General features: G+C 53.9%; 238 protein-coding genes, 3 riboswitches and 1 other annotated feature (1 of these 242 running past the window's edge). Of the genes, 33 read left to right on the top strand and 205 right to left on the bottom strand.

Annotation, left to right across the window (positions count from 1 at the left end; translation table 11 throughout):
- A protein-coding gene (leuC, locus tag MKY96_RS08390; RefSeq protein ID WP_036727197.1) for a 3-isopropylmalate dehydratase large subunit crosses the window boundary here: on the bottom strand, positions 1–1,074 show its 5' portion. 351 nt of this gene lie to the left of the window's left edge; 1,074 of the gene's 1,425 nt are visible here — the first part of the coding sequence; the start codon lies at positions 1,072–1,074; its stop codon lies off the left edge, out of view.
- Between the two features lie 168 nt (positions 1,075–1,242).
- On the opposite strand from leuC, the gene MKY96_RS08385 reads away from it, so the two are divergent.
- Entirely contained in the window at positions 1,243–2,154 is a 912-nt protein-coding gene (locus tag MKY96_RS08385; RefSeq protein WP_340939746.1) for a LysR family transcriptional regulator, read from the top strand.
- A 97-nt stretch (positions 2,155–2,251) separates the two neighbouring features.
- On the opposite strand, the gene MKY96_RS08380 is transcribed toward MKY96_RS08385, so the two are convergent.
- A complete protein-coding gene (locus tag MKY96_RS08380; protein WP_340939745.1) occupies positions 2,252–2,449 on the bottom strand; it encodes a hypothetical protein in 198 nt (65 codons plus the stop codon).
- 443 nt (positions 2,450–2,892) lie between these two features.
- On the opposite strand from MKY96_RS08380, the gene proB reads away from it, so the two are divergent.
- From proB to proC, 3 genes are read left to right on the top strand one after another with little or no spacing between them, the layout of a single operon-like run.
- Positions 2,893–3,996 carry a glutamate 5-kinase gene (gene proB / locus MKY96_RS08375; RefSeq protein WP_036727210.1) on the top strand — a complete coding sequence of 368 codons (1,104 nt, stop codon included), beginning with the start codon at positions 2,893–2,895 and terminating at the stop codon, positions 3,994–3,996.
- A gap of 58 nt (positions 3,997–4,054) precedes the next feature.
- Positions 4,055–5,302 carry a glutamate-5-semialdehyde dehydrogenase gene (locus MKY96_RS08370; RefSeq protein ID WP_340939743.1) on the top strand — a complete coding sequence of 416 codons (1,248 nt, stop codon included), beginning with the start codon at positions 4,055–4,057 and terminating at the stop codon, positions 5,300–5,302.
- 30 nt (positions 5,303–5,332) lie between these two features.
- The gene (gene proC / locus MKY96_RS08365; protein WP_340939742.1) at positions 5,333–6,199 is read left to right on the top strand and encodes a pyrroline-5-carboxylate reductase; all 867 of its coding nucleotides are present in this window, start codon (positions 5,333–5,335) and stop codon (positions 6,197–6,199) included.
- A gap of 459 nt (positions 6,200–6,658) precedes the next feature.
- Here proC and MKY96_RS08360 read toward each other — a convergent pair whose 3' ends face one another.
- The 23 genes from MKY96_RS08360 to MKY96_RS08250 form a co-directional block, all read right to left on the bottom strand.
- Complete coding sequence (locus MKY96_RS08360; protein ID WP_340939741.1) at positions 6,659–7,426, bottom strand: DnaD domain protein; 768 nt, start codon at positions 7,424–7,426, stop codon at positions 6,659–6,661.
- A 24-nt stretch (positions 7,427–7,450) separates the two neighbouring features.
- On the bottom strand, positions 7,451–8,746 hold the full coding sequence (gene asnS, locus MKY96_RS08355; protein ID WP_076156680.1) for an asparagine--tRNA ligase: 1,296 nt from the start codon (positions 8,744–8,746) through the stop codon (positions 7,451–7,453).
- A gap of 21 nt (positions 8,747–8,767) precedes the next feature.
- Positions 8,768–9,976, bottom strand: coding sequence for an acetate/propionate family kinase (locus MKY96_RS08350; RefSeq protein WP_340939739.1), 1,209 nt, complete (start codon positions 9,974–9,976; stop codon positions 8,768–8,770).
- Positions 9,973–10,845, bottom strand: coding sequence for a 3-hydroxyacyl-CoA dehydrogenase family protein (locus MKY96_RS08345; RefSeq protein ID WP_340939738.1), 873 nt, complete (start codon positions 10,843–10,845; stop codon positions 9,973–9,975). The genes MKY96_RS08350 and MKY96_RS08345 overlap by 4 nt, the downstream gene beginning before the upstream one ends.
- Positions 10,846–10,977: 132 nt before the next feature.
- Positions 10,978–12,480, bottom strand: a complete 1,503-nt coding sequence (locus MKY96_RS08340) for an AAA family ATPase (RefSeq protein ID WP_340939736.1) — start codon at positions 12,478–12,480, stop codon at positions 10,978–10,980.
- Positions 12,473–13,015 carry a hypothetical protein gene (locus MKY96_RS08335; RefSeq protein ID WP_340939735.1) on the bottom strand — a complete coding sequence of 181 codons (543 nt, stop codon included), beginning with the start codon at positions 13,013–13,015 and terminating at the stop codon, positions 12,473–12,475. Before MKY96_RS08335 ends, MKY96_RS08340 begins: the two co-directional genes overlap by 8 nt.
- 225 nt (positions 13,016–13,240) lie before the next feature.
- Entirely contained in the window at positions 13,241–14,002 is a 762-nt protein-coding gene (locus MKY96_RS08330) for an aminoglycoside adenylyltransferase domain-containing protein (protein ID WP_340939733.1), read from the bottom strand.
- A 280-nt stretch (positions 14,003–14,282) separates the two neighbouring features.
- Entirely contained in the window at positions 14,283–14,804 is a 522-nt protein-coding gene (locus MKY96_RS08325; protein ID WP_340939731.1) for a cell wall elongation regulator TseB-like domain-containing protein, read from the bottom strand.
- Between the two features lie 29 nt (positions 14,805–14,833).
- Positions 14,834–16,135 carry an amidohydrolase gene (locus tag MKY96_RS08320; RefSeq protein ID WP_340939730.1) on the bottom strand — a complete coding sequence of 434 codons (1,302 nt, stop codon included), beginning with the start codon at positions 16,133–16,135 and terminating at the stop codon, positions 14,834–14,836.
- Positions 16,125–16,775: a redox-sensing transcriptional repressor Rex gene (locus MKY96_RS08315; protein WP_036698060.1), complete on the bottom strand. Its 651-nt coding sequence runs from the start codon at positions 16,773–16,775 to the stop codon at positions 16,125–16,127. The genes MKY96_RS08320 and MKY96_RS08315 overlap by 11 nt, the downstream gene beginning before the upstream one ends.
- 156 nt (positions 16,776–16,931) lie before the next feature.
- Positions 16,932–19,793 carry an ATP-dependent DNA helicase DinG gene (gene dinG, locus MKY96_RS08310; RefSeq protein ID WP_340939728.1) on the bottom strand — a complete coding sequence of 954 codons (2,862 nt, stop codon included), beginning with the start codon at positions 19,791–19,793 and terminating at the stop codon, positions 16,932–16,934.
- A gap of 115 nt (positions 19,794–19,908) precedes the next feature.
- Positions 19,909–20,523, bottom strand: a complete 615-nt coding sequence (locus MKY96_RS08305) for a tetratricopeptide repeat protein (protein WP_340939725.1) — start codon at positions 20,521–20,523, stop codon at positions 19,909–19,911.
- 138 nt (positions 20,524–20,661) lie between these two features.
- Entirely contained in the window at positions 20,662–21,045 is a 384-nt protein-coding gene (gene panD / locus MKY96_RS08300; RefSeq protein ID WP_036727238.1) for an aspartate 1-decarboxylase, read from the bottom strand.
- Positions 21,038–21,928, bottom strand: coding sequence for a pantoate--beta-alanine ligase (gene panC, locus MKY96_RS08295; protein ID WP_340939724.1), 891 nt, complete (start codon positions 21,926–21,928; stop codon positions 21,038–21,040). Before panC ends, panD begins: the two co-directional genes overlap by 8 nt.
- A gap of 1 nt (position 21,929) precedes the next feature.
- Positions 21,930–22,796, bottom strand: a complete 867-nt coding sequence (gene panB / locus MKY96_RS08290; protein WP_340939723.1) for a 3-methyl-2-oxobutanoate hydroxymethyltransferase — start codon at positions 22,794–22,796, stop codon at positions 21,930–21,932.
- A 377-nt stretch (positions 22,797–23,173) separates the two neighbouring features.
- Complete coding sequence (locus MKY96_RS08285; RefSeq protein WP_340939722.1) at positions 23,174–23,974, bottom strand: biotin--[acetyl-CoA-carboxylase] ligase; 801 nt, start codon at positions 23,972–23,974, stop codon at positions 23,174–23,176.
- Positions 23,967–25,250 (bottom strand): CCA tRNA nucleotidyltransferase, encoded by a 1,284-nt coding sequence (locus MKY96_RS08280; RefSeq protein WP_340939720.1) that lies wholly within the window; start codon positions 25,248–25,250, stop codon positions 23,967–23,969. Before MKY96_RS08280 ends, MKY96_RS08285 begins: the two co-directional genes overlap by 8 nt.
- A gap of 10 nt (positions 25,251–25,260) precedes the next feature.
- Positions 25,261–26,418 carry an N-acetyl-alpha-D-glucosaminyl L-malate synthase BshA gene (bshA, locus tag MKY96_RS08275; protein ID WP_340939716.1) on the bottom strand — a complete coding sequence of 386 codons (1,158 nt, stop codon included), beginning with the start codon at positions 26,416–26,418 and terminating at the stop codon, positions 25,261–25,263.
- Between the two features lie 91 nt (positions 26,419–26,509).
- Complete coding sequence (gene bshB1, locus MKY96_RS08270) at positions 26,510–27,214, bottom strand: bacillithiol biosynthesis deacetylase BshB1 (RefSeq protein WP_340939713.1); 705 nt, start codon at positions 27,212–27,214, stop codon at positions 26,510–26,512.
- On the bottom strand, positions 27,211–27,636 hold the full coding sequence (gene mgsA / locus MKY96_RS08265) for a methylglyoxal synthase (RefSeq protein WP_036727258.1): 426 nt from the start codon (positions 27,634–27,636) through the stop codon (positions 27,211–27,213). Before mgsA ends, bshB1 begins: the two co-directional genes overlap by 4 nt.
- A gap of 17 nt (positions 27,637–27,653) precedes the next feature.
- Positions 27,654–28,457 (bottom strand): 4-hydroxy-tetrahydrodipicolinate reductase, encoded by an 804-nt coding sequence (gene dapB / locus MKY96_RS08260; protein WP_340939710.1) that lies wholly within the window; start codon positions 28,455–28,457, stop codon positions 27,654–27,656.
- Between the two features lie 32 nt (positions 28,458–28,489).
- On the bottom strand, positions 28,490–29,011 hold the full coding sequence (locus MKY96_RS08255; RefSeq protein WP_340939708.1) for a tetratricopeptide repeat protein: 522 nt from the start codon (positions 29,009–29,011) through the stop codon (positions 28,490–28,492).
- Between the two features lie 59 nt (positions 29,012–29,070).
- Positions 29,071–29,400: a nucleotide pyrophosphohydrolase gene (locus MKY96_RS08250; protein ID WP_036698080.1), complete on the bottom strand. Its 330-nt coding sequence runs from the start codon at positions 29,398–29,400 to the stop codon at positions 29,071–29,073.
- Between the two features lie 167 nt (positions 29,401–29,567).
- Between MKY96_RS08250 and MKY96_RS08245 the strand changes: the two genes are divergently transcribed.
- Positions 29,568–30,440: a YitT family protein gene (locus MKY96_RS08245; protein ID WP_200869567.1), complete on the top strand. Its 873-nt coding sequence runs from the start codon at positions 29,568–29,570 to the stop codon at positions 30,438–30,440.
- A gap of 91 nt (positions 30,441–30,531) precedes the next feature.
- On the opposite strand, the gene MKY96_RS08240 is transcribed toward MKY96_RS08245, so the two are convergent.
- The 53 genes from MKY96_RS08240 to MKY96_RS07980 all read right to left on the bottom strand — a co-directional run bounded on the left by MKY96_RS08240 (position 30,532) and on the right by MKY96_RS07980 (position 74,979).
- Positions 30,532–31,431, bottom strand: coding sequence for a sporulation protein YpjB (locus tag MKY96_RS08240; RefSeq protein ID WP_340939706.1), 900 nt, complete (start codon positions 31,429–31,431; stop codon positions 30,532–30,534).
- A gap of 55 nt (positions 31,432–31,486) precedes the next feature.
- Positions 31,487–32,134: a DUF1405 domain-containing protein gene (locus tag MKY96_RS08235; RefSeq protein WP_340939704.1), complete on the bottom strand. Its 648-nt coding sequence runs from the start codon at positions 32,132–32,134 to the stop codon at positions 31,487–31,489.
- Between the two features lie 120 nt (positions 32,135–32,254).
- Positions 32,255–33,130 carry a menaquinol-cytochrome c reductase cytochrome b/c subunit gene (locus tag MKY96_RS08230; protein WP_036727265.1) on the bottom strand — a complete coding sequence of 292 codons (876 nt, stop codon included), beginning with the start codon at positions 33,128–33,130 and terminating at the stop codon, positions 32,255–32,257.
- A 23-nt stretch (positions 33,131–33,153) separates the two neighbouring features.
- Complete coding sequence (qcrB, locus tag MKY96_RS08225) at positions 33,154–33,825, bottom strand: menaquinol-cytochrome c reductase cytochrome b subunit (protein ID WP_036727267.1); 672 nt, start codon at positions 33,823–33,825, stop codon at positions 33,154–33,156.
- A 5-nt stretch (positions 33,826–33,830) separates the two neighbouring features.
- On the bottom strand, positions 33,831–34,385 hold the full coding sequence (locus MKY96_RS08220; protein ID WP_036727269.1) for a ubiquinol-cytochrome c reductase iron-sulfur subunit: 555 nt from the start codon (positions 34,383–34,385) through the stop codon (positions 33,831–33,833).
- 221 nt (positions 34,386–34,606) lie between these two features.
- Positions 34,607–35,032 (bottom strand): DUF2487 family protein, encoded by a 426-nt coding sequence (locus MKY96_RS08215; RefSeq protein ID WP_340939700.1) that lies wholly within the window; start codon positions 35,030–35,032, stop codon positions 34,607–34,609.
- A gap of 208 nt (positions 35,033–35,240) precedes the next feature.
- Positions 35,241–35,420, bottom strand: a complete 180-nt coding sequence (locus MKY96_RS08210; protein WP_036698090.1) for an IDEAL domain-containing protein — start codon at positions 35,418–35,420, stop codon at positions 35,241–35,243.
- 18 nt (positions 35,421–35,438) lie between these two features.
- Positions 35,439–35,945 carry a gamma carbonic anhydrase family protein gene (locus MKY96_RS08205; protein ID WP_340939699.1) on the bottom strand — a complete coding sequence of 169 codons (507 nt, stop codon included), beginning with the start codon at positions 35,943–35,945 and terminating at the stop codon, positions 35,439–35,441.
- A gap of 11 nt (positions 35,946–35,956) precedes the next feature.
- Complete coding sequence (locus MKY96_RS08200) at positions 35,957–37,045, bottom strand: hypothetical protein (RefSeq protein WP_340939698.1); 1,089 nt, start codon at positions 37,043–37,045, stop codon at positions 35,957–35,959.
- A gap of 90 nt (positions 37,046–37,135) precedes the next feature.
- Complete coding sequence (locus MKY96_RS08195) at positions 37,136–37,723, bottom strand: histidine phosphatase family protein (protein WP_339310367.1); 588 nt, start codon at positions 37,721–37,723, stop codon at positions 37,136–37,138.
- 149 nt (positions 37,724–37,872) lie between these two features.
- On the bottom strand, positions 37,873–38,316 hold the full coding sequence (locus MKY96_RS08190; protein ID WP_340939697.1) for an anti-sigma factor: 444 nt from the start codon (positions 38,314–38,316) through the stop codon (positions 37,873–37,875).
- A 152-nt stretch (positions 38,317–38,468) separates the two neighbouring features.
- Positions 38,469–39,056, bottom strand: a complete 588-nt coding sequence (locus MKY96_RS08185) for an RNA polymerase sigma factor (RefSeq protein ID WP_209993900.1) — start codon at positions 39,054–39,056, stop codon at positions 38,469–38,471.
- A 639-nt stretch (positions 39,057–39,695) separates the two neighbouring features.
- The gene (locus MKY96_RS08180; protein WP_340939694.1) at positions 39,696–40,790 is read right to left on the bottom strand and encodes a prephenate dehydrogenase; all 1,095 of its coding nucleotides are present in this window, start codon (positions 40,788–40,790) and stop codon (positions 39,696–39,698) included.
- A 58-nt stretch (positions 40,791–40,848) separates the two neighbouring features.
- A complete protein-coding gene (gene hisC / locus MKY96_RS08175) occupies positions 40,849–41,946 on the bottom strand; it encodes a histidinol-phosphate transaminase (RefSeq protein ID WP_340939692.1) in 1,098 nt (365 codons plus the stop codon).
- A gap of 23 nt (positions 41,947–41,969) precedes the next feature.
- Positions 41,970–42,794, bottom strand: a complete 825-nt coding sequence (trpA, locus tag MKY96_RS08170) for a tryptophan synthase subunit alpha (RefSeq protein ID WP_340939691.1) — start codon at positions 42,792–42,794, stop codon at positions 41,970–41,972.
- Positions 42,791–43,990: a tryptophan synthase subunit beta gene (gene trpB / locus MKY96_RS08165; RefSeq protein WP_340939689.1), complete on the bottom strand. Its 1,200-nt coding sequence runs from the start codon at positions 43,988–43,990 to the stop codon at positions 42,791–42,793. The genes trpA and trpB overlap by 4 nt, the downstream gene beginning before the upstream one ends.
- Positions 43,987–44,667, bottom strand: a complete 681-nt coding sequence (locus tag MKY96_RS08160) for a phosphoribosylanthranilate isomerase (RefSeq protein WP_340939688.1) — start codon at positions 44,665–44,667, stop codon at positions 43,987–43,989. Before MKY96_RS08160 ends, trpB begins: the two co-directional genes overlap by 4 nt.
- A complete protein-coding gene (gene trpC / locus MKY96_RS08155) occupies positions 44,660–45,490 on the bottom strand; it encodes an indole-3-glycerol phosphate synthase TrpC (protein WP_340939687.1) in 831 nt (276 codons plus the stop codon). The genes MKY96_RS08160 and trpC overlap by 8 nt, the downstream gene beginning before the upstream one ends.
- The gene (gene trpD, locus MKY96_RS08150; protein ID WP_340939686.1) at positions 45,480–46,520 is read right to left on the bottom strand and encodes an anthranilate phosphoribosyltransferase; all 1,041 of its coding nucleotides are present in this window, start codon (positions 46,518–46,520) and stop codon (positions 45,480–45,482) included. The genes trpC and trpD overlap by 11 nt, the downstream gene beginning before the upstream one ends.
- 78 nt (positions 46,521–46,598) lie before the next feature.
- Positions 46,599–48,152 carry an anthranilate synthase component I gene (gene trpE, locus MKY96_RS08145; RefSeq protein ID WP_340939685.1) on the bottom strand — a complete coding sequence of 518 codons (1,554 nt, stop codon included), beginning with the start codon at positions 48,150–48,152 and terminating at the stop codon, positions 46,599–46,601.
- A gap of 354 nt (positions 48,153–48,506) precedes the next feature.
- Complete coding sequence (gene aroH, locus MKY96_RS08140; RefSeq protein WP_076079179.1) at positions 48,507–48,878, bottom strand: chorismate mutase; 372 nt, start codon at positions 48,876–48,878, stop codon at positions 48,507–48,509.
- Positions 48,872–49,975, bottom strand: coding sequence for a 3-dehydroquinate synthase (gene aroB, locus MKY96_RS08135; RefSeq protein ID WP_340939684.1), 1,104 nt, complete (start codon positions 49,973–49,975; stop codon positions 48,872–48,874). Before aroB ends, aroH begins: the two co-directional genes overlap by 7 nt.
- A 1-nt stretch (position 49,976) precedes the next feature.
- On the bottom strand, positions 49,977–51,146 hold the full coding sequence (aroC, locus tag MKY96_RS08130; RefSeq protein ID WP_076079177.1) for a chorismate synthase: 1,170 nt from the start codon (positions 51,144–51,146) through the stop codon (positions 49,977–49,979).
- 182 nt (positions 51,147–51,328) lie between these two features.
- Positions 51,329–51,505 carry a hypothetical protein gene (locus MKY96_RS08125; protein WP_179090429.1) on the bottom strand — a complete coding sequence of 59 codons (177 nt, stop codon included), beginning with the start codon at positions 51,503–51,505 and terminating at the stop codon, positions 51,329–51,331.
- A 108-nt stretch (positions 51,506–51,613) separates the two neighbouring features.
- Positions 51,614–52,417 carry a CheR family methyltransferase gene (locus tag MKY96_RS08120; protein ID WP_340939683.1) on the bottom strand — a complete coding sequence of 268 codons (804 nt, stop codon included), beginning with the start codon at positions 52,415–52,417 and terminating at the stop codon, positions 51,614–51,616.
- Between the two features lie 27 nt (positions 52,418–52,444).
- Positions 52,445–52,888, bottom strand: a complete 444-nt coding sequence (gene ndk / locus MKY96_RS08115) for a nucleoside-diphosphate kinase (RefSeq protein WP_036727303.1) — start codon at positions 52,886–52,888, stop codon at positions 52,445–52,447.
- 111 nt (positions 52,889–52,999) lie between these two features.
- Positions 53,000–53,968 carry a polyprenyl synthetase family protein gene (locus MKY96_RS08110; protein WP_340939682.1) on the bottom strand — a complete coding sequence of 323 codons (969 nt, stop codon included), beginning with the start codon at positions 53,966–53,968 and terminating at the stop codon, positions 53,000–53,002.
- Positions 53,965–54,825 carry a menaquinone biosynthetic enzyme MqnA/MqnD family protein gene (locus MKY96_RS08105; RefSeq protein ID WP_340939680.1) on the bottom strand — a complete coding sequence of 287 codons (861 nt, stop codon included), beginning with the start codon at positions 54,823–54,825 and terminating at the stop codon, positions 53,965–53,967. The genes MKY96_RS08110 and MKY96_RS08105 overlap by 4 nt, the downstream gene beginning before the upstream one ends.
- Positions 54,826–54,828: 3 nt before the next feature.
- Positions 54,829–55,431 (bottom strand): UbiX family flavin prenyltransferase, encoded by a 603-nt coding sequence (locus MKY96_RS08100; protein WP_340939679.1) that lies wholly within the window; start codon positions 55,429–55,431, stop codon positions 54,829–54,831.
- Positions 55,428–56,303 carry a UbiA-like polyprenyltransferase gene (locus MKY96_RS08095; RefSeq protein WP_340939678.1) on the bottom strand — a complete coding sequence of 292 codons (876 nt, stop codon included), beginning with the start codon at positions 56,301–56,303 and terminating at the stop codon, positions 55,428–55,430. Before MKY96_RS08095 ends, MKY96_RS08100 begins: the two co-directional genes overlap by 4 nt.
- On the bottom strand, positions 56,296–57,048 hold the full coding sequence (locus tag MKY96_RS08090) for a demethylmenaquinone methyltransferase (RefSeq protein ID WP_340939676.1): 753 nt from the start codon (positions 57,046–57,048) through the stop codon (positions 56,296–56,298). Before MKY96_RS08090 ends, MKY96_RS08095 begins: the two co-directional genes overlap by 8 nt.
- A 3-nt stretch (positions 57,049–57,051) precedes the next feature.
- Positions 57,052–57,921 carry a heptaprenyl diphosphate synthase component 1 gene (locus MKY96_RS08085; protein ID WP_340939674.1) on the bottom strand — a complete coding sequence of 290 codons (870 nt, stop codon included), beginning with the start codon at positions 57,919–57,921 and terminating at the stop codon, positions 57,052–57,054.
- 114 nt (positions 57,922–58,035) lie between these two features.
- Positions 58,036–58,575, bottom strand: coding sequence for a hypothetical protein (locus tag MKY96_RS08080; RefSeq protein ID WP_340939671.1), 540 nt, complete (start codon positions 58,573–58,575; stop codon positions 58,036–58,038).
- A 107-nt stretch (positions 58,576–58,682) separates the two neighbouring features.
- Positions 58,683–58,931 (bottom strand): trp RNA-binding attenuation protein MtrB, encoded by a 249-nt coding sequence (mtrB, locus tag MKY96_RS08075; protein ID WP_051478165.1) that lies wholly within the window; start codon positions 58,929–58,931, stop codon positions 58,683–58,685.
- Positions 58,932–59,035: 104 nt separating this feature from the next.
- Positions 59,036–59,308, bottom strand: a complete 273-nt coding sequence (locus MKY96_RS08070; RefSeq protein ID WP_019909963.1) for an HU family DNA-binding protein — start codon at positions 59,306–59,308, stop codon at positions 59,036–59,038.
- Between the two features lie 354 nt (positions 59,309–59,662).
- On the bottom strand, positions 59,663–61,141 hold the full coding sequence (gene spoIVA, locus MKY96_RS08065; protein WP_036727319.1) for a stage IV sporulation protein A: 1,479 nt from the start codon (positions 61,139–61,141) through the stop codon (positions 59,663–59,665).
- 434 nt (positions 61,142–61,575) lie between these two features.
- Positions 61,576–62,325: a DUF3939 domain-containing protein gene (locus tag MKY96_RS08060; protein WP_340944493.1), complete on the bottom strand. Its 750-nt coding sequence runs from the start codon at positions 62,323–62,325 to the stop codon at positions 61,576–61,578.
- A gap of 62 nt (positions 62,326–62,387) precedes the next feature.
- Entirely contained in the window at positions 62,388–62,756 is a 369-nt protein-coding gene (locus MKY96_RS08055; protein ID WP_340939669.1) for a 2Fe-2S iron-sulfur cluster-binding protein, read from the bottom strand.
- Between the two features lie 27 nt (positions 62,757–62,783).
- Positions 62,784–63,404 (bottom strand): hypothetical protein, encoded by a 621-nt coding sequence (locus MKY96_RS08050; protein ID WP_340939667.1) that lies wholly within the window; start codon positions 63,402–63,404, stop codon positions 62,784–62,786.
- A gap of 80 nt (positions 63,405–63,484) precedes the next feature.
- Entirely contained in the window at positions 63,485–63,664 is a 180-nt protein-coding gene (locus tag MKY96_RS08045; RefSeq protein ID WP_036698144.1) for a DUF2768 family protein, read from the bottom strand.
- 202 nt (positions 63,665–63,866) lie between these two features.
- Complete coding sequence (locus tag MKY96_RS08040; protein ID WP_340939664.1) at positions 63,867–64,142, bottom strand: stage VI sporulation protein F; 276 nt, start codon at positions 64,140–64,142, stop codon at positions 63,867–63,869.
- A 67-nt stretch (positions 64,143–64,209) separates the two neighbouring features.
- The gene (locus MKY96_RS08035) at positions 64,210–65,250 is read right to left on the bottom strand and encodes an NAD(P)H-dependent glycerol-3-phosphate dehydrogenase (protein ID WP_340939662.1); all 1,041 of its coding nucleotides are present in this window, start codon (positions 65,248–65,250) and stop codon (positions 64,210–64,212) included.
- The gene (gene plsY, locus MKY96_RS08030) at positions 65,243–65,860 is read right to left on the bottom strand and encodes a glycerol-3-phosphate 1-O-acyltransferase PlsY (protein ID WP_340939660.1); all 618 of its coding nucleotides are present in this window, start codon (positions 65,858–65,860) and stop codon (positions 65,243–65,245) included. Before plsY ends, MKY96_RS08035 begins: the two co-directional genes overlap by 8 nt.
- A gap of 12 nt (positions 65,861–65,872) precedes the next feature.
- Positions 65,873–67,198 carry a ribosome biogenesis GTPase Der gene (gene der, locus MKY96_RS08025; protein ID WP_340939658.1) on the bottom strand — a complete coding sequence of 442 codons (1,326 nt, stop codon included), beginning with the start codon at positions 67,196–67,198 and terminating at the stop codon, positions 65,873–65,875.
- Positions 67,199–67,373: 175 nt separating this feature from the next.
- Positions 67,374–68,702 carry a 30S ribosomal protein S1 gene (gene rpsA / locus MKY96_RS08020; RefSeq protein WP_340939654.1) on the bottom strand — a complete coding sequence of 443 codons (1,329 nt, stop codon included), beginning with the start codon at positions 68,700–68,702 and terminating at the stop codon, positions 67,374–67,376.
- Positions 68,703–68,876: 174 nt separating this feature from the next.
- Positions 68,877–69,464 (bottom strand): lysophospholipid acyltransferase family protein, encoded by a 588-nt coding sequence (locus MKY96_RS08015; RefSeq protein ID WP_036727329.1) that lies wholly within the window; start codon positions 69,462–69,464, stop codon positions 68,877–68,879.
- Positions 69,461–70,171 (bottom strand): (d)CMP kinase, encoded by a 711-nt coding sequence (gene cmk, locus MKY96_RS08010; protein WP_340939651.1) that lies wholly within the window; start codon positions 70,169–70,171, stop codon positions 69,461–69,463. Before cmk ends, MKY96_RS08015 begins: the two co-directional genes overlap by 4 nt.
- 211 nt (positions 70,172–70,382) lie before the next feature.
- On the bottom strand, positions 70,383–71,036 hold the full coding sequence (locus MKY96_RS08005; protein WP_340939649.1) for a flagellar brake protein: 654 nt from the start codon (positions 71,034–71,036) through the stop codon (positions 70,383–70,385).
- Between the two features lie 285 nt (positions 71,037–71,321).
- Positions 71,322–72,680, bottom strand: coding sequence for a germination protein YpeB (gene ypeB, locus MKY96_RS08000; RefSeq protein WP_340939647.1), 1,359 nt, complete (start codon positions 72,678–72,680; stop codon positions 71,322–71,324).
- An 87-nt stretch (positions 72,681–72,767) separates the two neighbouring features.
- Positions 72,768–72,914 (bottom strand): hypothetical protein, encoded by a 147-nt coding sequence (locus MKY96_RS07995; RefSeq protein ID WP_179090427.1) that lies wholly within the window; start codon positions 72,912–72,914, stop codon positions 72,768–72,770.
- Positions 72,915–72,992: 78 nt separating this feature from the next.
- A complete protein-coding gene (gene prsW, locus MKY96_RS07990) occupies positions 72,993–73,688 on the bottom strand; it encodes a glutamic-type intramembrane protease PrsW (RefSeq protein ID WP_340939644.1) in 696 nt (231 codons plus the stop codon).
- 76 nt (positions 73,689–73,764) lie between these two features.
- On the bottom strand, positions 73,765–74,379 hold the full coding sequence (locus tag MKY96_RS07985; protein WP_036698160.1) for a genetic competence negative regulator: 615 nt from the start codon (positions 74,377–74,379) through the stop codon (positions 73,765–73,767).
- A gap of 231 nt (positions 74,380–74,610) precedes the next feature.
- The gene (locus MKY96_RS07980; RefSeq protein WP_340939641.1) at positions 74,611–74,979 is read right to left on the bottom strand and encodes a hypothetical protein; all 369 of its coding nucleotides are present in this window, start codon (positions 74,977–74,979) and stop codon (positions 74,611–74,613) included.
- A gap of 94 nt (positions 74,980–75,073) precedes the next feature.
- On the opposite strand from MKY96_RS07980, the gene MKY96_RS07975 reads away from it, so the two are divergent.
- Positions 75,074–75,946: a polysaccharide deacetylase family protein gene (locus MKY96_RS07975; protein ID WP_445671427.1), complete on the top strand. Its 873-nt coding sequence runs from the start codon at positions 75,074–75,076 to the stop codon at positions 75,944–75,946.
- Positions 75,947–76,014: 68 nt separating this feature from the next.
- Here the strand turns inward: MKY96_RS07975 and MKY96_RS07970 are convergent, their stop codons facing one another.
- From MKY96_RS07970 to MKY96_RS07960, 3 genes are read right to left on the bottom strand one after another with little or no spacing between them, the layout of a single operon-like run.
- Positions 76,015–76,893 (bottom strand): metallophosphoesterase, encoded by an 879-nt coding sequence (locus MKY96_RS07970; RefSeq protein WP_340939637.1) that lies wholly within the window; start codon positions 76,891–76,893, stop codon positions 76,015–76,017.
- Complete coding sequence (locus MKY96_RS07965; RefSeq protein WP_340939634.1) at positions 76,884–77,261, bottom strand: hypothetical protein; 378 nt, start codon at positions 77,259–77,261, stop codon at positions 76,884–76,886. The genes MKY96_RS07970 and MKY96_RS07965 overlap by 10 nt, the downstream gene beginning before the upstream one ends.
- Positions 77,258–77,851, bottom strand: coding sequence for a CPBP family intramembrane glutamic endopeptidase (locus MKY96_RS07960; protein ID WP_036698166.1), 594 nt, complete (start codon positions 77,849–77,851; stop codon positions 77,258–77,260). Before MKY96_RS07960 ends, MKY96_RS07965 begins: the two co-directional genes overlap by 4 nt.
- Before the next feature lie 85 nt (positions 77,852–77,936).
- Between MKY96_RS07960 and MKY96_RS07955 the strand changes: the two genes are divergently transcribed.
- From MKY96_RS07955 to MKY96_RS07920, 8 genes are all read left to right on the top strand, one after another.
- The gene (locus MKY96_RS07955) at positions 77,937–78,842 is read left to right on the top strand and encodes a hypothetical protein (RefSeq protein ID WP_036727342.1); all 906 of its coding nucleotides are present in this window, start codon (positions 77,937–77,939) and stop codon (positions 78,840–78,842) included.
- Positions 78,843–78,955: 113 nt separating this feature from the next.
- Positions 78,956–79,183: a binding site (T-box leader), on the top strand.
- Positions 79,184–79,393: 210 nt separating this feature from the next.
- On the top strand, positions 79,394–80,986 hold the full coding sequence (gene serA, locus MKY96_RS07950; RefSeq protein ID WP_036727344.1) for a phosphoglycerate dehydrogenase: 1,593 nt from the start codon (positions 79,394–79,396) through the stop codon (positions 80,984–80,986).
- A 229-nt stretch (positions 80,987–81,215) separates the two neighbouring features.
- Positions 81,216–82,169: a helix-turn-helix transcriptional regulator gene (locus MKY96_RS07945; RefSeq protein WP_340939631.1), complete on the top strand. Its 954-nt coding sequence runs from the start codon at positions 81,216–81,218 to the stop codon at positions 82,167–82,169.
- Between the two features lie 73 nt (positions 82,170–82,242).
- Complete coding sequence (locus MKY96_RS07940; RefSeq protein WP_340939628.1) at positions 82,243–83,493, top strand: methyl-accepting chemotaxis protein; 1,251 nt, start codon at positions 82,243–82,245, stop codon at positions 83,491–83,493.
- A gap of 512 nt (positions 83,494–84,005) precedes the next feature.
- Positions 84,006–84,102: riboswitch (cyclic di-GMP riboswitch) on the top strand.
- Between the two features lie 146 nt (positions 84,103–84,248).
- On the top strand, positions 84,249–85,862 hold the full coding sequence (locus MKY96_RS07935; RefSeq protein ID WP_445671426.1) for a thiamine pyrophosphate-binding protein: 1,614 nt from the start codon (positions 84,249–84,251) through the stop codon (positions 85,860–85,862).
- A 52-nt stretch (positions 85,863–85,914) separates the two neighbouring features.
- Positions 85,915–86,295: a carboxymuconolactone decarboxylase family protein gene (locus tag MKY96_RS07930; protein WP_340939625.1), complete on the top strand. Its 381-nt coding sequence runs from the start codon at positions 85,915–85,917 to the stop codon at positions 86,293–86,295.
- Positions 86,296–86,446: 151 nt separating this feature from the next.
- Positions 86,447–86,797, top strand: a complete 351-nt coding sequence (locus MKY96_RS07925) for a hypothetical protein (RefSeq protein WP_036727352.1) — start codon at positions 86,447–86,449, stop codon at positions 86,795–86,797.
- A gap of 139 nt (positions 86,798–86,936) precedes the next feature.
- Entirely contained in the window at positions 86,937–87,929 is a 993-nt protein-coding gene (locus tag MKY96_RS07920; protein WP_340939623.1) for a 3-oxoacyl-[acyl-carrier-protein] synthase III C-terminal domain-containing protein, read from the top strand.
- 98 nt (positions 87,930–88,027) lie between these two features.
- Here MKY96_RS07920 and glpK read toward each other — a convergent pair whose 3' ends face one another.
- The 22 genes from glpK to MKY96_RS07810 form a co-directional block, all read right to left on the bottom strand.
- Positions 88,028–89,533 (bottom strand): glycerol kinase GlpK, encoded by a 1,506-nt coding sequence (glpK, locus tag MKY96_RS07915; RefSeq protein ID WP_340939620.1) that lies wholly within the window; start codon positions 89,531–89,533, stop codon positions 88,028–88,030.
- A 121-nt stretch (positions 89,534–89,654) separates the two neighbouring features.
- Positions 89,655–91,094: a HAMP domain-containing sensor histidine kinase gene (locus MKY96_RS07910; RefSeq protein ID WP_340939618.1), complete on the bottom strand. Its 1,440-nt coding sequence runs from the start codon at positions 91,092–91,094 to the stop codon at positions 89,655–89,657.
- Entirely contained in the window at positions 91,095–91,811 is a 717-nt protein-coding gene (locus tag MKY96_RS07905) for a response regulator transcription factor (RefSeq protein ID WP_036727360.1), read from the bottom strand.
- A gap of 78 nt (positions 91,812–91,889) precedes the next feature.
- Positions 91,890–93,152, bottom strand: a complete 1,263-nt coding sequence (ccsA, locus tag MKY96_RS07900) for a cytochrome c biogenesis protein CcsA (RefSeq protein WP_340939616.1) — start codon at positions 93,150–93,152, stop codon at positions 91,890–91,892.
- Positions 93,149–94,837, bottom strand: coding sequence for a cytochrome c biogenesis protein ResB (gene resB / locus MKY96_RS07895; RefSeq protein WP_340939614.1), 1,689 nt, complete (start codon positions 94,835–94,837; stop codon positions 93,149–93,151). The genes ccsA and resB overlap by 4 nt, the downstream gene beginning before the upstream one ends.
- Positions 94,834–95,358: a thiol-disulfide oxidoreductase ResA gene (gene resA / locus MKY96_RS07890; RefSeq protein WP_340939613.1), complete on the bottom strand. Its 525-nt coding sequence runs from the start codon at positions 95,356–95,358 to the stop codon at positions 94,834–94,836. The genes resB and resA overlap by 4 nt, the downstream gene beginning before the upstream one ends.
- Before the next feature lie 112 nt (positions 95,359–95,470).
- On the bottom strand, positions 95,471–96,229 hold the full coding sequence (locus MKY96_RS07885; RefSeq protein WP_036727368.1) for a pseudouridine synthase: 759 nt from the start codon (positions 96,227–96,229) through the stop codon (positions 95,471–95,473).
- A gap of 20 nt (positions 96,230–96,249) precedes the next feature.
- Positions 96,250–96,594, bottom strand: a complete 345-nt coding sequence (locus MKY96_RS07880) for an N-acetylmuramoyl-L-alanine amidase (RefSeq protein ID WP_076079153.1) — start codon at positions 96,592–96,594, stop codon at positions 96,250–96,252.
- A 485-nt stretch (positions 96,595–97,079) separates the two neighbouring features.
- Positions 97,080–97,232, bottom strand: a complete 153-nt coding sequence (locus MKY96_RS07875; protein ID WP_340939611.1) for a hypothetical protein — start codon at positions 97,230–97,232, stop codon at positions 97,080–97,082.
- Between the two features lie 232 nt (positions 97,233–97,464).
- Complete coding sequence (locus MKY96_RS07870; RefSeq protein WP_340939608.1) at positions 97,465–97,998, bottom strand: spore maturation protein; 534 nt, start codon at positions 97,996–97,998, stop codon at positions 97,465–97,467.
- A gap of 6 nt (positions 97,999–98,004) precedes the next feature.
- On the bottom strand, positions 98,005–98,676 hold the full coding sequence (locus MKY96_RS07865; protein ID WP_076079151.1) for a nucleoside recognition domain-containing protein: 672 nt from the start codon (positions 98,674–98,676) through the stop codon (positions 98,005–98,007).
- Between the two features lie 54 nt (positions 98,677–98,730).
- On the bottom strand, positions 98,731–100,053 hold the full coding sequence (locus MKY96_RS07860; protein ID WP_340939606.1) for a D-alanyl-D-alanine carboxypeptidase family protein: 1,323 nt from the start codon (positions 100,051–100,053) through the stop codon (positions 98,731–98,733).
- Positions 100,054–100,226: 173 nt separating this feature from the next.
- On the bottom strand, positions 100,227–100,721 hold the full coding sequence (ytfJ, locus tag MKY96_RS07855) for a GerW family sporulation protein (protein WP_076079149.1): 495 nt from the start codon (positions 100,719–100,721) through the stop codon (positions 100,227–100,229).
- An 80-nt stretch (positions 100,722–100,801) separates the two neighbouring features.
- Positions 100,802–101,500, bottom strand: a complete 699-nt coding sequence (locus tag MKY96_RS07850) for a DUF2953 domain-containing protein (RefSeq protein ID WP_340939604.1) — start codon at positions 101,498–101,500, stop codon at positions 100,802–100,804.
- Positions 101,501–101,674: 174 nt separating this feature from the next.
- Positions 101,675–102,271, bottom strand: a complete 597-nt coding sequence (gene scpB, locus MKY96_RS07845) for an SMC-Scp complex subunit ScpB (protein WP_076079250.1) — start codon at positions 102,269–102,271, stop codon at positions 101,675–101,677.
- Complete coding sequence (locus MKY96_RS07840) at positions 102,240–103,031, bottom strand: segregation and condensation protein A (RefSeq protein WP_076079148.1); 792 nt, start codon at positions 103,029–103,031, stop codon at positions 102,240–102,242. The genes scpB and MKY96_RS07840 overlap by 32 nt, the downstream gene beginning before the upstream one ends.
- 133 nt (positions 103,032–103,164) lie before the next feature.
- A complete protein-coding gene (ribH, locus tag MKY96_RS07835; protein ID WP_036727378.1) occupies positions 103,165–103,632 on the bottom strand; it encodes a 6,7-dimethyl-8-ribityllumazine synthase in 468 nt (155 codons plus the stop codon).
- 42 nt (positions 103,633–103,674) lie between these two features.
- A complete protein-coding gene (locus MKY96_RS07830; protein ID WP_340939600.1) occupies positions 103,675–104,928 on the bottom strand; it encodes a bifunctional 3,4-dihydroxy-2-butanone-4-phosphate synthase/GTP cyclohydrolase II in 1,254 nt (417 codons plus the stop codon).
- 62 nt (positions 104,929–104,990) lie between these two features.
- Positions 104,991–105,659, bottom strand: a complete 669-nt coding sequence (gene ribE / locus MKY96_RS07825) for a riboflavin synthase (RefSeq protein WP_340939598.1) — start codon at positions 105,657–105,659, stop codon at positions 104,991–104,993.
- A gap of 26 nt (positions 105,660–105,685) precedes the next feature.
- A complete protein-coding gene (ribD, locus tag MKY96_RS07820; RefSeq protein ID WP_340939597.1) occupies positions 105,686–106,792 on the bottom strand; it encodes a bifunctional diaminohydroxyphosphoribosylaminopyrimidine deaminase/5-amino-6-(5-phosphoribosylamino)uracil reductase RibD in 1,107 nt (368 codons plus the stop codon).
- Positions 106,793–107,015: 223 nt separating this feature from the next.
- Positions 107,016–107,190: riboswitch (FMN riboswitch) on the bottom strand.
- Positions 107,191–107,296: 106 nt separating this feature from the next.
- Positions 107,297–107,698: a large-conductance mechanosensitive channel protein MscL gene (gene mscL, locus MKY96_RS07815; protein ID WP_340939595.1), complete on the bottom strand. Its 402-nt coding sequence runs from the start codon at positions 107,696–107,698 to the stop codon at positions 107,297–107,299.
- 194 nt (positions 107,699–107,892) lie between these two features.
- Positions 107,893–111,384 carry a collagen binding domain-containing protein gene (locus MKY96_RS07810; RefSeq protein ID WP_340939594.1) on the bottom strand — a complete coding sequence of 1,164 codons (3,492 nt, stop codon included), beginning with the start codon at positions 111,382–111,384 and terminating at the stop codon, positions 107,893–107,895.
- 281 nt (positions 111,385–111,665) lie between these two features.
- On the opposite strand from MKY96_RS07810, the gene MKY96_RS07805 reads away from it, so the two are divergent.
- On the top strand, positions 111,666–112,427 hold the full coding sequence (locus MKY96_RS07805; RefSeq protein WP_340939592.1) for a YwaF family protein: 762 nt from the start codon (positions 111,666–111,668) through the stop codon (positions 112,425–112,427).
- Between the two features lie 141 nt (positions 112,428–112,568).
- On the opposite strand, the gene MKY96_RS07800 is transcribed toward MKY96_RS07805, so the two are convergent.
- The 5 genes from MKY96_RS07800 to MKY96_RS07780 all read right to left on the bottom strand — a co-directional run bounded on the left by MKY96_RS07800 (position 112,569) and on the right by MKY96_RS07780 (position 118,401).
- Entirely contained in the window at positions 112,569–113,000 is a 432-nt protein-coding gene (locus MKY96_RS07800; protein WP_036727386.1) for a peptidylprolyl isomerase, read from the bottom strand.
- Between the two features lie 127 nt (positions 113,001–113,127).
- Complete coding sequence (gene lysA, locus MKY96_RS07795; protein WP_209870088.1) at positions 113,128–114,462, bottom strand: diaminopimelate decarboxylase; 1,335 nt, start codon at positions 114,460–114,462, stop codon at positions 113,128–113,130.
- Between the two features lie 192 nt (positions 114,463–114,654).
- Positions 114,655–116,418 carry a spore germination protein gene (locus MKY96_RS07790; RefSeq protein ID WP_445671477.1) on the bottom strand — a complete coding sequence of 588 codons (1,764 nt, stop codon included), beginning with the start codon at positions 116,416–116,418 and terminating at the stop codon, positions 114,655–114,657.
- Positions 116,419–117,313: 895 nt separating this feature from the next.
- The gene (locus tag MKY96_RS07785; protein ID WP_339249408.1) at positions 117,314–117,739 is read right to left on the bottom strand and encodes a stage V sporulation protein AB; all 426 of its coding nucleotides are present in this window, start codon (positions 117,737–117,739) and stop codon (positions 117,314–117,316) included.
- Positions 117,736–118,401: a stage V sporulation protein AA gene (locus tag MKY96_RS07780; RefSeq protein WP_340939590.1), complete on the bottom strand. Its 666-nt coding sequence runs from the start codon at positions 118,399–118,401 to the stop codon at positions 117,736–117,738. The genes MKY96_RS07785 and MKY96_RS07780 overlap by 4 nt, the downstream gene beginning before the upstream one ends.
- 187 nt (positions 118,402–118,588) lie before the next feature.
- Between MKY96_RS07780 and MKY96_RS07775 the strand changes: the two genes are divergently transcribed.
- Positions 118,589–119,746, top strand: a complete 1,158-nt coding sequence (locus tag MKY96_RS07775) for a hypothetical protein (protein WP_340939589.1) — start codon at positions 118,589–118,591, stop codon at positions 119,744–119,746.
- Positions 119,747–119,893: 147 nt separating this feature from the next.
- Here MKY96_RS07775 and MKY96_RS07770 read toward each other — a convergent pair whose 3' ends face one another.
- Positions 119,894–120,856 (bottom strand): DMT family transporter, encoded by a 963-nt coding sequence (locus MKY96_RS07770; protein WP_036727422.1) that lies wholly within the window; start codon positions 120,854–120,856, stop codon positions 119,894–119,896.
- Positions 120,857–120,983: 127 nt separating this feature from the next.
- Positions 120,984–121,131, bottom strand: a riboswitch (FMN riboswitch).
- 232 nt (positions 121,132–121,363) lie between these two features.
- Between MKY96_RS07770 and MKY96_RS07765 the strand changes: the two genes are divergently transcribed.
- Positions 121,364–122,542, top strand: coding sequence for a PstS family phosphate ABC transporter substrate-binding protein (locus MKY96_RS07765; protein WP_340939588.1), 1,179 nt, complete (start codon positions 121,364–121,366; stop codon positions 122,540–122,542).
- Here MKY96_RS07765 and MKY96_RS07760 read toward each other — a convergent pair.
- The 6 genes from MKY96_RS07760 to MKY96_RS07735 all read right to left on the bottom strand — a co-directional run bounded on the left by MKY96_RS07760 (position 122,428) and on the right by MKY96_RS07735 (position 127,761).
- A complete protein-coding gene (locus MKY96_RS07760) occupies positions 122,428–122,853 on the bottom strand; it encodes a hypothetical protein (protein WP_340939585.1) in 426 nt (141 codons plus the stop codon). The genes MKY96_RS07765 and MKY96_RS07760 overlap by 115 nt on opposite strands.
- A 90-nt stretch (positions 122,854–122,943) precedes the next feature.
- Positions 122,944–124,425 (bottom strand): carboxylesterase/lipase family protein, encoded by a 1,482-nt coding sequence (locus tag MKY96_RS07755; protein ID WP_340939584.1) that lies wholly within the window; start codon positions 124,423–124,425, stop codon positions 122,944–122,946.
- Positions 124,426–124,445: 20 nt separating this feature from the next.
- The gene (locus tag MKY96_RS07750; RefSeq protein WP_036727430.1) at positions 124,446–125,603 is read right to left on the bottom strand and encodes an AI-2E family transporter; all 1,158 of its coding nucleotides are present in this window, start codon (positions 125,601–125,603) and stop codon (positions 124,446–124,448) included.
- Positions 125,604–125,704: 101 nt separating this feature from the next.
- Entirely contained in the window at positions 125,705–126,436 is a 732-nt protein-coding gene (locus MKY96_RS07745) for an SDR family NAD(P)-dependent oxidoreductase (protein ID WP_340939582.1), read from the bottom strand.
- Between the two features lie 42 nt (positions 126,437–126,478).
- Positions 126,479–127,291, bottom strand: a complete 813-nt coding sequence (locus tag MKY96_RS07740; protein WP_340939581.1) for a GNAT family N-acetyltransferase — start codon at positions 127,289–127,291, stop codon at positions 126,479–126,481.
- A 110-nt stretch (positions 127,292–127,401) separates the two neighbouring features.
- Complete coding sequence (locus tag MKY96_RS07735; RefSeq protein WP_340939579.1) at positions 127,402–127,761, bottom strand: (2Fe-2S) ferredoxin domain-containing protein; 360 nt, start codon at positions 127,759–127,761, stop codon at positions 127,402–127,404.
- A gap of 148 nt (positions 127,762–127,909) precedes the next feature.
- Here MKY96_RS07735 and MKY96_RS07730 point away from each other — a divergent pair, with 148 nt between their 5' ends.
- The 3 genes from MKY96_RS07730 to MKY96_RS07720 all read left to right on the top strand — a co-directional run bounded on the left by MKY96_RS07730 (position 127,910) and on the right by MKY96_RS07720 (position 131,004).
- Entirely contained in the window at positions 127,910–129,499 is a 1,590-nt protein-coding gene (locus MKY96_RS07730; RefSeq protein ID WP_340939578.1) for an AraC family transcriptional regulator, read from the top strand.
- Between the two features lie 315 nt (positions 129,500–129,814).
- The gene (locus MKY96_RS07725) at positions 129,815–130,627 is read left to right on the top strand and encodes an ABC transporter substrate-binding protein (RefSeq protein WP_340939576.1); all 813 of its coding nucleotides are present in this window, start codon (positions 129,815–129,817) and stop codon (positions 130,625–130,627) included.
- A 143-nt stretch (positions 130,628–130,770) separates the two neighbouring features.
- The gene (locus tag MKY96_RS07720; protein ID WP_340939575.1) at positions 130,771–131,004 is read left to right on the top strand and encodes a hypothetical protein; all 234 of its coding nucleotides are present in this window, start codon (positions 130,771–130,773) and stop codon (positions 131,002–131,004) included.
- A gap of 5 nt (positions 131,005–131,009) precedes the next feature.
- Here MKY96_RS07720 and MKY96_RS07715 read toward each other — a convergent pair whose 3' ends face one another.
- The 13 genes from MKY96_RS07715 to MKY96_RS07655 form a co-directional block, all read right to left on the bottom strand.
- On the bottom strand, positions 131,010–132,107 hold the full coding sequence (locus MKY96_RS07715) for a GerAB/ArcD/ProY family transporter (RefSeq protein ID WP_340939573.1): 1,098 nt from the start codon (positions 132,105–132,107) through the stop codon (positions 131,010–131,012).
- A gap of 34 nt (positions 132,108–132,141) precedes the next feature.
- Positions 132,142–133,347, bottom strand: a complete 1,206-nt coding sequence (locus tag MKY96_RS07710; protein ID WP_340939571.1) for a Ger(x)C family spore germination protein — start codon at positions 133,345–133,347, stop codon at positions 132,142–132,144.
- Positions 133,337–134,869, bottom strand: a complete 1,533-nt coding sequence (locus tag MKY96_RS07705; protein WP_340939569.1) for a spore germination protein — start codon at positions 134,867–134,869, stop codon at positions 133,337–133,339. The genes MKY96_RS07710 and MKY96_RS07705 overlap by 11 nt, the downstream gene beginning before the upstream one ends.
- A 184-nt stretch (positions 134,870–135,053) precedes the next feature.
- On the bottom strand, positions 135,054–136,094 hold the full coding sequence (locus tag MKY96_RS07700; RefSeq protein WP_340939567.1) for an NAD(P)/FAD-dependent oxidoreductase: 1,041 nt from the start codon (positions 136,092–136,094) through the stop codon (positions 135,054–135,056).
- 27 nt (positions 136,095–136,121) lie between these two features.
- The gene (locus MKY96_RS07695) at positions 136,122–137,156 is read right to left on the bottom strand and encodes a FecCD family ABC transporter permease (RefSeq protein WP_340939566.1); all 1,035 of its coding nucleotides are present in this window, start codon (positions 137,154–137,156) and stop codon (positions 136,122–136,124) included.
- A 2-nt stretch (positions 137,157–137,158) separates the two neighbouring features.
- Positions 137,159–138,217 (bottom strand): FecCD family ABC transporter permease, encoded by a 1,059-nt coding sequence (locus MKY96_RS07690; RefSeq protein WP_340939565.1) that lies wholly within the window; start codon positions 138,215–138,217, stop codon positions 137,159–137,161.
- Positions 138,218–138,465: 248 nt separating this feature from the next.
- Positions 138,466–139,380, bottom strand: coding sequence for a phosphotransferase (locus MKY96_RS07685; RefSeq protein WP_340939564.1), 915 nt, complete (start codon positions 139,378–139,380; stop codon positions 138,466–138,468).
- Positions 139,381–139,578: 198 nt separating this feature from the next.
- Complete coding sequence (locus tag MKY96_RS07680; RefSeq protein WP_340939563.1) at positions 139,579–139,890, bottom strand: hypothetical protein; 312 nt, start codon at positions 139,888–139,890, stop codon at positions 139,579–139,581.
- A gap of 95 nt (positions 139,891–139,985) precedes the next feature.
- Positions 139,986–140,207: a hypothetical protein gene (locus tag MKY96_RS07675; RefSeq protein WP_340939561.1), complete on the bottom strand. Its 222-nt coding sequence runs from the start codon at positions 140,205–140,207 to the stop codon at positions 139,986–139,988.
- 73 nt (positions 140,208–140,280) lie between these two features.
- A complete protein-coding gene (locus MKY96_RS07670; protein WP_340939560.1) occupies positions 140,281–141,975 on the bottom strand; it encodes an oleate hydratase in 1,695 nt (564 codons plus the stop codon).
- A gap of 130 nt (positions 141,976–142,105) precedes the next feature.
- Entirely contained in the window at positions 142,106–142,714 is a 609-nt protein-coding gene (locus MKY96_RS07665) for a TetR/AcrR family transcriptional regulator C-terminal domain-containing protein (RefSeq protein WP_076084289.1), read from the bottom strand.
- An 87-nt stretch (positions 142,715–142,801) separates the two neighbouring features.
- On the bottom strand, positions 142,802–143,530 hold the full coding sequence (locus MKY96_RS07660) for a metallophosphoesterase family protein (protein ID WP_340939559.1): 729 nt from the start codon (positions 143,528–143,530) through the stop codon (positions 142,802–142,804).
- 131 nt (positions 143,531–143,661) lie between these two features.
- Positions 143,662–145,257, bottom strand: a complete 1,596-nt coding sequence (locus tag MKY96_RS07655; protein WP_340939557.1) for a sigma-70 family RNA polymerase sigma factor — start codon at positions 145,255–145,257, stop codon at positions 143,662–143,664.
- A 285-nt stretch (positions 145,258–145,542) separates the two neighbouring features.
- Here MKY96_RS07655 and MKY96_RS07650 point away from each other — a divergent pair, with 285 nt between their 5' ends.
- Positions 145,543–147,720, top strand: coding sequence for a YDG domain-containing protein (locus MKY96_RS07650; protein ID WP_340939555.1), 2,178 nt, complete (start codon positions 145,543–145,545; stop codon positions 147,718–147,720).
- Between the two features lie 105 nt (positions 147,721–147,825).
- Here the strand turns inward: MKY96_RS07650 and MKY96_RS07645 are convergent, their stop codons facing one another.
- From MKY96_RS07645 to MKY96_RS07550, 21 genes are all read right to left on the bottom strand, one after another.
- Positions 147,826–148,365 carry an RNA 2'-phosphotransferase gene (locus MKY96_RS07645; protein WP_340939554.1) on the bottom strand — a complete coding sequence of 180 codons (540 nt, stop codon included), beginning with the start codon at positions 148,363–148,365 and terminating at the stop codon, positions 147,826–147,828.
- Between the two features lie 524 nt (positions 148,366–148,889).
- Positions 148,890–149,645, bottom strand: a complete 756-nt coding sequence (gene sigF / locus MKY96_RS07640) for an RNA polymerase sporulation sigma factor SigF (RefSeq protein ID WP_076084301.1) — start codon at positions 149,643–149,645, stop codon at positions 148,890–148,892.
- Between the two features lie 11 nt (positions 149,646–149,656).
- A complete protein-coding gene (spoIIAB, locus tag MKY96_RS07635; protein ID WP_036727460.1) occupies positions 149,657–150,112 on the bottom strand; it encodes an anti-sigma F factor in 456 nt (151 codons plus the stop codon).
- A complete protein-coding gene (gene spoIIAA / locus MKY96_RS07630; RefSeq protein WP_036727462.1) occupies positions 150,109–150,462 on the bottom strand; it encodes an anti-sigma F factor antagonist in 354 nt (117 codons plus the stop codon). Before spoIIAA ends, spoIIAB begins: the two co-directional genes overlap by 4 nt.
- Before the next feature lie 172 nt (positions 150,463–150,634).
- Positions 150,635–151,873: a D-alanyl-D-alanine carboxypeptidase family protein gene (locus tag MKY96_RS07625; protein WP_445667781.1), complete on the bottom strand. Its 1,239-nt coding sequence runs from the start codon at positions 151,871–151,873 to the stop codon at positions 150,635–150,637.
- Between the two features lie 131 nt (positions 151,874–152,004).
- Positions 152,005–152,430 carry a hypothetical protein gene (locus tag MKY96_RS07620; RefSeq protein WP_339310445.1) on the bottom strand — a complete coding sequence of 142 codons (426 nt, stop codon included), beginning with the start codon at positions 152,428–152,430 and terminating at the stop codon, positions 152,005–152,007.
- Between the two features lie 90 nt (positions 152,431–152,520).
- Positions 152,521–153,531 carry an acyltransferase family protein gene (locus MKY96_RS07615; protein ID WP_340939551.1) on the bottom strand — a complete coding sequence of 337 codons (1,011 nt, stop codon included), beginning with the start codon at positions 153,529–153,531 and terminating at the stop codon, positions 152,521–152,523.
- A 566-nt stretch (positions 153,532–154,097) separates the two neighbouring features.
- Positions 154,098–155,051 (bottom strand): IS3 family transposase, encoded by a 954-nt coding sequence (locus tag MKY96_RS07610; RefSeq protein WP_445671476.1) that lies wholly within the window; start codon positions 155,049–155,051, stop codon positions 154,098–154,100.
- A complete protein-coding gene (locus tag MKY96_RS33890) occupies positions 154,973–155,275 on the bottom strand; it encodes a transposase (RefSeq protein WP_445671425.1) in 303 nt (100 codons plus the stop codon). Before MKY96_RS33890 ends, MKY96_RS07610 begins: the two co-directional genes overlap by 79 nt.
- A 31-nt stretch (positions 155,276–155,306) precedes the next feature.
- Positions 155,307–155,759 carry a hypothetical protein gene (locus tag MKY96_RS07605; RefSeq protein ID WP_340939550.1) on the bottom strand — a complete coding sequence of 151 codons (453 nt, stop codon included), beginning with the start codon at positions 155,757–155,759 and terminating at the stop codon, positions 155,307–155,309.
- A gap of 200 nt (positions 155,760–155,959) precedes the next feature.
- Positions 155,960–156,922, bottom strand: coding sequence for an ABC transporter ATP-binding protein (locus tag MKY96_RS07600; protein WP_340939548.1), 963 nt, complete (start codon positions 156,920–156,922; stop codon positions 155,960–155,962).
- The gene (locus MKY96_RS07595; RefSeq protein ID WP_340939547.1) at positions 156,919–157,896 is read right to left on the bottom strand and encodes an ABC transporter ATP-binding protein; all 978 of its coding nucleotides are present in this window, start codon (positions 157,894–157,896) and stop codon (positions 156,919–156,921) included. Before MKY96_RS07595 ends, MKY96_RS07600 begins: the two co-directional genes overlap by 4 nt.
- Positions 157,897–158,137: 241 nt before the next feature.
- A complete protein-coding gene (locus tag MKY96_RS07590) occupies positions 158,138–159,421 on the bottom strand; it encodes a M20 family metallopeptidase (protein ID WP_340939546.1) in 1,284 nt (427 codons plus the stop codon).
- A gap of 125 nt (positions 159,422–159,546) precedes the next feature.
- A complete protein-coding gene (locus tag MKY96_RS07585) occupies positions 159,547–161,148 on the bottom strand; it encodes an ABC transporter substrate-binding protein (protein ID WP_340939545.1) in 1,602 nt (533 codons plus the stop codon).
- A gap of 144 nt (positions 161,149–161,292) precedes the next feature.
- Positions 161,293–162,189, bottom strand: a complete 897-nt coding sequence (locus tag MKY96_RS07580) for an ABC transporter permease (protein WP_036727473.1) — start codon at positions 162,187–162,189, stop codon at positions 161,293–161,295.
- Between the two features lie 30 nt (positions 162,190–162,219).
- Positions 162,220–163,230, bottom strand: coding sequence for an ABC transporter permease (locus tag MKY96_RS07575; RefSeq protein WP_340939543.1), 1,011 nt, complete (start codon positions 163,228–163,230; stop codon positions 162,220–162,222).
- Between the two features lie 241 nt (positions 163,231–163,471).
- A complete protein-coding gene (locus tag MKY96_RS07570; protein ID WP_340939542.1) occupies positions 163,472–164,998 on the bottom strand; it encodes a PucR family transcriptional regulator in 1,527 nt (508 codons plus the stop codon).
- Positions 164,999–165,891: 893 nt separating this feature from the next.
- Positions 165,892–166,548 (bottom strand): aspartate/glutamate racemase family protein, encoded by a 657-nt coding sequence (locus MKY96_RS07565; RefSeq protein WP_340939540.1) that lies wholly within the window; start codon positions 166,546–166,548, stop codon positions 165,892–165,894.
- 181 nt (positions 166,549–166,729) lie between these two features.
- Positions 166,730–167,674 carry an aminopeptidase gene (locus MKY96_RS07560; RefSeq protein ID WP_340939538.1) on the bottom strand — a complete coding sequence of 315 codons (945 nt, stop codon included), beginning with the start codon at positions 167,672–167,674 and terminating at the stop codon, positions 166,730–166,732.
- Positions 167,675–167,692: 18 nt separating this feature from the next.
- Complete coding sequence (locus tag MKY96_RS07555; protein ID WP_340939537.1) at positions 167,693–168,361, bottom strand: AroM family protein; 669 nt, start codon at positions 168,359–168,361, stop codon at positions 167,693–167,695.
- Positions 168,362–168,464: 103 nt separating this feature from the next.
- Complete coding sequence (locus tag MKY96_RS07550) at positions 168,465–169,415, bottom strand: DUF1177 domain-containing protein (RefSeq protein WP_340939536.1); 951 nt, start codon at positions 169,413–169,415, stop codon at positions 168,465–168,467.
- A gap of 245 nt (positions 169,416–169,660) precedes the next feature.
- Between MKY96_RS07550 and MKY96_RS07545 the strand changes: the two genes are divergently transcribed.
- Complete coding sequence (locus tag MKY96_RS07545; protein ID WP_340939534.1) at positions 169,661–170,710, top strand: serine hydrolase domain-containing protein; 1,050 nt, start codon at positions 169,661–169,663, stop codon at positions 170,708–170,710.
- Positions 170,711–170,829: 119 nt separating this feature from the next.
- Here MKY96_RS07545 and MKY96_RS07540 read toward each other — a convergent pair whose 3' ends face one another.
- The 12 genes from MKY96_RS07540 to MKY96_RS07485 form a co-directional block, all read right to left on the bottom strand.
- The gene (locus MKY96_RS07540) at positions 170,830–172,398 is read right to left on the bottom strand and encodes a hypothetical protein (protein ID WP_445671424.1); all 1,569 of its coding nucleotides are present in this window, start codon (positions 172,396–172,398) and stop codon (positions 170,830–170,832) included.
- A gap of 151 nt (positions 172,399–172,549) precedes the next feature.
- Positions 172,550–172,855, bottom strand: coding sequence for a hypothetical protein (locus MKY96_RS07535; protein ID WP_340939532.1), 306 nt, complete (start codon positions 172,853–172,855; stop codon positions 172,550–172,552).
- 159 nt (positions 172,856–173,014) lie between these two features.
- Complete coding sequence (locus MKY96_RS07530) at positions 173,015–174,346, bottom strand: pyrimidine-nucleoside phosphorylase (protein ID WP_340939531.1); 1,332 nt, start codon at positions 174,344–174,346, stop codon at positions 173,015–173,017.
- The gene (locus MKY96_RS07525; protein ID WP_340939530.1) at positions 174,346–175,209 is read right to left on the bottom strand and encodes a purine-nucleoside phosphorylase; all 864 of its coding nucleotides are present in this window, start codon (positions 175,207–175,209) and stop codon (positions 174,346–174,348) included. Before MKY96_RS07525 ends, MKY96_RS07530 begins: the two co-directional genes overlap by 1 nt.
- A gap of 57 nt (positions 175,210–175,266) precedes the next feature.
- Positions 175,267–176,091, bottom strand: coding sequence for a purine-nucleoside phosphorylase (locus MKY96_RS07520; RefSeq protein ID WP_340939529.1), 825 nt, complete (start codon positions 176,089–176,091; stop codon positions 175,267–175,269).
- A 19-nt stretch (positions 176,092–176,110) separates the two neighbouring features.
- A complete protein-coding gene (gene deoB, locus MKY96_RS07515; RefSeq protein ID WP_340939528.1) occupies positions 176,111–177,289 on the bottom strand; it encodes a phosphopentomutase in 1,179 nt (392 codons plus the stop codon).
- 199 nt (positions 177,290–177,488) lie between these two features.
- Complete coding sequence (xerD, locus tag MKY96_RS07510; RefSeq protein WP_340939527.1) at positions 177,489–178,382, bottom strand: site-specific tyrosine recombinase XerD; 894 nt, start codon at positions 178,380–178,382, stop codon at positions 177,489–177,491.
- A gap of 140 nt (positions 178,383–178,522) precedes the next feature.
- Positions 178,523–178,756, bottom strand: coding sequence for a DUF4227 family protein (locus MKY96_RS07505; RefSeq protein WP_076086452.1), 234 nt, complete (start codon positions 178,754–178,756; stop codon positions 178,523–178,525).
- Between the two features lie 674 nt (positions 178,757–179,430).
- Positions 179,431–179,898: a ferric iron uptake transcriptional regulator gene (gene fur, locus MKY96_RS07500; RefSeq protein ID WP_036732017.1), complete on the bottom strand. Its 468-nt coding sequence runs from the start codon at positions 179,896–179,898 to the stop codon at positions 179,431–179,433.
- Between the two features lie 150 nt (positions 179,899–180,048).
- Entirely contained in the window at positions 180,049–180,684 is a 636-nt protein-coding gene (spoIIM, locus tag MKY96_RS07495) for a stage II sporulation protein M (RefSeq protein WP_076086458.1), read from the bottom strand.
- A 67-nt stretch (positions 180,685–180,751) separates the two neighbouring features.
- Entirely contained in the window at positions 180,752–181,945 is a 1,194-nt protein-coding gene (locus tag MKY96_RS07490; protein WP_340939526.1) for an endonuclease Q family protein, read from the bottom strand.
- Positions 181,936–182,508, bottom strand: a complete 573-nt coding sequence (locus MKY96_RS07485) for an NUDIX hydrolase (protein ID WP_340939525.1) — start codon at positions 182,506–182,508, stop codon at positions 181,936–181,938. The genes MKY96_RS07490 and MKY96_RS07485 overlap by 10 nt, the downstream gene beginning before the upstream one ends.
- Before the next feature lie 77 nt (positions 182,509–182,585).
- Between MKY96_RS07485 and MKY96_RS07480 the strand changes: the two genes are divergently transcribed.
- Complete coding sequence (locus tag MKY96_RS07480; protein ID WP_340827352.1) at positions 182,586–182,759, top strand: hypothetical protein; 174 nt, start codon at positions 182,586–182,588, stop codon at positions 182,757–182,759.
- Positions 182,760–182,930: 171 nt separating this feature from the next.
- On the opposite strand, the gene MKY96_RS07475 is transcribed toward MKY96_RS07480, so the two are convergent.
- Positions 182,931–184,058, bottom strand: a complete 1,128-nt coding sequence (locus MKY96_RS07475; protein ID WP_340939524.1) for a M20/M25/M40 family metallo-hydrolase — start codon at positions 184,056–184,058, stop codon at positions 182,931–182,933.
- A 99-nt stretch (positions 184,059–184,157) separates the two neighbouring features.
- Here MKY96_RS07475 and prli42 point away from each other — a divergent pair, with 99 nt between their 5' ends.
- Entirely contained in the window at positions 184,158–184,259 is a 102-nt protein-coding gene (prli42, locus tag MKY96_RS07470; RefSeq protein ID WP_155991680.1) for a stressosome-associated protein Prli42, read from the top strand.
- Here prli42 and lipB read toward each other — a convergent pair.
- The 5 genes from lipB to lpdA all read right to left on the bottom strand — a co-directional run bounded on the left by lipB (position 184,256) and on the right by lpdA (position 190,591).
- A complete protein-coding gene (lipB, locus tag MKY96_RS07465) occupies positions 184,256–185,014 on the bottom strand; it encodes a lipoyl(octanoyl) transferase LipB (RefSeq protein WP_445671423.1) in 759 nt (252 codons plus the stop codon). The two genes, prli42 and lipB, sit on opposite strands and share 4 nt — an antisense overlap.
- Before the next feature lie 33 nt (positions 185,015–185,047).
- On the bottom strand, positions 185,048–186,487 hold the full coding sequence (locus MKY96_RS07460; RefSeq protein ID WP_340939522.1) for a dihydrolipoamide acetyltransferase family protein: 1,440 nt from the start codon (positions 186,485–186,487) through the stop codon (positions 185,048–185,050).
- Positions 186,488–186,850: 363 nt separating this feature from the next.
- Positions 186,851–187,837 carry an alpha-ketoacid dehydrogenase subunit beta gene (locus tag MKY96_RS07455; protein ID WP_036698320.1) on the bottom strand — a complete coding sequence of 329 codons (987 nt, stop codon included), beginning with the start codon at positions 187,835–187,837 and terminating at the stop codon, positions 186,851–186,853.
- 3 nt (positions 187,838–187,840) lie between these two features.
- Positions 187,841–188,872 carry a thiamine pyrophosphate-dependent dehydrogenase E1 component subunit alpha gene (locus MKY96_RS07450; RefSeq protein WP_036731999.1) on the bottom strand — a complete coding sequence of 344 codons (1,032 nt, stop codon included), beginning with the start codon at positions 188,870–188,872 and terminating at the stop codon, positions 187,841–187,843.
- A 297-nt stretch (positions 188,873–189,169) separates the two neighbouring features.
- On the bottom strand, positions 189,170–190,591 hold the full coding sequence (gene lpdA / locus MKY96_RS07445; RefSeq protein ID WP_339249490.1) for a dihydrolipoyl dehydrogenase: 1,422 nt from the start codon (positions 190,589–190,591) through the stop codon (positions 189,170–189,172).
- 167 nt (positions 190,592–190,758) lie between these two features.
- Between lpdA and MKY96_RS07440 the strand changes: the two genes are divergently transcribed.
- On the top strand, positions 190,759–191,064 hold the full coding sequence (locus tag MKY96_RS07440) for a DUF2627 domain-containing protein (protein ID WP_036698330.1): 306 nt from the start codon (positions 190,759–190,761) through the stop codon (positions 191,062–191,064).
- 892 nt (positions 191,065–191,956) lie between these two features.
- Here the strand turns inward: MKY96_RS07440 and MKY96_RS07435 are convergent.
- Genes MKY96_RS07435 through MKY96_RS07425 form a run of 3 tightly spaced genes read right to left on the bottom strand, consistent with a single transcriptional unit; the run spans position 191,957 to position 195,755 of the window.
- Complete coding sequence (locus MKY96_RS07435; RefSeq protein ID WP_340939517.1) at positions 191,957–193,804, bottom strand: ABC transporter ATP-binding protein; 1,848 nt, start codon at positions 193,802–193,804, stop codon at positions 191,957–191,959.
- Positions 193,785–195,527: an ABC transporter ATP-binding protein gene (locus MKY96_RS07430; protein ID WP_340939516.1), complete on the bottom strand. Its 1,743-nt coding sequence runs from the start codon at positions 195,525–195,527 to the stop codon at positions 193,785–193,787. Before MKY96_RS07430 ends, MKY96_RS07435 begins: the two co-directional genes overlap by 20 nt.
- Positions 195,528–195,545: 18 nt before the next feature.
- A complete protein-coding gene (locus tag MKY96_RS07425; protein ID WP_340939515.1) occupies positions 195,546–195,755 on the bottom strand; it encodes a hypothetical protein in 210 nt (69 codons plus the stop codon).
- A gap of 182 nt (positions 195,756–195,937) precedes the next feature.
- Here MKY96_RS07425 and MKY96_RS07420 point away from each other — a divergent pair, with 182 nt between their 5' ends.
- Positions 195,938–196,507, top strand: coding sequence for a thymidine kinase (locus tag MKY96_RS07420; RefSeq protein ID WP_036731981.1), 570 nt, complete (start codon positions 195,938–195,940; stop codon positions 196,505–196,507).
- An 82-nt stretch (positions 196,508–196,589) separates the two neighbouring features.
- Here the strand turns inward: MKY96_RS07420 and MKY96_RS07415 are convergent, their stop codons facing one another.
- From MKY96_RS07415 to MKY96_RS07405, 3 genes are read right to left on the bottom strand one after another with little or no spacing between them, the layout of a single operon-like run.
- Positions 196,590–197,168, bottom strand: a complete 579-nt coding sequence (locus MKY96_RS07415; protein WP_340939514.1) for a hypothetical protein — start codon at positions 197,166–197,168, stop codon at positions 196,590–196,592.
- A 16-nt stretch (positions 197,169–197,184) separates the two neighbouring features.
- Entirely contained in the window at positions 197,185–197,445 is a 261-nt protein-coding gene (locus tag MKY96_RS07410) for a hypothetical protein (RefSeq protein ID WP_340939513.1), read from the bottom strand.
- A gap of 15 nt (positions 197,446–197,460) precedes the next feature.
- Entirely contained in the window at positions 197,461–197,979 is a 519-nt protein-coding gene (locus tag MKY96_RS07405; RefSeq protein ID WP_340939512.1) for a DinB family protein, read from the bottom strand.
- A 137-nt stretch (positions 197,980–198,116) separates the two neighbouring features.
- Between MKY96_RS07405 and MKY96_RS07400 the strand changes: the two genes are divergently transcribed.
- From MKY96_RS07400 to MKY96_RS07380, 5 genes are all read left to right on the top strand, one after another.
- Entirely contained in the window at positions 198,117–198,782 is a 666-nt protein-coding gene (locus MKY96_RS07400) for a hypothetical protein (protein ID WP_340939510.1), read from the top strand.
- On the top strand, positions 198,766–199,290 hold the full coding sequence (locus MKY96_RS07395; protein WP_340939509.1) for an accessory gene regulator ArgB-like protein: 525 nt from the start codon (positions 198,766–198,768) through the stop codon (positions 199,288–199,290). Before MKY96_RS07400 ends, MKY96_RS07395 begins: the two co-directional genes overlap by 17 nt.
- The gene (locus tag MKY96_RS07390) at positions 199,287–199,406 is read left to right on the top strand and encodes a cyclic lactone autoinducer peptide (protein WP_340939508.1); all 120 of its coding nucleotides are present in this window, start codon (positions 199,287–199,289) and stop codon (positions 199,404–199,406) included. Before MKY96_RS07395 ends, MKY96_RS07390 begins: the two co-directional genes overlap by 4 nt.
- A gap of 21 nt (positions 199,407–199,427) precedes the next feature.
- A complete protein-coding gene (locus MKY96_RS07385; RefSeq protein WP_340939506.1) occupies positions 199,428–199,763 on the top strand; it encodes a LytTR family DNA-binding domain-containing protein in 336 nt (111 codons plus the stop codon).
- Between the two features lie 239 nt (positions 199,764–200,002).
- Positions 200,003–200,176 (top strand): sporulation histidine kinase inhibitor Sda, encoded by a 174-nt coding sequence (locus MKY96_RS07380; protein WP_083685839.1) that lies wholly within the window; start codon positions 200,003–200,005, stop codon positions 200,174–200,176.
- Between the two features lie 101 nt (positions 200,177–200,277).
- Here MKY96_RS07380 and MKY96_RS07375 read toward each other — a convergent pair whose 3' ends face one another.
- Complete coding sequence (locus MKY96_RS07375; RefSeq protein ID WP_036698353.1) at positions 200,278–200,586, bottom strand: hypothetical protein; 309 nt, start codon at positions 200,584–200,586, stop codon at positions 200,278–200,280.
- Between the two features lie 119 nt (positions 200,587–200,705).
- Positions 200,706–201,365 (bottom strand): helix-turn-helix domain-containing protein, encoded by a 660-nt coding sequence (locus MKY96_RS07370; RefSeq protein WP_036731967.1) that lies wholly within the window; start codon positions 201,363–201,365, stop codon positions 200,706–200,708.
- Between the two features lie 237 nt (positions 201,366–201,602).
- Between MKY96_RS07370 and MKY96_RS07365 the strand changes: the two genes are divergently transcribed.
- Entirely contained in the window at positions 201,603–201,974 is a 372-nt protein-coding gene (locus tag MKY96_RS07365; protein ID WP_340939505.1) for a hypothetical protein, read from the top strand.
- Positions 201,975–202,788: 814 nt separating this feature from the next.
- On the opposite strand, the gene spo0A is transcribed toward MKY96_RS07365, so the two are convergent.
- The 26 genes from spo0A to MKY96_RS07235 all read right to left on the bottom strand — a co-directional run bounded on the left by spo0A (position 202,789) and on the right by MKY96_RS07235 (position 225,160).
- Positions 202,789–203,607 carry a sporulation transcription factor Spo0A gene (spo0A, locus tag MKY96_RS07360; RefSeq protein ID WP_340827354.1) on the bottom strand — a complete coding sequence of 273 codons (819 nt, stop codon included), beginning with the start codon at positions 203,605–203,607 and terminating at the stop codon, positions 202,789–202,791.
- Positions 203,608–203,804: 197 nt separating this feature from the next.
- Complete coding sequence (gene spoIVB, locus MKY96_RS07355; RefSeq protein WP_340939503.1) at positions 203,805–204,914, bottom strand: SpoIVB peptidase; 1,110 nt, start codon at positions 204,912–204,914, stop codon at positions 203,805–203,807.
- A 138-nt stretch (positions 204,915–205,052) separates the two neighbouring features.
- Entirely contained in the window at positions 205,053–206,780 is a 1,728-nt protein-coding gene (gene recN / locus MKY96_RS07350; RefSeq protein WP_340939501.1) for a DNA repair protein RecN, read from the bottom strand.
- Positions 206,781–206,829: 49 nt separating this feature from the next.
- A complete protein-coding gene (gene ahrC, locus MKY96_RS07345) occupies positions 206,830–207,279 on the bottom strand; it encodes a transcriptional regulator AhrC/ArgR (RefSeq protein ID WP_036698370.1) in 450 nt (149 codons plus the stop codon).
- A 26-nt stretch (positions 207,280–207,305) separates the two neighbouring features.
- A complete protein-coding gene (locus MKY96_RS07340) occupies positions 207,306–207,782 on the bottom strand; it encodes a hypothetical protein (RefSeq protein WP_445671475.1) in 477 nt (158 codons plus the stop codon).
- Positions 207,783–207,900: 118 nt separating this feature from the next.
- A complete protein-coding gene (locus MKY96_RS07335; protein WP_340939497.1) occupies positions 207,901–208,791 on the bottom strand; it encodes a TlyA family RNA methyltransferase in 891 nt (296 codons plus the stop codon).
- Between the two features lie 41 nt (positions 208,792–208,832).
- On the bottom strand, positions 208,833–210,746 hold the full coding sequence (gene dxs / locus MKY96_RS07330) for a 1-deoxy-D-xylulose-5-phosphate synthase (protein WP_340939494.1): 1,914 nt from the start codon (positions 210,744–210,746) through the stop codon (positions 208,833–208,835).
- Between the two features lie 95 nt (positions 210,747–210,841).
- A complete protein-coding gene (locus tag MKY96_RS07325) occupies positions 210,842–211,789 on the bottom strand; it encodes a polyprenyl synthetase family protein (protein WP_340944488.1) in 948 nt (315 codons plus the stop codon).
- The gene (gene xseB, locus MKY96_RS07320) at positions 211,776–212,033 is read right to left on the bottom strand and encodes an exodeoxyribonuclease VII small subunit (protein WP_036698378.1); all 258 of its coding nucleotides are present in this window, start codon (positions 212,031–212,033) and stop codon (positions 211,776–211,778) included. The genes MKY96_RS07325 and xseB overlap by 14 nt, the downstream gene beginning before the upstream one ends.
- Positions 212,017–213,390 carry an exodeoxyribonuclease VII large subunit gene (gene xseA / locus MKY96_RS07315; RefSeq protein ID WP_340939493.1) on the bottom strand — a complete coding sequence of 458 codons (1,374 nt, stop codon included), beginning with the start codon at positions 213,388–213,390 and terminating at the stop codon, positions 212,017–212,019. The genes xseB and xseA overlap by 17 nt, the downstream gene beginning before the upstream one ends.
- A gap of 9 nt (positions 213,391–213,399) precedes the next feature.
- Positions 213,400–214,257, bottom strand: coding sequence for a bifunctional methylenetetrahydrofolate dehydrogenase/methenyltetrahydrofolate cyclohydrolase FolD (gene folD, locus MKY96_RS07310; RefSeq protein WP_340939492.1), 858 nt, complete (start codon positions 214,255–214,257; stop codon positions 213,400–213,402).
- Positions 214,258–214,371: 114 nt separating this feature from the next.
- A complete protein-coding gene (gene nusB / locus MKY96_RS07305) occupies positions 214,372–214,821 on the bottom strand; it encodes a transcription antitermination factor NusB (protein ID WP_036698385.1) in 450 nt (149 codons plus the stop codon).
- A gap of 412 nt (positions 214,822–215,233) precedes the next feature.
- Positions 215,234–215,467: a DUF2273 domain-containing protein gene (locus MKY96_RS07300; RefSeq protein WP_036698387.1), complete on the bottom strand. Its 234-nt coding sequence runs from the start codon at positions 215,465–215,467 to the stop codon at positions 215,234–215,236.
- A gap of 15 nt (positions 215,468–215,482) precedes the next feature.
- Positions 215,483–216,022, bottom strand: coding sequence for an alkaline shock response membrane anchor protein AmaP (amaP, locus tag MKY96_RS07295; protein ID WP_340939491.1), 540 nt, complete (start codon positions 216,020–216,022; stop codon positions 215,483–215,485).
- A gap of 72 nt (positions 216,023–216,094) precedes the next feature.
- Positions 216,095–216,511: an Asp23/Gls24 family envelope stress response protein gene (locus MKY96_RS07290; protein ID WP_036698392.1), complete on the bottom strand. Its 417-nt coding sequence runs from the start codon at positions 216,509–216,511 to the stop codon at positions 216,095–216,097.
- A 118-nt stretch (positions 216,512–216,629) separates the two neighbouring features.
- Positions 216,630–217,973, bottom strand: coding sequence for an acetyl-CoA carboxylase biotin carboxylase subunit (gene accC / locus MKY96_RS07285; protein ID WP_340939490.1), 1,344 nt, complete (start codon positions 217,971–217,973; stop codon positions 216,630–216,632).
- A gap of 56 nt (positions 217,974–218,029) precedes the next feature.
- A complete protein-coding gene (gene accB / locus MKY96_RS07280; RefSeq protein ID WP_340939489.1) occupies positions 218,030–218,539 on the bottom strand; it encodes an acetyl-CoA carboxylase biotin carboxyl carrier protein in 510 nt (169 codons plus the stop codon).
- Positions 218,540–218,816: 277 nt separating this feature from the next.
- Positions 218,817–219,737: a SpoIIIAH-like family protein gene (locus tag MKY96_RS07275; protein WP_340939487.1), complete on the bottom strand. Its 921-nt coding sequence runs from the start codon at positions 219,735–219,737 to the stop codon at positions 218,817–218,819.
- Between the two features lie 107 nt (positions 219,738–219,844).
- Positions 219,845–220,483: a stage III sporulation protein AG gene (gene spoIIIAG, locus MKY96_RS07270; RefSeq protein ID WP_340939486.1), complete on the bottom strand. Its 639-nt coding sequence runs from the start codon at positions 220,481–220,483 to the stop codon at positions 219,845–219,847.
- 17 nt (positions 220,484–220,500) lie between these two features.
- Positions 220,501–221,304 carry a stage III sporulation protein AF gene (gene spoIIIAF, locus MKY96_RS07265; protein WP_340939485.1) on the bottom strand — a complete coding sequence of 268 codons (804 nt, stop codon included), beginning with the start codon at positions 221,302–221,304 and terminating at the stop codon, positions 220,501–220,503.
- Between the two features lie 24 nt (positions 221,305–221,328).
- Positions 221,329–222,633 (bottom strand): stage III sporulation protein AE, encoded by a 1,305-nt coding sequence (gene spoIIIAE, locus MKY96_RS07260; protein WP_340939483.1) that lies wholly within the window; start codon positions 222,631–222,633, stop codon positions 221,329–221,331.
- 46 nt (positions 222,634–222,679) lie between these two features.
- Entirely contained in the window at positions 222,680–223,069 is a 390-nt protein-coding gene (gene spoIIIAD / locus MKY96_RS07255; protein WP_036698407.1) for a stage III sporulation protein AD, read from the bottom strand.
- A 9-nt stretch (positions 223,070–223,078) separates the two neighbouring features.
- Positions 223,079–223,282 (bottom strand): stage III sporulation protein AC, encoded by a 204-nt coding sequence (spoIIIAC, locus tag MKY96_RS07250; protein ID WP_020426549.1) that lies wholly within the window; start codon positions 223,280–223,282, stop codon positions 223,079–223,081.
- Between the two features lie 13 nt (positions 223,283–223,295).
- The gene (spoIIIAB, locus tag MKY96_RS07245; RefSeq protein WP_339249529.1) at positions 223,296–223,814 is read right to left on the bottom strand and encodes a stage III sporulation protein SpoIIIAB; all 519 of its coding nucleotides are present in this window, start codon (positions 223,812–223,814) and stop codon (positions 223,296–223,298) included.
- The gene (spoIIIAA, locus tag MKY96_RS07240) at positions 223,807–224,814 is read right to left on the bottom strand and encodes a stage III sporulation protein AA (protein ID WP_340939482.1); all 1,008 of its coding nucleotides are present in this window, start codon (positions 224,812–224,814) and stop codon (positions 223,807–223,809) included. Before spoIIIAA ends, spoIIIAB begins: the two co-directional genes overlap by 8 nt.
- Before the next feature lie 82 nt (positions 224,815–224,896).
- Entirely contained in the window at positions 224,897–225,160 is a 264-nt protein-coding gene (locus MKY96_RS07235) for a YqhV family protein (protein WP_425355101.1), read from the bottom strand.
- 246 nt (positions 225,161–225,406) lie between these two features.
- Here MKY96_RS07235 and MKY96_RS07230 point away from each other — a divergent pair, with 246 nt between their 5' ends.
- Complete coding sequence (locus MKY96_RS07230; RefSeq protein WP_340939481.1) at positions 225,407–226,273, top strand: YitT family protein; 867 nt, start codon at positions 225,407–225,409, stop codon at positions 226,271–226,273.
- Between the two features lie 131 nt (positions 226,274–226,404).
- Here the strand turns inward: MKY96_RS07230 and MKY96_RS07225 are convergent, their stop codons facing one another.
- From MKY96_RS07225 to MKY96_RS07210, 4 genes are all read right to left on the bottom strand, one after another.
- Entirely contained in the window at positions 226,405–227,658 is a 1,254-nt protein-coding gene (locus tag MKY96_RS07225; RefSeq protein ID WP_340939480.1) for an aspartate kinase, read from the bottom strand.
- A gap of 772 nt (positions 227,659–228,430) precedes the next feature.
- A complete protein-coding gene (efp, locus tag MKY96_RS07220) occupies positions 228,431–228,988 on the bottom strand; it encodes an elongation factor P (protein WP_036731916.1) in 558 nt (185 codons plus the stop codon).
- A 45-nt stretch (positions 228,989–229,033) separates the two neighbouring features.
- Positions 229,034–230,104, bottom strand: a complete 1,071-nt coding sequence (locus tag MKY96_RS07215; RefSeq protein ID WP_340939479.1) for a M24 family metallopeptidase — start codon at positions 230,102–230,104, stop codon at positions 229,034–229,036.
- A gap of 76 nt (positions 230,105–230,180) precedes the next feature.
- A complete protein-coding gene (locus MKY96_RS07210) occupies positions 230,181–230,672 on the bottom strand; it encodes a YqhR family membrane protein (protein WP_340939478.1) in 492 nt (163 codons plus the stop codon).
- Positions 230,673–230,686: the final 14 nt, after the last annotated feature.

Genomic DNA, 230,686 nt, shown 5'->3' with positions numbered 1-230,686 from the left:
TGCAGCCCGCAGATCCTCAATCCGGCCGTTGGTGCAGGAGCCGATGAAGACATAATCAATTCCGATCTCGGAGATCGGTGTACCGGGAGCCAGATCCATATATTCAAGCGCCTTCTCGGCTGCTTTGCGTTCATTCTCGGTAGTGAAATCAGCAGGGTTCGGTACGGTGGAGTTGATATCCGTTCCCATACCAGGGCTAGTTCCCCAGGTAACCTGCGGGATAAGTGTTTCTACATCGAATTCGACCACAGTATCATACTGGGCGCCTTCATCACTAACAAGGCCCTTCCAGGTCTCAACGGCGGCATCGTACGCTTCACCCTGCGGCACATATTGACGTCCGCGCAGATAGTTGAAGGTTGTCTCGTCCGGTGCGATCAGGCCCGCTCTTGCTCCGCCTTCAATCGACATGTTGCAGACGGTCATGCGCTCTTCCATCGACAGTTCACGGATAGCTTCGCCGGTATATTCGATAACATAGCCAGTTGCAAAGTCCGTTCCGTATTTGGCAATTACGCCGAGAATCATGTCTTTGGCAGTCACACCCGGATTACGTTTGCCGGTGAAGCGCACTTCCATGGTCTTGGCCTTGGATTGCTGCAGACACTGGGTTGCAAGCACATGCTCCACTTCGCTGGTGCCGATCCCGAAGGCCAGTGCACCGAAGGCTCCGTGTGTGGAGGTATGGCTGTCCCCGCAGACAATCGTCTTGCCGGGATGGGTCAGTCCAATCTCAGGTCCCATGACGTGAACGACACCTTGGTCAATATCATTCAGGTCAAACAATCTTACGCCGAAATCACGGCAGTTCTGCGAGAGCGTATCAATCTGCTGCTTGGAGATCGGATCGGTAATATTGTAACGGTCCTTGGTAGGCACGTTATGATCCATTGTCGCAAAGGTAAGTCCCGGACGGCGGACTTTACGGCCGCTCAGACGCAGCCCTTCAAACGCCTGCGGAGAAGTAACCTCATGAACGAGATGCAAATCGATATAAATAATGCTCGGCTTGCCTTCTTCCTGATGAATAACGTGATTATCCCAAATCTTCTCAAACATTGTCTTGTTGCCCATGAATTTCACCTCATAATAGTAGAATCGTTCCTATTGACGAGAGCGTGGAGTCTCTCTTGAATGTTCTAAATATAACATCGCCACATTTATAATTCCAAGATATGATTTCTATAGGGTTTATAGGTTATACTTATAAACAGATGATCTACTCATTAAAGGAGCTTATGTATGGAACTCAGACAATTGCAATACACGCTGCAGATTGCTGCAGAACGGAATTTCTCCCGTGCGGCGGAGAAGCTGCATATCGCCCAGCCCTCGCTCAGCCAGCAGCTGTCGAAGCTGGAGAAGGAGCTTGGCGTGCTGCTCTTCCAGCGGAATACCAGCTCGGTGGAGCTGACCTATGCCGGTGAGAAGTTCGTTGAACAGGCCCAGGGGATTATCGATGCCGTTGAACTGCTGAGACAGGAGATGTCCGATATCTCCCAGCTTCGCACTGGACGCGTAATGGTTGGCAGCATGCCGATCACCGGAGCACATCTGCTTCCGCATGTGCTGCCTGTATTCAAGAGCAAATACGCCGAGGTTGAAATCACCCTGCTGGAGGACTCATCCATGAATCTGGAGAAGCTGACAGCCAGCGGCCAGACGGATCTCAGCCTGCTCTCCCTGCCACTCGAAATTCCAACCCTGGCCTACGAGGTGCTGGGTGAGGAGCGGATCGATCTTGCCGTTCCGCCGGGGCATCTGCTGGCCGCCCGCGAACCGCAGGGCATCCGCACCAGCCTGGCCGAGCTTAAGGATGAAGCATTTATCGTGCTTAAGGAAGGCCAGGGCTTCCGTAAAATGACCGTGGAATTATGCCGCGAAGCCGGATTCGAGCCGCGGATCGTCTTCGAGAGCAACAATATGGAGACGGTCCAGTCGCTGGTTGCTGCCGGGATGGGCGTTACTCTGGTGCCTCACTTTATCGCACGCGCTGCCAGGAGTGAATTCGTACCGGTCTACCTTCCGCTGGCTGAGCCGGTGCCAGGCCGGACGCTGGTCATTGCCTACCGGCGCGGACGTTACTTGTCCCGTGCCGCCGAAGCTTTTATCGAGACCTTCAAGGCAACCGTGGCCGGACTGACCGATAACTAGCCCTCATACAATCAGCCTTATTCATGACAAATGCCCGTCCTGCTCAGCAGACCGGCAGGACGGGGATTTCTTCTATACTTAAGTTAAGGTATCCATATTATTTACGCAAGTTATGCTGTGAGATCAGACGGTTCTGATCATCTGGCAAGCGGGCTGTACTCTCATCCACAGGCCCCTTCGTACGGGTGTCCCCGGCCTTATCTTCTACAAATTCGCGGATCGCCTGGTTTTGAAATTCGGCGGCTTCTTTAGCATTTTGATTCTGCTCCTGCCTTGCATCGCTGTTCTTACTCAAATCAATCCACCTCCTGTGTAATAGATTATAAGTATTTTACCCCCTGCCCCGCAGGATAAACATAAATCGCACCGGCAACACTGCATGAAAAAATTTATCCGTGGCTCTTTGCAAACCCTGCTGCCCCATGGTATCCTAAGTGACAAATAGTGAAACGTGCTGACGGGACCAGTAAGAATGGACGTATATTCGTGTGCAGAGAGTAAATTCCTGAAGGCTGGGAGAATTTACCGCGAAGGTCCTTTCCGAATCCTACCCCTGAGCGGCCTGCCATGCAGGACGGATACTCCCGTTATGAGAATGAAGTCGGATGAACCCTCATCAATGAAGGTGGTACCGCGGAAGTTAATCAAGCTTTCGTCCTTTGCTAAGTCTAAGGATGGGGGCTTTTTGTCATTTTCGGGCGTTACAGGCATTTCAATTCGAGAGGAAAGTGAAAGACAATGACGTCAAGAATTGTGGTCAAAATCGGCAGCAGCTCACTCACAGGTCCCGAAGGCGGCCTTAATCGTGAGGCGGTCGCCTTCTTCGCCGCCGAGATTGCAGCGCTCCGCAAGGACGGCTGTGAAGTGCTGCTGGTCACCTCCGGGGCGGTCGCAGCCGGCTTCCGGGGCATCGGCTATGCTTCCCGCCCAAGGCTGCTGCATGAGAAGCAGGCGGCGGCGGCGGTAGGACAGGTTATGCTGATGCAGGCTTATCAGGAGGCCTTCGCAGGCCACGGTATACCCACTGCTCAGATTCTCCTGACCCGTACGGACTTCTGCAGCCGCCGGGCCATGAACAACGCCATGATGACGGTTGAAGAATTGCTCCGCCAAGGCGCCGTGCCCGTGTTCAACGAGAACGATACGGTATCGGTGGATGAGCTGAAGTTCGGTGACAACGATACCTTATCGGCGCTGGTTGCCAATCTGCTGAAGGCCTCGCACCTGCTGGTGCTGACCGATATGGACGGCGTCTACAGCGGCGATCCCCGCAAGCACCCGGATGCTGTGCGGTATGAGCACATCGAAGAGATTACGCCTGAGATCTACGCTATTGCAGGCGGTGCGGGCTCAAGCGTGGGCACCGGCGGCATGCGCTCCAAGATCGACGCGGCCAAGATCGCCACGCGGGGCGGCGTGCCGGTCTTCGTGGGCCAGGTTAAGGAGCCCGGGGATTTATCGCAGGCCGCAGCCGGGACGGGCAAGGGCACTTATTTTGCCACCACACTCTCCTCTCTGCCGGTCAAAAAACAATGGCTGGGCTTCATGTCTACCCCGCTCGGATCACTGTATGTCGATGACGGTGCTGTTGAAGCGCTGCTCCACGGGGGCCATAGCCTGCTGCCAGTCGGGGTTAGACGTATTGAGGGAAGCTTCCATTCAGGGGATGTCGTCGAAGTGCTCGGCCCGGATGCGAAGCTGCTTGGGCGGGGCATCGTCAATTATGATGACAGCCAGCTCCGCAGCATTCAGGGTCTTCCGAGCCGCGAGATTGTGCCCAAGCTCGGTGAAGTGCACCGGCTGGAGGTTATCCACCGGGACGAATGGATCACACTGCGTTAATCTTGCACAACCTATTGTATATCCATATGCCAACATCATTTTTTGAGGAGGAATTGCCATGAGTGAAGTGGTTAACAAGACAACGCTGGCCAAAGCAACGACAGGGGTACTCGCAAGCCTGACTACCGCCCAGAAGAATGAAGCCCTGCTGGTGATGGCTGCCGCCCTGCGTGCCCAAGCTGATTACATTATTGCCGCCAACGCCGAAGACCTGGAACGCGGCCGGTTGAACGGCACACCGGAGTCGATGCTCGACCGGCTGGCCTTGGATGCGGGACGGATTGACAGTATAGCCGAAGGCTTGCAGCAGATTGCTGTTCTGCCTGATCCGGTTGGAGACAATCTGGAGACGATCGAACGGCCAAACGGCCTGCACATTGAGAAGGTACGGGTTCCGCTTGGGGTCATCGGCATTATCTATGAAGCACGCCCCAACGTCACCGTTGACGCTGCCGGACTATGCCTTAAGACCGGCAATGCCGTGGTGCTGCGCGGCGGCTCCTCCGCCCTATCCTCCAACCGTGCCATCGCCGAGGTGCTGCACCGCGCACTTGCAGGTACCTCCCTTCCGCCGGATGCCTTGCAGCTGATCGAAGATCCTAACCGTTCCTCCGTGGATGAAATGCTGAAGCTGAACGGACTGCTGGATGTTATCATCCCGCGCGGAGGGAGCTCTCTGATTCAGAATGTGGTTCTGAATGCCACCGTACCGGTTATTGAAACAGGAGCAGGCATATGCCATACTTATCTGGATGCAAGTGCCAATCCGGAAATGGCCCGGCGTATTAGCGTGAATGCGAAGGCCCAGCGGCCTTCGGTCTGCAATTCAATGGAGACACTGCTGGTTCACCGTACTTACGCCGAAGAACATCTCGCCGCACTTGCCGAAGCCTTCCGCGAGGCCCGTGTGGAGCTGCGCGGCTGCCAGGATACCGTTGCTCTTATCCCTTGGGCTGTGCCTGCCACACCAGAGGACTTCGCTACAGAATACAACGATTATATTCTAAATATTCGTATCGTGGACACGCTGGAAGAGGCTCTCGGACATATCGCGGAATTCGGCACCAAGCATTCCGAATGTATTGTAACTGAAGACGCGGCGAATGCTGCACGCTTCCTGCAGGAGATTGACGCTGCAGCGGTATATCACAATGCATCTACCCGGTTCACGGACGGCTTTGAGTTCGGCTTCGGCGCCGAGATCGGCATCAGCACCCAGAAGCTCCATGCCCGCGGGCCAATGGGACTGCCTGCACTCACTTCAAGCAAATATATGATTCACGGCTCCGGCCAAATCAGGGGTTAACTCACTCAACTTATAGGGGGACTGCCAGCCATGTGCCAGCAACCAGCAATTCCGCTCATCAATCATAATATCGTTTTTTACGGCGCAGGCTCGATGGCTGAGGCCATTGTACGGGGATTGATTGCCCGGAATGTAGTGGAATCGGACCGGATTATTATGCTGAACCGCAGCAGCAGTGAGCGCCTGGCTGAGCTCCGCAGCCGTTATGGCGTGCTTGGCTATAATGCTCCCGAGTCCAAGCTCGAGGCTCTGCGCACTGCGCCGGTCATCGTTCTAGCCATGAAGCCCAAAGACGCTGCCGAAGCGCTCCGTTCACTGGGACCGCTATTGTCGCCGGATCAGCTCGTCATCTCCGTCATTGCCGGGCTGACCATCCGTACGATGCAAGGCTTACTGGGTAATCCGCAGCCTGTGGTCCGCACCATGCCGAACACCTCCAGCTCCATCGGCCTTGGTGCTACCGGGATTGCCTTCTCCAAGGAGGTTGGCGAAGACAGCCGCCGTACAGCGCTTAATATCTTCGAAGCGGTCGGCCTGACGGCGGTTATTGACGAAGAACGGATGGAGACCTTAACCGGCATCTCCGGCAGCGGACCGGCTTACATCTATTACATGATGGAAGCGATGATCGCTGCCGGTATCCGCGGAGGGCTGCCGCTTGAGCAGAGCCGTGAGCTGACGGTCCAAACCGTGCTTGGCGCAGCCCGGATGGTGCAGCAGACCGGTGAAGAGCCTGCCGCCCTGCGCAAAAAGGTCACCTCGCCGAATGGATCTACCCAGGCGGCCATTGAAGTACTGGAGCGCGGCGATTTCTTCGAGACCGTCATTTCCGCCGTCAATCGGTGTGCGGAACGTTCCCGGGAGATGGGCTCGGCTCTGGAGCAGGAGCTGCACTAATTATTCGGCCTAGTTATTGATTTTCTTACCACTACTTCTTACTACAACATAACAGCCCGCAGTTCCTTCCATGTGAAGGGACTGCGGGCTGTGTGCTGGTTGTGAGGCATAATTCCGCCATCGCTTCGACTGGCTTCGACCGAAATCTAGTGCATTTATACCCCTCATTTTGCTCGTTATGCCACTTTTGCTCAAATCAAGTGCATTTATACCCCTCATTTTGCTCGTTATGCCACTTTTGCTCAAATCAAGTGCATTTATACCCCTCATTTTGCTCGTTATGCCACTTTTGCTGATTTCAGAGGCACTTCTGCCCCTCAGCCCCATTCCCGGCCCACGTTCAGCCCACTCACAACCAGGAAATGAAAAAAAATGCCCCTTAAGCCACATACATGACTTAAGGGACACCTTAACCGGCCGGGCCTTGCCCTGGACCGGCATATATCTATTTCGCTCCGCTCATCTGCCGCCGCCCCGGAATTTCTGGGAATAGGCTTTGACATCCTGGGCATTCTTCACCCGGTTGCGGGCCCATTCCAGCAGGATGCGGTCTATATAGCGGAAATGAACTTTTCCGGCGAAGACAGATTCCTTCAACGCCAGAAGAATCAGCTCCTCGGGATAGCGGTCTTCATCCACCCAGCCGGAAATGGATTCACATTCCATGGGGGACAGCGGACGCCCGAATTCCTTCTCGAAGATGCTGAATAGGCTGCGCCCGTCTTCTGACTCCTTGTCACCCGGCACAGCCGGGCGGCCATAGCCGCCATCCGGTGCGGTAGCCCCGGAGTAATGAGCCACTGCCCGGGCCCCTGGCTCCCGCCCGCTCTGGCTGGGCTTCTCCTGAGCATTCTCCCGGGAGAGTTCCGCCAGATAAGCACCCAGCTTCGCGTATAAGCCGGAGAAGTTATAGCGCTCATAATGGATGTCCCTCAGCTCGTCGTTATCTCCGTCGATGCTGATGAACCCCTCCTTCATGAGCTTCTGCAGCTCTCCGGCAATCACCGGAATACTGCGCCCGGTTACTGCCTGCAGCTCCTCCAGGGAAGGGAAATCAATCCCCTCTACCTGTCTGAAGGAGAGCAGGTGAATCAGCAGCATGGATTCACTGCCGGTCAGATTCAGCTTCCGGTAATATTTCAGGAGTGCATAAGGAATGACGGCCATTCCGTTCTCCAGGCCGAAGGCTACGCCCTCGCCCCAGGTATTCCAACCTTTTCCGTCCATACTTAAGCCCCCTTTCCCTATTCTTTAAGGGTAAAGACGGTACAGTGTACGAGGGAAGGCAATGGTCTCACGGACATGGTCCAGACCGCAGATCCAGGCTACTGTACGCTCCAGCCCCAGACCGAAGCCGGAGTGTGGAACCGTGCCGTAGGTGCGCAGATCCATGTACCATTTGTAGGTGTCCATCGACAGGTTATGTTCCTTGAAGCGGGCTTCCAGCAGCGCCGGATCATCAATACGCTGTGATCCGCCGATGATCTCCCCGTAGCCTTCAGGAGCGATCATATCCGCACACAGCACCACTTCCGGACGATCAGGATGCGGCTTCATATAGAAAGCCTTGAAGGAAGCCGGATAGTGGGTAATGAAGACCGGTCTGTCGCTCATCTCGGCAATCGCCGTCTCATGAGGAGCCCCGAAATCATCACCCCAGGCAATTTCATAGCCCTTTTCATTCAGGAACTTAATCGCATCGTCATAGCTGATACGCGGGAATGGTGCTTTGATGTTCTCAAGCTTCGAGACATCGCGGCCCACCGCTTCCAGCTCAGCGCGGCAATTCGTAAGCACGGACTGCACGACAAAGCTGATGAAATCCTCCTGCACACACAGGCTCTCTTCATGATCGGTGAAAGCCATTTCCGGCTCAATCATCCAGAACTCAATCAAGTGGCGGCGGGTCTTGGATTTCTCTGCACGGAAGGTAGGCCCGAACGAATAGACGCGACCCAGCGCCATGGCTGCGGCTTCCATATACAGCTGTCCGCTTTGGGTAAGATACGCATCCTCTTCGAAGTACTTGGTGTGGAACAGGTTGGTCGTGCCTTCTGCTGACGTTGGTGTCAGAATCGGCGGGTCCACCTTCGTGAAGCCGCGCTCATTGAAGAACTGCTGAACTGCGCGGATAATCTCCGCACGAATCACCATTACCGCCCGCTGCTTGGAGGAACGCAGCCAGAGATGACGGTGATCCATCAGGAAATCGACGCCATGCTCCTTAGGTGTGATTGGATAATTCTCGGTAAGATGCAGAACTTCAATGCCCGTAACCGTCAGCTCGTAACCTGACTGGCTGCGGGGCTCCTCACGGATGATTCCGGTCACATACAGCGAGCTTTCCTGGGTGAGGCTCTTGGCATCATCCCAGACCTGCTCAGGGACTTCTGATTTCACCACAACCCCCTGGATATAACCGGTACCGTCGCGAAGCTGCAGGAACTGAATTTTACCGCTGGAGCGCTTGTTGTTCACCCAGCATCCGATGACAACAGTCTCTCCGACATGCTCATTCACGTTCTTGATTACACTCTTGTTAGCCATGCCTGTAATCTCTCCTCTAATTTAGCCGTTAATTCCCTGCACAATACGATAGGTATCGCGTGCAATCACCAGCTCTTCGTTCGTCGGAACCACAAGTACCTGTACCTTGGAGCTTGCAGTAGAGATACGGCGCGGATCGCCCGAACGAACCTTGTTGGCTTCGGCGTCCAGCTCAATACCCAGGTAGGACAGGTTGCGCAGGACCTTCTCGCGAAGCAAGGACGCATTCTCCCCTACACCAGCAGTGAAGACGATAACGTCTGCACCGTTAAGTGCTGCGGTGTAAGCCCCGATGTATTTGCGAAGACGGTATTCGTACATTTCGAAGGCCAGCGAAGCATTCGGCTCGCCCTTCTCGTATCCTTCGATAATTTCCCGCATGTCGCTGCTGATCCCGGAGATCGCCAGCATACCGCTGTGCTTATTAAGCATAGAGTTGACTTCACCATGAGTCAATTCTTCCTTGTTCATTACGTAAGGAACAATAGCAGGGTCGATGTCACCGCTGCGTGTACCCATCATCAGACCTTCAAGCGGAGTCATCCCCATAGAAGTATCTACAGAGATACCGCCGTCTATAGCCGTGAGGCTGGCACCGTTACCGATGTGGCAGGTAATGATCTTCAGCTCTTCCAGCGGACGTCCGACAAACTCAGCCGCAGCCTTGCTTACATAATCATGGGAAGTCCCATGGAAGCCGTAACGGCGGATCTTGTATTTGCTGTACAGTACTCTTGGAATAGCGTACAAATATGCTTTCTCAGGCATGGTGGAGTGGAAGGCTGTGTCGAAAATAACGGTCTGCGGCACACCCGGCATATTGCTCTCGGCAGCCAGAATACCAAGCAGCGCGGCAGGGTTATGCAGCGGAGCCAGGTCGAACAGACGGCGGATTTCGGACTTGGCTTCCGTAGTAACAAGTGCGGATTCCTTAAAGCTCTCTCCTCCGTGTACTACGCGGTGGCCTACAGCATTAATCTCGTTAATGGATGCAATGACGCCGTGTTCCTTGTCAGTCAGATTCGCCAGAACCTTGCGGATCGCTGTAGTGTGCTCCAGAATTTCGCTAACCTCGGTAACTTCCTGTTTGCCGGTTGGTTTGTGGGTCAGAATGGAGGAATCCATACCGATTCGCTCAACCAGACCTTTGGCAAGTACGGATTCATCCGTCATGTCATAGAGCTGATATTTCAGAGAAGAACTGCCTGCGTTAATTACTAATACTTTCATACCCGGTCACCATCCTTGTCATACTTGAAGAAGCCTTCGCCCGACTTCGCACCCAGTTGTCCAGCACGCACCATCTTCTTAAGAATGGTCGAAGGACGGTACTTGAGCTCGCCGTATTCACGGAACATGTTCTCCAGTGCGGCAAGAACGGAATCCAGACCGAAGCGGTCTGCCATTTCAAGCGGCCCGTTCTGGAACTGGTAGCCGATGCGCATAGCGTCATCAATATCTTCAGGAGAGGCAACCCCTTCCTGGAGCACATGCATAGCCTCGTTAATGAACAGGCAAATGAGGCGTGAAGATACAAATCCGGGGGATTCGTAGATCATAACGCCTTTTTTCTCAACAATCTCATCGACAAAGGCTTTGGTATCTTCAAATGTGCTGTCCGAGGTTTTCAGACCGCGCACGATTTCAACCAGATCCACCTTACCTACAGGGTGTATGAAGTGCATGCCGATAACGCGTTCCGGATACATTGTAGAGCTTGCAAGCTCAGTCAAGCTAAGCGTTGACGTATTGCTGGCAAGAATAATGTGGCTCGGACACACCTGATCGAGCTGATTGAATACCTTTTGCTTGGCTTCCAGATCTTCAACGATGGTCTCAATGACCATATCGCAGGAGCTCAGTTCAGCGAAGTGTGTAACCTTCTGGATACGGCCCAGGATCAGCTTCTTCTCCGCCTGGGTAATCGCCCATTTCTCCAGCTGCTTGTCGAGACTGGTCTCGATCATTTCGTAGGAGTAGTTCAGCCGTTCTGCAGTTTTCTCCACCAGCATGACATCCAGGCCCTTGGCTGCCAGCATTTCGGCAATCCCTTGTCCCATTGTGCCTCCGCCGATGACACCGATCTTCTTAAAATTCATGTAAAAGTCTCCATCCTTTCAGGTATCTATACTTCTGTATTGTACCTTGTCTGTCGAAAAAAATAAGTAGCCCGACATATAATGATATCTTAGCATGTCTGAAAAGTAAAAAAAAATAACCGGCATAAAGAATTATGCCGGTAAAAGGACACTGTCACGAAATTGACAACGAAATTGCTCTCCGGAGAGAACTTCTTCCTTCATTAAAATGTCAAGAGAGTAATCAAATATATTTCTCTGCTGCTCCAGCAGGTCATTCGTGCGGATCATAAGCTCATCCAGTATCTTACTGTTTTCCTTCATTAATTCTTCAGTGGTAACCATTTGCAGATTCGCAATGCCCAGCGAGGTGAGCCCTGACTTCATCATCGTCTCAACGATATTCAGCGCCTGATCGAAGTCTCCACGGGAACCGGTACTGCGTCCGCCGTAATACATCTCTTCGGCAGCCGCTCCGCCAAGGGCAATCATAATCTGGTTCTCCAGGTAATCCTTCGTATAGAGATACTGCTCGGTCTGCGGATTATGCCGGACATACCCTAGAGCCTGACCGCGCGGGGTAAGTGTTACCTGGCTAACGCTTCCGGGGCGCAGCAGCTCAGCCATAATAGCATGTCCAAGCTCATGAATCGCTACCCGCTTCTTCTCTTCATGGTTGGTCTCACGGTCGGTCTTCTCACCCATCATCACCTTGTCGATCGCCATCGACAGATGACGCTGCTCTACCAGGGTCAGATTCTCGCGCATCATGTAGATCGCGGCTTCGTTCATCACGCTCTCCAGCTGCGCACCCGAGAAGCCGTAAGCTTCTTCGGCGATTTTATCCAGATCCACGGTGTCATGCAGCGGCTTGTTCTTGGCATGCAGGTCGAGAATCGACTTGCGGCCCTTCTTATCAGGCATATCCACCTGAATATGGCGGTCAAAACGCCCCGGGCGCAGCAGCGCAGAATCCAGCATCTCCTTGCGGTTCGTTGCGGCTACCAGCAGGATGCGCGGGGTATCATTGTTATAAATCCCGTCCATCTCCGTCAGCAGCTGATTGAGGGTCTGATCATACTCACGCTGTTGTCCGCCTTCGCGCTTCCCGCCGATGACGTCGATTTCATCAATGAAAATAATGGCACTTTGCTTATTCTCCTTGAGTGCGCGTGTGCGGGCATCCTTGAACAAATCGCGTACGCGTCCCGCACCCACACCGACATACATCTCAACGAATTCACTGCCCGAGGCAGCTACAAACACGGAGCCCGTATAATGCGCCGCAGCCTTAGCCATCAGCGTCTTTCCTGTTCCCGGAGGACCTGTAAGCAGAATTCCCTTGAGCGGGCGAATCCCGAACTTGCTGATTTCTTCGTGCCGGATTAGGAAGTCCAGCGCTTCACGCAGCTCCTGCTTGGCATTGTCCTGTCCGCCGATCTCTTCAAAGGTCAGCTTGGAGGGGCCGTTCTTCTTGCGCTTCTTATCTGCACCTGCATTAACCGTCAGACCGCCACGGGCATGGGCAATGAACAGGAGCGCGGCAACCATACCCAGCGCTATGATTACAGGGAAGATATTAATCCCCACAAAAGCCATAAAAATCAGCATGACCGGAACGAATCCGGCTACAACCTCTTTCCAGTACTTAGGCATTGTTCCACACTCCCATCTTGGCTGCTGCACGCGGCAGAATAATGAATTTGCTCTCTGTGCCGTTGCTCAGGCTTACATATACATTATTATCGTCAATCTCTGTGGCGGCTGTAACCCCGCTGTACTTGCTGTCCTGCTCCTTAAGTCCGTCCAGCTTCGCTGGTATCAATGTATACTTCCGGCTCTCCATCGCTTCTGCTACAGAGAACATCGCTTTATCCCAGTACTCATCCAGCAGCTCGCTCGGCTTCTGCTCCACATCCAGCTTCAGGGTCCGTCCGTCAATAGCAGTGCTGCCTTCTCTTGATACATACTGCACCAGTTCACGTAATTTCGTGCCCGGCTGCAAATCCAGTTTCAAAGTGACCTCATTGCGTTTAATAGTAATATGGGAATCCTTCACTCCCTCGTAGGATGATACCAGCTTCTGCAGCGGCTCCTGCACCGCGAATGTACGGTAAGAATACCAGCCGCCAAACAATAATGCAGCAGACAGCAGAGACGTTAGCAGTACAGGCATGAGACGCAGTTTCAAGAAACGTCCTCCTCTCAAAAATGACCGAGCATAACTCTATAATAAAGACCATCCAGCGTGTCTAGCGCCCTTCCGAGACTGACATGCTCTTAAGCATGTCCTGATACAAGTAGTAGTATATCACAGGTGTATATACGATTTTACATAAAGTTGTGAATATATTTAAAATTTTTGATACTAATTTCTGGATGTTTCATGCACTTATCATTTTTGCCCGGCCCATCTTCAGTTCGGAGTCCGCTTGATTTCAGCCATCATATATTCCGCAAAATCGGTTAATTCGCCCGGTTCATAGCCTTCGGCGTCCCCCGCACCGCTATATTCCTTCAGACACTGTCTAAGCAAACCGTGATAGACTTCAGGCAACTGCTGCAGCCCCCACTCCCCGCCTTCCTTCTTGGAAGAAACATGACCTTCCTGCATATAATAGAGTACCCTGCATAGATTCAGTGTGTAATACACCGGTGATTTCTTAATATTCTGCGGTGCATCATCGATATCCCTGATAATGGAATCCAGATAGTACCTGTTGTCTAGCGGCGCAAAGGCCTCGCGGATCGGCTCCCCGTACAAGATAAACCCGCGATGGTAGACTACTGTAAAATGCGCCGCCAGATCAGCATCCTCAAAGCCGCCGCACAGATAATTCTCATCAGCTCTGTACCGCTCTACATGTGCTTCCGAAAAGTGAAATTCAAAAGGCGTAGGATACACAAAATTGCGCAGGTATGTCTTAAGGACGATAGATAGTTCAATTCCGCGCTTATTCGGCAGACTGTCATGATAAGCTACAATACGCCTGGCAAGTCTATGACTGACCTCTGCGGGCAGCTTGTCATGTACGACGATCAGCAGATCGATATCGCTGGTATCGGGGTGAAAACAGCCCATCGCCAGTGAGCCATGCACGTAAATTCCCGACAGATTCTCCCCCAGCTCCTCCTTGAACAGATCCACCGCCTGATACAAATATGCCAATATTTCCAATTTCATCAACCTCCTTGTTACATTCAACATGCAAGTTATTGATAGCAGATTAGGGATTACTTTTAATATATCAATTGATATATCTCAGAAGTGAAGGGGTACCGATTTCCTTCATCCCTCACCGTCAAAATAATAAAATAACCCCACAAAGTGGGGCTTTAGCGTAGGTGATGACTCAGGTACTTTGCGGGGACCTCAAAACATATAAATTTATCTGTTAAAAAAACGGAAGAACAGATAAACTGTTCCCCCGCATGTATTCTTCCGCTGAGCGCTTAGCTTAACGGTTCGGCAGACTGTACCCCTCACCGATGGCGCTGCCATCCTTGAAGCGGTAGAAGCTGTAATAGAATCGCCCGTCTTTTTTGTAAAATAGCTGCCAGGCATATTCCCCGTTGTATACACCGGGCAGCAGCCGTTCAATCGTAATGTCCGGCAGCTGAGCGGCTATGATTCCGCGCATTTTCTCTTCTGAGGTGCCATTGCTCAGTTCCTCAGCATACAGGTCGTTGTCGCCTCCGGCAGGCTTGCCCTCCAAGGTGAAACGGACCCACACCATCAGATCGGTCCCTGCTTCATTCTTGCCGGTCAGCACCCAGTAGATCTCATTCTCATTCCAGACAGATTTCTGGGCCTTGGTAACCTCTGTTAGTCCGGCACGCGCCCGGGCCAGCTCCTTGGCCTCACTCCGCTCGTTCCACTGGTCCTTCATAATGTAGGCATAGAACTGGCTTAGTCCGAACAGAAGGAGCAGCACCACGGTAATCCCCAGCCAGATCCATCTTCTCCTCTTCTTCTTCACCACGCTGCTTCCTTTCCCGTTCCCCTGAATTACCGTTTAAGCAGGCTCTCGAACGTCTCCTGTGCTTTGCGGCGGATGGCTTCTTCATCAAGTGTCAGGCATTGTCCATGCTTCACAACCTGTCGGCCGTTCACCCATACATGCTCCACATCCTTGGCACTTGCCGAATATACGGCATGGGAGAGCAGATCGGTATGCGGCAGCAGATGCGGCTGGTCAATATCAAGTGCGATGAAGTCGGCCTTCATTCCTGCGGCAAGCCGGCCTACCCCGCTTAGGAAAATAGACTGCGCCCCATACTCCGTAGCCATCAGAAGCGCCTCAGGAGCCGGTACCGCTGTGGGATCACCGCTTACGCCCTTGTGAATCAGAGCCGCCAGCCTCATCTCTTCGAACATATCCAGATTGTTGTTGCTTGCCGCGCCGTCTGTACCCAGGGAGACCTTAATCCCGGCTCTCAGCAGTTCAGGAACACGCGCAACCCCGCTGGCCAGCTTCAGGTTACTGCCGGGGTTATGCGACACGCCAACGTTATGGCGGGCCAGAATCCCGATCTCTTCATCGTTCAGATGAACCCCGTGGGCAATGAGCGAAGGACGGGTGAACATCCCGAGCTTCTCCAGATGTGCGACCGGACGCAGGCCATAGTCGGCCACGTTCTGCTCCACTTCATGGCGCGTCTCGGACATATGGGTGTGCATTGGCAAGTCCAGATCATGGGCAGCCTGCACAAACTTCATGAAAAACTCTGGAGGACAGGTGTACGGGGCGTGCGGTGAGAGCATGGTCGTAATTCTGCCGTCAGCCTTGCCGTGCCAGTTACGGGCAAAAGCAATCGCCTCAGCGAGCTTGGATTGCTGTACCTCTTCCGGGCACAGCCCAATTACGCCGCGCATCAACACCGCACGAATACCGGACTGCTCGGTCACTTCCGCTACCCGGTCCATATGATCATACATATCGAGGAAGGTGGTTGTGCCGCCCTTCAGCATCTCCAGCACGGACAACGAGGTTCCCCAATATACATCATCACCAGTGAATTTCTCTTCCATCGGCCACATCTTCTCCTGCAGCCAAGACTGAAGCACCATATCGTCGCCATATCCGCGCAGCAGTGACATTGCAGTATGACCATGGGTATTGACCAGACCAGGCATGAACAGCAGACGGCTGCCGTCTACGACCTGTGCGCCATCCTCCACTGCCGGCTCAGCTTCACCTATGTAAGTAATCAATTCATTCTCCAGGGTCATGTACCCGCTCAGAACCGGCTTGTCACTGCCCGGAACCAGGAAGTGCCCATTCTTGATTATCGTGATCTTACTGCTCATCTTCAGCCTCATCCTTTCCATCATGCAAATAATAAGCCAAGCTCTGCAGATCTGTGGTGAAATCTGCGGCATGAATCCGGATATTGGCAGGCGTCTTGAGAATAACCGGTGCGAAGTTCAGAATCGCCTCGATACCGGAATCGACAAGAATATCAGCTACGTTCTGGGCTTCGCTGTCGGGCACGGTAATAATCCCGATCCGGATGCCCTGCGAGCGGATTGTACTGCTTAGCTCCTCCATCGGCTGCACAACCAGCGAGTTGATTTGCTGGCCCACCTTCGGCGGGTAGGCATCGAAGATGGCAGTAATCTTCATTGTATCCTTTAAGTAAGCGTTGTAGTTTGACAAGGCATGACCGAGATTACCGGCTCCAACCAGTGCAACATTAATTTGCTGGTCAAGCTTCAGGATATGGCGGATCTTCTCAATCAGATAAGATACATCATAGCCGATGCCTTTTCTGCCAAAATCACCGAAATAAGCCAAATCCTTGCGGATCTGGGCGGGATTCAGATCAAGCTTCTGGCCCAGCTCCTGAGAAGAGACTGTGGAGATTTCACGTTTTTGGAGATCGTTCAGGAAACGCAGGTACACTGGGAGCCTGCGCACGACGGCCTCCGATATTTTATCCGATTTCATGTATTCTCCTCCTTCAAGTTGATGTAACATCACAAATTCGCTTCATGTAATGCCGATTATAGCAACCGTGCCCCGCCGCCTGCCGGAGTGGCAGGGCAGGCGGGAACGGATCTTCAGGTTAATCATGACTTATTAATAATAGCAATAGCAGATGAATTAGGAAACCCCGCCGTCATCCAGCCATTCGGCAATTCTCGGGACCATCTGCTCGGTGAGCATATGCTCCATCTTGGGACCGGGGAGCGAGTACAGGAAGTACTTTCCGTAATGCGATTCGATGACTCTGGTATCGTACACAATTACGATGCCCCGGTCCTGCGCCGTGCGGACCAGCCGCCCGAAGCCCTGCTTGAAGCGGATGACGGCCTGCGGCACGGACAGCTTCATGAACGGATTCTTCTTCTGTGCCTGAAGCAGCTCCGACTTCGCTTCTGCCAGCGGGTGATTCGGCGGCTGGAACGGCAGTCTGACAATCGCCAGGCAGGTCAATGCTTCTCCCGGGATATCCACCCCTTCCCAGAAGCTGCTGGTACCCAGCAAGACCGAAGCCGGGCTATCCTGGAAGCGGCGGATCAGCTTGCTCCGGCTGCCGCCTTCCACGCCTTGTCCCAGCACCGCGATATCCTGTGAGGCAAGTGCCTCCTTCAGCGGTTCATACACCTGGCGCAGCATCTTGTAGGAGGTGAACAGCACCAGCATCCGCCCCCGTGTTGTTACAGCTGTCTCGGCAAGGGAGTGCACGAGGGTGTCCACAAAGCGGGCATCCCCTATACTTCCCTTGACGCTCGGGAAGTCCCGGGGAATGACCAGGAGCGCCTGCTCACGATACTTGAATGGCGATGGAAGCAGTGCAGTCATCAGACGCCGCTGCTCGGCAGCCTCGCCAAGACCCAGGTTATCGATCATGAACTGGAAGGATTTATCCACAGATAAGGTGGCCGAGGTCAGGATAATGCTCTTCTTCTTATCGAAGAACAGCTCCCTGAGCTGGGTGCTGACATCTACGGGAACAGCATACATTTGCAGCGACTTCCCCTTATAATTACCGCTTCCCTCCAGCCAATACACAATATTCTCATCGTTCAGGCTCATGAAGAAGCGGATCTGCTCTCTAATGGATGCCAGATCCTTGAATAACCCGCCGATATCGGTCACAAGGCTGTCTGAGGAGGATTGGCTGTCCGTGTCACGCATCTCACTGAGCATTTTGTCGCCCTTGCGGATGATATCGCTCAGACTGAGGTTCAGTGTATTCTCAAGGGCAGCCAGCTCCTCCCAATCCTTCGGCTTCTTGCCCGGCTGCAGGCGTGCCACCAGTTGGCCTGCTTCACCGGCCCCGGCATCGCTGCGCTCGGGCAGCAGGCTGAAGAGCCGGTCACTAAGCGCATCCCAGGACTCCTTCACCGTCAGCAGATCTGGATAGATCCGGTCGATCACGCCGCTCCATTCGGAAGCCTGCTCACTGCCCGAAGACTGCAGACTCTGGCGGAGGGCAGGCAGCTGCCCGCTCCGGCTATCCTTATAGAGACGGGTGAGGGTATGGGCGAATGTGAAATATTTCATCTGCATGCCAAGATGCTTGCCGGCAATATCCTCCAGATGATGGGCTTCATCAATAACAAGATGGTCGTACGCCGGAAGAAGCTGATGCCCGGCTTTGACATCTGCGAACAGCTTGGAGTGATTGGTGACCACCACATCGGAGATCCCGGCTTCATGCTTGGCCCGGTGGTAATAGCATTTGCGGAACCAGGGACAGGCGCGTCCCAGGCAGGAGTCGGTATCACTGGCTACAGTCTCCCAGAAATCGCCGCCCCGTCCGCTTAAGTTAAGCTCCTCATCATCGCCGGTCGTCGTCTGGGTCAGCCAGACGAGCATTTGCGCAGCGGTGAGCGCTTCTTCCCTTGGACTCGTAAAGTCCTTTTTGTTCATTCTATGTTCGAACTTGCGCAGACACAAATAGTGCCCTCTTCCCTTAAAGATGGAGGCCTTGAACGGGAACGGCACAACGCTGGTTAAGAGCGGGATATCCCGCTCCCGCAGCTGATCCTGAAGGTTAATGGTATGAGTGCTGACCATCACCTTCTGATTACTTTTCACACTATGGTAGATGGCCGGAAGCAGATAACCCAGCGATTTGCCGGTGCCTGTTCCCGCTTCAATCAGCAGATGCTTGTCCTGCTCAAGCGCTGTAATGACCTCATGGATCATCAGCTCCTGGGCTTCCCGGCTCTCATACTGGGGAAGAACAGCCTTCAGCCGCTTGGTTACCTCATCCATATATTCTTCAAAGGTAATATTCTCCAGCGGATTGACGCTTCCTTCCTCCCGTGGCGTAGCCAGCTCTGCCCAGTCCCCCACAGCCAGCGCAAGCTGGCGGTAGAAGCTCAGCTCACCTTCCGGCTGAAAGGTCTCCATCTCCCGCTCCCGCAGCAGACCGTCGAAATACCAGGCCAGATCACTGTCTTCGTCCGCGAACAGCTCATTCAGCCGCTGAATCGTCAAGAGCGGCAGACTCTGCAGCTCTTCCAGACATTTGAGCAGCACAATAGCCGTGGCAAGCGCATCACTGTCCGCCTGATGGGGACGGTCATGCGTAATGCCGAAGTGGCTGCTTACCGCGCCAAGCTGATAGGTGCTCAGCGAGGGAAAGCATATTTTGAGAAAATCGATCGTATCCAGAATCCGCCCCTGAAACGGCAGGTAGCCGCAGCGGTCCAGCGCATTCTGCAAAAAATGAAAATCAAACGCGACATTGTGTCCAACGAGGACGACATCATCCAGCAGCGGCACCAGCTCCATCATCATCTCATCGAGCTCCGGCGCATCCTGTACATCGCTGTCTGTAATTCCGGTCAGGCCCGTAATAAAAGGAGGAATTGGCGCTCCGGGCTTGACATAGGAACCATACACCCGGGAGATCGTCCCGTCTTCTTCTATAATGGCAAGGCCAACCTGAATGATCTCTCCCACAGATTGGGTTCCCGTAGTTTCAAAATCAAGCACGGCAAATTTCATTATAAGTTCTATTCCCTTTCACTTGAGACTCTTTATCAGCATAACAGAAGTTACGAAAAAAGGCGATGCACACCCCGGGAAACGGGGCACATCGCCTAAAGAAACCGAGGATAAATTATAAAAGCGAAACCAGCTGATGGCCAAACTCCAGCTTCCCGCCCCGCCTGCGGCATACCTCCAGATTCACATTCGGCTCCGGCAGATCCGGGTCATGCAGCAGCGACAGGCTGAACAGCTCACTGGCCTCATTGAAGCGTTCCTGGGAAGCCCGGATACAGCCCAGCGCATTATAGATCATCGCCTTCAGCTTTTCCTCACGGATCAGGCCCAGCATGTGATTCAGATGTCCCCAGGCGGTATCGCCTTCTCCCTCCTGCAGATAAGCCATGGCCAGATACAGGCGGGCAGCGAGGCTGTCCGGATACTGTGCCGTAACCTCCCTGAACTGTTCAATGCATTTGCGGTACATCAGCAGCTTGTAATAGCCCTGGCCTCTGACAAAAGCATCCATCCCAAGCTCGGGCGCTTCCTCTTCCGGCAGCTCGTCTGGCGGAGCCTGAAAATCCGCCTGTTCCCGGAACTCGCTCAGCTTCTCGGCGAAGACCAGCCATTCGTCCATTACATTATCACTGATTCGGTGGAGCATATTATACTTGGATAAAAGATCGCTTCGGCGGGCATCCTCCGCAGTAGGATAGTCGGCTTTGATCTCCTGGAGCATCTTGTTCATCTCAGCAAATAAATGTTGAAACACCGGACATCCCACCCTTACTGATAATGAAGTCAGCTTAAGCTTGCCTTACTTCATTATCAGCAAGTACAGGGGTCTTCATCCCTGCCATTGATTACATGGCTCAAAGCTCAGAATTCAGGCAATCGTCGCGTGAATCTCATGATCCGCCAGCTTCACCGGCTTGTTGCCCGCATCAACAAACACTACAGTCGGCTTGTGCGCCGCCAGCTCCTCGGAGGACATGACAGCGTAGGATATAATAATCACTGTATCGCCAGGCTGTACCAGACGCGCCGCCGCCCCGTTCAGACAAATGACGCCGCTGCCGCGCGGACCCGGAATGACATAAGTCTCCAGACGGGAACCGTTATTATTATCCACGATCTGCACCTTCTCGTTCTCCAGCAGGTCTGCAGCTTCCATCAGATCTTCATCAATGGTAATGCTGCCCACATAATTGAGATTGGCTTCAGTGACCGTTGCCCGGTGGATTTTGGATTTCATCATATGTCTAAACAAGAGCGTGTGCCTCCTTAGGAATAAATACATTATTATCAATCAGACGGGTTCTGCCGAACTTCACGGCCAGAGCCATTATAACCTCTCCGCCCGCATCCGTCAGCCTGCTGCCGCCTTCCAGCTCTTCCAGATCAGGGAAGGTTAGAATCTCCGCATAATCAATGACCGCAAGCGGCGATTCAGCAATGACCGAGACCAGCAGGGCCCGTGCTTCATCTACGGTACGAATGCTGCCTTCTTCCATAGCCTGGCGCACCTCGCGCAGGGAACGGGACAACACCAGCGCCTGTCTGCGCTCCTCACTGCTCAGATAGACATTGCGGGAGCTGAGCGCCAGCCCGTCTTCCTCGCGCACAATAGGACAGGCGATAATGTCCACATTCATGTTAAGGTCAGACACCATCCGGCGGAGAACCGCTACCTGCTGGGCATCCTTCAGTCCGAAGAAGGCGTAATCCGGCTGCACGATATGAAACAGCTTGCTGACCACAGTAGTTACTCCGTCAAAATGTCCCGGACGCGAAGCGCCGCAGAGCTGCGACGTAAGCGAGGAGACCGATACGCCTGTACGGATCGGCTGCGGATACATCTCTTCTACACTGGGGATGAACACCATGTCCGCACCTTCACGTTCAGCCAGCGCCAGATCACGCTGCTCATCCCGCGGATAAGAAGCAAAGTCCTCATTCGGGCCAAATTGCAGCGGATTGACAAAAATACTCATCACCACCGTGCCGCTCTTCTCCCCTGCCTTACGCAGCAGACTGGCATGTCCTTCGTGCAGATAACCCATGGTGGGTACAAAACCAACGGGGCCATGTCCCCCTTGACGCATATATTCAAGCGCTTCGCGCATTTCAGCAATCGTTCGGATGACTCTCATGTTATTTCGCTCCTTTGCCGGCATTGCCGTATAAAGATTCCAGGACCGTCTCGTCTGCGCTGAACACATGCTCTTCCGCAGGGAATGAGCGGTCTTTCACTTCCTGAACATAGCTGGTGATACCTTCACGGATCAAAGTGCCGACATCGGCGTAGGTTTTAACGAATTTTTTCTCCCGGTAAGGTGAGGCATACCGCAGTACGTCATGGAACACCAGAACCTGTCCGTCACAGTAGCGCCCGGCACCGATGCCGATGGTCGGTATGCTGACCGCCTTGGAGATGGCTTCTGCCACTTCCTCAGTAACCAGCTCCAGTACCATGCCGAATGCCCCGGCTGCTTCCAGTGCCTTCGCTTCGTCCATCAGCCGCTGCGCATCCTTGGCATCCTTCCCCTGAATCCGGTAGCCGCCGATCATATTGACCGACTGCGGGGTCAGCCCGATATGGCCGAGCACCGGAACGCCAGCAGCTACAACGGCGGACACTGCGGAGCAGATTTCGAGGCCGCCTTCCATTTTGACCGCATGGGCTTGGCCTTCCTGCATCAGTCTGCGCACACCGCGCAAGGTCTCATCCACGCTTCCGTGGTAGGTCATGAACGGCATATCAGCCACTATAAAAGTATTAGGCGCCCCGCGCTTCACCGACCGGGTATGGTAGACCATATCCTCTATGGTAACCGGCAGCGTGGTGTCATAACCAAGCACGACATTTCCCAGGGAATCACCGACCAGAATCAGGTCGATTCCGGCTTCTTCCGCCAGCAGGGCTGACGGGTAGTCATAAGCGGTCAGCATGCTCAGGGGCACACCGTCCGTTTTCATTTTTTTCATCTTGATAATATTCAGTGCGTGTTTGTCTGCCATTGCTCTCATTCCCCTTTTCCATAAAATACGCGGTATCCGCGCAAACAAAAAAACCTTTTAGCATGGTCCGCTAAAAAGGTCCGAAGGGCAAAAAAGAGTCACTCGCGATCGTCCCTTCTGTCTCGGTCCTTACGGCTCAGAGCAGAATCCAACGTAACCGTTACATCCAGTTATGAAGGTACATCCGGTAAACAATTTCCTGTTAAAAGATTGAATTGCGTGAGTACAGCTCGCCATGCGATGCCGCCTCATGAGCACAGTATACCAAAAAAACACAAAAATAAAAACCTTAAAATGTGACATGGCCGCCCTCATGGTCGTGAGGAGCGGCCTTATAGACGTGTCTGCAAAGAAGCTGAAGGTGTATGCGGATCAAATTAAATCATTTCAATTTCGCCGGACAGTACACTCACTACCTCACCGGATTCGTTACGTAACAGCAGCCCGCCGTTATCGCTCAGTCCGACAGCAGTGGCTTCGGTGCGGCCTTGGGGAGTATTCACGTATACCTGACGCTCCAGTGTCACCGACATTGACTCCCACAGTTCCTTCACGGGCTGGAAGCCTTGCTCCAGATATAGATGATACAAATATTCGAGTTCCTCCAGCACGGCTTCCGCAAGCCTTGTGCGGTCTACAGGAATGCCCCCGCCTTCGATCAGCAGCGATGTACCGATCCCGCGCAGCTCCTCCGGGTAGTCATCCTCCGTCAAATTCGCAGCGATGCCGATACCGGCGATGCAATAATGCAGCCCGCCTTCGCGAAGCGAGGATTCCAGCAGGATTCCGCAGATTTTGCGGCCGCCGGCCAGCAGGTCATTCGGCCACTTGATGCCGGCCGGCACCCCGGTAACCTCACGGATTGCTGTGCAGACAGCCACTCCGGCGAGCAGCGTCAGCTGCGGAGTCAAGGCCAGCGGAAGATCCGGACGCAGCACCAGGCTCATCCAGATTCCTTTGCCGTGGGGGGAGTGCCATTTGCGGCCCATCCGCCCGCGTCCGCCGGTCTGCGCTTCGGCCATGACCGTTGTTCCTTCCGGGGCGCCGCCCTCGGCGAGTATTTTGGCTTCCTCCTGTGTGGAACCGACAGTATCCAGCCGCTGAATTCCTTTGGCCCAGCCAGGAACGAACGCCTCCCGTTTCAACACGCCGGAATGCTGCGCATGACCGCTATTCATCTCTATCCATCCTTTGCGCTGCTTGCAGCAGTAATTGGTTGTCATTGGCAAGGTCACCTGCCGCGACAGCCAGCAGAAGCTGGTTCAGCAATACGCCCAGCCACGGGCCGGGACGCTTCTCCAGCGCCGCTGTCACCTCATGGCCGCTCACCGCCAGCTCAGCGAGCGTACGGATCGGCATCTCTGCGGTCCAGGACCGCAGGAGGCTGGTGGTGACAGGGGACGCGGTGTCAGCCCCCGCCGCCTCAAGCACCGTCAGCCACCCTTCGGCGGCTGACTGGCCCTGGCCCAGCACGGCGGCGATCCACCGCCGCCGCAGCCGCTCCCCGGCGCCGGAAGCCTCCGGCCGCGCCGAGAGCAACGCCGCGTCCCAGGCTTCGCGGACGCGGAGCACGGCGACGACGCCGGTGCGCGTCGCCCCCGGGAACGTCCATGCCCGCAGGAGCTCATCGGCGCACTGCGCCGACGATCCCAGGGCATGCATCAGGAGCGCCCAGCGGAGACGGGCGCTCTCCAGGTTCCCGAGACCGGCGAGGCGGGCGGCGGCAGCCGCCAGGTCCCTGCCGGTCCAAGGGAACGGCGCTTTGCCGCGCGGCAGCAGGCCGCTGCGCAGCAGGAGCCCCAGCCCGCGCTGCGGGTGCGGGCCTTCCAGGATACGCTCCACCTCGGCGCGCACCCGCTCCACAGCAATATGCGCCAGCTTGTCACGCTGGCGCAGCAGACCGCGCCAGGTATTCTTCGCAATCGCGAAATCCAGCACGGAAGCAAAACGTACGCAGCGCAGCATCCGCAGCGCATCCTCCTCGAAGCGTTCCTCCGCTTCGCCTACACAGCGGATCACGCGAAGCTTGAGATCCCGCTCTCCCCCGAAAGGGTCAATCCGCCCGCCGTCAAGGCCGCAGCAGATGGCATTGATTGTGAAGTCACGGCGGCGGAGATCCTCCCGCACATCTCTGACGAAGACGACATGCTCCGGACGCCGGTGATCGGCATAGCCGCTCTCCGTCCGGTAGGTCGTAACTTCCAAGCTGTAGCCCTCCTGCAGCACAGTGATCGTGCCATGTGCCAGTCCGGTAGGGACACAGCGCGGAAACAGGGACATCACCTCCTCCGGCAGTGCGGAGGTAGTGATGTCTATATCATGCACCGGACGGCCCAGCAGCTCATCGCGCAGGCAGCCGCCGACGAAATAAGCTTCATGACCGCCTGCCAGCAGGCCGGCAACAACAGTCCCGGCGGCTCCCGCCATGCCGGGTGGTGCCATTCTCCATTCCATAACGGACTCCTTACCCCCGGATCGGGTCTAATCCGGATACCTTGCGCCCAAGCACACGGTAATAGATATCTTCATATTGATTGGTGATCATATCTCTGCTGAAATCATTACAGGACCGCTCCAGACAAGCGCGACGGAAGCTCTCAGCCATTGCTGCATCTGAGAGCAGCCGGATGGCATACTCTGCCATCGATTCTGTATCGCCGACTGGCGCAAGGAATCCGGTCTTGCCATGCTGAATCAGCTCCGGAATCCCCCCGGCCTGTGAGCCGATAGTTGGAACGCCGCAGGCCATCGCTTCCAGGGCGACCAGCCCGAAGCTCTCCTTCTCAGAAGGCAGCAGCAGCAGGTCTGCCAGCGAGATCACCTGGGCAATCTCGTCCTGCTTACCCAGGAAGCGGACATGATCGTCGAGGCCCATCTCGCTGATCTTGGCTTGAATCTTAGGCAGGTCAGGGCCTTCGCCGACCAGCAGCAGCTTGGAAGGCACCTGCCGGTTCACCTTGGCGAACACATCCACCACATCACTCACCCGCTTGACCGGGCGGAAATTGCTGATATGCATAAGAATCTTCTCATCCGGGGCCGCGAAGTCGCCGCGCAGATCCGTTACATCCCGGGGATAATAGACACGCTTATCCACGAAATTATAAGTCAGATCGATTTCACGCGTAATATCAAGCGCCCTGCGGGTCTCCTTGATCAGATCACGGGAGACTGCGGTCACCGCATCACTCTCGTTAATGCCCAGCCGGATCAGATCCTTCAGGGATTCATCCTGGCCCAGTACTGTAATATCCGTACCATGCAGCGTGGTAACCACTTTGATATCATTACCAAGGATCTGCTTGGCCAGAAAAGCACATACCGCATGCGGAACCGCATAATGTACATGGAACAGGTCCAGATTTTGCATTTTGGCTACCTGCGCCATCTTGGTCGCCAGCGCCAGATCATATGGCGGATAGCGGAATACATAATAATCGTTAACCTCTACCTCATGGTAAAAGATATTTTTCTGAAACGTTCCCAGCCGAAACGGGATGCTGTGGGTAATAAAGTGAACCTCATGGCCTTTTTCAGCCAATAGTTTGCCCAGTTCAGTTGCCACCACGCCCGAGCCGCCAAGAGAAGGATAACAAGTGATGCCTATCTTTAGCCGCTCCATAGCTCCGCCCCTTCATTTAACTTAGCTCTATTACTTCAAGTAACGATATGAATTAATTATAGTTGTTTTCCGGGCTTTGTCGAGTGGCGCCTTATCCGCGTGCAGCACTGAACAGATCTACGGTATACGGTACCTTACCGGCGAACCCTTCGGCATAAGGAATGAGCCTCCGCTGGCCGAGCAGCATGTCTCTGGAACGGACGCGCTCGATATACCCTTCCGTCAATGGCGTTGCAACGGCATCATCACCCGGAGCGAGTCCAAATTGGGAACGGTAGCAGGACAATGCCTGCTCCTTCAGCGGATACTGCGCAGTCACATCTACGATTAGATCCGTCCGTCCGAGATCATTAATGAAGTAGAAATATAATTGCGGCTCGGGGATAGCGGGCTTGTCCGGCATATATTTGCGCAGCTTGGCATTAAATACCGCTTCCTCCACCAGCTTACTGCAGGCAATATGATCAGGATGGCGGTCTTCCCAGTAAGGGGCAAATACCATAGACGGGGCATAGCGGCGGATTTCCGCTGTCACAGCCGCCAAATGGTCCTCTGTCATATACAGGCCGCGGTCAGGCAGCCCCAGATTACTCCGCAGCGCAGCGCCCAGCAGTGCGGCAGCCTGCTGTGCTTCCTGTTCCCGCAGCTCCACCGTGCCGTTCGAGGACATCTCTGCCCGGGTCAGATCGCACATTCCTACCTTGAAGCCGGCAGCAGTATGCTTGGCAATCGTCCCTGCCATGCCGATCTCGGCATCATCTGCATGCGCGCCGAATACCAGAATGTCAAGCTTCATGACTCGTCCACACCCGGCTTGTATTTATGTACCAGCTCACGCCAGCCGAAATCTCCCCGGTCAATAGCCTTCACCAGAATTTCTGCTGTAGCAATATTCGTGGCCACCGGAATCCCGTACACATCGCACAGACGGAGCAGCGCTGTAATATCCGGTTCATGCGGCTGGGCCATCAGCGGGTCACGGAGGAAAATAATTAAATCCAGCTCATCCGTAGCCACCATCGAGCCGATCTGCTGGTCGCCGCCAAGCGGCCCCGACATGTAACGGTGAATGGAGAGCTTGGTCACTTCCATGATACGCTGGCCCGTGGTTCCGGTGGAGAATAATTTATGACCTTCAAAAACATGCTCATAAGCAGTTACGAAATTAACCATTTCATCTTTTTTGCGGTCATGTGCGATAAAAGCAATTTTCAACATTCTGTTTCTCTCCCCGTCTATTCTATAAAATGCTCAAAACCGTAAATCAAGCCGGTATAGCCCATCACCTTTTGAATCCCGAGCTTGACTCCAGGCATATACCCCGCGCGCTCATAGGAGTCATGACGGATCTTCAGGGACTGTCCGAACCCGCCGAATACAACCTCCTCCTGGGCAAAAACACCCGGAAGACGCACACTGTGAATACGGAAGCCGTTATAATACCCGCCGCGTGAGCCTTCAATAATCTCTTCTTCCTCCGGATGTCCCTGGCGGAGCTCCTGCCGCGCCTCAGAGATCATCTCTGCCGTCTTAATCGCTGTTCCTGAAGGAGCATCCAGCTTCTGGTCTCCGTGATATTCGATAATTTCGAGATGAGGGAAATACTTTGCGGCCTGGGCAGCGAATTTCATCAGCAGAATCGCACCGATGGAGAAGTTAGGCGCAATCAGTCCGCCGATTCCCTGCTCCTCGCATTGCTTGTCCAGCCCGGCGATCTGCTCCGGCGTGAAGCCGGTGGTACCGATAACCGGACGGACGCCGTACTTGACCGCCAGCGCAGTATTGCTATATGCAGAGTGTGGAATCGTAAAATCCACCATTACATCGGCCTCTGTGTCTGCAAGCGCAGTCTCCAGATCCGAAGTCACAACTACACCGCAATCCTCAAGGCCAGCCAGCCGGCCGGCATCACTGCCATGTGCAGAGCGGTCAACCGCTGCCGCCAGCTCAAGTTCATCATCCTGCAATACCAGCTTCACAACCTCTTTGCCCATTCTGCCTCCAGCTCCGGAGACAATAACTCTGATCTTGTCACTCAAATGAATTCTCCCCGCTTTCCCTGGCTCTGTTATTATTGTATATAGTGTTGCAGCGATTTCTGCAGATCCTTCATCAGCAGACGCAGTCCGCTGTCATCCGGGTGCAGCGACATGACTTCTTTCAAAACTGCAATCGCCTGCAGATGTTCATTCATCCGGCTGTGCGCAATCGCCAGCCATACATAAGCATCCCCGTAGAGAGGGTCAAGCGATACGGCTTCCTTCAGCAGCGTAATCGGATGGTACGGATTCACACTGTCCGCTGCTTCATCCTCCAGCAGCCGCTTCGCTTCCTGTACAAGCTTAAGAGCCTGCAGATGCTGAAGATGCAGCTGGTACTCCGGTTTGGTTCCATCCAGTCTGCGTGCGGCTACAGCATGTTCAAGCGCTTTATCCAGCATGCCGCTGCGGGCATAGGTAATAGCGCAGCGGTATCTGACTTCCGCATCATCGGGACTTGCGGCAATGGCCGCCTCGAACAAGGTGATGGCCTCAGCAAAGTCACTGCGGAGTATCGAGCGGTAGGCAGCTTTAACATAATCATTATGGTCCATATCCTCACCATCCTTACGGCTAAATCCCGTTCGTTTGGTACAGCATATGTAGCATAGGCCTAATCGGTGTTTTTGGGCGTCCAGCGCCCGGCATCACGCGTATTGAATTTGTGCATAACCTTATTATGGGCCTCAGTTAAGTCGATACCGAGTGAATTGGCGAAACAAACGGTAATGAAGAGAATGTCGCCCAGCTCCAGCTCAATCGAATTATCGGCTTCATCCGCTTTTTTCGGCTTTTCGCCGAATTGATGGTTGACTTCGCGCGCCAGCTCCCCGACTTCCTCGGACATCCGGGCCAGCATCGACAGCGGACTGAAGTAGCCTTCTTTAAACTGTGAGATATAGGCATCCACCTCACGCTGAATGTCACCAAGACTTTTATCCATAAATTGTCGTTTCACCCCCGTGTGTTCTTGCCTTCTGTTTGCCCCTATGTTATCGTAAAGACGTTTTGAAGACAAATCTTTTTTGCAATGCCGCCTGGAGCTAACATGCTCTCCGGGGGGATCATTACATATAAATTGCCCATTTAGAGGCGTAGGCGAGGGATGTTATGAGTTCAACCATTAAAATCAGCACAGTCAGCAAAACAGTGGCCCCCATCATGCTGGGCACGGCCATCTACGCATTCGGACTCCTGTATTTCATCATTCCCAACCAGCTGATGGAGGGCGGAGTTACCGGGATTACCATCCTGCTCAATTACGCCTTTAACATCCCGATCTTCTTAACGACACTGCTGCTGAACCTTCCGCTCTTTCTGCTCGGCTGGAAGGTGCTCGGGGCGAATCAGATCGTCTATACCGGACTCGGCATCGGCTCGCTGTCTTTTTTCCTCTGGTTATTCGAGCGGATGATTAAGGCAGGCTGGATTGTGACGTTCAGTACCGAGCATGATTTTATTCTTGCTTCATTATATGCAGGGGTTACCCTGGGTCTGGGTCTGGGGATTGTCTTCCGCTTCGGGGGCACCACCGGGGGTGTAGATATTGTGGCACGGATACTCGGACGCAAGTTCGGCTGGAGTATGGGACAGATTATTCTGGCCGTGGATATCATCATTATCGGGGCTTCCCTGCTCTACATTCCCCGTGAAAAAATACTGTATACGCTCGTGGCGGTCTTCATCGCCTCACGTGTAATTGATTTCATCCAGGAAGGGGCGTACGCCGCCAAAGCCTTCACCATCATCAGCGACGAGGCTCCGCAGATTGCAGAGCTGATCACCGTAGAAATGGATCGCGGCGTTACCTTAATCCCGGCGATCGGCGCTTATTCCAAGCAGGCGAAGCATATGGTCTATTGCGTGGTCTCCAGACAGGAGATCCGCCGGCTAAGCCTGCTGGTGAAGTCAGTGGACCCTAAGGCCTTCGTCATTATCAGTGAGGTTCATGACGTTCACGGCGAAGGCTTCCGGGAGACCTGAACTATACACACATAAGGGCGGACCCCACAAGCCGGCAATGGCTGCTTATGGGGTCCGCCCTCTTTGTATCCTCTGTTGCCGCCGCTCAACCCTACACGGTTTTTAAATTCCCCTTCTGGCCGCGGTACTTACGGTAAGCTGTATACACGAGCACCGTAAGGATGAACGCGCCTGCCAGCAGAGCCCAGCCCCCGTATTGCTGCGGAGCCAGCGGCAGAGACAGGACCGGCTCGCTGCGGTCCTTGCCGAACATCACTCTTGCTGCATCCTGCCCGTAGGATACAATCTCCAGCAGGCGGGCCCGTTCCACGGGCTGCTCCGAGCCTGCAACCCCACCTGCGTAAGACATCCAGGAATCAAAGCTGCTCACCGCCTCAGCAGGCCGGGAGATGATCACCGCAGGCCGGATATTCGCATACCGGCTCTGAAGTCTTGCCAGCGCCGCTGTCCAGCTCTTCAGATCATTCGCGGCGGCGCTTTGCTCCATATCGTTCAGATCCTCACGGACCAGCTTATAGTACTGCAGCCACATGGGCTGGCGGGGGTGATTCAGGCTGTTAGCGGCAAGCCGCAGCTTCGCCGCAGCCGCTTCCCATCTCTCCGGGGACGGCTGGGCCGCAGCCAGTGCAGACTTCATGTCCAGGATCACGGAGGATAGTGCATTGACCCCCTCTACTGAGGTCATCCCTTCAAAGGACGAAGAGATGAAGATCTGCGAGACCTGCTCTGCCTCCTGGCGGGCCTTCAGCACATCGCCTTCAAGCACATAGCCGTACAGAGCTTCCGCAGCCTGCTCCAGCCGCTGCGCTCCGCTTCTGGCCGTGAGAGCAGCGGGATCACTGGGCACACTTCCGGCTGCTTCTATGTAAGCTGTACTTCCCTGGTCTGCAGCGGCATCCCCTGCTTCAGCCTGAACACGGCCTCCGCTGATACCGGCCAGCAGCCAGCACAGCATGATTCCTGACAGTATGAATACTTTTCTGCGCGGCATAAGACATCCCTCCCACCTTAATGTATGGCGGAAGGACAAGAGTTAGAACAGAGGCTCAGTGCTTCATGGCAGTTCTGTCCGGAAGTGCGGGACGTCTTGTCCGGCCGCAGAACAGCCAGGCAGCAGCCGTACTGAACAGTGTAAGCCCCATGGTGAAGTACTGAACAGCGGTAAGATCATCATCAAGCACAGAAGGCAGCCAGGGATACACGCCTTGTGAATAATCCACTACATCATTAGCGAACGTCCACGCAAGCGCCACAGGCAGCATTCTCCGGAAGGTGAAGAACCGGGCATAGATCAGAGCTTCCACGGCCATTCCGGTATGGGAGATCATCAGCATCCAGTCCTTCCAGGTGAGGGAATCTCCCTGATAACCGCCGGCCACAATGATGCTGACCGCCCATATTCCGTACTTCACAGAGGTTAGGACTGCCAGCGCTTCAATCAGCTCACGCACCAGCGTCCCTGTAAGCCCTCTTGGCGGATACAGCAGCAGCAGTAATGCAGCCGTGAAGAACAGACTGGCCGTAGGGCTGTCAGGAACGAACGGCAGGAGCCAGAGCGGTTCATTCTGCGCCGTGAATGTGAGCTGGTTGCCGTACCACATATACCCGTAGACCGTTCCGAGCAGATTCACGATAAACAGCAGCCATATTATTCTCCGGTCCCTAAATAACTTCTCAAACCAATGACCCGGCATATGTACAACTTCCCCCCGACTGTAGCAGCTTCATTTCAATACAACACTGATTTCATTACAACTCTTATGACATAACAAAGACCTGAGCGCATACACGATCAGGTCCTGCGTTACTTTATTTTACTGTCCGCTTTTTTGTTTGGCAAGCCAGCCGGCCAGCTCATCGATATCCTGCTCGGTCAGCCCTGCTCCCATAGCTGTCTCCACCATTGGCGGCATCTGACCCTTACCTTCTTTTATAATAGTAAGAATCGCCGCCTTATCATGCTTATCGCCTACACCCCGAAGCGAAGGAAAACTGCCGGAGCCCTTCATATCTACCGCATGGCAGGTTATACAGGTTGCTTGCTTATAGAGTGCCATCGCCGGATCATCCTTGTCCACAATGGCAATATCCTTCGGCTTGACGGCGCTGGTGGTTGGCAAGCCAGCCGCCCTGTTCTCGGCCGCTTTCTCCTCGCGCTGAACATCCTCTGGAATCTGGCCGGTTTCAGCCATCTCATGCTTGTATTCTGTCCAGGCTGTGTTGGTCAAATAGACGATTGCCGCGAGGGACAGGAACATCAGCGAGGACGCAATCGGCCTGCGGTAGAACCGCCGTTCGGGGCCGGTATCCAGGAAAGGCGCCAGCAGCAGCGCCCCGAAGGCCACGCCTGTCACGCCCAGCGTTCCCAGCACGATATAGTCACCTGATGCATAAGGAAGCTTCAAATACTGATAGAGAAAGAGAAAATACCAGTCGGGAATCGGAATTACCGTTGCTGCCGGATTGGCAGGGAACCCGAGCGGAGCCGGCTCCGAGATGGTCAGAACCAGAATTCCCACCAGCACCACTACGCCAACCATCCATTCCTTGAGCAGAAAGTTAGGGATAAAGGCTTCCGATTTGCCCGGATACGCCGTATAATCCGGCGGGGTAATGAATCCGTTTCCTCTGCGGACCCGGGAATCCCCGACGAATATCACCTTCTCTTTGGAGTCGTCTCCGTGTGCCATGACCGTGCCTCCTATACGTTATTTTACAGCGGACCGGATATGCCTTGTCTGCGGATCATAATGAAGTGCCCGACAAGCAGTATAAGCAGAACCGCCGGGAGGAAGAATACATGTAAGGCGAAGAACCGGGTCAGCGTCTCGGCGCCGGCAATGCTGCCGCCTTGCATCAGCTCCTTGAGCACCGGTCCCATGAACGGAACCGAATTGGCGATCTCCAATGTAACCTTGGTGGCGAAGTACGCCTTATTGTCCCATGGAAGCAGGTAACCAGTAAGTCCCAGTCCCAGCATGACAAAGAAAATCAGCATCCCAACTACCCAGTTCATCTCGCGCGGGGCCTTATACGAACCGGTGAAGAACACACGCATCGTATGAAGGAACATCATGACAATGACGAGACTCGCGCCCCAGTGGTGCATGCCGCGGACGATTTTACCGAAGGCGACCTTGGTCTGCAGATATTCCACGCTGGCGTAGGCATTAATGATATCCGGGACATAATACATGGTCAGAAACATTCCTGAGAGGATCTGTATTACAGTGATAAAGAAGGTTAGTCCGCCGAAGCAGTAGACAAAGGCTGAAAAGTGGTGTGCGGGATTGACATGCTCGGGGACCTCGTGGTCGGCAACATCTCTCCAGATCGGTGTAATATCCAGACGTTCGTCAATCCAGTTATATACGTTTTTGAACACGCCGTTCACGCCTCCTTCGCCGAAACAGTATTAGGGACGATTTCACCGAGATATACCCAGCCTCCGTCAATCTTGGTGGTGTACTGGTCCAGCGGCTTGGCAGCCACGGCCAGTTGCCGGCCCTGCTTCGTATAGCGGGCGCCATGGCAAGGGCAATGATATTCATCGGGATGCGCCTTGTTGTTATTCCAGCCTACGGTGCAGCCCAGATGCTTGCAGATCGGTGAAAGCGCATAAATATCTCCGTTCGCGTCTTTACGGATCCACGCCGTAAGCATCGCTGTACTGGCATACCATCCGTCCTGCTGCGGAAGCTCGAAGGTGAACTCCTGGGGCTCTTCTGTAATTTTGGACGCTTCCGCTACCTTGATGAATTCTCCCTCGCCTTTTTTCTGCAGAATCGGATCTACAGCAAACCGGACCATCGGCAGGATAACTCCGGCACCCATAAAGGCGGTAGCCCCGCCTAGTGTGTAGGTCAAAAACTGTCTGCGTGACATCTCGTTTCGGCTGGGCGGTTCTTGCGGAAGTGACTCTTCTTCTTCATTAAGGCTGCTCATACTGTATGTAACCCCCTTTTCAAAATGTGAGAAGGCACCTGCAGAGTTGTTGCATAGGTTTTTTAGGTAAAAATTCCGTTTTCAATGAAAAATATCACAGTTCATATAAGTTCATCCTAATCATAGCTTAGGGTCTAAAACCCGTCAAGAATATTGTCTAAATTGTGACAGGCGTTTAAGGCCGTTTTTTGATAAATTGTTGATTTTCCGTCACATTTAACTCATTTTTCATTCTGCCACAGAGCCTGGATTTCACTCCGCACATATGCGCTTACCGGGGCTCTCGTATCGGCAGCTATCTCAGGCAGGCAAAGGAGTAAATCGCTTTCAAATACCTCCTCCCTGCGCAGCCCCTCATTGGCAGACATCACGATGGCATACTGGAAGCCGCTGGATTTGACTTTCCGGCAAAGTTCATTCAACAAAGCTGTCATTCCAGGCCCTGCATACTGTACCGCCGGATAAGTCACGACCCGCCCCTTGTACGGTTGTTCGGCCAATTCCAGGAAATCACGCTGCCGTTCAAGTAACTTTACTGTCTCAGGCGGAGTCTCCGTGCCTTGAAGTCCGCTATAAGGAATAATGCAGGTATCATAGTATTGTCCATCGGTCTCCCAGGCTCTACTGTCAAAATCACTGAATTTCATAGATTCGCCCCCTCTAGCCGCATTCCGCAGCATGCATTTAACTTTAAAAGCATCATAAACAAGTGTATATGGCTTGGCAATCCTTATATAGCAAAATAACCCCACAAAGTGGGGCTTTAGCTTAGATGATGACTCAGGTACTTTGCGGGGACCCCAAAACATATAAATTCTTATCTTCCAAAAAAAGAAATGCGCCAGGCGCATTTCTCTATGCCAAACTTTTCAGTTCTTCAGTCAGATTCCGGAAAGCCGCCTCATCACCAGCAGCCAGCGCCGTGTCGATCTTCCGGTACAACATGTCGGTACGACGCTTTCTTAACGCTTCATCCCACACCATTTCCGCAGCTAGCCCCAGCATCACTTCATAAGTAGCCTTCATTTTGTCCATTCGATACACCTCCGCTGTTTAAGAAATTCCGTATTCCAATGCTTTTTTCACATAGCTTTCACTTGTGCGTGCCATCCTCAGCAGATCCTGCTCAGTCAATTCACGGACCACTTTGGCCGGTGTGCCCAAGGAGAGCGTGTACGGAGGAATGATTGTGTTCTCGGTTACAATGGAGCCGGCTCCTACTAAAGCATATTCACCAATCTCTGCTCCGTTCAGTACAATTGCACCCATTCCGATTAATGTGCCCTTGCCTATCCGGCAGCCGTGGATGATTGCTGAATGCCCGACCGAGATGTCATCCTCCAGCACCAGCGGCAATCCGTCCGCCACATGGCCGACCACACCGTCCTGGATATTGCAGCGCTCCCCGATGATCACCGGCGCCAGGTCACCGCGAAGTACAGCGTTGAACCAGACACTGGATTGTTTGCTTATTCTTACATCGCCAACGAGCTTAGCGCCTTCCGCCACATAGACCGTTTCGTCAAGCTGCGGTATGTAACTCCCATAGGCAATCCGCATCTCTCTCCTCCTTACCTGAGCAGATGCTTCGGCACAGCCGCTTCACATCCCCAGGGTGTCATCATGACCACTGTTCCTGCGGCTTCCTCACCAAGCTTAAGCATGCCCAGATGCAGCATCATCCGCAAGATTCGCTGTTCGAGAATGGAAGCGGCATCATCGTAATAAAAGGGCTTGATCAGCCAGCCGATTCCTTCTGACAGCGAGGCTGTGGTCACCCATCTGCCGGCACTTAGACTAATCCAGTAGACCAGCGAAGGCAAATTGGGAATAGCCCCTTTATACAGTCTTAACCAAAAGGAGAATAACTGCATCAGCTTTTCCGATTTCCCCTCCGCCAGAAAATGCTCGCCTGCCGCTGTAAGCTGCAGCCTGTAGCCCTCCTCGGAGATCCAGCGGCGGTGGCGGGCATAATCGTACAGCAGGGCAAATCTCGGCGGATAATGCTCACAAGCCCTGCCGTAGCCGAACCTCCAGCCGCCCTTGCCGAGTAAAGGCTCTGCAATCTGCAGCGCATTCATCACTCCCTGCTGATTGCGCTTATAGAGTGCGCCTTCCTGGTTCAGCTCAGGTTCATTCTCCTTCACATACCGCAGGAACAGCAGCAGATCTCCGGCCAGCAAATCCCCCTCCCCCCTGTACACCGCCGGCTCCGGGCCCGGAACAATCCGCTCCTGCAAATACTGGCCCATCTGCTCACGGAAGCGCTTCTTCAGATCCAGCGGCACCTGGAACAGATACCGGCTCTGCTGGGAAGCTCCGCTGAACAGCCAGCCGCTGTTCTTAAGCCGGCTGACCAGCTCGCGGTAGTCACCGCTTTTGCCGGGCGGGGCATCGAAGGAAGCCTGCCTGGCCGCAGCCAGGAGATCCTCCAGGCTGAAGTGGCTGCGTTCATCGAAGAGCAGGCTGTTCAGCAAACGCAGCTCTCCCGGGGAACTCCCCTTAATATGGGACTCCATGAACTCCCGGCTGCCCAAGGTGATCAATATACTCTGAATCAAATCATGTTTGGAATTCCGTTTGCATTCACACTGATAGCGTCCCGCAATGGCGGTCAGCTGACCAATGTCTGCATAAGTGAGCATATCCGCCAGATTCATCTCTCATCGCCTCACTGTTTTACTACCATTATGGGAAATACAGCCCTTTTTATTCCTTCTGCCGCAAAAAAAATAACCCGAAGGGTCGGGTTAATGCTGTTTTTGTAAAATATGACGGGTACAGTTGTACAATAAAGGATTCCATTCCTGCTCGTTCTTCTCCAGAATCGTGAGTGAGAGATTGCCGAGCCGTTCCGAATATTTGTCTTTGTAGAGTGCGGTGTAGAGCTGTGCAAGGAATCCTCCATGGGAGATGACCAGGACATTCTTACCCGGGAACCGGGCCGTAATATCCTCCAGGAACGCAAGCCCCCGGACCTGAAGCGCCTCATCGCTCTCCTGTCCCAGAGACAGCAGCTTCCAATCCTTGCCCCACTTGGCTTCACGGGCTTCGGCTGTCATGCCCTCCACCTGGCCGTAGGCTCGCTCACGGATACGGTCATCCGGCTCAAGTAAAGGAATGCCCAGCTTGGCCGCTACGATCTTGCCGGTCTCTGCTGCACGGGACAGACTGCTCGTAATACAATAGTCCCAGTGATAAGGCTCCTGCAGCAGCCGGTCACCCAGCATCTCAGCCTGCCGCCTGCCTTCATCATTCAGCGGAATATCACTTTGTCCCTGAATTTTACCTACTGCATTCCAATCCGTCAGCCCATGGCGTATTAAGCCGATCAGCATCGCCTATCACCGTTCCCTTCCCTATTTATGTTTGCTTAATAATGTAACACGAATGAAAACAAATGTCTTCTTTTTTAGAACAAGTGGAAACACATACATTCTTGTATTCAAATCAAAAACCCTCTTCTCCATGCTCGGGAAGGGGGTTCTCATTGTCTGCGGTACCGGTTCAGACGGACCAGCAGGAATATGGATAATCCGACGCCCAGCGTCGACAATACCATCCAGTACTGCGGATGTGCAGGGCCCATACTGGCCACCAGCGGCTCAATAATCCCGCCCTCAGACTCCACCGGATATGAAGAAGACCAGTCCAGGGTTAAGCCTGCCACACCTGTCTCAACGATCCCGCTCTGTGCCGCCGTCGTATTCGAGGGGGTCTTGAACACAGTGAAATATAGGAAGCTTGAGATAAACACCGCTAAGAAACAGGCAATCCAGAGGCTTAAGCGATGCCGGAATACTGTAGAACTCCCCGCAGACTTCCCGTCACCGGGCATAAGCCAGGGGCTCTCCAGATAAATCCGCTCCATAACCTTACTGTTAATCGCTTCTGCCCGCTCATCGCTGACATCGAATCTTGTATCCTGCATAAGCTCACTGGTCTCCTGCCACAGCGCCCATTCGGCACTGCAGTAGGAGCAGGTTGCGATATGTCTCTCAAGTCTAATCCGCCTGGGATCTGTGGGGGGAGCGTCCCACAAATGTGGAATGGAATCCTGCGCTTCCCTGCAATTCATAGGCCTTACACCCTCTCAGCCTGCTCTTCAACGTCAGGCTCATAGAAATAGGATTCGAGCTGGAGCTTCACACTGCTCCTTGCCCGGAACAGCAGTGACTTCACTGAACTGACGCTCTGATCCAGAATCACGGCAATTTCCTGGTAATCCATCTGATCATATTCACGCAGAATCAGCGCGGAGCGCTGCTTCTCCGGGAGATTGTTAATCGCTTCGCGGACGAGCTCCATCCGTTCCTTGCGCAGTGCTGCCTGTTCCGGGGCAACATCAAGCGGTGCCACAGGTGTATAGCCGCTCTCTTCAAGCGACACATTCCCGGCACGGTTCTTGCGAAGCTCACTGAGCACTGTATTGCGGGCAATGGTGTACAGCCATGTGGAGAAAGAAGCATCCACTTCCCGGAAGGAATGAAGACTCCGGAAAGCTTTGTAGAAGGTCTCTGAACAGAGGTCTTCGGCAATCAGCTCCATATGGGAGTTCTTCAGCATGTGGTACACAAAAGCCAATATCTTGCGTTGATATCGTCGCATGAGTTCCGAATATAATTCTGTATCGCCTTGCTTGATTAGCTGGATCAACTGGGAATCCGTCATGGTGAGTCGGCCCTCCTCGCCCTTGCACGTGTAATCCCGTCCGGTCCGTATCTACTTATACCGGGCAGGTAACAAAAAGTTGCGGCATACCTTCATTTTTTGCAGCACAAAAATCCAATCTTCCTATGTATATTCAACTTACCGTTATTTAAGGCTTCCAACCTTCAATTCCTTTTGTAGACAGAAGAATGGCAGCATTCTCCTTACAGGACAACACAGCCCGTCTCCACTTGTTCAGCAAGCGGTTACCTATACTTGGAAGGAATCTATAAACATACTTAACCCAGTATAGCATAGTTTCTAACGGGAGGAAATTAATAGACTTTGAGAGATGCGCAGACAGTCCGATGAAAGCGGTCTTTTTTTCTTTAAATAAAGTGTTGACAATATGTAAACGGATACATATAATAAAAGTACAGTATGGTTTCTCTCCACTCCTATCCAAACACTACACGGTTCCAAGAAATTGTGAACTGTAACCGCTTATTATGTAAGCGGTCTTTTTTTTGTCCATTTTTACGAACATTTGGGTATTTACTCGCCGCTTGTATACTGCCGGAGCCGGGGCATCATCTGATAGCAGTTGGATTTGCTCTATTAAATAAATAAGAACCGAGGCATCCGGCCCCGGCTCTACTTTTACATATATACGGTATAATCATTCTCCTGCAGCAGAATTCTGGCCCGCTCCATATCGTTCTCCTGGCGGAAGGACAAGCGCATGATCCCTGGAACATCCTCGCGGCTCTCAATAATCTGCACGTTGCTAAGGTTGATGCCCTGGTCGCCCAGCTCCGTAGCAATCCGGCCGATAATGCCGGGGTGATCGGGAACATCAATATGCAGATCGAACAGCGGAATGATCATTCCCTTCCGCCGCTCAGGAAGCTGGCTGCGGAACTGATTCGCCTCCTGGAAGGCCGACTCGATTCCTGCGCCATCCCCGCTCTCCAGCAGATGGATGAATGAGGACACCTCGTCGTTCCAGTCCTTCAGCAGCCGCAGCATCACAGAGCGGTTATTCAGCAGAATATCGCGCCAGATGATCGGATCGCTCGAGGCAATGCGGGTAATATCACGGAAGCCCCCGGCAGCCAGCGTGCTATACAAGGAGTCCGAATGATCGTAGGCATGAATCTGATTCACCAGGGCTACCGCAATAATATGCGGCAGATGGCTGATCGCTCCAACAATCTCATCGTGACGCTCCGGATCAAGCCGGACAATCTGCGCTCTCGTATGCAGCAAGAGCGACTCCAGTGCCTGATATGCCGCTTCAGGTACACCCGGCGGGGGCGTAAGCACGTAGTACGCATTCTCGAACAGTAAGGAGGAGGCAGCTTCTACTCCCGAGCGCTCCGATCCGGCCATAGGATGGCCTCCGATGAAATGTACACCGGGAATATCCAGTGTAAGGGCACACTCCGCGATGCTGGCCTTGGTGCTGCCGACATCCGTAATGATGCAGCCCGGCTTCAGCGGCAGCTTGCTTAACCGCTGAAGATAGTCCTCAAGCATGCCTACCGGCACACACAGAAAAATATAATCCGCATCCAGTGCAGCTTCCTCAAGTGATAATGTAGCCTGATCAACCACACCTCTGCTCACATATTTGGCAGCAGATTCAGGGCGGTGGGCATGGCCTACAACGGTCAGACCCTCCTTGCCTTTGAAGCATAGGGCCAGTGAGCCGCCGATCAGGCCGACACCGAAAATTGCTATTTTTGTCGTCATGTTCTTAGTACTACCTGCCTTCTGTGGTATCGTCAATCCAGCTTCTGAGCCCTCACGGTTATGCGCGAACTTCCTGCTCCTTCAGCGCCTGCTCCAGGGCAGCTACGAAGGCTGTGTTCTGCTCGGCGGAGCCGATGGTCACCCGCAGGTAGGTCGGATACCGGTGGAAGCCTGTTCTGACGATGATTCCTTGACGCAGCAGCGTATCGAAGACTTCAGCAGCCGGCTTGCGTACATCCACCATAATGAAATTCCCGTGAGCCGGGAACGACGTAAGCCCGAGACGCGCGAATTCCGCCTCAAGCTGCACAATCCCTGCACTGTTAAGCGCACGGCACTGCTGCACATATTCCTGATCGGAGAGTGCCGCCACCGCCGCCACCTGAGCCAGGCGGGTCGTATTGAACGGCTCGCGCACCTGATTAATCAGGGAGATTACCTGGCTGCTGGCCACCCCATAGCCGATACGGAGCGCCGCAAGACCATAGATCTTGGAGAAGGTACGAAGGACTACCAGATTAGGATATTTGTCGATCAGCTTAATGCCGTCGGTGTAGCTGAGATCCGTTACATATTCGTAATAGGCTTCATCCAGGACTACCATCACGCCGGCAGGTACTGCATCCAGGAACGAAATCAGCGCGTCCTCGGGCACAATGGTACCGGTTGGATTGTTGGGATTACAGATCCAGACGATCTTGGTCCGGCCGGTAATCTTCGCCAGCATCGCATCCAGATCATGCGTTCCGTCCTTAAGCGGGACTTCTATAGTCACAGCCCCTTCGATATCCGCATTGCTCTTATATACGGAGAAGGTCTGATCGGCCATAATCGTCTCGTCACCGGGCAGGAAGAAGGCACGGGCAATCAGCGCAATAATCTCGTCAGATCCGCATCCGAAAATAATACGCTCACCCGCCACGCCCAGATGCTTAGCCAGCGTCGCCGTCAGCTCAGCGGCAGAGCCGTCCGGGTATAAAAAGAGATTATCCAGCTCCGCTACAATAGCGGCCTTCGCACTTGGTGCAGCCCCGTAAGGGTTCTCGTTGGATGCCAGCTTAATGACTTCGCTTAAGCCCAGCTCCTTCTTGACTTCTTCAATCGGCTTCCCCGGCTTGTAGACAGGAAGGTCAACGATATTCGGTTTTGGATTCATGGGTGATCCTCGCTCTCCAAATATTAATTAGGTCTTAATTGTGCCACAAATTCACGAATTTGCAACAGTCCGGCGCTTCTCGTCTGCGGCTGGGACAGCAGGGGAATAACCTCCTCCACCTTGCGGACAATGGCGCTACCGACTACTACACCATCACAGATCTTGGCAAAACGGGATACCTGTTCTCCAGTGGAGATCCCGAATCCTACAGCGACAGGCAGGTCCGTAGACCGGCGCACGGACGCAATGAACTCATCTACTCCGCTGTGGAAGCTTGAGCGTTCCCCGGTTACACCGAGCGAGGATACGCAATAGACGAAGCCGCTGGCGCCGGATACGATCCGGGCAATCCGTTCGCTGGAGGTCGGGGCCACGAGCGGAATGAGATTCACTCCGGCGGCACGGCTGCGTGCACGCAGGTCCTCCGATTCCTCCACCGGCACGTCAGGGATGATCAGCCCGCTGATCTCATGGGCATTCAACTGCGCAAAAAACGTATCCAGCCCCATCTGCAGCACCGGATTATAATACGTGAACAGGATGAACGGCAGCCCGCTGCCTGCCTGCCGTGCTTTCAGCGCCGTCTCCATGCAGGTGCGGAGATGAACCTTGCTGCGCAGCGCTCTTGCGGACGCCCGCTGGATGACCGGACCATCGGCCAGCGGATCGGAGTAAGGAACGCCAAGCTCCAGGATATCCGCTCCGGCTGCCTCCAGCTCGGCAATAATATCAAGCGTAGTCTCGAGATCAGGATCGCCTACGGTAAGGAACGGAATAAGGGCGGTACGTCCTTCCGCCTTCAGCCGGTTAAACGTCAGGTCCATCCGGTTTGTCGTTTCAGTTGTCATTGCTGCTCCGCCCCTTCCGTATAAGCCATAATGGATTCCACATCTTTGTCGCCGCGGCCCGACAGGCAGATCACCACAATATCATCCTTGGTCAGCGTCTTGCCGAGCTTCACCACATGGGCAATGGCATGAGCTGATTCCAGAGCGGGAATAATCCCTTCCGTCACGCAGAGCAGCTTCAGCGCATCCAGCGCTTCCGCATCGGTGACCGGCACATACTGGGCACGGTGAATGTCCTTGAGATAGGAATGCTCTGGCCCCACGCCCGGATAATCGAGTCCGGCCGAGATGGAATGGGCCTCGATGACCTGTCCATGCTCATCCTGCAGCAGATAGCTCAGCGAGCCCTGGAACACGCCATGGCTTCCCTTGCTCATGGTTGCGGCATGGAACGGAGTGTCTACGCCTTTACCGGCAGCTTCAACACCAATCATCGCCACCTGCTCATCCTCCATGAACGGGTAGAACATGCCGATAGCATTGCTGCCTCCGCCTACTGCGGCAACCAGCAAATCCGGCAGACGCCCTTCCGCCTCCAGAATCTGGCGGCGGGTCTCATCCCCGATAATCCGCTGGAAGTTGCGGACCATCATCGGATACGGATGGGGACCAACCGCAGAGCCAAGCACATAGAACGTATCTTCCACATTGCTTACCCAGTAGCGGAGCGCCTCATTCCCGGCATCCTTCAGCGTTCTGGAGCCGGAGGTCACCGGAATAACCTCTGCCCCGAGCAGCTTCATGCGGAAGACATTCAGCGCCTGACGGCGGGTATCCTCTTCACCCATGAACACCTTGCATTCCATTCCGAGCAAGGCGGCTACCGTAGCTGTCGCTACTCCGTGCTGGCCTGCGCCGGTTTCGGCAATCACCTTGGTTTTACCCATCATTTTAGCCAGGATGCCTTGTCCGATAGCGTTGTTGATCTTGTGGGCGCCGGTATGATTGAGGTCCTCCCGCTTCAGATAGATCTTGGCTTCGCCAAGCTCCTTACTTAGCCGCTCTGCATAATACAGCGGGGTCTCGCGGCCCGAATACTGCTTAAGCAGATAATCGATTTCCTTCTGAAAGGCCGGGTCTGCCGAGAATTTATTGTAAGCCTCTTCCAGCTCAATCAGTGCAGTCATCAAGGTCTCAGGAACGAAGCGGCCTCCAAAAGAACCAAAACGTCCATTTTTGTCCGGTACTTGTATCATGATTGCTTCACCCTTTCTACGAAAGCTGTCATTTTGGCAATGTCCTTACTGCCGTTACTCTCTACTCCGCTGGAGACATCCACGCCATAAGGGGCATAGCCGTCCAGCAGCTCGTTCACATTGTCCGGATGCAAGCCTCCGGCTATAAATAAAGGCAGCGCATGCTTCGCCGCCGCTTGCTGGTATAAGGGAATCTGCTCCCAATCAAATGTATGGCCGGTACCGCCGCGCTCCTGCGGGTCATAGGTATCCAGCAGCAGCGCATCAATGGTGCCCGCATAGCTGTCCAGCAGAGCTTGAACCTCATCCCCTGCATCAGGATTACGTCCGGCAACCGAAAGGGCCTTCCAGACCTTAACCTGGGGAAAAGCCTCCTTGACCTCCGCGCAGAACTGCGGGCTCTCTTGTCCATGAAGCTGCACAACATCCAGCGGTACAGTTCTCAGCAGCTCTGCCAGCTCGGACAGGCCGGGGTTAACGAATACGCCCACCGGGCGGGGCGCAGGCTCAGACTTCCAGTTGCCCAGCTCTGCAATTAGCTCCGCAGCCACATCAATAGTAACCCTGCGGCGGCTGGGCGCAAACACCAGGCCCACGTAATCGAGCGGCAAACTATTCATAGATTTTAGCACTTCAACGCCCTGAAGTCCACAGATTTTTACGAGAGTTTCAGTCACGTTGCACACGGTCCTTCCCGGCAGGAAGCGGACCGAGCAGCTGATGGACCGCCTGCTCTACATCCGGCTGGCGCATCAGGTATTCTCCGACCAGCACACCGGTTGCCCGGGTCTTGCGGAGATACGCAATATCCTCCGGACCGGTAATCCCGCTCTCGCTGATTACGGGAAGACCGGCGGGCAGCAAGGCTGCCAGCTCCTCCGTAGCGGAGAGTGAGGTTTCGAACGTCTTGAGATTCCGGTTATTGATGCCCAGCAGAACCCCGGGATGTTCAGCCTTACCCGTAGACAATACCGTCTCCAGTTCAGTGCGGTCATGGACCTCAATCAGGATATCGAGTCCAAGCGCGGCAGCGGAGTCGGTGAACCCGGCGAGCTGCTGCGGGGTCAGAATGGCCGCAATCAGCAGAATCGCATCCGCACCAAGCAGGCGGGCCTCATAGATCTGCTTCTCATCGATGATGAAGTCCTTGCGCAGCAGTGGAAGCTGCACCGCCTCTCTTACCTGCTGCAGATACACACCGCTGCCCTGAAAATAATCCTTGTCCGTCAGCACGGACAGGCAATCGGCGCCTCCCGCTTCATAGCCCCGGGCAATCGTCACCGGATCAAAATCGGCCCGGATCAGCCCCTTGGACGGCGAGGCCTTCTTCACCTCGGCGATCAGCCCCATCTCCCGGTTCCGGCGTTCAGTCAGAGCGCTGCGGAAGCCTCTGGTAACAGGCAATGCGGCAATGGAGCGCTCCGCCGCGGCGAGCGAGAATTGCTGGCTTAACGCTTCTACCTCTTTCACTTTCGTGGCAACAATCCGGTCAAGATACATAATCAAGCTCCTTTGTCATCGCTTTTAACTGTTCCAGCTTGCGAAGGGCCGCCCCTGAATCCACAACCTCTCTGGCACGGTCCACGCCTTCCTTCAGTGTATCCGCAAGACCGGCGACATAGATGCAGGCCCCGGCATTAGCCAGTACGATATCACGGTACGGATTGATATTACCCTCCAGCACTGTAGTGATAATCGCCGCATTCTCTGCGGCATCGCCGCCCATGACATCCTCCAGCGGATGCTGGCTGAGGCCAAGCTCCTGCGGTGTAATTTCGTAGGTGGTGACTACGCCCTGCTTCAGCTCGGAGACCTGCGTCGGTGCCGAGATGCTGATCTCATCCAGGCCGTCCAGACTGCTGACAATCATCGCCCGCTTGGAGCCGAGCTCACCCAGAACCTTAGCGACAATCTCTGTCTTATTAAGGTCATAGATACCCATAAGCTGCCGGTCCGCGCCTGCCGGATTGGTCAGCGGGCCGAGCATATTGAATACGGTCCGTACCCCCAGCTCACGGCGGGGAGCAGCTGCGTGCTTCATGGACGGATGATAGATTTGAGCGAATAGGAAGCAGATGCCGATACTGTCCAGACATTGCCGCGCCTGCTCTGCATTCAGATGAATATTGACGCCGAGCGCCTCCAGCACATCTGCACTGCCCGCTCTGCCGGACGCCGAACGGTTGCCGTGCTTCGCTACTCTCACAGAAGCAGCAGAAGAGATGATCGCCGAAGCTGTGGAGATATTGAATTTATGAATACCGGAGCCGCCCGTGCCGCAGGTATCCAGCAGCTGGCTCCGCTCGGTAAGCACCTGTGTGCCGAAACCGCGCATCGCCTCTGCGAAGCCGGTGATTTCTTCAACGGTCTCGCCTTTGATCCGCAGCGCGGTCAACAGCGATCCGATCTGCGCGGGTGAAGCTGCACCTTCCATAATCGTGCCCATAATCTCGCGGGCCTGCGTACGGGTAAGATCCTTTCCCTCGATTAAACCGGCAATTCCTGATTGTAGTAACTGGCTTGCGTCCATAGTTCATGTCCTCCTAAAATTTTTAAGTTTTATGGAGCATTCTCTGCTCTTCTGATCTCGTCTCTGCTAATTCCCGGTTCACGGGGTATATTCATACATATAATCCTGGTTGATGACCTGCTTCTCCTTCATTTCAGCGGGGAACATCGCTTCCGCCATACGGATTGCCTTCAGCATTCCCTTGGCCTTGTTCACTGTCTCCTCATATTCCTTCTCCGGCACAGAATCCCAGACGATTCCTGCTCCGGCCTGCACATAAGCGCGGCCTTTGCGGAAGATAATCGTCCGGATCGTGATGCAGGAATCCATATTCCCGGAGAAGCCGAGATAGCCGATCGCTCCGGCATAAGCGCCGCGGGCTTCCCGCTCCAGCTCGGCAATAATCTCCATCGCCCGAAGCTTCGGCGCTCCTGATACCGTACCGGCCGGAAGGCAGGAGAGGAAGGCATCGAAGAAATCCTTATCCTCTGCCAGCGTTCCGGTCACATTCGAGACCAGATGCATGACATGCGAGTATTTCTCGATCTCCATAAATGTATTGCATTTCACGCTGCCGAATTTCGAGACCCGCCCCAGATCATTGCGGCCCAGGTCGACCAGCATGAGATGCTCCGCACGTTCCTTCTCGTCCTCCAGCAGCTCTGCGGCGAGCTGATGATCCTCTGCCGCGCTCGCTCCGCGCGGCCGGGTTCCGGCAATCGGCCGGGTCTCCACCCGTCCGCCGTCCACCTTGACCAGCGCTTCCGGCGAGGTACCGACGATGATCTCCTCATCCATTTTCAGATAATACATATAAGGGGATGGGTTCAGGATGCGCAGCATCCGGTACACATGCAGCGGAGAGACCTCGGTCTCGATATGCATCCGCTGTGACAGCACCACCTGGAAGATATCACCGGCACGGATGTATTCTTTGGCCTGCTCTACGTTACTTATATACTGCTCCTTGGTGAGATTCGAGTGAATCTCTCCCAGCTCGATATCCTGCGGAATGCTGCGGCGGTTGACGTTCTCCTTCGGGCCTTCCTTTTGCAGCTCCTCGGCCAGACTCACTAAGCGGTTGCTCAGTTCCTCGTAGTTCGCCCGGATATCCGAATCCGTATCGCCATCCTTAATATGAAGATTCCCCACCAGCAGGATCTGCTGCTTCACATGATCGAAGACGATAATGCGGTCACAGAACATAAAGCGGATGTCATCCATATTCAGGTCATCTACCGCATGTGCGGACAGCTTCTCATAATACTGCAGCAGATCATAGCCGAAGAATCCGATGGCTCCGCCCGTAAACGGCGGCATACCGTCCAGCTTGGGACTGCGGTAGGAACGGAGCAGCGCTTTCAGCTCCTCGACAGGTTTGCCGGACAACTGTTTTTTCTCGCCGCCAACCTCCACCTGGATCTTCCCCTTTTTGCCGGAGATCATCAGGAACGGATCACTGCCGATAAAAGAATAACGCGCCCATTGAATGCCGCCCTCTACACTCTCCAGCAAAAATGCGCGATCCTGCTCGGCAAACCGCTGGAACAGCCGGATCGGCGTTTCCATATCAGCCAGCAATCTTGTTACGACCGGGATCAGATTGTATTCACGCGACAGCGACACCACTTCTTCAATGCTCGGATTCGTCACTTGGGTAACCTCCTAGGGGATAACGGATATTGTCCGAAATACAGAAAAACCTCTACCGGAGTAGAGGTTTGTTGATAGTCAGTATGTGAATTAGCGTCTCGGACCGTCATGAACCCAATCGAATGCTAGAGATTCCTCCATGGATACAGGGATAGCGCAGATGCAACTCATCATAAGCTACGGCTATACAGGTATGCCAAAAAAGAACACTGACAATCAAGGGTCTGCTCTGCAATAGGTCCTACACTCAGCTCAACTATACTCTACTCAACTCATTCTAAACTCTGCTTTACTCGGCTAACTTCACTATACATGATGACGGTAGTCATTGACAACCCCGCGGGCTATAATTTATTACTTGCTCTGTGAGAGATCCGGGCGAAGCCGCTGGGCTTCATTCAGATACACATGACGGATATCGCGCTGGGATTTGTCGGTGTTCACCTGCACCATCAGGCGGATGCAATTCGGCAGGCTGCCCTTCACAGGGATCTCCACGGAACACATCAGCGGAACCATCTCCCAGCCTTCAATCTCACGGATCGCCCTTGCCGGGAAGGTTGCATCCAGATCAGCAGTCATCGTAATCCACACACTGCAGATATCCTCTGCGATCACATCATTGCGCTCCACAATTTCCCTCAGCAGGATCACCGTTTCACGTAAAATTTCCGTCTCTTCATTCTGGGTTACGGTCGTTGCACCGCGTATGCCCCGGTTCACCATGGGCTCCCCTCCTTCTTAAGCTGGGCTATGACTTCTGAGACATCGCTTGCCTGCACATCACTGATGATACTTACTTCACCAATGGCCTCCGGCACGATAAAAGTCATTCGGCCTTCCTTGAATTTCTTGTCATGCATCATCGCTTCCATCAGCGCTTCCCCGCTGTACTGCGAAGGAAGCCGGGTGGGCAGCGACAAGGCGTTGAGCATGGACACTGTGTCCTCGTAGATCTGTCTGTCCCGGCCCAGCTTCGCTGCGAGCAGAGCAGATCCGGCCATCCCGATTGCAATCGCCTCTCCGTGCAGGAAGGTCCCATAGCCTCCGACAGCTTCAATGGCATGTCCGATGGTATGCCCCAGATTCAGAATCGCACGCTGTCCGTGCTCGCGTTCATCACCACCGATTACCTCCGCCTTGATGGCACAGCCGCGTTCCAGCGCATATCCCAGCGCCTCGGGGTCCAGTGCCAGCAGCTTGTCCGCATGCTCCTGGCACCAGTAAGCGAACTCACGGTCCAGAATCAGCCCGTGCTTGACCACCTCAGCCAGGCCTGAAGCGACCTGCCGGGGCGGAAGCGTAGCTAAGGTGTCCAGATCATATAACACCATAGACGGCTGATAAAAGGCGCCCAGCATATTCTTGGCCAGCGGATGGTTAACGGCCACCTTGCCGCCTACACTGCTGTCATGGGCGAGAATGGTCGTTGGAATCTGCATGAACCCGATTCCCCGCATATAAGATGCAGCAACGAAGCCGGCCAGATCGCCGACGACACCCCCGCCAAGCGCCAGCACGGCGGAGCTGCGGTCCAGACCGCCTTGAATGGCTGTGGAAATGACTTCTTCATAGACGGCCAGTGACTTCGAAGCTTCGCCCGCCTGAATGACATGGCTGACCACCGTATATCCGCTGCTGCGGAGGGAAGTCTCCACCTGCTCCAGATATCGCGGCGCTACTTCGGTATCACTGACCACCAGCAGCGGGCTGCGCTGCGCGAATCCGGCTTCGGTGCAGCGTTCGCCGATACTCTGCAGCAGACCGCTGCCGATATAAATCGGATAAGAACGTTCCCCTAAGTCAACAGTAATGCTGCGCATCTTAGTAGCTCTCCAGCTGAGCCAGGTAATTATTGTAGTTCGCGCGGATCTCTTCCAGAGAATCACCGCCGAATTTATCCAGGAACGCCTTGGCAATCTCCCAGGCTACTACACTCTCCAGTACGACACAAGCTGCCGGAACGGCACAGGCGTCTGAGCGCTCCACCTGGGCTGTGAACGGCTCCTTCGTGTCGATATCCACACTCTGCAGCGGTTTGTACAACGTCGGAATAGGCTTCATTACCCCTCTGACGACCACCGGCATTCCATTGGTCATTCCGCCTTCGAACCCGCCCAGCCGGTTGCTCGCCCGGAAGTACCCTTTCGAGGCTTCATACATAATCTCGTCATGGACCTGTGAGCCGCGCAGCTTCCCGGCTTCGAAGCCGATCCCGATCTCCACGCCCTTGAAGGCATTGATCGACATCACAGCTCCTGCGATGGCACCATCCAGCTTGCGGTCGGACTGTACATAACTGCCAAGACCAATAGGCAGACCTTCGACAATGCATTCCACAATCCCGCCGATGGAGTCGCCTTCTTCCTTGATCTTGTCTATGTAAGCCTCCATCTTCTGCTCCGTCTCCTTGTCCACTACCCGCACAGAGGATTCTTCAGTCCGGGCAATCAGCTCATCTATAGGCAGATCGTTGGCAGGTGCTTCAATCTCTCCGATCCGGATGACTTGTCCGGCAATCTTCACTCCGAAGGCTGCAAGCAGCTGACGGGCAACCGCGCCTACAGCCACTCTTGCTGCCGTCTCACGGGCGCTGGAGCGCTCCAGCACGTTACGCAGATCGGTATGGTTATACTTAAGTCCGCCGTTCAGGTCCGCATGACCGGGACGCGGACGGTTCACCCGGCGCTTCTCTTCGTCACTGCCCGGAATCGGCTCAATGTTCATAATGTTCTTCCAGTGTGTCCAGTCCTTGTTCTCCACAATGAGCGCTACAGGAGCTCCGGTAGTATAGCCGTGGCGTACACCGCCGGCAATCTGGGCAGTATCCTTCTCAATCTGCATCCGGCGTCCGCGGCCGTAGCCCTTCTGTCTCCGGTGCAGCTGGAAATTAAGCTCTTCAAAGTCAAGTGTCAAATTACTGGGCAATCCCTCAATAATGGCTGTAAGCTGGGGGCCGTGCGTCTCCCCCGCTGTTAAATAGCGTAAACTCATGCTGCGTTCCCCCTTCACACTTTTGGACTGTAAACCGCTAAAATGTTAAATGTCTTTGCTTATTATAGTATAGGCTCTCCGCTTTGACAAGAAAGCAATAGCCCGGCCCGCTGCGTCCAGCAGAACAAAACAAGCGCCGCTCCTGCTCTTTCGAGTAGAAGCGGCGCTGCTGTGCTCCCCGTTCAGGAGCCTGTCTCCAGACTGTCGCTGCCTGGTGCCGGAAGGCGGCCGCCGGTTCTGCCCTCTTCCGCAGTAAGCAGGCTCTGGAGCTGCAGCTCCTCAATGCCGAGAATCTGCCCGCATTCGCGGACAGTGAGGAACCCCCGCCGGTAGGCGGTGATGACCTTGCTTTTGTCCATCTGGGTTAACGACCTTTCACTTGGCGTTAGGTTTCTTCCTACTTCCCAGTATCACTGAAAAGCGCCTAAAGTATACCCTGCACCAAGGGAGACTCCAGCAGACTACGGCTATTTCTTCCGGTAAAAGAAGGTTTCGGTCGACTCGAAGCCATACTGCGCAGGTGTGAATATCTGCTCCGTGCTGCCCACGAACAGATAGCCCCCGGGACGCAGACTGGCCGAGAATTTGTGATACAGCTTATTCTTGGCTTCTTCGGTGAAGTAGATCATGACATTGCGGCAGATAATCAGATCGAAGCCTTCGTCGAATTTATCCAGCAGCAGATTCTGCTTGCGGAAATCGATATTCTTCTTCAGTCCTTCACTGACCTTGAAGACCGGGCCATCCGGTGTAAAATACCGGTCTGCCACATCTTTGGGCACATCCTTCAAGGAGCGCTCCAGATAGATCCCCTGCTTCGCTTTGGCCAACGCCCCGTCATCAATATCTGTAGCCAGAATGCCGGTCTGGGCCAGAATATTCTTGTCCGAGAGAATCATCGCCAGCGTATAAGGCTCTTCACCTGTGGAACAGGCGGCACTCCATAGCTTCAGTCTGCGGCCGGAGCGCTGAAGATCCGGCAGAATCACATCCCTCAGCACTTCCCAGCGGTTCGGATTCCGCCAGAATTCGGAGACATTGATCGTCATGCGGTCCAGGAACTCATAGAACAGAGCCTTGTCCTTCATCATTGCCGCATAGAACTCATTAAAGGTATTGTAGCCGTTCTTCATACGGAGCGTCGTCAGCCGCCGCTTCATCTGTGCTTCCTTATACTGCGCAAGGTCAATGCCTGTGCTTTGTTTGATATTATGAATAAATCCGGTGTAATCAGGGTCCGGGGTTAATGAGGATTCTTCACGTTCAGCCATAATAATCTCCTGTCTCCTGCCCGGATCTTACATCCAGGCCGCGATGTCTTTATGATACTGTGCCAGCTCATCCGGAGCGAAGAAATTGGCGATCTCACGTGCTGCGCTGTCCGGCGAATCCGATCCGTGGATCAGATTAAGCGGAGTATGGCTGGCATAATCCCCGCGGATGGTGCCCGGCAGGGCCTCACCGACTTTGGTTTTGCCGATCAGGAGACGGGATAATGCGATGACATCATCGCCTTCCCACACCATGGCGAACACAGGGCCGGAGGTAATGAAGCTTACCAGCTCCGGGAAAAAATCCTTGCCGTCATGCTCCGCATAATGCTTCTTGGCCTGCTCCTCAGTAACGGTAATCAGCTTGGCAGCGACCAGCTTGAATCCCTTGTCTTCCAGGCGGGCAACGATGCGTCCGATTAGTCCGCGCTGTACACCATCCGGTTTGATCATCAGATACGTTTGTTCCATAGAGTCACTCTCCAATTCCCCTTATTCTAAATGAATAGGCTGTTTATGGTCTGATATTATCAGAAACCCCGGCATCTGTGAACGTAAATTTGCAGTGGAGTTCTTATATTTTCAATAAGCCCGGCCAGTCACGAAAAAGGCGATATCGCGCAAATTGCGCTTGGTCCGGTTGCTTGGCAGCTGCTCCAGCGCATCCAGCGCCTTGGCGATATAACGGGAGGCCAGCTCCTCCGCACGGGAAATCCCGTCGCCAGAGAGAATCAGATCGATCGCCCGGCCGACCCCGCTGTTCCCTTCACGAATCGCTGCAAGCTCTTCCAGCAGGCGGCCGCGGAGCCGCTCATCCTGCAGACTGTAGATGACAGGCAGAGTGATATTCCCCTGACGCATGTCGCTTCCGGGCGGCTTGCCAATTTGCTTCTCTGTTCCGGAGAGATCGAGCAGATCATCACGGATTTGAAACGCCATCCCAACGTTATATCCGTAATTATAGAGGAGCCTGGCCGTTCCCGGCTCCGCATCTGCAGCCAGAGCGCCAAGCTGACAGCTGACGGCAATCAGCAGCGCTGTCTTCCGGCGGATTCTCCGCAGGTAGTGGCGCACGCTCTGTCCGCTGTTGAAGAAGTCGCGGATCTGCTCCATCTCTCCGATGGACATCTCTACCATGGCTTTGGAGAGAATCTGATGAATCAGGGGATTCTTCAGTCCTGATGTCATCACGAGTGCCTTGGCATAAATATAGTCGCCGGTGTACATGGCGATCTTGTCGCCCCATTTCGCCTTGACGGTAGGCTCTCCCCGCCGGAGCTCCGCATCGTCAATGACATCATCGTGGACCAGTGAGGCGCTGTGAATCAGCTCCAGCGGAATCGCGACGCGCTTCAGCTTATCGAGATCATAGGTCCCGAATTTGCCGCCCATCAGAACGAATACCGGCCGGAGCCGCTTGCCCCCGGCTCTCAGCAGATGCAGCGAGGTCTCGCTCAGCAGGTCATCATCCCCCTGGACACTGCGGTACAGCTCTTTCTCAATCTGATCCATATCTTTGTTCAGCAAGCCGAATATTTGCAGTCGCTTCATTCTTTCACCCGTGTCAGCAGATTGTGGCTCCAAAGCTCCATCTTCACTTCCTGCGGCAGCAGGCCCATTTCATAGGCATAGCGGAAATAGAGGTTCAGACCTTCCTGCTGCCTTTCCCCAAAGTCATAACATAAATTACGGAAGTAATCTCTCCAATAGGAGGCCGTGCCCCCGATCGTGCAGCAGGCTTCGTGAATTACCGGTCCCAGCTCATTCAGGCCGCGTCTCTTGCTCCGCTCGAAGGCTTCAGCAATCTCGGCAATGGCCTCAGGATTCCGGGCCGCAGCCCTGCGGTTGACCGCCCATACAGCAAAGGTCATACTGTGGCCCGTCCATTCCTTCCACAGCTCGCCCAGATCCGTTACTTCATAGCCTTGATCCTGCCAGGAGGCGCGGATGGCATGGTCACCGATCAGGAGCCCGGCATCCGCCTGCTGCATCATGGTGTTCAGATCGGGATCGCTGCTAATGTACTCCGGGCTAGTGCCTAAGGCCTTGTGCATCAGGATCTTCAGCAGATTGACCGAGGTAGCCGAAGTATTCGTCACGGCTATCGTTCCGCTGCCAAGCTGCTGTAACGGCTTTTTGGAGAAAAGAAATATCGACCTCACCGGACCGTCCGCGCTGACGGACAGACCGGGCAGCAGCAGCAGCCGGTCGCTGGCCGCTGCGTAAGCAAAGGAGGATAAAGCCCCCACTTGAATATCTCCTGCTGCCATGCCCCGGTTAAGCACAGCTGGCACCTCACTCACCATTTCAGCAGGAAAGCTTAAAGAAGAGGGATCGAAATAATGATAGACCGGCCATGAATTGGTATAGCTGATTTTGCCGATGACGGTGTGTTTCAGGTCTGTCACCCTTCATTCCCCCCATCTGCGAAATAAAGTATGCTCAATCCCGAAGCTGTCGAGCACCTTGCCCACCATGAAATTGACCAGATCATCCATAGTGGCAGGACCGTAATAGAACGCCGGCATTGCCGGAATCAGCTTGACGCCCATCCGCGACAGCTTCAGCATATTCTCCAGGTGAATCGCATGCAGCGGTGTCTCCCGGGGCACCAGAACGAGCGGACGGCCTTCCTTCAGCATGACATCCGCTGCCCGCGTCATCAGATTGTCCGAGCTGCCATGTGCTAGAGCAGACAGTGTTCCCATCGAGCAGGGCATAATAATCATCCCCTCTGTCCGGAAGGAGCCGCTGGCAATCGAAGCGCCGATATCCTGTACCGGGTGATACAGAAGAGAACCGGGATAGCTGCCGAACTGCTCGTTCAGCAGTCCTTCCCGGTCAGTTACGGCATAACCCAGCTCCTCCTTGAAGACACGCCAGCCTGCATTACTGACAACCAGATGTACTGTATAACCGAGGGACAGCAGGGTCTCTGTCAGCCGGATGCCGTAGATCGCCCCGCTTGCACCGGTAATGCCAACCACGAAGTTCTTAGGCGTAAGTTCGGTCATTTGTTGAACTGCACCACCAGGTCAATCAGAGTAAAGGAAAAGACCACAATGCTAAGTACACCGTTCATGGTGAAGAAGGCGGTCTGCAGCTTGCTTAGATCACCCGGAGACACAATGTAGTGCTCATAGAACAGAATAATATAAGCAATCACCATGCCGGCCACATACCACCAGCTCAGTTCCGTGATGAACAGCAGAGAGATGAAGCCCAGGGCTGTCAGCAGATGAAAGACCTTGGCAATCCCCAGCGCACGGGCCACCCCGAAACGCACAGGAATTGAATACAGCCCCTCCTTGCGGTCGAAGTCCACATCCTGGCAGGAGTAGATGATATCAAAGCCGGCTGTCCAGAATACGATAGTGAAATAAAAGATCATAGCAGTCAAGTCCACCGTTCCTGTAACCGCAACCCACCCGCCGAGCGGCGCAAGGGCAATTGTAAGTCCGAGAATCAGGTGACAGGCCCAGGTGAAGCGTTTGGTGAAGGAATAGAAGACCAGCAGAAAAACAGCAATCGGCAGCAGCTTCGCTGACAGCGGATTGAGCTTGAAGGCTGCCCAGAACAGCAAAAAGAACGAGAACGCGATGAACAGCGTTACCTCTCCAACCTTCAGCAGTCCTGCCGGAATGGCTCTTCCCGCTGTCCGGGGATTCTTCGCATCACTGATCCGGTCGATCAGCCGGTTAAGCCCCATAGCGGCGCTGCGTGCGCCGAACATAGCAACAACCACCCATCCGATCTGGCTCCAGGAGGGCAGTTCACCGAACATAACTACTGAACCAAGCAACGCTCCCATAAAGGCAAAGGGTAAAGCAAAAACAGTGTGCTCAAATTTAATCATTTGTAGAAAAATACCGATTTTCTTAAACATTACAGTTCTCCTTGACTCCAAGATGTAACGCCGCGATGCCACCGTTCAAGGGGAACGATTCCACTTTTGTAAGTCCGGTATCCCGGAAGATCTCCTCTAATTGCTTCCTGTCCGGGAAGAGTGCCAGTGATTCAGGAAGCCATTTATATTGCTCATACCGCTTGGCGAACAGCCTGCCGAGCAGCGGAAGCACACGCTGGAAATAAAAATAATAAATACCTTTGAACGGCTGCTTCATCGGCTTCGACAGCTCCAGGCAGACCACCATACCGCCGGGCTTCACCACGCGCTTCATCTCGCCCAGCACCTGAACGGGATCAGGCACATTACGAAGTCCAAAGCCAATCGTGGCGTAATCAAAGGAATTATCACCGAACGGCAGCTCCATCGCGTTCCCCTGAATCAGGGAGATGCGGTCCTGCAGTCCGCGCGCCTCCACCTTGCGCTGTCCCACCTCCAGCATGCCTGCGCTGAAGTCCAGTCCCATGACATTTCCGGTCTCGCTCGCATCAGCGAGGGCAATGCTCCAATCACAGGTACCGCAGCACAGGTCTACTGCCGAGTCCCCGCGCTTCATGTTCATCTTGCGCATGGTGAACTTCCGCCAGGCCTTATGACGCCGGAAGCTCAGAATATCATTCATCAGATCATACTTGCCGGCAATGCTCTCAAATACCGAATGGACAAATTGCTCCTTCGGCTTGTCGCCCTGCCCGCCTGTTACGGTAACTTTATCTACTGTCATTCTCTAACCCTCCACGGCAGCTTGTCCGGAAATTTTCATGTGCAGAAGCAGGCGGTCCAGTGCAGCTCTAAGCTGAGCCGCCAGATCCTCGTCCCTGATCCCCTGCAATAACGACTGAATGGACGCAAGCGAGGTATGCAGCTTGTCCGTCAGCAGCGTATCGCATTTGCATCTCAGCTTCAGCTTCTGCCAATCCTTGGGGTCCAGAGTCTGCCCCTTAAGCTGCTGACGCTCCTCTTCGGTCGCCGACTCCATCACCTTCCAGTAAGCATAGCCCTCCAGCGCACTTGCCGGAGCTGCCCCCCGGCGCAATTCCAGGGCTGCTGTCTCACACTGGCTGAATTCGGCGAGCAGCTTCTGCCAGATGTCTCTAAGGGACTCTTCGATCATCGGTGTAAAAGAAAGAAACAGCCGCATATTGAGCTGTACCGTGTGCTTCAAGTATTGTTCGGCCGGGACAAGCGTTCCGCTCATCTTGCCGTAAAGATTGGCCTTCATCACATTGAAATCAGCGATAGCCGCGCTCAATGTGCCAACCATTTCAATCTGACCGTGTCTCGCGAGCAGATGGTAGAACCAGCTGCTGAAATAATCACCGGCCAGAACCTTCAGCTGGCGGGTGCGCATAATATCGCCGCCGGGCTCTTCATGATTCCGGTCAATGCTCTCATGGGTATCCAGTCCAAGCTGGACGAGTCCGGTCACCAGGGTGAACAGCTCTGCCTGCTGGAAGTCTGCCCCCCGGCCTCTGCCGAGAAAAATATATAACAAATGACCCCGCCCGTCTGAGAACGGCGGCAGTTCCGTATGCCGCTGAATCATATCGTAGTCGGTGTAGGGTTTAGCCAGTTGCGGTATGCGGTACGGTTTCATTTTAGCCTCCGAAGCCATTGACGTTTGTCAAACTCTTTGTTCACAATCTTGTCTATTATATCACATGTTTTTTTGTCACGCACGGGTGAAGCCTTCTAGTTTCAATTACCCGGTTCAGGGATAAATGAACTGCTTTTTCCACAGCTCGCTTTCGCTAATGCGGAAGCCGTTCTTCAGCGAATCGGGAAGAGGCGAATTGCCTGCGTTCTCCAGCGCCTCCTGCAGCAGGGGGCTCCACTCGCTGCGGCGGATATCACCGGCAAGGAGCAGGCGGCGGGTATCCAGCCACCTATCCTCTGCCACCACACGCAGCAGCAGCTGGTCTACGTTCGAAGTCTCCTGAATCGCGAACCCGATAGCCAGAGCCATGTTGCGGTACAGCTCCTGCGGTTCGTGGGCATCACCGTTCACCTTGAGATCCAGAGACAATACCCCGTTCTCCCAGCCTGCCTTGTCAATCATCAGACTGAAGGGAATCTCACTGAGCGCATCTACCAGATTGTCATTCTCCAGTACCAGGCCATCCGGGCCTATCGTCTGTACTGCGCTATACTTACTCTGGGCAGTTATAACGTTGCCGGCCAGTTGCGGCAGCAGCAGGGTAACAGCTGCACTAAGCAGCAACGCCGTTCCGATCAGCCAGCTCCGGTTCATAACATGCCTCCCTACTCATAGTTTCCGCTGCTATGCAGGATTATACGGCACCGCAGAGCGGCCCATATCTAGTTATATTTTGAAAAAAAGCAGGCTATGCCTGCTTTTCAGCTTTCACTCTCTAATTGTCCGTGTTTGCTCCAGATTTCAGCCTTGCCGCGGATTTTCATTGCTGAGGTGTGATCGGTGAATTGGGCAATGAGCACCTCGCCTTTATCCAGCTTCTCCGTATGGTGAAACCGTGTGTCCAGCCCTCTGGTCAGCCCGATGACCTGAACACCGTTCTCCTTGGCCTTGACTACGATATAGTCGCTGCCGGACGGTGCAGGATTCACTTCATTCTTCTTCTCAGTCATTGTAATCCTCCTCAAAGTTTATGAGCCTCTCTCAAAAACAAATGCCGCCCTGGAAGGCGGCATCGTTGGTATTCAAGGACTATGGGGCAGATATGTAGAAATCTTTATTTGATTCCGTCTTTCAGCGCTTTACCGGGTTTGAAAGCCGGTACTTTGCTTGAAGGAATTTCGATTTCTTCACCAGTCTGCGGGTTGCGGCCTTTACGTGCGGAACGTTCGCGCACTTCAAAGTTTCCGAAGCCAACCAGCTGAACCTTATCGCCGCTTTGCAGTGCACCTGTGATCGCTTCAAAAACTGCATCTACCGCTTTCGTAGCGTCTTTTTTGGGAAGTTCAGTTGCTTCTGTAACTACGTTGATCAAATCTGATTTATTCATGTCTTCTCACCTCCCTGGTTAAAAGTTCCGGTATCATACACTCTTTCCGTTTCAACGTAAAATATACGTGATAATCCCGTTTAATACTAGAAACTGGCACCTCTCTTCTAGAAGCGCAACAAACTTATAGTAATACAGCCCACCCATAATTTCAAGGCGTTCCTCAAAAAAGGAGCAGAAAGTAGCAGGTTTCCCTTCATTCCGCTGCAATTGCGCAGTCTATTACTACCAGTTATGCCGTAAAAACGGAAGCTTTCCAGGGAGAATTCCCCTTTTCCACTCTAGCAGCGAAAGGGCCCGGAAATAGCAAAAGAGCGGGAAAAGCTCCCGCTCCAAAGGACAAGCCTATTTCATTTAGAGGATGATGGCGATCAGGCCGCCTGAACCTTCATTGATAATCCGGCCCAGCGTTTCCTGCAGCTTGTAGCGGGCATTGTCCGGCATCATCGCGATCTTGCCCTGAATGCCCTCACGGACTATGGAATGCAGGGACCGGCCGAAGATATCGGATTCCCAGATTTTGATCGGGTCATTCTCAAAGTCCTGCATCAGGTAGCGCACCAGCTCTTCACTCTGCTTCTCTGTACCGATAATCGGCGAGAACTCCGACTCGACATCCACCCGGATCATATGGATCGACGGCGCCGTAGCCTTCAGCCGGACTCCGAAGCGGGAGCCTTGGCGGATCAGCTCAGGCTCATCCAGCGCCATCTCGGCCAGAGAAGGTGCGGCGATACCATACCCCGTGGTCTTAACCATTTCCAGCGCTTCCGAGAAGCGGTCATATTCGCGCTTGGCGTGGGAGAAGTCCTGCATCAGCTGGAGCAGGTGATCCTTGCCGCGAATCTCGACCCCGACTACCTCCATCAGCACCTGATCATACAGCTCTTCGGGAGCGTAAAGGTCAATCTCGGCTACCCCCTGGCCCATGTTCATGCCGCTGAGGCCTGCCCGGTCGATGAAATCATATTCGGTAAACTGGGAGACCAGGCGGTCCACATCGCGCAGACGGCGGATATCCTTCACGGTATCACGGACAGAATTCTCATAGCTGCTGCGCAGCCAGTGATTCTCGCCCAGCACCATCACCCAGCTCGGCAGATTAACATTAACTTCATGTACAGGGAATTCATACAGTACTTCGCGCAGAACACCAGTCACATCGTCCTCGGTCATATTCGCAGCGCTGAGCGTCATCACCGGAATATCATATTTGAGGGCAAGCTCACTGCGGAGCTGCTGGACTTCCTCACTGCGCGGCCGGGTGGAGTTGATGACCAGCACGAACGGCTTGCCGACCTCCTTCAGCTCTGCGATCACGCGCTCTTCGGAATCGACATACGAGCTCCGTGGAATCTCGGCAATCGTACCGTCGGTGGTCACTACCACACCCAGAGTCGAGTGCTCCTGAATGACCTTGCGTGTCCCGATTTCAGCCGCTTCCTGGAATGGAATCGGTTCCTCGAACCATGGCGTCGAGATCATCCGCGGACCATTCTCATCCTCATACCCTTTTGCGCCTTCCACTGCATAGCCTACACAATCGACCAGCCGGACGTTAACCTCCAGGCCTTCGGCCACCTTAATCTGCACCGCATTGTTGGGTACGAATTTAGGCTCCGTAGTCATAATAGTTTTGCCTGCCGCACTTTGCGGCAGCTCATCGACCGCTCTTACCCGGTCTGCTTCACTCGTGATGTTCGGCAGAACAATCGTTTCCATGAAGCGCTTGATGAATGTCGATTTCCCCGTGCGAACCGCGCCGACGACGCCAAGATAAATGTCTCCGCCGGTACGCTCGGCAATGTCCTTGAAAATATCCACTTTTTCCAAAAGAGATCCCCTCCTCATATTACTCCGAAGAAAAAATGCCTGAAGAGCATCGACTTCGCGTTCCGCCGGCAAACTGACCCTTGCAGGACAACCACCGGACTAAGCTTTGCCCGCCCGAAGCCTAGCTTACTTGCCTGAGGCGAAGCAAGGTTGCCCCGCGCTAAACTCCGAATGCTCGGACATGCATTTGGACTAGTATCATCATATGTATCCGTAACGGATTTATGACCAGCGTCCGCGCATTTTTGCATCTGAAATTTCGTATACCCGCTCTAGCTCGCCACTGCGTCAAGACACCCGGAAGTCTTCTCATCAAGTCTATGAGGGCGGCTTGCGGCCTAGAACTACTATCCGTTCTGAGATTTACCGTATCAAAAAAAGCAACAATCCCCCGCTCCCGGAGAACTGCTGCCTTAATTGATAATAGTATATTGCTATTCCTGCGGAGCCTGCGGGACGGGACGGCCATCCACCCACAGATAAGGGAGAGACTTGACGGGGACATAATAGGAGGCCTGCGCAAGCTCCAGACGCAGGTCACGGTCTGCCGCCGGACTGCTGCCGTTCTTATCAATGGCTGAGGAGATATCCTCGCCGTAATCAACATAGACTGCCCCGCTGCGATCCATCAGCAGCCCGAGCGGCTGGCCCGAATATACGCTGCTTAGCTTGATTGTCCCTGTCCCTGCCCGTTTGGCATCGATAGACACCAGGCCCGGATACAGCTCCTCCCCTGCCGGAAGCTTCCCGCCGTGCGCAGACTTATAGAGGTTCACCTTGCGCTGGATATCGTTAACCTTCTGCACGGTCACCAGGTCCATTAATTTGACCTGTGGGTCCGTCTCCTCATCCAGCACCAGAAAATGGGCGCTCCCGCCCATCTCGAACGCTGCCGCCGGGATCTCGTCCAGGTACCCTTCCTGCTGCAGCTTATTCAGGTCAATCACGAATTTCTCGTATCTGGGCGTGTCCTGATCGCTGGTCAAGATCGGCAGCAGCCCCTTCTGCTCCTGATAATCATCGACCGCCGCCTGCACCCGCTTCACACTCTCGCGGTAACTGCTGCCGGACTGCTGCTGCTCCCGGGGATACATGCAGCCGGTTAGAGACAAGATCAGCAGGACAAGCAGCGGCAGCAGCATCGCAGACCTATTCCGGCTCTGCCGGAGCTTCACCAGATGCATAGAGTCCACTCGCAGGGCTCCTCTCTGTTCGTTCAGGGTTGCATTTGCACCGGGAGTAACCATCACCATAAGTCCTCCGCTTCGCCACGGCGCGCCGCTTCCAGTCTGCGGCGTACAGCCGCCTTCAGCGGGTCCTCGGGAATATGCACATGGACGTCGCCCCATACAGCGGCCTGACAGGCCAGGCGGACGCCTTCATCCAGCAGGCTGCCAAGCTTGCGCTTCTCCGCCTCCGCAGGAGGTCTGAGTGCCTCGGCATCCGTACGCTCTACGGACACTTTGCACATCATGCATCCCGCCTTGCCTCCGCAGCGGGTAGGCAGGACGATTCCGGCTTTGCGCACAGCCTCCAGCAGCGTAACACCATGCTTGACAGAAGCTGTGCGTTGTTCCGGAAGGAAAGTGACCGTTATTTGCGATTTCGCATTCATCTTACAGCCTCCTTCCTTCGAATCAGGTTATATACGTATAGATTCGGATATCCCCAGCAGCTCGTCCAGCCTAGACTGCAGGCCGTCGGCTTCCAGATGATTCTCCGCAATGAGCTGCTCCAGAAGCGGCAGATGACCGGCTACATCCCGCTTCATCAGCTCCGCAATAGCCCGGCAGCGTTCTTCCCTGCCGCGCAGCAGATTGAAGATCAGCTCATGGACAAGCGGCATCAGGGCCAGGCGGCCGCTCCCTTCGAATGTACATTTCGGGGCATAGGACTGCAGCTTGCTGATATCCACTGCATATTGCCCGGAGCCGCTCCCGATCCTGAATCCGCCCACCAGCTCAACCTTCACCTCCCCGATGAAGTAGAGCCCCCGCAGAGAGTAACAGCCTCCGCTATAATCCTCCTCCGGTGCACAGACAGTGTATCTCAGCAGTGCCCGATGAAGCTGCGCGGTATCCTCCAAATCACAATAGAGGTCAATATCGCGCGGAGCAGCACTCAGCTGAACCCCGTGCAGCAGCAGACCGCAGCTTCCCCCCAGCAGCCACACCGGCGGCTTACCCGGCCCGATAACATCCAGCTCCCGCGTTATGCTGCCCAGTGCCGTCTCCAGCACATAAGGAATTCCTGAACCGGCCATCAATCTACACACGCCCCATTCCTGTAAAATCAACTAACGATTCTGTCAGAAATACGTCTGCCTGAGTATAATGTAAATGCTTACATAATTGAAGCAGCCCCGCCCAGAACTCCGATCAGCAGGATGACAAAAGCAATGACCGATAAAACAGCTCTAAGCAGTCCCTTCGTCTTGCTGCGTGCAAAAGTAATCAAAAAAACGGATAAGCCCATAATCAGTACCGCAATCAGAGACAGCCACATTTTTGTCATCGGGTCCATAGGTCATGCGCCTCCATTTCACTTTTCCCGGATTGCGACTATTATAGCGTGAATCGCGGCATTTTTTAAGTATAAATTTTAAGCATCAGCCGATTCCCCTGCCAAAAAAAGGGCATAACCCGCGGAATCAGCTTACCTTCCGGAGTTATGCCCAGTCTGAAAAGGAGCCATCCCGGCAGGAATGGCTTACTTCACGGATATGCTATTTTTTCAGCATCATTTTCATTAAAGACTCCATCGTACCGGAACCGGCGCCGCCTTTTTTAACAGTATTGACGATCTCCTGCACGGTAGCCTCGCTGACTGGCACTTTAGCCATAGCTGATACCTGTTTAATTAACTGGCGGAGCTGGGCTTCATTCTGTGTGGTGCCCGGCTTAACCGTACCGGCCAGCTTTTTGATGGCACCTTCCGAAATGTTTTTGCCCGTCTTCTTGTTGATGGCGTTCAAAGCATCCTTGGAAAAATCTCTGCTCACTGTTCATCCCTCCTCCGTCAATCCCCATTAACAACATATGAGATATTCCGGCAAAAGGTGAACGTGATCAGGAATGCCACTGCTCCCAGGTCTCCTGGGAGATGGCCTCCATCTCCGTCTTACGGTCACGGCCCATCAGGGCTTCTACCGCATTACGCGGTGTTCTGCCCTTGAACAGCACATGATAGATCTGGTCGGTAATCGGCATCTGTACGCCCAGCTTCAGCGAGATCGCATAAGCCACCTCTGTCGTCCGGATGCCCTCGACAACCATACCCATGGAATCCAGCACCTCATTCAGCGGCTGGCCCTGGCCCAGCATGGAGCCGGCGCGCCAGTTGCGACTGTGCTGGCTTGTTGCCGTTACGACCAGGTCACCCAGTCCGGCAAGGCCGGAGAAGGTTAAGGGATTCGCACCCATCTCAACGCCAACTCGGGAGATCTCGGCCAGGCCGCGGGTAAGCAGTGCCGCCTTCGCATTATCCCCGAACCCCAGCCCGTCGGACAGCCCCGCACCCAGCGCGATAATATTCTTCAGTGCACCAGCCAGCTCTACCCCTAGCTGATCCCTGTTGGTATACACACGGAAGTCGTTGTTAATGAACAGCTCCTGCGCCGCCTTGGCACGGCTCTCATCCGGCGAAGCCACGACGACCGTGGTCGGACAGAGCCGTACCACTTCTTCAGCATGGCTCGGCCCGGAGAGCACCACAATATCGCCTTCGCTGCAGCCCAGCTCCTCCGAGATCACTGTGGACATCCGCTTCATGGTCTCGGTCTCGAAGCCCTTCGTGGCGTGAATGCAGAGCATATCTTCCTTCCAGAACGGCTTAAGGCTATGCGCCACCTGGCGCATTCCGGAAGAAGGCGCCACAATGACTACCGCCTTCGAACCGGAGACGGCAGTCTCCATGTCCGTGGTGGCAATAATATTTCCAGGGAGTTTAATCCCCGGCAGGAAATGATGATTCGTATGTGCTTCGTTAATCTCGGCAGCCTGCTCAGGCTTTCGCGTCCACAGATAAACCTCCGAGTGGTTAGCCGCCAGCACAGTAGCCAGCGCAGTTCCCCAACTGCCCGCGACCAGCACGGTTACTTTATCAGACAACGCGATTCCCCTCCTTGGCTTTGGAGCCGATTTTGTTCTCACGGCCCTGCGAGATCTTCACGATGTTGCTGCGGTGACGCCAGAAGGCGAACACCACGATGACCAGGCTTCCCCATAGCTCCGGCGTCGTATGCTCCGTGAACAGCAGACACACCGGAGTCAGAGCCACAAAGATCAGCGAGCCCAGCGAGACATACCGTGTAAGTACAATAGCGAGAATGGCAATCGCACCGGCAATCAGTGCAGGCCAGAATACCAGTGTAGCCATCACTCCAATCGTCGTTGCAATCCCTTTCCCCCCGCGAAAGTGAAAATAGACCGGCCAGTTATGCCCGATGATGGCAGCGAGTCCGCAGACCACTGCGACCCAGCTTCCCCATCCCCCGGCCCATGTGCCAAGCCAGACTGCGGCAATTCCCTTCAGTACGTCCAGAAACAGCACCAGTATGGCCGGTCCCTTCCCCATCACACGCAGTGTATTGGTCGCTCCCGCATTGCCGCTTCCATATTGGCGGATATCAATCCCCTTAAGCAGCCGGGCGAGCAGTACACTGAAGCTGATGGAGCCAAGCAGATAGCTTATAACGATAACCAGAAGTTCAAACGCCACTACTCTTCTCCCCTAACCTTCGTTCTCGGATTTGCGCCGTGTAAAGAGGCGGATCGGTGTCCCCTCGAAATTGAACGCTGCACGCAGCTTGTTCTCCAGGTAACGTTCGTAGGAGAAGTGCATCAGCGAAGGATCATTGACGAATACCACGATGGTCGGCGGTTTCGTTGCCACCTGGGTGACATAGTTAATACGCAGACGGCGGCCTTTGTCCGTAGGCGGAGGATTAATCGCCACGGCATCCGATACCACATCATTCACCAGATGGGTGGTAATCCGCAGGGCGTGCTGTTGGGCGACATGCTGCACGACAGGCAGCAGCTTCTGCAGACGCTGTTTCGTAAGCGCAGACAGGAATACCACCGGAGCATAGCTCATGAACAGGAAGTGATCGCGGATGTTGCGTTCGAAGTTTTGCATCGTCTTGTCGTCCTTCTCAATGGCATCCCATTTGTTAACGACAAAGACTGAGGCCTTCCCCGCATCATGGGCATACCCGGCGATATGCTTGTCCTGGTCGATGATGCCCTCCTCACCGTTGATTACAACGAGTACAACATCAGCGCGCTCAATCGCCTTCATGGCTCTCATTACACTGTATTTTTCCGTGTTCTCATAGACCTTGCCGCGTTTGCGCATGCCCGCTGTATCGATCAGCACATAACGCTGGCCATCCCGTTCGAACGGCGTATCAATCGCATCGCGCGTAGTCCCCGCAACATCACTGACAATAACACGTTCTTCGCCCAGAATTGCATTGACCAGTGAGGATTTACCCACATTCGGACGTCCGATCAAGGCTACACGGATGACATCTTCATCATATTCCTCATCCACTTTATCCGGCAGACGTTCAACAACCGCGTCCAGCAGATCGCCGATTCCGGTTCCGTGACTTCCTGAAATGCCGATCGGATCACCGATTCCAAGGGTGTAAAATTCATAAATATCTTCGCTGCGCTTCATGTTATCCACTTTATTGATAGCCAGAACGATCGGCTTGCCGGAACGGAACAGAATCTGTGCCACTTCCTCATCCGAACTTGTGAGTCCGCTCTTCGCCTCACACATGAAGACGATCACATCCGCTTCCTCAATCGCCAGCTCCGCCTGAACGCGGATGGATTTCAGAATAGCGTCTTCTCCGTCAATCTCAATCCCGCCAGTATCAATGACACTGAAGGATTTGCCGTTCCAGTCGGAGACTCCATATATCCGGTCACGTGTAATCCCCGGTTTATCTTCTACGATGGCCAGTCTATCGCCAATCAGCCGGTTAAAGATCGTCGACTTTCCGACGTTAGGCCTGCCGACAATGGCCACTACGGGTCTTGCCATATTCATTCCTCCTGTCTTCCTTACGTTACTCATCATAGCAAAAAACATTCCAATTGGCTAACCGTCTTACCCAGGTATTGCCGCTATCCTGTATGCCCTGGAAAAGACAATCGGCGAACCCTCTGATCGAGGGCTCGCCGATTACTTTACCCGTTATGATGAGATAACAAAGGGATTAGTTGTTACCCTTGAATTTGTCCAGCTTGTCGCCGAAACGTTCAGCCAGTGTGAAGCTGAGGCCTTCGTTGCTGAGCGATACGTTAGGATTGTTCAGCACTTCCTTAGGCGCTCTGTCTCTGCTGTTGCTGCGTTCTGGTCTGGCCGAAGGAGCCGGAGCTTCTTCAGTTTCCTTGATGCTCAGGCTGACGCGCTTCTCGGATGGGTTGAAGTCAAGTACTTTCACTTGTACTTCCTGTCCTTCCTTGAGCACTTCATGCGGAGTACCAATGTGCTTGTGGGAGATCTGGGAGATATGCACAAGGCCTTCAACGCCTGGCAGCAGTTCAACGAATGCGCCGAAGTTCACAAGGCGTTTAACTTCGCCTGTAACTACATCGCCAATGTTGATCTTGCCTGCTGCGGAATCCCAAGGACCCGGAGCAGCTGCTTTGATGCTGAGGCTGATTTTGCCCTTTTCAGGATCAACCTTAAGTACTTTAACGCGAACCTTGTCACCTTCGGATACTACATCGGATGGCTTCTCCACATGGTTCCAAGCGATCTCGGATACGTGAACCAGTCCGTCTACGCCGCCAACATCAACGAATGCGCCGAATTGAGTCAGGCGTTGAACAGTACCTTCGATGATTTGGCCTTCAGACAGCTCAGCCATAATCTTCTGCTTGTTAGCTTCGAATTCTTCCTCCAGAACTTCTTTGGCGGAGAGAATTACCTTGCTGTTCTCACGGTCAAGCTCTTTCACTTTGACACGCAGTGTGCGGCCCTTGTAGTCGCTGAAATCTTCAACGAAGTGACGCTCAACCATGGAAGCCGGGATGAAGCCGCGTGCGCCAACGTCAGCCACAAGGCCGCCTTTGACAACATCAGCTACAGTAACTTCGAAGGATTCCTGGGAAGCGAAATACTTCTCCAGATCTTCCCATGATTTCTCGCTGTCGATGGCACGCTTGGACAGCACCAGGCTCTCCTTGTTGTCGTTGATGCTGACAACCTTGCATTCCACTTCCTGGCCGACTTCTACCGCTGCTGCGGCATTGTCCAGCTGAACGGAAGACAATTCGCGAATAGGAATAACGCCGTCGTATTTATATCCAATGCTTACATAAGCTTGGTTATCTTCAATTTTGACGATTGTTCCTTTCACGGTATCGCCTTTTTTCAGAGAAATGATTTCCAGACCTTCCTGGCTTGTCACTTCTTCTTCATTGCTGGCAACAACTTCTGCAGACTCGGTTACAGCGGATTCTACAGTTTCTGCCCCTTCTACGGTCTCGTTATTCTCAACGTTATCCGCAGCTTCTTGATTCTTGATTTCTTCAGACATGTGATTACCCTCCTCGATTCAAAACCCCATTTATTTAAACCCGCGTAGAGCAGAGTTCAAAACAATCATTGCTTCGTTAAACCATTTCACTGTGTTGATTAGTATGTTCCAAAAAATAGCGGTTATGCTGTAATTTATAAGCTATTCACCGAAACAGGAGATTGCCTTCCGGACTTACCGCGAACTGGGCTTGCCGGTACTGATCATTTCATGGATGCGTCCCATAATTACATCGGTTACAGCGTCCAGAGAATCACTTCCCGCACCTTCAAATGCGCTGAGGTCTATGGGTGCCCCATACACAACAGTCATCCGGCGGAACGGCTTGTAGGACCCGATAATGGCTGCCGGTACAACGGCTGCGCCGCTGCGGAGCGCGAAGCTTGCCGCACCCTTCTTGGCTGAACCTGAATCGGAGTTCCGCGTTCCTTCCGGGAAGATGCCCATCACATGTCCGCTGCGAAGCGTATTGAGAGACGTCTTAATGGATTCTTTGCTTACGCCGCCACGCTTGACAGGAAATGCGCCCAATTGCTTAATGAGCCAGCCCAGCACCGGAACATTGAATAATTCCGCCTTGGCCATATATCGTACCTGTCGCTTCAGCTTAATGCCGATCGTCATGGGATCAAGCAGGCTGATGTGATTCGCGCAGAGCAGGACTCCACCCTCCTTCGGCACATTCTCTCTTCCCACAATCTTGAGCGGGAACAGTATGGCATAAATCATACGAAGCAAGGCCACGCAAAATGCATAAATCATAGATGATTTCTCTCCCCGTTAACATAGGTTCTGCAGTGGGAGACGATGGCTTCCACGGCCTGAAAGATATCCATATGCGTCGTATCCAGAAGAATAGCATCCTCGGCACGGCACAGCGGTGAAATCTCCCGGCCTTCATCAAGCCGGTCCCGCGCTGCAATATCATGTTCAAGCTGCTGGAGAGTCACTGTTTCCGTATCCTTCAGTTCCTTGTAACGACGGAGAGCACGCTCCTCCACACTTGCCGTCATGAAAATCTTCACTTCGGCATCCGGCAGTACGGTTGTACCGATATCCCGGCCATCCATCACGACTCCCTTGCGGAGCGCCATCTGACGCTGCAAGTGACTCAGTCTGGATCTAACACCCTCAATCTTCGAATACTGCGACACCTGGCCGCTGACCTGAAGACTGCGGATATGCGGGGTCATGTCTTCCCCATTAATCAGCACTTTCTGCACATCTTTCTCAGGCAGAAGCTCAATCGCCATATTCTGGACCTTCCGGTCCACCAGCTCATGCTCCTCTGCAGCTATGCCTTCACGAAGCATATACCAGGTGATTGCCCGGTACATGGCACCCGTGTCTACATAAATGTAAGACAGCTCCCGTGCTACCAATCGGGCTACAGTGCTCTTGCCTGCCCCGGCAGGTCCGTCGATGGCGACGTTAATTCGGTCGTTAGTATGTGTATCCTGCCTGTCCAACGGGGCATTCCTCCTCAAACACTCTTCCGCAGAAATACGCATATCGACATATCTCTCTTGGAACTTGCTGATATTCTCAAGAAAAAAGCAGGCATTGCCTGCGACTTATAAAATTATACCACAGTTTGAACCCCAGTGCAAAATGACATTGAGGTTTTTTAGGGAGAAAAAAGCTGATTCAGGGCCCTCTTGAAGATTCGCGCGCAGGGAATCAGCGGTTGCGGAAATCGAACTGGCGTTCAAAGCAGTACCGGATAATTTTTTGCCGCTCCGTATCGGAAATGGCCGAGAATTTAACCATGACCAGATTCCGCCCGGTCTCCAGCGGTTTGATCCGTACAATCTCGCCTTCGAAATTAACATGCTCCGTGCTTCCGTTGCGGTAGGAGACGAGCAGCCAGCAGGCCAGCTTGTCGGCCACCTCCAAAGCAATCTTCGCATCGCTTAAGAATGACGTCCCGCCGCCGCCAATATCCTCGGTGCGCACCAGAAAGCGGCTGCCCAGGGCATCCTTAACGGCCAGCTCCAGCTCGGCATTGACACGGAAGAAGCTGCGCCGCTGAATTTTGAAGATGGACTCCGCCGCTGGCTTGCGCAGCCGGACCATCCGGATGACATCTTCCTTGAAGCCGAGCACATGAGTATTGAAGTAATTCTTGATGCCGCCCTCTGTGAGAAAATACACCGACAGCTCATCACCGACGAACAGCTTCTTAAGCCGGCCGTTGCTCTCCTGCATAGGGATCTCTATCAGGATACTCTCATCCTCCATGTCAGCAATCCTTGCCCGGTACTGGATCTCAGACTCTGCCGCATCGCTGGACGCCACCTGGAGGTATAGATATTCATTGATTTTGGGATACAAACCTGTCACCGCCGCTTGAGTTAGTAATAAATGCTAAACCGATTATAGCACGCCCTCTTGAGACCGGTCAGAAATATTATTAGGCGTTGAACACCAGCAGCCGCAACCGGCGCGCAGCAACAAAATAACCCCACAAAGTGGGGCTTTAGCGTAGGTGTTGATTCAGGTACTTTGCGGGGACCCCAAAACATATAGATTCTTATCTTCAAAAAAGACGCCCTCCGTTTCCAGAAATGCGTCTTCTCTATTATAACCGGGCTTATCCGTCTCAAGTGGAACGTCCGGCTATTTATCCTGTGCTCCCGAGGAGGTGCGGATCTGTTCCACCGCTTCCTCATTACCGTCATCGGCATTCAGATAAATCCTGAACTGTGAGCCGTTGATTTTGCCCCCGAACTCATAGGTCAGCAGCTCCACCGCATCTTCATTCTCGATCCAGGCCAGCCGGTTATAGAGCTCCTTGAACTCCGGGTTAAGCATCGCTCTGGCTTCAGCTAAGGAGAGCTTCGGCTTCGGCAGCACACGCTTCTCCTTATGCTCATTCACATAGTCACTTGCCTGAAATCCTATGGCCTCCCCCGTATCCAGCCCGACACGAACCGTCATTTTCTCGGGATAGATGAGCACGCCGTCCTGGCTGCTGACAAAGGTCAGATTGCCCAGATTATCGTACCGGTCAGCACTGACTGCGGTCATGCCGGGATATCCCTTCTTCTCCAGGAACTTGCCCGCCTTCTCCACAGCCTGCTTCATGGATACTTTGGCCGGCCCTACCTCGCGGTTGTCGTTGTAAGAGATCAGCAGGCCGCCTTCCGCCGTGAAGTCCATCGAGACCGGCTCTTTATGCTCTGCTGAAGTCACAGTGGCTGTATAAGAAGCCCACTCCGTTCCCTTCCCATTCTCCTGAATCTTCACCTGTGCCTGCCCGCCCAGCTCGGCGAACTTCATCGCCTTGCCCTTGATCTGGTCAGCGGTAACCGGCTTGCCGCCCAGCTTTTTCACCGACCGCTTATCATAGATACTTGCAACCGAAGGGCCGTAGTCCAGCTCCGGGTAAGCCGCCACGCGTTTATCCACGGTTTTGAATCCGTCGATGATCGTGTTGTCTTCGGCCTTCTGCTCTGTAGCCAGTGCAGTCTCTACATCCATCCAGCGCAGCTTTTTGCCGATGACCTTGTCCTGAACCTTCTGCAGGTCCTTGGAGATTTCAGCCGAATTCTGGTAGAGTGTCTTCAGATTCGCCATCTCCCCCTCTGTCAGCGGCTTCTTGGTGAAGTCACGTACCGCAGCTTTGTAAGAGAAATTAGCGATCTTGGAGAGGAACTCCTCCGTCTCACTGAACGGCAATAGCGTCAGCGGCAGCTGGTTAATCTCGTTCTGCGCCTCGCTGGTAATCCGCCATACATTGACCAGTCCCTTGCGGTGCATTCCATTAGAGGTGGTGTTCACCGCAAGCGTATTGCCCAGCTCACCGTGAAGCCGCTCCACATGGAAGGAGAGATCATGGAACGCGCGCTGATACTGATTCTCCGCTTTGATCAGAATCGAATTCTTCTCCTGATTCTCCTGATACCCCCAGACGAGCGCTCCAAGCAGCAAGAGTGCGGTAAGCGGGAACATTATGGCACTTAATCTTTTGTACATAGGTCCGCATAGCTCCTTTCAGTAGCTTATTGCCGTTAGTTTGACAATAACTGAGAAGTCTTATGCACTTTTTCAAGAATCCGGTCTTCAGGCCCGTTCCTCAATCTCAAAGCCGCTTACACAGCTGCACAGACATTGCTTGAAGCCGGTCTGGACAACACCCTGCTCCTTGTTCCCTCTTAATATGTAGGTTTCGCCGCACTGCTTGCAGACAATCCGAACTTTTACTCGCAAAAAAAGACACCTCTCTCTCCTTTCTGGAATTCCCCGCCTTAAGGAACTGCCCTGTAGGATTAAGTGTGTCCATCTCAATTATAGGTTAACCTCTTCCTCACGCTTCAAAAAGCGAAACGGGGAACGGCTGTTGGCCCGCGCTACCTTCCCCATGCCTCCGTACCATAAAACTGCCATCAATGGCACGATAAACCAGATCCAGTAGTTAGCTGTCGTCGCGAGCAGAAAATCATAGATTCCATGCCACAGCCAGGGCAGAAGCAAGGAAATCAGCAGAATCTTACGGGTCTTGACCCCGCCGGAGAACTTGGCTCTGCCCATATGGTAGCCCATAATTACCCCGAACATGGCATGTCCGGAGACTGGAAGCAGCGCCCTTAGAATCATGGTGCCGATTGAAGCATTGCTGTACCATGCATACATTACATTCTCTATTGTTGCGAAGCCGAGCGAAATCGCTACGGCATATAGTATTCCATCATAGGGCTCGTCAAATTCGGTATGATTGTAAATCATATGGTACAGCACAAACCACTTCAGGGCCTCTTCCACCCCGGCTGAGATCAGAAAGGAATCCACATAAGGACCGCCGTCCAGCCCCAGCACAAGCCCCCTCTGGATAATCATCACCGGCAGCACGATCATCAGGCCAAGCAGGAACACCTTAAGCACCATATGGAGCGGTTCCTGATCATACTTGTCTTTCAGGTAGAAAAAAGTCAGCAGCGCAAGTCCCGGTGCAACTGCTGACGAAATGACCGATAACAAAAGCACCGAATAGCCTCCCTTGCGCTAATACCTAATCTCTGCTGAAGCCGTTATGGCCGGACTGGTACCTTCCCGCTATCTCTTATTCCTGGCGTTTGAAATGATTGCACAGCGTCTGAATCGCATTCTCCGCCATAACCGTCTTGCCGTATTCGGCCAGAACAGCCTGAGTTACCGGAGAGGAATCTCCGAATTCAGCGAGCACGCCTACCAGCCCTGACAGTGCAGCCTCTTCAAATTCCTTCGGATCGAAGTAGAGGTACCATTTATCATTATAAGAATACAGTTGTCCTTGAGAAGTAATATTGCCGATGAGCACATGAGCTGCTTCCACCAGAACCTCGAAATCGCGGAAAGCATATACAATGGAGTCGCTTTGTTCAAGAGTAACTTCCATTTCGTAAATCTCTTCAGGCAATTCATCTTCCCCGGCCCCACCGTACTGATGGTGATCATATTTCCCCCGGGTCACAATAACGACCATGCCTTGCGCGGGCAATGCGAACACTTCCACGGCAAGCGGACCCGTAGCGTCAAAACCTAGCTCGCTGTACGCCTGATCCATCATTTCCGTAAAGAGGTCGTGCACCTTGGGAACCTCCTGCCACATGTCTTCCTTCTGGATGCCCCGCTCGCTCAGGTCGTCAAAAGTGAGGAAAATCCGTATCTTATCTTGACTTAATCGCTCTATTCTCATGACAGGATCCTCCTTTTGCAAGCTCATTTAATATTAATGTATGATGAGTCCCGAGTAATGAGCCAAAAATGGTTACTATGTATGTATGTTATCATTTTGAAGCTACAAATGCACGTAAATAAATATAGATTCAGCCCAATTTGCTGCCCATTATATGTAAAGCCATATTAAAAAAGAATCACTTCAGCGATGCCGGCATCGCCAAAATGATTCTGCAGCGGTTAAATCCGGTTACAAACCGGGTATGGCGGTATGAGTATCTTTGAGAATCTGCTCGACTTCATGCTTCACATCAGGGTTGCTGCGGATGAAATCCTTCAGCATGTTCAGATTTGATTCTTTGGACTTAAGGGAATCCTCTTTATGATCGCCACCGCCGGATACATGTGAGCCGGAGTGGTCATGGCTGCTGCCCGCTGCCGTGCTGCCGAAGCCGGTCATGGCCATCCCCATAATTTTGTCCTTGGCCTTGTCACCCGCATTGTAGGAAGAACCGTTCGAGTGCATCAGGGCCGACATCATGGCGCTGCGTTTTTTGGACATAATCATACTGGCGGCTGCACCAATCAGCACCCCGCACAGAAATGACGAAGTATTCATATCTCCAACCTCCTTGTATGGTAAAATCATGCTTAGTGTTCGCGGAAAGGTAGCCGCTCATACAGCCAAACAACAAGAAAGCGAGATGAAAAAAGTGGGTAAAGCAACAATAACGCTGCTCCTGGCGGCTTGTCTGCTGTCAGCTTGCACTAGCGGCGGGAATACAGGCATCCAGGCTGCGGAGAAGACGCCTCAGCCTGCGGCAGCAACAGAGGCGGCGGAGACAGCCGCATCTGCTACACCTGAGGCAACAGCATCAGCTGCACCTGAGGCCACCGCCTCACCGGAGGCTACGCCTGCGGCAGCCAGCGATGCGCAGGTACCGCTGCTGTATCATATGAACAAGAATTATGACATTGTCCCGAATGATCCGGCGACGAATAAGAAGGTTGTCCTGCTGACCTTCGACGACGGGCCGAAGGAAGCGGAATTAATCAATCCGCTGATGGATACGCTGGACAAGCACAAGGCCAAGGCGATCTTCTTCGTCAATGGTTACCGGGTGAAGGAGCATCCCGAGCTGCTGGAGCTGATCCACAAACGGGGCGGCGTGCTCGGCAACCATAGCTGGGATCACATCGTGCTGAAGGATAAGCCGGAAGCCGAAGTGAAGAAGCAGATTGAAGATGTGCAGAATATCGTCAAGGAAATTACCGGTGAGACCCCTCACTTCTTCCGCCCGCCGCATGGTGCCGGCGGTGACGTAGGCAAAAAAATTGCCGCTGCAAACGGCATGCTCTATATGACCTGGTCCAATGGCTCCCTCGACTGGGAGATGAAGGCCAAGGATACGGGCAAAACGGAGAAGCTGATCAAGAATGTAACCGATCAGCTGCACTCCGGCAGCAATATTCTGATGCATGAGCTGCCTTGGACGGTAGAGGCACTTGACGCTCTGCTGACTACGCTTGAAGGCAAGGGCTACAGCTTTGTAGATCCGCGCAGCATTGAGCTGAAGATGCGCTAAGCTCCGAATCCGTCCATACAAGCAGAAACGGCTGCCCCGCAAGGAGGGCAGCCGTTTTTTTGTCATGCTTATGTGTCCATCACATTGAATCTCTGCGATCCGGAGTGCTGCCGTCCGCAGCGCAGGGTCAGCACATGCATCTCGGCCGGACTGCGCCAGCGCAGCGGCAGATGCGCCGTACCGAACCCCCGGCTGATCAGCAGCTTCAGCGGCGGGAGACCCGCATTATAGCTCCGGGGGATCTCATACATCCCCGCATTATACCTGCGGTAGAACTCATCGGTATGCCGGTTCCCGATCAAGGGCAGTACAACCTGGCCTCCATGGGTATGCCCGGCCAGAATCAGGTCAGCCGGAACCTCCTGCTGCCGGGACAGCCAGAGCGGATCATGCACGAGGATAATCCGGAAGGCTTCCGCATCCGCTTCAGCCACAGCAGGCAGCGGCCCATAGGCCTTCTTGCCGCCTTGCCGCGGGAAATCCACCCCGGTCAGAATAAACTGAGCACCGTCCCGCTCAATGACACAGTTCTCATCCACCAGCAGCCTGGCTCCGCTTCCCCGGATGATGTTATCCACCAGACTGATATTCGCCCTGTAATCATGATTCCCATGTACGGCATATACAGAGGCAACCGAAGCGGCCAGAGTCATATTTTTCAACAGGCGTTCTATGGAAGCACCCTTCTCCGTCATATCACCGCCCAGGAAGACAGCGTCCACCTTCCCCCGCAGCGGGGTCAGCATCTCCTCCGGCAGACGGCGGCGGTGAATATCCGTAATGAACAGTATCCGGTAGCCGTCGAAGACGGCAGGAAGCCGCTCCAGTACAATATCCTGATGATTCAACCGTTTCTTGAAGGCAGCAGCAACCATAAGGAGGCCCATGACCCCTGCTCCCCCAAGGCTCACACCTAATAGAATCAGGAGCACCCTAGTCAACTCCATAGGCTGCCCAGATCCGGCGCCCCGTTAATTCCCCACCACAGGAGGAAGCCCAGCAGCATCAGAAATACAACAATCAGCGAATTGATGAACATTTTGCTGAACCGGATTCTCTCTGACGGATAGCTCTCCGCACGCGACGGAGTCTGCTCCCCTTCCTGCTGTGCCGCCTCACGCTCCGGCCTCCCGGGGGCCCTGCGCCCGGATAAGCGCTCCTTCCTGGACAGGGTCCCTGCCACCGGCACCGGACTTCCCGCACGCTCTTCTGCTGCCCCGGAGGCCGGCTGACGCTTGCCCGCTCTGGCCGGAGGCTGTTGTTCTCTCTTCTGCTGTTTCTGGCGGGACCTTACCCGGCTTAATTGTTCTGTCATGATACCCTCCTGTAACGAATAACCATACCGGAGAACAAATCTATAAGGAAATGGCACAAGATAGGTGCCCACAGACTGCCCGAATGGATGTAGATAAGTCCAAGACCATAGCTGCTGAGGAAGACCCAGCCCGTTGGAATCCAGTGCCGCAGATAACGGACATGAATAACGGCAAACAGTATACTCGTCCAGTACGGCCCAAGCGAATGCTGGATCGCTCCGCGGAAGAGCAGCTCCTCGCACACCGCAACCACCGCCGAAATGACCACAATATGCCACAGCGGCCGTTTGCCGAACAGCAGCTCATTAATCCCCCCGTCATCCATGCTGTCTTCAGGAACAATATGGGTCAGCAGGAAGTCAACAGCAAGCATAATAACTGCAAGGCCAAGGCCCCAGTACACGAAATGTACACTATCCGGAAAATTTAATATGTGAATAGGATTTCTTTTCTGCAATAATATCCATATCAAACCGATAAATAAGGTAAGGCCCTGAGTAATGTACAGATTAATGAGTAACAGCTTGTCTGTTAACTGCTGTGGATCGGCCTTTTTAATTTTGATGTCACCCAATTTGAATTTTTTCATTATAACCTGCCTGTTCTATAAATGTTTTTACATAAGTAAATGTTTTTACATAAGTTAATTCACCTATACGAAGGAGCACCTAATCATGAACAGCCGTACCTCCCGCACTCAAATGATGTACACACTAGGTTTTTTGTTTTTTCTAATATCCGCATTCGCTTCATTTTTCACGGGAGTCAAGGTTGGAGCTGACAAGACAGAGGCCAAGTATTCACAGCTGAAGGACCACCCAAGCGCCCAGGAATTCTCCGGCTCCTACCAGCAGCAGGATCTTGTCACCTTTTATCATAACGTATTTTTGCCTTACCGGGAATTCAAGCGCAATTGGAACGAACAGGTGGGCGTTCTTGCCCGCAGCACGGATGCACGCCAGAATGCGGCAACACTGAAGAATCTGAGTATTCTCGCGGACAAGCAGTATGATAAGGTTACCCAGGATTCGCTCTTCACCAATTCGCCGATGCTCTATGAATCTCAGCTCAATATTCTTAAGAGTCTCACACTCTTCTCCCAAGCCTCCAGTAAGGTGACTGCGGGAGCTTCCGGCGCGGAAGCCGCCAAAGTGCTGAGAAGCGACAACTTCACAACCAGTGCCGTGAGATTCGGGCTGCTCGCCCAGAAGAACTTCTATGATTCCATGCTGAAATGGGGGTCGAAGACCCACCCGTCCATTCCGCAGCAGTCCGGTGAGCTGAAGACACTCTCTTTCATTCAGTGGAAAAAAATGCCGCTCTTGCTCAAGAATGCTTCCATCGCCAATATCATGCTCAACCGCGGCATCTACGCCGGATATGATCCGCAGGATATCACTGCCAAGATTGATGACATGATCTACTCCGGAACCGCCAGCTCGCTGAAGCTGAATGATATTCAGTCCTCCGTCACCCTGCTCATCTCCACCGGTGCGGTGCAGGAGCAGGACTTCATCAAGTGGCGGGAACAATATTACGGCAAAGAGATCATGCCGCAGCTCCCTTTCTTCTACGAGTAGGACCAGTTATTGCATCATAACGAATATTACGGTCCACTTCAAGGCGGACCCGTGCAGAAGAATCCTATTGACACACTTGGCATCACCATGTTACATTATGACAAATTAATCAAGCAAAACCGATGATGGAACAAAGATTACTTGCAGTCTTCAGAGAGCCGGTGGGTGGTGAGAACCGGTGGCGGACATTAATCTTTAGCGCTCCTGAGATATTGTATTGAACACAAGAGTAGATACAATCGGATCACTCCGTTACCAGTGTGGCCTTTGCAGGCCAATGAGGCTGCTTCTTAACCGTCGCAGTGAATTAGGGTGGTACCACGACAACTCTCGTCCCTTACTACGGCAGTAGTATGGGGGTTGGGAGTTTTTTTATTGTCCTATTCCTATGAATCCGGTACCTTTGTATGCTGTTTCTTTTATGCGACAGCGCGTTACCCTGATGTCAAACTGCTTATTACGCTCTTGTAAGTTCTGGTACTGCGGATTGCCTTACCCGGTGATCCTTGGCATATACAATAGCTTTCCCATTTGAAGGAGGACAAGAGACCATGTTTAAAGTATTAGTATCGGACCCGATCAGCGATTTGGGCATTCAGCAATTGATGGACGCAAGCGATGTGACTGTAGACAAGAAAACAGGACTAAGTGAAGATGAGCTAGTTGCAATCATTGGCGAATATGACGGCTTACTCGTTCGCAGCCAGACTACCGTGACTGACAAAATTATCGCCGCCGGTACTAATCTCAAGGTTATCGGCCGGGCCGGAGTCGGCGTGGACAACATCAAGCTGGAGTCAGCCACGCAGCGCGGTGTAGTCGTTATCAATGCTCCGGACGGCAATACCATTACAACCTGTGAACATGCTTTTGCCATGATGATGGCCTTGGCCCGTCATATTCCTCAAGCCTATGCGAAGACGATTTCCGGCGTATGGGACAGAAAAACCTTCCTCGGCGTAGAGCTGCGCGGCAAGACACTGGGCGTACTCGGCATGGGCCGGATCGGCAGCGAGGTGGCCAAGCGCGCCAAAGCCTTCGGCATGAGCATCCTGGCCTATGACCCGTTCCTGACAGCTGACCGTGCAGAGAAAATGGAAGTGAAGCTGGCTTCGGTAGACGACATTGTGCGCGGTGCAGACTTCATCACCGTTCACACACCGCTCACCCCGGAGACCCGCCACATGATCTCCCGTCCGCAATTCGAAGTGATGAAAAAAGGCATGCGCATCATCAACTGTGCCCGCGGCGGTGTCATCGATGAAATGGCGCTGGTAGAAGCGATTGACAGCGGTATTGTAGCCGGTGCTGCGTTCGACGTCTTCGAGAAGGAGCCGCCTGAAGCAGACCACCCGTTCCTTACACATCCGAAGATTATCGTGACTCCGCATCTGGGTGCTTCGACGATTGAAGCCCAGGAGAACGTAGCCATCGATGTATCCGAGCAGGTCCTCCATATCCTGCGCAACGAACCGTTCATCAACGCGGTGAACATTCCGCCGGTTGCACCTAGCGTGATGAACAAGCTGCAGCCGTACTTCACCCTCGGCGAGAAGCTGGGCAGCTTCGCTACGCAGATTACGGACGGAGCGATCCGCGAGATCCATGTTGAATATGCCGGTGATCTCTCGGATGTGGATACCCAGCCGCTTACCCGCTATGTCGTCAAAGGTGTGCTCACCCGCCACTTTGCCGGAGATGTGAACATCGTCAACTCGATGCATCTGGCGAAGACCCGTGATGTGAACGTAGTGGTGACCAAGGCTTCCAAAACCAAAGGCTTCACCAACCTCATCACGGTAACACTCAAGGCTGAGCATGATGAAGAGCGTCTGGTCGCCGGTACCCTGCTGCAGGGCTATGGCGAACGGATCGTTAAGGTCAACAAGTTCCCGGTCGATATTGCTCCGGAAGGCCATCAGGTTGTGATCTCGCATAATGACAAACCGGGTATCATCGGACTCGTCGGCACCCTGCTTGGCGAGAACGGCGTCAACATCGCATCCATGCAGGTTGGCCGGACTATCATCGGCGGAGCGGCCATCATGCTCCTGACCGTTGATAAGGGTGTACCGAAGGAGGTCCTGGTGAAGCTGGCCGGACTGCCGGAGATCAACACCGCTGAGGAGATCATTCTGCTCTAATTCTTATTTCTTCACAATAAAACACTCTTCGGGAGTGCAGGCCCCAGGCTGCGCACTTCCAAAGAGTGTTTTTTGCGTTATATAAGCGGAAACGGCTTGGCCGTCCTTTTAAAGAACGGTACTGCGGATTAGATGATCATTTGCGCTAATCCGTACTCTTGTCTAATATATACCTTATACATGACAACCATTGACATATATAAACAATACATTCAAGGGAGGTTGCAGAATGAGAGCGGATCGTCTGATCACTATCGTTCAAATCTTACAGAGCCGCGGCAAAATCAGCTCCAAAGAGCTGGCGCAAACGCTGGAGGTATCCGAACGTACAATCTTCCGGGATATGGAGGCACTTAGCTTCTCCGGCATCCCCGTGCTGGCCGAGCGCGGCCGGGAAGGCGGCTGGAGGCTGGCTGAAGGCTACCGGAATTCCCTGACCGGAATGAACACCAAGGAGATTGCCGCACTGCTGGTGCCCGCTGATCCGGCAATTCTGCACGCTCTGGGCATTCAGGAGGAGTTCTCCTCGGCCGCCCGCAAGCTGCAGGCCGTCGCTACTCGGCAGCCAGTCACCCCCTTCAGCTTCCTCAGCCAGCGGATTCACATCGACGGAGCCGGGTGGCATCCCTCCGGGGAGACCTATCCCTGCCTGACCGCTTTGCAGGAAGCCTTATGGGAGAACCGCAAGGTGAGCATCACCTATCTGCGCGGGGAGGACGCCGCCGAGCGGCTGGTTGCACCGCTGGGGCTGGTGGTCAAGCGCGGAGTCTGGTACTTGGTCGCAGGGCATGACTGCGAGCTGCGGACCTACCGGGTCTCCAGAATCACTGAGGCCAAAGTCACAGATGAGCTATTTGAGCTGCCGGAGGATTTCGTCCTGTCTGAGTACTGGGAGACCTCCACCGCCGCATTCAAGTCTGCCTTGCCCAGGTACCCCTCCAGCCTGCTTGTAAGAGAGCAAACGATGAAGGAGCTGCAGAAGGAGCGATACGTCGCCCTGTTGCACCAGGAGCCTTCTGAGGCCCCGGGCTGGATCAGGGCCGAGGTTGAGTTCAACACGCCGGAGTCAGCGTGCCGGATCATCCTGTCCCTGGGTCAGGGCATCAAGGTGACGGCACCGCCTGAGCTTGCGGATACGGTTGCTGCGGCTCTGCGCGAAGCGGCAGCATTATACGATTTTTAATAATAGACCAAATGCACTAGTATCCCCTATAATATTACAATACACATTATTATTTATAGGGGGACTTTACATTATGGACTGGATGAACAAGCTGCCGTTGAAACAAAAAATCGTCACCGGATGTTACCTGGTTGCCGCTTTATTCGCTGTCCCTGTCTTAATCACGCTAATCCTTATGGACAGGCTGCTCATCGGCATTATTCTTGTCGCCGTCCTGGCAGCGCTGACTTACCCGCTTGCACGCTTCATTGAGAGAACGCTTACATCTTCATTTGAGGATATCTCCAATGTGACGCACACGATTGCCAAAGGCGACTTCACCAGCCGTGCCGACGAGAATGGCTCCATGGGCGACATTAGCCGCTCCTTCAACACCATGATTGACAAGCTCAAAAAAATCCTGACCGATGCCTCACAGATTACCCGTCAGGTTATGGACGCCAGCCGCGGGATTGAAGACAAGAATCAGAACCTGAAGTTTGTCATGGCGCAGGTGGCCTCCTCCTCCAATGAATTGGCCCTCGGTGCTAACGAAATCTCGGTGGATATCGCTGATATGACCGAATCGATCAAGGATATCGAAATCAAAGTCTCCAATTATACGAATTCCACCAAGGAAATGAATAGAAGGTCTGTACATACACTGGAATTGGTAGAACAGGGACGGCAATCGGTGGATACCCAAGCCGAAGGTATGCGCAAGAACATCCAGGCTACCCGGAAGGTGGCGGATACCATCGAAGCCCTATCGCATAACGCACGAGGCATTACGATGATTACCAAGACAATTACCGAAATTGCTGAACAGACCAATCTGCTGTCGCTCAATGCTTCTATTGAAGCCGCCCGTGCAGGCGAGCATGGCCGCGGGTTCGCAGTTGTTGCCCAGGAGGTCCGCAAGCTGGCCGAGGAATCCACCGCTTCAACCAAAGAAGTGTTCGGTCTGGTACGCAGCATCGAAGCAGATATCAAGCAGGCCATTGATAACATCGCCATTAACGAAGAGGTAGTCCAGGTGCAGAATGAGATGATTACCGAGACGGCCAACATCTTTGCTCAAATTGTGCATAGTGTCCAATACATAACCGAGCAGATTGCCTCCTTCTCCGCAGAGAGTGACCTTATGCTGGAGAGCGCACTTAAGATCTCCGGAGCGATCGAGAATATTTCAGCTATTACCCAAGAGACCGCCGCAGGGACCGAAGAGGTATCCGCAGCGATGAACGAACAGATTCACGCACTGCAATCCGTGGCTGAGGAGACAGAGAAGATGACCTCTGCAGTCTTCAACCTGCAAAAAACGATTCATATTTTCAAATTTTAACCCCGGCACAAAGAGACACACCTGCGGAATTTTCTGCGGGAGGTGTCTCTTTTTTTGGGCAAAACAAAGATTGTTATGTAATATTCACAAATTGTTGAAATTGTGCATAAGGGTAAAAACCGTGCTTTGCACTTCTTTACTATATTCGTTCTATTGTCATAGCTTGTCTATAAGCTAACCTCTTACATCACCGTTACTTAAGTCCTATCACCGAAATTTGCAATGCTGTATATCTAGTGAATTCTTAATATTTTGCAGTAAATCAGCAATGTAATGAGGCTTTGGGCTTACTTCCCTTATTAATCAACCATTAATCAACCTAAATGGCCATTTGCATTTTAAGACTTTAGTCTTCCAGAGACAACCATTTTCAAAAGTTTGAAAATCCAAATATTTAGCCATTTTTACTCCTGAATATTCGTCAAATTCCGAGTTTCTTCTCACAGGGGTTATTGACAAAAGAGGAGCAAGGAATATATTGTAAAGGAAAATTCTCCACAAATTCATTTATAACCGCATACCGGCAAAATTCACCGAAAGGGAATGACGCAAAGCCATGGATCTACAGTCTCATTTCTGAAGTGGGATCATGACAGCCAGGTTGCTGAAAAACTGTGAACGCCTTAGGTTTCGCGTTTGATTATGGTGATTCGTGCAACAGACCTGTGCTCCAATGCTGAGTACAGGTTTTCTATTGCTGACGTATACAAATAACAACTTGCGGGGTGGATGTTCTGAAGACAGTTGCAGATTATATGGCGGAAGCATTACACAATCTGGGAGTCACTCATTCTTTTGGAATTATAGGCAAGTCTATTTGCCCCATCGCTTTGAAAATGGTTGACTACGGTATAGAGTTCATCCCCGGCCGGCACGAATCCAGCTCCGGCTTCGCCGCCGGCGGTTATGCTCTGAAGACCGGCAGTCTCGGGGTAGCCTTCGGCACCTCCGGTCCGGGCGGAACGAATCTGCTCACCGCAGCAGCGCATGCCAAGGCCAATAATCTTCCCGTCCTCTTCATCACCGGACATCAGTCCATCAAGGAGCTGGGCATTCCCCAATGTCAGGATTCCACTTCCTATCTGGCTGATTTGGCGGATATGTTCCGGCCGGCCACCCTCTTCAGCAAGCTCGTTGAACGCGGCGATCACTTCAGCACGATTTTCAACCATGCCCTATCCATCGCCCTCGGTGACCGGAAAGGTCCGGTCCATCTCTGCATTCCGTTTGATGTGCAGACAGAGCGGCTCGCGGAATGCCGGATTGTTCTGCCGGAACGCGAGGGACTAGTCAGTTATCAGAACTATGACCGGGTCATCTCGGCGATTAATCAATCCGCCAGACCGCTGATCATTGCCGGTAAAGGCGTCAACCGTTCAGGTGCCCATCAGGAACTGGTCCAGCTGGCCGAAACCTTCAACATTCCTATAGTCACCTCTCCAGGCGGCAAAGGCGCCATAGCTTATGATCACCCGCTCTACCACGGTCCTGTCGGCGTCGGCGGCTCTTCGCACGGCGATGAATTGCTGAACAACAGTGATCTATTCATTGTTCTGGGCTCCCGGCTGAGCGACATGACCATCTGCAACCTGAAGCCGGAGAATCATCCGCAGCAGCTGATCCAGTTCGATGTAGATCCAACCTTTGTCGGCAAAATACTGTCCTCATCCACTATCGCTGTCGGCGGGGACTTAAGGGACAACCTGGCACTGTATCTTCAGAAGCTGGACCCCTCTATGGTCACCAGGCATGAAATCACAATCTCCAATGCTTACAATGACGAGCTTCCCGTGCTGGCGGGGCTCTCTCTGGCTTCGGTAATGAGCACGATGAGCGACTTGATTCCTTACAACAGCAGCGTGTTTGTAGATGACGGCAGCCATGGCTTCAATGCTGTGAAATGGTTCAATGTCCGCAGGCCCGGCAGCTTCATATTCGATGCCTACTTTGCCTGTATGGGCAATTCAATTGGCATGTCGATCGGCGCCAAGGCTGCCTCTCCCGGGGAGACTGTCTTCTGTATTACCGGGGACGGCTGTTTTATGATGCTCGGAGCTGAAATAAACACGGCCGTTTGCAAGGACATTCCGGTAATTTTCATCGTGGTGAACAATATGCAGCTGGATATGGCGCTCAAGGGCATGGAGAAAACGACCGGCCGGATTGACGGTACGATCTTCGAGGTTCCGATGGATGCCGTGAAATTCGCCGAATCGCTGGGTGCAGCCGGCTTCCGCTGCGAGACGCAGGAGGAGTTCGCTGCCGCAATCCGCGAAGCTGTGGCCCTTAACAAGGCAGCTGTCATTGAGCTGCTGACTGACCGTGATGAAATGCCTCCTACGGCCCACCGAACGCTGGATCTTACGTAAGGAAGCCATATCCGCACACCTTTTTTTTAACCTACTGTCAGGAGGACATAACGTGAACAAGAGCATGAACAGCGGACTCGATCATTTCACTGATCTCTCAGGAGATTATGGGGCCAAGGCCCTGGCTCCGATCAAAGAGCATTTTCCGGAATTAGCCGAATATATCATGGGCAATGCTTATGGCGATATTTTTCAGCGGACCACGATTGGCTCTGACTGGAAGGAGATTGCAGTGATCTCGTCTCTGATTACGATGGGGCAATATGAACAGCTGGGGGTTCATTATGTAATGGCGCTCCGCGTTGGCATGACCGTCGAGCAGATCAAGGGCGTGCTGCTGCATCTGACCCCTTGCGTCGGTGCCCCCCGGGTGATTTCGGCCTTTAATGTGCTGCTGGATACCCTGGAGGAGATCAAAGAAAAATCTTCATAAATCTACAAATTTCGACTTTTGATTGCACGTTTCAGTATGATCTGGTTATAATGAAGGCAAAATATCCCAAATCGAATTGCGGTTTTGTCGAATAGAGTCGCAGGAATAACGTTTTGGAGGTATTGGAAATTACACTTAGGGAGAGATCAACATGGGACAATTTATTTTGAAGACAGATACTGCGAAGAAAGTAATCAATATTGAGCTGGAGGGAACCTTCTCTAACGAGGACGGGCTCAAATCTATACAGGCTTACCAGCAGACTATTAACCCGATCAGCCCTGCTGAATATGCACTAGAGATCGACTGCCGCAAGCTGAATGTAACCGCTCCTGATGTTGTACCGCTGCTTGAAGGCTGCTTCATCATGTTCAAGGCTGACGGCTTCCAGAAAGTGAGTCTTACCCTGGAAAATAACCCGATCCTCAAAATGCAGCTGGCACGCCTGGGCCGCAAAGCAGGACTTGAGAATCTGGAGATCACTTCAACCGTACAAGCTTAATAAATACAATTTAAACCTAAATCAGCCGCTTGAAACGCACATGTTCATTCATTAAACCGGCTGCTAATGCTGGAAGAGAGTTTTGTAAGAAGCAGATTTGTGAGAAGTATAGCTAACAAAACTTTAGGAGGTCTGTACTATGGCGGGGATTCGCATTAAGGACATTGATATCTACCATCCAGACAAAAGAATCGGCAATGACTTTTTCATACAGCATTTTGACGATAAAGGTATTGATATCCGTGGACTGCTGGCTACTCTGGGCCGTCAAAACCGCTACAGCATCGACAGCCCGGATGAGAACTCCCTGACAATGGCTTTTGAAGCCGCAAGTAATGTTCTGGAGAAGACCGGTCTTACCGGCCCTGACATTGACCTGATCGCTTATGCAAGCCAGACTCCTGAATATATATTTCCTACGAACTCATTGATGATTCACCGCCTGATTAACGGGGCCTCGCATACCATCTGTATTGACAGCAATGCCAACTGTGCCGGAATGACCGCCTCGGTTGAACAGGTCAGCCGCCAGATGATGGCGAACCCGAGAATCCGCCGCGCTCTCGTCATCGGCTCCGATTATGTGGCGCCACATGCGGACAAGAATGATCCGGTATATTACGCGAACTTCGGTGATGCCGCTGCCGCTGTCATTCTGGAGCGCGATGAGCATTCGGTCGGCTTCATTGACTCTATCTACCAGACAGACACCTGTGTGTACGGCAACTCTCTGTTCCCGGCAGAAGGCCTGGCTAAGCTCGGACGCACCGGTGTGGCCGCAGGAGAGTTCAATGTGAAGTTCATTCCATTTGATGATTCCATCTGTGTGGATGCTGCTTCCGAATCGATCAACACTCTGCTGAGCAACAACGGGATTGCCCCTGAATCGGTCAAGGCTGCCTGCTTCTCACAGCTGTCTCTTCCGAACATCCAGGCCGTCTCCGGCAAAACCGGCATTAACCCTGAGGCCGCAGTCTACATAGGCGATGAGTTCGGCTATACCTCGACCAGCAGCCCGTTCATTGCCCTTCACAAAGCCGTCACTACAAGGCAGCTTGAACGCGGAGACAAGGTCCTGTTCTGGACCGTAGGTGCCGGATGGCAGAACGTTGCATTTGTAATGGAGTACTAGTCTTACTGACCGTTCACTTCTGTTTCAGAGTAAGCATACGGCCCGCAGCAGAGTTTCTGCCTGCGGGCCGTTTCTGTTCTTAATGCCTCTACTCTGCTCTAAAGTCTGCCTTCGTGCTTGCCCTCATGCTTCTCCCAGCCCATCGTGCGCGATACAGCATCCTGCCAGGCGCCGTATCTGCGTTCCCGTTCCTCCGGCTCCATCTGCGGCGAGAAGACCTTCTCGGCCGTATTGAAGCTCTCCAGCTGCTCACGGGTCCATACCCCGGAGGTAAGTCCGGCGAGCAGCGCAGCGCCAAGTGCTGTAGTCTCCGCATAGGTTGTACGTGTCACTTCGCTGCCCAGAATATCGGCCTGGAACTGCATCAGCAGATTGTTGCGCACCGCACCGCCGTCTACCCTCAGACCGGTGAGCGGCATGCCGGCGTCCTTCTGCATCGCGTCGATGACATCGCGGGACTGGAAGGCCAGTGATTCCAGTGTAGCCCGTACCAGATGTGCGGAGGTGGTCCCCCGCGTCAAGCCGAATATGGCGCCCCGCGCATACATATCCCAGTAAGGCGCACCCAGTCCTGTAAAGGCCGGCACCACTACAACTCCTTCACTCTCGTCCACTTCACTGGCCTTCTCTTCCGAGTCGGCAGGCGCGACGATCAGCCCCAGCCCCTCCTGCAGCCACTGCACAGCCGCTCCAGCCACAAACACACTGCCCTCCAGCGCATAATAGAGCTCATCGCCCATGCCCCAGGCTACCGTGGTCAATAGGCCATGACTGGATGCCACAGCTTCAGTCCCTGTATTCATAAGGATGAAGCAGCCTGTTCCATAGGTATTCTTGGCACTGCCGGCTTCCAGGCAGGTATGGCCAAAGAGTGCCGCCTGCTGGTCCCCCAGCACCGACCGGATAGGAATCTCCAGACCGAACCACTGCTGGTCACAGATACCGAAATCTCCGCCCGACATCCTCACCTCCGGCAGAATGGACGGCGGAATACGCAGCTTGTCCATCAGCTCTTCATCCCACTGGCGCTCATGCAGGTTATACATCATCGTTCTTGAAGCATTGGTAACGTCTGTAGCGTGTACGGCACCCCCGGTCAGCTTCCAGATCAGCCAGGTGTCTACCGTTCCCGCCAGGAGCTCTCCCTTGCCCGCACGCTCTCTTGCTCCCGGTACATGATCCAGAATCCATGCCAGCTTGGTCGCCGAGAAATACGCGTCGATGACCAGCCCCGTCTTGTCCGCAATGACTCCGGCCATCCCCTGCGATTTCAGCTCCTCACATTGGTCTGCTGTCCGCCGGTCCTGCCAGACAATTGCCGGATAGATCGGCTCGCCTGTAATTTTATCCCAGATAAGTGCGGTCTCCCGCTGGTTGGTAATGCCGATTGCCGTGATGTGATCAGCCGGTACGGAGCTTGCTGCAATGGCATCTCTGGCTGCTGCAAGCTGACTCTCCCAGATCTGCTCCGGGTCATGCTCCACCCAGCCCGGGCGGGGAAAGGATTGCCGGATCTCATATTGCCCCTGCGAGATCACTTCCGCCTCTGCATCAAAGAGAATTGCCCGTGAGCTGGTAGTACCTTGGTCCAAGGATAAGATCATAATGCCCAGCCTCCTGCAAGCCTTAGCTTGAAATATATGTTTCACGATGAACAATATTAATGTGCTGATTTCAACAAAAAGCACCTCTGCTCTCAGAGGCGCTGTCATGCATGGTCTTGGTTTACTGTTTTTCGACAGGAAGCCGCAGGGTAAATGTGGTGCCTTCTCCTAGCTTGCTGGAGGCATAAATGCTGCCGTGATGCGATTCGACGATATTCTTCACAATCGCCAGCCCCAGCCCCGTACCGCCCGACTCTCCGCGCAGACGCGCTTTGTCGGCTTTGTAGAAGCGTTCGAAGATAAACGGCAGATCCTCGGGGTTAATGCCGGCCCCCTGATCTCTGATCTGTATCTCCACATAGCTCCGGCCTTCCAGCGTTGTTGTATCCGCAAGGATGGATATCCTCCGGTCAGCCGGGGTATGGCGGAAGGCATTATCCAGCAGATTGGTCAGCACCTGCTCCAGCTTGTCTTCATCGGCTGCCCCCAGCAGCAGCTCCTGTTCAGGCCTCTTAAGCTCCAGCATGATATCCCGCTCCTTGGCTCTGACGGAGAACTTGCGGTATACCCGCTCCAGCAATTCTCCCACATCCACCCTGGACTTCAGCATATCCGTATGTCCTGCTTCCATGCGCGCCAGGTCCAGCAGATCCTTCACCAGACGGCCCATACGCAAGGATTCATCGTGAATGACCTGAACCAGCTCACTGCTCTCCTCCGGGGAGGAAGCCATCCCGTCTAATAGTGCTTCACTGTAGCCCTGCATCATGGATAGCGGGGTGCGGATCTCATGGGATACATTGGCCACGAAATCACGCCGCATCTTCTCCAGACGCACCTCTTCCGTCACATCCCGCAGAACGGCAACAGCTCCGCGCAGATGATCTTCGGAATAGAGCGGTGCCATGTGCACCGACCATACCCCCTGCCGGACATGGACATTGGAGCGTTGATCACCCCCGCCCTCAAGGGTGCTGAAGAACAGCGGACGCAGCGGCGGCGGCACCTCACTGGAAGCGGAGGCCTTCGGAACGAGCCCGGTATCCTCTTCCTCCTCCCAGGCAAGATCACTCCAGGTTTCGAGGAGGGTCTGGCCATGCGGATTGGTGAGGATGATCCGGCCTTCGATATCGAAGGTAATTACCGCATCGCTCATACTGCGCAGAACACTGGATAAATGCCCTTTTTCATTATTCAGACTGCGTATATTCTCTTCCAGCTCTTCTGCCATATGGTTAAATGAGGTAGCAAGCTGGCCGATCTCATCGCTTGTGACCAGGGTCAGTCTTGTTCCATACTCGCCGCGGCGGATGTCATTCGCTGCCTCAATAACCTGCTGCATCGGCTGGGTGATCTTCGTGAACAGGAACAGAGCAAAGAAGGTGGTCAGAGAGAACCCGATCATGCATGTATACATGAACAAGCGCTTGATTGCCCCGGAATTGGTGAAATTACTGTCGATGTAAGGCAGCAGGAACAGCCCGAGTGTAATGAGCACGACAGCAACCAGGAAGATGATCGTGATCCACAGCTTACCGACAAGGCTTCTCCAGAAGTTCACTTATTTAGGCACCTCTAGCTTATAGCCTACTCCCCATACCGTTGTAATCATCGCTGCCGATTCCGGGGATACCTTATTCAGTTTTTCACGCAGACGCTTGACATGGGTATCCACAGTGCGCAGATCTCCGAAGAACTCATAATTCCATACATCCTTCAGCAGCTCCTCACGCGAGAATACCTTGTCCGGTGAGATGGCCAGATAATGCAGCAGCTCGTATTCCTTGGGCGTCAGACTTACCTCTTGGCCGCCTGCACTTACGCGGTGTGCATCATGCTCAATAATCAGGAACGGGAACACGATATTGTTGCTTGAATTACTCTCTTTGGACAAAAATGCCGTTGCGGAAGAACGGCGCATGATCGCCTTGACCCGGTAGATCACCTCGCGCGGACTGAATGGCTTGACGACATAATCGTCTGCCCCCATCTCAAAGCCCTGCACCCGGTTGATCTCCTCACCCTTAGCGGTAAGCATCAGGACCGGTGTGGACTTCACCCCTCTGAGCCGGGTCAGCACTTCAATCCCGTCAATCCCAGGCAGCATCACATCCAGCAGAATCAGACCGTAGTCATTCGCGGTTGCTTTGCGCAGGGCAATTTCCCCGTCCTCTGCCTCATCAATTTCATAGCCTTCTTTTTCAAGATACATTTTGAGCAGGCGGCGGATACGTTCTTCGTCATCCACCACCAGAATTCTATTCAAGTGCTCAGCCATTTACACAACAACCCCTTCATCAATTACAGTAGAACGTCACCCTGGATCATACGCATGCCCGGAAGAAGCCTGAGCTTATCAGTCCGTTCCCGCATATGAATGAAGTCCGGCGATAACCAGATTAACGCCGACCAGGGTAAACATTACGATTAGAAAGCCGAGTACAGCGAGCCAAGCGGATTTGCGTCCCTGCCAGCCGCGGGCCAGCCGCAGATGGAGATACGCACTGTAGAACAGCCAGGTGACGAGAGCCCAGACTTCCTTGGGGTCCCATCCCCAAAATCTGCCCCAAGCCACCTCGGCCCATATCATTGCAAAAATCAAAGCCCCCAGTGTGAAAATCGGGAACCCGATGGCGATTGCCCTGTAGGTAATCTCATCCAGGTCATTCTCATCAATTCCATCAAGTACCGGATGAAGGGCCTTCCCAAGCGGCTTACGCACAGCCAGCCGAAGAAGCCCGTACAGGAGCAGTCCGGACAGCAGTGACCAGATCACAGTGTTGAACTTGCGCCCTGCATTGACGCCATTCATCCAGGATGGTGCTTGAAACAAAGGCTTCTGAAGCCCGAGAAACGGCTGGAAGCTCTCAATTTCGCTATGGTACGGTGCCACAATCGGCGGCATTTTATAACTCACTTTCTCTATTGTACTATCTTCCTGCCCGGGGCTGTCAATCGTAACGTTCGAACGGACAAAAACAGATTCATAGCCCGCGCCGCGGAAGGCAAATACTGATCCAAGAAACCCAATTATAACAATGATCGAGAACAGAGTAAATTCGACCAGCCGCTGCTGCTTGCGGTCACTGTGTTCCTTGCTGTCAAATTTCACTGTCCGCAGCAGATACATCAGCCCGGCGGCAAAGCCAACCGCGAAGAAGGATTCCCCGAGGGCAGCGAGCGTGACATGAATATTCAGATAGATCGACTTCAGCGAAGGAATAAGCGGCTGTACTTCCTGCGGAAATACCGCAGCATAGGCCATTACAACAATCGAGATCGGAACCGCGAATACCCCGAGAATCATCTTGCGGTAAATGGCGAAGATCACCGTAAAAGCCACCATCACCATCATTGATAGGAAGGTCATGAACTCATACATGTTACTTACCGGAATATGACCGGCCCCCATCCAGCGGGTAATGAAGTAAGCCAGATGGCAGAGCAGCCCGAGTGAGGAGGTAATAAAAGCAATCCGGCCCCAACGTGCAGTATGCTCCTCCGGCTTCCTGCCCGACCATTTGCGGCCCATAATAGCAATGGTGAACAACATGAAGGCACCGCTGTATAAGAAAAATGCGGCTATAAAGACGTCACTGCTGAAATCGAGCAAGTTCATGCCATGCCTCCTCCGTTGTCCAATGATTTGTCATCGACTGTCATGTCTATCTGCTCCAGAATAGAAACAAGCTCACGGCGGAAGCCGAACCAGTTCTTGTTCGTGTGGCCTCCAAGCACCAGCTGTCCGTCCTCAACGATCAGCCAGATGCGTCTGTGCTGCCAATAGAAGCCGAGAATCAGCCCCAGCATGACAATACCCGCACCAATCCAGACGAACGGCATTGCCCGGTCCACACGTATATTGAGATAGGTGGTGGATTCCGAGAAATCCACATCCGTCATACTGCCGACCTCAAGCTCCAGAAACCGTGTGCCGCCTCCAAGCTTGTCGTTGATGGCCTCCTGCTGGAAGCGCTCCTTGTCCACCTGCTTCGGGAAATAGAAATATTGCTGCCCCTCTGCCGGCAGATCCGGACCACGGATCAGGAAGAGAAACGCCGGAGCGTTCGGATAAGGGGAGGTGGAGACCGGACGGCCTTCCTCATTCAATCCGAAATCCATATACTTCTCCTTCAGTTCAAGCGTGTATGGTCCCGCCTTGAAGCTGCGCTGCGGATTCTTCATATCCAGTCTGAACTTGCCGTAGCTCTCGCCGGTTGCAGCATTGACCAGATCAGGCTGCACGGAACGCAGCACAGGCGTAAGGTCATAGTCAAACTGATACGCTTTCATTCCCTGGTAGCTTAGCGGAGAATTCACCTGAATGTCGTGCCTGGCCACTTCCGCCAGCTGAGGCTCCTTGGAGGGATCGCTGCAGTCTGCCGTACATTCATATAGAACCGCCTTCGTCTCGTAGAGCTTAGGGAGAACCTTCTTGCCCCGGAATTCCTCGGGCATCTCTTGTTCACTATAGAATTCTACCGTGAATTTCTCATTCTTCAGGTACATGCTGGTGTCTGGTATCCTTACTGTCTCTCCCTGCGGGAAGGCAAGATGCTGATCCATATTCAGACCCGGCAATCCCCTGGCAAGCACAGCAAGCAAAAATATAATCAGGCCGATATGTATTACATAAGGTCCCCAGCGGCTGAAACGGTGTTTCTCGGCCAGTAAAGCGCCGCCCTCCGTCCGCACGCGGTATCCTTTCTTCCTAAGCGGCTGAACGATCCGTGCCACCCATTCCTCCGGCTCCCCCTCCACTGCTGTATTCAGCGTAAGCTTTTGACGGGTAAGGAACTGGCGGTGCTTGCGGATCTTCTGCCGGGTTAGTGCCTTGTAGAGCGGAAGCACGCGGTCCAGGCTGCAGATGACCAGAGAAGCTCCAATCATAACCAGCAGTGACACGAACCACCAGGATTCATAGGTATGCGAAAGGCCGAGTCTATAATATATATTCCCGGCTGTTCCATACGTTTGTTCATAATAGGTTGAAGCGTCAATATTCAGAAAGGTGCTCTCTTGCGGAAATATCGTACCTAGCATCGCACCCAGCAGCGTCAGCACAATCAGGTAGATGGCTATTTTGACGGAGGAAAAAAAGTTCCAGACCTTGTCGATCACTCCCGGACTTACCTTTTGTGAACGGCGGGCCACCCCGTCGTAGCGCATCTCCAGGTTCCCCGAAGCGTTCTCTTCCTTCTCATCCAGCGGCTTGCCGCAGGCTTCACAGAGTACCGTTCCTACAGGATTCTGGTGACCGCATTCGCATTTGGTGTTGCTGATCAGCGGCTCATGCTTACTCATGGTCCCACCAGCTTCCCGATTTGCTCGTCAAGCGAGCTCAGATCCAGCTGGCCGATATGAATGCTGTCCACCCTGCCCTTCGTATTAATGAAGAAGGTAGTGGGCAGCGGGGAGACCCCGTAGCTGCGGACCGCGTCGCGTCCCTTATCCATTACAACCGGAAAATCAATATCCACGAGCTTCACGAAATTGTCCACCGTCATCTGATCCTCGCCCACATTCACGCCCAAGACCACAACACCCTGGTCCTTCCATTTCTCCCACTGCGCCTGCAAGGCAGGCATTTCCTTCACGCATGGTGCGCACCAGGAGCCCCAGAAGTTCAGAACAACCGACTTCCCTCTGAATTCCTCCAGCGTATGGGTCGCACCGTCCAGCCCAAGCAATTCAAAATTTGGCGCTTTTCCGCCTTCTTTAGGCTTGCCGTCTCCCCCGAACACAGAGGAGCTGATGGCATAACCCCCAAGCAGAACGATTAGTAATAGTATCACGATTTGGATTGGCTTCCTGGCTTTGCCCATGCAGGGGTACCCCCTTCTGTGACGCAACTCATTACTTTAGTTGTAAGGTGTGAACATCCTATGAACATTATAACGAATATTGTCACAGTTTTAGGAGGGGAAATTGTGAACTTTATGTGTCTTTGCGTGTCTGATTGTCCCGGAGCATTCCCGCTTTGGCAATTTGCTGCAGATGATTGATCTCATCCTTCGTCAAATGGCGGTAGGAGCCGCGCTTGAGATTCTGGAGCAGGATATCCCCGAAGGAAATCCGCTTCAGGCGGATCACCGGATGCGACACGGCCTCGAACATCCGCCGGACCTGGCGGTTGCGGCCTTCATGGATGGTGATGCTGATTACCGCTTCCTTATTGGCTTCATCGATATCCTTGTACTCGACTTCCGCCGGAGCGGTCATGCCGTCTTCCAGCTTAATGCCGGCCTTCAGCTTGTCCAGCGCTGTGCCGTGCGGCACACCCTTGACCGTGGCCAGATACGTCTTCGGCACATGATGCTTCGGATGCGTGAGCAGGTTGGCAAACTCACCGTCATTCGTCAGCAGCAGCAACCCTTCCGTATCATAGTCCAAGCGGCCTACAGGGTATACGCGCTCTGTGATTCCTTTCAGGTAATCCGTTACTACCTTGCGGCCCTTGTCATCCGAGGCGCTTGTAATTACCCCTTTGGGCTTGTTGAACATAATATAGATTTTATTCTCGCCCCGGATCAGTCTGCCCGAGACTTTAATAATATCGGTTGCGGGGTCCGCCTTCGTGCCAAGCGTAGTTACGAGTTCCCCGTTGACTTCCACTTTACCGGCCAAAATCATTTCTTCACATTTACGTCTGGACGCAACACCTGCTTGCGCCAATATTTTCTGTAATCTTTCCATTTTCGACTACTCACCTCAGGTTAATGATAACCATCGGAGGCATAAATCACAAGATCATTCCATGGAAAAAATGCTCCGGGGCAAGTTTCACTATGCGGCTCCACCGTAAGCGGCGACATTTGATAGCGCCCGGACAGCTCCAGTATAAGCTTCCCCGCCGCAAACAGCTGCTGCTGGCGCTCCGGAAGCTGGGGCAGCTGCTCCGCCTCCCCGTAGTTGCCTTCGAGGCAAATATGAATATGCTCCGGGTCTGTCAGCAGCGGCGCCGCATAGACCGAGCCGTTCAGCCCGACCCAGAAGTCGAAGCCTTTGCCGTTAATAGACGGACAGCGGGAATGATGCAGAATAAAGCCCTTGTAGTCCACCCTTTGTCGTCCTCCCTCCGTATTGCTGAAATAGCATATGAAGTGGGGGGGCGGGCGGTGAGGACTGTTTGTTAAAATGTTTTGGAGCGGGGCCAAAGAGAATAAAGGCGTTGACTAATCGTAACTCCGGGGAATGTTTGGACTTCCGGCCGCTGTTAAAGTTGGATTTCCTTGATTTGACTGCCCTGCGGCAGTAGAAATCCAACTTTAAAGGCGGACGCTGGCGCTCCTCCAGTTCCAAAATTCCTCTCCGTTACTCCGTCTACGCACGGGCAAACCTAATAACAAACAGTCCTCACCTCCCGGAAGGGGGTGAGGACTGTAGGGAAGCGGCAAGCGGCTGCGGGGCAGCGCTTAGGGACCACAACCACTGGCGGCAGGTTGCCAGGGAAGTGCCGACTTTTCCTGAAATCAGGTGCACTATTACCCTTCATTTACTCATCTAGCCAACTTTTGCTGAAATCAGGTGCATTAATACCCTTCATTCACCCATTTGGCCAACTTTTGCCGGAATCGGGTGCATTAATACCCTTCATTCCCTCATCTAGCCAACTTTTGCTGAAATCAGGTGCATTAATACCCTTCATTGGCTCATCTAGCCGGCTTTTCCTGAAATCAGGTGCATTAATACCCTTCATTGGCTCTCTCCTGAAAGCAAACAATTGGAAAAACGTATCGTAATTTATGAGTTTCGGGGAAGTTGGTTGAAGCAGGTGGAAAAAGAGCATTTAATTTGTTTGATTTCACGACTTTGGCGAGAATACGTATAATTAAGCGGCATTTTTCCAACTGTTGTCTTCACAACGTTCATTCGTCTAGCAGCAGGTGGAGGAAAATCCATCCATTAACCTACCTTCTATAACCCACTCCCTACCCGAATACCAGCAGACATACAGCAATGGCAGCAATAAAGCCGATGACGTCCGAGAACAGGCCCACTTTCAAGGCATAGCGGCCGTTGCGGATGCCTACTGCGCCGAAATAGACAGTCAGCACATACAGGGTGGTGTCTGTGCTGCCCTGTATAGTAGAAGCAATCATACCGATGAGAGAGTCCGGGCCGTGGACGCGGATCAGGTCTGTAGTATAGGCGAGTGATCCAGTGCCCGTCAGCGGGCGCAGGAGACCGAGCGGAAGCACCTCTGACGGAATACCCAGTCCCTCCATCAGAGGGCTTACAAAGCCCATCAGGAAGTCCAGCGCACCGGACGCGCGGAACACACTGATCGCCACCAGCATGCCGACCAGATGGGGGATAATCGCGATCGCGGTACCGAAGCCATCCTTCGCCCCCTCCACGAAAGATTCATAGACCGGAACCTTACGCGTGAAGGCATACAGCGGAATAAAGGTAACCATGACCGGAATCGCCCAGGCAGAGATCAGACTGATCAGTTGTAACACGGACGGTCACCCTTTCACCGAAGAATGTGGGAGCGCCCCGCTCCCGTTTGCCGGGCCGCTCCCGGCCTTCAGGACCGGCGGCGGTCCGGGCGGCCTGCGGAGCAGGGTCAGGCGGCGGAACAGCCTGTCCGCAGCAATCGCCGCCAGGGTAGCCACGGCCGTCGCCGCCAGGGTGGTCCCGACGATGGCCGCCGGGTCCGCCGATCCGTAATTCAGCCGGATCGCAATCAGCGTCGCCGGAATTAGAGTGATGCTGGCAGTGTTCAGCGCAAGCAGGGTACACATGGCCGGCGTCGCGGTCTCCTTATCCGGGTTCAGCGTCTGCAGCTCCTGCATCGCCTTAATGCCCATCGGAGTGGCTGCATTCCCCAGCCCCAGCAGGTTGGCGCTCATATTGGAGAGAATGTAGCCGATCGCGGGATGACCTTTGGGCACATCCGGGAACAGAAAGGAGACTACGGGACCCAGCACTTTGGAGATTTTCTTCAGCAGATCGGCATCCTCAGCAATCCGCATAATGCCCAGCCAGAACACCAGCACACTGATCAGCCCGAAGCTGACGGTCACCCCGCTCTTCGCACCATCGAATACGGCGGCGGTGAACTCGTTCATCCGTCCGTTCACTGCCGCAAAGCCAAACCCGATCAGAATCATCCCCAGCCAGATTCCATTTAACATCGGTATCCCCTCCCCCGGTTCATTCTTTATACTCTGACTAACTGAACAGCTTCACTATTCCCCCATGTGGAACAGCGCCCGCAGCGCACTGCCGAAGGCCTGCAGCCAATTGCCCGCCGGATAGGCGGAGGCGCTCGCAGCGTTGTATTTTTCCACATATGGTGAGGTCTCCGGCGGGAGCTGGCCAGGCGTATACACCGGAACCCGCCCGATCTCCTGATCTCCCAGCTGCAGAATAATCACACCCCTGAACCCGAAGTTAACATCGCCCTCACTCCCGTTGGCACCCGCTTCTGTACTGCTTCCGCCCTCACTCCCGCTGGCATTCATACCTGCCCTGCCCGCGCCTGCACTTACACTGGAGCCCGCACCTGCACTCCCCGTACCCGCAGCATTACCACTCTCAGCAGCCTGCGCTTCCGCATTAAGCACCAGCTTGTTGACGAGCCTGGCTTCCTCCCCCTGACCAAGCGGATACGCGAAGGCCTTGCCGGTCACCAGACTGTAGCCTTTTACGGCCTCGCCCCGCTCGACCAGCGTCTTCAGCGGATAATGGTTGAAGCCGAAGTCCAGCAGCGAGGAATGGTCGTTCCAGTCATTGCCGTCGTTCAGCGTAACCGCCACGAGCTGCTGCCCGTCCCTTGTAGCGGAGCTGACCAGGCAGCGCAGCGCTTTTTTGGTATACCCCGTCTTCACCCCGTCCGCTCCTTCGTAGAGGCGCAGCATCTTATTCTTATTGCTCCATTTATAGTCCCATTTCTCATAGGGATTGTCCGCCGTCTTCTCTTTGGTGGCTACGATCTCCTTGAATACCGGGTTATGCATCGCATATGCGGTCAATACGGCCAGATCATTCGCACTGGAAAAGTGGCCTTCTGCATCTAATCCATGCGGATTGGCAAAATGCGTATTTTTCAAATTCAGCTCCTGCGCCTTGGCATTCATCAGGTAGACGAACCCCTGCTCCGAACCGCCGACATGCTCGGCGATTGCAGTTGCCGCATCATTGCCGGAGCGCAGCATCAGCCCGTACAGCATATCCTTCAGCGTCATTTCTTCGCCCAGCTTCAGGTACAGGGAGGAGCCCTCCTTGGCAAAAGCATTTTTACCAACCTTGACCTTCGACGTAATATCACTGTTCTCTATCGCCACAAGGGCGGTCATAATTTTGGTCAGACTGGCAATCAGCATCGGTTCATCCCCGCGGCTGCTGTACAGAATTCTTCCGGATGTCACATCAATCAGCGCCGCCGCCCTGGCATGGGTAGAGATCGAACGGTTCTCTGCACTAACGGCAGACACCGGCACCAGCGCAAGCAGCAGCACACACAACAGTAAGGACAGCATAGATTTTCGGGTTAATGTCTTCATGTTCATCCTCCGGCTTCTTATCCGTTCCTTACGCAACGGTTCATCAGTCTTGCCTGGTTGTACAAGTGTATGCGGGGCATGGGGCAGGTATGTCCTATCCTCCATCATCCGGCAAAAAAGGGATACCACCCTCTTAGGTGATATCCCTGACAATTCATACTTTGCTTAATTCGCTCAATCTAATGTGTTGACGAATGGTCAGACGAGCCGGACCCGGTCTCCACAACGGTTTTGGTTACCTTGGAGCCGGGAATATCTGAAGCTTCGGGAACCATGCCGGGCTGGAACATATTCTGGATTTTGTCGAGCAGGTTAGGCGTGGCATCAATAATTTTCTCGAACAGATGAGTCTGATTATCCAGCGGCACAATATGTACCCCTTCCCTACCAACGACCAGAAAAGCGATTGGACGAATAGACACGCCGCCCCCGCTGCCGCCCCCGAAGGGTAGCATTTTGACACCGGACCCGCTGCTGTTCACGCCCGGACCGTCATCCTCCACCCTGAAATCACTGCCGCCAGCTGCGAAGCCGAACGTCACCTTGCTAATTGGCAGAATGACCGTGCCATCGGGCGTTTCAACCGGATCTCCTACAATTGTATTTACATCAACCATGCCTTTAATATTCTCCATTGCGGTCTGCATGAGACCTTGAATCGGATGATCTGACATTGTTTGTCTCCTCCTCGTGTGTATATAAATGTACCTGCAGTATTTATCTTGCCCACTATAGATTGGAGTATGTAGATTATTTAGGAATGTTCACGGCTGAGCAATTTCTTCCACCGGCCCAGACCGCCTTCCACCTTCGAGGCGCGCCGCAGCAGGAGAAGCCCCGCATAGAGCGCATATCCGGCGGACAGCTTGCCGCTGCAGACGGCTTCCGTTGCAAAAGACGGCTGATCCCGGAAGACAGGCGCCACAAATATTCCCGGCTTATGCACCAGTCTGACCGTACGGGAGAGCACGCCGATCATCGTCCACTTCAGTCCCCATAAGGCCCCCACCGCCGTGGCGGTCGTTGCAGCCTCCCCCAGAGAGAAGTCTGTGGACCAGTCCAGCTTGGTGATCTGAATATGTGACAGGGTGTCTTTAAGCCATTTTTTCAGACCGCGGGTGGCATGTAGCGCAGTGCGTACATTCTTTAGCCATTGCGTCACAGATTCCTTATCGACCTGCCCTTCCTTCTCGCTATCCAGCTTCACCGGTGCGATTCCGGTTTTCTCCACCTTGAGCTTAATTCCCTGTTCAAGGCTCTGGAAGACCAGCGCTGGCACCTCATAATGAAATTTAACGAGGCCATACACAGCTCTGATATCGAATTCGATGCGGTCATCCTTACCCAGCCTGCGGACACGAAAATGAAAATGAATCGATGACGCCAGAGCCAGCAGGAACAGCAGAACAACGAGCAGCAGCAGGATTAAGGGTATTGCCAGCCATAACGTCACACGGTTAACCTCCAAGCAGACTTTAGAATAATAAACATGGAGCCTCTGGATTAGTATGGCAATTACGGCTGGATAACATTCGGTGATTTCGCAAACTTCTCCATTTTTTCATGAAAAAATGCCGCTGCCCCCGAAGGGACAACGGCATCTCTGTCACAGCGGCAGTCCGCTGCGTTATTCTGGCTCATCAAAAGTCATCTGGCTGTCCAGCTTGCTGAACAGCAGCTGTGTCTCCTCTTCCAGACCCTCGGAGGTGTCGAAGTTCGACGGCTCCGGCAGCTCCTTCAGGCTGGCCAGCCCGAAGCTGTCCAGGAAGGACTTGGTCGTGCCGTACAGAATCGGACGCCCGACAGCCTCCGCCCGGCCCACCTCGTGGATCAGATCCTTGTTGCCCAGCGTATGGATGGCCCGTTCGGATTTGACGCCCCGGATCTCCTCAATCTCCACTCTCGTAATAGGCTGGCGGTAAGCGACAATGGCAAGTGTCTCCAGCGCCGCCTGGGACAGGGACGACCTGGAGGGCGAATACGCCAGACGTTCAAAATACTGCGCATGCTCCGGGAGTGTCGCCAGCCGGTAATTCCCGGCAATCTGGACCACCTGAAGGCCACGGCTCTGCGAGTGGTAATCCTCTCTTAAGTCATCCAGCGCTCTTGTAGCCAGATCAGGCCGCTGCTCGGTAATCTCGGCAATCTGCCGGACCGACAGGCCTTCATCCCCTGAGAGAAACAGCAGGCCTTCAATAATTGATTTCAGCGTGTTGTAGTCCACTGACATCCTCTCCTCCTCTCCACTCCATCACAATATCCTCAAATAATTTCTCCTGGTAGCAGTAAATGGCCTTCATCTTCATCAGCTCCAGGATGGCCAGGAAGGTGGTCACAATCTCATGCCGGTCCATCTCCTCATGCAGCAGGGAAGAGAAGCGCATTCTGCCGCCGATCCCTTTGCGCTGGAGCGCTTCGGATACATCACGGATACGATCTTTTACCGAGATCTCATCCCGGGTAATCCGCTGGTACGAGGTGCGCCGGGCAGCCTTGCTTAGCGCCTTGCGGAACGCAGCGATCAGATCGGCGGTATGCAAACCCTTCAGTGTATTGTCCGTCTGCGCAGGGACGAAGGGGCCCAGATCCTCCGGCTCCTTCGTAAAAATCAGGCTGCGCTCGCTCTCCATATCCAGCAGCTGCACCGCAATGCTCTTGAACTTACGGTATTCAATCAGTCGCTGCACCAGCTCCGCACGCGGATCATAGCCGTCATCCTCATAATAATCGAAATCCTCGATTTCAATGACGGGCGGCTTCGGCAGCAGCATTTTGCTCTTAATCGACAGGAGAGTGGCAGCCATCACCAGAAATTCACTAGTGATATCCAGCTCCAGCTCCTTCATTCCCTGTAGGAATTCCATATACTGCTCGGTGATCTCGCTGACCGGAATGTCCTGGATGTCGATTTCCGCCTTGTCAATCAGATGCAAGAGCAGATCGAGCGGACCTTCGAACGTCTCCAGCTTGTACAATACAGTCACGCGGTTTCCTCCAGCCCAAAAAAAGTAAAGTGCAGCGCCGCAAGGACGCTACACAAGTAGAAAGATCTATGATCATGCTTTCTTCTCATACCTATAAATAAGCACGATTTACGCTCTTTCGTCAAGAGGTGTATTATTTGAACAGCTTATTCAGGTTAGCCATTTCGATAGCGGCAGTCGCTGCATCCCAGCCTTTATTGCCGGCTTTGGTCCCCGAACGCTCAATGGCCTGTTCGATATTCTCCGTCGTAACCACACCGAAAATAGTCGGAACACCCGTCTTAAGGTTAATCGCCGCCACGCCCTTGGCAACCTCGTTGCACACATAATCATAGTGTGTTGTAGATCCGCGAATGACGGTGCCCAGCGTGATAACGGCGTCATATTTGCCGCTTTCGGCCATTTTTTGGGCGATCAGCGGAATTTCGAATACGCCCGGTACCCAGGCCACATCCACTTCATCATCGGCGACTCCATGACGCTTGAAGGCATCGAGGGCCCCGGAGAGCAGCTTGCTGGTAATGAACTCATTGAAACGTCCTACGACAACCCCATATTTCAAGCCCTCAGATACTAAATGTCCCTCAAAATAATTCGGCATGCTACTCATCAACCCTTCGTGTATAGGATAGGAAATCTATGATTAAATTTTGGTATTCTCATTCTGTTCGATCTTGTCAAAATTCAGCAGATGCCCAAGCTTCGCCTGCTTCGTATGCAGATAATTGGTATTGTCCTTATTCTCCGGCATCTGGATCGCTACGCGCTCCACCACCTCAAGGCCATAGCCTTCCAGCCCCTTGATCTTGCGCGGATTGTTGGTCAGCAGCCGGATCTGGCGGATGCCGAGATCCTTAAGAATCTGTGCCCCGATGCCATAATCCCGCAGATCCGCCGCGAAGCCCAGCTTCAGGTTGGCATCCACAGTATCCAGGCCTTCTTCCTGCAGCTTGTAGGCGCGCAGCTTGTTGATCAGGCCAATGCCCCGGCCCTCCTGGCGCATATAGAGGAGTACACCCCTGCCGGCTTCTTCAATCTGGCGCAGCGCCGCTTCGAACTGCGGGCCGCAGTCGCAGCGGTGCGAATGGAACACATCGCCGGTCAGGCACTCGGAATGCACACGTACGAGTACTGGCTCATCCCCGGAGATATCGCCTTTAACCAGGGCAACGTGCTCCTTGTCGTCCACCTCATTCGTATAGGCAATGGTCTGGAAATCACCGAAATCCGTCGGCAGATTCACTGCTACCTCACGGGTAACCAGATGCTCCTTCTCGTTACGGTAGTGAATGAGATCCTTGATGCTGATCAGCTTAAGGTCATGCTTCTTAGCGATCTCGATCAGGTCAGGCAGGCGGGCCATCGTACCGTCCACCTTCACCACTTCACAGATGACACCTGCTGGATAAGCCCCGCACATGCGGGCCAGATCCACAGCAGCCTCCGTGTGCCCGGAACGCCGCAGGACTCCGCCTTTTTTGGCGATCAGCGGGAACATATGCCCCGGTCTGCGGAAGTCGGCCGGCTTCGCCTTCGGGTCCAGCATGGCCTTAATCGTCTGGGAGCGTTCACCAGCCGAGATGCCGGTCGTCGTATCCGCGTGGTCAATAGATACTGTGAACGCCGTACCATGATTATCGGTATTCTGGGACACCATCGGATGCAGGTCCAGCTCCTCCGCACGCTCTGCTGTGATCGGTACGCAGACCAGGCCGCGTCCTTCTGTAATCATGAAGTTAATCACTTCCGGGGTAGCCCGTTCCGCCAGAGCGACGAAGTCTCCTTCATTCTCACGGTCTTCATCATCTACAACGATAACAACCTTACCGCGCATTAAGTCGTAGATCGCATCTTCAATCGGGTCTAGAATACTGTCCTTATCAGCTTGCTGGCTCATACTACTGTCCTCCTAATGGCTATACGCTCGCCTGACGGTTTGCCGTATGCCTGATCTATAGATTATACGAACCCGTTGGCCGCCAAAAAATCATGGCTGATCTTCGAGCTTCCTCCATCCTCTTCATTGCCCGCACGCGAACCGTAATGGAGCAGATGGTCCACATATTTACCGAGCACATCACATTCAATATTCACCCGGTCTCCCGCCCGCTTGTGGGCCAGTACCGTCTCTCCCAGCGTGTGCGGGATAATCGATACGGTGAAGGTTGCAGCTTCCGTCTTCACAACCGTAAGGCTTATGCCGTCTATCGTAATGGAGCCTTTGGGAATAATGAATTTGAACAGGGATTTGCGGTCCGGGGCAATCTCGAACACCACTGCATTCTGATCGCGCCTGACGCTGCGGATCTCACCGGTTCCATCCACATGTCCTTGGACAATATGCCCTCCGAAGCGTCCGCCGGCCGCCATGGCGCGTTCCAGATTCATTTTGGACCCGGTGCGCAGCTCCTTGAGCGTACTGTTGCGGTAGGTCTCGGGCATAACGTCTACGGTGAAATGATGATCTCCAAGTGAGGTTGCCGTAAGACAGACCCCATTGACCGCCACACTGTCACCGATCTTCAGATCTCCCATAATGAGTGAAGCGCCGATATTCAGCACCATCATCTCCCCGCCGCTGGTGACGCTGCGCAGGACTCCCACCTCTTCAATTAAGCCGGTAAACATACCATCCCTCCTTCCTGAATATTCGGTTACTGCAGAGGAACCGGGGTGCCGCTGATACACACATTATCCCCGAGCACTTCCACTTCCAATCCTTCAAGCTGGATGGCATCTCGCATCAGCTCCACACCCCCGAAGTCGAAGGTACCCGCTGCTTGCGCGCCGCCGCCGACAATCTTCGGAGCGAAGAAGAGGACTACCCGGTCAACCAGTCCCTCCGCAAGCATCGCCCCATTCAGCGTTCCGCCGCCTTCCAGCAGAATGGACCCAATCTCCATTGCACCGAGCGCAGCCATAGCCGCCTGCAGATCCACACGCGGACCGCTGCCCGCAGCAATCACCTCTACCCCTGCAGCCAGCAGCGCTGCTCTGCGGTCAGGATCGGCTGCCTCTGTCGTCACAACCACCGTAGGCGCGAGTCCGTCCATGACCACAGCGCTGTCCAGCGGCAGGCGCAGCGAGGAGTCAATGATAATCCGCACCGGATTGCGTCCGGGTACATTCAGTCTAGTTGTCAGCGAAGGGTTATCGGTAATCACCGTGTTCACCCCGACCATAATCCCCTGATGGCGGTGACGCAGGGTATGTACAATCTCCCGTGCCTCTGCATTCGAGATCCACTTGCTGTCTCCGGTCCGGGTGGCAATTTTACCGTCCAGTGTGCTGGCGCTCTTCAAGGTTACGAACGGCTGCTTCGTCAAAATATACTTGATGAATTTCTCGTTCAGCCGCAGCGCCCGGCCCCGCAGCAGACCTACTTCAACATCAATCCCCTGCTCGCGCAGCATCGCAATTCCCCGGCCTGCCACCTGAGGGTTGGGGTCCTCACAGGCGACAACCACCCTGGCCACGCCTTCATCGATCAGACGCTGGCTGCAAGGAGGCGTAATGCCGTAATGACTGCAAGGCTCCAGCGTAACATAGGCTGTACTGCCTTGCGCTTTACCGGCTGCCATATTGAGCGCATGCACCTCGGCGTGTCCGGTTCCGCGCTGCAGATGGGTTCCAATCCCGATCATGGCGCCGTCCTTCACGACCACGCAGCCGACCACAGGATTAATTCCCGTCTGGCCCTGTGCCCGCTCCGCCATATCCAGCGCAAGGGACATGTAAAACTCATCGTTCATCTTCTCCATGTCTTGCCTCCTATCCCAAGGCTGTAGTCTTCATGTGTACCAAACCCTAAACAGAAAAACCCGTCTCAATCTCCAGGAGGAGTTCAAGACGGGATATACGAGAGGTGATCGCAGCAAAGAATATATGCGTAAATAAACGCCGGACCTCCGGCATTGTGAAAGTTCGCACATAAGTTCCGAAAACACTGCTGCTCGGCCGCCTGTTGCAAGCGCGGCGCGTGAATCTCTCCTTCTTCCATCCAGACTATACTGTCGGTCCCGGAATTACACCGGGTCCACCGTCCGTAGCAATATCATACGAAGCGGGTAGCGGACTGAGCATCAGAAGCGGCAATTATTAAGCCAGCTCCAACAGCATCACCGCCGGTAGGGAATCACACCCTGCCCTGAAGGATTGATCTATTCAGTTGAATACCAAGTTAAGCCTACAACAAAATTATCACTTCGCCGGATGAAATGCAAGTGTGCTTCGGAAATTTACTATATTTATGTAACTTAATTCCCTTATACACCCGTCTCACGCTGCTTGTCCGCTCTCAGCAGATCGCGGATTTCCATCAGCAGGAGGATATCCGGTGCCGGGGCAGGTGTCTCAACGACTTCAACCTTAACGGTCTCCTTGCGTCTGAACCGGCTGCTCAGCTTCACCACCATGAAGATGGAGAAGGAAATAATGAAGAAGTCGACTACGGTCTGGAGGAACAGGCCGTACTTCACTTCCGCTTCACCGGTGCCAAAGCTAAGTTCCTTCAGATCAATACCTCCGCTGATCAGACCGATAAGCGGCATAATAATATCTCCCACCAGCGAGGTAACAATTTTGCCGAATGCCGCTCCAATGATTACGGCAACCGCCAGATCAAGTACATTACCTTTCATGGCGAAGCTTTTGAATTCCTTCCACATGACGAACCATCCCTCCGAAACTTTGAATTTGAAATTATTATAGCATTTATAGCAACACATATAGCAAGATGCAAGTTGAAAAATGTATAAACGGTATATTGTTTGCGATACAGCCGCTTTATATTCCAAAAAGGTACGGGAACGCTCGGCGTCCCCGTACCTGCTGTAATCCTATTCTGCTGCTCTAATTCTGCCTAGTCCTGCTTGCGTGTTCTGCGGAATACCCGGCTGAGGATGAAGCCGCCCAGAATCAGGCCTGCACCCGTCAGGTAGATCGGCAGCGGGCTGCTCTCTCCGGTCTGCGGCAGTCTGCCGCTGCCGTCATTCGTACCCGAGACCGTCCCTTGCGGAACCGGATCGTCTTCAACATCAACTTCCGGATTGCCCAGCGGGATATTATCGTCGATTGGCGTTACCACTTCAGGCGCTGCCGGTACCGGAGTAACAGTTGGTGCCGGTGCAGATGGCTGCGCCGTTCCCGGCAAGCCTGGTCCTGCAGGAATCTGTGGCTCATCGATAATGACTCCCGGTTCGAACGTACCGGCTGGTGTTGGTACCGGAGTAAATACCGGACCTCCGTCAGGCGATGTCGGAACAGGTGTGGCCCCTGGCCCCGTAGAATCTGTAGGCACCGGCGATGGAACTGTAGTCGGAACTGTGGTCTCTACAGGTGTCTCAGTCGGCACAGGAGTCACAGTCGGCATTGGTGTTACTGTCGGCGTTGGCTGCTCCGCCAGCTTATTATACAAGGTAAGATTCAGCACGGCCGATGAGCCGATCGTCACCGGATGCTCGGTGGAATCAAGCACATAGCCCTGCGGTGCTATTGTTTCAATCAGGACATAACTGCCCAGCCACAGATTGTTAAATGCTGCGATGCCTGCTGTATCAGTGGTACGGGTATTCACCAGTACCCGGTCGCTTCCGTTAAGGCGGTATAGCTCATAGGTAGCTCCCGCCAGCGGTTTTGCAACATTGCCTGCTTCCAGCTTGAAGACATTAAGCGTCCCTCTGACGCCGCTGCCTGTTCCCGAGCCGCTGGACACTCCTACGATAATCTCCTTGGTCGTCTCCTTGGTGATAAGTTTAACGTTATTGCCGCTGAAGCTCACAGAGTTAACCAGCTTATCGCCAGTGTTCGCAACGATCAGCGACTGATATTCCAGCACATAAGCGGAATGGATGTCACCAGGGAAGCTTAAAACGAAGGACTGTCTGCCCTGTGCATCGGCGCTGATCGTCAAGCTGTAATCGGTATCCTTCACCAGCGGTGGGCCGCTCTTCGTGACCTCTCCGTTCACTGACGTAACCGTACGGTACAGCTGGAAACTGTCCGGCAGCAGGATCTGATTCGTGCTCGGCACATCGGTAATTACGGCATCTTTAACATGGGACTGGGTGCGGTTGATCGCAATGGTCCAGTTCAGCTTATCTCCATTCTGTGCGCCGTCTTTGAACACATATTCATCCCCGTGCGGGATATCTACCGTGGCCTTCAAATCCTTGGAGACCTTCTTCGTGCCGTCCAGCAGGTTCGCTGTATTGGCTACCTTGGTTCCGATTAGCTGTCCGGCCAGGCTGGTCTTGAATACGATGTAATAAGGCGAATTAATGGCTGTGTCAAAATCAACCTTCAGCTCATTGCCGCTGCCCACGCTATAGCTGAACTCATTGCCGTCCACCTCAGCGCCTGGGCTATGCGTTCCATCCTTGGCAATATTCATCTTGTATACCTTAAGTGAGCCAGGTACCAGAGACTGTCCGTCACCCAGTACATCCGTCACTACAGGATCGGCAATGGATTTGCTGTTGTAATTGACGCCTACGGTCCAGGTCAGCTCCTTGGCAGAAGCATCATACGCCCCGGATTTGAACCCGTTGTTCTTCACCTCAGAATTAGGAATGAACTTCCCGCTGGCTTCTGTCCACTGTGCCTTGTTCTGGCTGTCCTTCCAGTCAATCCGGGCCACATTGATGAAATCACTCGTATTGCCGGTAAGCCAGTCATTGCTGAATTCCGTCTGATAACTAATGGTATAAGTACCTGTAACCGGTGCATTAAACTTTACCTGGAAGCCTTTATTAGGCTGAGCCGGTGAATTCACAATCAGGGTATAAGCCGATGGAGGGATCACTGTGCCGGATAGTGTACGGACCACCAGTGAACCTGAGATGTATTTCTGTCCTCCCTGCGGGAAGCTGTCTGTAACCACCACTTCGTTCATTGGATAATTGTCCCCGTTGAACGTGATTTTCCAGTCGGTGGTGTGTTTGTTGTAATCCACCCCGGACAGATTCTTATAGATAATAATAGGCCGGATCAGTTGAGTAGCGTTGCTGCTATAGGTGCTGTCAGAGACAGTGTTGGTAATCTTCGTATCTTTGAACACACGGTCTGCGGCCTTGGTCGTATATTCGATCAGATAAGCCGATTTCACCGTATTCTTGAACTCCAGTCTGAATCCGTTGCCGGATTCGCCGTTGACAGGCGTGACTGTGTAATCACTGCCTGCATTCAGAGCCGTGCCTTTGGCAGCTTCTCCGGCTGCATTCAGCGTAACCGGATAGATCCGCACCGAGTTCTCCAGGAGCACCTGGGAGCTGTTGAACACATCCGTCAACACCGCGTTCTCCGGGGAGATCGTCCGGTTATTGTAGTTGTATTCGATAGCCCAGTTAATGGTCTGAGTGCCCCAGTCATAACGGATTACTTTTTTGTTAAGGCTGCCGCCCCGTTCAATAACTACTGTATCCGAAGCGCTTACCGGGTCACGGCCGTCCCCTGTAAAGGTTGCCGTGTTGGTGAAGCTGGACAAGTTGTCGCTTACTACCTGCGTGGTATAAGTGATACGGTATGCCCCCGTAATCACAGGGTCCGTGAACTGAAGCTTCAGCGTCCCGCCGGAGACGCCGGCAGTATATTTGCTGCTGTCTACCAGTTGGCCTTGCGTAACTGTTCCGTCAAGCTGAACATTCAGCTGGTACACGGCAAGCGTAACCGTGCTGTCCAGTGCCAGCCCGTCAGGAATCGGGTCAGTCACAGCCGCGCCGCTTACCGGCTCCAGTCTTTTGTTCACATCGACGGTCCAGTCAATATGATCTGCGTTGAAGCCGCTGGAGACTCCCTTCTTGGTAATCGTCGAGCCTACAGTAGGCTTGAATGATACTGTAATCGTCTGGACCCCGCCGTTCACCGGGAACAAAATCTGCTGGACGGTGCTGCCGCTGATCACTTTTTTGTCAAATTGGGTATTAATACGTAAGGTCCCCTGCACATTGGCATGGCTCTCGATGTAATCGTTAAATGTCATCACTACCTGATGGGTAGCCTGGCTGACCGTGAATGTGCCTACCGTCCCTTCGTCCGATTCCAGTCCACCCTGAATGTCATTGAAGAGCTGGAACTGCTCGGGAAGCTGGAAAGCAAAGGTGTCTCCCTGGCTATAGCCGTGGCCGTTAGGAAGCGACCAGGTATAGTCCAGCCTCACGGTGGAATCCACATCATACACACTGCCTGTCACCGTCTGTCCATCCGGACCATATACCGCCATGGATACACTGGTAATAATGTCCTGGTCCTGTTCAATGGCCGCCGCTGTAGCCTGCTGGGTGAAGCCCAGCCCTGAGACCAATTGCACAAATAACATGACCAGGATCACTGCCAGGCTTGTTCTTTTTTTCACCATTTCCCATAAGCCCCCGTTCTTTCGATTGAATGATTTGAAGCATACCTGCTAAAAAGATGGCTGCTGAACGCACCGGTAAGGACACACTCCACCTGAAGTTTCGTTATGTATACGGGCTAAGAGTCCATCTTATGTAAATAAACTAGTAAACCTGACTTTTCTGCCCACTACAGACGATATATACTTATATCACCTAAGAGTAGAACTTTAGAATCAGAAATGGTTAAAATTAAAGAAATTATTATGCAACCCTTAATTCAGGATTCAAGGAGAGATTCCAAGTGAACCGTACTTTATTTTGGGACCGTGCCCGTGACAGCGATTTCGTCATGCTCTCCGCCTCCCATCTCGTTGCCCTGTCCGTCATCGCCCTGTGCTGCCTGGCGCTCTTTTGGGCCCGCTTCGCCCTGCGCAACAGGTCCGGCCTGCGGTTAGGCATACGCCTGCTGCTGATCATGTTGCTGGCTGCTTCTGAGGGAGGCCTGCATGTCTGGTATCTGTCCCATGACAGCTGGAGCCGCAGCTCCTCCCTGCCGCTGGAACTATGCGGAATTACCCTGCTTCTGTCGATCGTGATGCTGCTCACACGCAGCAGGCTGCTGTACAGCTTTCTTTATTTTGCCGGGATCGGCGGTGCATTCATCGCCCTGCTTACCCCTAATCTGGTCTATCCGTTTCCGCATTTCCGCTTCCTGCTCTTCTTCATCGCCCACGGGTCGATCATACTCGCGTCCCTGTACATGACCTGGGTCGAAGGATATAAGCCCGCCTGGCGCTCGCTGTTCTTCACCATGCTCTGCCTGAACCTTGTCGCCGCGTGTGTCTACGCCGCCAATAAGCTGCTGGATTCCAACTATATGTTCCTGATGCGCAAGCCCAGCACGTTCTCGGTACTGGACTATTTCGGCCCTTATCCCTACTATCTGCTGGTTGAAGAAGGCTTCGCCTTCGTCATCTTCCTCCTGATGTTCCTGATTTTCTTCAAGCTGCCGGAGCTGTACATGAATCGCCGCGCCGCAGCCAGCCGGAAACTTGGCAGGTAAATAGAGTGGAGCAAATCCAACTGCTATTTGTACAATTCCCCGCACGGCAAAAAGCACCCGGCTGGATTACCCAGCCGGGTGCTTCGGCGATGCCTGTGGAAGAGAAGAACCTCCCCCTATAGCGTCTACAGAATGCTAGTATTAAGCTTCTACAATTTCAACGGTCGTCATCTTGTCGCGGCCTTTGAAAGCGTCAACCAGATCCATGCCTTCAACCACTTTACCGAATACTGTGTGTACTCCGTCAAGGTGCGGCTGTGGAGCGTAAGCGATATAGAACTGGCTTCCGCCTGTGTTCTTGCCGGCATGGGCCATAGCCAGGGAGCCGCGCTCGTGCTTGTTCGGGTTGATCTCGCAGTTGATGGTGTAGCCAGGACCGCCGGTGCCTGTTCCGTTCGGGCAGCCGCCTTGTGCTACGAAGCCTGGAATCACGCGGTGGAACAACAATCCGTTGTAGAAGCCGTCTTTTGCCAGCTTCTCAAAGTTTGCTACTGTATTAGGCGCATCCTGATCGAACAAGTCGATCAGCACAACGCCGCCGTTTTCGAGTGTAATTTTCGCTTGCTTAGCCATATGTAAATGACCCCTTTCGAAATGACAAATGTAGAACACGTTTATTAGTTTACTATGAAACGGAGCACAAAGCAAAGCAAGCGGGATGTCTTCCCGCCTGCCGCTATAGCACAACCCTATAGTCTTCTTATTTCGTAACGGCTTGTTTGGCAATCCGTGCAGGCACAATATCATTGGCAACAATGTCCTGATGGGATTCGCGGCGTACAACCAGATCGCTCTGCCCGTTCTGCACGAACACCACCGCCGGACGGCGGATACGGTTGTAGTTGCTGGCCATGGAGTAATTGTAGGCACCTGTGCAGGCCACAGCCAGCAAATCACCGCTCTCCACCTTAGGCAGCTCAACGTCCCAGATCAGCATATCGCCGCTCTCGCAGCATTTGCCGGCGATGGATACCTTCTCCACGTTAGGCTCAGTCGCACGGCTTGCCAGCAGCGCTTCGTACTTGGATTCATACAGAGCCGGACGCGGATTATCTGTCATGCCGCCGTCAACAGCTACATATTTGCGCACTCCCGGAATTTCCTTGCTGGTTCCAACCGTGTACAGAGTCGTTCCGGCATCCCCTACGATACTGCGGCCCGGCTCTACCCAGATCTGCGGCAGCGAATCGTTAATGCCGGCGAAGTGGGTCTTCACTGCATCTGTGATGGCAGCGACATATTCGGACACCTGCAGCGGCGTGTCGCCGTCCACATAACGGATTCCGAAGCCTCCGCCCAGGTTGACTACAGGGAAGGAGATTCCCAGCTCTTCCTTGACGGTACGGGTGAACTCGGCAATACGTTCAACGGCAAGCTGGAAGCCCTCGGTCTCAAAAATCTGCGACCCGATATGCGAATGCACGCCGAGCAGGTTCAGATTAGCCAGGCTGTCAGCCAGGCTGACCGCTTCACGGGCCGAGCCGTTGCCGATATCGAAGCCGAATTTGGAGTCGGTCTGTCCTGTCGATGCGTAGGCATGATGGGCATGGGCCTCCACTCCAGGCGTAACGCGCAGCAGAATATTAACAGTCACTTCTCTGCGGGCGGCAATGGACTGAAGCAGACGGAGCTCCACCAGATTATCGGCGACAAAGCAGCCAATCCCTGCATCGATCGCCATCTCAATCTCATCCGGTGTCTTATTATTGCCGTGGAAATGAATGCGTTCCGCCGGGAAACCGGCTTGCAGCGCAGTATACAGCTCTCCATCGGAGACCACATCCAGCGACAGACCTTCCTCATCCGCAAGCCGGCACATCGCCATTGTCGAGAACGCCTTGCTGGCATAAGCCACCTGGAACCCGAGGCCGGAAGCTGTGAACGCCTCCATATACTCGCGGCAGCGGCGGCGGACCAATTGCTCGTCCACTATATATAGCGGTGTCCCATACTCCGCCTTCAATTCAGTTACATCACATCCGCCGATCTCCAAATGCCCTGCATCATTGATTCGGCTCGTCCCGTGTAAAAACATTGCGCAGTCCTCCAATTTCTGTGGAATCATCCGTTCCACCCTGTCTAGTATATGATTTGGGGCCCCGATGCGTTCCTGAAACAGATGCTCAGAATACAGATCCGGCTTATTGCGGGGCTGTTCAGTATATTCAGTATAACAGACAGAGGGAACACCATTGAATGGACTTTTTTGCAGTTGATTTGTATTTTCCTACGACTTGCGCGGGGCATCCTTATGCTCAGGCATCCGGGTGCTATCTCTTGTTTTGTTGAAGGATGGCCTTGTTTTGGAGCTGAGCACCGGCTGACGCAGGAGGATCTCCGCCATGGCTTTTGCATTAAATGGTATAAACGGCCACATGTAAGGAGAGTTATACGAACGGTGCGTGGTCAGCAGCACCACCAGCAGCGTCGTCCCGATCATGAAGCCGGGGATGCCGTAAGCAGCCACCGCCAGCAGCAGCGCAAGCCGGACAATCCGGTTGGCCAGCCCCAGCTCGTAGCTCGGCGTTGCAAACATCCCGATAGAGGCCACCGCCATATAGAGCACCACTTCATTGACAAACAGCCCGGTCTGTACGGCGATATCACCCACCAGAATGGCAGCGATCAGCCCCATCGCGGAGCCGAGCGGCGTCGGTGTATGCACTGCAGCCATCCGCAGCAGGTCTACCCCCAGCTCAACGATCAGGAACTGGGCAATGAGCGGGAGATTGGCAGATTTTTGCGGACCGATGAAATCAAGCATGCCGGGCTTCAGCTCCGGATGGAGAACCATCAGCATCCACAGCGGAAGCAGGAACATCGATGCAAAGATCCCGATGAAGCGGACCCAGCGGAGATAAGTCCCCATAAAAGGCGTCTGGCGGTTCTCTTCCGCATGCTGACACAGATCAAAGAACGTCGTCGGCAGCACCATCACACTCGGGGAAGTATCGACAAACACAACCACCCGGCCCTCCAGCAGATGGGAAGCGACAATATCCGGCCGTTCCGAATAACGGACCAGCGGATAGGGGTTCCAGCCGCCGCCGACAATCGCTTCCTCCAGCTGCTTGTCCGCCAGGGGAATGCCGTCGAGATTGACGCTTTTCAGCTTGTCCGTAACGGCCTGCACTTGGGTCTTATCCACGATATCATCGATGTAAGCTAAGCAGACATCTGTCCGGGTCCGCCGTCCAATCTGATGCATCTCCAGCTTCAGCCCAGGGTCGCGGATACGTCTTCTAACCAGAGCCACGTTGCTTAGCAGCGTCTCTGTGAAGCCGTCCCGCGATCCGCGGACCACCCGCTCAATCGACGGCTCATCCGGGCTGCGGGAAGGATACGAACGGGTATCCATGATAATAACCTGCGATTCCCCTTCAATGAAGATCGCGCTCATGCCGGCTAACACCTTGTTGATGCTCTCGCTGAACAGCTCGCCTTTCTCCACCTGAACATGGGGAATATATTCACTCATGAAGCTGGCGAGGACATCTGTCGATACATTTTCGGGGGTCAGATACGTCAGGCGCTTCAGAATTTCATCGATAATCGTATCCTTGGCGAAGCCGCTGATGCAGAGCAGCGCCGCACTTTTTCCGCCGAAGGACATTTCCCTGAACACAATATCGAAGGAAGAGCCCAGCCCAAGGACCTCAGTCAGTGTATTCTTCGTATCCGCCAGGGATTGCGGGATCTTGTCGTTGCCTTGCCAATAGGTAATCGACTGCTCCAGGGAGTCGGAGCGTTCATTGTCTCTTTTTTGCTGCATAGGGTCCTCAGGCTTGCTTGCAGAATCCGCTCCCTGACCGGCTTTGGCCTTCTTAGGGGCGGACTGCTTGGGCGCAGACTGCTTCGGCTGCTGGGACTGACCAGCTTCCTGACCGTCCTCCTGATCCTCAGGCTCTTCATCATCTCCAAATAATCGGGCAAAAAAGCCTTTATGGCTCTTATCCTCACTCTGTTCGCCCAGTTCGTCCGAAGCTTCCATATCCTGTGACTGGCCTCTGCCGTCTTCATGGGCTCCCTGTCCCGCGCCGGAATCCGCAGCTGAATTATCCGTTCCTGAATGATCTGTCCCTGCCTGTGCAGCTCCGGTCTGCCCGGGTGTACCCGCACCTTCGGAATCTTCTGATTCCGGGCCTGCAAAACCGGCGGATGCAGAATCCCCGGCAAAATGTGTTCCCTGCTGCGAATCGTCTGCTGCCTGGTCTCCCGCACCGGATTCCGCAGCTGCTTCCTCCGGCTGACCAGACTTGCCCAGTTCATCAGCAGCTTCCATCTCCTGAATCGGTCCATCCATATTGCCGGAGCCGTCCCCGTCCTGCTCCTCCGGCCCGGCATCGTCGCCGAACAGACTGCTGAAGAACCCTTTGATCCCTCCGCCGGACGATTCCTGATCGTCTCCGTTCTCGGATGCGGGATCATCCCCTGGACTGGCCTCATCATCTGTAGCCGCAGCATCTTTCCCGCCGACAGCCCCGCCATCTCCAGATGCAGCGTCCTTACCTCCGCTATCCTCACCTTCTCCAGTTGCAGCGTCCTTACCTCCGCTATCCTCACCTTCTCCAGATGCCGCACTCTGACCGCCACCAGCTTCTCCAAGATTCGCCGCCTGGGCTACTTCATTTCCGTCCCCGCCACTATCTGACGGAGCAGCATCCAAGCCCGATGGGCTCTCCTGCCCGCCCTCAATCGGGCGCGTCACCGCCCCCAGCTCCGCCGACGCCTCCAGCTCCTGACCCTTGCCGCTCTGGGACGCAGCCGGTTGCTCTTCCTGCTCCGGTGCCTTTTTCTCCGGCGATTTCTGCTGCGCAGAACGGTCTTTCTTTTTATCCGTCTCTACCCGATCACCGCTGTGAATATACTTCACTCCCTAGCCCCCTTTACTGTTGATAGACAAACCAGTCGAACAATGACCCTGCCACCTTGCCGCATACCATCGCCATCAAGAGACCAAGCAACAGATGGGTCATATGCAGACGTTTGGCCAGGATCGGCAGGACATTCAGCACCTCGGTCAGAGCCGCCGCCAGCATGCCGATGAATATGCCGTTGAACAGGCCGACCCCCAGCTCGATCAGCGGGCCCGCCGCCATTTTCCAGTTCCAGAAGTCACTTACCGTTCCCAATAGGGAACCGCCGACCATCGCTCCCTCATACCAGTGAACCTTGTCATAGGAGGAGGTAAGCTGCGCCAGCCGGGGGATGATGTCCAGCACTACGAATAATGCAATCACTCCTCCGCCCACCGCGATTCCCCCGGCAATCCCGAGCAGCAGATGAAGTCCGAGCGACAGCGGTGCGGTCATGCGCCCCCCTCCCGTCTGCCGGGTGCTTCGTCACTGCGGCGTTTCATTTTGCGGTACTCCTCGTTGATTACATATTGATCGATATTCTTCTGATACAGGAACATTTCTACCTCAAGGGGAGTCGGCTCCTCGTTCCATTTCTTTTTGAACAAATGATTGAAAAAAATCACCATCCCAAGTCCGATGCCCAGCGAATAGGCAATCTGAAACAGATAAGGATGCTCGTCCCTGCGTCCCGTCAGCATCTCCACAATCCGGATCTGTACCTCCAGCATGCTGACATCGGCATGGAAATTCATAATCGTCAGCGCCGAGCCGAAGAACAGCAGCAGCCAGACCAGAACGAACAGGGCTATAGAAGGTTTAGCAGCCGTAGCCGGACCTTCAATCTGTACAATGGTGCGGCCTTCGCCAATCGGCTGAATCTCCGCATCGGGGTACACATCCTGAATCCGGGGAATGACGGTCAGCAGATCAATCAGAATCAGATTGCCGTCACTCTCCTTCGGCTGAAGCACAAGCAGTGTATACAGCGGCTCCCGCCACTGCGGATCAGTGATCAGATAAGCGACATCGCGCAGCAGCACCCCCTTGCCCTTGGGCACCGTCACCCGGTTCTTAAGCTGGATATATATGGATGTAGCCGGAGAATCAGTGTTCATCTGCGGGCCTCCTTAAGCTCAGGTGTGATGCGGTCCTACGGCAAGAATAAGGGTAGTATGGGAAAAAAGGCTTATTTTTACTCTTCTCCTCCGCAATTCATCGTGAGTAAGCAGGACCACCGAAACTTTTCCTGCCTCAGGGCCGTCTATAGTTACAGTTATTTACACAGAAGGGATGGAAGGTCATATGAGAAAAGCATTGCACCACTCCTTACGGATGGTTCTCTCTGCATCGATGCTTCTGGCATTCGCTGCGCCGCTCACAGCACATGCAGCCGAGAAGATCGAGGTATACGATTCCTATACCAGCAAGAGCAGTAACGTCCAGCTGTATTCGGTGAGTCAATTGGACGGGAACCAGTTCATCAATGCCGTCATTGCCCGGCAGCCGGATGGGACCTATAGTAAATGGCCGGAGGCTTTTCAGCATTTCCGGAAGAGTGACAGCGGGAACCTGCAATTGACGGGGATGGATGATCCGGAGCAAGCCTATGTCTACGATACGCAGAGCCAGTCCATTATGCGTAAAAGCGAATACACCCTATCCCCTGACGGCCGCTGGGGTGTGCTGGAGCGTTTCCGTTACGAACGTCAGCCAGAGGGCTATATCGCGAAATTCAACGATCAGTATCTGAGAAATACCGTAACCGGCAAAGTATCCGTCTATTATTCTACTCAGCAGTATTACAATGCCCGGTGGATCAACCAGCATACGCTGCTTGAGAGCGGATATAATGAGGCTGCCAGGCAGAATGTGATCAGTACGTACGATCCGTCCACCGGGAAGCGGCAGGAGCTGCTGAAGGGGACCTTGAACAACTGGAGCTTGACGAAGGGACTGCTGCAGTATGTCAAAAACGAGCCCAAACGTCTCCCTTGGATCTATAATCTGAAGGACGGATCGTCACGCCTGGTCAAGGACACCCGCGAGCTTGAAGCCTTGTTCCCTGCTCCTCCATCTTCAAGACCGGAAGTCACATTCCCTAAGGGTATGCTGCTGAAAGACCTGCCTGTCACGGAGATGCCGATCACCTTAGCCTATGAACAGAACCTGAATCTGGACGGAAAAAGTGTGGATGTATCCACCGTATTCACTAAGGGCGGACAAGAGTGGATACCGGTGAAGCCGCTTGCCGCGGCCCTCGGCTGGAAGATCGAAGTCATGAACATTAGCGCAACCGGCGACCCTTCCGCTGCTTATATCTACAAAGTTACAAACGGCAGCAATCACGCAGTCCTCGCCCCTGTGAACAGCTTCAATTCGGCAAGCAGGCTGTACATCGCACCAGCGCAGCTTAAGGAGCTTGGGTACAAGAGCATCAAGGTCACTCCATATGTGAAATAAAATCACTCCAGCGGCGGCAGCCTTCCCCTGCTTCTGCTATAAGGCAAAGAGGATGTTCCCGGACGGCGCGGCCGTGTAGGAACATCCTCTTTGACTATGATGCGCTGGGTCCTGGGGTATGTCCCCTCAGACTGTAGCGCTATGAAGTTAATTCTGTTTGGCCGGCTGCAGCTGATCCCGCTGCTGACTGGAGATGAAGAACAGTGCCGTCCAGATCAGCGCGAAGCCGACAATCTGCGGCAGGGTTACAAGCTGCTGATAGACCACCCAGTTAATCAGAATACCGGTCATCGGGAAGCTGAGTTCGGCCAGGGTTGCTACCGAAGCTTTGGTCGTATTCAGTCCCTTGTAGTAGAGCAGCATGCTGAGCAGTCCGGGCAGCAGCGCCTGCAGCAGCAGGTTAATGGCAACTGCCGCCGAGCCGCTGACTCCGCCGCTCATCTGCCACGGGGCGCCTTCCATACTTGTAATGACGAACAGCAGCGGAAGCGCCAGAATGAAGCGCAGTGAGGTTACTGTCTCATATTTCATTGAGCCCAGCAGATAACGGCCCATGACTGTAGAGCCGCCCCACAAAGCAGCAGCGCCCAGCGCCATCAGGCTTCCTACGCCCATGAAGCTGTTCACATGGCCGAAGGGAATCGTCCAGCCGAAGGTCAGCAGGTACGTCCCGGCCAGCGCAACAATAAGCAGCGGTGCGAAATTGCGGGGCAGGCGTTCTTTTAGAATAACAGCGGCAAGACCAATGGCGAACAAGGGCTGAAGCTTCTGGAGCAGCAGCACGGCATTGAAGTCTCCGCTGGATAAGGCCTTGGTGAACAGAATGGTTGCTACAGCTGAGCCGCCCCACGATACCACGAGCAGCGCTGCGGCCTGGCGCAGACGGACACCCTTCAGCTCTGCGCGATTGCGCCACATTACCGGAGCGGCAACCAGGAAGAGCACAACATGCTCAAGAAGTACAATCTGGGATGAAGTCAGGGATTTCAGCAGGATAATGCGGAACAGCGGGTCAACTCCCCATAAGGCCGCCCCCAGAACCACCAGCCAGAATCCGCTGCGCACCGGTGCGGTACGCACGCCTTGGGATGAAGCAGATACATTACTCATCTTTCATTCTCCTTGTCGATACAAACCCTCGATAGAGACCAAAAACCCCCGTGAGTCCTGAGAACAGGACAAACATCGGGGGCGTTATCAATAAAGACATACGGAATAGACCCGCCTGCCTTTATCTTATGATCCTCTCCCATCCGGACTTTACCGTCGGCTCTGGATTGTCACCAGATCAGTCGCTTCCTCTTGTGATAGAGTAACGAGTCGCGGGCTTAGCTCTCTCGAACATCACCGCCGGTCAGGAATTTCACCTTACCCCGAGAATCTTGTATTCTGTTATTATTTTCACAATCCCAGAATACCTCTGATTCTTCATTTCGTCCAGCTTTTTATGAAAATAATCATTATATTTCATTCAATAATCATCAAAACAATCATTCTGCCAACCAAATCTGCGTGCCGCATCCAGGTTCTGGTTCGTTTGGCAGAAACGGCGGCTTGCGATACACTATAGTATGAGCATTAATCATACCCATTATAGAGATTTTTTTGGAGGTCATCATGAAAAGAAGCTTTCCGACCAATCTGCTGTATTCCATCTTTGCTCTGGCCGGCATTGCCATTAGCGGCTTTATTACTTACTTTATTGTCTCTTTTACCGGAGGGATGCTGTTCTATGGCCCACTTGTCCTGGTCGTTGCATCAGGGCTGGCTGTATTCTCCATACTCAGCATCTTCGGCTTGTTCAGCAGGAAGCTGCGCCGGATGCTCCTGGCTGCTTTTGCCGGAATCTGTGTGCTGGCAGCCGCAGGCCATGAGATCAGGCAATCGTATGTGAACAGCCTTGCGGAAGTGAGGGAGCCTGAAGTGGACTTGTACCAATATGCCCCCTTTGAGGCGAATACCAAAGTTGCCTCTCTTGAGCATAAGGCGTCCTATCAGCTTACGGAGCAACTGCCCCGTTTGGATGGTGCAACCGCGCTGTATCCGCTGTATTCTGCTTTTGCCCAGGCGGTGTATCCGCAAGATACCTATAACTCCAGCATTGAGCTGACCGGAAATGATCTCGTTCTGTGCACCAGCACTTCCGAGGCTTACAGGCGGTTGATCGCCGGAAACGCTGATATTATCTTCGCTGCAGCCCCTTCGCTGGCCCAGACGAAGCAGGCGAAGCTGGCAGGCCGTGAACTGAAGCTCACCCCGATCGGGCGCGAAGCATTCGTCTTCTTCGTCAACAAGCGCAATCCGGTGGACAGCTTAACGATAGAGCAGATTAAGGACATCTATTCCGGCACGGTCACGAACTGGTCGGAGGTTGGCGGCAAGAAGGCGTCTATCCGTGCTTTTCAGCGGGCAGAGAACAGCGGCAGCCAGACCAAGCTGCAAAAAATCATGGAGGACCGCCAGCTGATGGCTCCCCCGAAGGAGAATGTCGCTGATGTGATGAGCGGGATTATCAGCCTGACCGCCAGCTACCGCAACTTCAATAACGCGCTCGGCTTCAGCTTCCTGTTCTACGCCTCACAGATGAATGCCAGCGATGAGATTAAGCTGCTGGCCATCGATCAGGTGCCACCCTCCAAGGAGACCATCCGCAGCGGCGAATACCCGCTCACCGTGGAATTCTACGCCGTAACGGCCGGCAGCACCAACCCGAACATCGAGCCGTTCCTGGACTGGATTCTGTCCGCCGAAGGCCAGGAACTGGTTGAGAAGACCGGGTATACGCCAGTTAAATAAGCAGCGGCACCAGCATCCTTTACGGGGGAAGGATGCTGGTGCCTGCGCTTGCCTATTGTATTCGGTTTTCCGCATACATCCGGCCGCACGCCGCTGCGCTCACCCATTGTAATCGGTTTTTCGATTACATTTGGTCCACACGCCCCGCGCCTGCCCATTGTAATCGGTATTTCGATTACATTTGGTCCACGCGCCCCGCGCCTGCCCATTGTAATCGGTTTTTCGATTACATCCGGCCCGCCATCGCCGCGCCTGCCCATTGTAATCGGTTTTTCGATTACATTTGGTCCACACGCCCCGCGCCTGCCCATTGTGTCCGGATTTCCACTTACATTCCGGCCCGCACACAGACAGCAGCCCTCCCGGAGGTCTTCCTCCGGCGAGGGCTGCTGTCTGTAAACTTATCCCTTATAATACTCAAAAATCCGTCTGCGCTTCTCCCCGTCGGGGTCGCTCACCACGCGCGAGGACTGGTCAAATATCATGGTTGCCCGCGTCTGCGGTGTATACTGCGGCCAATCCAGTCCCGGCGCTGCCGGATCTCCACCATGGGCGAAGGCTGTCCAGGCGGTCTGCATTGCCTCCGCCACTGCCTCCATGTCAGGCGTCACGTTCAGGCCATACTGCTTCAGCAGCGGGAGATTGTTGAAGACATACAGAATCTCCGCTCCGTGAATGGCCTTCTCCAGCAGCGGATGCCCGGGCACCGTCCAGTCGAAGCGGTACATCCAGACGGGGGCATGTCCCTGCTGCTTCTCCGCGAACGAAATCGAGCTGGCCCAGAAGAACAGGTCGGTCAGCACCTCCGCCTGTCCTTCCCAGGTATGGCTGTAATCCGAGGTCAGCTCGGAGAGGTCGTCCACTCCCATCAGCTGCTCCAGCGCTTTGAGCGATTGCTCGAAATTATCGGCCTTCTGCCCCTCGCGGAAGAACAGATTGCCTTCGTGCAGATTCGTTCCGATCAGCACGGGAATGCCGCTGGCGGCTCCAGCCGCAATGGCCTGTACCGGCTCAACCGGCAGGGTTCCCGGCTCAACGACCGGCTGGAAGAACATATTCATCGAGTCTCCGGACAGCTTGTACGCCATCCGGCCTGCGGCTTCCATAATCTCTCCGGGCGGGAGCTTATGCAACAGCTGTGTACCGCTGCCGGGCTGAAGGCCCAGCTCGGCTAGCAATGCGGCGGCAATCTGCCCGCCCTGCTCCCCATTCAGCGTCTGCGCCGCCCCGCTCTCCATAATGGCCCGGGCGAACAGTCCCTTCGCCGCAGGCATCGCCAGCAGCGCGGCAATGCTCATGCTTCCTGCCGATTCACCGAAGACCGTGACCCGCGCCGGATCACCGCCGAATGCAGCGATATTCTGCTGCACCCATTCCAGGGCAGCAATCTGATCCAGGAGGCCCAGGTTGCTGCCCAGCCCTCCGCCCAGCGGAGAGAGATGCAGGAACCCGAGCGGACCCAGCCGGTAATTCACGGTAACTACGACGACGTTCCCGGAGACGGCCATATTGCTGCCCTCGAACATCGGCTGGCTGCCTGCGCCGGTAACGAAGGTGCCGCCGTGAATCCACACCATCACCGGCAGCGCCCCGGTCTCCTCCGCTGCCGCCGGGGACCAGACATTCAGATATAGACAATCTTCATCGTAGACCGGGGTGGTCCCACCGAACCGCGTCCCGCTGGTGCTGACCGGCTGCAGGCTGACCGGTCCGAACTTGATGGCCTCCCGTACGCCACTCCATGACTCCGGCGGCTGCGGTGCCCGGAAGCGCAGCTCTCCGAGCGGCGGAGCAGCGAACGGGATGCCGCGCCACACGTTCACGCCGTTTCCCGCTTCTCCCTTCAGTTGCCCATAAGCTGTATTCACCAGTTGTCCTGACATTGCACTCATTCCTTTTCGCTTTATTCCTCAGTCTTTTCTTCAATGACTCTGTAGAGCCCGGAGCGGAAGCGGAACCACTGGAAGATATGGGTCATTACCACTTTAAGCACGGCGTAGCCCGGAACCGCCAGTATGATACCGAGTACACCGAACATTTTTCCGGCAAAAATAATCACAAAAATAATCGTAATCGGGTGAATCCTAAGCGATTTCCCCATAATCTGCGGCGAGATGAACTTCCCTTCGATCAGTTGAACTGCGGTCCAGACAATGACCATCTTCAGCAGCATGAACGGTGAGGTAACCATCGCCACGATCAGCGCAGGGGTAATCGCAATGGCCGGCCCCAGATAAGGAACTACAGCCGTACAAGCGGCAACGATCGCCAGAACCAGCGAATACTCCAGCCCGATAATCAGGTACCCGATATAGAGCAGTGCTCCGATGCAACAGCTGACAATAATCTGGCCGCGGATATACGATGCGATCTGATTGTTCATTTCCTGCATCACCATCCGGGACTGCGGCCGCAGTGCGGTAGGGATGAGTCTCATGAGATAGTCGGGCAATCTTTTGCCGTCGCGCAGGAGATAGAAAAGAATGAAAGGTGTAGTCACTACAGCCAGCACAATTTCGGTCAGGGTTCCAACGAAGCTGCCTACGCCGCTGACGGCATTATTCAGGAAGGTTGTGGCCCAGGTCGTCACCTTGCTGGTGATATCACTAAGGTCCGTGCCTACGCTCGACTGAATCTTATTGAACAGTTCACTGCCGGTAAGCTGGAGGAATTCCTCCTGGATCTGCTCACTGTAGACGGGGAAGTTGTCAATCAGGCCCATAAGCTGGGTGCGGATGATCGGGATGACCATAAGCAGAACCAGGGTAATGATCCCCATGATGATCAGATACAGAATGACAATGCCATACGCCCGCTTCACCCGGCTTCTCTTCTCCAGACGGTCCACCAGCGGATTCAACAGATAATAGGCGATCCCTGAGAGCAGCAGCGGCGCTGCCACCGTATGCAGAAGCACAGACAGCGGCTTGAACACAAACGGAATCTTTGAGAATACGAGTATCGTTAAGCCCACCAGCAGCGCAATCAGCAGACCCACCACAAACTTGTTGTTCAGAAAAAACTTCTTGAATTTATCCGGCCATACCTGCCGTCTATCCATATCCTGCCGCCCCCTAGCTGCAACTCTTACCTGTTAAGTGTGATTATTTGCACTATGTATAAGCATAGTAACCCTGTGGCTGCAAGTCAAATCAGGGACAATCAACGCAAATAGCAGCCATTGTTAATATCAAAGGTGGCTCCTGTATAAGCTCTGGCTCTGCTGCTCAGCATAAAAATCACCGTATCGGCCACATCCTCGGCCAGCAGCGGTTCAGGATTTAACTGGTGTTCCCGGTATTCCTGCTGCCTCCAGGCGGGGATATGTCCCATCATCGGGGTGTCCGCCATGGTCGGAGCCACTGCATTCACGCGGATCAAAGGGGCAAAATTCATTGCGCAGCTCTTGGTCAAGCCAAGAATAGCAGCCTTCGTTAGACCGTATACTGCATCGGAGCTGCCTTCCTGGCCGGAGACTGATGACATGTTGACGATGACGCCCTTTTGCTTCTGCTCCAGCAGCATGCGTCCGAAGGCCTGGGAGAAGTAGACATACCCTTTGATATTGATATCCATCACCCGGTTGATCTCCTCCGGTGTATACTCCAGCAGGCTGCGGCCCAGATAGATCCCTGCATTGTTGACCAGCCCGCTCACATCGGCATGCTCTTGCTGAAGGGCTGAGAAGAAGTGCTCCACCCCGCTGTAATCGGCGACATCCAGCCGGTAAGTGTAGAGCTTATCCGAAGCGGCTTCGTGCTTCAACTCCTCCAGACGGGGACCATCCAGGTCACAACCAATGACTTCAGCTCCCGCCCCCAGACTATGTCTGACAATGGCCTTACCAATACCTGAAGCAGCACCGGTCACTATTATTTTCATTCCTTGCAGCATCCTTTGACATTCCTCCTTGTAATAGACTTAATAATTACAACCTTACTGAAAGCGCAAATCAACAATGCTTCCGGTCCGCTTGAAACCCACCGACTGATAGACCTTATTGGAATCGGGATTCGCCGCATCGGCGTAGAGCATGGGCGTCACGCCCTGTGTGCTGAGCAGCTCAGCACATAGGGCAGCTACAGCCGCACTCGCATACCCGTGCTTGCGGAACTCACGCGGAGTGAACACTTCATTAATCCGCGCTTGCCTGGCAGACTGATGGGCCAGATTAACCATGGACACCGGCTGTTCCCGGTCGATCCATAGACGGAGCTTGCCCGAATCCGTAACCGCCGCGGCATAGTCCAGATGATCCTCCGCTGCACTCTCCGTACCGAAGCAATCCTGCACGAATCCGGCTAAGTACCCGGCGATGAGCGGGATATCACCTGGCCCCGCCTGCTGCAGCTTGCCGCTGACACCATGCGGCAGCTGCACCTCCGGGCAGTGATAGGCTTCCATCATCATCCGTACGTAGTGAGACTTACCGGTAAGTTTGCTGTACGCATCGGCGAACAGCTTCCCCGTCTCCGGCGTTCCGTTAACCCCCGGCAATTCGCGGTCCTCCAGCATTTCCGCCAGCTCCCGGACAAGGGAACGGCGCCTCTCTTCAGCCAGCTCTGGTGATAACCACAACCACGAGTTACGCCCGGCGACATGGGCGAAGATCAGATCATTCTCCTCTGTCCTGATCCGCAGTGCTTCCTCGTTCTCGACAATCAAATGGATGAGATTATATTCCACCTCTTCCTGCATGAACAGCCTGCTGTGCAGCACATCATCCCCCGGCCCGAAGCTTACAAACATCCCGCTTCCCCCTCTTAGACTTTTCTATCTATTGTAAAGCCCTCTTTGGAAAAAATAAACAGCCCTTAGCCGGAGAATTCCAGCGGCGGGCTGCACTGATCACTATATTATCATTTCTTCTTCTTACCTTTGGCACCCTTGGGAGTAGCGGCCTTGAAGCCTTCTTCATACGTATAGAGCAGATTCTCTTCGAGCTGTTCTCCCTTCAGCACCTTGCGCACCAGGCTTTTGGCAGATTTAGGGGTGATATCCCTATACCATACGCCTTCCGGGTAAGAGATCACGACACAGGCATCCGAGCATCTTCCGTTGCAGCGGGTTACTGTTGTATGTATCAGCGCATCTGCCCCTTGCTTCGTAATCTCATCCTCAATCGCTTCCGCTACCTCTTCACCCTTATGCTTCTTGCAGTCACTTCCGTTACAGATCAGCAAATGGCTGACCGTTCCTTGCAGATTCCAGGTTGTCATGGCCTTCTTCGCCCCCTCTAATACAACTATACCCTGCTTGTCTCTGACCCTAAACTTTACCTTCCGATTCGAGGATCGTCAATAGCAGGAAAGACTGTTATACTATTACTGAGAATGATTATCATCTAAGAAAAGAGTGACTCGAAACATGCAGACGCGAAATGCCGGCAGTTCATTGCCTACTCCTCATAGCTTTTATATCCCGGTACATGTAACGGCACTGAATCAAGCCTCCTTTAACCGGGAAAATCCCATTTCCCCCTTCACCTCATTCCTGGTAGTTCTCACCGGCGGAAGCGGAGTCATCGAGCGAAATGGAGAACGTATCCGTCTATCCGGCGGACATACCTTGTGCAGTGACAGTCCGGTGGATATCAGGCTGCCCCGCAGCCATAAGCTGCAGGGTGTGTGGATCGAATATGCGGTGATCTCCGGCAACAGCCGGCCCTTCAGCCCGCTGAACCATGATCTGCCGGTCCGAAGCTGCCCTCCCCAGGTAAGCACGCTTGCTGTGCAGCTTCTTAGCAGCTGGAACCAGCCGGAGCAGCGCACGCCATTTGCCTTACAAGCTCTGTTCACCGAGCTGCTCACTGAGCTGCATAAAAGTGCTGCCGAGTACAAAGAACCGCAGGCTCAGTGGATTGACCGTGTACTACATCATATAGAGTCTAATTATAATGAAGATTTGACGAGAGAACAGGCTGCCGGACTTGCCGGAGTGACCCCGGAGCATTTCTCCCGTGCCTTCCGCAGATTCACCGGGCAGACCTTCAATCAATATATAACGCTGCTGCGCATCCGTAAGGCCCAGCAGCGTATCCTTACAGGAGCCCCGAATCTGAGTACGCTGGCGCTTGAGGTTGGTTATAGCGAAGGAACCTATTTGAGCCGCAAATTCAAGCAGGTTGTAGGGATTTCTCCTTCAGCCTATCACCGTAAGAGCAAATCCGTAGTCTCGCTGAACTTCAATCATACGGCCAGCCTCCATGCGCTCGAAGTCGTTCCCCGGCTGGGAGTCTATTCGTCCTGGATGGAGAACATGCAGCCCGTTCCCTCCAGGAAGCTGCCGGATGAAGGAATCGGCTCCGCAGGTCTATACGAACGTCTATCGTCAGCCCGGCCGGATGTCATTATCAGCTACTCCTTGCCTGACAAGAGCAAGCAGCTCCTGTCCGTCGCACCGGTGATTGAGATTCCCTTCATGCAAATGGACTGGCGGGAGCAATTCCGGCTGATTGCCGAGGTGACCGGACGTCAGCCTCAGGCAGAGGCCTGGTTAAGCCTCTATGACTGGCATTGTTACCAGGCTAATCAGCTGCTGGACCGGCGGATCGGTGACCGTGGAACCGCCATGGTCCTGGAGCTTGGCGCAGAGACGGCCTACTGCTTCAGCAGCAGCTACGGGCGCGGGACGCAGATTCTGTATCATGATCTTGGCTTCCGCCCGCCGCTTGGCCTCGTTGCCGAGGGACTGCTGGATAAGGGCTATCTGGAGATTGCCTTCCATAACATCGCCCGCTACCCCGCTGACCATATCTTCATTACCTCTAGCAGGGAGGCTGCTGAAGCGCTGGAGCCGCTGCAGAGCTTGCTTCACCCTGTACAGCAATATCATATCGATGACTCTCCTCCAGGCGGAAGAATCTATTACCTGAATCAGCCTGGCATGTTCTACGGATTCGACCCGCTCTCCTCCGAGGCTCAGCTGAAGGTCCTGGTGCAGGCGCTGACATCATAAATTTACATAGCCGGACATCACATTCAGCCATAGTCTAATCATAGCAAACTCTGTAAAGTGTTATTGAGAATGATAATCGTTCTACATTAAGGAGGCTGCATCTTGAAAATCCCGTATTTACGTTCTCGCCGCATTCACCCGAAAGCTTGGATAGTCCTGTCTTTGCTTCTGGCATTGACTCTTATCGTCTCGGCTTGTGGGAACAACTCTTCTAATAGCAGCAATGGTGCTGCTTCAGCTAAGGCTACCGGAACACCCGCTTCCTCCACTCAGCCAGAGAAGGCTGCTGCAACCGCAGCTCCCGCCTTCCATACTGTGACAACTGTGAATGGAGATATTGAGGTGCCGGCAGCACCGAAGCGGATTGTTGCCGAGGAATATCTGGGCAGCTTAATTGCCCTGGATACGATACCGGTCGGTGCGCCCGGGCTTACACTGGAGAATATGTACTTCAAAGAATTCCTCACAGGAGTCGCAGATACCGGCACATACGGTAAAATGTCACCGGAGAATATCATCGCGCTGAATCCCGACTTGATTATCTCCGGCAATGCAGACAGCTATGCGGCGCTCAGTCAGATTGCCCCAACGGTCATTGTGCCATATGGCGATTTGAAGAATGCGCATGAAGAGCTGACCTATTTTGGTAAGCTGCTGGGCAAGGAGCAGGAAGCGGCGGCCTGGCTGGCTGATTACGATAAGCGTATTGCTGACGCCAAGGCCCGTGTGGATGCAGCCATTCCTGCCGGGGCCACCTTCAGTATTCTAGAGCATGCAGACAAATCCACCTGGGTCTATGGGGATAACTTCGGACGCGGAGGACAGCCTATTTATCAGTCGCTGGGGCGCAAGCCGCCGGCTGGAGTGGCTGCTGAAATTATGGAGAAGCAATGGGCAGAATTATCCGCTGAGACCCTGGCTAAATATGCGGGTGATTATCTGGTCATCACTGACAATACATGGACTGCTCAAGACTTCCAGGCAGACCCGATCTGGGGCAGCCTGCCGGCAGTCAAGAACGGGAAGATCTACGTATGGAAAGAAGAGCGCTCCTGGTACTATGATCCGATTGCCGTTCTGGCCCAGACGGAGGAGCTGGCCGATTGGCTGACCGGGGCACAACAATAATGGAGTCATGAACAAGCTGCCCGGAGCCTTCAATGGCTTCCGGCAGCTTTTCGCGTTTACCCTATCCATTACTCGGAGATAATAGCTGTAGCCCGCCGCGCCGGAACCGGCAAAATTATTCTTGCGGTGCACAAGGAGACCCCATGAAGATTATCAGTATCTATGTCCTGTTAGCTGTTCTTACGCTTATGTTAATAGTCATCATTGATGTGATGTCCGGCATCAGCCTGCGTGCATCCATTCATTCGCTCTCGACCATCTTTGCTACAACCACCCTACAGGAAGCCATCTGTATCACAATCTTCCTGCTTCTCCCGTTCGTTCAGGTAGCCGTTCATGCCTCTAAGAAGCGTCACTCCCGCCGGAAACCGTCTTAATTCTTCTAACGGTACAATCCGAACTTGCGCCGGACAAGATGAATGAGCAACAGCAGGATGGGAATCACCGCACAGAATACCGGCAGAAGCGTCTGCAGAAAAGTCTTCCCGTCATTCATATGCTCCGGATAATTCTGCGCGCTGACAAAAGAGCTGAACAGCATAATCACGCCTGCCGGAATAACCAGCCTGCTTGTATCGTTTACCTTGAACAGATCGTTGGCAATCGCAACAGCAGCATAACAGTAGACGGTCAGCTTAAAGAACGCCCCGATAATCAGTGTAAGCATAACCAGGGCATCCAGCCGTTGAATGAAATTGGCCATATTCACAAGGGTAATGGTCGTAAACATGGGAAAGGCGGTACGGCTGTACAGGTTCTCGCCAAGCACAGACATTTCGATTGCATGTGTGAAGCTGAGCAGACAGGCGCTGACAATGATGGCTGCGATTCCGGTTTTCTTAATTTTCCGGGATTTGTTGAAGTGGGGCAGAATGGTAGTGAAGCACATCATTTCGCCGAACGGAAAGATCAGGATGTTGGGATAGGCTGATTTCAAGGCTTGCTTGTAATCATTCATATGAAGCGGAAACAGATTCTTATACTCCACCAGCCCGGCTGAGATTACAGCAATAATACAAATGCACCCCATAATGATCACGATCCACAGGACAATCTCGGCAGTCCTCGCGAACACTTCTATCCCTTTGCTCAGGATATACATCACGGCAATAATCATGATTGAATTAATGATCAGAATCGGGGTTTTGTCATAGGAGGCCGAGATCAGCAGATCACCCGCTTCCCGCAGATTTCTTGAACCGTTATAGAGAAGCACCGGCAGGAACAGCAGACTTACCGGCCAGCCCAGCCATGGCCCGAGGATTGAACGCGTATACCCGCTTATGATCTGGTTCGGGAATTGGAGGCAGAGATGTGCGAACACCAGATACAGCAGAATACCCCCGGGAAGGGCAATCAGAATGGCGAGCCAGACTGCATGTCCGCTCTCCAGGCCAATAGGTACAAGCACGGCGGTTCCCAGCTCAAACAGAATGATCAATGCAAGCAGCTGGCTCGGGCCGATCACTTCTTTTTTCATAACATCAATCACCTGATTTCTGCGGTTAAGCCAATTATTTACCTTCGGGGATATAAGGTTTCAGACTCATGCCTGTACTGCGGATGTAAGCCTTGATCTTGAGGTCCAGCTTGCCCTCTGCGAAGATCCGGCCCCAGTCCCCGTCCAGCGCCGCCCATTCCTGCGGATTCGTCCGCTTCAGCTCATTGCCGAAATTGAAAATATCGCTCTCCAGCTCTTGTCCCTTATGAAAAGCCTGCATCACTTCAATCCTCGTCTTCTTCTCCAGCTCTTGCTCAAGCTTCATAATTTCTTCCCGCTTGCTGAGATCCACGAAGCTGTCCGTTTCATTGACGCTCCCCTCCTCGGCAATCGTCACATGAAAGACGGGAAGGCCGTCTTCCATCGTGGTCTTCACCTCTGTTCTGGAATAAATGATATTGACGGCAATGGACTCTTTCTTATCCTTCGAATCAATATCAAGCACGGTTTCTTCTATTTGGTTAAGCAGCCACTCGGTTCCTCTTGCTTCTGAGTCCTTCATCCAATAGAGCAGCTTTCCCTGCCTGAAGACCCCAAGTCCGCTCATTATCGTCTCCGTCAGGGTCTCCGACCCCTCCAGATTGCTTTTCTTCTTCCCTTCCTCAGCGTCTCCCTTAATCTTCACCGCATTGATTGTAAGATCCCCTTCTCCTGTAATGCCATGAATGACATCGAATACGCTAATGGGCCGGTTCTCTCCCCAGACGCTGGAGGTATTCTGCGCTTTTTTGACCAGCCCCAGAGCAGGCAAACTCTCTACAGGGGTCAGGAGCTTTAAGACAGCGGCGGCATCGCTGCCGCGGGCAACCAGTATTTCTGAATTGAGCCGCAGCTCATGGGACCGCTCGAAGATGTCGAAGATATCGTTAATCCCGTCCCGCGCCAGGGACTCTCCAAGTACAATAAGCTGGGTATGGGCAAAAAAAAGCTGGCGGGTCACATGCTTCGACGCCCGCCGCAGCGCGCCGAACATCGTTTTGTCGGTGGCCGATACCACCACTACAGCAGGCTTGCCGCTTCCGGGAGAGGTACTTGTAGATGTTGAAGACGGATTAACCAGCTGAAAGGTGACCCGGTATTCATCGGTCTCCGGAACGAGATCCATCCCGATGCCGCTTACGACGGCCAGCTCATTCAATTCCCGGCTGTTCCAGCAGCCGCTCAGCGGCAGGACCAGCACCGCTATGGCGATCAGGCGCAGCAGCCTCTTACCGTTCATCCCGTTTCCTCCCGGCGTCCCCTTTCCCTGCAGGAGAGGCTGAAGAGCGGCTGCTGTTGTTCACCAGCCGCTTTCTGAGCTTTGTGAAGCTCTGGGGGGAGCGGATGAAGGTATCCTTCAGATTCCCCGGAACAAAGGGGCCTATAGGAGTCATGTACGGAACACCAAGCGAGCGCAGGCTGCACAGATGGGCAATCAGCATAATAGTGAATATGGCGATGCCATACAGCCCCATAAATGCGGCGATGCCCATGATCACAAACCGCAGCATGCGGATGGAGAGCGCCATGTTGAAGGCAGGCGTAGCAAAGCTGGATATTCCTGTGAGCGAGACCACGATGACCATCGCCGGCGAGACGATCCCTGCCTGAACCGCTGCTGTCCCCAGCACCAGACCGCCGATGATGGATACGGTCTGGCCGATCGGCGAAGGCATACGTACCCCTGCTTCCCGGATAATCTCGAAGGTAACCTCCATCAGGACCGCTTCTACAAAGGCAGGGAACGGCACCCCCTCCCGCTGTGACGCCAGATTGATCAGCAGCGGGGTCGGAATCATCTCCTGATGGAAGTTCAGCGCAGCGACGAAGATCGCCGGACCATACATCGAAATGACCAGGCATACAAAGCGGAGCATCCGGATCAGCGAGGAGATATCATACCGCTGATAATAATCCTCGACCGTATGAAAGAACATGAAGAAGGTAGTTGGGGCAATCAGCACAAACGGAGTACCGTCCACGAAGATGGCAATCCGTCCATCGAGCAGATTGCCTGCCACACTATCCGGGCGCTCTGTATTGAAAATCGTGGGGAACGGGGAATATTTATTGTCCTCCACGATCTGCTCAATATATCCCGACTCCAGAATCATATCGACCTTAATCTCCCTAAGCTTATCCTTAAAGGCCTGAATCGTCTCTTCGTCGGCAATGCCGCGGATATACATAATCGTGATGTCGGTGTGGGTTACATCGCCCAGCTTCATCGTTTCGGTCCAGAGGTCCGGGTTCTTGATGATTTTGCGGACCAGGGCAATATTCGTGCTGATGGTCTCGGTGAAGCTTTCTTTGGAGCCGCGGATGGCGACCTGGGTGCCCGCCTCAGTAACCGCGCGGGACTCCCCGCCGCAGGTGCTTCCACTGATGCCTCCCCCCACTCCGTTCACCAGAATAACCGTATCGCCCGAGAGCAACGCCTCCAGCAGTCCGTTAATATCTGTAACCAGCTTCTCCTTGCCGATACTAAGGGCATTCTCTTTAATATAGCTGTAGACTTCCTCCGGGGTTACCGCAAGCCGCGCACGGTCATTCAGAGCTTGAAAGGACATCACATGCGAGATGTAGTCATCGACCATCACTCTGTCGGTAATGCCGGCGATATATATTGCAGCCACACGGGCTGTTCTATTAATTAATTCATAGGTGCGTATAACCAGATCGGGACTGTTCCCGAGCCTTGCTTGAATGGTACTGATGTTGTCTTCCAGCTTAGGGGAGACCGGCGAATTTATATTCTCCATATCCGCACCTCCTGGCTCTTACTATTCGCCTGCTATCCTTTTTTTATACAGCATATGGAATGTGTAAAAGCTGAAACAAGCTGCCCCCGGTACGGAATAATCCGTGTAAGGGACAGCTTGTGCAGATAGAGCTTATGGTATAGCGCCGGTACACTGGCTGGTATCTCAGAGCGGGGGGGAGATGTTAATGATTATCTACTACGCCAAGCGCCTTGTTCTTCTCCTTGAACCGGTCATTATGGGAGGAGACGTAGGCCACCTTCTCAGCGGTAGGGTCCATGTACAGCTTCGCGCTGTTCAGGGCAAGCACCGCGTCGGTGAATGTTCCGGCAATGAGCCGTACCTTGCTCTCATGATCCACGAAATCTCCGGCAGCGAAGATACCCGGCAGATTGGTCTCCAGCTTCCCGCTGACGTTCGCACACCATTCTCCCATATCCAGCCCCCAGTCCTTGAGCGGGCCGAAGTCGCTTCTCAGCCCGTGGTTGACAATGACGGCATCGACCTCAAGCTGCTCATGCTCCCCGGTCTGTATATGGCAGACGGTCACCTGATCGATCAGCTCTCCGTCGCTGCTGTGCAGCTGGCTTACCGCACAAGGCACACGCACATCCACCGAGGAGGCCTTCATCCGGGCAATATTCTTCTCATGCCCGCCGAACTGCTCCCGGCGGTGCACCACGGTTACGCTGGCGGCAATCCCCTCCAGCTCATTCGCCCAGTCCACTGCGGAATCGCCGCCGCCCGAGATCAGCACCCGTTTGCCGCGGAAGGGCTCCAGCTCCTGTACCGTGTAGTGCAGGTTCGTCACCTCATAGCGGTCCGCGCCTTCAATCTCCAGCTTCGCCATCTGCAGAATGCCGTATCCGATGGTAAGTATGACCGTACGGGTCCAGTGCTGCTCGCCTGTGGCTGAGGTCAGGATATACGTTCCGTCCTCCTGGCGGGCCTGGTGAACAATCTGCTGTCCGAATACAAGGGTAGGATCGAAGGTGCGCGCCTGCTCTGCCAGCTGATCAATTAACTGGCGGCAGAGAATAGGTGTTACTCCTCCGACATCCCAGATCATCTTCTCAGGATAGATCAGCATTCTGCCGCCCAGCTCATCCTTCGCTTCAATCAGCTTAGTCTTCAGATCCCTCATTCCGCTATAGAACGCTGTATACATGCCTGCGGGGCCGCCGCCAATAATCGTCACATCGTATAATTCCATTGATTCGTTCATTGATATCCCTCCAAGGTCTGGTTGTATTTAAGATTTGGTACGGGCCAGAAGATACAGAAAGTATGGAGCACCGATGACAGCTACCACAATACCGGTAGGAATCTCGGACGGCTGCAGAATCCGCCGTCCGATCGTATCCGCCGCAATGACAAGCAGCGCGCCGATCAGCGCGGAGGCGGGCAGCATCAGCTGATGCTTCGGTCCAACCAGCCGCCGCGCCAGATGCGGGCCGACCAGCCCGACGAAGCCGATGCCTCCGCTGACCGCTACGCTGGAAGCCGCAAGCCCGACCGCTGCTGCCAGCAGACGGAACTGCTCTCTGTTCACATTAGCACCGAGTCCTGTCGCTGTCTGCTCACCCAGATTAAGTACATTCATCACCCGTGCCTTGTAGATGACATAAGGCAGGAGAATCACGATCCAGGGCAGCAGGGATAAGACAAACTTCCAGCTGGTGCCCCAGATGCTGCCAGCCAGCCAGGTGGCAACGAACTGATACTTGTCCGGGTCGAGGCGAAGCGTCAGCACGATCATCGCCGCGCTCATGCCTGCCGCCACTGCGACCCCGGTAAGCAGCAGCCGGATCGGCGAAATGCCCTGATGCCGCTTGTAGGCGAGGCTATAGATCAGAGCAGCAGTACAGGCCGCCCCGGCAAAGGCCACCACAGGCAACAGATAGACCGGTGCCGCCGAGGTCGTCGGATAGAAAGAGATCAGCAGCATAACCATCAGTCCGGCCCCGGCATTAATGCCGAGAATTCCCGGATCGGCCAGATCATTGCGGAAGACCCCCTGCATCACTGCGCCGGATACGGCAAGTGCGGTACCAATTAACAGAGAAATGACAATCCGCGGCAGGCGGAACTGGAACAGAATCAGCTCCTGCTTCTCCGTCCCCTTGCCGACCAGCGTATCCAGCAGCTCAAGCGGTGTAAGTCTTATGTATCCTGTATTCACACTTATAATGAACATCATCACAATCAGAACGGCCAGCACGCCGATCACCCTCAGGCCATACTTACGCCTTGCATCTTCTGAAGAAATTATCTTATGGCTCTGCATCTTTACAGCTCCCTTCTTTCTTTTCGGGCCAGATACAGGAAGAACGGTACCCCAATCAAGGCTATAATCGCACCCACCGGCGTTTCATGCGGCGGATTGATCATCCGGGCAGTCAGATCGCCCCCGACCACCAGCAGCGCACCCAGCACCGCAGAGCAGGGAATAATCCAGCGGTAATCCACACCCACCAGATAGCGCGTCAGATGGGGGATGATCAGGCCGACGAACCCGACAGCTCCCACTACAGCTACCGAGGCTCCGGCCAGAATCAGGACAATTAGCGTACCGGCCAATTTCACCAATCCTGTGCGCTGCCCAAGCCCCTTGGCAATATCCTCACCCAGGCTGAGCATCGTAATCGAACGGGACAGCACGATGGCTCCCAGGATAGCCGCTATCACCCATGGGGACATGATCTGCAGCTGGAACCATTTCGTTCCTGCCAGACCACCGGCATACCAGAAGGCAAGATCTTGTCCGATGCGGAAATAAAGGGCGATGCCTTCGCTTAGCGCAGAGAGCAGCGCACTGAGGGCAGCACCTGCCAATACGAGCCTGGCCGGGGTTAGTCCGCCCTTCGCCAGCGAGCCTACACCGTAGACAATTCCCGCTCCGGCTCCGGCGCCAACGAAGGAATAGAGTATGAGATACATGAACGGCAATCCCGGAAAAAATGCAAAGCAGACAGCCAGCGCAAAGCCTGCTCCAGAGTTAATGCCCATCAGTCCCGAATCCGCCAGCGGATTACGGGTCATCCCTTGCATAATAGCCCCTGCCACAGCGAGGCCGGCTCCCACCATTACGCCGCCCAGCACACGCGGCAGCCTAAGCTCGCGGATGATCTGATGCTCGGTAATATCGGGATTGAAATGAAAGACTGCGGTCCATACGACGGACAGCTTAATATCTGCAGCCCCGAACGATACGGAAATAGCGATACCCAGCGCCAGCGCAATCAAACCGCCAATAAGAATTAATGTTGCCGCCCAGGGACGGGACCGCAGCTTCAGCGGCTTGGCCTTCTCATCCAGCCCGCTCCCGGACACTGCCTGTTGATTCATGAATGTCACCTGTTTCTTTGAAATTGATTCTCATTATCATTATCAATATTGTAAAGGAACAGGTCAAGGTTTGGCAATGGACAAAATAAAAACAAGTAGAAACGGCTTTGCCGTCCTTTAAAAGGATGGCAAAGCCGTTTCAGCGAGAAGGCGGATCGTACCGTATCGCGGCCTTTAAACAACCAAATGGTGCCGCTAGCCCTAGCCCCATAGCCGCATAGCCGCATAGCCGCAACCAAATAATGAGTCTAATCCGACAGTGCCCGCATAATATTGGATTTCGCCTCTGCCGCAATCGCTTCATTCCCGTCATCGACCGCTTGCATTAAGATCAGCATGGGGATGTATACCGCGATCAGCCTCGCCAGCAGCATCGTGTCCTCTTCCGCTCCTCCGTACGTTTCGAAAAACACGCCGCGGGCGTAAGGTGGTAAAAAGCTATAAGCAACGCTCAAATCGCAAGCCGGATGGCCTACGCTCAGATCGCCCCAATCAATGATGCCGGAAACGATCCCGTTCTCATTCACAAGCATATTTTTGAAATGAAGATCGCCATGCAGCAGTACATTCACCGCCTCGACACGGTCCTTTTGCAGACTGTTAATATACGCTTCGATCACACCGGACTCCTCCGGCGACAAGTGTTCAGCCAGCTTCGATAGAAAGCCATCCATCTTCACTTTGCGCGATGCTATGTCCGTCAAGCTTCGATGATCCTGCTGAACTCCGCACTCCAGCGCCGTCTGCACTGGAAATTCATGCAATCTCCGCAAAAATCCCGCCAGCGTCTCTGCCGATAAAGCCCGGCGTTCTTCCGTCAGACCGATTGGGAAATCGCCTGGCACGTGGGCATAGCCAAGAAATGGTGCCGGGTATTCATCACTTGCTTCGCCATAAAACAGCGGTTTCGGATAGGGGATGGTCAAATAGGCCGCAAGCTTCGGCAGCAGCTTCCCTTCCATACGAATCGCGCCAACTGCAAACGTTCTTCTTGGAAACCGGAACACGTACTCGTCACCTATGAGAAAAACCGTATTGTCCCAGCCCCAGCCCAATCGCTTCACTTGCTTCGATGACAGCTGAGGGAATTGTCTGCCGATCAGCGTCCGCGCCTGCTCTTCGTTAACCTCCCACTCCGCATCCCATACATTCGTTCCATCCATGAATTGTCTGCCTCCCCGTTCCTTCGCTCAATCATGCATTCGATAAACCGAACCCACCTATGAGGTCGCCTCATTTTTATGCTTATCAACAACAAAGTTTAACATAGCCATATTTATAAAAACAGCCTATCCTCCCGGTTCCATCCTGTTAGAGATGTAGCTGGAGCATAGGCTGTCAGATTGGCGGTTAGTTGAGTTCTATACATTCTGAAGCGTGCCGCCGAATATTTTGCGGATGTACCCTTGCAGCTTGCCGATATGCGGCACGAAGAGGCTTTTGTCATACACATAATTGGATTGGGTTACCAGCTGTGAATAGAGCAGGAAGAGGATGGCCGCGAGCTCCCGGTCAATCTGCCGCTCATGCTCCATCAGAGCATACGTCTCATCCAGCGCCTCATAGAGCTGAAGCAGAGCCGCCTCATTAATGAGCTTACGGCGCAGCGGTACAAGAATATCTGTAGCAATAGCATCAATCCGCAGAATAACAGCCGCCAGTCTCTCGTTCACACTATTCTCCTCCTGCAGTGACTGAATGGTTAAGCGCTTGCTTATTACCATCCTATGTCTGCCGGACCCCTGGCATGCCTGGGCAGCGGAATCAGCTACCTCGTGTAATCCTCGTATTCGTCTCTCCTGTTCAGCTTGGAGTACATATATTCATCATTCTTCAGCTTATAGAGCTGGCCCATTGCACCAAAGATCAACACTAGAACTACAATCAGACCATAGGCATAGCTAAACTGGTTGAAATAGAAACACAATACAATGGCTGCAAAGGTCATAAGCAGCAGTGCAAGTGCGATCCGGCTCAGAATTTTCTTCATCAGGGTTCCTCCGCAAAAAGTTTTAGTCTAAATGTATCATAATCTGCGGACGAATCCTGTCGAAAGCTGGCAGCTAGACCATTTTCGAGAGTACCGTTCCCGCCAGCAGCTCACCGAGCGTCTTATCGAGCGGCAGCGGCTTATTGCCCAGGCAGGTGCGGAGCGCGGTCAGCAGCACACGGACATCATATTTGCTGGGATGGACCGGAATCACTTCTTTGTCCAGCGCCAGCAGATTATAGACGGCCATCATTGCGGAGCGGACCGAATACTCCACGGTGAACACGCAGTCGTCCGGCACTTCGGCGAACTGGCCGAGGAAGGCCAGATTCACACTGCCCTGCGGCACGACCTGCGGACGGTCACCAAGAACGCGCGGCATGAACTGCGCAGTGATATAAGGCATCATACAAGGGATGACGTTAGTGGTATGCTCCAGAATCCCGGGAATGCGGTCCGCAAGACCCATATGGTAGCACAGTTCCTCCAGCAGCTCGCGTCCGGTGCAGTCGCTCATTTTTTTCTTGATATAGTCGCCTTCGGCATCCGGGAACAGGCCATACGCCCACAGTACCTTCACATTGTCCGGCTGGTTGATGAAATGCGGCTGCTTCGGTGCGGTCCAGGACATCATCCAGCTGGAGTCTTTGATCGTGACCACGCCGCCCATGCCGGGAGCATCTCCCGTCAGCTCCAGCAGATAAGGGAATACAATCTCATCATCGGTAAAAGTCATTGTGAACGACAGCCATTTGGACTTGTCGATATCCCCGCAGAACACTTCAGGGCGGCCGAAATCCGGGGATTTGGCAGCAAGCTTCTCCCAGAGGCTCCAGCAACCGCGTTCAGTAACGGACCGGTTCAGCACCGCCGGGTGGTCCAGATCGCCAAGGGTAGAATTCTCTGTCATTGAGCCGTTCGTGACCATGACCAGATCCCCGCGTGTCACCGGAATCGTCTTCGGGGAACCATTAACCTGCACCTGAATCGCGGTTACAACCTTCTCATCGCCGCTCATACTAAGCTCCAGATCCGTAACCTCATGCCCTTTGTCAAAATGAACGCCCTCACGCTCCAGCCATTTCATCAGCGGCAGGATCAGCGAGTCGAACTGGTTGTATTCGGTGTGCAAAATTCCTTTCAGCTGGTTCATCCCGGAGATCAGGTGCATGAACCGCTCCATATAACGCTTCACCTCTACCACGCTATGCCAATTCTCAAAGGCGAACATGGAGCGCCAGAAATACCAGAAATTCGTCTCCAGGAAGCTCGGGTCAAAAAACTGCTCAATCGTCACCGCGCCCAGTCTCTCTTCGGTAGCCAGCGTAAGCTTACCTAATTGCAGCGCATGTGCGGTAGAGAGCCCAAGCGATGAGAAGTCGGCGGGGGTGCCTTGCTTTTCGACCAAACGGCAATGCGATTCAATCGGTTCAGCCAGGTTGAGCTCCCGGAATTCATCCAGCACCGTCCGGTCCGGATTGGTCAGGGAAGGGATGAAGCCGAACAGCTCCATGAAGCACTCGAAGTGCTCTTCAATCTCGCGTCCGCCCCGGGCGCTGTAGCCGTCCTTGGCATTGCCCGCCCCGTCCATGGAACCGCCGTATACAGCTGATTGCTCCAGAATATGAATATTCCGGCCGGGCATATGCCCGTCACGGATCAGGAAGGCCGCCGCCGACAGGGAGCCGATCCCTCCTCCGACGAGATAAGCCTTGCGTGAAGCGATGCCTTCCTGTACCTGCGGATGAATTCTTTGATATGTACCCATGTGTCCTCTTCCTTCCTTGTTCAGGGGATAAGTGCCTGCTAACTGCCTTCACTATAACCGCCGTGAACCAGGGATTCTATGGACAGCCGGACGCAACTGTCCAGGGATTACACATCCGCCCGATATTGTGTCATAACTTCACCGGATGAACTGCAGACTGATAATGCTCAAGCCCCCGGGCAATGCATCCGTCCATAATCCGTGATACCTTGTCCACCACTCCGGCCGGATCTGTATTCGCCCCGGCTCTGAGCCAGTGGATCACCTGTTCAAGGATGGCCAGCGTGTAGAAATCGGCTATATCGAGTCTGGCCTGCATTCTCACAGGCTCCGGAATCTGCTCCTGTCCCGGCCACGCCTGCCCGTCCAGCTCCTCCACTACGCTGATCATGACGCGGTAAATCACTCCGTACAGGAATTGCTCCAGATGCTCGCGTCCCAGCGAATGGAAGGTATTCAGACAGATCGTTTTGTTATTTACGGTGTAACGCAGGACGCTTAAGAATCCTTGCTTCCAGCCCGCCCAGCAGCAGTATTGGTCCAGTCCTTCAATCACTTCTGACTTGTAGATCCAGCCGAGCAGCTCATAGATATCCTGAAAATGATTATAAAACGTATGGCGGGTCACCCCGCAATCCGCTGTGAGCTGCTGGATCGTTATTTTGTTCAGGGGCTTGGTGAGCATAAGCTTCTTCAGAGACCGGGCTAACGCGTTCTTCGTTAAGAGTGAATTGGACATCTCTGCCTCCTGTGAGCGCTTGGATTTTATATTCCAATTATAACCAATTGAGAGTTTGTTTTCATCCCGCCTGCTCCGCAGCTCTTGTTACTCCCGCTCCCCCAGCCGGACTGCATAGGTCTTGTATCCCGCTTCGCTAATCTCAAGGCAGTTCAACTGCTCCCCGTACACGCAGCCGCCGTCGATGCCTATTTTGTCGCCCAGCGGACTGAACCAGACGCCTGCCCCGTCCTGCAGATCTACCGTAGAGGTATGGCCGAATACAACCGTCTTCTCCGTAGAAGTTACAGGATGATTGTAGAAAGGCTCCCGAATCCAGATAAAATCATACTCCCGCTGCATCCGCCAGTCGGCAAGGGAAGGATTAATGCCAGCATGAACGAACAGATGGGTCTCCGTCTCATAGTAGTAAGGCAACGAACCCAGGAAATCCAGATGCTCCTTATACTCCGTACGCATGAACCGCTTCATCTCCGTGTAATCCTTCCAGCCTGAATCCGGGTGCAGCAGCACCGAATCCCGCCCTCCGCAGTAGCTCAGAAGGGTGTGGAATCCCCCATTGGTTATCCAGTGGGTATCCCGCTTATCATCCTCTCCCGCCAGCGCATCGCAGGCCATCTGATCATGGTTGCCCCGCAGCACAATCACCCCTTCCGCTTCGGCAAGCCGCTTCACCTGTTCCACGACCGCCCTGCTGTCCGGCCCCCTGTCCACATAATCGCCCAGCAGGATTAATTGATCCCTGGAAGGGTTATACTCCGCCCGGCGGAGCAGCAGGTTGAACTCCTCTATACAACCGTGAATGTCACTGATCACTAATGTTCTGATGCCGCTCTCCTCCTTCTTCAGATGAAACTGTCTTGACCTGGAGTATTCATTATACTAACACAAAAAAGAGGTTCACCCGCCAAGCGTTCAGCTTAGCAGGGAAACCTCCTGGTTACATTCTATTCCATCCGCGCGGATGACGGATGCTGTACCGGCCGTTCCGCAGCACGGTCCCAGCGCCAGAGGGCGTCATTCCCCTCCAGATGCAAGCCGCCGTACCATTCATCGATACTTTGCAGGTATAACCGGTCGACTGCTCCGGCCAACACCTTCTCTCCCCATGCAGTCAGCGTAACGCTGCGGTTCAGGAATTCCGGTACTTCCCTGTAGTCTGTAGGCTCTGCCGCACCGTCAATCTCAAGCAGAGGCTTCGTCCCGGCCGTCAGTGTGCGCAGGATTTTCCAGTATTCCGTATCGCCCATGCCAAGCCGGTGCAGCTCATCCGTAACCTGACGGAACAGCTTAAGCGGCGTATCCATTCCGTTAGCTACAGCTTGGAGGGTGGTCTGTTCGACGATCCCGAGACCGTTCTCTACAGAAGGCAGACGGGAGAGGTGGGCCTTGAAGGCATCATAGGCAAAAGCAAGCGCGCCCGCAGCCAGCTCCTCCCGCTTCGCCGCAAGCAGGTCTGCGAGCTTCCGGGGATCGGCAGCGGCATAGGCCTCCCACAGCAGGCTTCCCAGCTGCAGCTCCTTGCGGCCGATATTCTGCCAGGTTCCCGGCAGGGTACTCAGCTGAGCTTCCGTCAGCTGTCCCAGACCATGGAACAGCTCAATCCCGGGGAATTCTCCGATGCAGAGCAGGCTCAGCTTCGTGTTGCCCAGCTTTTGCCCATTGAACCAGTGTAATAGATAGGCCAGCATACTCTGATCGAACAGATCATGCTCGAACCATAGCACCACCTCATCATACTGGCGGAATCCGCTAATCCTCCGCTCCTGCTCCGCACAGCCCGCCAGATATTCAGCCGCCGGAATGCCCATCGTGGCCTGTAGCACCTCCGCCCGCAGCAGCCGGTTCTGCTCTTCCGCCGGATCGATGAATACCGGTCCCGCCGAATAGATCTCTCTCCACACCAGCACCTCCCCCTGGACAATCCCCTGCTTCAGCTTGTCTCCCACCGTGTCACCATTCACAATATGCAGCATTCGCTGTCCTCCCTCATGTAACAAATGAAATGCAGCCGCCAGATCGACAACAGGCAATGCCCCCTTCAGCTTGCGTCTGCCGTCATACAGCCTTTTCTTCAGCGTAGCGACGGGAAGACCCAGATACACGGAAATCTCCTGAAGCGAGTACCCGTAGAAGTAGAACAGTTGCAGCGGTACCCGCAGCTTGGCAGACAATTCCGACACTGACCTGTGGAGCACCTGTGTCCATTCCCGGTATTCAACAATCTCCGCTGCGCCGGGAGAAGAGCCTGCGACATGCACCGCTGCCTCCAGAGGCAGCAGGGCTTGACGCTTACGCCGCAGCAGCCGGTGACACTGCCTGACCACAATGGTTTTGAACCATCCCGGAAACGCCGCAGGCTCCTGCAGGCTGGCAAGGTTCATATACGCCTCCAGCAAGGCTTCCTGTACCGCGTCTTCCGCAAGCTGCACATCTCCCAGCCTGTCGTAGGCCACTACGTAAGCCATCCCACGGACATGCCCGCTAAGCTGCCGGAAGGCTTCGGCATCGCCCTTCTGCGCCTTTTCAATCCAATGCAGCATACGTCTGCAAACCTCATTTCTGTATTTTTATAGTGTTCTAATGATAAGTGCCGGTCCGGGATGAAAAGGTTACAAAGAGGGTCCAGAATGTATTGACCAGTGTTAGATTTATATTTTGGAAAATTAAATTTGTAATGATTATATTTATTTAAATTAATTTCGAATGATATGTGTTACTATTATTTCATTTAGCCCAGCTCGGAGGCCAAGTCTGTTACCCTGGAGGATCTAGTGATACCCAAGGCCTATGTCAGCGAAGACAATACACTTTCGGGAGGCTTAATATTGAATCATAAACCGGGCAAGCTTGTACTCTCCACACTAATGATAGCAACTGCACTATATTCTTCGACCGGAACAGCTACTGGCGCTGCCGCTCCTTCATTAACTGGAATCACTGGCCACTGGGCACAGAACGAAGTTACCGATTGGGTTGACAAAGGGTTCATTCAGGGATATGCCGACGGCAGCTTCAAACCGGACAATAGTCTGAAGAGAACAGAGTTCATAGCGCTCATCAACCGCGCCTTCGGATTCACTGAAACGGCACCTGTCTCCTTCCCGGACCTCTCTTCAAGCAGCTGGGCCTACACTGAGGTTGCCAAAGCCGTGAAAGCCGGATATATCAACGGATATTCAGATGGTACAATCGGTAGCGGCAAGACCATCAGCAGACAGGAGGCCGCTGTGATCATCAACCGGTTATTGAAGCTGGATGCCGCGCAGACCCGCACTCTTTTCAGCGATTCCAAGGATATTGCCGCCTGGGCACTGGATTCTGTCAATGCCGTGGCTGCGGCAGGAGTCATGAAGGGTTACTCCGAAGATAACAGCTTCAGACCCGGCAGAGATATTACCCGTGCGGAAGCCGTAGTGTCCTTAACGCGCACCAAAGTTATTGAGGCGGCTCCGGCTAATACTCCAGTAAATGGTGGAGGCACATCCTCAGCAACCGCCTCGCCGACAGCTAGTCCAACCTTTACACCCACTGCTACACCTACGCCGGTTCGGAGCACCTATGTCCCTTCCGATTCAACGGCTGCGCCTACAGCTACACCAACACCGGCACCTACACCCACTCCTGCAACTACGCCGATCCCCACAGTTAGCTCTACACCAACACCCACTCCTACTCCTGATCCGGGTGATACGTCAGCCCCTCTACTTACCAGTGTGACCCTTGGAGCGGTTACTGTAGGAGATAACGTGTACGGGACAAGCAACGAAGCGGGTTATTTGTACCTGGTTCCTTCCACAATGGTCGGAACTACAACGGGGCTGGAGGATTCTATTCATGCTGCTCTGGGTAAAAAGCTGGCGGTAACCGCCTCCGTCTATTCCCCGCTGAATACGCAGAGTCTGCCTGCCGGTCATTATGTTGTGTATGCTGTAGATGCCTCCGGCAATATCTCGGCCCCTTCCAGCACGATTGAGGTTAGAGCGATTGAACTGACTATAGGGCTTCCTGCCTCCTTGACAGAGTCCAAAACCTATGACGGCACTGCTTCAGCAGCTGTAACTGGGGGCTCCCTGACCGGTGTATTGGCCGGAGACACAGTTAATGTTCATGCCTCTGCTGCCTACAACAGTGCAGAGCTTGGGGTTCACAAGACGATAACCGTTACCTATACAATAAGCGGAGCCCAGGCAGCCAGCTATATCGCACCTGCTCCCTATATCGTGAATACGGGCAGCATCGCACTCCATCCGTTAACCATCGAAGCTCCGAATTTGACCTTGGCGAAGTTCAAGGACGGAACCACGGCAGCAGCGGTGATTCCCGGACAGCTTATGGGGGTAGTTCCCGGAGAAGATGTCACTGTGAGCGCCGTTGCCAACTATGACACATCAGCCGTTGGGACGAACAAGACCATAACTGTAGTCTATACGCTTAGCGGAGCAGATGCGGGCAATTATATTGCACCTGCGAGCTACATTGTCACCAACGGGGAGATTGACCGGGATCAGATCACACGCTCCAGAGTCTATGACGGAACGACTGCGGCAGCGGTAATCGTTGGTGCGGTAAACGGTATCATCGACGGGGATGATGTGACTGTACATGCCGCCGGGACCTATGACACTCCTAATGTCGGTGTGGACAAAATCATCACCATCTCCTACACCTTAACAGGAGCAGATGCAGGTAACTATTTCCCACCTGTTAGCTATTCCATTAATACAGGTATTATCACAGCCTTACAGTTGGACATTACAGCACCCGTTCTCACAGAGTCTAAGCTCTATGACGGGAATACATCGGCCCAGATCACTCCAGGTACCCTGATCGGAGTTATTCCGGGGGATGATGTTACCGTCAGTGCAACCGCAACCTACAGCGATGCCGCTGCGGGCAGCGGCAAACTTATCACCGTGGTCTACACCTTATCCGGCGACGATGCAGGTAACTATGCGGCACCGGGGAATTATATGATTTCCACAGGTGTGATTGTAGCGCCTTAAGAAGAGATTTGTGAACATATGGCAAAAGATAAAAGCGTCCCGCGAGCCGTGAACCGGCTGGTTGGGGCGCTTTTGTTGTAATTAGTTGGGGTTGGATAAACTAGGCTACAAGTTAGCAATGAATTCGGGCGGAATATAGTCTGCGAGCCAGATATTATGATTTCCGTGATAGAACTTGATTCCTTCCTGTGCGGCCCGCCCGGCATCGATGGTTAAGATCACAGGACTTGAGTCCTTTCGTCCTCCCACCAGCTTCGCTGTATCCGTATCCACCGAGAAATGAACATACTGCCTCTTCATGGGTTTCAGTCCTTCGTGCAGAATCGTCTCCACCCATTGCCTGGCTGTACCGTGGTACAGAATGGGGGGCGGAGTTTCATTTTGCTTGATTATTTTTTGCGGGACAGAGTGACCATACAGCGCCCTGATTCTGCCCTCCGCAAGCTCGTGCCGCTGCTTATCCGATGCTGCGATCATCTTGTCCAGATCCTCTGCACCGACGGATTCCCACTTCTTGTCCTGATGCAGCGAGTGGAGCAGTTGCTCGATATCCACCCATCCCTGTGCATCCAATTCCAGTTCATATTCCCACGGTGCGTGACGCAGGGCGTAGGAGACCTCTTTGCTGAGCTTTGCATAATCCATCTGTGTTTAGCCCTCCATAGTCATTTAGCATTGTTGTCAGTATTCAAAATCATCGATTGTTACGAGTTTAGCCTAGTTTAGCATATGTGAAGCTTCCGGTATAACCATGCGCAAGGCCATAGGTGTGCTCCGTCAACAAGCAAAGAGGACTGAGATTCCGCTATGTCTGCGTATGAGCCGGATATGCCGGAGCACGCGGACTCAGAATCCGCTAGTAGCTGGATTTCGCTTGATTAGAAGCCGAAAAGACAAGATAACGGAATCTCAGTCCGTTTCAGGCTCACAAAGAGACGTTTCGGCCAAATAAGGGAATCTGAGTCCGGTTCGTACAATGATCGGCAGTGGGGGGCATGGTCTCACTTTGAGTGCACGCAAAAAGCCGCCCCTCTAGGAGGCGGCTCCCTTGCACCCGTCACTGTACATCACATACTTAACTCTTGCTAAGCACCACAGCTAACCCGACTGCTGTATCGGAATTACTGAGCTGCGGCAGTATCAGCCGAGACGCGCTGTAACTTCCACCCTTACTGCGCAATCTGCTCGCGGATGTTCGCGAGGATCTTCTTCTCCAGCCTCGACACCTGCACCTGCGAGATGCCGAGGCGGCTGGCGACTTCCGACTGGGTCTGATCACGGTAATAGCGCAGATACACGATCAGACGCTCGCGCTCGGTTAGCGCACCGATGGCCTCGTTCAAGGCCAGCTTGTCGAACCAGCGCTCCTGCGACTCGTCGGCGATCTGGTCGATCAGCGTGATCGGATCGCCATCGTTCTCGAAGACGGTCTCGTGGATCGAAGTCGGCGGCTTGTTGGCTTCCTGGGCGAAGACGATTTCTTCGGGCGTGACGCCCAGCGCTTCGGCCACTTCACCGATGGTCGGGAGGCGGTCGAGCGTTTTGGACATCTCATCCTTCATCTTGCGCACCTTGTTGGCCATCTCCTTCAGCGAGCGGCTGACCTTGAGCGTGCCGTCATCGCGGAGGAACCGCTGGATCTCGCCGATAATCATCGGCACCGCATAGGTGGAGAACTTGACCTCATAGCTGAGGTCGAATTTATCAACGGACTTCAGCAGTCCGATACAGCCGATCTGGAACAAATCATCCGGTTCATATCCGCGGTTCATAAACCGCTGCACCACCGACCAGACGAGGCGGATATTGCAGTTGACCAGCGTGTCGCGGGCCGTATGGTCCCCGGCTTGACTGAGCGCGATTAGACGTTTGACCTCCGCATCGTCCAAATAGGTCGGCGGAGCTTTTTTTGCTTCTGCATCCATGGCTCCAACCCCTAATTGTATAAAGCTTTTTTCGAGACGATGGTTTTCTTCATGGAGATTGAGGTTCCGCGTCCCGGTTCGCTGATAACCTCGAATTCATCCATGAAATTCTCCATAATGGTGAAGCCCATACCTGACCGCTCCAGCTCCGGCTTCGAGGTATACAGCGGCTGCTGGGCCAGCTCCAGATCCTCAATGCCCCGGCCCTTATCCTCAATCGTCAGATGCACGGTCTCATTCTCAAGCGAAGCGGATATGCTGACAACGCCTGCGGGATCACTGTCATAACCGTGAATAATACAATTGGTGACGGCCTCCGAGACGACCGTCTTCAGGTCATTCAGCTCCTCCATCGTCGGGTCGAGCCGGGAGACAAAGGCAGCCACTACCACACGTGCAAACGATTCATTCTCCGACAGCGCGGCAAACTGGACACTCATGAAGTTACGAGCTTCGCTACTAGTCATAACGCGACCTCCAAATCCGAGAGTGCAGCGCTCTCGTCGTCATATAGGGGCATGATTTTGAACAGGCCCGACATTTCCAGCAGGCGCTTCACAGGCGCTGTGGCATCGCAGACTGCCATTTTGCCGCCCTTACTGCGGATCAGCTTGTACCGCCCCAGAATCACTCCGAGACCCGAGCTGTCCATGAACTGCAGCTCCTTGAGACTCAGGATCAGATGCTCCACCTGGCCCCGCATAATCGCTTCATCCATATCCATACGTACATAATCGGCTGCGTGATGGTCCAGTTCCCCGGACAACCGGACAATCAGCACACCCCGGTGATGCTCCATCTCCACATGAGAATTCATGCTTGCCACTCTCCTCTTCGTTGCTTGGACAACCGCCCTGTAACTATTTCTTTCCCCTACAAGGACAAGGTTTCTACACCGCAATTGAGGATTCCTGCCTCACGACAAAACTAGAAGAAAACCCCTAAGAACTTACACAAAGCCCCTGGTTCAATCTACAAAATGCACGAAATTAATCATTCGTAAACATAGCGCCCGTTGCCCGCTTGAACAGCTTCCACCAGCCCGCCTTGGCTACCGTTTCGCCTGCCTTCAGCTCGTATTCCTTCAGGACACCGGTTCCCTGGTAGACCACCAGCTTGCCGACCGTCTGGCCTTCGGCCACCGGAGCCTTCACCTGCTCATTCAGCACCAGCTCATGGCGGATCCCCTCCTGGGTTACTCCTTTGCGGAGCAGGACACTATAGTCTTCCTTCGCCACCAGCGGGAGCTGCGACTTCACGCCCTTCTCAATCCTCACCGTGCCGATGGTGTCGCCTTCCTTGTGAATCGTATGCAATTTATATTGGGAAAAGAGGTAGTCGAACATCGCCGAGACCTCGCTGTTGCGGGTCTTGGTGTTCGGCTCGCCCAGCACCACTGCTACAGCGCGCAGGCCGTCTCTGGCCGCTGTCGCCGACAGGCAGAACTTCGCTTCGGACGTATATCCCGTCTTCAGCCCGTCAGCCCCCGTGTAGAACCGCACCAGCTTGTTGGTGTTGACCAGCCAGAACGGCTTGGTGGAATCCTTGCGCAGGTAATCCTGATAAGAGCCGGTGTATTTGATAATCTGCTCATGCTTCAGCAGCTCCCGGCTGATGACGGCAATATCATGCGCGGAGGAATAATGATTCGCAGCCGGCAGGCCGTTGCAGTTGGCGAAATGAGTATCCTTCAGGCCCAGGTCCTGCGCCTTCTGGTTCATGAGATCGACGAAGGCGCTCTCCGAGCCGGCGATTTTCTCCGCCATAGCTACGGAAGCATCATTGCCGGAGGCCATCGCGATGCCCTTCAGCATATCGTCAACCGTCATTTCTTCACCCGGCTCCAGAAAAATCTGCGAACCGCCCATCGATGCCGCATACTCGCTGGTCCGCACCTTGTCGGTCAGCTGCAGTTTGCCCTCGTCCAGCGCCTCCACCGTCAGCAGCATGGTCATAATCTTGGTAATACTGGCCGGCGGAAGTTTATCATGGCTGTTCTTCTCATAGATGACCGTGCCCGTGCTGGCATCCATCAGAATGGCAGAACGCGCCCCCGGCGCCAGCTCCGCCGCCGCCCCTCCGGCATTGCCGGAATTTGCGGTGCCTTTGGCTTTTTCCTCGGCCCAGGCTCCGGTAGCGCCTCCCAGAACCGATACAGCAATGCACAGCACAAGCGTAACATAACGAATTTTCCTCACAATGGTTCCCCTCCTGAACTTAACCTTCATTTCACAGGTACTGTGTTCCAGTTTCGTCAGAATCGCAGGAAATTATTCCATTTCACGCACAAAAAAAAGGGCTTCACCCGGTATCTTCACAGATACTTGAGAAAGCCCCTTTCCGGTACTGCTATGATAGCCTAGCCGCCGATAGCCAAAGCGCTGAAAATTACAGGTCCCACCACTGTAGCAACGGAGCCGACATCCTGGTTCTCTACAATCAGCTGATAGTTCTGGACCCCGGCCGGAACGTTGACATCTACCATATGCAGCGAAATAATACCGTCGTCATTGAAATTCTCCTCCAGCTCTGTCCGAGCGTAGAAGATTTCTGTACCTGCCCGCCAGATACGGACCAGCACATTGGGCGTATCCAGCGTAACATCCACGCCGATGGTAGCTTTCAGTTCAACCTTATTGGGAAAATGTCCTGGAACTGCGGGATCGATATAAACCGATGTTCCTGCAATCTGTATCCCTGCCGGAGAAATGGGAACAGGTATGGAGACCCCGTTAGTAATAGGTGTAACTACGGATGCGTTATAATCCAACAGTGTTTTGGCCACGCATGATCACTCCTTTTCATATTCTACTAAAGTATATGAAAGATATGAAAAAGAGCTTGTGCATTTCTATCACTAGTATCACCTATTTATCTAGCGTGCGTTGCTATAATTCACTGCCGGACGGCTGCTGCCCTTATGCCCGAGATACAGTCTGGACAATAGAGGAGAACGTACCGCCCAAGTGGCGGCCAGCAGCGGCACCCCCACTCCGATCAGCGTAAAGGGCAACAGCCCGTAATCCGTCCCGAGGAGATATTTGAGCCCGTAATTCAAAGGCAAATGCAGGTACATAATCGCAATGGAATTGCGTCCCAGACTGCCCATCCAGTCCAGCGGAACAAGCTTCGAGAGACGGTACACAGCGGCGCAGATAGTCAATGAGATGAGCAGCGGCACGGCCAGATCGAGCAGCAGCGAAGTATACTCCTTGTATTTCATATTCAGGCTGTATTGAAGGACACCTGTCCGCTCCAGCAGCAGCACAAGAACACATAACGGAAGCAGCACCGGCAGCGCCGAATAGCGGCGGATTAGCGCAGGGATGGCCTGTTTGCCGTAGAATCCGATCGCATAATACGTAATGGCGAGCAGGGACACATCTGCATTCCAGGGAAGATTGAAGTTCTTGAGCGAGGTCAGGGAGATGAGATGTGACATGAGGTAAGCAGAAGCGATCAGGAGAAATTGCGTGCGGCGGGAATAACGGACAATGTATCCGAAGAGCAGTTGGGTGAACAGCAGGCAGGTGATAAACCAGAACACTCCGTAAGGACCCGTAAGTGACAGTCCCCCGTAGAGCAGTCTCGCTATATTCTCGGCGAACCCTTTTACATTGAAGTTGAACAGCAGCAGCACTGCCGCAATCAGGAGTCCGTAGGCAAAATAGGGAGTCATCAGCCCCTTGGTCCGTTTGGCTGCCCAGCCCAAATACCGCCCGGGTTCAACCGGCTTAAATACAAGTCCGCTAAGCATAAAGAACAAAGGCATCCGGAACCAGGACAGATAATGATTCGCTGCCGCATCGCCGGAGTGGCCCATTACTACAAAAATAATACTGAATCCCTTGGCGGCATCAATCCATAATTGTCGTGGTTTGTTCACGTCTTCCTCCCATCTCCTCCCAAATCAGTTTTAATTTAAAGTAATTATAAAAGGGTTTGTTTTTATTTTCAAATTCCGATGAAATATTTCAGTGTTATTTCTGAAAGGATATTCACTTAACAACGGAGCAAACTCTGTAAAAATAAGTCATTCTGCCTAGACGGGAGACGTTGTCCCATCCGGGTAATAAATAGGGCTAAAGTCCGGCGGTGTTGCCGGTGACGTAGCAGGCAGGAAAAGCGTCCGGTATGGTGCGGGGAAGTAGGAGGCGGGATGCCGAATGTGATCGGTTTTCCGATTACATTGGACCCGCGCAACTCCGCAGCACCGAATGTGATCGGTTTTCCGATTACATTTGGACCCACGTAACTCGGCAGCGCCGAATGTGATCGGTTTTCCGATTACATTTGGACCACACGCCTCCGCAGCGCCGAATGTGGTCGGTTTTCCGATTACATTTGGACCACGCGCCTCCGCAGCGCCGAATGTGATCGGTTTTCCGATTACATTGGACCCACGCAACTCCGCAGTGGTCATACCCCTGTCAAGTAGACAGACAAAAAAAGCTAAGCAGCCAGCGCGTGCCGATACTCAATCGGCGCACGCTGTTTCAGTTTCGCCTGAAAACGTTGGTAATTGTAAAAATAGATATAATCCTCAACCGCTTGATGAATCTCTGCTTCTGACTTACACTGGTGAAGGTACAACTTTTCTGTCTTCAGATGCGAAAAGAAGGATTCGATGCAGGCGTTGTCCAGGCAGGTTGCTTTGCGAGAGTGGCTGCCCTTGACGCTGAATGCCTCTAATCGTGTGTTGTACGCCTGAGACGTGTACTGAAAGCCTTGGTCCGAATGGAGCACGGCCTCAGACACGTCTCTTTTCCGTGTCCACTGTTCAACCGTATCCAAGACGAGGTTTACGTCGTTTCGCTCCGAGATCTGCCAAGCTACAATTTCATTGTTGAAGAGGTCCTGAATCGCAGACAGATAATAAAAGCGGGTGCCGTCTGAGATATACGTAATGTCCGTTACTAGCTTTTGCTGAGGTGCTGTCGCATGAAACTTACGCTTTAATCGGTTCGGGTAGACCACGGAAGGAGCAGAGCCCGCACGACGCCTTTTCTTGCGAATGACGGACTGGATCGATAGCTCTTTCATGAGCCGCCATACCTTCTTGTGGTTGACGAGGTAGCCTGCCTCCCGCAGGGCTGCCTGCATTCGAGGGTACCCGAAATAGGGATGAGCCAGGTGAATCGCCACCATATGCTCTTTCATAGCGTGCTCTTGCTCATGGGCCTCCATTCGTCGAGCCTGTGTACCTCGCCACTTGTAGTAATTCGCCCGCGATACCTCTGCAATGGCTAATAGGCGGGTGACGCCATGTTGGTCACGTAGTTCTTCAAGGATGGCGTATTTGTCGTGTAGTCCAAGCTTCCCTCCCTTTATAGATTTGGATACCGCTTTTTTAAGTAGTCCACCTGTGCCTTTAAGTAATCTCGTTCTTCTTCTATACTGGCAAATGTAGAACGTGGACGTCCTTTTAAAGGGCTTGTTGCCCCTTTTGGTGTATCGAGTGGCTCCCCATTCCGATATTTCTTTACCCATACTTTAAGCTGGGTACAGTTCACAATCCCCAACCTGTCGGAGACGACCTTATAGCTCTCACCTCCTGTAAAATAAGCTTGAATAGCCTCTTTCTTGAATGCCTCCGTGTACGATTGAAACACTTGTCCCTTTTTGGCCATACCAAAATCCCCTCCCAGTTCACTCATTTCCTCATGTTAACACATGAGGTTTTTTCGAGTGTCTACTTAAAGGGGATAATACCACAGCGCCGAATGTGATCGGTTTTCCGATTACATTTGGACCGCGCGCCTCCGCAGCGCCGAATGTGATCGGTTTTCCGATTACATTTGGACCACGCGCCTCCGCAGCGCCGAATGTGATCGGTTTTCCGATTACATTTGGACCACGCGCCTCCGCAGCTCCGAATGTAATCGGTTTTCCGATTACATTTGGACCACGTGCCTCCGCAGCGCCGAATGTGGTCGGTTTTCCGATTACATTTGGACCACACGCCTCCGCAGCGCCGATTGTGATCGGTTTTCCGATTACATTTGGACTACGTGCCTCCGCAGCGCCGAATGTGATCGGTTTTCCGATTACATTGGACCGCGCGCCTCCGCAGCGCCGAATGTGATCGGTTTTCCGATTACATTTGGACCACACGCCTGTGTGTGTGCATATTGTATGCTGTTTTCGGCATACATTCGGCCCACGGGCCTCCGTGCGAGAACAATGTATGCTGTTTTCCGCATACATTTGCTCCACGGGCCTGCGTGTGAGCCTATTGTATGCTGTTTTCCGCATCCAGCAATAGCAAAGGGCCACCCGCTGCCGGATGGCCCCTCCTCACACTGCACATATGCTTAATACAAATGACAGGCCGTCTGATGGCCTGAATCCAGCTCCCGCAGCACCGGCGCTTCCGACTTGCAGCGGTCCATCGCATGCGGACAGCGGGGGTGGAAGGCACAGCCTGTGGGCGGAGTCTCAGGGTTCGGAACATCCCCGGTCAGGACGATGCGCTGCTTCTTCAGGCCCGGATTCGGCACCGGAACGGCAGACATCAGCGCCTGCGTATACGGATGCAGCGGCTTCGCGAAGAGTGCCTTCGTCGGCGCCAGCTCGACAATCCGCCCCAGGTACATGACGGCCACCCGGTCGCTGATGAACTTCACGACTGACAGGTCATGCGAGATGAACATATAGGTAAGACCGTATTGCTCTTGCAGATCCTGCATCAGATTCAGCACCTGGGCCTGGATGGAGACATCCAGTGCCGATACCGGCTCATCGCAGACAATGAACTTCGGATTCAGCGCAAGCGCGCGGGCAATACCGATCCGCTGCCGCTGGCCGCCGGAGAATTCATGGGGAAAACGGTGGGCCTGATAGGGGGACAGGCCCACCACCTCCATCAGCTGCTCAACCCGGCTCTTCAGCTCTCCGGCGGGAGCTGATCCGTGGGTACGGAGCGGCTCCTCCAGAATGCGCTGGACGGTCCAGCGGGGGTCGAGCGAAGCGTAAGGGTCCTGGAACACCATTTGCATATCGGTACGGAACCTGCGGAGCTGCTCGGTATTCAGGCTGCGCACATCGGTGCCGCCGAACATAATCTCGCCTTCTGTCGGCTCAATCAGCCGCAGAATGGCCCGTCCGGTGGTCGACTTCCCGCAGCCGGATTCTCCGACCACAGCCAGCGTCTCTCCCTGCTCAACGGATAAGGTTATGCCGTCAACGGCTTTGACTGCACCTACCTGCTTAGAGAAGAAGCCCCGGCGGATCGGATAATGCTTCTTCAGATTGCGGACTTCCAGTAATGTGGTCATAGTACTCCCTCCTGCTGCAGGATACAGCGGCATGTGTGGCCCGGCTGTACCTCAAGCAGCTCCGGGAGCTGCTCCCGGCAGCGGTCCACCGCTACAGGACAGCGCGGCGCGAACCGGCAGCCGGGCGGCAGATTGGCCGGATTCGGCACCTGGCCCGGAATCGAGCTGAGGCGGTCCTCATCCCCCGCCAGCTGGGGCAGGGAAGCCAGCAGCCCTTGAGTATAGGGATGCAGCGGCTGGCTATACAGGGTAGCCACATCCGTCTCCTCGACGATCTGACCCGCGTACATGATGACGACCCGGTCGCACATCTCGGCGACGACCCCCAGATCATGCGTGATCATCAGGATTGACATCCCCTCGTTCTTTTGCAAATCCCGCATCAGATCAAGGATCTGTGCCTGAATCGTCACATCCAGCGCTGTCGTCGGCTCATCGGCAATGAGCAATTGGGGGTTACAGACCATCGCCATCGCAATCATCACCCGCTGCCGCATCCCGCCGGAGAGCTGATGGGCATACTGCTGGGCAATCTTTTCCGGCCGGGGAATCCCTACCTTGCGCAGCATCTCCACCGCCCGCTCAGCCGCCTCCTTCTTGCTCAGCTTCAGATGGTAACGGGCGGATTCGGAGATCTGGCGGCCGATCTTGAACACCGGATTCAGCGAGGTCATCGGCTCCTGAAAAATCATCGCAATCCGGTTCCCCCGGATATTCCGCACCTCATTCATCGACATCTCCAGCATATCCTTGCCCTCGAAGCGGATCTGGCCGGAAGCAATCCGGCTGATGCGCTTCGGCAGCAGCTGCATGATGGAGAGTGAGGTGATGCTTTTGCCGCAGCCGGATTCACCTACAATGCCCAGTGTCTCTCCCTTGCGCACTGACAGACTGATGCCGTCCACCGCACGGATCGTACCCGCCGCTGTCTGAAACTCGGTGCATAGCCCTGATACCTCCAGCAGTTCTGTCATGATTGCCCCTCCTTAAATACACAAATTAAAACTTGAAGCTTCGTCGTCACTGCGGTGAACATTTGGACTTCCGGCCGCTGCCCATCCCCAGATTTCTTGATTCAATCCGCTGTTCGCGGGTGAAATCCGGTGACAAAGCGGTCGCTACCGCTCCTTCAGTTCCAAATTTCCCCTCCGCTTCTTTTGCTTTTTGTTTATTTCTTTAGTGCCTCTTATATAAATCGGTTCCCTTGTTGTGTAATTAGCTCTCTTTATCCTCTACGCCCAGATATTTAAGTGCCGTTAAAGCATACACCTTCGCACACTGGATAATCTGCCAGACAGGAGCCTTCTCGTTGAAATTATGAATGGTTGACAGCTCGGCCGGTCCGTATTGCAGAACGGGAATGTTATGCGTCCGGAAATGGCGCGCATCGCTGGAGGCCCATTGCAGCACACCGTATGCCTCTTCCCCGCTCACCTCACAGATACTCTCAACCAGGTCCTTGACCACCGGCTCCTCATTGGAGGTCCAGTTGGCATTGCCCTGGAAGCCGAAGCCCTTGACCTCGGATTCAATGCCGGCTTCAAGCAGCAGGGAGCGGGCACGGTCCAGCACATCCCGATAGTCTACCCCGAACGGTACACGGGAATCGACCTGAATGGTGCAGCGGTCCGCCACTACGTTCACCTTGGTTCCGCCCTGAATCGTTCCGATGTTGACCGTCACATGGTCGAATACCTGATAGGCGAGGGAATCTTCTTCTTCGCTGCCCTTCACGTAATCCTGCGAGATGCGAATAATCTCCTTAACTTCCTCGGGAATGTCCACTTTGATATCCCACAGGCGCTGCAAGGCTTCAATGCCCTTGGCGGCCTTCACAATGGCGCTGTCTCCAACCACAGGCGACAAGCTGCCGTGACCCGGTGTGCCTTCCACGGTGAATTCGAACCAGCAGCTGCCCTTTTGCCCGATGGTCGGATTCAGCGGGCCGGAAGGCTCGGCAATCACAGCGGCGGTTCCGGTAATCAGGCCGCGCTCCAGCACCCAGGGAACCCCGAGGTGACCGCCGGTCTCTTCATCTGGCACGATCAGCAGGGAGAGGTCCCCTTGCAGCGGAACGCCCAGCTTCGACAGCAGTGCAGTGACGTAGATTAACCCGGCCAGGCCCGCTTTCATATCCGAAGCCCCTCTGCCCAGCAGATAGCCATCCACGATATCGCCGCAGAACGGATCGAAATCCCAGCGCGAGCGGTCTCCCGCCGGAACGACATCGGTATGTCCGCAGTAAATCAGCTTTTTGCCGGTGCGCTCCTCCGCGCCTGCGCCCAGTGTGGACACCAGATTGAACATGGTTTCGGTGGCCGGATAGATCGCGGTATCGATACCGGCTTCTTTCAGATAACCAATAATATAAGCGCTGATCTCCCGTGAATCGCCCGGCGGATTCTCCGAAGGGTAACGGATCAGCTGAGAGCAGAGCGCAAGCAGTTCCTCCTGCCCGGCATCAATGGCCTCCAGCACTTTGCTTTTCCAGTCTGTCATGGGTTACGAATTCTCCTTTGTGTTCCAGGCTGCACGCCTTGCGGCTGGCAGGAGGAACTGTGAATTTGTGACAAAGAAGAGGGACAAGGCCTAAGACCTGCCCGCTCTCTTTTAGCCAAACCTGCTTATTCTGTAATCGACAGCGGATAGAAACGGATCACTTCATCCGGGTAGAAGGCATAGCCGCTGATCTTGTTGCTCATCCCTACAATGCGGTTATACTCGTAGAGATACGCCCAAGGTGCTTCTGTCGTGATGATCTCCTGAGCCTGCTTGTAGAGCTCTGTGCGCTTCGCTGTATCTGTCTCCAGGTTCGCCTGCTCCCACAGCTTGTCTACTTCAGCATTCTGGTAGTTGATGTAGTTGGAAGAGCCCTTGCCGTACAGCAGGAAGCCGAGGTGGTAGCCGGGATCATTGACGAAGGAAGTCCATTTAGAGATATAAGAGGTCAGATTATTGGTCTTCTGCTGCTCCAGGAACTGGGCGCGGGCCAGCTTGTTGATCTTCATGTTGACTCCGATTTTGGCCAGCTCGGCCTGGATCAGGACCGCATCATCTTCCCAGTCATCGAAGCCGGAGCCCAGCGTGAAGTTGAAGTCAAAGCCCTTCTCATAGCCTGCTTCCTTCAGCAGCGCCTTGGCCTTGTCCAGATTGTACTCATACACGTAGCCTGCATCGGTGAAGCCCGGCGTGTTGCTCGCAACCGCACTCTTCATCTGCTTGGCCTGGCCGTACATCACCCCGCTCAGCAGCTGATCGTAGGGAATGGCATAGTTGATCGCCTGACGGACTTTTACATTATCGAATGGCTTAACTTTGTTGTTCATGGCGAAGAACAGAATCCGGTTACTTGCATTGGAAGCGACCGTCAGCGCCGAATTACTCTCCAGTGTGGATACATCCTTCGGAGGAATCTCAATCGCCATGTCTACATCGCCCTTACCCAGCAGCAGCACGCGGTTCGAAGCTTCCTTGGTGAACTTCAGGGTTACCTTGCCGAGGCTTGGCGCTCCCTGCCAGTAGCTGTCATTAGCTGTGAAAACAGCTTCGGTAGCCGGGTCCCACTTCGTAAGCTTGAACGGGCCGGAGCCGGCGGCATTCGTCTTGAGGTAGTCTGCACCCTGTGCTTCTACCGTCTTCTGGTCCACGATGGAGAAGGTGTACATCGCCAGAATCTGCAGGAAATTATGATTGGCCCCCGTCAGAGTAACTTCAACGGTCGAAGCGTCTTTTACCGTAACGGATTTAATTGATGCCATGCCGTAGAGGAAGCTGCCGGAGCTGGACTTCGCCACACGTTCAAAAGAGTACGCCACCGCCTCGGCATCCACCGGATTGCCGCTCTGGAAGCTCACGCCGGATTTCAGCTTGAACGTATACACCGTGTTGTCAGCATTCACTTCCCAGCTCTCTGCGAGCATGGGCTTGATGTCTTCGGTATTGGCGATACTCGCGCCATTCTCGGTCTTGATGCCGTAGGTGACCAGCTGATCATATGCGGCCAGCACAAGCGTATCGGAGGTCAGATCATTGGCTTCCGCCGGGTCGAGCGTGGTGCCGCCCTCGGAATAGGCCACCGTCAGGTTCTTTTTGACCGGGGCTGCTGTTGCTGCAGTATCCGTTCCTGCCGAAGTGGCAGCAGGGGTCTGCGGATTGGCGCTGCTGGCGCATCCGGCAAGCATGATTGAAAAAGCGACGAGTGTGGACAACAGTTTAACTTTTTTCATCGGTAATTCCTCCCTTTTCTATATCCTGCCTGCATAACAACTACTTGTGCTGCTGATGATTGTCTGCCGCTTGCGCTCCAGCTGACGTTAATTTATCTATCTCTATCGGGGACGGGCGGCCTTGGGGGATTCCCTTGCTCCGCCTCATTTCCCCGAACGCAACCGCGGGTCAAGCACATCCCGGAAGCCGTCTCCGAGGAGGTTGAAGCCTAAGATGGAGGTGGCAATGCCGAGGCCTGGAAAAGTAACCAGCCACCATTGCCCGGAAATGATATATTCCCGGCCTTCGGAGATCATCGCGCCCCATTCGGCAATCGGGGGTCTGACCCCAAGCCCCAGGAAGCTGAGACTGGACGCGGTCAGGATGGCGAAGCCCATCCCGAGCGTAGCCTGTACCATTAGCGGAGCCAGGGCATTCGGCAGAATGTGGCGGTATAGAATGACTCTATCCTTCACACCAATGGCCCGGCTGGCTTCGATATACTCCTTCTCCCGCAGCGAGACCGTCTGGCCGAACATCAGCCGGGCGAATTCGGGAATGCCGACAATGCCGACTGCGATCATTGCGCTGCTGAGACCGGCGCCGATCGAGGCGGCAATCGCCATCGACAATACCAGTGACGGGAAGGACAGCAATACATCCATGACCCGCATGATGATGGTTCCGGTCCGGCCGCCGTAGTAAGCAGCAATCCCGCCCAGCGGCATCCCGATCAGGAAGGAGATCGAGACCGCGATCAGGCCGGTCCAGATGCTGATCCGTGCGCCGTACAGCACCCGGCTGAGAATATCCCGGCCGAAGTTGTCGGTTCCGAACCAATGGCTGCCGGAGGGCGGCTGCAGCTTATTCGCCATATCTGTGACGAACGGATCATGCGGAGCCAGCCAGGGGGCGAAGATGGCTACCACGGTCCAGATCAGGATGAAGGTCAGCCCGATGGCCGCCAGGCGGTTGTGCAGCAGCAGGGATAATAGGGTCCGGGGCTTGGCCGGTGCGGGCTTCGCCGGGCTGCCCTGTGCTGAATGTGCTGCAGTGCTCACAAGCAATCTCCTCCTCTCACACAAGCTGTTCTATTCATAACGGATTCTCGGGTCAATGAACCCGTAGATCAGGTCAACCGCCAGGTTAATTCCGCAGTAGAGCACGGCACTGACCAGGGTGAATGCCTGGATCGGCGCGTAATCCGCTGCCAGTATGGAGTCGGTGACATAGCCGCCGATTCCCGGCCAGGAGAAGATGGTCTCCGTGATGACCGCGCCGCCCATCAGGAAGCCGAACTGGAGTCCGAGCACGGTTAATGTAGGAATCAGCGCATTGACCAGTGCGTGCTTGTAGATGACGGCTGATTCCCGCAGCCCCTTGGCCCGGGCGGTGCGGACGAAGTCCTGATCGACCACCTCCAGCATGCTGGAGCGGGTCATCCGGGCGATGATCGCCATCGTGCCGGTACTGAGGCAGATCGCCGGAAGCAGCAGATGCGCGAGGCTGCTTTTAAGTGCAGCGGTGTCGCCGGAGAGTATACTGTCCAGCACGTACAGCCCGGTGATATGCACCGGCGGGTTAAGATCCCCACTGATCCGGCCCATCGGTGCCGGTGCCCAGCCCAGAATGGAGTAGAAGATATAGATGAACATCAGTCCGAGCCAAAAGATCGGCACACAAGCACCTATCAGGGAAAACACACGCGAGATGTGATCCAGCAGCGATTCCTTGCGGGTAGCGGCCACAATGCCTACCGGAATGGCGATTAGAACCGCAATCAGGATGCTGGCCAGGGTCAGCTCAATCGTAGCCGGGAAGCGCGAGGCCAGGTCGCTTGCGACCGAATGTCCGGTGTGATAGGCATAGCCGATATCGCCTTGCAGCAGCTGCCCGATGTAAGCGAAGAACTGGATATACAGCGGCTTGTCCAGCCCCATATCCTGGCGGATCTTGTTCACTATCTCCTCCGGAGCCTGCTCTCCAGCCAGCATAATCGCAGGATCGCCCGGCAGGACTCTCGACAGAATGAAGGTGATGACGATAATGCCGAGCAAGGCTGGAATCATCTGCACAAGTCTTTTTAATGTATAAGCAAACAATGAATCAACCCCCTTACGACTTCGACTGCTGTGCCTCTGTGACGGAATTCCGCTCTCATGTCAGGTAATACGTGTATGCTGTGTCTTATTAAAGTGTTGAGCTAATTCTACATAGAATTTCACAGCCCCTCTACGTCCCGTTCAGCTAAAAAAATGCACAACCGTTTGTCGGTTGTGCACTATCATGGACTATGAATGTTAGATTTACTCACACGACATTCCAGAAATCTTCCACAGCGCCCTATTTTTCCTGGAGGTAATAGTAAATCAGGCACAAATGGCAGACGAATTGTTCGCGCGGATCATTCAGATCGAAGCCGGTGATATCCCGAATCCGCTCCAGCCGGTATTTGACCGAGTTGCGGTGGATATAGAGGCTGTTCGCCGTCTCAATCAGACTGCCCCGGCACTCCAGATAATGATAGAAGGTCAGCAGCATATTGCTGTCATGCTCCCGGTCGTATTGCAGCAGCTTGCCCAGCTTGCGCTCGAACAGCCGCCCGAATCCGGGACCGTCCAGCCCCTCCAGCAGATGATAGACCTCCATCTCTTCATAGCGGGTAATCCCGCCGGGGCCTTGTCCGAGTCTTCTGGAGATGGACAGCGCTTTGCGCGCCTCGTTATAGCTGGTGTGGATGTCCCACAAGTATTCCGAGGTGCCGATACCGCAGCGGTAGCTGCTTAAACCTTCTGCCTTGTCCTGTAGCCAGCTGCTGAGCGTCTTCTCCCACGGCTCCTCCGCGTCGCCGCCCGGCGTGAACCTGCGTCCCTCCTGCGTAGGCAGGAACAGCACTGCCCGGCTCGAACGGTACTCGACGTGCGGCGTGACCCCGCGCTTCTTCGCCTCCCGCTCCAGCAGCCGGTTCACCGTCTCCTCGCTCGGCGCCGTCTCCCCTTCGATGACGGCCACCTCCCACTTGTGCTCCGGGTTCATTCCGAGCTGGCGGGCCCGCCGCTGCACCTCATGCCTCGACGGCAGCGGCGGGGTCAGCAGCTCATCGATGAAGTTGCCGCGCAGCCGGAATTCCGTATCCTCGGCTACCTTTCGCCGCATCAGTTCAAGAGCAAAAACAAGCCGGGCTTGCTCGATGCCCACCTCTTCCATGTCATCGAGCCGCTCCTTGTGGACGAGCAGCCGGGCGACCGTCCTCCGGTCCACATGGATGTTCCAGCTAAGCGGAGAGCCGCTCTGCGTCCAGTCATAGTCTGCCGGGGAGGATACGATAATCTTCCGCTCCGTATCCACGAGTGCCACCGGGGCCTTAAGGAACTCGGCCACACTGTCGCTGACCGCCTGAATGCCGCTGTTCTCCAGCACCATGGTGGTCAGCGTGCGGTAGACCTCCTCCGCCCGGCGCAGCAGCATCGCCTGCCGTCCCAGCAGCAGCTCCATCACCGGCTGGGTGATATCCGTGTACGGAATCTCGGGCGGGATCTCCACAATCGGCAGACCGCAGGCATTGCTGGCCTCGATGGCACCTTGGGGGATCTCCTTCAGGAAGCGGGCCGGCTTGATCGCCAGCGCCGCTGCGCCCAGATTGTCGAGCGTGTAGATCACCTCGGTCAGCAGTGAAGGATCATGCCGGATCGAATAGGCCGTCGTCAGCAGCATCACCCCTTCGCTGATCCAGCCCTTCAGATCCGGGACCTCCATAATATCCACGAACCGGACCACCCGGTCCAGCCCCTGCTCGCCGCTAATGACCTTCGCTTTCCCAAGAACCGAGAGCTCCATCAGCTCCCGCAGCGTAATTCCTCGTGTATTCACCCTTCCGCCTCCCTCTGCTTTCTTCAGTATTTCATGATTTTTCCTGAAATATGCCACATACATGCCGCCAGCCACTTTTTGCGTTCCCGCTAGTTTATCAGAGATTCCCGCCGAGCCACAGGAAAATCATATCCAGTTGGCGATATTTTCGGTGTGAAAACGCATTAGGAAGAAATTGGATGGTGGTGGATGGATCGGGAGCGGTTGCTGGGAGGGGGCTGGGGAGGGTTGAGAAGCGTAGGGGCGCGATAGGGGAGACAAATGGGAAGTTGGTGAGAGAGTGTAAGGGAGGCGGATTCAAAGGGATTTATCCCTTTGATTACGAGCGTGAGGCGCGTTTCGCCGGATTCGAAGGGATTTATCCCTTTGATTACAGGCGGCGGGCACATTTCGCCGGATTCGGAGGGATTTATCCCTTTGATTACAGGCGGCGGGCACGTTTCGCCGGATTCAGAGGGATTTATCCCTTTGATTACAGGCGGAGGGCACGTTTCGCCGGATTCAGAGGGATTTATCCCTTTGATTACAGGCGGCAGATGTATACAGATATGTTACCTATGGCAAAGTGCTCTAACCCATTTAGTTACTCTACACCATCTGGCTATTTCCCATCCTATAGCTATGCTCCTCATTCTCTCCCTTTGCCCGCATACGCCAAGTTCAGGGGCACTATTGCTCCTTCGCTACCCTAAAAACAAACAAGCGTCCCCCGGGCCTGAGCCAGGAGGAGCGCTTTAAGGAGATCATAGCTATTAGTTTGCCACACATTAGTTTTCACCCATTGATTTTCACGCATTATTTGCCATACATCGCCTACACACTTAGTCTGCCCCACACTTACAAGGACGCGAGTTCTAGCAAATTGCAAAGCCTGCCCAACACAAAAAGCCATTCTACATGCGATGCACAGCTCCCGCAGCAGAGGCTGACGCAGCAGCAGCCGCCCCGAGGCAGAGAATCGGATCGAACGCACGGATGCCCAGCCGTTCTTCCAGCTCCGCTGCCAGCCCTATGGTCGCGAAGCCTGTGCACGCCAGCACCAGCACTTCCGCTCCGCGCTCCACGAGCCGGGCGGCACCGGCCAGCGCGCCTGCCCGTCCGGTAGGCGTGCCCAGATCCAGCGTGGTTGTCACGCCGTCGGGGCGATCCATGCCAATGTAGGCATCGCCGAGAATGCTGCGAATGAGCGGAGGCACCTCTTCCAGAATCGTCAGCACCCCCACCCGGCTGCTGTACGCCATGGCCGTATGAGCCGCGCAGGAGCCTGCTCCCAGCACAGGAACACTCACCACTGCCCTGGCTTCTGCCAAGGCAGGGTCAGCTGCACAGCTGATGCCGATAGCCGTGCATCCCTGCTGCTCCATTTCCCCGGCAAGCCTTATAATCTTCGGGATGGATTCCGCCTCTGTCTGCGCATCATACACACCCTGAGGCTGATCCGGGATACAGCGGCTTATCACCGGCAGACCGTACCGCCGCTCAATTAGATCCCCATGTAACTGAATTGCAGAGCTCTCCTGCAATGTAATGACACGTATGATTCCAAGCATCCTATCTCCTCCTGATCCGCCATGATTTAGATGCTGCAAAAGCTTAACCAGCCACCCTATTTCAGCCGTAAACAGCAATAGCAGCCGGAAATCCAAAGGTTCACTACAGTGGCGATTGCACCCACCGTCCAAATCTGTGGTGCGGCTTATTTAACCTTGCATTCTGCTGCTTCCACTACGCTTACAGCAATTCCCCAGCCTGCATAATCAGCTTGTCGTCGATATACACATCCGGCTTCATGACCACAGCATCAATATGCACGCCAGCCGCAACGACCCCGCCGAACGTGTTATTGCTGCCAAAAGCCACATGGATTGTCCCGTACACCTTCTCATCCTCCAGCACCACACCTGTAATTCTGGCCTTGTTGTTGGTCCCGATGCCGAATTCGCCCAGCAGCCTGCCATCGCCATCGCCAAGCATGTCCAGCAGCTTGCCGCCATGCTCCCCGCCGGCATGGATCAGCCGTCCATCTTCCACGGTCAGCACCATCGGGCCGTCCAAGGCACCGATCCCTGCAACCGAGCCGTCCACCTTAATCTGGCCGCTAGCCGTGCCTTCCAGGGGTGCAATATAAGCTTCACCTGAGGGCAGATTGCCTGATTCGCCCGGATTGAGGTATAGCCCGGTGCTGAGAATGCCATCCCGGCCTTCAATAGAGAAACTAAGAACCAGCCCTTCCTTCTCCACACGCACCCGGCTGCCCGCAGACAACAGCGCAGCGACCTGCTCGGTCAGCGCCTTCACCTGCCCATAATCCGCAGTGATCGCGCCGTGGCTGAACATATCATCGGTGATCCCCGGCATGGTCGCTACCCGGGTTCCCGCTGCGGCTGCCTGCTTACGCGCCGCCGTATGTGTCATCGAGTGGGTCGTGATGCATACGGCCACATCTGCCTTAGCCATAGCTTCGGCAACGGGAGCCGGAGGCTCCTCCCCCGATCTGCTCCGCGGCTGCATAACCAGCAGCATTGATTCCGCTCCCAGCCTTTTGCCCGCCTCATAGACCGACTCGGCCAGATCACGCTTATCATCATCAGCTACTACGGCCAGCAGTTCTCCGCTGGCAACCCCGAGACAATCCTTAAGAACGTTCATACTAATTGCTATTCTTGCTTCACTCATCTTCATTTCCTCCCGGGATTAAACCATTTCTGCTACCAGCTTGCCCATCAGGGCATTGGACAGCACGGCGGGCACTCCTGCGGAGGCCGCCCACTGTCTATGCTGCTCCACATATCCCATACAGTCAAGCACTAACACATCCGCATGACCGCTCAGATGCTCTGCTGCGGCGCGAAAATCCGCTTCCGTACCCGTATAAGGTGAAGCCGCAGCGAACGGCAGCCTGGCTCCGGCGCCAGCGAATTTCTCAATCATTGCGTCCTCCTGCTCCGGCAAAGGGCCAATCAGTCCCAGACGACGCCCGTCCAGCATCGCCTGCACGACCGGAGGAATGATCCGGTCCGGCTCAATCAGATGGGCAGCAGACGTATGCAGTCCCGGAAAAACTCCCGTACACGCCAGCAGGATCGTCCGAATCCCAGCGGCTTCCATAGCATCAATCTTCCCTTGGAGAACGGACTGTATCCGCTCCCGCGAGATTACCGCAGCGGACCCGTCCGCCATGCGGGTGGTCAGCACATACTCTCCCGGCCCTGGACTGTAGAATTCACGCACCTGTTCAGCCGTGAACCCGTCCAGCACCCCGGACTGAACCAGTCCCGCCTTGCCTTCCAGATATTTCTCAATGATGGGCGCGACATCCTGCCTGGGTGCTTGCCCAATCGTAATCAGTCCGATATTCTTCATTCTTGTCCCTCCAGACTCTATGGGTTACAAACCAAGCTGTGCTAACAGAGCAGGCGCTGAAGGAAGCTCAGCGCCTGACTGTAATCGTACATCTGTTATCCTGTTAGTGAGAAGTGACTGCCGGTTTACCAAGCGTCTGCAGCACGCTCATGGAGCCGTACAACTCAGTAATTTTGGCAAACTCTGCTTCGTTGTAGAAAGCACATGTGCCCTGCGTTACTTCCTTGGCCGTCTCGATAGCAAAACGCACCGCTTGAGCAATATCCACCTCATGGCTGGCACCGGTACCACAGCCCGGAACCATAGACTGGGCAGTAATCGCGAGGCCCACCACCGGAGCAGAGGTAGCTACCGCAGGCTGAAGAATGGAATTGATATGATACAGCCCGTTGCCGTAAGGGGTAATATCCTGAGTCGTCACCGGAAAAGTCACCGGGTACTGCCCGGTCGTCATTTCCTTGATCCGCAGCAAATCCTCGCTGACCCGCAGAATATAGCCTTCTTTAACCGTCGGTGAGATGGCGATCCCTTTGTGGTTAACCACACGGTTGCCTTTGGTCGTATCAATCGATAGAACCGCTTCCATCTCCGGCAGCACTTCATGCTCATTCATCTGCAGAATATCTACAGGAGAATCCATGAAATCCACCGGCTCGTGCGGCAGGGTTGGAGCATCCGGGCAAATATGGGTGGTAACCAGCACATCCCCCAGCAGCACATCCCCTTTGGTCTGCATGTCTGCCAGCTTCAGCGCAGAAGCAATCGCCGCGACCGCACCGTCTGCATCAGAGACCAGGCCAATCCGGCTCGGGCGCGCCCCGATACCACCCAGTCTGCCGACAATACCGAACGTTGGGGCAGATCCGCCAGTGAGCTTGCCTTCGCTGCCCGGGATCGTGATTTTAACGAATTCTGTGCTGCCCTTCTCCCCTTCTACCTTCTGAATCTCAACCTTAACCGCAGGATATTCTGCGAATAACTGCTTGACCTGCTTACCGTTAACATAAGCGCTGTCCAGTGCGTTCAAGACTGTAATCGTTTGCTGAAGTGTCATTCTAATTCCTCCCCGGATGCATGCTCATGTTTGTCATGTTTGCATTTATACTATCTCATCCGGCAAAATGTCCACAATGTACCGCCCTGCCAAACTGGAACAGCATTTCTTGTCCTTTGCAGATAAACCTTACGCGCAGCGTACACTCTTACGGCTTACCGCCCATGAATAAAGGTTAATTCTCCCAAGCAGCGAAATATAACAGGGTACTGATGCTTATTTTCACACAGGAGGTGCTTCATACGATGAAGCCTGCACATCAGATTAATAAGGATAAGCTGGTCCAGATTATCAGTGAAGAGGCCCGGCGGACGGGGTTCTCAGGGGTCGTACAAGTGACGGAACGGGAGCATGTCCTTGCAGCGGCAGCTTTTGGGATAGCTAATATCGGGGACGTACGGCTCAACCAGGCCCACACCCGCTTCGCCGTCGCTTCCGGCAGCAAGCTATTTACCGCCATTGCGGTCTGCCAGCTCGCTGAGCAGGGTTTGTTTTCTTTTGACGCCAAAATACTGGACATCCTGCCGAAGCAGGAATTCCCATTGTTCGACCCGGCGATCACAGTGCATCAGCTATTGACACACAGCTCGGGCATACCGGATTACTTCGATGAAGAAGAGATGGAGGATTTCGCGGCACTGTGGAAGGAGACCCCGATGTACACGCTGAGGCGGCCTGCGGATTTCCTTCCTCTGTTTGCTGGACTGCCTATGAAGTTCGTCCCAGGCGGGTGGTTTCACTATAACAATGCAGGATACATCATGCTTGCTATGCTCGTAGAAGCCGTCAGCGGACAGCCGTTCACGGAATATGTAGAACAGTATATTTTTCTGCCTTGCGGGATAAAGGATTCCGGTTACTTCGCGCTTGATGCGCTTCCGGCCCACACCGCTCAGGGATACATCGACAGCAGCAATGGGAAAAAGACCAGCAACATCTACTCCATTCCGGTGGTCGGAGGCGGGGACGGAGGGGCATTTGTGACGGCGGCGGATATGCATAAGCTGTGGAGCGGCTTGCTTGAACACAAGCTGTTACAGACAGAGACCACGGCTCTGCTGCTGACACCGCATATTTATGAGCGAAAGGACAGCTATTACGGTTATGGCGTGTGGATACAAGCCGGCCCCAGCGAAAAGGTGCTAAAGTACCATATCATGGGCTACGATCCCGGGATCAGCTTCCACTCCGCATATTATCCCGAACGGGGCCTAACGATTACTGCTCTCTGTAACAAGAGTAACGGGGCTTATCAGATGATGTCTGCGATGGAGGATTATCTGCCGGTGGGGTAGCGGTATGTTCCGTTTAGCAGTTACGGAGTATGATTCAATTATCCTCAGATACACTTATAGCCTTAGCTCAGTTTCTGGGCTAAGGCTATTTTACTTTTAATCTGCTGGGTGAAGTGGGGTTAGGGTGTGAAAGTAATAATATTGAGATTTCGATTGATAACTGTTGCTGAGGTTACATTGGTATCCGTGGTGACAATTGCACGAACTTGGTAGGATACAGAAGCTGTAGCCGGAGCTGTATCAACATAAGTGTCCGCAATAGGAAAACGTTGAGTTCCCGAAGCATTCCCGCTACGGTTAAGGGTTCTTGTAGAGATCAACGTTGCATCGCGGTAGATTCGAAGCTCAGCAACAAGTGACCAGTTGGACGAAGTGATCGCTTCTAATGATATAGCGTAATCTATTTTCAGCCGCTGGGATACCACTTCGTTCTGAGTCACCGAAACAACAACGACTTCTGTATTCAAAGGAGGATAGATAGCTATTGAGCCTGTAGTGTTGGTAAATGCCAGAGTAGGTGTACCCGTTGCTCCTGTAGCTCCTGTAGCTCCCGTTACACCTGTCACTCCTGTTACTCCGGTTGCTCCTGTGATTCCCGTTGTTCCGGTTACACCTGTCGCTCCCGTTACACCAGTGACTCCTGTTGTTCCCGTTACACCAGTTGCTCCTATTACTCCGGTTGCTCCTGTGATTCCCGTTGCGCCTGTCACTCCTGTCGCTCCTGTTACTCCTGTTACTCCGGTTGCTCCGGTGACTCCTGTTGCGCCAGTGGTTCCGGTCTCTCCCGTCGCCCCTGTAATTCCAGTTGCCCCGGTTGCTCCCGTTCCTCCCGTAACTCCAGTTGCCCCGGTGGCTCCCGTAACTCCCGTTACACCTGTGGTCCCCGTAATTCCAGTTGCTCCAGTTCCCCCGGTTACTCCTGTAACTCCGGTAGTTCCCGTTACACCTGTGGTTCCAGTCTCGCCCGTTGCCCCCGTTACTCCAGTTGCCCCGGTTACTCCCATTGCTCCTGTGGTTCCAGTCTCGCCCGTTGCCCCTGTAACTCCAGTTGCCCCGGTTGCTCCTGTGGCTCCTGTAACTCCGGTAGTTCCCGTTACACCTGTGGTCCCGGTCTCGCCCGTTGCCCCCGTAACTCCAGTTGCCCCGGTTGCTCCCGTTACACCTGTGGTCCCGGTCTCACCCATTGCCCCCGTCACACCTGTGGTCCCGGTCTCACCCGTTGCCCCTGTCACACCTGTCGCCCCGGTGATTCCCGTTCCTCCCGTCACACCTGTCGCCCCCGTGGCTCCAGTTACACCAGCCGCTCCCGTCGCCCCTGTGACACCACCCCCTCCTGAATAACCTAGTAATTCTGCAGAAACTAAGCGATGAGGGGTAGTTAGCTGTCCTGAACTTCCTTTTCCCCATACAGATATTTCCGTGTTATCAACAGCTCCACCAGTGATTGTAAATACAAATTCAAAGGAATTAAGATTACTGTAATAATCTCTTGAAATCACCGTATTGGGTAAAATCTCATCCTGGCTTAAGATAAACAATGATCTCATCCCACTGAGATTGTAACCCTGTGTTAAGACGATCACGGGTTGGGTTGTACTTTGATTGGCGATTATTACAGTCGATGATATCGTTGGTCTTGAGCCGTTTACAGCATTATTCTCAATAGGCCCCGTATTCCATACCGCCATTCCCCGGCCTCCTTCTCCAGAATTTAGCTACTTCATTGCTTAAAGTGTCAATCTCTATTAAATGAACTGCAGATTCATCCAGAACCTATCGGCTCCTTCCATATGAATCCGGTAATAAAATATAATGTAGTCTATCCTATTCAAACCAATTTCAACTGCGTATGCTGTTGACCCTAGTAATCAGTAGTTTGGTTCCATTCGTTACGAGATTCAGGCTTATGCAAAGGGAATTACTAGGTACGTAGGGAACAGGCGGAAGAATTACCCGGATGTCTTCAGAACAAAATGCCTGCGGCATCCCCATTGTGATCGCTTTTTCGACCATATCCGGCCCACACGCCTCCGCCGCACTGAATGTAGTCGGTTTTTCGACCATATTCGGCCCACACGCCTCCGCCGCACCGAATGTGGTCGGTTTTTCGACCATATCCGGCCCAGATGACCACGCGCTGTTCATGTGTTTGGACCTCCCCCCAACTTTATGCACTACTTATCCCCATCGGACGTAAATCATAATTTCCCTAATCAAAAATAAAACAAGCCGTACGCCAGCAATCTGCTGATTCGTACGGCTTGTTTGTATTAACAGGATTCCAGCGTAATACTCCGTTTCCGGCTAGTAACGCGTTACCCCGTCCTTGGTCACCAGCGCAAAAACCAGCGGCTGCGGCGGAACTGGCTGGGCAGAGATGCGGTAAGCCTCCAGCACTTTGGCTTCGGCCTCCTTCACCTTGCCTTCGCCGGCATCGTTCACGTGGAGCACTGCCAGAGTATCGCCTGCGGCCACGGCGTCGCCGACCTTCAGCGAGAGCTGAATGCCGACCGCCAGATCGATCACGGACTCCTTCGTCTCGCGTCCGGCACCCAGCAGCATCGCGGCCACACCGATCTCTTCGGCCTGGATGCTCTCCACATAGCCTGCGGTTGCCGCCTTCACTTCAATGAGCCTGCGGGCAGCAGGCAGGGTATCAGGCGAATCAATCTGCGAGACATCGCCGCCCTGGGCTGACACCATCTGCTTGAACTTAGCGAGGGCGCTGCTGTCTTCGATATGGGACAGTAGCATAGAGCGCGCTTCTTCCTCATCCTTCGCCTTGCCGCCGAGCACCAGCATCTGGCTGCCCAGGATCAGGCAGACCTCCTGCAGATCCTTCGGCCCGTGGCCGTTCAAGGTCTCAATGCCCTCTTTGATTTCCAGGGCATTGCCGATACCGAAGCCCAGCGGCTGGTCCATATCGCTGATGACCGCTACCGTATTGCGGCCAAGGTGTGTCCCGATATCCACCATGGCCTGGGCCAGCGCGATGGAATCGTCCAGCGTCTTCATGAATGCGCCGCTGCCGGTCTTCACATCCAGCACGATGGCGTCCGCGCCTGCGGCGATCTTCTTGCTCATGACGGAGCTGGCAATCAGCGGGATCGATTCCACCGTGGCCGTCACATCACGCAGGGCATACAGCTTCTTGTCCGCCGGCGTGATGTTGCCGGACTGGCCAATCACCGCCGCACCGATCTCGCCTACTTGGGCGAAGAACCGTTCCCGGTCCATCTCCACCGAGAATCCCGTGATCGACTCCAGCTTGTCCAGTGTGCCTCCGGTGTGGCCGAGGCCGCGCCCGGACATTTTGGCTACCGGAACTCCGGCCGCTGCGACCAGCGGTGCAAGCACCACCGTCGTCTTATCACCCACGCCTCCGGTAGAATGCTTGTCCACCTTGATGCCCGCAATCGGGCTAAGGTCCACCTGGTCACCAGACATCGCCATCTCCAGAGTCAGGTCGCCGGTCTCCCGCGCATTCATTCCGCGGAAATACACGGCCATTGCCCAGGCGGAAATTTGATAATCCGGGATTTCCCCTTTGCTGTAGCCTTGAATCAGAAATGCTATTTCTTCGCGGCTAAGCTCACCGCCGTCTCTTTTCTTCTGAATAAGATCAACAGCACGCATCAGATCTGTACCTCACGGACGAAGGCGCGCACCAGTCCGATGAATTTTGGCTTGGTCAGGTTCGCCACTTTGACCACCTGCTCATGGGTGAGCGGCTCCAGCTCATCGCCAATCGCCATGTCGGTGATACAGGTAATGCCGAGCACACGCAGCTTGCTGTGACTGGCCACGATAACCTCCGGCACGGTGGACATTCCCACGGCATCGCCGCCGAGATAAGCCAGCATTTTCAGCTCAGCCGGGGTCTCATAAGTAGGGCCGCTGATGCCGGCATATACGCCTTCCTGCAGGACAAGCGCTTCACCGTCCACACCTGTAACGCCCCCTGCAAGCTTCTTCGCCAATGCAATATATTCAGGGTCATAGGCACTGGACATATCAGGGAACCTTACGCCCAGCTCCGGATCATTCGGTCCGATCAGCGGGTTGTCGCCGGTCATATTGAGATGGTCGGTAATCAGCATCAGGTCGCCTGCCTTGAACGCTCTGTTCATCCCGCCGCCTGCGTTGGTAATAACAAGGGTGCCGATGCCCAGCTTAGCCATTACATAGACCGGAAGAACTACCTTGCGCATCTCATAACCTTCATAGTAGTGAAAACGGCCCTGCATGATCATAACATCCTTGCCTTCCAGCTTACCGATCACGAATCTTCCGGCATGACCTTCTACCGTTGAATGGGGGAAATGCGGAATTTCTTCATAAGGCAGGTAGACTGCATCTTCGATCTGATCGCCCAGGTCGCCAAGACCTGAACCCAGAATAAGGCCGATTGCCGGTGTATAACCGCCGAATTTGGATTGAATATATGCAGCGGCTTCCTGAACCTGAGTGCCGTATGGGACTGTTGTTGGTGTTGTCATCGATTGATCCTCCCGGATATGGATTGTGTATAGAATAACGCGTATGTGAAGCAGTACCTACATTTTGGGAATAAAAGCAAGCACAAGCTTCAGGAACTGCTCGCGCACACGCTCAGCGGTCTCCATCACCTCTGCATGATTCAGCGGCTGCGGAAGAATACCGGCTGCCATGTTGGTGATGCAGGAAATACCCAGCACTTCAATCCCGGCATGGCGGGCAACGATGGTCTCGGATACGGTGGACATGCCTACGGCATCTGCTCCCTGGCGGCGCAGCATCACGATCTCAGCAGGCGTCTCATAGTTCGGTCCGAGCAGACCCGCATATACGCCTTCCTTGAACTCAAAATTCAGTGCCGCGGCAGCTTCCTTGGCAGCTGCAATCAGACGCGGGCTGTATGCCGAGGACATATCCGGGAACCTTACGCCCAGCGCATTGTCGTTCGGTCCGCTCAGCGGATTGCGGCCGGTCAGATTCAGATGATCCGTGATCAGCATGAGATCGCCTGGTGTGTATTCCGTGTTGACGCCACCGGCAGCGTTGGTGACCAGCAGGCTGGTTACGCCCAGCTCCTTCATCACCCGTACCGGGAAGGCTGTAACCTCAGGGCCGTAGCCTTCATACATGTGGAAGCGGCCCTTCATCATGACCACGCGGCGGCCTTCGATCATGCCGATCAGCAGCTCGCCTTCATGTCCTTCTACCGTGGACACCGGGAAATGAGGAATCTCATGATAAGGAATAACGACTTCATCTGTGATCAGATCCGCCAGAATGCCGAGGCCGGAGCCCAGGATCAGCCCGATTTCGGGGGCGACGGTGCATTTATCTTTGATATATACGGCTGCTTCTTGAATATGGTTAAGAGTCACATTGGTCATGGTTTGGTTTCCTCCAGAATTAGATTAGTTGAGACAAAAAGCTCGTCCCGTACTGCGGCGCCTTCGCCCCGAAGTTGTCGGCGATTGTGGCGGCCACATCCGAGAAGGTCTGGCGGATGCCCAGGCTGCCGGGAGTCTTGAATCTCGGGCTGTAGACCAGGAGCGGCACATACTCGCGCGTGTGGTCCGTTCCGGCATGGACCGGGTCATTCCCATGGTCTGCGGAGATGATCAGCAGATCATCCTCACCGAGGGTAGCGAGCAGCTCAGGCAGCGCCTGATCGAATACCTCCAGCGCGCGGCCGTAGCCTTCCGGGTCACGGCGGTGGCCGTAGAGGGAATCGAAGTCCACCAGATTGGTGAACAGGAATCCGTCGAACGGCTTGCGCAGCTCGTCGATCGTAATCTGGATGCCGTGTTCATTGCTTTTGGTCGGATAGGTTGCGGTTACCCCTTCGCCGGTAAAAATATCATTGATCTTACCCACAGCAATCACATCCTTGCCGATATCCTCCAGTGCATTCATCACCGTCGGCTCGGGCGGCTTCACCGCATAATCATGGCGGTTAGGTGTACGCACGAAGTTGCCCGGCTCGCCCACATAAGGGCGGGCAATCACGCGGCCAACAGAGAACTCGGGAGCCATCGTCAGCTCACGGGCGATTTTACAAGCGCTATATAGCTCCTCCAGAGGGATAATATCTTCATGTGCCGCAAGCTGGAACACGCTGTCCGCTGAAGTATAGACAATCCATGCGCCCGTCTTCATCTGCTCCTCGCCGTATTCCACAAGAATCTCCGTGCCGGAGGCCGGCTTGTTACCGATGACCTTGCGTCCGGTAGCCGCTTCGAATTTCTCGATCAGCTCCGCAGGGAAGCCATCAAAATAGGTGTTAAAAGGAACCTCGATCTTCAGTCCCATCAGCTCCCAGTGGCCGGTCATGGTGTCCTTGCCTACGGATACCTCCTGCATTTTGCCGTAGTAGCCTGTAGGGGCCGTTACCGGTTCAAGCGGCGGCAGCGGGGCAATATTCGCCAGCCCGAGCTGCTGCAGATTCGGAAGCTTAAGACCCGGAACCCGTTCCAGAATATGGCCCAGCGTATGGGAGCCTGTATCTCCGAAATTAGCGGCATCCGGTGCTTCACCGATACCTACACTGTCCAGAACAATAAATCCGATGCGTTTAAATGAGGACATTGCCGTCTTCACTCCTTTTATAGTTTGCCTAATCTTCTCGTCTGCTCTAAGCATGAAGAAACTCCGGGAGAACCTCTCCCGGGAGCGATTTCTTCAGTATGATTCCATCATAGCTTTCTTACTCACAAAAAGCATCTTTTCGGCCCAATCCGATCCGCCTGCCCGTTATTCCTAAGGTCCCTCATCCCTGTACAGCCGGCTATTTCGCCCGGGGATGATGATTCTCGTAGACCTCCTTCATATTCTTGCGGGCAATTCCGCTGTAGATCTGAGTGGTCGAACTATCGGAATGGCCCAGCATCTGCTGCACAGAGCGCAGGTCCGCCCCGCCTTCCAGCAGATGCGCAGCGAAGGAGTGGCGCAGAGTATGCGGTGTGATGTCCTGCTCAATCTGAGCTTCACGCGCGTATTTTTTGATGATTTTCCAAAAGCCCTGACGGGTCAGCCGTCCGCCCAGACTATTCAGGAACAGCGCAGGCTCCTCCCGGCTCGCACGCAGCAGCTTGTCCCGCATCCCCGAGGTATAACGGGTTACGCAATCAGCCGCAATCACGCCGATCGGGACCACCCGCTCCTTGCCGGAGGCGCCGCTGCAGCGTGCGAACCGCAAGGATGTGTTCACATCCTCCACATTCATCGAGATCAGCTCCGTCACACGGATACCCGTCGCATACAGCAGCTCCAGCATAGCCTTATCGCGCATCCCCTGGGGAGCAGCTTCATCCGGAGCCGCCAGCAGACGCTCGATCTCCGCAATGCTGAGAATGACCGGCGGCTTGTGACTCGGCTTAATGGCTTCCATATCCAGCGTAGGATCTTGGACAATCAGCCGTTCCTTCAGCAAAAAATGAAAATAGGCGCGCAGCGATACCGTATTCCGGTTCACCGTGGCTGCTGCCTTCCCTGCTCCGCGCAGGGCACCCAGATAGAGCATAATATGCGTTCTTCTAATATCTTCGGCCTCGTCCAGGCCCCGCTCTTCCGTAAACTCCAGAAACTGCGAAATATCCCGTCCATAGGATTCCAGCGTACTAGGAGACAATCCTTTGTCCCCGGACAAATACTGCATAAACGGCTGTAAGTATGACTTCATCAATTCACGCTCCTGTCAGACTCAGGCTGCTTCATGCGGCTTCGCAGCGGGTTGAGATCCAGCAGCCGGAACAGCGTTGTTCCATGACATGCTATAGATTGATTCGACATACTTCTCCCTTAATCCTGCAATCCGGCCCGTTACTCCCCGTACCAGTAAAAAAGGCGCAGGCGATCCCCCGCACTTATCCCCTGTTCCCCATACTGGACATCCTGAAACGCCCGGACGGCGGTGCCTTCCGGAATCTCAACATTGCGGGCCGGGCTGATCCATGCGCTGACCCAGCTCAAAACATAATACAGCACACAGCTTACCGCCACAAGCATCGTCATGAAATACAGCCGGCGCACCGTGCGGGGCAGAGAAATAATCATCCAGGCAGCCTCCTCAAAATGATATCAGCATCTGCATCATCATCCTGCATATGCTCCCCTTCTGCTGCACTTGGGTAAGCGCACGCAAGTGCGGCGGGTAGAAAGAATGCGGGAAGAAGGAGTGTGAGCAGAACTCGTCCTTCACTTTATGCGCCGGAGGAACGTGTTATGTATGTTAAGTAATATTTGGCTCCCTGGCCGCTTTCACTGAGACGGCTCTGCCGAAATCAGGTGCACTTTTACACCTTATTCGCCTGTTTAGTCCACGTTTGCCAAAATCAGGTGCACTAATGCTCTTCATTTGCTCAATATAGCGTACTTGGACTGGATTCAGGTGCACTTGTGCTCTTCATTTGCCCGTTTAGCCGACTTTGGCTGAATTCAGGTGCACTTGTGCTCTTCATTACTCACCTTCAACTGCCCGTCCAGCCCACTTTTAGTGAATTTAGTGGGATTTATCCCTTTCATTTCCTCGTCCTGTCCACTTTCAGCCAATTCAAAGGGATTTATCCCTTTCATCCCCCGCTACAGCCCACTATCCTTACTCTCCAGGCAATCAAAAAGCTCCCCTCCAGCCATTCAGCCGGGGGAGAGCTTGCGCGGTCATTCCTCATTTGAAGATGAGCTTAGGAATTTCGCAATGAAGCATTCTTAAGTCCACGTTCTATATACGCTTATTCGGGAGTATTGTCCTCTGCCGGATTCTTATCCTTGCAGCGGTGGCATATTCCGTGAAAATCAAGTCTATGATCAACCACCGTGAAGTTGTATTCCTGCTCCAGCCGCTCTTCCAGCGGTCCGAGCCAATCCTCACGAATCTCATCCATACTTCCGCACTGCACACAAATCAAATGATGATGATGATGCTTCGCCGTATCTGTACGCAGATCATAGCGGGCCACACCGTCTCCGAAATTGATCTTCTCCACGACATGAAGCTCGCTAAGCAGTTCCAGGGTACGATACACGGTGGCAAGACCGATCTCGGGCGCCTTTTCTTTCACAAGCATGAATACATCTTCCGCACTTAAATGATCATCCTCGTTCTCCAGGAGAACTCTTAAGGTCGCTTCCCGTTGAGGTGTAAGCTTGTATCCTTGGGATTGTAGTTGTTGCTTAATCTTGTCTATTCGGGCTTCCATTGTCTGCCTCCCCCTTGGAAAATTACCACACCGGGCTTCAAGCCACTTCTTCCATTATAGGGGGATTTCCTTTAAGAAGTCAAACGGTTTTAGCATCTCGACAGGGCTGGCCCATTCATTCACAGATCCTCCATATTTGAAAATTCTTCCTCATCCGGCCGACACCAGAAGAGGCGTCACCCAGCGCATCATCACCGGAGTCACGTAAGCCTCGAAGCCCGAGATTCCCATCACCAGTAGCGCCATCCCCAGCGAGAGCAGCGTATACATCATGAACGGATGAGTCACCTGCGTGCGGCGCTGCTGTCCCAGCACCCGGCTGCGGATCATTAGCAGGGAGAAACCGAGGGCCGCCGCGCTGCATACCAGCAGCACCGGAATCAGCACCAGATTATGCGGAGCGACGGAGACCAGGGCGAACAGCATGCCGTGCCAGGAATATTGGCTGACGAGCGTGCCGACGGTGAAGCCGATCAGCACGCCTTTGAGGAAATCCAGAATCAGAATTCCCGGAAGTCCGATCACGGACAAGCCGAGCACCCAGATCAGGCCAACCCACTTCAGATGAAAGGCGGCGATGCTCCAGTATGAATCCTGCGCGGCAGGCAGTCCCTGCTGATCGACCGTCACGAAGAAATTGCTTAAGTAATCGCCCAGCTCCTGCTGCTGATCCAGCGTAAGCGCAGTGACGATAAGCGCTCCGAAGACCACCCCGACCAGAAATAATACCGCGACAAAAATATAAAGAGGCGTCTGTTCCTTCACCATCAGCTTTAAACTGCGCACCCTGACATTCCCCTTTCCGGTCACATGTTACACCATATGAGGGAATGTCCTGATCTATGACTTGTCCTTAGCTCTTGAGCACCTTGCCGTAGGTGCCTCCGCCTCCCGAGGAGAGGACGAGCTGCCCGCTGCGGGCCAGCACGATCAGCCCGGCCAGCTCTGCCCCCGCTACAGCGGCAAGCTCGGCTTCCCCAGCCCGGTGCAGAATGTTCATCTCTGTGCCAAAAGCCTCCAGCAGCAGGTTCAGCTTACGCTTGCCGAGGCCGGGAATGAACTCCAGCGGCACCTGGTAATGGTAAGGCGGCCGATATTCCGGAACCTGCGGCAGCGAACGGTCGGCAATGTGCAGAATGCGGTCCAGCACACCCTGGACCAGCTTCGGACTGCCGCAATACGGGCAGCGCTCCGAGGTGCTGTAGGCTTCATCGATGATGCTGCCGCAGCCGCCGCAGTAGGTCCGGTGATATTTGCCCAGCCGGGGATTCAGCCCGAAGTTGGCGCTGACCCTGCGTCCTGCCGAGCGCTGGAGCGCCAGCTTCAGCTCCTCGAAGGAGGGCTCCCGCATCTCGATGACATTGTACTCGCGGCCGATTTTGCCGAGAGAATGGGCATCGGAATTAGTCAGGAAGCTGTAACGGTCAAGCTCCGAGATATACCCTGCCATCTCTGAATCCGCGCTGAGGCCAAGCTCCACCGCCGCGATGCGGTCCAGATCGAATAACTCAGCCATCCGTTCGGCCGCACATCCATAGAGTCCCTTGTGAGGCGTGAAAATATGGGCCGGGATCAGCAGCCCGCCCCGCCCGGTAATCTCGTCCTGAAGCACCCTGGAAGGGGCGTACAGGCGCTGGGAGCTGAGATTCACATTACGCATATGGGCGCTCATCCAGGTGCTGAAATCCTCCATCGTTCCAAGGTCCGGCATGAAGGCCAGGACATGGCACTCCCGCCGCCCGGGCTCACGGATCTCAATCTCGGTTCCCAGCAGGATCGTTGTCCCCCGGTACGCAATTCCGCCGCCTTCGGCTATCGTCATTTCACCGGAATCCAGCGCGGTATGAATATCACGCAGCACGCCCGGTGAGTGGCTGTCGATGATGCCGATCAGGCCGATCCCCTTGCGCTCCGCCGCTTCCCTGGCAATTCCGGCGAAGGTCAGATCACGGCTGCCGCTGATTTTGACCGCCTGCCCCTCTGAGGTCCGTCCGATATGCACATGCAGATCGCAATAGACACTGCTGAGTTCGGCCGTTAGTGCCATTGGCCTGTCAGCGTGTAGAGATGCCAGGCATAGACCGCCATCATCGTCTTGGCATCGGCAATCCGTCCGTCTGCAATGTACTGGTAGGCTTCCTCCAGCGTCAGCTCGGAGACCTCCAGGAACTCATCCTCATCCAGCGCCATCTCGCCCGGCTGGGCATCCTCGGTCACATAGAGGTGAATGATCTCGTCGGCGAAGCCGGGAGAGGTGTAGAACGACTTCAGCAGCTTCAGCCCCCCGCTATGAAATCCGGTCTCCTCCTGAAGCTCACGGCCCGCAGCCGCCAGCGGATCTTCACCCGGGTCCAGCTTGCCTGCGGGAATCTCCACCTCGGTACGGTGCATCGGCTGACGGTACTGCTCCACGACCAGCATTTTACCTTGATTCAAAGCCAGCACAGCTACAGCTCCAGGGTGCTTCACGACCTCACGGGTTGCAGTGTTGCCGTCCGGCAGTCTCACAATATCCACCTGAAGCGAAATAATGTGGCCTGCAAAAATCGGCTTCGTTGACAATGTTTCTTCATCTAATGCGGGGTTGCGGTTGATTTCATCTTTTTTCATAGATTTGTGGTCTCCTTTGGCATCGTTAGGCATAGGGTGTATTATAGCAAACTTAAGAAGAAAGAAGGAATGCAGGCATGAATAACATCCTTGTCCAAGCAAGCTCATCCGCAGTTACAATGGTAGGTAAACCGGAACAGATTATGGCCGTAATGGCCGGGTGGATGAAGCAATACGGGCGCGATATGCCCCTCTCTTACATCCTGCTGCTCCAGGCAGATTCGCGGATCAAAGCTTCCAAGGCTGGATAATGCCGCTTCGTTCTTCCGGTCAACGTCTATGATCTTCCAGGGTATAAGAAGGAGCTGTCTCCCGGATCATCCCGGAAGCAGCTCCTGTTTATTATTTGTTATGCGGCAGCAGACCGCCTTGGTATTAGCCTTGGCATGGACGGGTCCCTGCTGCACAGTGTCTTGAACGGCTCAGCCCTTCTGGCTCTCGGCCACAATGGCTACAACCAGGCTGGCCACCTTGACGATGTCTGCGGCCTTGATCCGCTCCTTCGTAGTGTGAATATCCTCGTAGCCAACCGCCAGATTCACAACCGGAACATTCAGCCCGTTGAACACATTGGCATCACTGCCGCCGCCCGAAGCGAATAGCCGGGTCGTCAGGCCCAGCGAAGTGATCGCCCGGTCAGCCAATTGAACAACCGGATCATTCCCATTAAAGCTGAACGCCGGATAGATCATCTCGCTGCGGAATTCACTCTGCGCACCGTGGTCGCGTGCGGTAGTCTCCAGCGCCTCACGCATAGACGCAATCTGCTTCTCTACCTTCTCCTGCACAATACTGCGGGCCTCCGCATCCAGCTGCACATGATCGCAGACCACATTCGTCGGTCCGCCGCCGGCGAACTTGCCGATATTCGCTGTCGTCTCGTTGTCGATCCTACCAAGCTTCATAGCCGAGATCGCTTTGCTCGCTACCTGAATGGCGCTGATACCATCCTCCGGGTTCACGCCTGCATGGGCGGATTTGCCGAAGATCTGCATCGTTACCTTCGCCTGGGCCGGTGCTGCAATCGCGATGGCTCCCACTTCTCCGTTGGAATCCAGCGCGAAGCCCATATCTGCATCCAGATGCGCCGGGTCCATGGCGCGTGCGCCCATCAGCCCCGACTCTTCGCCTGCCGTAATGACGAACTGAATCTGGCCGTGCGGCAGCTTCTGCTCCTGAATGACCCGGATTGCTTCGAACAGGGCAGCCAGTCCCGCTTTGTCATCCGCTCCAAGAATGGTACTGCCATCACTTCGAATCCAGCCGTCTTCCCCCAGGGCAGGCTTGATCTTCTGGCCGGGTACCACGGTATCCATATGGCAGGTGAACAGCAGCTTCGGCGCGCTCACTCCGCTGTCCGCAGGCCAGGTCACGAACAGGTTGCCGGCTCCGTGCCCCGTTCTCTCCTGCGAATCGTCCTCCACCGCAGTCAGCCCCAGGCTGCTGAACTTCTCCTTGAGCACATCGGCAATCTGCCGTTCATTCCGGGTCTCACTGTCAATCTGGACAAGCTCCATGAACTCATGGATCAATCGGTCTTGTGATATCATATGGACTTCCCTCTCTTTCTCAGATACGTTACAATGGTTGTACTGCGTTCAATTGTGAGCTTATGCTCATAACTTAAACTAATCTCAAAGGAGTCACTCATGCAACGACAAAAATGGTTCCGCATTATCATCTACATCATGCTGTTCGCTATGATCGCCTCTACGGTGCTGTTCGTCATCGAACCGTTTATGGCCGGTTAATCACGCTTAGCGCTTAAGTAACAGCGTCCGGGTTCCCCGGGCGCTGTTTGGCTATACGGAAACTGCTCCAGGAAATAAGGCACCAGCTCTTCAGCGACCGTCCCGATGTCAAAAGCGCGCCCTGTACATTCCTCAAGCGAGGTCACTCCGTATTCCGCAATCCCGCAAGGGATAATGCCTGTGAAGCCGCTTTGCCCGATCCCGGCCGATACGTTGAAGGCAAAGCCATGGCTGGTGACAAACCCACGGCGGAATTTACACTTGTTGAACTTTACACCGATGGCACAGATTTTCTCATCACCGACCCACACCCCGGTATACCCCTGCTTGCGGGTTCCCGCAATGCCATAGGCCTCCAGATACGCAATAATAACTGACTCCAGCTTGCGCAGATAGCCGTGCAGATCAACCTTGCCGTTCTCGCCCAGCTTCAAAAGCGGGTACCCGACCAGCTGGCCGGGCCCGTGATATGTAATATCTCCCCCGCGGTCAATCTCAAACAGCGCAATGCCCTGCTGCCTGAGCTGTTCCCCGCTGAGGAGCAGATGCTCCGGATGATTCTGTGAACCGATGGTGTATGTGGGCGGATGCTGCAAAAGAATCAGCTGCTCGGAAGCAGTGCCCGCGTCAATCGCATGCACCGCTTCCTTTTGCAGCTCCCAGGCCGCCCCGTACTCCATCACCGGAAGAATGGTAACTGTAAGTTTGCTTAGGTTCAGGTTCTCCGTCATCGTAAGTTCCCCTTTGCTTCTCATTCTCCCTGTCCCAGGAGTCCGCAGCCGCCTTACTTAGTAGAGCTTCGTCTCCGGGGTGTAGCCTTCCACATTATCCTTCACGCGCTGCAGGAACCGTCCGCTGATGACTCCGTCCAGAATCCGGTGATCCAGCGACAGACAGATATTCGCCATCGAACGTACGGCAATCATATCATTGATGACGACAGGCTTTTTGACAATGGATTCAAAAGTCAGAATTGCCGCCTGCGGATAGTTGATAATCGGGTAAGACAGAATCGAGCCGAACGAGCCGGTGTTGTTCACCGTGAACGTACCGCCCTGCATATCGTCCAGGCGCAGCTTGCCCTCCCGTGTCTTGAGTGCCAGTTCGTCGATCTCGCGGGCCAGCCCGGCGACATTCTTCTGATCGGCCTTTTTGATGACCGGCGTCATGACGGAATCCTCTGTGCCTACGGCCAGCGAGATGTTGATGTCGCGTTTAACGATGATTTTGTCAACGGCCCATACCGAGTTCATGATCGGGTAATCCTTGATTGCACTGACCACCGCCTTCATCAGAAAAGCGAGATAGGTCAGGTTGATCCCTTCCTTGCGCTTGAACTCATCCTTCAGCTTGTTGCGCAGCACCACCAGATTGGTCACATCGACCTCGATCATCGTCCAGGCATGCGGGATCTCCGAGACGCTCTGGCGCATTCTGGTAGCAATCGTATTACGGATCGGCGTAACGTCGATCAGATATTCCGAGCTGCTGCCCCGTCCGCCTTCGATCTCAATCGTCGGAATCTTCGGCGATTCGCTGAGGTGCAGGCCGGAATTGCGCACCGGCTGAAATTCATCCTGAACCGGCTGGAACACAGGCTGCTGCGCAGCGGGTGCAGGGACGGCGTCAGGTACAGGCGCAGCAGCAGGGGCTGCTGCGGGTGCCGGCGGCTGGACGGAGACGCCGTTCTCCAGGAACGTGAGCACATCCTTGCGTGTGATACGTCCGCCCAGGCCGGTGCCCGGCACGGCCGCCAGATTGATGCCGTGCTCGGCGGCCAGCGTCTGCACAGCCGGAGAGTAACGGGCCCGCATTGGAGCTGCGGCGTCATAAGCCGCAGCGGGCACGGGCGGCCGTGCGGCGGCGTGGGCCGCCTGCGGGGCGGTGCCGGATGCCGCAGCCGGGGCAGCGGCAGGTGTAGGGGCGTCACCGGAAGCTGCCGGTGACGGGGCCGCAGCGGCTGGCGCAGCGGAGCCAGCCACTGCGATGCGGGCGATGATCTCGCCGACGCTGACCGTCTGGCCCTCTTCGGCCAGCAGCTCGGCCATGGTGCCGTCTACCGTTGCAGGCAGCTCCGCGTTCACCTTATCCGTGATCAGCTCGCAGATCGGCTCATATTGCTCTATCGGATCGCCCGGCTGCTTCAGCCATTTCCCGATGGTCGCCGAGACCAGCGATTCAGCCAGCTGCGGCATAATTACATCCGTCAGCGTTGTATTGTCAGACATAATGTCACTCCTTAATGGTTTGTAAGCGTGGACTTCTTGAATTTACTTTGTACAGAACTGGCTTCGGAAGCATAGGCTTTGTTTTGTAAGCATTAGCCTCCTGGCCCCCGAACGGATAGTCAGCCATCAAATCCTGCACTTAATGCAACATTCGCTCATAAAAATCTGCCCAAAATTAAAAATGTTGCACGAAATGCAGCATTCCTGTTCATACAGGCGGCAAAGCGGATATTTTGTTGCATTTCCTGCAGCATTCTGCCTAATCCACTATTTATTTCGTATCTAAAGCTGCACTTTCTCACTTTCTGCAACATTCTTGCCCGGGTCCCGGTCGCGGTGTCCAGGCAGAATGAATTATTGAACTTAATACTGCGCCAGACGCAGCATCTCAGCCTTGACCTTGTCCTTGCTGAGCAGGAAGAATTTCTCCATCGGCGGTGAGATCGGCATCGCCGGGACATCGGGTCCGCACAGGCGGAAGATTGGGGCATCAAGGTCGAACAGACAATGCTCGGCGATGATCGCCGCCACTTCAGCGCCGATGCCTCCGGTCTTGTTGTCCTCATGGACAATCAGCACCTTGCCGGTCTGCCGGACAGCGGCAATAATCGCTTCCCGGTCCAACGGCTGGAGGGTGCGCAGATCCAGGATATGTGCGGTTACGCCATGCTCCTTCTCCAGCTCCTCCGCTGCCTGCATCGCAAAATGCAGCGGCAGGCTATACCCGATCACCGTAATATCGCTGCCTTCACGCAGCAGATTCGCTTCACCAATCGGCACCGTGTAGTCGCCTTCCGGCACATCGCCCTTGATCAGCTTGTAGCATTTCTTGTTCTCGAAGAACAGCACCGGATCAGGATCACGGACAGCGGCCTTGAGCAGTCCCTTCGCATCTGCAGCCGAATAAGGAGCCACAATCTTCAGTCCCGGCGTGCCGAAGAAGATCGACTCCGGGCACTGCGAATGGTACAGCCCGCCGAAGATGCCGCCGCCGATCGGCGCACGGATGACAACCGGACAGTTCCAGTCATTATTGGAACGGTAGCGGATTTTGGCTGCTTCGCTAATAATCTGGTTGGTTGCGGGCAGCATGAAATCCGAGTATTGCATCTCGGCAATCGGCTTCATGCCGTACATCGCAGCGCCGATGGCCACCCCTGCAATAGCAGATTCCGCAAGCGGCGTGTCCAGTACCCGTTCTGCGCCGAACTGCTCCTGCAAGCCTTTGGTCGTTGTGAAGACGCCGCCCTTCACGCCGACATCCTCACCCAGCACGAACACCGACTCGTCACGTTCCATCTCTTCCTTCATCGCCAGCCGGATTGCATCGATATATTCCATCATCGCCATGGCTTAAGCGCCCCCCTTCAGGCCGGATTCATCGTAGACATGCAGCAGCGTATCTTCCGGTTTCGGGAACGGCGCATTCTCCGCGTAGGTTATAGCCTCTTTCAGTTCAAGATTATATTCGGCAGCCAGATCACGCTCCTGCTCGTCACTCCATAGACCGAGTCCGGTCAGATAAGTGCGGAACGCGGCGATGCCGTCTTTTTTCCAGTTCTCATCCACTTCCTCCTGGGTCCGGTAAGCCAGATCATTATCCGAAGTGGAGTGCGGCGACAAGCGGTACATCATCGCTTCAATCAAGGTCGGGCCTTCACCGGCAAGCGCACGTTCCCGGGCCTCCTTCACCACACGGTAGACCTCCAGCGGATCATTGCCGTCCACCCGGATGCCGGGGAAGCCGTAGCCGAGCGCACGGTCGCTGACCTTGCCGCCAAGCTGCTTGTGAGCAGGAATCGAGATCGCATACTGATTGTTCTGGCAAAAAATAATCATAGGCAGCTTATTCACACCGGCAAAGTTACACGCTTCATGGAAATCCCCCTGGTTGCTGGAGCCTTCCCCGAAGGTAACGAAGGAGACGAACTTCTTCTTCTGCATCTTCGCCGCCAGCGCGAAGCCTGCCGCATGCGGAACCTGGGTCGTGACCGGGCTTGAGCCCGTTACAATCCGCAGGCGCTTGCTGCCGAAGTGGCCCGGCATCTGCCGGCCGCCGCTGTTCGGATCTTCCGCCTTGGCGAAGACGGAGAGCATCAGCTCGCGCGTGGTCATTCCGACAGAGAGGACAAACGCATAGTCCCGGTAATAGGGCAGGAAATAGTCATTCTCCCGGTCCAGTGCAAATGCCGCCGCGACCTGTGCCGCCTCCTGCCCGATGCCGGATACATGGAAATTGATCTTGCCCGCACGCTGCAGCAGCAGACTGCGCTCATCATATTTCCGTCCGAGCTGCATGAATCTGTACATATCGATAACCTGGCCGTCTGTGAGTCCAAGCTGCTTATGTCTGTTAACGGTGTCTACAGTACCTTGGGATTCCATATAAGAGGTACCTCCTAAAAAGTATTGCCGGCGCTCAGCTTCCAGCCCCGCTATCTCTAACAGGTTCAGGATGCGTCCGCCAGGCGGGTTGACCCTAATACTAAATATATATATGCCCTGATCCTATCACCAGGTACTAAATCCATTATAATCTTTTTCGCGGCAAAAAGAAAAGCCAAAATCCCTCCGCCAAGGCAGGGCTCTGGAACCGAACAAATATAGCCGGTATGGAGCGATATCAGCGCATTACGCGCGTTCCGCTCCCTCCGGCCTTCTTGTTAAGCTCTCTATCGCACGCTAGTATCCGATTGCTCTTCCATCCACGGCCAGCATCGCCTCGCCCAGCACCTCCGACAGTGTCGGATGAGCATGTACAGCCTCCCCGACCTCCCAAGGTGTAGCATCCAGGATCTGGGCCAGCGCCGCTTCGCCGATCAGATCGGTCACATGCGGGCCGATCATCTGCACGCCGAGGATATCCCCGTTCTTCGCGTCAGCCACCACCTTCACGAAGCCGTCCTTCATGCCGTAGACAATGGCTTTGCCGATGGCGGAGAACGGGAATTTGCCGGTCACCGTCTCACGGCCGAGCTCCTTCGCTTCCTTCTCTGTGTAACCGACACTTGCCACTTCCGGCCGTGTATAGACACAGCGGGGAACCAGATGAGTCTCATAAGGATGGAGCGCTTCGCCCGCCAGATGGTTGACCGCACGGATGCCTTCATGGCTGGCGGCGTGAGCCAGCTGCAGTCCGCCGATACAATCGCCAATCGCATAGATATGCGGCTCACCCGTCTGCATATTGGCATTTACCGCAATGACACCTGTATCGAAGCGGATATCTGTGTTTTCCAGTCCGAGATTCTCGATGTTCGCCACGCGTCCCACGGATACGAGCAGCTTATCAGCCGATAGACTCTGGCTCTGCTCCCCCTTGCGGGCTTCAATCGTAATCCCTGTCTCCGACACTGTGCAGGTCTCGGCATCCACCGTTGTTCCGGTGAGTACCCGGACCCCGCGTTTCTTCAGCAGACGCAGCAGCTCGCGGGCCACCTCTTCATCCTCCTGCGGCAACAGCTGCCCGGCTGCCTCGGCGACAGTCACCTGCACTCCGAAATCAGCCAGCATGGATGCCCACTCCACTCCGATTACCCCGCCGCCCACAATAATAATCGAGGCCGGTAGCTCCTCAAGCGTAAGCGCCTCTTCACTGCTCAGAATCACCTTGCCGTCAGGCACCAGGCCAGGCAGAATGCGCGGACGCGAGCCGGTAGCGATGATGAGATTCGTGGAGACCACGGTCTCCATCTCGCCATTCTCCAGTTCTACAGCTACAGCGCCGCTTCGCGGGGAGAAAATCGAAGGCCCGATGATCCGGCCTTTGCCCTTCAGCACCTGAATCTTGTGCTTGCGCATCAGATACTGCACCCCCTGATGTAGCTGCTCTACTACCGCTTCCTTGCGCTGCTGCACTTTGGGGAACACCAGCTTGGTGCCCGTAGTCTCTATACCGTAGCTTTCGCTCTCGTTGATTTCAGCCAATACCTCTGCACTGCGCAGCAGTGATTTGCTGGGAATACAGCCGCGGTGCAGGCAGGTTCCGCCCAGCTTGTCCATTTCAATAACGACAACGGATTTGCCCAGCTGCGCAGCGCGGATCGCTGCCACATAACCGCCGGTGCCTCCGCCAAGTATCGCCACATCACAGGTCATTGTCATGATATGTATCCTCCAGTCATTCCTCTTGAATTCAGTTCAATCTATTATATTGTACTCTCTTTCGGGAGTAATTCAAAACTTATAAACGTCATGTATTCATGGACTTTTGCAGGTTAAAGCGTTATCATATGGGTGAATTCAAACGGCTGCGAAGAGGAGCGACTGTGATGAAACTGCTGATTTCACGCTTCATTGCCATCCTTATTCTGGTGATCCCCGGCCTCCTGGCGATGACGGGCTTCCTGATGATGAAAGATGATCTGTTCAACTATTTCGCCATGCATGGCGATGAGACTGCTATTCCCAAATTTGCGTGGCTGCATTTCGGCGGCGGACTGCTGCTCTTCCTGGCCGGAATGACCTTCCTCGGCGGCTGGATTCTGACCCGTGACCGCAAAAAGAACTACGTAGGCCCCCGCTTCCGGGAGAAGCAACAGGCGCAGCAGCCCCCGTCCTCCGAAGCCCGCTCCTAATTATATTCCATTGAAACAGGGGATGCCTCAAGCCATGAACGAACCGGCTGCTGAGGCATCCCCTTGTTAGTAGCTATCGAACTTTTAACTGGAGGACTCCCGATCCACGCCAGACACCGCGTGAACAGCACGCTGTACTCTGTGAGAGTGCGCTACGAGTCTATCGTTCAAGCATTACGTGCCTGTTACTCAAGTGCTAAGTGCATTTTGTACAACTATAATGCTCGATTTCGGCCCATGGAGAGGTATAGCTGCACTTCGTACACTTATAAATCACTACTTTACGTATAAAGACTAATATGCCCAATCTTAGTTGTACGGAATACATCTATCCGAGCTTATTGGGTAATCCGCAGCTTTATAGCTGCACGAAATACAACTATCCGTGAGATTACGAGATACGAGATACGAGATACGAGATACGAGATACGAGATACGAATCACAGTATGCGGTACGATAGTAGAGCTTACCAACAGTACAATTGCACAATGTACAACAGAAAAGGGTAATCTCCAGCAGAATTCAAAAGCTATTGCACTTCGTACAGTAGAATTCGAACAACTCCCACTTTTCTGCTCAAACCAGCAAAATCTAATGTATCAAATACAATAGAATAACATTTTCCACTCAAAAATCAGATTTCTACTGCACAAAATACAGTTACCTTACCAATTTCACCGCCGTAGTCTCTACGTACAGCCTTCAACGCAAGCGTGAGCATTAGCATTAGCATTAGCGTTAGCGTTAGCGTTAGCGTGAGCATTAGCGTTAGCGTGAGCATTAGCGTCAACATTAGCGTGAGCATTAGCATCAGCATCAATGTCAGCATTAGCTACACTTCCTTGCTTCATCCTCACCATGCCTCACTCATGCCTCAACCATCCCTCATCCTTACTCCCCGGCCGCGTCCTTACTTCCCCGCACCAGCTGACTATAGAGGCCGCCCTGCCGGAGCAGCTCCTCATGCGAACCCTGCTGAAGCAGGCGTCCGCCCTCAAGCACCAGAATGCGGTCGGCTGCGCGGATCGTGCCCAGCCGGTGGGCGATGACGAAGCTGGTCCGGCCGCGCATCAGCGCCTGGAGCCCTTCCTGAATTTTGATCTCGGTCACCGTATCGATGCTGCTCGTTGCCTCATCCAGCACCAGCATAGACGGATTCGCCAAAATTGCCCGGGCAATAGCCAAGAGCTGCTTCTGTCCCTGGCTGATACCGCTGCCGTCCACAGACAGCATCCGGTCGTAGCCGTCTTGAAGTCTCATGATGAAGGCATGGGCATTGGCCAGCTTCGCAGCCTCCTCCACCTCTTCATCGGTTGCATCCAGCCGGCCGTAGCGGATATTATCGCGGATCGTACCTTTGAACAGGAAGGAGTCCTGGAGGACGAAGGCCATATGGCTGCGCAGACTCTCACGGGTGACCGTTGACAGCTCCCGCCCGTCCAGCGTAATGCTGCCCCGGCTCGGATCGTAGAAGCGGGACAGCAGGCCGATTAGCGTCGTTTTTCCAGCACCGGTAGGTCCGACCAGCGCAATCATCTCACCGGGCTTCGCTTCAAATGAAATATCCTGCAGCGTATCTGCCCCCCCATCATAGGAGAAGGAGACCTCCGAGAACTTCACAGCGCCCTCAACATGCGCAAGCTTCACCGCCGCGCCCTCATCCCGGGCCTCGGTCTCTTCATCCAACACCTCGAAGACGCGCTCCGCACCGGCGATCGCCGACAGCAGCGTGTTCCATTGGTTCGCCAGATCATTCAGCGGCCGGGTGAACTGGCGGGCATATTCGGCAAAAGCGATAATAATCCCCACCGTCACCAGCCCGCGGATTGCAAGCAGCCCCCCGACTCCGGCCACGATGGCAAAGCTTAGATTGTTCAGACCATTCATCAGCTTAGGAATGAAGCCCGAAATCGATTGCGCCCAATACCCCGACAGCATAATCCGTGTATTGCGCTCTCTGAAGCCGGTAATTACCCGCTCCTCCTGCGAGAAGGCTTTGATAATCCGCTGTCCAGACAAGGTCTCTTCAATGAACCCGTTCAGCTCACCCATATTCCGCTGCCGCTCCTTGAACAGCGGGCCGGTCCGCCGGGTAATCCAGCGCATCCCCAGCATCATCAGCGGCACCACAATGAAGGTTAGCAGCGTCAAGAGCGGGCTGAGCCATAGCATTACGCCAACCGTTCCCACCAGCGTCAGAATACTGGAAAAAATCTGAATCGCCGAGCTGTTCAGCGTCGAGCTGATATTCTCGATATCATTGGTCAGACGGCTCATAATCTCTCCCTGCTGCCTGCGGTTGAAGAAGGAGATCGGCAGGCGGTGCAGGTGCGAGAACAGATCCGTCCGCATCCGGTAGACCGTCTCCTGGGCGACTTCGATCATCCAGACATTTTGCAGCCAGGAGACCAGGGAATTCAGCAGGTAGACGAGCGCCAGCACCAGCAGGAAGAGGCCCCACGTTCTGCCGCCCTCCCCGCCCAGATAATCGTCCACTGCCCGGCTGATCAGGTAGGGTCCAAGGAGCGACAAGGCTGAGCTTAGCAGAACCATGAACAGCACCAAGATCAGCTTTGTCCGGCGTTCTGCGAGATAAGTCCATATGCGGCCTAATGTGCCAGACCAGTTCTTGGCCTTCGCCTTCGGCTTCCGGCTGCCCATCGCCCCGAAGACCTTGGCTTCGCCGTGGCCTACATCCAGCTTCGGATAGCGGAACGGCTCAATGAGTGCTTTGAACATGCTGCCCCTCCCCTGTCTGCGATTGATAGATTTTGCGGTACAGCGCGGACTCATCCATTAGTTCGGAATGGGTTCCCTGCGCAATGAGCCGGCCTTCGTCCAGCAGCAGAATCAGATCCGCTGAGGCGGTGGAGCTGATTTTCTGTGTGATCAGGAAGGTCGTGCAGGACAGCTTCTTCAGCTCCGCCAGCAAAAGCCCCTCCGTCACCGCATCAAGCGCACTCGTGCTGTCATCCAGAATCAGGATCGCCGGTCTGCGCACCAGCGCCCGTGCAATGCTCAGACGCTGCTTCTGCCCGCCCGACAGATTAACTCCGCGTTGCCCAAGGGCAGTATCGTAGCCCTGCGGCAGCCCGGCAACTGTGTCATGAATCTGCGCTGCCGCTGCTGCCTGCTCAATCTCTGCCTGACTCGCCGCTGCATTTCCCCAGGCTATATTCTCCCGGATCGAGCCGGTGAATAGCAGTACCTCCTGAGGTACATAGCCAATCGAGCCCCGTAAGGTCTGCATATCCATCTCCGTATGCTTCTGTCCGTCCACCAGGATGCTCCCGCTGCCGCATTCATACAGCCTGGGAATCAGCGTGACCAGAGAGGATTTGCCTGAGCCGGTCGCGCCCATAATCGCCACGCGTTCCCCCGGCTGCACCGTGAAGGAGATATCGTCAAGCACCTTAATGTCACTGCCGGCATAACTGAAGCTGACCTGCCGGAATTCAACCTTGCCTTGAACAGCTGACGCAAGACCTTCTCCAGAAGTCATACCCAGCTCGCCCGGGCCATCGCTTGCCGCCATCACTTCAGTGACCCGTCCCGAAGACGCCCGTGCGCGGGAGAAGCTGACCATAATCCAGGATAGCGCTGACAGCGCTCCCATCGTCCGCAGCGAGTAGTTAATGACAGCAACCGTCTGCCCCAGCGTCGCATCCCCTGTAGAGATCTCTATCCGCCCAAACCATAACACGGCCAGAATCCCGGCGTTGACAATGATCATAATGAACGGGGTTGAGGTCTCGGTAAGCCGCAGCGCTGCAATAGTCGATCTCATCAGCTCTCCGCTGAAGGTTGCGAACCGTCCAATCTCATGGCCCATCCGCACAAATACACGGATCAGCCGGATTCCGGTCAAATTCTCCTGAATCACACCATTCACGCCGTCGAGCCGGCTCTGCACATTGCGGAACAGCTCGGACGCTCTGCGCATCAGCCAGATCATGAAAATCACCAAAAACGGTAGCGTCACGGTCAGCAGCAGCCCCAGCTTGATATGTACAACAAGCGCCATAATCACGCTTCCGATCACAACCAGCGGAATACGGGTCATGAACCGCAGTCCCATGAAGATCGTATCCTGCATCTGCGATACATCGCCGGTAAGGCGGGTGATCAGGGATGAGGTCGGGAAGCGGCTAAAAATATCGTAAGAGAACGACTGTACCTTTTCATACAGCTTGTCACGCAGGTCGAATGCGAACCCCTGACTGGCATGCGACGCAAAAAAGGAGCTGAGTATTCCCGCCAGAAACGCCACAGCGGCACTCCCTACCAGCACCCCGCCCCACAGCCAGACGACAGCCGTATCCTGTTGCCGGATACCGTCATCTATGATTTTGGAGATCAGCAGCGGCTGCGACAGCTCCACGGCCAGCTCAATCAGCATCATGACCAGCGCGGCAATGGCGGCGACCCGGTATTTTTTAAGAAAAGTCAACATTAGCTTCATCGAAGATACCCCATTTGCTTATTCGTAGAGCGCATCCCGCAGGCGGGTAGACATGGCAGAGCCTTGTCCCGACTTCAAAATGACCCGGCGCAGTGCCTTGTTGCTGCGGTTCAGCTCGGTGAGCTCGGCCAGCATGTCTTCCAGTAAATTCTCCGCATCGGGGATGAGCTCCCCCTTCTCCTTCAGCGCATTGATCTGTTCCTTATATTGCTCCAATTTCTCTGTCACCTGACTAACTTCCCTTCTGTTCACTATATTACCCTGCTGAAGACACAATTGCGTTCATTATAGCACATCCCGGGCGGAAGCAATGTTTGCACTGGCTACTCCGGCCCCGAGTATGATACTCTAGTAAGGTCGATTTTTTGGTCGTGTAGCAGATTAGCTGAACAGTGAAAGGATAGATGGACGTGGCACAATTATTTTTCAGGTATGGAGCTATGAACAGCGGCAAATCCATTGAGATTCTCAAGGTTGCACATAATTATGAAGAGCAGGGCAAGTCGGTGCTTCTCTTCACACCTTCCATTGATAACCGGGATGAAGTGGGATATATCTCCTCCCGGATCGGACTGCGCAAGCAGGCCATTCCGATCGACGAACAGACCGATATCTACAGCATAGTCAGCAGCAGTCTGCCGAAGCCGCACTGTGTACTGATCGACGAGTGCCAGTTCCTGAGCAAGGACTGCATCCTGCAGCTGGTGCGTATTGTGGATGAGCTGGACATTCCGGTGATGGCCTTCGGCCTCAAAAATGATTTCCAGAACAATCTGTTCGAAGGCAGCAAATACATGCTGATCTACGCCGACAAGATTGAAGAAATGAAGACCATCTGCTGGTTCTGCGCACGGAAAGCCACCATGGCGCTGCGGGTCGAGAACGGCAAGCCGGTATACAGCGGCAAACAGATCCAGATCGGCGGCAATGAAGCCTATTATCCGGTCTGCCGTAAATGCCACAAGAATCCCCCATTGTAAAATACCCAGCCTGGGAATTGCAAAACGCATTTCGGCCCTAAGAAAGGCTGAAATGCGTTTTTTCATAACCTCTATCTTCAGATCAGTACAGAATCTCAATCTGTCTATATTCCTTCACAGGTTCAGTGCTTATGAATACATCCGGTTCCGTATGGCCGGTCACAAGCGCATTCAGCGTGTTCAGCTCATAATACCATTCTCCCGTATCCTGATAGAGATGTCTGCCGTTATAAGAGATTCTGCCATATTCATTGGGACCCAGTCCAAAGGCCCGCTCGCTCAAAGGATTATACCGCTGGTCATACCGTACCGGCTTGCCGCAAGCCATGGAGTAGTGATAACTAAACAGGTATTCCCGTTCAATCTTATCCACTTTGACGCAGCCTATAGTCCAAGACTCAGCCCCGGGGTCCAGGATGACGCTCTTGTTTTGAACAACCTCGAACCCTGTCTTGTTCTGCGCAATCACTAAATGATGGAAGGGAAGACCATAAGACAAATCGTAACTGAACAAGGTATCCGGCAGAGAAAAGTTAGCCCTGTAATTGTTGCGCGCAGTTGAAAAAGGAGCGCCCCTCACTTCCTTCTCCCATCTGATGGTCGTAAATTGTAAGAGCAATCTCTCTTCGTTCCGGCGGCCTTTATGCCAGGTCTTGTACATTTCCTCCCACCTTTATTCAAGACTTGTGAATCGCTCCCAGCGCCCGGTGCTCTGCCTCCTTGCGGACGAACAGGTCATACTGAACGTTAACCTTACCGCCGAATTTCGCCCGCTGGGTTGTCGCCTTCATTCCGCCGTTCATCCGGGAACGGTGCGGGATGCCCGCTGCTGCAAGGCGGCTTTTGACCTGAAGATATTGTCCCTGATCGAATGTAGTGTACACTAATGTGCGCTCCCTCGGGACGAAGAAATGCCAGATGCTTCTTAGTAAGCCCACATGTGTCACCTCCCTCTAGTTCAGATAACGTTCATGAAGAACCCGCAGATGATGCAGCTCATGTCCGATGATTAGACAAAGCTGAGCTCGCACAGACATGGCAGTCCCGCCAAAGTTACCTGTACGGGCATAGGTGTCCTCAGCAAGACTGTCTGCCAGCGCCAAGGTGGACTCCCGGACGCTCCGGTAGTGTGCAATCATCTCTTGCAGGGTGAAGCGGTCGAACGCCCCGGCAGCCGCATAATCATTCTCCTCATAGCCCGGCAGCGGCGCCTGCTCCCCTCTCGCAAAACACAGCAAGCGGTAAGACATAATACGGTCATTATCCGTCAGATGCCCTAGCATTTCCTTGATACTCCACTTCCCGGGGGCATAGCGGTAGGCCCCTTGCTCCTCTGTCAGCCCGCCAAGCAAAGTCAGCACTTGCTGAGTCTGCTCTCTTAGAATGACGCGAAGTTCTCCTTCCGGCGGCACCAGTGAAATATATCTGGACTGAAATTCGGTATACTCTCCTTGCGCAGGACGCTGAATCATGGTAAAAACCCCTCTCCAAACCAATTTTTAAGAAATATTTGCCGGATTGTGTCAAAAGCTGTTGTTGTATCTTAGCCTATTATGTATAATATCACCAGGATTACAGATTAGTTAATCTATTTCCCGGGAGTGTAAGCATGCTGGATTTTGTGCTTTATATGGTATTTTCTATTTTAGAAACATCTGCAATGTTTTATTTGGCTTTCAAGGTTTTTAAGATTGATGTATATCCTGTAGAAATGATATTTGCTTCTACATTAATGGCATTTGTCTCGTTTGTTCTCCGTAATGATTATGAAATGGTGCTAACAGATGTATTCTTTCAATATTTGTTGACCTTCTGCTTTATCTGGCTTTTATTTCGAATTCATATTTTTTACGCTGTTTCTATGACAGGACTGACATACCTTGCCTATATGTTCATTCAATCCTCATGCTATCTCTTTATGAAATTAATAGGACTGTATCAAGTTGGATTACCTTATACGTCAATAGCTGTATACGTCCTTCAATTTATTTCTGCTACCGCAGCTATAACTATTGGAACTTATATCGGCAAGAAGAAAAAAGGATTTGACTTTGTGCCTGACAAACAAAATGTCAAAGTTAAAATTGAACAACGTGAAATTAAAATTTTAATTCTAAGTGCACCCTCCTTAATCTTTGTTATATTATTGGTGATCCTAACAGAAAAATATTCGCAATATTTCTTCCTTATGCCCATGATTTATGCTGTTTTGCTCTATGCTTACCTATATCTTTCATATAAAAAGGATCGAACGCACAATGAATTTATTAGCTAATCGAATTGCAGTCACAATCAAAAATGCTAATCCCGAGGAAACTCATTCCATAGAAATCATGCAATATGCGCTTGGCATTATCTTAAATACGTTGTTAATCATAGTAAGTACAGCAGTTATAGGCCTTATTGCCGGCCGTTTAACAGAATGTTTAACCTTTCTGTTAAGCTTCTGTTTCCTTCGCCTCGCCTCTGGCGGGTTTCATTTAAAAACAGCTATGGCTTGTAATATTGTCACTACTTTATTAAGTACCCTGCTCCCTTCTTTAATCGCATTTTCAGAATTCGGCCTTTGGATTGCTAACTCAGCCAGTTTACTCATCATGATTTTATTCGCTCCAAACCCTGACAAAAACGCAAGAATCCCCGCTTCAATTTATCCTATTTTGAAGTTGGTTTCTATAGTAATGGTCTCCTCTAATTTCTTACTTCAATCAACTGTGCTAGGATTGGCATTTTTAGTCCAGTCATTAACAGTAATTCCCTGGACAAGGAGGCAAACACATTGAGAAAAACTATCGCAAGACAGCTTTCATCCGCTCTTGCCGGATCAGCTCGTTTTTTTGTTTCAATCATGAAACCAGCGATTCACAGCCCGGAAGCACCAAAAGAATTACGCAAGTAATTACACAAGGATGGGGAGTACATGCGTGTCTTACAAAACGACGGCTCATCCCGCAGTATCAAGGATGAGGAGATATTGTATTTCTCTAATTACAAGAATACAATATTCGTCCATACGAAAGAAGGCGAATTTGTTCTCCCTACCACCCTTTCCGATTTGTATGCAGCTTACGGAGAAATGGGCTTTGAACGTCTTGACCGCAGTAATGTAGTCAACATTGGCAATATTGACGGTTATGATCAGGAACGGAAGATTGTTCTGTTCAATCAAGGGGAACAATTTGCAACGGTATCTGAATCCAAGGAACCACGTATCCGCAGATTTCTGGCTTCGCATAAGAACGAACCACAGTCATAGAATGTAAAGAGAGCAGCGATTCCCTTTTCAAAGGGGGGCGCTGCTTTTTTTGTAGTCATGACAGGCTAAGAAAAACAAATTCAATCATTATCACATATTATCCAACTTATGTAAAGATAAATTCAGAGGGCGAATGACAGCAGACGGATTATATTCCAGATGGTACCATTTACATAGAAGCATTTCATTAATATCTTAATTATCTTGTCCACTACTCTCAACCATGATGGAGGAATACAATGGATACTTACTTTCATCCTTCTCCGCGCCCCTCATCACTTGAGCTATTGTCTGACGAACAATTAATGAACATCTACGAATTGGCGCTGGAAGCCAAGGCTTCACCGGATTTTATCCAGATTATCAGGAATGTACTCACCACGCGGAATCTTTCAGGTACCCAACATCATTAGAATGCGAAGCTCTCCACCCATATGGTATACCTCCACAGATGCCAAAAAACCATCCTCCACAAATGTGTGGGATGGTTTTTGGTGTGTAAACAAACTTTTGTCTACTCGATAATTTCAGTCTTGAACACATTCTCCAGCTTCCCGCCAAGCCGCTTCTTGAGGGGAACCTTGATATCGCGTCCCAGCTCCTTGAAGAAGGTCTCGGCATCACATTTGACGTTCTGGGCCATAGCAATGACGGTTCCATCGGCAACGATATTCTGGTTCACTTCAAGCGGCACATCTACTTCAATATCGTATTTTTTGGTCAGTGTCTTGATGTATCTTGCAAAAATCTCCAACAGCTCTTCGTTGTTGAAATTCTCGATGGCCGCTTTCCCTTTGCTGGTGAACTTCATATTGATTCTCATGATTCTTTTCCCCTTTTCTGTCTAACCATTTGTAGTTTGTTTATGGATCAAGATGAATAGATGGCTGCAAATAAGGGCAACATTATTCATTTTGCAATCACGCTAAGCCGGGCCCTTCTTTACTTGTACACGCCCTTGATCTGTTGTACTTTGAACTGGGTGAATTCCTTCAAGGCTTGAATCACCTGATCCTGTTCCTCTTCCTTCAGCTCAAAAATGCCTTCACGCAGCCATTCTCCGAACAAGTATGCCTGACGCCCTTGGCGCGGCTGCCTGCGGAGACTGTCCAGACTTCCCTCGAATATATCGTTCAGCACATCGGTCAGGTTGTACTTCTCGATCTTCTCTATAACCATTCCTGCCCCATATTCCGTCTCATAAACGATGACCTCGTCAGAATCAAAGGAAACATATGACGTTTCTTTGTCTTCCTTCGCCCGGAATTCCTTCAGCTTGTTGAACGCCGTCTCGTAAATGTAGTCCTGGGACTGATTATGCTTAGGCAGCTTGTAGCCCTGCTTCAGCGTCTTGATGTACTCAATATCAGGCATATAGTCGGCCAAATGATACATCCGGTTCTTGAGATCCCCTCCGAGTGCTTCAATGATCTTATCCAGGTTATCCTTAAGCGGGATACTCTCTCCCCGTTCAATCTTGCTGAGCTGTGAATAACTGATGCCGCTCTTCTCTTCCAGCCCCCTGAGCGTTAACCCGCGGGCCTTCCTGAAGTGCCGGATGAAATTCCCCAGCTCATCGGGGTAATTATCGAAATCGTTCATAAGAGCCACCTCTACCTATATCATAACACAAGACAACAATTTGTGTTTCATAATAACAATTGTTTGTGTAAATTCTTTGGATCAGAAGCGTAAAACCCTCCATATCCCCTTAATATATGGGGTTAATTCCCATAAATGAGAGTCGATCCATTCCGTTTTCCTTATTCTCTCAAATACACTCCAATCTTATCCGATATACTCTAATGTAAACTTAATACCACAACTGGAGGAATGTTCATGTCTTACACAATGGAAGTCAATATTGCAAAAAACCAGGTGATCGTCAGAGCCTACGGCCTGACTGAGAGTGACGTACCCGCTTACATAGCAGATTTTGAAAACGCTCTGAAGCAGCTGAAGCCTGGCTTTACCGGAGTAACTGATGTGACAGGTTCCCCAACCGTGCTCTCTCCTGAAGTAGCCGCAATGCTCGCTCCCACCGGTGACCGCGCGATAGAAGCAGGGGTAGGCGGCTGGGTATACGTTGCAGACTCCCCGGTCTGGAAAATGCAAATGAAAAGACTGTTCGGCAAATTTGCCGTACATTATCCTACATATCAGGAAGCCGATGCTTACCTGAGCAGTCTGGGCAACCAGTCCGTTAACTGAGCAGGAGGAGGGATTCCAACATCCTCAGGATCGACATATTCAGGTATGGCTGCACATGTCAAAACCGTTCCTTACCGGAACGGTTTTGTCTGTTGTTTACGGATTCACCACGTATAATAGCCCAAGTGTTTTTTATTATTCAGCAAGATCTTCGTCAATGCTGCAACACACAATATAATATAGATTGCCAGGAAAACCGGCATAGAAAGGAACCCCTTCCTTTCAACAATTCCCATCCCGGTAAAAGTTATACTCAGTAAAAGGTATGGCAGGACCAGCCCTCTTTGATAAGAGGCTCGCCCATCCCTACTCAAAGTATTCATTACCGATTGCCGAAGAAGCACATTGAGTTTAAAAAAATGACAAACCGCTTGTACGAACATCCAGAGCCCTAAAATAATCTGAGCTATGATTTCTCCCACCTCCTTTGCTGATACTGTTTATCGAGCTTCTCTTACCAACCGCTTGTATGAAGCCTCATTGTTGCATATTTTGCAGGATTCCACTCAAAAATATTAACGGCCACGGTACATTGTTGCATTAATTGCAGTAATTCCATTGTTTAGAGCAAGTTAGCGTTGGTTTTGTTGCATTTCATGCAGGATTTCAGCATCGGTCGCTTCTATTGGGCAGTATTGTTGCATTTCATGCAGGATTTCTCTACTACAAAGCTACAAGCTGTAGAGCATTAGGCGCACCAGTTTTTTTGCATACAGACGGATTGGCTTCAGTGAAACAAAATACCACTTGCTATTGGGGAATATAATTTCCCATTAGCAAGTGGTATTTATTTTTTATCCAGCCCCTAACCCCTTCAACCCACCTTATGCTCAATCCGCAGCTTATCGGCTACCATGGCAATAAATTCTGAGTTAGTTGGCTTGGATTTGGAGATATTAATGGTATAGCCGAACAGGTGGGAGATGCTGTCGATATTGCCACGGGTCCAGGCGACTTCAATCGCATGGCGGATGGCGCGTTCTACGCGGGAAGGCGTGGTCTTGAACTTCTCGGCTATAGCCGGATACAGTGTCTTGGTGATAGCACCAAGGATCTCAATGTTGTTATAGACCATGGTGATGGCTTCACGCAGGTACTGATAGCCTTTGATATGCGCAGGGACGCCGATTTCATGAATAATTGAGGTAATATTCGCATCCAGGTTCTTGCCCTTGGACAGCGGAACCACATTACTGGAAGATCTGGAAGAAGAATAGCCGGACATGCTTCCGGAAGTGCTCATACTGCCCTGCGTGCCGACCAGCTGGCGCACACGGTTCGCCAGAACCTCCATGTCAAACGGTTTCAGAATATAATAAGAGGCGCCAAGCTGAACGGCTCTCTGCGTAATATTCTCCTGGCCAAAAGCGGTCAGCATAATGATCTTGGGCTGCGGGTTCAAATCCATATCACGCAGGCGTTCCAGCACGCCGAGGCCGTCCAGATGCGGCATAATGATATCAAGGATAAGGACATCGGGGATCTTGCGTGCTCCGCTGAGCATCTGTAGTACCTCTTCCCCATTATAGGCAATGCCTGTCACGGTCATATCTTCTTGTTCAGTAATGTACTCGGCGAGCAAATTCGTGAACTCCCTGTTATCATCGGCCAACAACACTTCAATATTCTGCACTGGCTACTTCCTCCTTATATATCTGCTATTCAGAAAATAATGATCATCTTCTCTCCCTATAACTTTCGACATCAGGTTTTAATATCCTTCTGTCGAAAATTATTTTTCTTTATTTTTTTTCGGTGTTGATTTATAATTAAATATTTTGTTTCATGTTTCGAGGATAATCGCTGCCCTTCGACAAAAAAATCTTAAGGCTAAACCGCCTTAAGATTGTATTGAGGCTCCTGATCCTGTTGAACCACACCGGAGTCCCTAAGCATCCACTCAATGAAGCAGCCATACCCTGACTTGGGATCATTGACGAACACATGGGTCACTGCACCGATTAGACGGCCGTTCTGGACAATCGGGCTGCCGCTCATTCCCTGGACAATCCCTCCGGTCTTATCGAGCAGACGCGGATCGGTGATGCGCAGCACCATACCCTTAGTAGCAGGGGTCTGCTGACGGGCCACATGGATGATCTCTACGTTGAAGCGTTCGACCTGCTGACCATCGACAACGGTAAGAATTTGCGCCGGTCCTTCCTTCACATCAGTGCTCATGGCCACCGGAATCGGCTCCTGATATAGGCTGTGCTCAGGATTACGGGTCATTTTACCGAATATTCCGAAATCCGTGTTGCTCTCCACATTCCCGAGAACCTGGCTTTCCTTCAGAAAATGGGCCCGTTTCTCCCCAGGATCGCCATCCTGGCTCTTGGAGATTGAAGTGACGCTGGACTGCACGATATGGCCGCTGCCGACCACAATCGGCGTACCTGTGTTCATGTCGGTGATGACATGCCCAAGAGCCCCGTACACACCCTGCTTCGGGGCGTAGAAAGTGAGGGTCCCTACACCTGCTGCAGAATCACGGATGTAGAGCCCGAGCCGCCACACCTTGTCTGTGCGGTCATACGCGGGCTTTAGCTGAGCTGTGTGCTCTTTACCGCCGCGTTTGTAAACGATGCTTAAGGAATCATTGCTCCGGCCGGCTTGCTCGACCAGCCTTGCTACCTTCGATACCTCGTCCAGCTTCACCCCGTTGATGGAGATCATCAGATCGCCGGGCAGGATGCCGCTGTTCTCGCCTGGTGAAATCTTGGACTGCTCCGACACTTCAATCAGATGATGACCTACAACCAGCACGCCTGCCGACTTCACCTTCACGCCAATCGTCTGACCTCCGGGGATGACCTTAAGTTCATTCTCGGTTCCCTGTACCGCCCTAAGCGGCTGATGTTCAAGCGGTGCTGCGTGGATCTGTGAGGGTCCCGTTATGCCTGATAAACTGAGAAAGAAGGCAAATAAAAGGCCGGGCATTAACTTCCTGAGGTTAGGCTTCAATGGCTGTCACACTCCCTTTTGCTTCTTTCGCTTGACGAAAAAGGTGGTCGCCAATTGCGTACCTATAAGATAACCTTGCCCCCAGGCTTTTATTACTGTCAATCATTGTCCCGCTTAGCTTGCAGCTGCCTTGCTGGCCTCGGCCAGACCCAGCATCTCCTGCGCGTGATGCAATGTTTTTTCGGTAATTTCCACACCGCCCAGCATCCGGGCCAGCTCCATTACGCGGCCTTCGGCCGAGAGGGAGTCCACCTCAGTCATCGTGCGTCCGTCTTCGACTTTTTTGGCAATCAGGTATTGATGATCCGCCATACAGGCCACCTGCGGCAGGTGGGTAATGGAGAACACCTGGCAGGTGGAGGACAGCTTATACAGCTTGTCCGCGATGGATTGGGCCGCCCGTCCGCTGACCCCGGTATCCACCTCATCGAAGATAAGGACAGGAATCGCATCATGCCGCGCAAAAATACTCTTCATCGCCAGCATGATCCGCGACAGCTCTCCGCCGGAGGCGATCTTGCCCAGCGGACGCAGCGGCTCGCCGGGATTCGGGGAGATCATGAATTCAGCACTGTCGATCCCCTGCCGGGTCAGGCGGTACCGCCGTCCCTGATACTCCATGCCGCGCGGATCTTCGAGCGTCTCCATCTTCACCTGGAGGGAGGTCCGCTCCATCTGCAGGTCCTTCAGCTCTCCCTCAACCTGTGAAGCAAGCTCCGTCGCACACTGCCGCCGCGCTCGGCTCAGCGCTTCGGCTGCCTCCATTAAGATATGAAGCAGGCCATCACGTTTGGCCGTTAATTTCAGAATGTATTCATCCTTATTCTCCAGCAGATCCGTCTCCCGCTCAATCTGCTGATAATACTCCAGAATCTGCTCCACGCTATCCCCGTATTTGCGCTGCAGTCCAGTGATCAGATCCAGCCGGTTCTCAATATCCTCCAGCCGTGCCGGATTGAACTCGATCTCTTCACGGTAGTCGCGCAGCTGAAACGCCGCATCCTCCAGCTGGTAATAAGCCGACTGCAATTGCTCGAAGACGGCCCGCAGACCCTTCTCGTCATACCGCACCGCATCTTCCAGCCTGGAGATTACATTGCCAATGGACTCCAGCCCTTGCCTGTCATACAGCAGCTCGTATGCGCCGGATACTGAATCCATCATTTTCTCACTGTGGGATAGTTTTACCCGTTCTTCGGCAAGTAATTCATCTTCTCCCGGTTTTAGTCCCGCAGCAGAAATTTCCTCCAGCTGAAAACGGTACAAATCAAGCATCTGATACGCCTTTTGGCTGGATTCCTGAAGTTCCCGGAGTTCTTTTTCCACTTTGGCGAAGGCTGTATATTTCTCCTGATAATCCGCTTTGAGCGGTCCGATCACCGCTTCCCCATAGGTATCCAGCAGCCCCAGGTGACGTTCAGCCTTCAGCAGGTTCTGATGCTCATGCTGTCCATGAATATTGACCAGCTGCTCCCCGATTTCGCGCAGCATGCTCAGATTAACCATTTGGCCGTTCACGCGCGAGGTGCTTTTGCCCTGGGAGGTAATCTCCCGGCGGATCACCAGATGCTCCTCACGCTGCGCACTGATGCCCAGCCGCTCCAGCGTATCCCAGACCGGATGGCTTCCCGGCAAGCTGAAAAGCGCTTCCATTTCGGCCTTCTCGCACCCATACCGGATGGAGTCAGCGGAACCGCGTCCCCCGGCAATGAGTGCGAGTGCATCGATAATAATTGATTTCCCGGCACCGGTCTCCCCTGTAAGGACATGGAACCCCGGATAAAAATGCACATCCACCGCCTCAACCACGGCCAGATTGCGTATAGACAATGTCTCTAACACGAATACAGCACCTCCGACATGATGATTGCCTGTCTGCCCGTAAGCAGAACTACGATATATAACCCATAATTTGTGAAATAACGTCCTTGCTGTCCTCCGGCTGGCGGCAGATTATCAGAATGGTGTCGTCTCCTGAGATCGTACCCATAATTTGCGGCCAGTCAATATTATCAATCAGCGCAGCCACGGAATTGGCCGTTCCCGGCAGACATTTCATCACCACAAGATTCGCGGAATAGTCGATTTGCACAAAATTGTCCACCAGCACCCGCTTCAGCTTCTGGGTCGGGTTATAACGCTGGTCGGTGGGCAGGGAATACTTGTAACGCCCGTCATCCATCGGAACCTTGATCAGCAGCAGTTCCTTGATATCGCGGGATACGGTAGCCTGTGTTACTTGAAAACCCGATTCACGCAATGCCTCCACCAGATCATCCTGGGTTTCGATTTCCTTTTGCGAGATAATTTCTCTAATCTTGATATGCCTGTGTCCCTTCATTGTTGCCTCCCGTATTTATATAGTGCTTAACTGGATTCTCCGTCGTCCTTGCCGAAATTAATTACATGAATGTTGGAATTCACCGTATCCACATAGAGTACCCCGCTGCAATCCGGGTAGATCAGCAGATAGGGGAGGATATGGTCCCGGAGTCCGCTGCCGGTGAATTCAAGCTCCTTGCGGGGGCGGGACAGGATGACCAGATAGTAATGCTCCTCATTCCTGCTGGCTACATAATCAATGAACAGCCTGCTGTACATCGGTGCCCCATTCACCTGAAAAGACAGCGGAATCTTCAGCTTGCCGCCGATCACCTCGTACCCCGCATCCTCCAGCAGAGCGATGGACGGATGGGACTGAATGACTTTGTTGAGCGGGACCCTGTCCTTCATGAAGGAACCCGGAGACCCCTGCAGCCAAATATAGATTCTATAAACGATAAAGACTGCCGCCGCCAGTCCCATAAGTGCCACTACAGCCTTGTCCGAGCTCGCCACTCCCATCACCTCGCTGAATCTATTCGCGTGCGGACGGGTGAAATCCTGCTTCGGACTGACAATCTGCCGCTAATTTCCGGTTCGGGGAGACCAATAAATTCTTATCTTAGGCAGCAAAAGAAACTCATCGCTTGGATGAGTTTCCATGGCCCGCAGCGCTGAAGGTTGCATTCGCTTCCTTAATGACCGAGTCGGCAAGCGCGGCGAAATTATTCGGCTGTGCTTCAGCCACAGAAGTCTGCTCCGCTGAAGGCTGCTCCGCAGCTTCTGCAGGCAGCAGCTTCCAGTGTGCCAGAAATTCGATATTACCTTCCCCGCCGGTAATGGGGGAATACGTTAGTCCTGCAAGCGTGTAGCCCAGCTCGGCTGCCATGGACAGTACGTTCACCAGCACCTCCCGGTGGACAGCCGGTTCGCGGACGACTCCAGACTTGCCCACCTTCTCGCGTCCAGCCTCGAACTGCGGCTTAATCAGCGCAGCGATATCAGCAGGACGGCTAAGCAGCGCCATAAGCGGCGGCAGGATGATTTTCAGTGAAATGAAGGAGACATCAATACTTGCAAAGTCAGGTACAGGTCCCTTCAAATCAGGCGGGGTCATGTAACGGAAGTTGGTCTGCTCCATTACAGTTACCCGGTCATCATTACGCAGGCTCCAGTCGAGCTGGTTATGTCCCACATCGATAGCGTACACATGGGCCGCGCCGTTCTGAAGTGCACAATCGGTGAAGCCTCCTGTAGAGGAGCCGATATCCAGCATGTTGCGGCCGGTCAGCTCGATGCCGAACTGCCGCAAGGCCTTCTCCAGCTTCAAGCCGCCGCGGCTGACATAGGGGTGCAGTGCTCCCTTGACTCTGAGGGCAGAGCTGCGGAGCACCTTCATCCCCGGCTTTTCAATCCGTTCTTCGTTCGCAAGCACAAGCCCCGCCATAATGGCAGCCTTGGCCTTCTCCCGGCTGTCGTAGAAGCCTTGCTCCACCAACAGCACATCAATTCGTTCCTTAGGGTGTTCCATGTTCATCTCCCGATCACTTCGGTCCGCCTTCCGCCTCTGTCTTACGAGGTGGAAGTTGACTTATAGGTATAAGTGCTAAGCCCCTTCATGGACTTAATGCGTGCGCACACGGCTTCAACGGTAAGGCCGGTTTCCTGGCGTTGCTCCTTAATCGACCCATGCTCGACGAAAATATCCGGCACTCCCATCAGGTGGACATGCGCATCATATATTTCATGCTCTGCAAAGAACTCCAGCACCGCACTGCCAAGGCTGCCGGCCTGGCTCGCTTCTTCCAGCACCACCATCCCTGTTCCGGCATGTGCCAGATCAAGCAGCATGGTGTTATCCAGCGGCTTCAGGAAGCGCGCATTCACCACACCGACCTGAATCCCTTCACGCTTCAGCACTTCAGCCGCCTCTTCAGCAACCTGAACCATCGGGCCGCAGGCAAGCACGGCATAATCCTCACCAGGACGCAGGCGTTCCCAGGTGCCGATAGGAAGACTGTGCAGCTCTGCATCCAGAGCAACACCGGTGCCGTTAATCCGCGGATAACGGTAAGCAATCGGTCCTTCATTATAGTCCAGCGCCGTCTTCATCATGTGGCGCAGCTCATTCTCATCCTTCGGCATCATAAGCACCATGTTCGGGATATGACGCATAAAAGCGATATCGTACACGCCCTGATGGGTCTCCCCGTCCGCGCCGACGAAGCCCGCACGGTCGATGGCGAACATAACATTGGCATTGTGGCGGCAAATATCATGGACAATCTGATCATAAGCACGCTGCATGAAGGTGGAATAAACTGCATACACCGGCTTCATTCCTTCCATCGCCAGCGCCGCACACAGGGTGGCGGCATGCTGCTCAGCAATCCCGACGTCAATCATCCGGTCCGGGAATTCCTTGGCGAACGGGAAGAGCCCCGAGCCGCCCGGCATCGCCGGTGTGACGGCAATCAGTCTTTGATCCTGCCGTCCGAGCTCAATCAGCGTTTCCCCGAAAACTTCGGTATACATCGGGAGGCTGACCGCCTCCACGGCCTTAAGGGACTGGCTTGATTCAATTTTGTAGGGTGAGATTGCATGTGATTTATAGAAGTCAGTTTCAGCCGGTTTGTAGCCCTTGCCCTTCGTCGTCAGCACATGAACCAGCACAGGCCCTGATACATTATCTGCCTGATGGAAGGTGTCGATCATCTTCTCGAGATCATGACCGTCCACGGGTCCCAGATAGGTAAATCCGAGTTCTTCAAACAGAACACCTGGTACCAGCATGTTCTTCAGACCATCCTTCACATTCTGCGCAGTCTTCGCCAGACGGCCGCCGATGGCCGGAATTTTCTTCAACAGACCTTCGACCTCATCCTTAGCCCGCAGGTAATGGCGGTCCGAACGGATTTTGCTTAAGTAGTTATGCATGGCTCCTACATTCGGCGCGATCGACATCTCATTATCATTCAGAATCACCATGAGCTTGCGGCGCTCATGGCCGATATGGTTCAGCGCTTCGAAGGCCATACCGCCGGTAAGGGCACCGTCTCCGATCACCGCGATTACCTTATTGTCTTCCCCCTTGAGGTCACGGGCCATCGCCATGCCCATTGCGGCTGAGAGAGAGGTGCTGCTGTGTCCGGCTTCCCAGACATCATGCTCGCTCTCCGAACGCTTCACGAAGCCGCATAGTCCGCCCTGCTTGCGAAGTGTATCAAACCGATCTTGGCGGCCTGTCAGTATCTTGTGCACATAGGCCTGATGACCGACATCATATATCATCTTATCCCGGGGACTGTCATAACAGTAATGCAGGGCCAGCGTGAGCTCCACTACCCCGAGGTTAGATCCGAGATGCCCCCCTGTTACAGACAGCTTCTCGATCAGAAACTGACGAATTTCCTCCGCAAGTGCAGCCAATTCTCCGACTGAGTAAGACTTGAGTTGCTGAGGATCGTTTATTTGTGGAAGCAGCACGAGTATTCCCCGCTTTCCTAGATGTTGTAAAATATAAACCCCATTATAACACAAACGAAACGGCTGTCGAAACACAGCCGTTTTCGAAACTTCATTTAGTGGTCGCGTGACATCAAATATTCGGCAATTTCCAGCAGCCGGGACGGGTCGTTGAACCCGCCTTCCAGAATCGCATCTTGCGCTGCTGAGGTCAATTCCTTGACCTCTGCGCGCGAAGCCTCCAGGCCGATGAAATACGGATAGGTTACTTTTTGCTGCTTGATATCACTGCCGGTTTTTTTGCCCAGCTTGCTCTCATCGCCGATGAGGTCCAGAATATCATCCTGAATCTGGAAGGCCAGGCCAATCTGTGTGCCGAACCGGCGCAGAGCTTCCAGCTGTCCCTCATCCGCACCGGCGATTCTGCCGCCAGCAAGCAAGGAGAAGATCACCAGATCGCCAGTCTTGTGCAGATGAATGTACTGAAGCTGCTGCAGGTCGGTCATTCCCTGCTCACCTTCCATATCGGCCACTTGGCCTCCGACCATCCCGCGCGGACCGGCCATCTCGGCCAGATCCTCCACGATGGACAGCACGCGCTCTGCCGGAACCCCATGCTTACGGGAGGCTTGTACCACACTGTAGAACGCATGAGTCAGCAGCGAATCCCCGGCCAGAATGGCCATGGCTTCCCCGAAGACCTTATGATTCGTCAGCTTGCCGCGCCGGTAGTCATCATTATCCATCGCCGGCAGATCGTCATGGATCAGGGAATAGGTATGGACCATTTCAATCGCGGCTGCCACTGGCAGCGCGGCTTCACGGCTGCCGCCCAGCGCTTCGCAGGCGGCGGTGACCAGCAGCGGCCGCAGGCGTTTGCCTCCGGCCTGCAGCGAGTATTCCATCGACTCCCTGAGCACCTGGGGAACGTCCCACTGCTCCGGTACGGTACTGCTCAGAGCTGCGGTAACCCAGCGGCTGACATCTGCTATATACTGCTCCAGCGGTTCGCGGCCCTGCGCCGCTGCCGAACCCCCCGATGGCTCAAGCTCAGAATGACTCATCGCTATCGCCTTCCAGCCGGCTGCCGAACGGCTTCTTGCGCAGTTCGCCATCCTCCACGGTGATCATCTCAATCTTGCGCTCCACCTGCTCCAGCTTGCTGCCGCATAGCTGCGAGAGCTTCATTCCCTGCTGGAATAAATCAATCGCCTTCTCCAGGGGAACGTCACCGTGTTCAAGCTCACGCACGATACCCTCCAGGCGCTCCATAGCTCCCTCAAAATCCAGTTCAGCTTCCTTCGCCATTCGCTTTGCCATCCTCCTTCATTCCCCATACGTGGCAGTTTAGTTGTCCGTCATTAAGCTTTATGTTGACCACATCGCCAAGCTCTACTTCCTTCAGCGATTTGATTAAATGCTGTTCCTTCTCGTCATACACGAGGCTGTAGCCCCGTGACATGACCTTAAGCGGGCTGAGCGCATCCAGATGGCGCAGCTCTGCCCCGAACCGCGCGCGCTTATCGGCAAGGCGCGCCTGCATGGCCGCCGTCAGCTCACGGGTGAGGCCATCCGTGCGCCGGCGGGCAGCGCTGACGCTGCTAAGCGGATGGAAGCGCTGCAGGCTCTGGTGCAGCAGCGCGCTGCGCCCTTGCGCGCGGCTGTGCCTTGCCTCTGCTGCGCGGAGCAGGGCCGCGCGCAGCATATCCAGCCGCTGCGCGTGCTGGGCCAGCTGCCGGCGGGGGCCGGCCAGCGCCAGCGAGCGCTGCAGTGCAGCGAGGCGTTCGCCGCCGCGCTGCGAGCGGCGCAGCAGCCCTTGGCGCAGCCGCTGCCGGGCCATGCGCAGCTGCCCGGCCAGCTCGGCTGCGCTCGGCACAGCGAGCTCCGCCGCTGCCGTAGGGGTGGCCGCCCGGAGATCGGCGGCGAAATCGGCGATCGTGAAGTCGGTCTCGTGGCCCACGGCCGAGATGACCGGAATCCCGGAGGCCGCAATCGCCCGCGCGACGACCTCTTCATTGAAGGCCCACAGCTCCTCCAGGGAGCCGCCGCCGCGTCCGACAATCAGCACATCGGCCTCTCCCATGGCATTCAGGTTCTGTATGGCCTGTACAATGGACGGTCCGGCCCCCTTACCCTGCACTAGTACAGGGTGGAGTACAATCGCAACCTGCGGGTAGCGCCGCTGCAGGGTGATGATGATATCCCTCACAGCCGCTCCTGTCGGGGAGGTCACAACCCCGATGCAGCGCGGGAATTGCGGCAGCGGACGCTTGCGCTCCGCTGCGAACAGGCCTTCCTTCTCCAGCTTGCTCTTCAGCTGCTCGTAAGCCAGATACAGGCTGCCGATTCCGTCAGGCTGCATATGTGTCGCATAGAACTGGTATTGCCCGTCCCGTTCATATACAGTCACATTTCCCCTGGCTATTACCTTCGTGCCTTCCTTGGGCACGAACGGCAGCCGCGAGTTATGCGAAGCGAACATGATGGCTTTGATCCGGCTGCTCTCATCCTTCAGCGTGAAGTACATATGCCCGCTTCCGTGATGGGTGAAATTCGAGATTTCACCGCGAATCCATACGTCGGACAGCAGCGCATCCGAATCCAGCTTCATACGGATATATTTGTTAAGCTCCTTAATGGAGTAGATCTGCCGCTCTGCCGCCATAAGTCCGGCCTACTTGAGGCCGCGGCGGCGTTTGGCGGCGATCAGTGTGTTGCTCATCAGCATGGTGATCGTCATCGGTCCTACGCCGCCCGGCACAGGCGTGATATGCCCAGCGACTTCCCGGGCACTCTCATAATCAACATCCCCGGCAAGCTTGCCGGTATCCAGACGGTTCATCCCGACATCAATCACAACCGCACCTGGCTTCACGAACGAGGCGTCGATGAAGTTGGCCCGTCCAATCGCTACCACCAGGATATCGGCCTGACGGCTAAGCTCAGCCATATTCGCTGTGCGCGAGTGGCACATGGTTACTGTGGCATTCTCACGCTGTAACAGCAGGGATACAGGCTTGCCGACAATATTACTGCGGCCGATCACGACAGCATGCTTGCCGGAGATCTCCGTACCGGTCCGCTTAATCAGTTCAATGACCCCGGCAGGCGTGCAGGGAAGCAGACTGTCATCCCCGATGACGAGATTCCCTACATTGACCGGGTGGAAGCCGTCCACATCCTTCTCTACAGAGATGGCGTCAATCACAGCCTTCTCTTCAATATGCTTCGGAAGCGGCAGCTGAACGAGGATGCCGTCAATATCGCTGCGGCCGTTCAGGTCCGCCACCAGTGCCAGCAGCTCCTGCTGGGTGGTAGCGGCATCCAGCCGGTGCACCTCGGAATGGAAGCCCAGTTCAATACAGGACTTCTCCTTGTTACGCACATAGACCTGGGAAGCCGGATCTTCACCGACCAGAACGACAGCCAGACCCGGCTTTACACCGCGCTCCGCTAAGTCTGCAACCTCCCGGGCAATCCCGATCCGAATGTCGTCCGATACCTGTTTACCGCTGATAATCGCTGCTGTCATGTAAGTCTCTCCCCTATTGTCTATTGAAGGCTTATTAGCCTGTTACTGCCGCCTGCTGCTGAATCTGAATCGAATCTGAATCGAATTTAAATGGAAGCTGAAGCTGAAGCTGAACTACAGCTCAGCTCTAAGCGTGTCCACATCCTGAATCATTTTACCGAGGACACCATTCACGAATTTACCGGAATCTTCTGTGCCGAAATGCTTGGCCAGATCAATCGCCTCATTGACAGACACCTTGGCCGGCACATCGCTGGCGAAGATCATCTCGAAGGTAGCCAGACGCAGAATCTGACGGTCTACACGTGACAAGCGGCTCATCTGCCAGCCCTTAAGATAATGCTCCAGCATATCGTCAATCGCCATTTTGTGCTCCCACACGCCGTTGACATGCGTAACTACATAAGCCTTCAGTTCAATCTCATCGGTAATAACGCGCTCGGTTTCATTCTCATCTGCCGCTTCTTCAATCAGCATATCAACCGCTTCGGTAACCTCTACATCGTTCATTTCCATCTGGTACAGGCTTTGTACAATAATTTCTCTCGCTAAACGTCTCTTCATGTGTTCCTCCTACGAACTAGCCTCTTGTTTTGGTGTTACAGATTTCAACAATTACAACCGGACCAGCTTCTATCCTACATTTCCTCACATAAACGTCCGCATAGGCCGATTTAAGAGCATTTATACCCTTAATTTTCTCAAAAAGCCCACTTCGAGCCGATTTAGGTGTACTTATACCCTTAATTTTCTCAAAAAGCCCACTACGGGCCGATTCAGGTGTATTTATACCCTTAATTTTCTCAAAAAGCCCACTACGGGCCGATTCAGGTGTATTTATACCCTTAACTTTCTCAAAAAGCACACTCCGGGCATTTATACTGCCTTTTCAGCAAAAAACCGCGCAGCCTTTCTTCCGCAGGTCAGCAACTCAAAGTAACGGGTTCCAGGCTTCCGGGAGAAAGACTATCGCGGTTCATTTGAAGGGACGCCAGCGTCCGGACAGCCGCTCTGCGATCTCCTGCCATTGAAACAGGGGACCCTGCGCGGTATCCTTTCGTTTGCCGAACGTATATCCGATGAACACTACCAGTGCAAAGAACAGCATATCCCAAAAACCGCTAATCAGATAAATCAATCCGAGAAAGACACCGAAGGCAACTCCGGTAATTCTACCCCCGTGACTTTCCCATACTTCTCTCCAGGACATCAGGGAAACTCACCTCTATTCCACTCGACTTTTGAAGCTTGGTGCCTGTGTGAGGTTAGCAATGTATACAGACACATCTGCAACCGGAATTCCGGTTGTCTCCTGTACGAAATCATGCACCTGACGCTGTACATCCGTTGTAAGCAGCGGCAGTGAATGCTCGCCGTCGACGACCGCCCGGATCATAATCTCAAGACCTGCCTGTGAGACACGGATGCGCGATTTCAGGTCGCGGATGCCCTTCACTTTGCCCGCAGCCTTCAGACTCAGGTTCTCAATGGTCTCCATTGAGATCTGAATATCCCCGTACTCTGTACGCTGATCCACAGACGGCAGGGAAGCGCGGTCGCGGCGCAGGGAGATGTAGAAGAAGCGGATGCTCAGCAGGAACAGAATGACCGCCACCGAGATCGCAGTGATATAGACCGCCGGTCCGTCCGAAATCTCATACTTGTCCGGAATGACACCGCTTAAGAGGAGGATGGCAGTTACAGATAGTATTCCAATGCTTAAGCTGTACAGGAACAGCAGAAGCCTGTCCAGAATTTTGGCCACGAGTCTCACAACCTCCTTAAATTAAGGTAAACCCTCGACGCACTGTCGGGGGTTTATGGAAGAACTGAACCCTTACTTCACGCGGATAACCGCATCCGTGTCCTCGCTCTTGTCAATGCTTGTATTGCTTTTGAACTGCACATCATGAATATGCACGTTCACTTCCACAACGGTCAGACCGGTCATGGTTTCGATGGATCGCTTAACATTGCGCTGAATTTCAGCAGCCACTTCCGGAAGACGGTAGCCGTATTCGATAATTACGGACACATCCACCGCAGCCTCGCGCTGTCCAACCTCAACCTTAACCCCTTTGGACAGGTTCTTGCGTCCGAGAAGCTCCACGATTCCGCCGGCGAAACCGCCGCTCATTCCGGCCACACCTTTCACCTCAACGGTTGCCAAACCGGCGATAACCTCGATCACCTCTGGAGCGATCTGGATCTCACCGATTTCCGTACGTTCAAATTCTGTCGGCAATGTACTCATTTGGACTTCACACCTTTCCAGCAAAAAAGTTGTAGGGGCACTTCGAACGGGCAGTACGCCTCTTATTAAACATACTATATCATTTGACGAACTTTATGACAAACCATGAGAAGCCGTCCTAAACTTCATACTCCTCAAGGAACTTGATATCGAAGTTTCCGTCCAAGAATACCGGATGCTCCAGCAATCTCTGGTGGAATGAAATGGTGGTATGTATGCCCTCCACCGCAAATTCGGCCAGCGCACGCTTCATCTTGGCGACAGCCTCTTGCCGGGTCGGTGCCCAGACGATCAGCTTGGCAATCATGGAGTCATAAAAAGGTGAAATGGTATAGCCGGGGTACGCCGCGCTGTCCACCCGTACGCCGAGTCCGCCCGGAGGCAGATAAAAGCCGATTTTGCCGGGAGACGGCATGAAATTACGTTCAGGGTCCTCCGCATTGATCCGGCATTCGATCGACCACCCGTTGATGACAATATCCTCTTGGGTGAAGGAGAGCGTATTGCCTTCCGCCACAGAGATCATTTCCTTAATTAGATCCACCCCGGTAACCATCTCTGTCACGGGATGCTCCACCTGGATACGGGTATTCATCTCCATGAAATAGAACTGGCCGTCAGGTCCAAGCAGGAATTCCAGCGTGCCCGCCCCCGAGTAATTAACCGCGAGCGCGGCCCGCACAGCGGCTTGGCCCATCGCTTCACGGGTCTCCGGTGTCAGGATGGAGCAAGGCGCTTCCTCCACCAGCTTCTGGCGGCGGCGCTGCACAGAGCAGTCACGTTCACCCAGATGGACTACGTTGCCGTGATTGTCGGCGATGATCTGAATCTCCACATGCTTCATGCCGGTCAGGAATTTCTCCAGATAGACCCCGGCATTGCCGAAGGCCTTCTGCGCCTCCTGCTGGGCAGCGGTAATCTGCTTCACCAGCGATTCCTCGTCCTCGGCGATGCGGATGCCCTTGCCTCCGCCGCCAGCCGTAGCCTTGACGATGATCGGATACCCGATATCCCGGCCCAGCATCACCGCTTCTTCTATGTCGCCGACAAGCCCGTCGGAGCCCGGAATAATCGGAACCCCCGCCTGCTTCATCGTCTCCTTGGCTACTGCCTTGTCGCCCATCCGCGTAATCGCATCCGGCGACGGGCCGATGAAGGTAATATTACAGGATTCACAGATCTCGGCGAAATCCGCGTTCTCGGCCAGGAAGCCATAGCCGGGGTGAACAGCATCGCATTCCGTCAGCGTGGCAACGCTCATAATATTAGTAAAGTTCAAATAGCTGTCCTTGGCGGGCATCGGTCCGATACAGTACGCCTCATCTGCAAGACGGACATGCAGGGAATCGCGGTCCGGCTCCGAATAGACAGCCACTGTGGCAATACCCAGCTCGCGGCAGGCCCGGATAATGCGGACCGCAATCTCGCCGCGGTTGGCAATCAACACTTTTTGAATGTTCATGCGTTTCCTCCCAAAGTTTAGCGAAGCTTGCAAGCTCCTCCTCATTCTCGCGGCAATTATTCCGCTCTCACCAGAAACAGCGGCTGGCCATATTCCACCAGTTGGCCGTTCTCAACCAGGACAGAGACAATCTCGCCCTTCACTTCGGCTTCCAGCTCATTCATCAGCTTCATTGCTTCAATGATGCAGACCGTGGATTTCTCATTTACCCGGTCCCCGACATTGACAAAGGAAGGCGTCTCCGGTGAAGCGGCACTATAGAAGGTCCCGACCATCGGCGAGACGATTTTATGTAATGCGCCTTCAGCGGAGGGTGCGGGCTGCTGCGCCGCAGCAGGAACTTCACTAACAGCCGGAGGGGCAATGATCTGCGGACTTTGCGGCTGCGGGGCTGGCGTAAAGGGGTAGGTATAAGGAGCCGCCTGAATTACTGTTCCTTCAGCTTCAGAGCGATCCGGTTTACGGATAGCCAGCTTCATACCTTCGCTTTCAATCTCCAGCTCGTGCACGGAGGAAGTCTGGTCCAGCAATTGAATCAATTCCTTAATCTCGCTTAACTTGAACATTGGGTAGTTCACTCCTTCAGCTTTCTCTCGAAGCCATTTTGGGACGCTGGCTGAGCAGGGTACGATATCCGTTCTGACAAGCATACCTGTAAGGCTGGGCTGCTCTGTTATTCTCTTGAATCGCTACCTGGTGTAACCGCTGCCTGCGTAATCTTCTTTTTGTATGCATCGATAACTTTATGTATTATATCACAAACGCTAGAAATGGAAAGAGCCTGGGACGCGCCCGGGCTCTTTCGGCATTTTATTCTATTTTCCCTGATTATATTCAGCTGGCTTACTGCTCCGAGACGTATTGGACCTTAATCTTATCCTGGGTAACGCTCAGTTCCTTCATTACAAAATCCACGATGCCAACCGCCTGCTTCACATCCAGCTTATCGCTGAGCACTACGATCGTATAGGCGTCACCGGCTTCTTCTTTCACAATGGCCTCACCGTATTTTTGTTGAAGCTTTTCTTCAATCCCGGTGATTTTGGATTCCTTCTCTTCCAGCTTGCTCAGTTGCTCCTGGGCTGCTGCATTCTCGGCTGGTGTCTTATCCATATCGTTAATCAGCGCCAGCAGATCATTATGATCCTTCAGGTTCTTCTGCTCGCGTTCATACAGGTAGTTCGTGAACAGGCTGCTGGCCGATACGCTCTGCGAAGCCACCTCATCCAGAATAGCCTCGTCGTCCTTCGCCGGAGTCTTGTCTACAGCGGCTGACGTATCCTTGCTGTCCTTGCTGTCCTTAGTGTCCTTAGTGTCCTTATTCTCCTTGCTGTCCTTGCTGCCAGCCGTATCCTTGCCGTTATCAGCCGTAGTAGTGGCCGCCTTGTCCGTTGCTGCAGTTGTATCCTTAGCAGTGTTACCGCTGTCTGCAACCACACTGCTGTCATCTATCACAGCCGGAGTCGTAATGTCCTCAGTTGCCACTGTCGATGCTGCTTCATCCTTGGAGGTCTTGCTGCTGTCATCCACGGTTCCTACTGCAATCCCTTTGTCCGTGCTGACCTCTTTGATGACAAGTCCGCTGTCCAGCGTAGTGGCGGTTCCGCCGCCCGTTCCGTCTTTGATAGTGTCCACCTGGATGCTGCCTGCGGTTTCTTTGGGGATGGGAGCCCCCGTATCTTCCGTGAACAGATAATATGCAGAGAGCACTACCATCAAACTGAGCATAGAAACCAGCCAAATCGTTTGTCTTTTGCCCTTCATTGTTTATACCTCCTATAATTTTGTTGCCAGCCCTCTTGTCGTGTGTGTCATGTGTATCGTACAAGCCTCTTCTGTTAAAGCATATGCCGGGGTTGCCGGAGACATGCCTATTCCTGCTTGCGCGGGACAACAGAAATCCGGTAGACCGGTACGTTAAGCCCTTTTTCAACCGCCTGCTCAATCAGACTGCGCACGACCTTGTTCTCTGCCCCTTTGGCAACCACCAGCACTCCCCGTACCTGAGGCTTCACCCGCTTGGTGATGATCGGAGCCTCGTTCCCTGACTGGCTGTAAGTGACGATCTGGCCGTCCCTGGTGTACTGGGTGGTATGGCGTTTACCGCCGCTGGCATCCGTTTCTTCACTTTGCTGCTGCGAGTCGTTCATATTGCGCTGCACGATAATCTCTTCTGTGGAATCTACGGTGACCATGATATCCACAGTACCGACCCCCACGATTTTCTCCAGAATCTCCTTCGTGCGGTTCTCCATCGCCAGTTCGATACTGTCAAAAGAATTCGCGTTTCCGGTCTCCGGCTGCAAAACCGTCTGTGAGGTCCCGCTGTCCGGCGGTTCACGCCCTGTGTTCTCGTTGTCCAGCTTCTTCACATTCACGAAGGAGTTGAACAGCATGATCGCAACGCCCAGCAGACCGATTATGATCAGCCAGCGGAAGGTGTGGCTGCGCTTCGGGCTGCCGCTGCCGCCTCCGGCCCACTGCTCCAGCTTTTTCAGCCAATTGCCCATTGATTTCCCTCCTTCAATTATGATTTCACGGTACCGCCCCCGCTGCTCTGCACCTTGATCAGAGCGGGGTCCAGGTTCCAGTTCTTCTCCAGCAGCTGGATAATTGTTCCAGCTTCTTCCGCCAGGGTCTCCTGCACTCCCTCTATGCCGCTCCCGGAAGAGGAGGAAGCCGGAGCCGAACCACCACCTGAGGAGGACGCTTCCTGCGCTTCACCATCCCCGCCGCTGCCTTCCAGACTGACCTGGACCGGTTCTACAGGGTTAATCTGTATCGGCCCGGCTGACGGGAGGGATGCTGTACCCTTGCCCGGGACAGCGCCTCCAGAGGCGCTCTGCTCCGGCGGAAGAGCTACCGTGACCGAGGAGATCAGCGGCACCTCCTCGCCGAGCGGCGCATTTGGATTCGGACCCATGGCCAGGGCCACCGTCACCTTCACCCCGCCGAGCCCGGTGCTCCCGGCAATCTGGTCGCGCATCTGGCCGGCGATTTCCTCGGCAGCCAGCTTCAGGCTCTGGTCACGTGCTCCGGCGGCAAGCATCCGCCCGTCTGCCAGAATCTTGTCCAGCGAATCCGGTGCGCCCTCCGCCTTGTTCAGCAGCCCCCCGCTTCTCTCCTGCTGCTGCATCGCCACGGTCAGCTCCTTGCTGGCATCGCCCTTCAGCAGAGAGATTATCGGGCTGAGCATCGTTAGCAGAACCAGCAGACTGAGCACCAGCCTGGCATAGCGTTCCATGGATTTGCTGGGCAGCAGCATCTCCACGAATGCAGCCATCAGCACGACGAGAATCAGCTCATGGAGCCAACTGCTGAGCCAGGACATGGCGCACCTCCTTATCCTTTCGTTCTATCGCATCATCACGGTCACATTGCCCGCAGTCAGCATAATGGTTACAGCCAGGAAGAACATCAGCGAGACGGCGGCCAGCGCCGCGAAGACGTAAATCATGCTTTTGCCGATCGTCTGCAGGCAGGTCACAATCGGTGTCTCGCCCAGCGGCTGCATGACAGCTGCGGCCAGATTGTAGATCAGGGCGAGGATCAGTATTTTGATTGCCGGGAACGCGCACAGGAAGAGGATAATGATTACTCCCGACAGCCCGATGGCGTTCTTCACCAGCAGTGAGGCCGAGATGACCGTGTCCGTGGCATCCGCGAACATTTTACCGATCACCGGCACGAAATTTCCTGTTATATATTTGGCCGCGCGTATGGTCACTCCGTCTGTAACCGAGCTGGTAATCCCCCGGACGGAGATCACTCCTAGAAACACCGTCAGCAGCACCCCGAGCAGCCCGGCCCCGATATTGCGCAGCAGATTCGCCAGATGGGTCAGCTTGTATTTCTCCGACATGGCGCTCACCAGATGCAGCACCGCCGAGAAGAACAGCAGCGGGAAGACCAGCGTATGAATCAGCGTGCCTACGGTATGGATCATGAATACGATCAGCGGATGGGTCACCGACACCGTGACGATATTGCCCATGGAAGCCAGCAGCGCGAACAGCAGCGGAATCATAGCCATCATGAAGTCGATCATCCGGTCGATGGCATCCTTGGCATAGCCGATAGCGACATTGAAGCTGTTAACGGCGATGACCAGCACCACCATGTAGCAGAGCATATAAGCAATCCTGCTGACTGATTTCCGTTCAAAAGCGGTCTGCAGCGTCTCCAGAATCATGCTCAGCACACTGATCATCACAATCGTGACCAGCAGCTTGCCGTTGTAGAGTACCTCATGCCACATGAAGTTCATCAGGCCGGACAATACACTTTTGAAGCTTAAGCCCTTATCTCCCGGCAGCAGCATGTCCATCAAGGAAGGCGTCCGTCCCTCCGGGAAAAATCCGCCGTAATCCTTCATCAGCTGGTCCCAGTAAGACTCGACTTTGTCTTTTGGCAGATGCTCCACCTGCCCTTTCACCCACTGGTCAACAGGAGACGCAGGGCCTCCGCTGCCGCCTGTAGCCGGGGACGAAGGAACCGGAGCCGTGCTTGCCGCACTTGCAGAACTTGCATCACTTGCGGCGCTTGCGGCGCTTGCCGTGCTTGCACACAGCAGAAGCAGGTGGAGCACCAGCAGCAGAGCTGGCAGAAGCAGGAGCGCTTTCACCCCTTTTGGCGGCCGAAAAATATGATGCTCCTGCATTCCCTCACCTCCGCTTTACTCCAACTTGTCCGGCATGTCCGCTGTATCAGGCTGGCAGCAGCTTCATGACCGTTTCAATAATAATGCTGATAATCGGAACAGCCAGCACCATGATCAGCACCTTGCCGGCCAGCTCAATCTTGGAAGCAATCGATTCCTGCCCGGCATCCCTCACGATCTGCGCCCCGAATTCCGCGATATAGGAGATGCCGATGATTTTGAACACGGTTTTGATGTGGATCATTTCCATCCCGGAGGACTCCGCCACCCGCTCCAGCGTACCTAGAATCGTTCCGATCTTGCCGATCAGGAACAGGAAGATCAGGATGCCGGCCGCCGTGGTCAGCAGGAAGGCGAATACCGGCTTTTGTTCCTTCAGGACGAGGATAAGGACCGTCGCCAAGATGCCAATTCCCACAATCTGAATGATTTCCATAACTTCAGCCTACTGAAAAAGAAAAATCGTTTTGATTTCCTGCAGCAGCCCATCCAGCATCCGGATGACCATGAACAGGACGATGATAAAGCCGACAATCGTTACCCAGTGGGCGATATCCTCTTTGCCCATCTGCTTAAGCACCGTATGGATCATGGCGATAATGATGCCGATGCCGGCAATCTGAAAGATCGCGTTGACTTCAATATTCATTCCTGGCACCTCGCTAAAAGATCAAAATGACGATCAATGCTCCAAGCAGCAGACCCAGGCTTTTACTCACCTTCTCATACTTGCCCTGATCTTCTCTGGCCGCTGTCTCCTCCTGCTTCAATTGCTGTAAAGCCAGTGCAATATGCGTGCTCTGATTTGGCCGGTCACTGGTTCCGAGCGTGCAGCTTAGCTGCCGGATGATCTCCTTCTCTGTGCCCCGCAGCGATGCGCTGCTCCAGTGGGCTTCCATCGCCCGCCGGATGGCCTCTTCCGCACTGTAGTTATGCGGCGGGTTCATCTCCTCCGCCGCCGTAAGGAAGAAGGCTCTCAGCGGCTCCTTCGTCTGCATCCCGATCCGGCGCAGCGCCTCCGGCAGCGGCGTGTAGCCGTACTGGATCTCGGTCTCCAGCCGCTGGAGCGCTGCAATCAAGGCCCGGATATGCCTCGGCCGGTCGGCATACTGGGCCGCCCGCTTGAAGCCGGCCAGGGTTCCCGCCAGCACGATCAGTACCGCGCCAAGCAGCTTAAGCATGGCGGTCACCCCCTGACACCGGCTGCTGCTCCGGCGAGACCAGCAGCAGCCCGCGCTTCTGGGCGTCCAGAATGCGGAAGGACAAGCCGGAGGCTCCGCGGTGCAGTATCACATACCGTTCGAACATCCGGTGCTCCAGCAGCCCGCCAAGTCCGGGCCGCCGGGCAAGCTCGGACACTTCCTTGCCGTGCGCGGAAGCGACCACCGAGATCCCGGCGTGCAGCGCCTCTGTCACTGCCTCTGCGTCCTCCATGCGGCCGATTTCATCGGCGATCAGCACATCGGGCGACAGAGAGCGGATCATCATCATCATGCCCTCCGCCTTGGGGCAGCCGTCCAGAATATCCGTGCGCGGCCCGACATCGAAGGCCGGAATTCCCCGGCGGCTGCCTGCGATCTCAGAGCGTTCGTCGACGATGCCGACCTTCAGCCCCGGCCGGCTGCCTTCCCGGCCGCCGCTTGCGCCAGCCGACAGCTGCCTGGCCAGATCTCGCAGCAGTGTGGTCTTGCCATGCTGCGGCGGGGACAGAATCAGCGTATGCATCACACGCTGCCGCCCCCGGTCCAGCAGATACGGCAGCACGCCGTCGGCGATGCCGTGCACCTCACGGGCAATCCGCACGTTGAAGCCGGTAATATCACGCAGATGCTCCACGCCGCCCCCGCTCAGCACCGTCCGGCCGCAGAGACCGATCCGGTGTCCGCCCGGAATCGTGATGAAGCCCTTGCGCAGCTCCTCTTCCATCGTATAGAGGGAATGATTGCTGATGAGGTCCAGCAGCCGGTGCGTATCCTCCCGGTCTGGCCGGTAAGCCTCGCCGGGAAGCTGGGTCAGGGTGCCGCCGGCACCGATGAAATGATACTTGCCGGAATAGTTGATCTCCAGCGGCCGTCCCTCACGGACGCGAATCTCCTCCACCTTGTCCAGGAGCGCAGCGGGGAGGCCGCCGAGCAGCGCTCTTACTTTTTCGGGAAACAACAGAAGCCAGTCATTTGTCATACCAGGTACCCCCAAGCTGTCCTCTACTAAATAGCTTTATTTCATATTTATGCTTGTACTTATGCTTTATGCCTATCATCTATCATTTCTTGAGAATCCCGAATAAGAGAATAGCCACCCCGCAGCCAATCCAGCCGAGCTTCCCCCAGGACAGCTGCTCTGCCATCCCTGTAAGGCCGACAGCCGTGGTCAGAATGAGGATCGTAGGGCCGACAAGCGCCAGTCCCGAATTGACAGCCAGCGCCTTATCCACCTGATTCAGCTTCAGCATAATCAAGGCCGCCGCAATCTCTACACTGCCGGACAGCAGCCGCAGGGCCGACATCCAGCTTACATACTTGTCCAAATATCCCAACTCCCTTTTTACAAATCTATGGGCCCGCCCGCCATTTCACTGCAAATCAAACAAGCTGTTATCCATGGATATGCGGAAGGGGGCGACTTTAGACAAGAAGAAATGGGGATACTAGCACAGATTTCAGGAGGTGTGAAAGATATCATAGTGCCGCACCCCATAAAAAAATATCATCGGTATGATAAAATTAATTTTGCCGTATCCAAAGATAACTGAGCAGAGAAGGGGATCATAGTCATGCAGGTTCGTAATTTCGTAGTACCGCTTGTATCAGGAACGATAACCAGACAGGTAAAAGAGGTAGCTATTATTATATTTTCAGCCTTCCTGGTAGCAGCCGGCCTGCGGCTATTCCTGATTCCGCACCAGCTCCTAAGCGGCGGGGTAGCCGGGACAGCTTCCATCATCGGGTATTTGACCCATCCAAAGTATATTTCGTTGTATTATTTCGCCATCAATCTGCCAATCCTGATCTGGGGCTTCGTCGCCGTGGGCAAAAAGTACATCTGCTACAGCATGCTGTCCGTCCTGTCCACCACCTGGTTCCTGACGGTGATTCCTGTAGTTAAGCTTACCAAGGACCCGATTCTGGCCAGTATCTTCGGCGGGGTGATTATTGCGGGAGGGGTGGGCTTCTCACTGCGGGCGGGCGGTTCTTCCGGGGGCTTCGACATTCTCGGCTCGATCATTACCCGCAAGCGGGATATTCCTATGGGCACCGTGCTGTTCGTCATGGACGGTCTGGTGATCTTAAGTCTCGGCTTCTTCAAAAGCTGGGATTCCGCGCTCTACGCGATGCTCTGTATCTTCGTCAAAAGCCGGGTGGTGGACATGATCCATATCCGCCATATCAAGCTGACCTGCTTCATCGTCACGAAGGAGCGCGAGAAAATGCTGAACCGGCTGACCAGTCTGCCGCACGGCATCACGGTTGTGAACGCCGAGGGCGGATACAGCCACGAAGGCAATACGATGCTGATGACCGTAACCACCCGCTATGAGCTGGCAGATCTGCGCAAAACGATTCTGGAGACCGATCCGAAATCCTTCGTTAACGTGCTGGAGACGGTAGAGATTATGGGCCGGTTCCGGCGGCTGAGCTAAGCAGGAGCGAGCTTGCTGCCACCCGCTGGAGCGTCAAGCAAGTAATATATTTTGCGGCAAAAGAAAAGAGTGCTGTTCTCCGCTTTTGCGGGTAACAGCACTCTTTTTAACTTAGGATTAAGACTCGATTCTTAGCGGCGGTCCTGCGGACCTCCGACGAAGGCTTGCTCTTGTGTATCCAGGTTATAGGCGGTATGCAGCGCCTGGATGATTTGCTGCAGGTTGCCGGATTCAATCACACAGGATACCTTGATCTCGGAGGTGCTCACCATCTTGATGCTCACGCCTTCATTCGAGATCACCTCGAACATTTTGGCAGCAACCCCCGGATGGCTGACCATTCCGGCGCCGACAATCGACACCTTGACCAGACTGTCCTCGGAAGTCACTTCACGGTAAGGCAATACGCTGTGCAGTTCCTCGATAACCTCCTTGGCCTTCACAAGATCTCCAAGCGCTACAGTGAAGGAGAAGTCAGCCGTCTTGTTCTGCACTCCGCTCTGCACGATAATATCAACATCCACACCTTCATCGGCCAGCTTGCCGAATACCTGAGCGAGTACCCCCGGCACATCAGGAACTCCCAGAATACTGATCCGGGCCACATTCTTGTCATAGGCAATTCCGCTAACCACTACACCCTGCTCCATGCTTGCTTCCTCCTTCACCACAGTACCTTCATTATGGTTAAAGCTTGATCTGACGACCAGCTTCACTTGATATCGTTTGGCATATTCCACGGCACGCGGATGCAGCACCGCTGCCCCGAGATTCGCCAGCTCCAGCATCTCGTCATAGGAGATTTCCTTCAGCTTGCGCGCCGTCTTCACAATCCGCGGGTCAGTCGAGTAGATTCCGTCTACATCGGTGTAAATCTCGCAGACATCCGCCTTGATGGCCGCAGCCAGCGCAACCGCTGTCGTATCCGACCCTCCGCGGCCCAGCGTAGTGATCTCGCCATCCAGCGTCATGCCCTGGAAGCCGGCTACAATCACAATCTGCTCCCGCTCCAGCGACTCCAGCACCCGGCGCGGAACAATCTCACTGATCCGTGCCCGGCCGTGGGTCTCATCGGTACGGAACCCGGCCTGCCAGCCTGTATAGGATACGGCATTCCGGCCGATCCCGTGAAGCGCGATCGACAGAAGCGCTACGGAGATCTGTTCCCCGGTAGTCATCAGCATATCCATCTCGCGTGCGGGGGGCTGACCGTTCAGCTGATTCGCCTGATCGATCAGATCATCTGTGGTATCTCCCATAGCGGAGACCACCACCACGCAGCGATGTCCTTCATCCTGCTTGGCTGCGATCCGCCCGGCGACCCGCTTCATACGTTCAATGTCGCCGACGGAGCTGCCCCCGAATTTCATGACATAAAGTGACAAAGTTCCATTCACTCCCTATTTCGCTCTAAAGTAGCTTAAATTTTGGTTAATGCTTTAACACAGTATAATACGAAAATCATAACATGCGTTAATGGTTTCACAAAATAAAATGCCCATTTTTGATGAACCCGGCCATAACCCCGAACCTTCACGACCTAAATCAGGGGCACTATTGCTCCTCATTCGCTCATCCAGCCCGCTTCGGCTCAATTCAGGTGCACTAGTGCACCTCATTCGCTCATCCAGCCTGCTCCGGCCCAATTCAGGTGCACTAGTGCACCTCATTCGCTCATCCAGCCCGCTTTAGCCCAATTCAAGTGCACTAGTGCACCTAATTCGCTCATCCAGCCCGCTTCGGCCCAATTCGGGTGCACTAGTGCACCTCAATCGCTCATCCAGCCCACTTCGGCCCAATTCAGGGGCACTAATGCTCCTTATTACTCCCTTCACTCCACATTCTGCCCCACCTGAGACGTCCGCCAGAGGGATTTATCCCTTTTATTCCTAATGCGCCGACCGTTTTCTGCGAATCTGAGGGATTTATCCCTTTGATTTACCCTTCATGTCCACTTTTAGCTTAATCTGAGGGATTTATCCCTTTAATCCCTCCGTTCAGCTAACATTCCACTAAATCAGAGGGATTTATCCCTTTCATCCTTTTAATCCCCTTTCCCTTCACTTCTTCCCTCTCGCCCAGCCTGACACAGCAAAAAGACCTCCGCCGCATCAAGCGGGGAGGCCCTCAAGTTACATCTGAAATCCAAAAAGGCTCTTACGCGCGGGAGATATATTTACCTTCGCGGGTATCGACCAGGAGAACATCTCCTTCATTGATGAACAACGGTACCTGGACCGTATGACCGGTCTCCAGAACAGCGGCTTTGGTTGCGCCTTGAGCCGTGTTGCCCTTCACGCCCGGCTCGGTCTCGGTAACCTTCAGCTCTACGCTGGTCGGCAGGTTGATCCCGAGGATTTCGCCCTGGTAGCTGACGATATTTACGGTCATGTTCTCTCTAAGGAAGTTAAGCTCCCATTCGAGCTGCTTGGCTGTCAATTCGAACTGGTCGTAAGTCTCGTTGTCCATGAACACATGCTCAGAGCCGCTTGCATACAGGTACTGTACGCCACGGTTCTCGATGATGGCGCGGCCAATCGTTTCACCGGCACGGAACGTGCGTTCAACCGTATTGCCGTTACGCAGGTTCTTCAGCTTGGAGCGGACGAAGGCTGCGCCTTTACCCGGCTTCACGTGCTGGAAATCTAGGACGGTGAAGATGTCCCCTTCTACTTCTACGGTCAGGCCTGTCTTGAAATCGTTAACTGAAATCACAAAAAATCCCTCCTGGAATCCATAAATGAACTGAATAATAGTGTCTTACAGTACCAAATAATCCTTCGATGAATGTGTCAGCAGCGTGATGCCGCTCTCGGTAATGACAATATCATCTTCAATCCGTACGCCGCCAAGACCTGAGAGATAGATTCCCGGCTCCACAGTGACAACCATCCCCGGCTGGATGACTTCATCCGCCAGCTTGGACAAGCGCGGCCATTCATGTACTTCCATTCCGAGACCATGGCCTGTGCTGTGGCCGAAGTATTCACCATACCCGTAGCGGGTGATGATATCTCGGGCCAGGGCATCACATTCACGGCCGGTCATGCCGGGCTTGATATGCGCCAGCGTATGAAGCTGCGCTTCAAGCACAATATCGTAGATCTCCTTCAGCTTAGGGTCCGGTGATCCCAGAGCAATCGTACGGGTCACATCGGAGCAGTAACCGTCCAGGAGCGCGCCGAAATCGAAGGTGACGAATTCGTTGTTCCCGATAACCTTGCTGCTCGCTACACCATGCGGCATAGCTGAACGCTCACCGGAAGCGACGATTGTATCGAACGAAGACGAAGTTGCACCATGCGTACGCATGTAGAATTCCATTTCCAGATCGACATCGCGTTCCGTCATGCCCGGCTTGATCACATTCAGGATATGACTGAAGGTGGCGTCTGCCAGATCGGCAGCCCGCTGCATCACAGCCAGCTCTTCCTCGTCCTTGAACATGCGCAGGTTCTCAACAGCCTTAGATACCGGTACCATAGCTGCCGGGGCAAGAGCCTCCGCATAAGCGGTGTACGCACTGAAGGTCACATCATCCTGCTCGAAGCCGACACGGACTTGTCCGCCCTTCGGCAGCAGTTCCCGCACGGTGTCAATGAATTTCGAGTCATGCTGTACCACCTTGAGGCCATTCACCTGTTCCGAGGCCTGTGTCATATACCGGAAGTCCGTCAGCAGATAACTGTCATCACCGGTAACCAGTACAACCCCGGAGGAGCCGGTGAACCCACTCAAATAGCGGCGGTTATATCCGCTGGTAATTAACATCGCATCCAGTCCCAGTTCCTGCAGAACCTTACGCAGCTTGGAGACGCGCTTGTTGCCCATTTTCATTCTCCTCTCGAAATAGCCACATTGTATTTTACCATAGCGGCAGGCCAACTGAGAAGTTTTTTCGAAGGGCCTAGGCCAGCTTCGTCTGCTGTTCGCGTTTGCGTTCATCCGTATACTCGATTGCCGCCGTATATCCGATGAATAATCCCCAGAGCAGGAAGAGACAGAATTCGCTGATCACCGTGATCCAAGGCAGCTTGAAGGGCGGCTGGAGCAGGAATAGGCGCGAGCAGGCCAGGAACAGGACCGACCACCACAGCACCCCGTAGAACATCCCGGGCCAAGGTCCGTTAAGCTTCCGGAACACCAGCACATAGATCAGGGACGAGAGTACCGACAGAATGATAAAAAATAAATACCCGAGCAGATGCCCGGCAGGGGTCAGCAGAAATTCATGCTTGAAAAAGGGTTCTGCCAAAAATCCCGGAATGACCTTAGTGAAGTGCAGAACATACATCAGCCAGTGCAACCCTCCCCAGATTAAACCGGCGAAATAACCCAGTTCAATGGAGAAATAAAAAGGATTCGTCTGGACGCTTTTGTGCTTGCTTGAAGAACTCATAGAGCTCCCTCTCT

Source organism: Paenibacillus sp. FSL R7-0302 (assembly GCF_038006885.1).
Lineage (GTDB): Bacteria > Bacillota > Bacilli > Paenibacillales > Paenibacillaceae > Paenibacillus_AQ.
Note: the sequence above shows the minus strand (reverse complement) of the source record. Positions and strands in the feature narration are given on the sequence as shown.

Excerpts from the sequence above, each read along its gene's own strand:
- MKY96_RS08385 (WP_340939746.1), top strand. The coding sequence starts at position 1,243 with ATGGAACTCAGACAATTGCAATACACGCTGCAGATTGCTGCAGAACGG.
- proB (WP_036727210.1), top strand. The coding sequence starts at position 2,893 with ATGACGTCAAGAATTGTGGTCAAAATCGGCAGCAGCTCACTCACAGGT.
- MKY96_RS08370 (WP_340939743.1), top strand. The coding sequence starts at position 4,055 with ATGAGTGAAGTGGTTAACAAGACAACGCTGGCCAAAGCAACGACAGGG.
- proC (WP_340939742.1), top strand. The coding sequence starts at position 5,333 with ATGTGCCAGCAACCAGCAATTCCGCTCATCAATCATAATATCGTTTTT.
- MKY96_RS08360 (WP_340939741.1), bottom strand. The coding sequence starts at position 7,426 with ATGGACGGAAAAGGTTGGAATACCTGGGGCGAGGGCGTAGCCTTCGGC.
- asnS (WP_076156680.1), bottom strand. The coding sequence starts at position 8,746 with ATGGCTAACAAGAGTGTAATCAAGAACGTGAATGAGCATGTCGGAGAG.
- MKY96_RS08350 (WP_340939739.1), bottom strand. The coding sequence starts at position 9,976 with ATGAAAGTATTAGTAATTAACGCAGGCAGTTCTTCTCTGAAATATCAG.
- MKY96_RS08345 (WP_340939738.1), bottom strand. The coding sequence starts at position 10,845 with ATGAATTTTAAGAAGATCGGTGTCATCGGCGGAGGCACAATGGGACAA.
- MKY96_RS08340 (WP_340939736.1), bottom strand. The coding sequence starts at position 12,480 with ATGCCTAAGTACTGGAAAGAGGTTGTAGCCGGATTCGTTCCGGTCATG.
- MKY96_RS08320 (WP_340939730.1), bottom strand. The coding sequence starts at position 16,135 with ATGAGCAGTAAGATCACGATAATCAAGAATGGGCACTTCCTGGTTCCG.
- MKY96_RS08315 (WP_036698060.1), bottom strand. The coding sequence starts at position 16,775 with ATGAAATCGGATAAAATATCGGAGGCCGTCGTGCGCAGGCTCCCAGTG.
- dinG (WP_340939728.1), bottom strand. The coding sequence starts at position 19,793 with ATGAAATTTGCCGTGCTTGATTTTGAAACTACGGGAACCCAATCTGTG.
- MKY96_RS08305 (WP_340939725.1), bottom strand. The coding sequence starts at position 20,523 with ATGAACAAGATGCTCCAGGAGATCAAAGCCGACTATCCTACTGCGGAG.
- panC (WP_340939724.1), bottom strand. The coding sequence starts at position 21,928 with ATGAGAGTCATCCGAACGATTGCTGAAATGCGCGAAGCGCTTGAATAT.
- panB (WP_340939723.1), bottom strand. The coding sequence starts at position 22,796 with ATGGCAGACAAACACGCACTGAATATTATCAAGATGAAAAAAATGAAA.
- MKY96_RS08285 (WP_340939722.1), bottom strand. The coding sequence starts at position 23,974 with ATGAATAGCGGTCATGCGCAGCATTCCGGCGTGTTGAAACGGGAGGCG.
- MKY96_RS08280 (WP_340939720.1), bottom strand. The coding sequence starts at position 25,250 with ATGGAATGGAGAATGGCACCACCCGGCATGGCGGGAGCCGCCGGGACT.
- bshA (WP_340939716.1), bottom strand. The coding sequence starts at position 26,418 with ATGGAGCGGCTAAAGATAGGCATCACTTGTTATCCTTCTCTTGGCGGC.
- bshB1 (WP_340939713.1), bottom strand. The coding sequence starts at position 27,214 with ATGAAGCTTGACATTCTGGTATTCGGCGCGCATGCAGATGATGCCGAG.
- mgsA (WP_036727258.1), bottom strand. The coding sequence starts at position 27,636 with ATGTTGAAAATTGCTTTTATCGCACATGACCGCAAAAAAGATGAAATG.
- MKY96_RS08255 (WP_340939708.1), bottom strand. The coding sequence starts at position 29,011 with ATGGACCATAATGATTATGTTAAAGCTGCCTACCGCTCGATACTCCGC.
- MKY96_RS08250 (WP_036698080.1), bottom strand. The coding sequence starts at position 29,400 with ATGGATAAAAGTCTTGGTGACATTCAGCGTGAGGTGGATGCCTATATC.
- MKY96_RS08245 (WP_200869567.1), top strand. The coding sequence starts at position 29,568 with ATGAGTTCAACCATTAAAATCAGCACAGTCAGCAAAACAGTGGCCCCC.
- MKY96_RS08240 (WP_340939706.1), bottom strand. The coding sequence starts at position 31,431 with ATGCCGCGCAGAAAAGTATTCATACTGTCAGGAATCATGCTGTGCTGG.
- MKY96_RS08235 (WP_340939704.1), bottom strand. The coding sequence starts at position 32,134 with ATGCCGGGTCATTGGTTTGAGAAGTTATTTAGGGACCGGAGAATAATA.
- MKY96_RS08230 (WP_036727265.1), bottom strand. The coding sequence starts at position 33,130 with ATGGCACACGGAGACGACTCCAAAGAGAAGGTGATATTCGTCGGGGAT.
- MKY96_RS08220 (WP_036727269.1), bottom strand. The coding sequence starts at position 34,385 with ATGAGCAGCCTTAATGAAGAAGAAGAGTCACTTCCGCAAGAACCGCCC.
- MKY96_RS08215 (WP_340939700.1), bottom strand. The coding sequence starts at position 35,032 with ATGAAATTCAGTGATTTTGACAGTAGAGCCTGGGAGACCGATGGACAA.
- MKY96_RS08210 (WP_036698090.1), bottom strand. The coding sequence starts at position 35,420 with ATGGACAAAATGAAGGCTACTTATGAAGTGATGCTGGGGCTAGCTGCG.
- MKY96_RS08205 (WP_340939699.1), bottom strand. The coding sequence starts at position 35,945 with ATGCGGATTGCCTATGGGAGTTACATACCGCAGCTTGACGAAACGGTC.
- MKY96_RS08200 (WP_340939698.1), bottom strand. The coding sequence starts at position 37,045 with ATGAATCTGGCGGATATGCTCACTTATGCAGACATTGGTCAGCTGACC.
- MKY96_RS08195 (WP_339310367.1), bottom strand. The coding sequence starts at position 37,723 with ATGCTGATCGGCTTAATACGCCATGGGCTGACGGATTGGAATGCAGTA.
- MKY96_RS08190 (WP_340939697.1), bottom strand. The coding sequence starts at position 38,316 with ATGCAGGATACAAGATTCGATGTCAGCGATGAGCGGGCAGAAGCGATT.
- MKY96_RS08185 (WP_209993900.1), bottom strand. The coding sequence starts at position 39,056 with ATGACGGATTCCCAGTTGATCCAGCTAATCAAGCAAGGCGATACAGAA.
- MKY96_RS08180 (WP_340939694.1), bottom strand. The coding sequence starts at position 40,790 with ATGACGACAAAAATAGCAATTTTCGGTGTCGGCCTGATCGGCGGCTCA.
- hisC (WP_340939692.1), bottom strand. The coding sequence starts at position 41,946 with ATGAATCCAAAACCGAATATCGTTGACCTTCCTGTCTACAAGCCGGGG.
- trpA (WP_340939691.1), bottom strand. The coding sequence starts at position 42,794 with ATGACAACTGAAACGACAAACCGGATGGACCTGACGTTTAACCGGCTG.
- trpB (WP_340939689.1), bottom strand. The coding sequence starts at position 43,990 with ATGATACAAGTACCGGACAAAAATGGACGTTTTGGTTCTTTTGGAGGC.
- trpC (WP_340939687.1), bottom strand. The coding sequence starts at position 45,490 with ATGTATCTTGACCGGATTGTTGCCACGAAAGTGAAAGAGGTAGAAGCG.
- trpD (WP_340939686.1), bottom strand. The coding sequence starts at position 46,520 with ATGGACGCAAGCCAGTTACTACAATCAGGAATTGCCGGTTTAATCGAG.
- aroH (WP_076079179.1), bottom strand. The coding sequence starts at position 48,878 with ATGGTGAACCGGGGCATACGCGGTGCAACGACCGTAACCCAGAATGAA.
- aroB (WP_340939684.1), bottom strand. The coding sequence starts at position 49,975 with ATGCGCAGCATTACTGTTGACTTAGGGGAACGTTCTTATCCGATTTAT.
- aroC (WP_076079177.1), bottom strand. The coding sequence starts at position 51,146 with ATGAGTTTACGCTATTTAACAGCGGGGGAGACGCACGGCCCCCAGCTT.
- MKY96_RS08125 (WP_179090429.1), bottom strand. The coding sequence starts at position 51,505 with ATGGACAAAAGCAAGGTCATCACCGCCTACCGGCGGGGGTTCCTCACT.
- MKY96_RS08120 (WP_340939683.1), bottom strand. The coding sequence starts at position 52,417 with ATGGCTGAACGTGAAGAATCCTCATTAACCCCGGACCCTGATTACACC.
- ndk (WP_036727303.1), bottom strand. The coding sequence starts at position 52,888 with ATGGAACAAACGTATCTGATGATCAAACCGGATGGTGTACAGCGCGGA.
- MKY96_RS08110 (WP_340939682.1), bottom strand. The coding sequence starts at position 53,968 with ATGAAGCGACTGCAAATATTCGGCTTGCTGAACAAAGATATGGATCAG.
- MKY96_RS08100 (WP_340939679.1), bottom strand. The coding sequence starts at position 55,431 with ATGACCGAACTTACGCCTAAGAACTTCGTGGTTGGCATTACCGGTGCA.
- MKY96_RS08095 (WP_340939678.1), bottom strand. The coding sequence starts at position 56,303 with ATGTTTAAGAAAATCGGTATTTTTCTACAAATGATTAAATTTGAGCAC.
- MKY96_RS08090 (WP_340939676.1), bottom strand. The coding sequence starts at position 57,048 with ATGACAGTAGATAAAGTTACCGTAACAGGCGGGCAGGGCGACAAGCCG.
- MKY96_RS08085 (WP_340939674.1), bottom strand. The coding sequence starts at position 57,921 with ATGAAACCGTACCGCATACCGCAACTGGCTAAACCCTACACCGACTAC.
- MKY96_RS08080 (WP_340939671.1), bottom strand. The coding sequence starts at position 58,575 with ATGAACCGGAGCTGGCTGATCGGAACGGCGTTGCTGCTTAGTGCAGCT.
- mtrB (WP_051478165.1), bottom strand. The coding sequence starts at position 58,931 with ATGACTGAGAAGAAGAATGAAGTGAATCCTGCACCGTCCGGCAGCGAC.
- MKY96_RS08070 (WP_019909963.1), bottom strand. The coding sequence starts at position 59,308 with ATGAATAAATCAGATTTGATCAACGTAGTTACAGAAGCAACTGAACTT.
- MKY96_RS08060 (WP_340944493.1), bottom strand. The coding sequence starts at position 62,325 with ATGCATCTGGTGAAGCTCCGGCAGAGCCGGAATAGGTCTGCGATGCTG.
- MKY96_RS08055 (WP_340939669.1), bottom strand. The coding sequence starts at position 62,756 with ATGAATGCGAAATCGCAAATAACGGTCACTTTCCTTCCGGAACAACGC.
- MKY96_RS08050 (WP_340939667.1), bottom strand. The coding sequence starts at position 63,404 with ATGGCCGGTTCAGGAATTCCTTATGTGCTGGAGACGGCACTGGGCAGC.
- MKY96_RS08045 (WP_036698144.1), bottom strand. The coding sequence starts at position 63,664 with ATGGACCCGATGACAAAAATGTGGCTGTCTCTGATTGCGGTACTGATT.
- der (WP_340939658.1), bottom strand. The coding sequence starts at position 67,198 with ATGGCAAGACCCGTAGTGGCCATTGTCGGCAGGCCTAACGTCGGAAAG.
- rpsA (WP_340939654.1), bottom strand. The coding sequence starts at position 68,702 with ATGTCTGAAGAAATCAAGAATCAAGAAGCTGCGGATAACGTTGAGAAT.
- MKY96_RS08015 (WP_036727329.1), bottom strand. The coding sequence starts at position 69,464 with ATGATTTATGCATTTTGCGTGGCCTTGCTTCGTATGATTTATGCCATA.
- ypeB (WP_340939647.1), bottom strand. The coding sequence starts at position 72,680 with ATGTACAAAAGATTAAGTGCCATAATGTTCCCGCTTACCGCACTCTTG.
- MKY96_RS07985 (WP_036698160.1), bottom strand. The coding sequence starts at position 74,379 with ATGAGAATAGAGCGATTAAGTCAAGATAAGATACGGATTTTCCTCACT.
- MKY96_RS07980 (WP_340939641.1), bottom strand. The coding sequence starts at position 74,979 with ATGAATACTTCGTCATTTCTGTGCGGGGTGCTGATTGGTGCAGCCGCC.
- MKY96_RS07970 (WP_340939637.1), bottom strand. The coding sequence starts at position 76,893 with ATGGAGTTGACTAGGGTGCTCCTGATTCTATTAGGTGTGAGCCTTGGG.
- MKY96_RS07965 (WP_340939634.1), bottom strand. The coding sequence starts at position 77,261 with ATGACAGAACAATTAAGCCGGGTAAGGTCCCGCCAGAAACAGCAGAAG.
- MKY96_RS07960 (WP_036698166.1), bottom strand. The coding sequence starts at position 77,851 with ATGAAAAAATTCAAATTGGGTGACATCAAAATTAAAAAGGCCGATCCA.
- MKY96_RS07955 (WP_036727342.1), top strand. The coding sequence starts at position 77,937 with ATGAACAGCCGTACCTCCCGCACTCAAATGATGTACACACTAGGTTTT.
- serA (WP_036727344.1), top strand. The coding sequence starts at position 79,394 with ATGTTTAAAGTATTAGTATCGGACCCGATCAGCGATTTGGGCATTCAG.
- MKY96_RS07945 (WP_340939631.1), top strand. The coding sequence starts at position 81,216 with ATGAGAGCGGATCGTCTGATCACTATCGTTCAAATCTTACAGAGCCGC.
- MKY96_RS07940 (WP_340939628.1), top strand. The coding sequence starts at position 82,243 with ATGGACTGGATGAACAAGCTGCCGTTGAAACAAAAAATCGTCACCGGA.
- MKY96_RS07935 (WP_445671426.1), top strand. The coding sequence starts at position 84,249 with ATGGCGGAAGCATTACACAATCTGGGAGTCACTCATTCTTTTGGAATT.
- MKY96_RS07925 (WP_036727352.1), top strand. The coding sequence starts at position 86,447 with ATGGGACAATTTATTTTGAAGACAGATACTGCGAAGAAAGTAATCAAT.
- MKY96_RS07920 (WP_340939623.1), top strand. The coding sequence starts at position 86,937 with ATGGCGGGGATTCGCATTAAGGACATTGATATCTACCATCCAGACAAA.
- glpK (WP_340939620.1), bottom strand. The coding sequence starts at position 89,533 with ATGATCTTATCCTTGGACCAAGGTACTACCAGCTCACGGGCAATTCTC.
- MKY96_RS07905 (WP_036727360.1), bottom strand. The coding sequence starts at position 91,811 with ATGGCTGAGCACTTGAATAGAATTCTGGTGGTGGATGACGAAGAACGT.
- ccsA (WP_340939616.1), bottom strand. The coding sequence starts at position 93,152 with ATGAACTTGCTCGATTTCAGCAGTGACGTCTTTATAGCCGCATTTTTC.
- resB (WP_340939614.1), bottom strand. The coding sequence starts at position 94,837 with ATGAGTAAGCATGAGCCGCTGATCAGCAACACCAAATGCGAATGCGGT.
- resA (WP_340939613.1), bottom strand. The coding sequence starts at position 95,358 with ATGGGCAAAGCCAGGAAGCCAATCCAAATCGTGATACTATTACTAATC.
- MKY96_RS07885 (WP_036727368.1), bottom strand. The coding sequence starts at position 96,229 with ATGGAAAGATTACAGAAAATATTGGCGCAAGCAGGTGTTGCGTCCAGA.
- MKY96_RS07875 (WP_340939611.1), bottom strand. The coding sequence starts at position 97,232 with ATGAAGGGTATTAATGCACCTGATTTCAGGAAAAGCCGGCTAGATGAG.
- MKY96_RS07865 (WP_076079151.1), bottom strand. The coding sequence starts at position 98,676 with ATGTTAAATGGAATCTGGCTGGGGATGATTCTGATCGGGTTTGGCTTT.
- MKY96_RS07860 (WP_340939606.1), bottom strand. The coding sequence starts at position 100,053 with ATGAACATGAAGACATTAACCCGAAAATCTATGCTGTCCTTACTGTTG.
- ytfJ (WP_076079149.1), bottom strand. The coding sequence starts at position 100,721 with ATGTCAGATCATCCGATTCAAGGTCTCATGCAGACCGCAATGGAGAAT.
- ribH (WP_036727378.1), bottom strand. The coding sequence starts at position 103,632 with ATGCCGAATTATTTTGAGGGACATTTAGTATCTGAGGGCTTGAAATAT.
- MKY96_RS07830 (WP_340939600.1), bottom strand. The coding sequence starts at position 104,928 with ATGAGCCAGCAAGCTGATAAGGACAGTATTCTAGACCCGATTGAAGAT.
- ribE (WP_340939598.1), bottom strand. The coding sequence starts at position 105,659 with ATGTTTACCGGCTTAATTGAAGAGGTGGGAGTCCTGCGCAGCGTCACC.
- ribD (WP_340939597.1), bottom strand. The coding sequence starts at position 106,792 with ATGGAGAAGATGAACGATGAGTTTTACATGTCCCTTGCGCTGGATATG.
- mscL (WP_340939595.1), bottom strand. The coding sequence starts at position 107,698 with ATGTGGAAGGAATTCAAAAGCTTCGCCATGAAAGGTAATGTACTTGAT.
- MKY96_RS07810 (WP_340939594.1), bottom strand. The coding sequence starts at position 111,384 with ATGGTGAAAAAAAGAACAAGCCTGGCAGTGATCCTGGTCATGTTATTT.
- MKY96_RS07800 (WP_036727386.1), bottom strand. The coding sequence starts at position 113,000 with ATGGCTAAGCAAGCGAAAATTACACTCGAAAACGGCGGCGTTGTGCTG.
- lysA (WP_209870088.1), bottom strand. The coding sequence starts at position 114,462 with ATGTTTTTACACGGGACGAGCCGAATCAATGATGCAGGGCATTTGGAG.
- MKY96_RS07790 (WP_445671477.1), bottom strand. The coding sequence starts at position 116,418 with ATGGAAGCTTCGGACGAACTGGGCGAACAGAGTGAGGATAAGAGCCAT.
- MKY96_RS07785 (WP_339249408.1), bottom strand. The coding sequence starts at position 117,739 with ATGACCGCACCGCTGTCGCTCGGACTTCATCTGCTGCTCGGGATTGCC.
- MKY96_RS07780 (WP_340939590.1), bottom strand. The coding sequence starts at position 118,401 with ATGAACACTGATTCTCCGGCTACATCCATATATATCCAGCTTAAGAAC.
- MKY96_RS07775 (WP_340939589.1), top strand. The coding sequence starts at position 118,589 with ATGAGAAAAGCATTGCACCACTCCTTACGGATGGTTCTCTCTGCATCG.
- MKY96_RS07770 (WP_036727422.1), bottom strand. The coding sequence starts at position 120,856 with ATGAGTAATGTATCTGCTTCATCCCAAGGCGTGCGTACCGCACCGGTG.
- MKY96_RS07765 (WP_340939588.1), top strand. The coding sequence starts at position 121,364 with ATGAAAAGAAGCTTTCCGACCAATCTGCTGTATTCCATCTTTGCTCTG.
- MKY96_RS07760 (WP_340939585.1), bottom strand. The coding sequence starts at position 122,853 with ATGGGCAGGCGCGGGGCGTGTGGACCAAATGTAATCGAAAAACCGATT.
- MKY96_RS07755 (WP_340939584.1), bottom strand. The coding sequence starts at position 124,425 with ATGTCAGGACAACTGGTGAATACAGCTTATGGGCAACTGAAGGGAGAA.
- MKY96_RS07750 (WP_036727430.1), bottom strand. The coding sequence starts at position 125,603 with ATGGATAGACGGCAGGTATGGCCGGATAAATTCAAGAAGTTTTTTCTG.
- MKY96_RS07745 (WP_340939582.1), bottom strand. The coding sequence starts at position 126,436 with ATGCTGCAAGGAATGAAAATAATAGTGACCGGTGCTGCTTCAGGTATT.
- MKY96_RS07740 (WP_340939581.1), bottom strand. The coding sequence starts at position 127,291 with ATGTTTGTAAGCTTCGGGCCGGGGGATGATGTGCTGCACAGCAGGCTG.
- MKY96_RS07735 (WP_340939579.1), bottom strand. The coding sequence starts at position 127,761 with ATGACAACCTGGAATCTGCAAGGAACGGTCAGCCATTTGCTGATCTGT.
- MKY96_RS07730 (WP_340939578.1), top strand. The coding sequence starts at position 127,910 with ATGCAGACGCGAAATGCCGGCAGTTCATTGCCTACTCCTCATAGCTTT.
- MKY96_RS07720 (WP_340939575.1), top strand. The coding sequence starts at position 130,771 with ATGAAGATTATCAGTATCTATGTCCTGTTAGCTGTTCTTACGCTTATG.
- MKY96_RS07715 (WP_340939573.1), bottom strand. The coding sequence starts at position 132,107 with ATGAAAAAAGAAGTGATCGGCCCGAGCCAGCTGCTTGCATTGATCATT.
- MKY96_RS07710 (WP_340939571.1), bottom strand. The coding sequence starts at position 133,347 with ATGAACGGTAAGAGGCTGCTGCGCCTGATCGCCATAGCGGTGCTGGTC.
- MKY96_RS07705 (WP_340939569.1), bottom strand. The coding sequence starts at position 134,869 with ATGGAGAATATAAATTCGCCGGTCTCCCCTAAGCTGGAAGACAACATC.
- MKY96_RS07700 (WP_340939567.1), bottom strand. The coding sequence starts at position 136,094 with ATGAACGAATCAATGGAATTATACGATGTGACGATTATTGGCGGCGGC.
- MKY96_RS07695 (WP_340939566.1), bottom strand. The coding sequence starts at position 137,156 with ATGCAGAGCCATAAGATAATTTCTTCAGAAGATGCAAGGCGTAAGTAT.
- MKY96_RS07690 (WP_340939565.1), bottom strand. The coding sequence starts at position 138,217 with ATGAATCAACAGGCAGTGTCCGGGAGCGGGCTGGATGAGAAGGCCAAG.
- MKY96_RS07685 (WP_340939564.1), bottom strand. The coding sequence starts at position 139,380 with ATGGATGGAACGAATGTATGGGATGCGGAGTGGGAGGTTAACGAAGAG.
- MKY96_RS07675 (WP_340939561.1), bottom strand. The coding sequence starts at position 140,207 with ATGAAGAAAATTCTGAGCCGGATCGCACTTGCACTGCTGCTTATGACC.
- MKY96_RS07670 (WP_340939560.1), bottom strand. The coding sequence starts at position 141,975 with ATGGGTACATATCAAAGAATTCATCCGCAGGTACAGGAAGGCATCGCT.
- MKY96_RS07665 (WP_076084289.1), bottom strand. The coding sequence starts at position 142,714 with ATGTCCAATTCACTCTTAACGAAGAACGCGTTAGCCCGGTCTCTGAAG.
- MKY96_RS07655 (WP_340939557.1), bottom strand. The coding sequence starts at position 145,257 with ATGCTGCATTGGATTGAAAAGGCGCAGAAGGGCGATGCCGAAGCCTTC.
- MKY96_RS07645 (WP_340939554.1), bottom strand. The coding sequence starts at position 148,365 with ATGGATTATGCAAAGCTCAGCAAAGAGGTCTCCTACGCCCTGCGTCAC.
- sigF (WP_076084301.1), bottom strand. The coding sequence starts at position 149,645 with ATGGATGCAGAAGCAAAAAAAGCTCCGCCGACCTATTTGGACGATGCG.
- spoIIAB (WP_036727460.1), bottom strand. The coding sequence starts at position 150,112 with ATGACTAGTAGCGAAGCTCGTAACTTCATGAGTGTCCAGTTTGCCGCG.
- spoIIAA (WP_036727462.1), bottom strand. The coding sequence starts at position 150,462 with ATGAATTCTCATGTGGAGATGGAGCATCACCGGGGTGTGCTGATTGTC.
- MKY96_RS07625 (WP_445667781.1), bottom strand. The coding sequence starts at position 151,873 with ATGAAGGTTAAGTTCAGGAGGGGAACCATTGTGAGGAAAATTCGTTAT.
- MKY96_RS33890 (WP_445671425.1), bottom strand. The coding sequence starts at position 155,275 with ATGGCCAAAAAGGGACAAGTGTTTCAATCGTACACGGAGGCATTCAAG.
- MKY96_RS07600 (WP_340939548.1), bottom strand. The coding sequence starts at position 156,922 with ATGACCACATTACTGGAAGTCCGCAATCTGAAGAAGCATTATCCGATC.
- MKY96_RS07595 (WP_340939547.1), bottom strand. The coding sequence starts at position 157,896 with ATGACAGAACTGCTGGAGGTATCAGGGCTATGCACCGAGTTTCAGACA.
- MKY96_RS07590 (WP_340939546.1), bottom strand. The coding sequence starts at position 159,421 with ATGACAGACTGGAAAAGCAAAGTGCTGGAGGCCATTGATGCCGGGCAG.
- MKY96_RS07585 (WP_340939545.1), bottom strand. The coding sequence starts at position 161,148 with ATGAAAAAAGTTAAACTGTTGTCCACACTCGTCGCTTTTTCAATCATG.
- MKY96_RS07565 (WP_340939540.1), bottom strand. The coding sequence starts at position 166,548 with ATGCTTGGAATCATACGTGTCATTACATTGCAGGAGAGCTCTGCAATT.
- MKY96_RS07560 (WP_340939538.1), bottom strand. The coding sequence starts at position 167,674 with ATGAGTGAAGCAAGAATAGCAATTAGTATGAACGTTCTTAAGGATTGT.
- MKY96_RS07555 (WP_340939537.1), bottom strand. The coding sequence starts at position 168,361 with ATGAAGAATATCGGACTGATTACGATTGGGCAAGCACCCAGGCAGGAT.
- MKY96_RS07550 (WP_340939536.1), bottom strand. The coding sequence starts at position 169,415 with ATGACACTTCAGCAAACGATTACAGTCTTGAACGCACTGGACAGCGCT.
- MKY96_RS07545 (WP_340939534.1), top strand. The coding sequence starts at position 169,661 with ATGAAGCCTGCACATCAGATTAATAAGGATAAGCTGGTCCAGATTATC.
- MKY96_RS07540 (WP_445671424.1), bottom strand. The coding sequence starts at position 172,398 with ATGGCGGTATGGAATACGGGGCCTATTGAGAATAATGCTGTAAACGGC.
- MKY96_RS07535 (WP_340939532.1), bottom strand. The coding sequence starts at position 172,855 with ATGAACAGCGCGTGGTCATCTGGGCCGGATATGGTCGAAAAACCGACC.
- MKY96_RS07530 (WP_340939531.1), bottom strand. The coding sequence starts at position 174,346 with ATGCGTGCTGTTGATCTTATTCAGAAGAAAAGAGACGGCGGTGAGCTT.
- MKY96_RS07525 (WP_340939530.1), bottom strand. The coding sequence starts at position 175,209 with ATGACAACACCAACAACAGTCCCATACGGCACTCAGGTTCAGGAAGCC.
- MKY96_RS07520 (WP_340939529.1), bottom strand. The coding sequence starts at position 176,091 with ATGACCAATGTGACTCTTAACCATATTCAAGAAGCAGCCGTATATATC.
- deoB (WP_340939528.1), bottom strand. The coding sequence starts at position 177,289 with ATGTCCTCATTTAAACGCATCGGATTTATTGTTCTGGACAGTGTAGGT.
- xerD (WP_340939527.1), bottom strand. The coding sequence starts at position 178,382 with ATGAAGTCATACTTACAGCCGTTTATGCAGTATTTGTCCGGGGACAAA.
- MKY96_RS07505 (WP_076086452.1), bottom strand. The coding sequence starts at position 178,756 with ATGATTATTTCTCTGCCCCGCACGGTGCGCCGGCTGTATTTCATGACG.
- fur (WP_036732017.1), bottom strand. The coding sequence starts at position 179,898 with ATGGAAGCCCGAATAGACAAGATTAAGCAACAACTACAATCCCAAGGA.
- MKY96_RS07490 (WP_340939526.1), bottom strand. The coding sequence starts at position 181,945 with ATGGCACTAACGGCCGAACTCAGCAGTGTCTATTGCGATCTGCATGTG.
- MKY96_RS07485 (WP_340939525.1), bottom strand. The coding sequence starts at position 182,508 with ATGAAAAAAGATGAAATCAACCGCAACCCCGCATTAGATGAAGAAACA.
- MKY96_RS07480 (WP_340827352.1), top strand. The coding sequence starts at position 182,586 with ATGAATAACATCCTTGTCCAAGCAAGCTCATCCGCAGTTACAATGGTA.
- MKY96_RS07475 (WP_340939524.1), bottom strand. The coding sequence starts at position 184,058 with ATGATATCACAAGACCGATTGATCCATGAGTTCATGGAGCTTGTCCAG.
- prli42 (WP_155991680.1), top strand. The coding sequence starts at position 184,158 with ATGCAACGACAAAAATGGTTCCGCATTATCATCTACATCATGCTGTTC.
- lipB (WP_445671423.1), bottom strand. The coding sequence starts at position 185,014 with ATGAGAAGCAAAGGGGAACTTACGATGACGGAGAACCTGAACCTAAGC.
- MKY96_RS07460 (WP_340939522.1), bottom strand. The coding sequence starts at position 186,487 with ATGTCTGACAATACAACGCTGACGGATGTAATTATGCCGCAGCTGGCT.
- MKY96_RS07455 (WP_036698320.1), bottom strand. The coding sequence starts at position 187,837 with ATGGCGATGATGGAATATATCGATGCAATCCGGCTGGCGATGAAGGAA.
- MKY96_RS07450 (WP_036731999.1), bottom strand. The coding sequence starts at position 188,872 with ATGGAATCCCAAGGTACTGTAGACACCGTTAACAGACATAAGCAGCTT.
- lpdA (WP_339249490.1), bottom strand. The coding sequence starts at position 190,591 with ATGACAATGACCTGTGATGTGGCGATACTTGGCGGAGGCACCGGCGGT.
- MKY96_RS07440 (WP_036698330.1), top strand. The coding sequence starts at position 190,759 with ATGAAACTGCTGATTTCACGCTTCATTGCCATCCTTATTCTGGTGATC.
- MKY96_RS07435 (WP_340939517.1), bottom strand. The coding sequence starts at position 193,804 with ATGTTCAAAGCACTCATTGAGCCGTTCCGCTATCCGAAGCTGGATGTA.
- MKY96_RS07430 (WP_340939516.1), bottom strand. The coding sequence starts at position 195,527 with ATGAAGCTAATGTTGACTTTTCTTAAAAAATACCGGGTCGCCGCCATT.
- MKY96_RS07415 (WP_340939514.1), bottom strand. The coding sequence starts at position 197,168 with ATGTACAAGACCTGGCATAAAGGCCGCCGGAACGAAGAGAGATTGCTC.
- MKY96_RS07405 (WP_340939512.1), bottom strand. The coding sequence starts at position 197,979 with ATGATTCAGCGTCCTGCGCAAGGAGAGTATACCGAATTTCAGTCCAGA.
- MKY96_RS07400 (WP_340939510.1), top strand. The coding sequence starts at position 198,117 with ATGCTGGATTTTGTGCTTTATATGGTATTTTCTATTTTAGAAACATCT.
- MKY96_RS07395 (WP_340939509.1), top strand. The coding sequence starts at position 198,766 with ATGAATTTATTAGCTAATCGAATTGCAGTCACAATCAAAAATGCTAAT.
- MKY96_RS07385 (WP_340939506.1), top strand. The coding sequence starts at position 199,428 with ATGCGTGTCTTACAAAACGACGGCTCATCCCGCAGTATCAAGGATGAG.
- MKY96_RS07380 (WP_083685839.1), top strand. The coding sequence starts at position 200,003 with ATGGATACTTACTTTCATCCTTCTCCGCGCCCCTCATCACTTGAGCTA.
- MKY96_RS07375 (WP_036698353.1), bottom strand. The coding sequence starts at position 200,586 with ATGAGAATCAATATGAAGTTCACCAGCAAAGGGAAAGCGGCCATCGAG.
- MKY96_RS07370 (WP_036731967.1), bottom strand. The coding sequence starts at position 201,365 with ATGAACGATTTCGATAATTACCCCGATGAGCTGGGGAATTTCATCCGG.
- MKY96_RS07365 (WP_340939505.1), top strand. The coding sequence starts at position 201,603 with ATGTCTTACACAATGGAAGTCAATATTGCAAAAAACCAGGTGATCGTC.
- spoIVB (WP_340939503.1), bottom strand. The coding sequence starts at position 204,914 with ATGCCCGGCCTTTTATTTGCCTTCTTTCTCAGTTTATCAGGCATAACG.
- ahrC (WP_036698370.1), bottom strand. The coding sequence starts at position 207,279 with ATGAAGGGACACAGGCATATCAAGATTAGAGAAATTATCTCGCAAAAG.
- MKY96_RS07340 (WP_445671475.1), bottom strand. The coding sequence starts at position 207,782 with ATGGGAGTGGCGAGCTCGGACAAGGCTGTAGTGGCACTTATGGGACTG.
- MKY96_RS07335 (WP_340939497.1), bottom strand. The coding sequence starts at position 208,791 with ATGGAACACCCTAAGGAACGAATTGATGTGCTGTTGGTGGAGCAAGGC.
- MKY96_RS07325 (WP_340944488.1), bottom strand. The coding sequence starts at position 211,789 with ATGAGTCATTCTGAGCTTGAGCCATCGGGGGGTTCGGCAGCGGCGCAG.
- xseB (WP_036698378.1), bottom strand. The coding sequence starts at position 212,033 with ATGGCGAAGGAAGCTGAACTGGATTTTGAGGGAGCTATGGAGCGCCTG.
- xseA (WP_340939493.1), bottom strand. The coding sequence starts at position 213,390 with ATGGCGGCAGAGCGGCAGATCTACTCCATTAAGGAGCTTAACAAATAT.
- folD (WP_340939492.1), bottom strand. The coding sequence starts at position 214,257 with ATGACAGCAGCGATTATCAGCGGTAAACAGGTATCGGACGACATTCGG.
- nusB (WP_036698385.1), bottom strand. The coding sequence starts at position 214,821 with ATGAAGAGACGTTTAGCGAGAGAAATTATTGTACAAAGCCTGTACCAG.
- MKY96_RS07300 (WP_036698387.1), bottom strand. The coding sequence starts at position 215,467 with ATGTCCTGGAGAGAAGTATGGGAAAGTCACGGGGGTAGAATTACCGGA.
- MKY96_RS07290 (WP_036698392.1), bottom strand. The coding sequence starts at position 216,511 with ATGAGTACATTGCCGACAGAATTTGAACGTACGGAAATCGGTGAGATC.
- accC (WP_340939490.1), bottom strand. The coding sequence starts at position 217,973 with ATGAACATTCAAAAAGTGTTGATTGCCAACCGCGGCGAGATTGCGGTC.
- accB (WP_340939489.1), bottom strand. The coding sequence starts at position 218,539 with ATGTTCAAGTTAAGCGAGATTAAGGAATTGATTCAATTGCTGGACCAG.
- MKY96_RS07275 (WP_340939487.1), bottom strand. The coding sequence starts at position 219,737 with ATGAAGGGCAAAAGACAAACGATTTGGCTGGTTTCTATGCTCAGTTTG.
- spoIIIAG (WP_340939486.1), bottom strand. The coding sequence starts at position 220,483 with ATGGGCAATTGGCTGAAAAAGCTGGAGCAGTGGGCCGGAGGCGGCAGC.
- spoIIIAF (WP_340939485.1), bottom strand. The coding sequence starts at position 221,304 with ATGTCCTGGCTCAGCAGTTGGCTCCATGAGCTGATTCTCGTCGTGCTG.
- spoIIIAE (WP_340939483.1), bottom strand. The coding sequence starts at position 222,633 with ATGCAGGAGCATCATATTTTTCGGCCGCCAAAAGGGGTGAAAGCGCTC.
- spoIIIAD (WP_036698407.1), bottom strand. The coding sequence starts at position 223,069 with ATGGAAATCATTCAGATTGTGGGAATTGGCATCTTGGCGACGGTCCTT.
- spoIIIAC (WP_020426549.1), bottom strand. The coding sequence starts at position 223,282 with ATGAATATTGAAGTCAACGCGATCTTTCAGATTGCCGGCATCGGCATC.
- spoIIIAB (WP_339249529.1), bottom strand. The coding sequence starts at position 223,814 with ATGCTTAAGCTGCTTGGCGCGGTACTGATCGTGCTGGCGGGAACCCTG.
- spoIIIAA (WP_340939482.1), bottom strand. The coding sequence starts at position 224,814 with ATGACAAATGACTGGCTTCTGTTGTTTCCCGAAAAAGTAAGAGCGCTG.
- MKY96_RS07230 (WP_340939481.1), top strand. The coding sequence starts at position 225,407 with ATGCAGGTTCGTAATTTCGTAGTACCGCTTGTATCAGGAACGATAACC.
- MKY96_RS07215 (WP_340939479.1), bottom strand. The coding sequence starts at position 230,104 with ATGGGCAACAAGCGCGTCTCCAAGCTGCGTAAGGTTCTGCAGGAACTG.
- MKY96_RS07210 (WP_340939478.1), bottom strand. The coding sequence starts at position 230,672 with ATGAGTTCTTCAAGCAAGCACAAAAGCGTCCAGACGAATCCTTTTTAT.